A 230,686-nucleotide genomic window follows, 5' to 3' on the forward strand; every position below is an offset into this window, starting at 1 on the left:
GATTTTTTTATTTATTTGATGAAACAAAATTGACAGGAGACATCGTTCGAGTTTTATAAAATATTTCGGTTATCTCCTGTACACTTCGTGGATTAGATTCTAAAATCCAAATTTTTATAATTGATATTGTTGAATTTAATAATAAGGCTCTACTATATTCGATTGGAAGTGTTAGCGTGAAATGATTATATTTTTTAATGAATTCATTAATAGATTGTTGAAATCGGTTATTGAATACCTCATCATCTATAAAAATTTTAAACAACGAGATGTTGTCATATATGTACTGGAAAATTTCTTTCATACCCTCACCCAATCCACAATCTATAAATTCATGGACTAATTTCTTATTGAACCCATTTAACAGATTATTTTCTATAGAAAGTATAAAATCGTTAAAATCGTCATAAGTGAGGTAAAAAGTCCCTCTATTAATTTTTGCAGTTTCAGCTAAGTCACTAATAGTAATTTCATCTAATGATTTACCTTGTGTTAACTTTATTAAGGCAAAAATAAGCCTATCTTTTGTTTTATTTTTCAAAAAATCACCATTTTTTCTTTTTTTGTTCATAGATATTCATCAACTAAAGCGTATACTAACCTTATGAAAATATTAATAATTTATACATACCCTAATCATGAGAGCCTAAACGGAAATATTTTAGATTCATTTCAACAGAATATTTCATCCAAGCATACCGTAAGAATTCTTGACCTTTATCAAGAAAATTTTAACCCCGTTCTTTACTTTGACAAGGAACATAGAAGAAGAGATTTACAATATTCAGTGGAGACAAAGTCTTACCGAGAAGCAATTACTTGGAGTGACCATATTGTTTTCATTTTTCCCATCTGGTGGAGTGGAATGCCCGCTATATTGAAAGGGTTCATTGATAGGGTATTTGCTCAAAATTTTGCCTATTCTTATTCTACTAAAAAAATTACTCCAAATAAACTTTTAAAAGTAAAAACAGCGGCTATTATTGTAACACACGATACTCCATATTTAATTTCAAAAATTATTCAAAAAGATTATGGCCAAGTTTTAAAGACTCAGATACTTAAAAATATGTGTGGGATACAGGTAACTAAATTTTATTCTTTAGCTAATGTTAGGAAAAGTAGCCTTAAAAAAAGAAAAAAGTTTCTGAGAAAAGTTGGAGAATATGCAAAAAAATTATAATTTATTCTTCCACTCTCTTTATTTATTGGCTTAAGCGAAATTAAACTGGTGATTTCCAGCCTAATTTTTCTTTAATCCGTTTGTGATTATAATAGTGAATAAATTTTTGAATGGTTTTACGAAGCTCCTCAAAAGAAGTGAAAATACGACCGTAATACACTTCTTGCTTAAGGAGTCCAAAGAAATTTTCCATAACTGAATTATCATGACAATTACCTATACGGCTCATTGATTGAAAAATTAAATTTTTCTTTAAGGTAGAACAATATATACGTGTTTGATAGGCCCAACCTTGGTCTGAATGAAAAGTATGTCGATATTGACAATCTCTCGTCTTATTTATGACCTGCTCTAAATCTTCAGAAATAGCTTGATAATTTGGCGCTTTGGATATACTATAAGAAATAATCTCATTATTAAATAAGTCCAGATAGGGGTTGAGATAAAGTTTTTTTGAACCCTATCTTCATAATATTTGAACTCTGTCGTATCTGTTGTAAGTTTTTGGTGAGGAATCGTAGTGTTAAAACGTCTACGCAGTTTATTATTTGAAACTTTACCAACCGTTCCTTTATAGGAGTTATATTTGCGGGACTTATGCCAAAATGAAGTGACTAAAAGTCCTAACTTTTTCATTAATCGTTGAACTTTTTTATGATTAACAAGCCAACCATTTCTTCTTAATTCCTGAACCATCCTTCTATAACCATAATTTGCATGACATTTGCGAATTTTAATAAGTTTATTTTCTAATAAGTCATCTGTATTTGCTCTATTAAATCTATTTTTCCAATAAAAATAGGTTGCTTTGGGAAATGAAGTGACTGTTAAGATTTCTTTGAGTTTAAATTTTTTTCGGAGATTGTGGATAAGTTTAGCTTTTTGTTCATTTGTCCCTTTCTTCCCAATCTCCGTAGTCCTTTTAAATATTCTACCTCTATCTGAGCATAACGGAGCTGTTGTTCAAGCTCTTTAATTCTCTTTTGGTCTTCCTCGGAACCCTTAAGCTGAGAGTTATTATCTGCATTTTTCACACTTTTCTTTCCTCTTTTTTTAGCTTCTGGAATCTCTCCATATTTTCTATAGTGATTTACCCATGTACAAAGTAGTCCCATCGTATGAATTCCTAATTCATATTAGTGAAGGAAAGAGCTCTCCGAAAGATTTTGACGAACAGCAACTATTTTTTTCAGAATTAAGACCTGGGTATGGTTTTGAACAATTTACTATTGATTTATCACGCCAAATTAATGAACGATTGAATATGCACAAGGAAACAAATAAAGGCTAATATGAAGAACTGCTATAATTAAGAATGTGATATCTTGTCTGAATTCCGTAAAAATATATTTAAGATAAAAAAATGACTTACTTTAAAATGTAAGTCATTTTTCATGTTTACGTACTATCTGTCCACTTTTATAGTATAGCTCTATTTCGATGTGTACCCAAAAACTTAGACTTTTTTCTCAAGTCAGGACACTTGGGATTTTTATTTTACTTTGAACCTCAATGAAATAATTAACTCAAATTTTCTGATATAAAGAATCAATATAAATTCTTCTCAAAAAAAATTATCCTGACGTTGCAAATTAAGCAAATTCAGATACCATTTTGAAAAAAATAAATTGGTCTTAGGGTGAAAAAAAAAGAACAAGAAAACTACTAAACTATTGAAGTCTAGTAGTTTTTTTATAAGTTCAAATAATGATTATTGTTGTTTCTGATAGTATTCATTCATAACTAATTGTTCTAAGACAAAGTTTTTAGTTGAATGGGCATATTCTAGTTCATTGACTAATTGATTCATGGATAAATTTTTTAAAAAGGAAACGCAAGCGTCTTGCTCGATAACAAATCCACGGCTTATTTTTATTAATATAGTCTTGTGTTTTCTAAGTTGATTATTTTTATTATTGACAAGATGTTTAATTTGAATAGTCGTTTTATAATCGTTATCTCTGAGCTTCAAAACAAGCTCTAATGCTTCAGAATTACTTAATCCTAAGGTGTGATTTAAATAATTTAAAAGTCTGCTATGCAGTCCTTTATTGCTCATACCAGTTATACTTTTAATTTTGTCAAAAGAATAATTTCTAGTTAAAAGCATTTCTAATTTTGGAGTTGAACAAAACAAAAGTGAAGCGATAATATTGGCTTCATCTTCAAATGGCATTAATTCATCAGGATATACTCCTGAAAATTTTGAAGCGAAAATTTGTTTGTTATTACTCATATCATGAAAATATAAATGAGAAAGTTCATGTAAAATTGTAAAAAAAACTCTAGGTTTAGGCATAGTTTGATTAATCATGATAACATTTCTATTATTTTTAGGAATGGTAGCACCAGAAATTCTATTAACTAAATCTTTATTGAGAGTTTGATATTTGAAATTTAAGACAATATCATTATATTTGATTGTTGAAGTTGGTTCTGATTCAAAAAAAACAAAAAGAATATTAAAGTTATTTTCAAAATAATCTATTATGTCTGAAGGTGAAATTTTAGAAATAGATTTTTGAGTATATTTTGAAATTTTATCAAGGAGACTATTTGCCATATCAAGGCATTTTGTATAAGCAACAGGACTAACAACTCTGTATTCAAACTTTTTCATAAAGATAAATATTATTTTTTCCAGTTTGAATCATCATTTAATAAGTCTTTAGCGATCTTCATCATATCTTTAAGAGATTTATTAAATTGAGCCTGTTCTTCTTCAGTCATATCTTCTGATTCAATACGGAAAGCACGTACAAGGTCGTTTTCTTGTTCAGTTAAATTCTCATCTATCTTTTTATCGTCTCCTCCTAGAAGATAATCAGCACTTACGTTAAAGTATTTTGCTAATTGGTTTAATCTTTCAGAAGTTGGGTTACTTTTTTTATAGTTATACATAGAATTTTTTGGAAGTCCTAAATCTCGTTCAATTACGGCAAAAGATTTTCCAGTTTTTTTAGATAATTCTTGTAGTTTTTCGTAAAACATCTGTTATCCTTTCAAAAAAAATAAATATTTTCGATTTATTACTTGACAAAAGTTAATAAATATATTAATATAGCTATAGAGTTAATAAATATATTAATTCTAGCAACAAAAAGAAGCGGAAGCGCGCTGAGGCAACTCCCACTAAAATGTTAAATTAATAACGTAGAACACTATTATTTTAACATTTTTAAAGGAGATAAGTCAATGCAAGCACTAAGCTATAAATCAAACTTTATACAATTGAATAGCTGTGTGTTAAGTCACGTGGCAGGCGCTTGTTCCATTTATCTAACAAGCTAGGGGAGAGAGCCGATGAATGCACCCCGATAACCGAAAGGTCGTATTGTCGTGAGACATTCTGAATATACCGTTTAAGGGGGAGTATGCTGTCAATGAAAGACACTATATTCTCTCTTTTAATTAAAATATGAACAAATAAAGTTTAAATAATTGTCCGAGATGACAAAAAACTAGTCGCTTAAACTGTCAGAAATGGCAGTTTTTTACTTAAGAAAAATAATGGTTTTAGTAAAAATCTATCTTAATAAATTTAATTCACTTAGGGATTTGTTGATACTGTCCGTAGGAAATTTGATTTATAACTAAGATAGATTTTTTTATGGGAATATAATTTAATAGGCTAGAGTAATTACTTTTATAAGTAATGGTACTGGTTCAATTCCAGTTGTTCCTTTATAAAAAGAATGGAGTTTTTTTATGGAAATTTTTTCAGAACGTTTGATTCATTTAAGACACAGTCACAATTTAACACAAAAAGAAGTAAGTGATTCTTTAGAGCTTGTGTACTCAAACTATAATCGTTACGAAAGAGGGGTGAGAATACCTGATAATGAAACGATTGTTAGGTTTGCTAATTTCTTTAAGGTTTCTCCTATGTATATGTTAGGGTTTAGTCACCTTATGAATGGAGAAGAATTTTTATTAGATGTTTTAGAAAATATAGAATCTGAAGATAGTACAGAAGGTTTAAAAGCAAAATATGCTTTAGAAGAATACAGAAAAGAATTCACAACGTAATAAATATGTTACTAAAAAAGTGAATCAAGAAACAATGTTAATTAACCTTAACAAACAAAAAGGTTTGTGATATAATAAACTTAAATTAGAGTAAAGATAGGAAAGTATTTATGAATAAGAATTTAAACCCTTTGAATTGGACTAAAAAACAGCAAATTATCGGTGGAGCAGTTACGATTGTTTTAATCGGTGGTGTTACTACTGGAGTAGTCGCTAATGCTAATCATCAAGCAAAAGAAAGAAAAATTGAAGCTTTAAAAAATAAAAAAATTAAACTTTGTAAGGCTAGAGCCGAAAAAGTAAAACAGCTTGAAAAATCTAATGAAGCAGACAGTAAGAAATTACTTGATATTGCTGAAAAAACTCCTACTGACAAAAACATTAAACTAGCTGAAGATTCAATTCTTAAAGTTAAAAATGCTGAAGTAAAAAAAGCGTTTGATAATCAAGTAGTTGGTATTAAAAATCGTGTGAAGTTAGAAAATGAAGCAAAGACAGCCGTTAGTAACTATCAAAAAGACGCTCTGAATCAAGATAAATATAAAACAGCTCAACAATCTGTAAATAAGCTCACTAGCTCTTATTCAAAAGGTTTGAAAGACAGTTTGAATAAACAGCTGGCGACTTCTAAAACACAAGCAGATGATGCTACAAAGGCACAACAAGCTAAGAGTGAGAGTGATTCAAAAGTGAAGGCAACCAATACTAATAAAGAGCAATCAGCTTCAGCTGGAAATGCAACTAATAATAATGCTAATGTTAATGCAGGTACTGATTCACAAAGTACAGTAAATAATGATGTTGCTAGTGGTTCTAATTCCTAAGGTGGAGGAAGTTAAAATAACTATTCACAAGGTGGTTCAAATACTTCTCAAAATAACTCTAATTCGGGTTCAAGTAATCAAGGTCAAGGTAATAACGGACAAAGCAATTCTAATTCTAACTCTAATTCAAATACAAACACAGGTGGTAATGGTTCTAATGGGGGGAACTCAGGTCAACCAACACATACTACAAAATATTTAGGTTGGGTATCTGTAGATGGTGTACGAAAATATACAAAAATGTGTGATACGGTTGAAGTTTAAAAAATAAAATTAGATATAAAAAATCACTTTCTTAAATGAGGGTGGTTTTTTCTTTTAGCGAACGAAGTTACACGGTTGAATGGGGTTCAAGTCCCTGCGTTTGCATTAATTGACCGAGATGTCATTAAACTAATAAAGAAAGGTGGAAATATGATTAAAATTCCAATTAATGCAACGAAACTCTTAGGTTCAAAAGTTACTGTCGATAAGACCATTGAACCAGTCGCAAAAACATCTACTGAATCAGGTTATACGAAATATCGAGCTACAAGTCCGTTACAACCGCAAGGTTTTGAATTACGTGTACCAAATGGTAAAGGGGCTAAACCTACTCGCCGTCAAGAAGTTGTTTTGACAGATGTCATGGTTGCTTATGTTCGTAATCGCACACCAAAAGGCAAATATTCACAAGAATATGTTGTTTATGCTGAAGCGCTCAAATTAGCGTAATTATAGGGGGAAATTAAATGTCGTTAAAATTAAGTAAAGTTTTTGAAAAAGAAAACAAGTTGACTGAAGAAATCGGTGATTTTGACAAAGCATTAGGTAAAGTTTTATTCTTGCATGCTGAACCAGTAATGGTCTTTGAGGACGGAGAACCAAATGAAGAAACTGGTGAAATTAAACGTTATCCGACAGATAAAGTTGATTATTATGAGGTTAACGTTTATTCTGATGCACAAGACAAGCAAATTGTTGTAAAAATGCCTGCTGAAGCAGATTTTTCAGGGCTTGAATATGAAGATGAAATTAAATTGACGAATCGCTCAATTAATTTTTGGTCTGACAAAGAACTCGTATCTACTGGAAACGGTCAGTTCAGAACCAATTACTTTTCAGGTGAAAAATGGAATGCTGAAGGGATTGAAAAAGTAGGTAAATCTAATTCAAAACCTGAACAATCTCCAAAGCCTGAAGCTAAAAACAATGAACCGAAGAAATGATAAATGGCAAAACGTACAATAAATAAAGGCTCTCGTTTAAAACTTAGAGATAAGTATGACCGTGAATTTTTTGTATTGATTACTGGTTTACTTGTCGCTAGTCCTGTAGGGCTCTTTTATAAAAAATTTGAAACCTTGCCACCAAAAGTGCTAGCAATTTATGCTGTAGGTATTTTGCTCATTGCATTTTCGGTGGCTTTTGGTTTATTGATTTTGCTTTATCACAAGTTTCTTTTCTTTTCAAAAAACAATTATAAAAGATTGTTACTGAACTATGTTGTGAAGCATAATTTAGTTGAAAAAGAAACGGTTAAAGATGAAAAAGGAAGTCATGAAAAGTTAAAGCTAGCACCTATTTATCTGAAGCAACCTAACACGTATGAACTTCATACTTATTTTCCGATTGACGGTGGGGTTCATCAAGAAAAATTTCTTGATTTGGCTGACGGTTTAGAAACAACTTTTTTTGCTGATTATCAAGAACAAAATTTTATTAATGAAAGTAAAATTCTTTCTAAAAAAGCATTTGTTGAGTATGTTTTTGCAATTGACGGAGAACGCAATCGTATTCCAGTTAATGATGTCATAGTCGATAAAAAGCTAGGTTTAATGTTAATGAATGGGGTTTACTGGAATTATGAAGCTGACCCACATCTGCTTATTGCAGGAGGTACTGGGGGCGGAAAAACAGTTCTTTTGATGTCGATTTTATCAGCCCTTGCAAAAGTAGGTCATGTGGATATATGTGACCCTAAACGTTCTGACTTTGTGGGAATGAGAGATGTTCCAGTATTTGAAAATCGTGTGTTCTTTGATAAAGAGTCTATGATTGAGTGTTTACGCTCAAAAATGCAATTTATGGACGAACGCTATGATTATATGACAAATCACCCTGACTATAAGGCAGGAAAACGATATTCTGATTACGGTTTGACACCTGAATTTGTTCTTTTTGATGAATGGGCTGCTTTTATTTCTAGTTTAGATTTTAGAGAATTTGATGAAGTAATTCAAATTTTAACTCAAATCGTTCTAAAGGGACGTCAGTCAGGGGTTTTCTTGATTCTTGCTATGCAACGTCCAGACGCTGAATATCTCAAATCAGCCTTGCGTGATAACTTTATGAAGCGGTTGGCGGTTGGTCGTTTGACTGGTTCAGGCTATCGTATGGTATTTGGAGATGAAAATGAGAAAAAAGTTTTCAAATATATCAAGGGTAAAATTGGTCGTGGTTATGTTGCTAATAATGGTGAACTTGCACGTGAATTTTATAGTCCGTCTGTGCCATTTGATAAAGGATATGATTTTCATGAAGAGCTTTCAAAATTACCAGTTTTAGCTGATACTACTGAAGTTCAGCTTGAAGCTCCACCAATTTCTAACGTTGAACAGGAACGAGCAGAAAGTGGGATTTTGGAAGAAAAATCTTATACGATTACCTCTTTATCTCGCAAGTTAAGTCAACCTCCAAAAACTGTAAAAACAGCAATAGAGCGTTTAACAAGTGGTGGATATTCTATAGGTGAAAAATCACCTTACAATGAAGATGATTTTATTGCTTTACAAACTGTTTTCTTAACCAAAGAAACAGAAGAATGTACTTTAAATGAAGCCATTGATACTGTCCTGGCTGATGAAGCAGAGTTTGAAAAAGAATTTGTGACTTTTAACAAAGAAGAAGTTGCTTAGTTAGAAAAAAATAAACACCACGGAATCGGCGGTGAGTAAATGATAGGAACTTGTTTCCGTTTGTCTTTAGACAACTTGCCGTAGGCAGGCCATTTTCCACGGTCGAATTGCCCTCGCAAACGGTAGTGCGCGACAGCGGTTTATTCTTGAAAGAATTGGAGGGAAAATGTTGGGTTTTGTTTTAAGGCTATTGCGTTTAAAACGTAATGCTTTTTTTGAAAAAGTGCAAGAACGTAAGCATAGCTCCGAGCGTAGCGTAAGGAGTGAGCGTGTGATTGCACGGCTGACGGCTTGCCGTCAGCTTGGACTTGACCCCCCAAATGCTAATGAGGGGGGGTACAAGTGACACAAGTCTAACTATCCTAGTCATACCAACGGTATAGCTTGTGTCACCTCTTCTATGTTTTAGAAAGTGAGGAACGAACGATTGATTTAAAGGATATACGCTCTAGTGCGAATGTTACTCAACAGTTTATGTGTGACCTCTTAGGGATATCTTTGAGCTATTACCGAAAAATGGAAAAGGGCGAACGTGCTATTACTTCTGAAATGGAAGAAAAAATAAGACACTCCTTTTTCAAAAAAAGGGAGAGTTCAACGGTTTTTATTGGTACAAATGACTATACAAATATTCGCTTTCAGACTTTAAATGTTCGTGAAGTTGTTTCTAAGATTTTAGGTTTAAACGTTGAGAATTTTCAACTCAATGAGTATAACCGTTATCAATACCCTTTTTTTATTAGTTACGGTCACATCAATGTTTATTATCATGATAAAGATATAAAAGCAGGTGTGCTAATTGAAATGAGCGGTCAAGCGTGCCGTGAAATGGAATATGAGTTTGAATATCATCAAAAACAGCGTACTTGGTACGATTTTTTTAACGATTGTTTTCTCTATGCCAATAAAAAAGCACCAGATAATGATGATTTTGTAAAAATCACACGTTTTGATTTAGCACTTGATGAACAATATAATCCGCAAGAAGGAAATTTTGACTTGTTCAAACTTTTAACTTCTGCCCGTGAGGGTCGGTGGAATGGTCGCAAACAAAACTATTCTGCGGTTCTTGGTGGAAGAAGGACAAAAGAAGGAATGATTAATGACGGTCTAACTGTTTATTTTGGATCTAAACAAACTCATTTATTTTTTCGGTTCTACGAAAAAGATTTTGAGAGAGCAAGTCAAGAAATGACTTCGGTTGAAGCGATACGTGAAATGTATGGTTTGCGAAATCGTTATGAAATTTCCATGCGAAAAGAAATATCAACCGACTTTATAAAAAGATATATCGAGGAAGATTTTGATTTAGCCGATGAAGGGGTCAAAATTATTAATGATAATCTGACATTTTATGATAAGGAAGGAAACTTAGATAGTGAATGGTACGATATGATGGGTAGAATGGATGCTTATCATTTTACTGTTCGTCCTGAAGTGCCTGATTTGAACCGAAAATATACATGGTTTGAACGTGGTGGGCCTGTATCAACTTATCTATTGTTAAAAAAAGCTGAAGAACTGACAGGTGAAAGTCGTTTGGAAGAAATTTTTAATGAAGCAGAACTCACAGAAAGACAAGAAAAGTTCTTGAAGGAATTTAGAATGATAAGGGGTGCAAATGGATAGCTTATTCAAATTGACAGGTTTTCCAGTTGATGAAATAGTAATTAAAGTTATCGTAGCTATTATTGTATTTGTGGTTGTTATTGCAATACTTGCGGATATATTTGATTGATAATTAGTTAAAGGAGGAGAGAGGGGTGATTAGACCTAATGTAGAACATTTTCAAAAAAGAATGTTAAGAGTTCCAAACAACGTCCGAATGCTCCAGTATAAAATGAGTGGATATGAATTTAATTTGAAAAAATTTGAGCAGGGAGTTTATGACCAGCTCTTTTTTTATATTCCAAATGAAACTGAAGCGTTGGGATTGCTTAATGAAATAGGCTTGATGTTTCCGCCTGATTCAATGACACGTAAAAAATATTATTCACTCTATCAAGATAAAAGAATTGCTGATTTGCCTGAAGGCTATAAAATGGCAATTTACTTTTTAATTGATAATGATTTAGCGCAAGCAACTTTATGATTTTTCATAAGTAAAAACAAAGTTATTTTTCAGATAAGGGAAGGCAAATTTTGTGGTGGGAAATAAAAAAAGGAAAGAGATAAAATATGTCAACTTTAAAAACAGAACTTAATCAAATTGCAACTGATTTAAATGAAATTGAAGCTGTAATCAATGCAGGAAATGCCTTTCAAGATGCTGCTCAAAAGCTCAAAGGAAAGGGGAAAGCGCTCCGTACTGTAGAAAATGATACTTCTATTTCAGATGATACAGTCGAAGTTATTGCGAACCGTACAAATGACTTGATTAGAAATCTTGTCAAGGCTTCATCATCATACAATTTCACAAAGAAATCATTTAATGAATTAAAAGGAAAACTGGAAGAAGCGCAAGCGCAAGCACGTAGTGGCACTAAATAAATAATCCACGTAAATCTTTGAAATAAGGGTAGGGTTTGCCTTTCCTTATCTGAAAAGTAACAATGTTAAAAGCCTCACTCATGGTAAGGCAAGAGAAAGGATACTCACCATGAGTGAGAAATAAAAATATGACAGTAACAAATATGAGCAAAGCACAACCACAGATTGATTTTTCACTTCACAAAGCACCATATAAAGATTTGTATGATATACAAATTCTTTTTCCTGACGGTACAAATCAATTTTGGTCTGGAATTAATGAAAACAAAGTAATGTGGCTGTGTGAGAAATACAATCCTATCTCAACTCCGCTGTCAATTGCGATTGCTCCTCGATTTTTACCAAAATCTAATATTCAAAAGCCTAATTGGGAAATTAGAAAGGGTTAGAAATGAAAAAAGATGATTCTTTATTAAAAATTATAATAGTGTTTTTGCTTTCGTTTTTGTGTCTTCCTATACAGATTATAACACACTCATTTGTGTCTACTTTTATAGTATAGCTCCAAAAATGAAAAAAACAAAATATAAATCAAGAACTCCGCCAAATTATTTTGGTGAGATATTATTTTAAATTGAAAAAAGAGGTGAAAATGTACGTTGTAAAAATGCGTGGTGGCTATCTTTGTGCCAATGGTGGAGCGACTAAACACTTAAAATTCGCTACTACTTTTGATACTAAGAGGAAAGCTGAAGAAGTGGCTGAAAAATGGTTAAGAAGTGATGTATCTTTTAAAGCTGTTGAAAAAGAAAGTGAGGAATATGAGCAAAATTAAAATTTATGAATTAGCTGACAAGTTAGGGGTTGAGCGAAAAGAGTTACTCTCTAAGGCTCAAGAATTTGGAATTTCAGCTAAATCAACATCAAAATCTTTGAGTGACGCTGAAGTATTAAAACTAGAAAATTTCTATAAAAAATCAGATACTCAAGAAGTTATTGGCGAAGAAGAATCTGAAGTGGAAACAATTGATGTTCCTAAAAAAAAGGAATCGAAGTTTTCTCTCCTTGCAGGTAGAAAGCCTGAAAAGAATAAGCCGAAAATGTTAAGGAAGTTGCCCAATGAAACACCGCCTAAACTTAAAAGGATTTCAGCTAAACAGGTAGGGGCTTTGGTTGTGGGTGGGGTCGGTTTCTTAATATTGTCAAACGTGGTCTTGTTTGGTTTGATGGCAAGTGGATACAAACCAACACAGAAAATCATTTATCAAGAAGTGAGTGCTACGCAAAAAGCTTCAGGTAATGGACTTGATTTACAAGCGAAAAATTATCTTGACGGATTTGTGCAAACTTATTTCACATTCCCTGAAGATGAAAAAGACCAAGAACAAGCAGTTAAAGATATTAATTCTTACTTTGTTCAAAATCTACCAGTGATTAGTCAAGGCATTCAACGTATACCTTCAAAATTTGAGGGTGCGGTCATGATGAGTTTGACTGACAATGAAGCGACTTATAAAGTGACTTATAGTGCAGGTGAAGTCACAACAAAAGAAGTCAAAAAGGGGAAAGATACAACAAAACAAAATGTGGTGAAATATCATGATGAAACAACTTTATTTACGATTCCTTACCAAAAAGTAGGTTCAGCTTACTATATTTCAGATGAGCCTTATTTTTCAAGTGTTCCTGATTTACAGGCAACTGAAAATCAAGTACCTACTAAAACATGGTCAGGTACTGATAACAATAGTGCTTCAGTCAAAAAAGATTTAGACAAGTTCACAAAATCATTGTTTACTGCTTATACAACTGATGGTGATACATTGAAACTAATTTCAAAAGGACTTTCGCTTAATAAGGGGCAAGAGTTTAAATCCTTAGACCAAGCCACTTATGAATCAAAAGGTGACAATAAATATCATGCAGTTGTTCAAGTTACAATGAAAAATTCACTCGGAACACACGTAGAAAATTATCAATTTACAATTGAAAAACAAAAGCAGTCATATTTTGCGACTGACTTTAAACACACTTTACCTGAAGGTAAGAAAGAATAGGAGAAATCAAATTGAAAGAGATACTAATTAATCATATCAGCGTTACTTATGGTGCGATTGGATTGACAGGCTTTTGGAACTTTTTTCAAGAAAATGCAAAATATGTCATTTTTGCAGGAGGGATTTATTTTGCAGGTAAAGAATGGCAAAAGAAGGCAACAGGTAAAATGATAATGATGATTGTTGTTGCAGCGGTTTTGTTTGTTCTCACACTAGACCCTCAAACGGTTTTACAACCAGTTGGTCAAAAACTATTTGAAATGATTGGTGCTAAATAAAAAGGAGTTAAGATTGTCAAAAGAAAATAAAAAAGGACTGAAATATTCTAATAAAAGTTCACTTTCTCAACCATTAAGAATCCAAAAACTTTTTGAAGGATGGTCGCTAGGTAAGGCTTGGCGGTTGTCCTTTTTTATTTACTTTGGATTGATTGGTTTTGCTTCGTGGAAACTTTTATTTTCAAAATTTACTGTTTTTCCTGTTGGTTTTCGATTAATGGTGCTAGGGATAATTTGCTATAAAAGTGCATTATTTATCTCTGAAATTCGTCCTGACGATAAGACACCACCTGCTTATTTTAAAGATATGATTGTCTTTTTATTTAACTTTGGATTTGCAGGTAAGAGCATACATAAGGGATGGATTCATCCATTAAGAAAAGGAAAAGAGGATTTAGAAGAAAAATGAAGAAAAAAGCAATATGGGAAAATCACGTATTATCGGTGCATGATAATTTAGTTTTAAAAGATGATGGCACAGTATTTGCAATGTTTGAAGTGCCTGCGTCTATTATCTCAATGATGGATAATAAAGGAAAAGAGGCACACAAACAAGCGACACAAGCAGTCATTACCAGTTTATACGAAAATTTAGGCTTTGAAATTTTAGTGAAGCCACTTTCAAAAGATTTACTGAAATCATATGAAGTATTATTAAAAGATTGCGACCCTAGAACTCGTGAATTTGGAGAGTATCTATTAGAGCAGTCTTATTCAGAATTAATGAATGAATTAGGAAACTTACATCATTATAAATTCTTTTTAACTGTTCCTTTGAGTGATTTCTCATTTTCAGGTGATTTAAGAAAAATGATGAAAGAAGGCTGGCAACGTTTCAGAAAATCTGTTGTAAATTTGATTCGTAGAGAATTAGAATTCAATCTTAATTGGTATGAATCCTATAAACAAACGGCTTCAGATTTAGAAATGAATTTAAATTTACTTCAGGCTCGCCCTTTGAAGAGAGAAGAAACGCTCCTTTATAATTCACTTAATTATTTACGTGGTATTGAAGTCAATAAAGATGAAGTGTTAGCTGATGTTAAAAATGCCATTGAAAATATGGATGATACAACGATAGATGTTCGCTCCGATGGACTATTAGAAATTCATCATCCACAAGGAAGTAGCCTATTAAAATTCTTACCATTGGCTGATTATCCAGAAGTGGTTAATAATATTCATCTTATCGAACACTTGCAAACTTTACCATTTCCAGTTGAATTTCGTATCAAGGCTCGATTTAGAAAAAATAAAGGGGCTTTAGGAATGGAAGCTACCGCAGAGAGAAATCGAGATAGAATTGGTACGGAACTTTCAGAAGCAGATGAAAAAGGAAATGTGACAAAATCTTCATCTGTTGGTGCGTATATGATTCTTGAAGATATTATTTCTGGGGTAGATAATGGGGAATATTTCCTAGACTTCTTACCTGTTTTTGCGATTACTGGTTCAACTCCTGAAGAAATTAATTATTATAAGAAGATGTTAATGACTGCCATGGAAGGTTTAGGAGTTAAAATTGTTCCTAGTCAATGGGATCAGCCTTATCTTTTTTATAAAATGCGTTCAACTGAAGAATTGACACGTTCAGACAGATATTGGGTTCAAAATATGAAAGTGTCTGCTTTTGTTGAAAACTTGTTTTTTGTCAGTCAAAAAGTGGGTTCAGATATTGGATTTTACTTTGGACGTGTTGACCATACCACTATAAATTGGGCAGGAAACTATGAAAAGGCAATTGCAAGTTCATCTACTCCGTTTTTCTGGAATATGTTTCAAGCCAATAAAGAAGATATTGAAGGGAAATTAGGAGATAGTCCTCATGTGGGTATTTTTGGTGATACAGGTTCAGGTAAATCTTTCTTCGCAAAACTTGCATTTGTTTATCATTCCATCTTAAAAGGGTTGAGCCTTTATATTGACCCTAAAGATGAGATGAAATCACAGTTTTTATATGTGAGGGATAAATTAGAATCTTATTTGCCAGAAATGGAAGAAAAAATAGCGGATTTAGTCGCTCTTATTGAAGATGATGAAATTTTGGAACGAAGAATTAGAAATCTAGAGTTTGCTTATCATAAGCCTTTGATTGATTATATTAATCATATTCATTTTGTCAGTCTAAATACAAAAGATAAAAAGAATATTGGGGCATTAGACCCTATTGTATTTTTGGAAAGTGAACAAGCAAAAGAACTTTCTACACAAGTTACTGAAGGGCTGATTGGTACAAAATTGACTGAAGATGATAGATTTGAAAACTCATTTAACTATCATTTACAACAAGTCATTGAAAGAAGAGCAAAAGGTGAAACTGTTGGATTGCTTAATGTTTTTAAAGAAATGGCAAAATCAAAAGAAGAACTTATTAAAGACCGTTCGGAAAATATCCTTTCAAAAATATCGGGTACAATGCTAGAACTTGTCTTTTCAGAAGGTAAAAATCCGTCAGTTAGTATGGACGACCACATCACCGTTTTAGGGGTTACAGGACTTAATCTAGCTAAATCTGGTGAAGTAAAAACAGCTCAAAATAAAATGTCAGATATTATCATGTATGCGTTAGGTGATTTTTGTCGATTCTTTGGTGCAAGAAATCGAGACCAAGAAACGGTTATTTTCCTTGATGAAGGTTGGTTCTTTAATACAACGGATATTGGAAAAGGTATTTTAATGCGGATGAAACGTGTTGGACGTTCGGAAAATAATTTCTTGGCTTTGATTACTCAAAGTGTAAAAGATGGTTCGTCTGATGAAGATGATACAGCTTTTGGAACAATTTTTGCTTTTAAAGAAACTGGAAATACAAAGGCAGTTCTTCAAGCATTTGGTTTACCTGATGATGACGAAGATGTGATAACTTGGTATGAAAATCAAACTAAAGGTCAAGCCCTTGCTAAAGACCCTTTCGGTCGGATTGGTCGTGTTGTAATTCATGGTCAAAATTCAGCATTGAATGAATGCTTTAAAACAACGTTTAGTGAAATGGAATCAGCAAAGGCGGTGGCATAGTGAAAAAGAAAATGTTGTTATTTGTAGGGCTATTAGCATTTTTTATGCCTTCAGCCCTGCATACTTTTGCGGATACAGGCTTTACTCCGCCCTCTACTCCTAATTTTTCAGTTTCAGGTGATAAGAATAGTTCTAAAAATGATTCAAAATATAACTCAAAGGATAATTCATCTTCTAATTCATCAATTAATGATGGCATAATAAAACCGCCAATTGGTGATGATTTAAATGATTATGGTTCAGATGATTCTCCAAGTAAAGTCATGACTGAAGCAGAAAGAAAAAAAGCAAGAGCAAATTTAGATAATTATACCTCTTATATGTATTTTGATGATGGAAAATTTCTGACAGGTTCAATGAATGCAGGAATGCAAACCTTTTTCATTCGTTCTCAATTTTTCGTTACAAAAACAATTTATCGTTTTGTAAATGCGGTTAATGAAAAGTTAAATAGTGATTCATTAATCACTCAATGGACAGCCCAATTGTTCGTGACGGTTCAAAATATTTATAATCAATTTTCCAACCCTCAACTTTATCCAATTATTGCGATAGCTGTTATTAGTAGTCTTTTATTTTACTGGTTTAAACGTCGCTTTTTTGAAGGGGTCAGAAAATTGGCGCTTGTGATGATACTGGTAGGTCTATTTATTAATGGTGGTCAAAAGTTAACTGAACAAGTTAATACTGCTTTAAATGATGTTACAACTACTTTGATGTCAACGGTTAAGGTAGCAGGTGTTTCTGCGAAAAATTCTAATGATTTAAAAACGACAATGGTTGAAGTTCCCTTTCTTTACCTTAATTTTGACAATGTGAAAATAAATGCGGATTGTTCATCTAATATCTCTGAAGATAATATTGTCAATCTCTTAACTTCAGGGGATGATAATGACAAGATAAAATCGATTCAATCTGATTTAAAAGATTCACATTTGACCTCGAAAAAAATGGGTGAAAAAGTATTAACTGCTCTAGCAAGTATTTTCAATGCGATATTAGTCGGTTTTATTTACCTAGCTTTTGCGATAATGGCTTTTGTAATGAGAATGTTTTTCTTAATTCTCTTACTTTTACTACCATTTGTGGGGATTCTTTCCTTATTTCCTGTCTTTGACGTAGTAATTTTAAGATGGGCAAAAGCAACAGGTGGGGCGCTTATTGTTTCTAATGTAGTCGTTATTGGTACAGCTTTAATTAGTGTTTTAGATAGTATTGTTTCTTCTACAGTAATGTCAATGATTGGGAGTGATTATTTCTTTATCACCCTTATAAAATTCATTGTATATATTATCCTATTTAAGAAACGTCAAAAAATTTTAGATATTTTCAAAGCAGGACATCTCAGTAATAGTGGTTTTGCAGGTCGTATGGATGGCTTACTTTCAAATGTTCGTAGAAAAGGCTCAAATATGATTAAAGCTCCACTTTTGGCAGGTTCTTCAGCAGGACTGGTCGCAGGTTTAACTGCTGGTCAAATGGCAACTGGTAAGGCGAAAGAAATAGCTAAACAAAGATTTACAGGTGGAACTGGTAGTTTGTGGCATGGTGGCTTGAATAAAAAAGCAGACCGTACTATGAATAAAACAGATAAAGCAAATCCTGATACTAAAAAAGGTCAAAAACTACAGGCTAAAGAAGAAAAAATCAAACAACGTTTGGAAAAACGCAAACAGAAATTTGAAAATCCTAATCTGTTAAAACGAAAAGTAGCTGACTATCGCAAACAGTATCAACAACGAAAAAATGCAACTAACCCAAATCTTGCTCAAAAAGTGGAACAAAAAAATAAAGAAAAGAAAGCTTCAATTCAAGCTCTTTATGATAAAAACAAAACACAACTTCAAGCGAGAGCAATTGAGCGTAGATTGCGTGAAGCTGTTCCTGATCAAGAAAAACCGAATCTATCAGAATTAGCTAAAAATAAGCAAAAAGCTTTAGCTAAAGAAAAGTTAGATGAAAGAGCAATGAAACAATCAGCAGGTAGAATGGCTGAAAGATTTGAAAAGGAAAAAGTCAGTCATAGTAGTTTTAAACGTAAACCAAACTATCCTTGGGATAATAATGATACCAATCAAAAACTTAACAATCCATTTGTGATTGATGAAAAATAGGGGGTGAAAATGGAAAAAGCAATTAAGCGGAAGGTTATATTAGTTAGCCTTCCTTTTTTGTTGCTTTTATTGCCAATATTAGCTTTCTTTTCATTATTTGTTGGTTCAAATTCTTCTTCAGATACAGATATTAATACTAATACACCACAGCAACAAACTGCCAAAGTGATTTGGGATAGAGTTCTAAAAGAAGGTGGAACGAAAGAAGGGGCGGCTGCTTTACTTGGTAATAATCAAGCAGAAAGTGAACTTCAACCTTCAATTATTCAATCTAATGCAACTTATAATGAAGCAAAAGCAATGGATACCACTTTAGGCGGTTATGCTTTCGGCTTGGCTCAATGGGATAGTGGCAGGCGAGTAAACTTGCTAAACTATGCGAAAAGTCAGAAAAAATCTTGGACAGATACTAATCTTCAAGTTGAGTTCATGTTTGAGCAAGACGGTACAGATTCAACGTTACTTAAACAATTAGTCAAAGGAACTAATGTTAAGCAAACGACTGAAGATATTATGCGAAAGTGGGAACGTGCAGGGGCGGTTGATAGCCTTCCAAAACGTCAAGGTTTTGCGGAATATTGGTACACGTTCATGACGACTGGTGGTGATAGTGGAACTGGTGGTGGTTCAGGAATTACTCCAGATATACCTTCTGGTTGGACTTTAGATAAACCAATTAATACAAGTGGTTATCTTGCGACAAGTTATGAGTATAAACAATGTACATGGTTCACATGGAATCGAGCCAAAGATTTCGGTATCACTTTTGGAATGTATATGGGAAATGGTGCTGATTGGCAACATCAAGCAGGATATACTGTAACGACAACTCCGACACTCCATAGTGCGGTTAGCTTTAGCGGTGGTCAAACAGTAGACGGTCAATGGAACGCAGACCCTGTTTACGGTCACGTGGCTTTTGTGGAAGGAATACATTCAGACGGTTCAGTCTTAATTTCACAGTCAGGAACTGGTTTTAGTGCGGTTTATACTTTCCAAGTGCTGACAAAAGCACAAGCCAGTCAATTACATTACGTGATAGGAAAATAAAAAATAGTCGAATAACGTTCGGTATTAGCCTAGTTTTCACGTTGAAAATTCCAGGGTTTTTAGAGTTATTTCCGAACAATGGAAAGGAGAGAGTATGACCGAACTTGAAGAAGTTAGAGCAAGTGGGAAAATGTCAGAAAGGGTATTAGAGAATAATTTTAGACACTTTGACCACAGACTGCGAGAAATAGAAGGAGAATTAAAACTCTACCCTTATGCGACTTTATCTGAAGTTATAGCATGGGCTGAACAACTAAAAATAGCAATTGGAAAAATTAAAGCAATACAAGAAAGTAGTATTATAAAATCTAAAAAAGAATGGGGAATCTTAGAAGAAAAAATGTTGGGTTATTTGCAGATAGACAAAGCGTTTATTCATGTATTTTCTGACCATGTTATTTTCCTTGTTCAATTGGAACAGCGGTATCGGCAAAGATTAAGTATTTTTGCGAACAATTTAGATAATAGTGTTCGCTATCTAAAAAGATATGCGGATGATTTAGAAAAGCAAGGATTTTCTATAACTGGAATACTTGCGGAAAGTAGAAATTTAAGTGATATGAACTGGTTGAGTATCTTAAATTATTAATTTAGAAAATTATGAGGGTATAAAAATGGAAACACCAAAAATTTATGTTGTAAATTTAAACAGTTATAACAATGGAAGAACAAGGGGTGAGTGGTATGAATTACCTGTTGATTTTTCAAGAATTAAATCAGACTTACTTTTAGATGTAGAGCATGGGGAAGAATATGCAATACATGACTTTGAAAATTTTTACGGTTATAAAGTAGGCGAGTATTCGTCAATTCAGGAACTTAATGAGTATGCGGAAAAATTAGAAGAAATTTCTGACATAGATCATTTAAAAGATTTTCTTGAAATTTATAGTATTGATGATATTATCAATAATAAAGATGATTTGGACTTTGTGGAAGCAGAAAATGATGAAGATTTAGCACAGGAATTAATTGAACAAATGGGTGGTTTAGAAGTTCTAAGTATAGAAACGTTACAAAGATATTTTAACTTTAGTGCTTATGGTCGAGATTTAGCGATTGGTGATTATTCAAAAACAAGTCATGGATATATTAGAGATATTTAAAGTTTAAGTAAAGAGCAAGAAAAAATTTGCTCTATTTTTTGTTGGAGGAAAAAATGGAAGAAAATTATAAAGATAAACGGGGAATTTCAGAATTATTTGATGTACCTATAAAAACACTTAATAATGATTTAACTGAAATGAGACGGACAGAATTTAATGTTTATATATTACGACCAAGTCATAAACGTGTTTATATAAATGTCCAGGGTTATAAATCTTTTCTTGAATATAAGCAAAAAATAAGAGAAAGTACAATTTAGAAAAAAGATAAAAGTAATATGCAGATATGATATAATATAAGTGCTGTATAGATTTCTTTTATCTTTGGTAAAAGGAGGAAATATGTTTTATAAGCAACTTGATAGTGGAAAATATAGATACTTTGAAAAATACTTTGATGAAAAGAGGAATAAATGGCGACAAGTAACGGTCACATTAAAATCAAAATCAAGGGTTGCTCAATCAGAAGCTAAAAATAGATTAGCAAGAAAAATAGAGCAATCAAAAAAAGTACCAACTGCTAACGAGATTCAGGAACAAATCGTTCAAAATAAGACGGTACAAGAAATTTATGAAGAATGGGTTGTAATTAGAAAACAAGATGTTAAGCCAGCAAGTTTTGTAGCGGAGCAAATTTCTTTAAAAGGATTTATCGAAAAATTTTCAAAATATAAAGTCTCAGAAGTGACGACCGCAGATATACAAGGTTATTTAATGGAATTAGATATTGCGAATTCAACAAGAAAAAATCGCAGAATTTACATTAGAATTTTGTTCAAGTATGCTGAAAACATCGGGTATATTGATTCAAATCCAGCTGACAAAGTAGTATTACCTAAAGTAAGGTTGGAAATTGAAACATTAGAACGAGCAAATGAAAAATTTTTAAGTAAAGAAGAAATGAGTTCTGTTTTGATATTTTGCAAATCTTATAAAAAAAATATAAGATACACTTTAGCTATGGAATTTATTTTCCTAACAGGATGTAGATTCGGTGAATTTGCTTCTATTCGTTATCAAGATGTTGATTTCAAAAATAAGTTACTAAGAATTGACCACACTTTAGAATATCGTGTTGCAAAATATGATGATCGAGTTATTCAAACACCTAAAACGGTAGGTTCGATTCGTACAATTAGTTTAAGTAATCGTTGCTTGGAAATTATTGATTATTTCCAAAAAAACTGTTTAGATGATAAGTTTGTTTTTGTAAATGCGGTTGGTGGAATTTTCAGACAACCTGTATTTTATAAGTTTATTTGTGATAATTGTCAAAAAGTATTAGGAAATGAAAGAAAATACGGTATCCATTTATTGAGACATTCTCATGTATCATTACTTGTGGAACTTGGAGTACCAATTAAAGCAATTATGGAACGAGTTGGTCATAGAGATGAGTCAATCACTCTGAGGATTTATTCTCATATAAGTGGTACAATTAAAAATGAAATTAGTCAAAAATTGAACCAAATTAATCTCTAAAATAACTAACCAAGAGACTAACCAAGAATTAACCAAAGCAAAAAGAATCATGAGGAAGATTAGGGAATATCAATTTTTGAAATTCTTCTAAAAACTATTGTTAGAGACTTTTGAGGAAGAATAAGGAAGTATAAATAAAAATATAATGGAAATTTTTGATACACATACACATCTAAATACTAGTGAATTTGAAGGGCGAATTCAAGATGAATTAGTCCAAGCTCAAACATTTGGAGTGACAAGAATTAATAATGTTGGAAGTAATTATGAATTAAATGATGCAGCACTTTTGTTGGCTGAGAAATTTGAAGAATGCTACGCAACAATTGGCTGGCATCCTGATGATGCTGCTGAATTTGATGACCAAGCTGAAAATTATTTACTGACCAAGCTGTCAGCAAAAAAAGTTATTGCTCTTGGAGAAATTGGTTTGGATTATCACTGGATGGTCCGTCCGAAAGAAGAACAAGAACGAGTTTTTAGAAGACAAATTCAGATTTCTAAGGAAATGGGTCTGCCTTTTCAAGTACATACACGTGATGCTCTTGATGATACTTATGAAATTATTAAATCAGAAGGCGTTGGTTCTGCTGGTGCGATTATGCATTCGTTTTCTGGGACAGCCGATGAGGCACTCAAATTTGTAGAGCTTGGAATGATGATTTCTTTTTCAGGTGTAGTCACTTTTAAGAAGGCTCTTGATGTTCAAGAGGCTGCGGCTACAGTTCCTTTGGATAAAATTTTAGTGGAAACTGATGCGCCTTATTTAACACCAATGCCATATCGTGGAAAAGAAAATAGACCAGCTTACACAAAATTTATTGTTGAGAAAATTGCTGAATTACGTGAAATTTCTGCTGATGAAGTGGCTAAAGCGACAACAGAAAATGCCTTGAGGATTTTTGGCTTGAAAAAATAAATTCGTATTTATTTTGATTTGGATAGGAGCTATTTTTATGAAAATTATGATTATTGGTAGTTCAGGAAGTGGTAAATCAACTTTTGCAAGAGAACTAGGAAAAATTACAAATTATCCTATTTTGCATTTAGATAAGGTTTTTCATAAATATCCAAGTGAAATTGCCAGAGAAAAGTTACGTGAGGCGACAAGAATTTTTATTTTCCAAAATGAAAATGTGATTATTGATGGAAATTACGGTTCAACTTTAGATGAGCGATTACCTTTTGCTGATGAAGTAATCTGGTTGAAGACGCCCCGTTTAAAAACAACGTTTCGGGTGATTAAGCGCTAGATTAAGAGTCGTGTTTTTGGTAAAAATCGTCCAGATATTGCTGAAGAGTTTAAAGAAAAATGGGACAAAGAATATCTGGATTTTTTAAAATTTGTTTGGACCTTTCCTGAAAAAGAGTTTCCACAGATTGAGCAAAAAATAAAAGAATTTAATGTTGAAAGTAAAGTGATTATCCTTAAAAATCGAAAAGATAAAGAGAAATATTTAGCAAATTATGGTAGAAAAGCAAAAAATTAATGAAGTAATTGTGGTAGAGGGACGAGATGACACAGCGAATCTTAAGCGTTATTTTGACTGTGAGACCTATGAAACAGGAGGCTCATCTATTGATGACAGAGATTTAGAACGACTAAAGAGGTTAGAAGATAAGCGAGGAATTATTGTTTTTACTGATCCAGATTTCCAAGGAGAAAGAATTCGTAAAATCATAATGCAAGCCGTTCCAAATGCTAAACATGCTTTTTTAAATCGCGATGAGGCAAGACCTAAAGGAAAAGGTTCTTTAGGAGTTGAGCATGCAAATTTTCAAGCACTGAATCAGGCTTTGGCAGAAGTATTTGGTGGAGAAAAAGGTACTGATGAATTTGGAAGTGCTAAAACGCAAGAACCATCCTCTGACAGAAGTTCTGTCAGTAAAAAAGAATTACTGACAGAACTGACACAAACTGATTTAATGAGCTTTGGCTTAGTTATGGCCGCTGACAGTAGAAAACGTCGAGAATTTCTTTGTGAGCAACTCAGAATTGGTTATGCGAATGGAAAACAAATTAAGAAACGACTTAACATGTTTAAAATTACAAAAGAACAAATTGAAAATGTAATGAAGAATTACTGACAGAAGATAAATGTCGCTGATAGAATAAATCAATGGTTTCTGTCAGTAAAATTTACTGACAGAAACTTAATATCAGTTTTAAAATACATAAAAAGTAAAAGAAAGAAAAAATGACAGAAAATAACATAGACCGCATTTCCAATATTATCCGTACTCAGGACATTTTACGTCGCCATGATTTTAATTTTAAGAAAAAATTTGGACAAAATTTCCTGACAGACCATAATATTCTGACAAAAATTACTCAAACCGCTGAACTTTCAAAAGAAGTAAATGTCATTGAAATTGGTCCAGGTATTGGTTCTTTGACCCAATATCTATTGGAAGAAGCAGCTGAAGTGATGGCTTTTGAAATTGACAAATCTTTGATTCCAATTTTAGAAGAAACGATGGCACCTTACGATAATTTTACCTTGGTTTCGGCAGATATTTTGAAAGTTGATTTACTTTCAGAAATTCAAAAATTTAAAAATCCAAATTTACCAATCAAAGTGGTTGCGAATTTACCTTATTACATCACAACACCGATTTTGATGCATTTGATTGAAAGCAAAATTCCATTTTCAGAATTTGTGGTGATGATGCAAAAAGAAGTGGCAGACCGAATTGCTGCAAGTCCTAAAACGAAAGCTTACGGCTCATTATCAATTGCTGTTCAATATTATATGGAAGCAAGTGTAGCCTTTATCGTACCTCGAACTGTCTTTATTCCAGCACCAAATGTTGATTCAGCTATTTTGAAAATGGTTCGTCGTGAAGCACCATTGGTTGAAGTAGAAGATGAAGAATGGTTCTTTAAAACGATGCACAGCAGTTTTGTTCATCGTCGTAAAACATTGATGAATAATTTACAAGCAGCTTTTGGTAAAGAAAGTAAACCTGAAATTGAAAAATTATTGGCACAAGCAGAAATATCGCCAACAATTCGTGGTGAAGCCTTATCTATTGAAGAATTTGCTAAATTAGCTGATGCTCTACTTCCACTTAAAAAATAAATTAAAAGGAAACGTTAACTCATGTTAGCGTTTTTGTGTTATCATGTAGGAAAACGAAGAAATATTTTAAAGTTTAATTCTTGATTTAAAGGAGAATAAAATGAGAATTGAAAAATTAAAAGCGAAAATGCTGACAGAAAACATTGATAGTTTATTGATTACTGACATGAAGAATATCTTTTATCTGACAGGATTTTCTGGAACTGCGGGCACAGTTTTTTTGACAGCAAAACGAAATATTTTTATGACAGATAGCCGTTATAGTGAAATGGCGCGTGGATTGATTAGTGATTTTGAAATTATCGAAACAAGAGATCCAATAAGTTTACTGACAGAGCTGTCAGTAAGTGAATCAATTAAAAATATAGCTTTTGAAGAAACAGTTGACTATGCTTTCTTTAAAAGACTTTCCGAAGCTACTCCAGAATTAGAACTTTTAGCTACAAGTAATTTTGTTTTGGAATTGCGCCAATTTAAAGATGACACAGAGATTGATTTGATAAAAAAAGCCTGTGCAATTGCTGACGAAGCGTTTATGTCAGTTTTAAAATTCATTGAGCCGGGCCGAACTGAAATTGAGGTTGCTAATTTTCTTGATTTCAAAATGCGTGATTTAGAGGCGAGCGGAATTTCTTTTGAAACCATCGTTGCCTCAGGGAAGAGAAGTAGCTTGCCTCATGGCGTTGCGACTAGTAAAATGATTCAATTTGGCGATCCAGTGACTATTGATTTTGGTTGCTATTATGGACATTATGCTAGCGATATGACCAGAACAATTTTCGTGGGTTCTGTAGACGACAAGATGCGAACAATTTATGAAACCGTTCGTAAGGCTAATGAAGCACTTATCAAAGAGGTCAAAGCAGGAATGACTTATGCTGAATATGATAAGGTTCCGCGTACAGTTATTGAAGAAGCCAATTTTGGTCAATATTTTACGCATGGAATTGGTCATGGACTAGGTTTAGATGTTCATGAAATTCCTTATTTTAATCAATCGATGACAGAGAATCATTTGAAATCTGGGATGGTCATTACAGATGAGCCAGGAATTTATATTCCTGAATTTGGTGGAGTTAGAATTGAAGATGACTTATTGGTGACAGAAAATGGCTGTGAAGTCTTAACGAAAGCCCCAAAAGAGCTTATCGTTATTTGAAAAAAGCAATAACTTGTGATAAAATAAGATGTTAAATCCTGTCATTTCACTTCTTTTGTGTACAGAAAAATTGCTTACAAAAGAAAATTGACAGAAGATCTAAATTTATAAATACTAGGAGAAACATAAACATGGTTTTAGCAAAAGACCTTAAATCAGGCATGACATTTTTGAATGGAGAAAAACTTCTCCGCGTTATGGAAGCAAGTCATCACAAACCAGGTAAAGGGAACACAATCATGCGTATGAAACTTAAAGACGTACGCTCAGGTTCAACTTTTGATGACACTTACCGTCCTGAAGATAAGTTTGAACAAGCTGTTATTGAAACTGTAACAGCACAATATCTCTACTCAATGGATGGTATTGCTAATTTCATGAACAATGAAACTTACGAACAATATGAAATTCCAGTAGAGCAAGTTAAAGATGAACTTCTTTATGTTCTTGAAAATACAGATGTTAAAATTCAATTCTACGGTACAGAAGTAATTGGTATTCAACTTCCAACAACAGTTGTTCTTGAAGTTACTGAAACACAACCATCTATTAAAGGTGCAACTGTAACAGGTTCTGGTAAACCAGCAACGATGGAAACTGGTCTTGTTGTTAACGTTCCTGATTTCGTTGAAGCTGGAACAAAACTTGAAATCAACACACAAACAGGTGAATACTTGAAACGTGCTTAATCAAGTACGATTACTGAAAAATCTACTGACAGCCTTTTGTCAGTAAATTTATGAAGTTTTAAGACTTCGTCAGTAAAGAAAATTCATTTTGTAGGTGAAATTTTTCCAATTGGAAAAATTTGCAAAGACAAAAGGAGAAATCAAAATGGCAGAAAAAACTGTACATTCTGAAGAACTTGGGGATATCGTCATTGCCCCTGAAGTTCTTGAAGTAATTATCGGTATTACAACAGCCAAAATCGATGGGGTACACGCCCTTCGTAACAAACGTTTTTCAGACCGTCTTGGTAAGAAAAATGAAGGCCGTGGTGTTTATATTGACTCAAAAGACGATAAAGTAGCTGTTGATATCTATGTGTATCTTACTTACGGTGTAAGCCTACCAACCGTTGCTACAAAAATCCAAAAAGAAGTGAAAGAAGCAGTTGCTCAAGCTACTGAGATTATTGTTGATGAAGTCAATATCCACGTTGTCGGGATAATGACTGAAAAACAACCAAAACCAGCGCTTGAAGACTTGTTTGATGAGGGATTTTTTGATGCCTAAGACGCTCACTCAACACCAGATTCGTCAACGAGCGGTCCAAGCTTTATTTTCTTACGCTGTCCAAAAAGAAATGGCAACTAACGTTGTTACTTCTTTCCGAGAAAATGTTGAAAAATTAGAAGAAGAACTTTCTCAAACGGTTCGTTTTGACGTTGATTTTCGTGATGAACGAATTACTGTTCGGAAATTTCCGAAAGGACTTTCTCAACCTTTAGAAGCCATTTATGAAATTTATGAAATTCTTGGGCTTAAAGATATCGAGAAAACAACTGTTGCTAAAGCTCTTGCTTTCATGCGAGATTTTGGTGGTTACGCTAAGAAAATGAATGAATATGAAGCAACAAATTTATTTGTTGGTGTCATGGCAAATTTGAAATTGATTCGTTTGTTCCAAATTGAACTTGATGAAGAACCTGTTGCGCCAAAAGTTCTAGAATTTTTCAAAAATCTTCCAGAAAATGCGACAGCTGAACAATCTCTTGAAACTTTCCAAAAAACCTTCTCATTCCTTCATGAAAATGTTCTTGAAAAATATACAAGTGATTTATTCACTCCAAGTACTTTAAAAGAAGAACTCGATGAACAATTAGCACAAGCAGAAAATAATGCTCAATCACAATTGTCAGAGCTTTTGAAAAATACAAAGCGCTTTGTTCTCAATTATGACAATGATCGTCCAGAAGATCTTGAAGCTCCTGAATACTTTACACAACTTGTTGATGGAGTTTTAGATAAAAAAGAAGATTTGGAAGCAAATGTTTCTAAATATTTGGCAAAAACTTGGTCATTTTCACGTTTGACTCTTGTTGAACAAGCAATCCTTCAAGTTTCTAGTTATGAAATATTATATACAGAAACGCCTGATGTTGTTGCGGTCAATGAAGCAGTTGAGCTTTCAAAAGACTTTAGTGATGAAAAATCAAGTCGATTCATCAATGGTGTATTAACCAACTTCTTAAAATAAAAACAATAAAAAGTTACTGATAATCTTGTCAGTAACTTTTTATTATTTTTATTGAAAAATGTTATCTTAAATTTAACTCATTTAACATTACTTATTAATTTTCTGAAAAATCACACTAAATATTGGTATATTTTTTTTAAAAGATATATAATAAAAGAAAACGTTTTCTTTTGCTGTTTTACACTATTTTTAAAGAATTAAGGAGTGGAAATGGTCACCAATAATTTTTCAATTGAACCCTACGGAGAAAAATCTTACCATACGGGGATAGCAGTTCCAGTTTTCTCACTAAGAACTGAAAACTCTAGTGGGGTAGGGCAATTTTCAGATTTGAAAGAGTTAGCCGATTTTGCCCGCCGTTCCGGGATGGACATCATTCAATTATTACCAATTAACGATACCAGTACTTTTATGGATTGGCGAGATTCATATCCTTATCGAGCCATTTCTGTTTTTGCCCTGCATCCAATTTATTTAGATATTCATATCTTTTGGGATTCTTACACAAAAATTCAACAAGAAAAGCTTCTCATCGCGGAATTAGAATTAAATGCTTTAGAAAAAATAGATTATGAAAAAGCATTATCCTTAAAATGGGAATATGCTGAGATTATTTATCAAAATTCAGCTCATAAATTTAAAGCAAACAAAGATTATCAGCAATTTTATCAGCAAAATGAGGATTGGTTAAAGGCCTATGCGGCATTTTCGTATTTAAGAGATGTCAATAAAAGTGCTAATTTTATGAATTGGGGAAAGTATGCCACTTATAGTGAAGATTTCTTTGAGAAGTTAAGTTCAGAAAGTAACCAATTAGACTTGTATGTTTTTGTGCAATACCTTTTGCATTATCAACTTTCAGAAGCTGTTGACTATTGTCATCAATTAGGAATTGCACTAAAAGGAGATATCGCAATTGGAATTGCTCATGATTCCGTAGACGCTTGGACTCATCCAGAACTTTTTCATCTTGATAAACAAGCTGGCGCTCCTCCTGATATTTTTGCTGTAAATGGACAAAATTGGGGCTTTCCAACCTACAATTGGAAAAAAATGGCCGAAGATGGTTATGCATGGTGGAAAAAAAGGTTAACAGCCATGTCTAATTATTTTGATGCTTATCGGCTGGACCATATTCTTGGTTTCTTTAGAATATGGCAGATGCCAGAGGATTCCGTAAGAGGTTTATTGGGCCAATTTTCACCAGCTATTGCCTTGTCAGCAGAAGAAATTGAAAATAACTATGGTATTCCATTAAGACAATGGGGCCTCGAGCGGTTTATTAATCCTTTCATCAAGGATTGGGTAATTGATGAAATTTTTGGCCGAGATAATCGAGATTGGATTATTCAAACATTTCTGGATTATATAGGTAATGGAAATTATACATTTCAAAATGAGTATAATAACCAGAAAAAAGTAGAAAAAGCTCAATTAGAAGATTGGGTGCGAGAAGGACTTTATAAATTACATGAAAATATAATATTATTAAAAGATGATGAGGATTCGGGAAAATATCATCCACGTATTTCTTTAATGCAAACAATTAGCTTTCGAGAATTTGGTGATGACTATAAAGGACGGCTTGAAAAACTTTATAATGACTATTTTTATGGAAGGAATTATGAATTTTGGAAAGAAAAAGCCTATGAAAAATTACCAGTTTTAAAAGATGCTACCAATATGTTAGCTTGTGGTGAAGATTTAGGAATGGTACCCGCCAATGTGCCAGATGTCATGAATCACCTTAATATTCTACGTTTGATAATTGAGAGAATGCCTTCAGATAACCGATTTGTCAGTCCTTTAAATGAAGTCCCCTATTTATCGGTCCTAACGACTTCAAGTCATGATACAAGTCCACTAAGAGCTTGGTGGGAAGAAAATCATCAGGAAATTCAACGTTACTACAATGAGGTCATGGGTTGGTATGGCGAAGCTCCTTATTATGCAAGTGCAGAAATTATCCAAGAGATAGTTAAAAGGCACTTAAACTCCAATGCGATGATGGTTATCTTACCTATTCAAGATTGGTTAGCAATGAGTGAACAATTGCGAAAAGAAGATGCACAATCCGAACAAATTAATATTCCAGCAAATCCATTCCATTACTGGAATTACCGATTGCATTGTCAGCTTGAAACGTTGATTGATAATCAGGATTGGACTGAATTTTTAAAGAAATTTATTAAAGAAACTAAAAGAGACTATTAAATTTCAAAGTAAATCATTTTGAATTAGAAAGTATAAATTATAAAATAATAATAAATATGTAAAAAAACAAAAATTTTGTGAAAAAAATGGAGGTTTCATTATGGCAATCGAAATGCTTGGTCTTATTCTTGCTGGTGGTCAAGGGACGCGTCTAGGTAAATTGACAAAAAATGTTGCAAAACCTGCTGTTCCTTTTGGAGGTCGTTATCGTATCATTGATTTTGCCTTATCAAATTGTGCAAATTCCAATGTAAAAAATGTCGGCGTCATTACTCAATACCAACCCTTAATTCTAAATGCTCATATTGGAAATGGAGCACCATGGGGCCTAAATGGAATTAATAGTGGAGTCACTATTCTCCAACCCTATTCTTCACAAGAAGGTTCCAAATGGTTTGAAGGAACCTCTCACGCTGTTTATCAAAATATTTCTTATATTGACCAGCAAAATCCAGAATATATTCTCATTCTCTCGGGAGACCATATTTATAAAATGGATTATGAAGCCATGTTAGAAAGCCACAAAGAACATGATGCCAGTTTAACAGTTTCGGTAATGGAAGTTCCTATTGAAGAAGCAAGCCGTTTTGGAATCATGAACACCGACGATAATGACCGAATTATTGAATTTGAAGAAAAACCTAAAGAACCAAAGTCAAATCTTGCTTCAATGGGAATCTATATTTTCAATTGGAAAAGGCTTCGCGAAGTTCTTGTGAATGGTTACTCGAAAGGAAATCCAATGGAAGATTTCGGTGGAGATGTTATCCCGGCTTATATTGAAGCTGGAGAAAATGTGTTTGCTTACCGCTTTAAAGGATATTGGAAAGACGTTGGAACCATTGATTCTCTTCATCAATCCAGCATGGAATTTCTTGATTTAAATAATGAACTAAATATTACAGATAAATCTTGGCGAATTTATTCACATAATGATATTTCGGCTCCACAATTTATCACAGAAAAATCGAATGTAAAAAATGCCCTTGTTGGTGATGGCTGTTACGTTGATGGAACAGTTGTTCATTCAATACTTTCACAGAATGTCCATGTTCAAGAAGGAACAGTGATTGAGGACAGTTTCATTATGTCTGGGACATTTATTGGGGAAAACGTTACAATCAAAAATGCAATCATTGGTGAAAATGCCAAAATTGGTGATAATGTAGAAATAATCGGTGAAAATGAAGTCGCAGTGATTGGTCACGGAGAAATTAAAGGAGAAAATAAAAATGAACAATAGTAATAAAATGGCAGCTATCCTCTCAAATATTTCTTCAAGCAAACACTTAAGCCCCTTAACAGAGGTTCGTCCAATTGCTACTCTTCCTTTTGATTGTAAATATCGTTTGATTGATTTTCCATTATCATCATTATCAAATGCCCATGTAGATAATATTTTTATGACTTTTAATGAGGGAGAAACACAATCTGTTTTTGACCATTTAGGATCAGGTGGCGAATGGGGCTTAGATGGCTTTAATAGTCGTTACTTTGTCTATATTCAGCAAGATTTTGACCGTTTAAGGGAACAAGGTAAAGATTATTTTGCTCAACAGTTAAATTTTCTGCGTAAATCTAAAGCACCATATACGGTTCTTTTAGGCAGTAAATTTATTTGTAATGTCGATTTAACGGCTGTTCTTAAAATACATAAATTGGCAGGTAAGGAAATAACCACAGTTTATAAAAAAGTTTCTCCAGATTTAGCAAGTGAATACGATACTATTCTTCGCTTTGATGAATCAGGGAAGATGAGTAACTGTTATGTTAATCAATTAGAAAATCCCCAAGAAAAAGAAGCCCTTTGCTTGAATCTTTTTATAGTGAACACAGATTGGTTGATTAATTTTATAAAAGAGATGCAAGATATGAGAGAATTGACCTCTATTGCCCGTCTCATTCGTGTTTATATGAAGAACTATGATGTGAATACTTATGAATACACAGGTTATATGAGTAATATCACTAATATTAAGTCATTTTATGATGCCAATATGGTCATGCTCGACCCCCAAAATTTTACCTCTCTTTTATATAGTAGCCAACCTGTTTATACTAAAATTAAAAATGAAGTTCCCACTTATTTTTCTGAGAATAGTAAAGTGGAGAATAGTCAATTAGGTTCTGGTTGTATTATCAATGGTAAAGTAAAAAATTCTCTCATCTCTCGTGGAGTGAAGATTCAAGATAATGCTTTAATTGAAGAATCATTAGTTTTTACCAATTCTGAAGTTAAAAGTGGCGCTCAAGTTAAATTTGCCATCATTGATAAAGGAGTGGTTGTCGAAAATAATGTCAAAATTATTGGTAGTTCAGAAAAACCAGTAGTGATTCCTAAAGGAACAGTTGTTACCGCAGATATCTTATAGAAGACAAATGACGCTGATAATATTTATCGGCGTTCTTAAATAAAATAAAAAAAAGAATTATATTTTAAAGAGGAAATGAAAGAGAGAAAAATGAAAGTTTTATTTGCATCAAGTGAATGTGCCCCCTTTTTTAAGACGGGAGGACTTGGAGATGTAGCTGGAGCACTGCCCAAAGAATTGGCTAAAAAAAGTAAGATAGATTCAGTTGCTGTGATTCTTCCCTATTTTAAGAATGAAATGAAAGAAGAGTATCGTTCACTTTTAAAAGATGAATTTTATGATTATGTTGATGTTGGTTGGCGACACGAATATGTTGGAGTTAAAAGTCTAGAAAAAGAGGGTGTAAAGTATTATTTTCTAGATAATGAACATTATTTTGGTAGAGGACAACTCTATGGTTATGGCGATGATGGAGAGCGCTTTGCTTTTTTTGACTTGGCCCTTTGCCAACTCTTAGAAAAGTTAGATTTCATTCCAGATGTTTTGCATGTCAATGATTGGCAGACTGCAATGGTTCCTTTTTTACTTAAGGAAAAATACAACTGGATTAAGGCCTATGAAAAAATTAAAACAGTACTGACCATTCATAATATTGAATTTCAAGGCTTGATGCATGGAGATGCTTTAAGTGAGCTTTTTGGTATGGGAATGGAACGCTATTTTGAAGGAGTGGTCCGTCATAATGGTATGCTAAATATGTTAAAAACAGGAATTTTATATGCGGATCGAGTTAATACAGTTTCGCCAACTTACGCTAAGGAAATACAGACCTCAGAATTTGGTTGTGGTTTAGAATCGATTTTACAATATGTAGCTGGAAAAGTTTCTGGAATTTTAAATGGGATAGATTATGATATCTATAATCCCGAAAATGATAAATTAATTCCTTACCATTTCAGCAAGGGAGAACTTTCTGGGAAAGGGAAAATGAAATCCGAACTCCAAAAGCGAACAGGATTACCATTGAATCCAAATGTTCCGTTGATTGGAATGGTCTCCCGTTTAACGAATCAAAAAGGATTTGATTTAGTGTTGAGTCAGTTGGAAAATGTGTTGGAAGAAAATGTGCAAATTGTCCTATTAGGAACAGGTTTCCCTGAAATTGAAGAAGGTTTTAGATATTTTTCTCAAAAATATCCAGATAAGTTGTCAGCAAATATTGCATTTGACCTTCAATTTGCACAGGAAATTTATGCTGGTTCTGATTTCTTCTTGATGCCATCTGCTTTTGAACCTTGTGGCCTATCACAGATGATTGCAATGAGATATGGAACTTTACCAATCGTTCATGAAATTGGTGGTTTGAAAGATACTGTGATTCCATTTAATCCTATTAGCAAAGAAGGAACAGGATTTGGTTTTGTTGATTTTGAAGGACAGATTTTATTGGAGACGATTAATCGTGCACTTGAAGTTTATGGAAAAGAACCAGAAGTCTTAAATAAAATGGTTTTATCAGCAATGAGTAAAGATTTTTCTTGGGGAACGAAGGCTCAACAATACATTGAACTCTATCAGGAATTATAAATTGTCGCAATCGATTGCGCTTGTGATTAAATTGTGGTAGAATTCATTTTAAAATAAAAGATGTTTGAGAATAATAAAGGAGCGACGATTGAAACTTTCTAAAAAACAATTTAAGCAAGATTTCGAAGAGCGTCTAACTTCAAAATTTGCGACTGATCTGACAAAAGCAGGTTATCAGGAAATTTATGATGCTTTGGCATCTGTTGTGAAACATTACTATGCTAATATTTGGGTAGCCGATAATCAATATAAGGATGAAACTGGAAAAAAGCAAGCATATTATTTTTCGATTGAGTTTTTACCAGGAAAAATGCTTAAATCAAATTTACTTAACTTAGGTATTTTAAATACCGTTCGAGAAGGGTTAAATGATTTTGGAATTGAACTGGATGAGGTTGCTAAGATAGAACCCGATATGGCCATTGGAAATGGGGGATTGGGTCGCTTAGCTAGCTGTTTCATGGACTCTTTAGCTTCAACGGGGCTTCCAGGAAATGGAAATGGCATTCGCTATCGGTATGGATTGTTCAAACAAAAAATAGTAGATGGTTACCAAGTAGAATTACCTGATTCTTGGCTAAATAATGGGAATCCATGGGAAGTTCGTAGAGCAGACAAAGCAGTTGAAGTAACATTTGGTGGTGAAGTTTGGTTAGAAGATGATGGAAAAGGAAATTTGATTCCTCATTATAAGGACCAGGAACGTGTTCTAGCTGTTCCATATGATACGCCCATGGTTGGTTTTGAAAATACAACGGTCAATAATATGTGTCTGTGGCGCTCAGAAGTGCCAGAGGAATTAGACCCTAAATTTCAAAATTTGGATTATATGCGACAAACTTCGATGCTCTCTGCTGAACTTTATCCAGATGATTCTAATTATGATGGGCGACTTTTACGTTTGAAGCAAGAATATTTCTTTGTTTCTGCTGGACTTCAACGAATTTTGCACCACTATAAAGGAACACAAAAAAAAGATATTCGAAAAATTGGGGATTATATTGCTGTCCATATTAATGATACGCACCCTGCACTTTGTGTCCCAGAATTCATGCGCCTTTTAGTTGATGAATATGGGGTGGGATGGAATCGAGCTTGGGATACAACCCTCAAGGTGATGTCTTATACCAATCATACAATTTTATCGGAAGCTTTGGAAAAGTGGCCAGAAGAGATGATTAAACAACTTTTGCCCCGGATTTATCAAATTATTGTGGAAATTGACCGGAGACGTACAGCTGAGTTGCATCCTAAAGTGGGTGCCACGCTGGTGCATAATACGAGAATTATCAAAGATGGACAAATTCATATGGCCAACTTGTCAATCATTGGTTCACATTCAACCAATGGCGTAGCCAAATTGCATTCTGATTTATTAAAGGATGTTGAACTTCATGATTTCTATGAAATTTATCCTGAACGTTTTAATAATAAGACAAATGGAATTGCTGACCGTCGTTGGATTCAGATTGCAAACGAACGTTTGTCTGGAATTATAGATGAAACAATTGGTAAATCATGGCGTCATGATTTAGATGAATTGAAGCTGCTGAAAAATTTTAAAAATGATGAAAAAACGCTTGAACAACTTCAAAAAGCTAAATTTGATGATAAGCTACGATTGGCTGCGGTGATTAAAGAACAAAATGGAATTACGGTTAATCCTGATGCGATTTTTGATGTTCAAGTAAAACGGCTGCATGCTTATAAGCGACAACTGTTAAATGCTTTGCATATTCTAAAATTATATTTTGATTTGAAAGATAATCCGGAATTAGATATGGTTCCTCGAGTATTTATTTTCGGCGCAAAAGCGGCTCCTTCTTATCATTATGCTAAATCTATCATTAAAGTAATTAACGAAATAGCAAATATGATTAATAAGGATCAAACGATTAAAGATAAACTCAAAGTTGTCTTTATGGAAAACTATAATGTAAGTTTGGCGGAAGTGATTATTCCAGCAGCTAATGTTGGAGAACAAATTTCTTTGGCCTCTAAGGAAGCATCAGGAACTTCAAATATGAAGTTTATGCTAAATGGTGCTTTAACCATTGGAACACTTGATGGCGCAAATATTGAAATTTTTGAAGCGGCAGGGAATGGAAATAATTTTGTTTTTGGGCTGACTAAAGATGAAGTTTATGAATATTATCGCAATGGTAATTATAATGCGCGTGATATTTATGAACAAAATCCAGTAGTTAATCGAATTTTGAATGCCTTAATTGACGGAATGGTGCCAAATATTAAAAGTGAAGGACGCGAAATTTTTGATTCACTCACCGTTTATAATGATGAATACTTTGTACTTCGAGATTTTAATGATTATGTTCGGGCACAGGCTGAACTTGAAAAACTTTACCGTGACCAAAAAGCATGGACTCAAGCAAGTTTAATGAATATTGCTAATGTAGGACGTTTTAGTTCTGACCGAACAGTTAGAGAGTACGCTGATGATATTTGGTATATAAAGGCTAAAAAAGAATGAAGAAATCTACTGGCAGAAGAAATTTAAGTAGCTTTTAGACTCAAATGTTAATAAAGGAAATAAGAATTAGATGTATTATTATAATCCGTGGAATTTAGATAATAAACAACCTTTTGGGGCCATTAAAGTTGGAAACTCAATGAGCTTGAGTTTTACAACTGATCAACCTTCTGTACTTGTGACTTGTGTAATTCGGCGTGATTTTGGAAAACGTTATGAATTTTCTATGAACAGAGATTCAGGCGGAGATTTTAGAGTTACCATTCCTTTTGATGAAGAGCCAGGACTTTATTTTTATCATTTTGAAATAGTCGAGTCTTCGGATTTGGGAGAAACCAGACGATTTTATGGTTGTTCTGGTATAGGTGGGGAAGGGCTTCTTTACACTGATGAAAATGATGTTAAACCTTATCAGCTGACTGTATTTGAAAAAGAAGATCAGGCCCCTAGATGGTATCGTGAAGCAGTTTTTTATCAAATTTTTCCAGATCGATTCTATAATGGAAATGAAAATGGTCAAATCAATCACCCAAAACCCAATTCATTTATTTATGGAAGAAAAACGGATAGTCCTTTCTATGTTAAAGAAGAAAATGGTGATATTGCACGTTGGGATTTTTTCGGTGGAAATTTAAGAGGAATTATTAAAAAAATTCCTTACTTAAAAGAACTGGGAATCAACGCGATTTATCTTAATCCAATTTTTTCTGGTACAAGTAATCATCGTTATGATACGAATGACTACATGAAAATAGATTCGATGCTTGGTACACAGGAAGATTTTGAAGAATTGCTTCAGGTACTTCATCAAGAAAAAATGCACCTGGTGTTGGATGGTGTCTTTTCTCATGTAGGAAAAAATTCGCTTTATTTCAATATTAATGGTGATTATGGCGATGATGAGGGGGCAGCCAAAAATCCAGATTCACCTTATTTCGACTGGTTTAAGTTTGAAAATTACCCTTTTGATTATAAATCTTGGTGGGGAATTAAAGATTTACCCGAAATTGACAAAGATAATGATTCTTTTCGCAATTTTATTTATGGTGAGAAAAATTCTGTTTTAGCCAAATGGAACGATTTGGGGATTGATGGCTGGCGACTAGATGTTGCTGACGAATTGCCTGACTCTTTCATTAAAGGGATTCGAGAAAATCTTGATTCTTATTCAGATAAAATATTAATCGGTGAAATTTGGGAAGATGCTTCCAATAAAATTTCTTATGGAAAAAGAAGAAATTATATACTTGGTGGAAGTTTACAAGCTGCTATGAATTATCCGTTTCGTGATTTAATTATTAATTTGTTAAATGGTCATCGTTCTAGTCAAGATGTTGCTCATCAATTAATGACTTTGCAAGAGAATTATCCTAAAGATATTTTCTATAATAATTTAAATAATCTAGGGACTCATGATACTGAACGAATTTTGACAATGGTTGGAGAAAAGAATTTGTCAGTAGCGTTGGCAATGCTTTTTGTATTACCAGGAATTCCTTGTATTTACTATGGAGATGAAGCAGGATTGTCAGGTGGAAAAGACCCTGAGAATCGTAAATATTTTCCTTGGGATAACATTTCACCCAATGTTTACAGTGCTTATAAAAGTTGGACGCAAAAACGTCTGTCAGAAAATAGCTTGAAATATGGGGAGTTTTCAACTTTTTTTACTGACAGGTTGTTAGGAATATTGCGATATACAGATTCAGAAGTTTTTGTTGAACTCATTAATCCGAGTGAAGATGAGCTTAATATAGAAGTTCAAGAAATTACTTTTTTACAAAATCTGAAATTCTTAGCAGAATTAAAAAAATTACTGACAGAAAAAGTGATTAGTGGAAAAACAAATTTAGAATTAAAGATGAAAATTTAAAACTTGCTGATGCAAGTTTTTTTTACTGACAGATTTATTTGTCAGTAAAAAATGATAAAAACTATATTTTTTAGCTAAATCTTATTTTAGAAAAGAAGAAAATATAAATAAATATCTATGAAATTTTGTTATTGTCCCTCTTTTTCCCGCGTTTTTCAAAGAATCTGTATAGGCAAAATTGTTTGACAACTTGACAAGTTGTATAGAAAACTTTATAATATAATCTATGCAAAACTTAAACAAAACAGAAAAAACATTTTTCGGTCAACCTCGCGGCCTATTGACGCTTTTTCAGACTGAGTTCTGGGAGCGTTTTTCTTACTATGGGATGCGTGCCATTCTGGTTTATTACCTCTATGCATTGACAACTGCTGACAACGCAGGTTTAGGACTTCCTAAAGCTCAAGCAATGGCGATTGTAAGTATCTATGGTGCACTTGTCTATCTTTCAACAATTGTTGGAGGATGGATTGCTGACCGCTTGTTGGGCGCTTCGCGCACAATCTTCCTTGGTGGAGTTTTAATCACTTTAGGACACATCGCTTTAGCAACACCATTTGGTTTATCTTCACTGTTCGTGGCATTATTCTTAATTATCTTGGGAACAGGGATGCTTAAACCGAATATTTCAAATATGGTTGGACATCTTTATTCTAAAGATGACTCACGTCGTGACACTGGATTCAATATCTTTGTTGTCGGAATTAACATGGGTTCTCTGATTGCTCCATTGATTGTTGGGACAGTTGGACAAGGTGTGAATTATCACCTAGGATTCTCACTTGCAGCTATCGGTATGATTTTTGCATTATTTGCTTATTGGTATGGACGTCTTCGTCACTTCCCAGAAATTGGACGCGAACCTTCAAATCCAATGGATTCAAAAGCAAGACGTAATTTTCTTATTACATTGACAATTGTTGTTATTGTCGCTATTATTGGTTTCTTCTTACTTTATCAAGCAAGTCCAGCTAATTTCATTAATAACTTCATTAATGTTTTATCAATTATCGGTATTGTTGTTCCAATTATTTATTTTGTAATGATGTTTACCTCTAAAAAGGTAGAATCAGATGAACGTCGTAAATTAACAGCATATATTCCTTTGTTCCTTTCTGCTATTGTCTTTTGGGCAATTGAAGAACAAAGTTCTACAATTATTGCGGTTTGGGGAGAATCACGTTCTAATTTGGACCCAACTTGGTTTGGAATTACTTTCCATATTGACCCTTCTTGGTATCAATTATTGAACCCACTCTTCATCGTTCTCTTGTCACCTATCTTTGTTCGTCTTTGGAATAAATTGGGTGAACGTCAACCTTCAACAATTGTAAAATTTGGTCTTGGTTTGATGTTGACAGGGATCTCTTATTTGATTATGACACTTCCAGGTCTCTTGAACGGAACTTCTGGTCGTGCAAGTGCTCTTTGGTTAGTATTGATGTTTGCTGTCCAAATGGCAGGTGAATTACTTGTTTCACCAGTTGGATTATCAGTTTCAACAAAATTAGCTCCAGTTGCTTTCCAATCACAAATGATGGCGATGTGGTTCTTGGCAGATTCAACTTCACAAGCAATCAATGCTCAAATTACACCACTCTTTAAAGCAGCAACAGAAGTTCACTTCTTTGCGATTACTGGTATTATTGGCATTATCGTGGGAATTATCCTCCTTATTATCAAAAAACCTATTTTGAAATTAATGGGAGATGTTCGTTAATTAGTAATTAATAAAACCTATCTTTAATGATAGGTTTTTTGTATTTTAAAAACTATAGAAGTGTCTGAAAAGTTACACTTGTTAAAATTCTTTTACAAATCAATCGTTTTTATCTGCGCTTACATTATGATAAAATGTAGTGTAACGTGATTTTAAATTATTTGCAGATGTTAGTGCCTTTGGCTAAAAGGTCAAAGACATTCACAAATGCTAAAATAAAGTATGAAATCACTTATTTACAAATAAAACTTATAGAAGATAGAGGTGAGAAGCAAAGCTATTTTTATTCGAAAACTCGCAGTTACTCTGTTATTAAAAATATAAAATTCAAAGTAAGGATACTCAAACACGGTCATCCATTAAAAGCGGTTGACTAAGAAATATGAGTTTACTAAAAACTTTGAACATTTTGTGTTTGAAAAGATACTGAGAAGAGGCCTGTAGAAAAAATAATTATTGTTTTTCTGTTGCTAAATTAATAAATAAATTGATAAGAAATAGTGAAAAGTTATAGATTTACGATTAGAACTGATATTTTTAATTATTAATTATTATTGAAAAATCTAGTTAACTTTAAAGATTCTCTTATTTTATTTATTAATAAAAAAATATTTTTATTAAACCAAAGACCAAAACTAGTCTTAGATAAAAATATTTTAAAATTAGTCTATATCTATTTGATATATAGTAAATAAAAAATAAGGAGATAAACAATGTTTACCATTGAAACTCTCGCACGCTTTCAGTTTGCGATGACGACAATCTTCCACTTTTTCTTTGTACCACTTTCTGTCGGAATGGTTCTCATGACAGCAATCATGGAAACTATCTATGTGAAAACTGGTGATGAAAAATGGAAAAAACGGACGAAATTTTTTGGATCAATTATGCTCTTATCCTTTGCAGTAGGGGTCGTAACCGGTATTATCCAAGAATTTCAATTTGGAATGAACTGGTCAGATTATTCTCGCTATGTTGGGGATATATTTGGCGCACCTTTAGCCGTTGAGGCCTTACTTGCCTTCTTCTTGGAATCTACATTCCTTGGAGTGTGGATGTTTGGTTGGGATAAATTAGGTAAGAAATTGCATAATGCAACACTTTGGATTGTATTTGTTGGGACCTTCTTATCATCTTTATGGATTTTAGCGGCAAACTCATGGATGCAAAATCCAGTGGGATATGAAGTTAAAGGTGGACGAGCAACATTAACAAGTTTCTCTGCCCTTTTGACAAATCCTCAAACTATTTTGGAATTTAGCCACGTGGCAACAGGTTTCCTTGTAACTGGTGGTTTTGTGGTTGCTGGTATTTCAGCTTATCAAATTCTTAAAAATCGTGAAATTGATATGTTTAAACCAGTTTTACGTTTGGGACTTTTAGTAGCTCTAATCGGTGCAGTTGGGAACTTTGTTGCTGGTGACCAACAAATGATTGAAGTTAAAAACTCTCAACCTATGAAATTTGCTGCAACTGAAGGGGTTTATGAAACAACACCTGACCCTGCGGCTTGGGATATGGTTGCTTTCTTTAATGAAGCTGACCACAAAGAAGTATTTGGAATTCAAATTCCTTATATGCTTTCAATTCTGACTTATCACCGTCCAAGCGGTTCGGTTGAAGGGATGAATGAAATTAACGCTCAACTTCAAAAGAAATATCCTGATGTAGCTAAAGAAATTGGCGGTAATTTCTTCCCACCAGTAACGGTTCTCTTCTGGACTTTCCGGATTATGGCCGGTCTATCAATGTTAATGATTTTACTTTCTGCTCTGGGGCTATTTTGGACTAGAAAGAAAAAACCAAGTCTATATGAAAATAAGTTTGGCTTACAAGTTTATCGTTGGATGCTATTTGCACCTTTCCTTGCGATTACCTCAGGTTGGTTAGTTACTGAACTTGGTCGTTATCCTTGGACCGTTTATGGTTTATTTACAATCAAAGATTCAGTTTCACCAAATGTTTCTGTCGGTTCACTTTTATTCTCAAATATCGTCTATTTCTTCCTTTTCTGTTTCCTTGGTGCTGTGATGGTTTACTTTACGCTTCAAAGAATGAAACAAGGAGTAGAAGGAGCGGAAACAGCTTATGTTTCTTTAGATTCATTTAGCCAAGAAAATTTTGCTTCTTCATCAAAAGAAGATAGTGAAATTCAAAAAGAAACTGATGAGAAAGGGGTGGATAAATAATGACTGGATTACAACTTTTTTGGTTTATTATTGTTGGAGTATTATTTAGTGGCTTTTTCTTCCTCGAAGGTTTTGACTACGGTGTAGGAATGAGTGCAATCACAATTGCCAAGGACAAACGTGAGGTTGAACAAGCTATCGGATCAATTGGCCCAGTTTGGGATTTGAATGAAGTTTGGCTATTAACTGCCGGTGGGGCAATGTTTGCTTCATTCCCTTATTGGTATGCTTCATTGTTCTCTGGTTTCTATCTTATTCTATTTTTGATTTTAGTAGGTTTGATTTTCCGGGGAGTGACTTTTGAATTCCGTCACCACTCACATACGGAAAAAGGAAAAATGCTCTGGACAAAAGTTCTAGGAGTTGCTAGCTTTGCTATTCCATTTCTGTTTGGATTGATGTTCACAGCAATGATTCAAGGTGTTCCAATGGATGCTAAAGGAAATGTGACTGCTACTTTTACTACTTACGTTAACTTTTTGTCAGTCGTTGGTGGTGTTGCTGTAATGCTCTTAGCTTGGCTTCATGGCTTAAATTATTTGGCTTTGAAAACAGAGGGAGCTTTGCGTGAGAGAGCTGCAAAGATAGCTAACATCCTCTATTTTGTTCTTTATGCTGGTGAAGTTGTATTTGCTGTATTGCTAGCTATTTTCACTGATTTCTTTGAAAAACATTTTATTGGAACTTTAGTTTTACTTGCTTTGATTGTTATTCTAACTCTTGTGGCACATTTATCTGTTCGTGCAGGAAAAGAAATGTCTGCTTTCTTGGCTTCAGGTTTGACTTTCATTGCCCTTGTTGCATTGATTTTCCAAGGGATTTTCCCACGTGTAATGATTGCAACTAACCCTGCTCACAGTATTTTGATTAAAAATGCTAGTTCAACAGGCTATACTTTGAAAACAATGACGATCATTACTCTGGTTATCTTACCATTTGTACTCATCTATATGGGCTGGACCTATTTCATTTTCAGAAAAAGAATTAAAAAATAAAACATGAAAATAACTGGTTGAACCAGTTATTTTCAGATTAATTTGTAAATTGATATAATTAATTAAGACAACTACATATTATGGTCAGGAAAATTTTTTCTGACCTAAATTTTTTAGAAAGGAACTGAGGAATTTTATTTTACTGACAGAAATTCTATGAGCAGATTTTAGAAACTGCCGACCTTGCTGATAAGTTCTGTCAGTTGAATGCTCCCAGAGGAAGTCATTCAATCGGTAAATGAAGGAACTGTCAGCTTTGTTGGTAAGTTCTGTCAGTTGAATGCGTTAGAGGAAGTCATTCAATCGGTGAATGAAGGACCTATCAGCTTTGCTGATAAGTTTTGTCAGTAAAATATTATCTCATCAGTAACTTTAAACATGATTGATAAATCTCTTTTTGAACTGCCAGGTGTAAGAAGAATGTTTCCGATATTGGGGATTCTGGCAGTTTTTCAATTCATTGCAATTGCCGGTCAAGCTTTATTTCTAGCTACTGCGATTACTAAGCTTTGGCAAGGACAATTATTTTCTCATACCATTCCTTGGGTTTTGGGCTTTTTTGCTTGCTTTTTGAGCCGTGAAATTATTAATTTTGGTCGTTCAAAGGCTCTGGATAAACTTGCTTACCAATTAGCAACAAAATTGCGAGGGGATATGTTGGATAAATTTTTCCGACTTGGTCCAGTTGCTATTGCTAATTTAGGTTCGGGCTCAGCTGCAACAACAGTAATCACAGGAATTGATCAGGTTGAAAATTATATTAAATTGGTACTATCCAAAGTCTTAAATATGATGATCATCCCAATGTTAATTTTGATTCCAGTGTATTTTCTTGATTGGCAAAGTGGAATTGTGTTAACTTTGACATTTCCTTTTGCAATTATTTTTATGATTCTATTGGGATACGCAGCACAAGGACGTGCTGAACGTCAATATAAAACTTTCCAATATTTATCAAATCACTTTTTAGATTCATTGCGTGGAATTTCTACATTGAAATATTTTGGATTGTCTAAAGATTACTCAAATTCAATTTATAAAACTTCTGAAGACTTTCGTAAAGAAACGATGGGCGCATTGAGAATTGCTATGCTTTCAACCTTTGCCCTTGATTTTTTTGCAAGTCTTTCGGTTGCTGTTGTCGCACTTTTTTTGGGACTTCGGTTAATGAGCGGTGATATTTTACTTTTTCCAGCTTTAGCGGCTCTAATTTTAGCACCAGAATATTTCCTTCCTCTGCGTGATTTTGCAAGTGATTATCATGCGACGCTTAATGGAAAAAATGCTTTGGCAGCTGTTAATGAAGTTCTTTCAACTGAGGAAAATACTTTGTCAGTACTTACAGAAAAAGTAACTTGGAGTGCAAATTCACAACTTCAACTGACAGAGTTAGGAAAAATTTATGACACAGGGCGTGGGATCTCAAATGTTAATCTGTCAGTAAATGGCTTTAAAAAAATTGCCATTGTCGGAAATTCAGGTTCTGGTAAATCAACATTGCTTTCAATGCTGGCTGGATTTCTAAAACCAACAGCTGGTGAAATTAAACTAAATGAGCAAAGTTTGACTTCTTTAACTGACGAAAACTATCGTCAGTCAGTTCAATTCATTCCACAAAAGACTTATATTTTTGCAGGAACTTTTCGTGAAAATTTAGCTTTTTACGAACCTGATTCTACTGATGACGAAATCAAAGCAGCAGCAAAACTTGCTGGTTTAGAAAGTCTTATCGATGAAATTGGTCTTGATGGACAAATTGGGGCCAGTGGTCGTACAATTTCGGGTGGACAGGCTCAACGTGTTGCATTAGCCAGAGCATTTTTAAGCCATACCCGTAATATTTTGTTTCTTGATGAACCGACAGCTCATCTGGACATTGAAACCGAATTAGAAATTAAAGCAAATATTTTACCTTTACTTGAAAATAAACTAGTTTTCATTGCTACTCATCGTCTTCATTGGCTTTCATCAATGGATTTGGTCATTGTATTAAATGAGGGACAGGTCGCGGGAATTGGAACTCCTGAACAACTATTGTCTGAAAATACTTACTATCAAAAATTACTTAGTCAGATGCGTGGCGTTGATGATGACAAAAATTTATTAGACAATGAAACGAGCGAATCAGTAAAGGGCCAAGAAGAAAAAGAATCTGAGAGGTCAAACTTTTCGTCAGTAAATGATAAATCTACTGACAGCTCTGTCAGCCAAGCTTCATCAGATAATGGAGGTCAGAAATAATGAAATTAAAAAATATTTTGTTTGGTAATGACTGGATTTCTCCATTTTTGAAAAAAAATCGTTCAGGCTTTATTCTATCTATTTTCTTAGGAACGATTACAATTTCGATGGCGGGACTTTTGATGTTCAGCTCAGGATATGTCATTTCTAAATCAGCAACAAAACCAGAAAATATCTTAATGATTTATGTTCCAGTTCTCTTTGTACGTATTTTTGGGATTGGACGACCAGTGATGCATTATGTCGAAAGATTAACTTCTCATAATTGGATTTTAAAAATCACAAGTCTCTTACGAAAAAAACTCTATTTGCGACTGGAAAAAACGGCTGTTACATTAGCAGATCGTTATCGTTTAGGTGACTTATTGGGTGTTCTTAATGAAGATATTGGAAATCTACAAGACCTCTTTTTGAGAACATTATTTCCAGTTTTAATTGCTGGAAGTTTATCGATTGCTCTAATTATTGCTGGAGGATTTTTCTCACTTTGGTTTGCTTTAGGTTTAGCGCTCTTCTTAGGATTTTTGATTGTTATCTTGCCATTAATTTCTTTGAAATTTACAGTAAAATTAGATGAAGAACTCAAAATTTATCGCAATCAACTTTTTTCTCATTTGACAGATGATATTTTAGGATTACAAGATTGGGTACTTTCAGGACGAAAAGAAGATTTTCTGACAGCTTATCGAGGTTCAGAATTATCTGCTAGAAAAATTCAAGCCAAACTATTAGCTTTCGGACGTAGAAGAAATTTATTTTTACAAGTTGTCTATGGCGCATTAGTGATTTATTTGATGATTTGGTCTTCTGGTGCCTTAAAATTAGGAGATGCGCCTAATTATATTGCGGCAGTTAGTCTTGCTGCTTTCCCTCTATTTGATACCTTTTCTCCTTTGTCTGATGCGGTGGTTGAAACGCAACGTTATGGTGATTCAATCAATCGTTTAAATGACTTACCAGACCAAGATGAAGAAGTAAGGACTGAGGAAATTGTTTCTACAGATTTAGTCATCAATAATCTCCAGTTTTCATTTGAAGAAAATAAAAAAATCTTTGATAATTTCAATTTAGAAGTTAAACAAGGAGAACATATTGCTCTATTGGGACGTTCAGGTGTGGGTAAATCAACTCTTGCTAGTTTAATCAGAGGAGATTTAGTTCCCCAAAGTGGAAGTATTCAATTTTCTGGTGTTGAGCCATCTAAAGCTAAAAATGTTGAAGAAAAAATTGGTGTCATTAATCAATCTCCTTATCTTTTTGCGACAAGCCTTCGTTCTAATTTGACTTTGGCGAAACTTGATGCTAGTGATGCTGAAATTTGGGAAGCTCTTGAATTAGTTGGACTCCGTAAAATGGTTGAATCCTTACCTCAAAAACTTCTGACACCAGTAGATGAAGCGGGAGAACGATTCTCTGGTGGAGAACGTCAACGCTTAGCCTTGGCACGGGTTCTTTTATCAGATGTTGATGTTGTAATCCTTGACGAACCAACTGTATCACTTGACCCAATCACAGAAAATCAACTCTTAAGTCTCTTTTTTGAACGGCTCCGTGATAAATCAATTATTTTTATTACTCACCATTTATTAGGTGTTCATCATATGGACCGAGTTCTATTTTTAGAAAATGGCTCGATTAAATTTGATGGGGAACCCGCCTCATTACTGGAGAACAATCCAACATTTAAAGAACTTTATCAACTTGATTTAGGAAATGAATAATATTAAAAATCAGTCTAAGGGCTGATTTTTTTATTTTAGTTAGTTTTTGTGTTGACAAAACTAATTAAATGTTTTATAATCTTTTTTGTTAGGTGAACAAAAAATAAACTAACTAATTGATTTAAAATTTTCAAGAAACTAAAAGGTAGTAAAGGAGAACCAATGATTAAGATTATAAAAATAATAATTCAAAAATTGAATTGGTTCATCAGACTTATTGAAGGCCCGGATGAACGACTTGTCTATGCTTTCGATGACGAATTAAAAAGAATTTGATATAAGGAGAATTCATAATGTCAGAACAAACAAACAACTTATTGAATCTATTTTCAAAACTATTGCACAATCCAAATATCCTTTTTGCTTTAAGAGCAGAAGGAATATCAAAACAAATGAAAAATCGTGGTAACCGCAATGGAGCTCAAGGCTTACTCTTCGAATTATGGAATAAAGATGGTTTAACGAATGCAGAAATTGCCGAACTTCTTGATATTAAACCTTCAAGTGTAACGGCTCAGGTTAAACAATTAGAAGAAGCGGAAATGGTTATCCGTAAACAAGATGAAAATGATAAACGTGTCAGCCGTATTTTCTTGACTGATAAAGGACGTGAAGCTCAGGAAACACGTGATACAATGCACAATGATATTTCAGAAACAATTTTTGGCAATCTAACAGATGAAGAACAAGAACAATTAGCGTTTCTAATGGAAAAATTAGTAGAAAATAACGACGCACGTAATGATCAAGATTTCCAAAGAATGGCACAATTTTTCGGAAATCCATTTATGGAAAATATGATGAATGCCCATGATCGTCATGCATTTGGAAATCACATGCGTCGTGAAATGCAAAATTGGCAACGTGAAATGCGTCGTTCATCTCAAGAAATGAAACGGGGAGAAAATCGTATGCGTCGTGATGAACGCTCACAAGCTCCGTTTGGTGAAGATTGGAAGGCCTTTAGCAAACAGCTCAAAGATAGCTTTAGAAATAATTTTGGCGGAAGAGATCAAGCCAATTTTAATGAACATTGGGATCATTTCTCAGATGAAATGAAAAATCGATTTGGTGATTTTGACGGAAACAGCCGTCCAGATTTTGATTCTAAACCAAAGACAGACAAAAATAAAGAACCTAAAAAACCAGAAAACTGGGATGATTTCTAAGGATTGAATAGATAAGGAGCGGAAAATGAGAACACTCATCGCTTAGGATGGTGAGACAGAAAATACTGCCAAGCGTGCAAGGAAGCTAGCGATACATTTAAATCAGGTCACACTTGTAGATTTAAATGCTGAAGTAGTAAATCCTAAAGATTTTGATGCTGTGATTGTTGCCAGCCCTGTTTATAGTCATAAATTTGAACATTCAGTAGGCAGTTTCTTAAAAAAATATCAAGAAATTTTGCAAACGAAACCTTTTGCGGCATTCGTTACAATGGTTGAATATGATAGTTTTACGAAACTGATTAAAAAAGAAATCGCCGAACCTTTGCGCAAAAATGCTGTAGCTATCGCAAACTTTGGAGGAGAGGTAAATAATTTGACTCCCTTTAATTGGCACGATAAAATTATTGCAAAATCAATGATTAAGCTAGAGTCTAAAAAACACCCGATTGAGTTTTTACCAGAAGCTGAGAAACAGTTTGTGTCTCAATTAAACAAAGTAGAGTGGATTTAAAATAGCTAAATTTATAGGAGAAGATAATGTCAAAAGAAACCAAAGCTCTTACGATAAACCCTCAGCTTGCAGCTTTTCAAGAAGAACTTCTTAAAAGCTATGACAAGGCAAACCTATCAGCAAAAAAGGGGCAAACTTTATTTGTTGGCTCATCATTAATGGAGATATTTCCTATTGAGAAGTGGGAGGAAGCTGGAGAAGTTACTTTTTCACACTATATCTACAATCGGGCGGTTAGAGCCACGACGACCTCATTTTTATTAGAACACATAGAGAGTCAAATTTTTAATTTGGAACCCTCAAAAATCTTTATTAATATTGGAACCAATGATATCGGTTTTGAGGTTCCAGAAGAAGAGTTTTTGAATAACTATGATCAAATTCTTTCTCAAATAGAAAGTAAATTACCTCAAACGCAAGTTTATGTGATGCGCTACTATCCGATTAATACGGTTGATTTTGGTCAAGACTCAGATGAAAAAACTTTATTTGAAACGAGAAGTAATGAAAAGTTTCAAAAAGCTTCAGATAAAATAAAAAAACTTGCAGATAACCACCATTTTCACTTTATTGATGTTAATGATGGTTTATCTGATGAAAATGGCAATTTGAAAAAAGAATTAACTTTTGATGGAGTGCATTTAAACCCAGCGAGCTATCAACTTGTCTTAGAAAACCTCAAAGTTTATTTGGAAGAATAAAAAATAATTCAAGATGAAAAGTAATTGAAATCATTTCTTTTCGTCTTGAAATTCAATAATTAGAAAAAAGGAAGTAAGCAAACAATGGAAAGAGGTCCACAAATGGCCAATCGTATCGAAGGAAAAGCGGTTGACAAAACATCCATTAAACATTTCGTCAAATTGATTCGTGCCGCAAAGCCACGTTATCTTTTCTTTATCATTGGAATTCTAGCAGGAATCGTTGGAACATTAATTCAATTACAAGTCCCCAAAATGGTTCAACCACTTGTTAATAGTTTTGGACATGGAGTAAACGGTGGCAAAGTTGCCTTAGTTATCGCTCTTTATATTGGTTCAGCTGCTGTTTCTGCTATTGCAGCAATTGTCCTTGGGATATTTGGTGAATCAGTTGTAAAAAATCTAAGGACGCGTGTCTGGGATAAAATGATTCATCTGCCAGTAAAATATTTTGACGAAGTAAAAACAGGAGAAATGAGTTCTCGTTTGGCCAACGATACCACCCAAGTTAAAAATTTAATTGCAAACAGTATTCCACAAGCTTTTACGTCTATTTTACTTTTGGTTGGTTCAATTGTCTTCATGCTTCAGATGCAATGGCGTTTGACTCTTGCCATGATTATTGCTGTTCCAGTAGTTATGCTCATTATGTTCCCAATTATGACTTTTGGCCAAAAAATTGGGCGAACTAGACAAGATTCTTTAGCAAATTTCCAAGGGATTGCTAGTGAATCATTATCAGAAATTCGCTTGGTAAAATCTTCAAATGCTGAAAAACAAGCCTCTAAAAAAGCAGAAAATGATGTCAATGCACTTTATAAAATTGGGGTAAAAGAAGCTATCTTTGATGGTTTGATGTCACCAGTTATGATGTTATCAATGATGCTGATGATCTTTGGACTTCTTGCTTACGGAATTTATCTCATCTCAACAGGAGTCATGAGCCTTGGAACTTTGCTTGGAATGATGATGTATTTGATGAACTTAATCGGAGCCGTACCAACTGTGGCAACTTTCTTTACAGAACTTGCTAAAGCTTCAGGATCAACAGGTCGTTTGACAGAATTACTTGATGAAGAACAAGAAGTACTTCATCAAGGAGAAAGTCTTGATTTGGAAGGAAAAACCCTCTCAGCACGCCATGTTGACTTTGCTTATGATGATTCTGAACAAATTTTACGTGATATCTCTTTTGAAGCTCAACCTAATTCAATTATTGCCTTTGCCGGACCTTCAGGTGGTGGTAAATCAACAATTTTCTCTCTTTTAGAACGTTTTTATCAACCAACGGCAGGAGAAATAAAAATTGATGATCAACCGATTGATAATATTTCTTTGGAAAATTGGCGGAGTCAAATTGGTTTTGTCAGTCAAGATTCAGCCATCATGGCTGGAACCATTCGTGAAAATTTAACTTACGGACTTGAAGGTAACTATACAGATGATGACCTTTGGCAAGTTCTTGATTTAGCTTTTGCAAGAAGTTTTGTTGAAAATATGCCTGATCAACTTAATACGGAAGTTGGTGAACGAGGCGTGAAAATATCTGGTGGTCAAAGACAACGTTTAGCAATTGCTCGTGCTTTCTTGAGAAATCCAAAAATCCTGATGCTTGATGAAGCAACGGCTAGTTTGGATAGTGAATCAGAATCAATGGTTCAAAAGGCTTTAGATAGTTTGATGAAAGGTCGGACAACACTCGTAATTGCGCATAGACTTTCAACAATTGTTGATGCGGATAAGATTTACTTTATTGAAAAAGGCCAAATCACAGGAAGTGGCAAACATAATGAACTTGTTGCCACACATCCACTCTATGCTAAATATGTTTCAGAACAATTGACTGTTGGTCAATAAACTAAAAAAGCTCAACGATTTAAGTTGAGTTTTTTTTATTTTGACTTCTTATTGTTGCAATGATCATTTCTCCTGCTGTATAAATGAATACAAAAGGGGGATAGAAGAAAGTGATAATGAAGCTAATGACCATTCCAATCTTCCAAAAAGGATGCCGTAAATAGTGATAAACTTCCATTTGAGCGATTTGTTCAGCCTTTTCTTTAGGATTGTCAGCAATAAAACAATCGGTCATATAACTATATGCAAATCCCCAAATATAAATCATCACGATAAAGAGTAGAGCAGGTGCTTTTGGTGAGTGGATTCCGAAATCATGAAAGAAGTCCATTGTACGTCCAGCCCAAGCAGAAAGTACAGGAAGCATTGATAATGAGAGTACCCAAATCATGCAACTATGATAGATTCGTCGAGTGATTTTCTCAGCCTGTGAAAGCATATATTGTTGATTAAACCAAGAAGTTGTAACATAGATAAAACTCAAAAGATAAGCAATCAAATAGACGAGATTATCTTTCAAAAAATCAAGAATTCCACCTGTTTTAGGTAATTCGAATTCTAATAACATAATAGTCATTATTACTGCAATAATTGCATCAATAAAACCGGCTAAACGCCCTTTAGATACCATAAAATCTCCTTTGTATTACCAATTATAACAAAAGTTAATGAAAGTTTATAAAAAAAATAAGCATTAAAGCTTATTTTTCTGTATCAGATGAATAGTTTTTATTTTTGGGGAAAAATCGTTTCTTGACAAAGAAGAGAATCGCAAGGATGAAAATAATCCCTAAAATCACAACTACAACTGAAGAGTAAGAATCAAGAATTCCAGCAATCATCTCCCAGTTATCACCAAGAGCGGCTCCAAGGCACACTAGAACAATGTTCCAAATAAGTGTTCCCAAGGTTGTTAAAATAAGAAAACTTGGGAGTTTCATTTTAGCAGAACCAGCAGGGATTGAAATTAGACTTCTAATTAAAGGAATGAATCGGCAGAAGAAAATCGTTGCATATCCTCTTTTTAAAAACCATTTTTCAGCTTTTGTGATGTCTTCTGGTTTAAGACGAAGTACTTTTCCTAAACGTCCAGAAACTAATTTTTCTAAGCGTTCAACGCTTAAAAGACGACCGACGAAGTAGAGTATCAATGCACCAAGCACAGAACCAATAGTGGCTGCGATAATCATGCCGATAATCCCCAGTTCGCTATAAGTAGTCATGAAACCACCGAAAGTTAAGATTACTTCGGAAGGAATTGGTGGAAAGATATTCTCAATCATAATGAGAAAAGCAACACCAAAGTAGCCAAATTGGTTCATGACTTGGATAATTATTTCTTGCATTAATACTCCTTTTATTTGTCTATTACTTTAATTCTAACATAAGGATGGAAGGGCTCCAAACAATATAAAGTACAAAAAATAGGCTTTGTCTTTTGGCAAGGTCTATTTTTTGAAATCCTAGGTTTACTGACAGAGGCTGTCAGTAGATAAACTTCATCTACAAGTTCTGTCAGTCATTTGAAATGACTGACAGAAGAATTTGTATGTTATTCAGAAGCGAGGGCTTCAATTGTGTTCAAACGTGCTGCACGTCCACTTGGAGCTAAACTTGCGAGGAGAGCAATTAATACAGCAACGATAATCGCAAAGATAATGTGTCCACCAGAAATTTGAACGATACTTGCCCCGTCAAGGAAACTACTTAGAGCTTTATTGATGAGGAATTGTCCGAGGTAGGCAAATCCAATAGCGATAGCGGCTGATGACAGACCAAGAATCAAGCTTTCAGCGGTGAAGAGACGAGAAATATCTTTCTTACGTCCACCGAGTGCGCGGATAACACCAATTTCTTTTGTCCGTTCAGCAACAGACATGTAAGTAGTAACAACAATCATAAAGATTGAGACAATCAAACTGATTCCGGCAATAGCGGCAAGAACATAGCTGACGATATTTGTAACATTAGTGATGACATCGAGGAATGAAGTAACACTATATGTAACGAATGCTTTTGTTCCATCAATTTTCAAGTTTTGAATGTCAGAAGTTGTTGATTTGACATTATCTACTTTATTAACTGTAACTACTGCATAAGTGGCATCACTATCTGCATTAGCAGATTCGAGAGCAGTTTTGACAGTATTGTAAGTGGCAATTAGGCTGCTAGAAGAGCTTGCAGGCCCTTGAGGATTTTTCAAAATACCAGATACAGTGAATTCTTTTGTAACTTCAACACTTGTTCCAGCAGCTGTTTTAGCTGGAATTTTTAAAGTAATTTTCTTACCAACTAATGATTTATAATCTTTATTTAATTCTTTAGCATCACTAGCATAGATTGCAATTTCGCCATCAGCAGGTTTTGAACCAGCAACGTAATCATCATTGATATTTGATTGAGTCCAAGTATCAAGAGTCATTAAACCAGATTTAGATTTATCACTGGCAGTAAGTGTTCCTAAGCCAGAAATTGAATAAGTTGGCTCAACTTTTTTGACGTTATCAACTTTTTTCAATTTTGAAAGATGAGTACTGTCAAGGTTAGTAGCAGCATTTCCAAGTTCTTGTTGCGTTTGTTGGAGTGCTTGCTCATTTCCTAATTTATTATCAGTTGTTGTCCGCTTGAAGATGGTGACCACATTCGGATTGACACTTGAAGTAATGGTGTCATTCATATATTTGGTTGCACCATTTCCTAGTCCTAAGAAAAAGATGACTGAGAACAGGCCGATTGCTGTTCCGATTGCAATTAATAAATTGATTTTCCAAGAATGAGTAAAGTGTTTAAAGGCTGTTCTAAAGGTATCACGATACGATAATGCTTTTGACTTCATCCGTTGATGTGATTCAACTGGATAGGGCTCTTTAAGACGTTCGTCACCTGTGATTTGTCCATCGGCCAAACGGATAATTCTTGTACCGTAATCAGCAACTTCTTGTGAGTGAGTGACGACGATTACTGTTTTACCAGATTGAGCAATTTGACGTAAGAGCGCTAAAACTTCTTTCGTATTTTGCGAGTCAAGGGCACCAGTAGGTTCATCAGCAAGAATAATTTCAGGATCAGAAGCTAGGGCACGTGCGATTGCGACCCTTTGTTTTTGTCCTCCGGAAAGTTGTGACGGATTTTTCTTACGGTGTTCGTAAAGACCAACTTGTTTTGTGAGCTCAATCGCTCTTTCATGACGTTCTTTATCAGATAAGCTTGTCATTTTAAGACTAATTAAAATGTTATCTAATACACTCAAATAGCTAACAAGATTGAAAGATTGGAAGATGAAACCGATAGTATCTCGACGGTAAGCATCCATATCTTTTTCTTTTTTTGTTTTTTGAGCAAGGCCGTCAACGATGACATCCCCCTCATATTTACGGTCAAGTCCTCCAATGATATTCATCAGAGTTGACTTACCTCCCCCGGATTCTCCTAGGAGACTGACGAAATCACCACGCTCAAACTCGAGGTTGATCCCTTTGAGGACAGGAAATTCTTCTTTTCCAAGAAAATAGGATTTCCTAATATTTTTTAATTCCAAAACGGCCATAAAGACTCTCTTCCTTTTCTTAAAGTATGTACTTTACATTATAACTTAATTTTCTTAAATAAAAATAAGACCTAAGTCTTATTTTCAAATTTATTGACTACCTAAGTTAACCATTCAGTAAAAAGTCTAAAATATTCATTCCTGTATTCGTTTGTGCTTTATAGAGTTCTGTGTACCCACATTGAGAACAAGAAATAGTAATAAATTTCTTATTTTGTACATCAAAAATCTTTGAAAAATTTCCACCAGTCGCTTGAAGTTGATCTTCTTCAAAACTATGATTGCCACATTTAATGCAAGTATATTGTTGTTGATAACCGTTCATTTTAAATCCTCCTCGTTGATAAAGTGAAAATAGCTTGTCTTCTTAATCGTTTAAATCCATTATAACTCAAAAAAGTTGATTCTTTAAGTCTTTTGAATCCGCTTTATTACTTAATATATAACTTAATTACAGAATAAAAAAGTGAAGTTCAGATCATGATAGAAAAAAATAAAATAATCTTTGTGATATAATTCTAGTTATGGATAAACAAGTTAAAGAAAAATTACGAATAGCATTAATTTTTGCTCTAAATGCTGGATTTATGGATGGCTTTTCATTCTTTCATTTTGATGATCGTTTTATTGGGGCTCAATCAGGTAATGTCATTCAGGCAGGAATTAATATTGCCAAAGGAGATTTTGTCAGATTTTGGGATTTTGCAATTCCGATTATCTTCTTTATATTAGGAGTAATGACTCGGGGATTTTATTCTCACTATTTGATAAAACGTCGCCGTTTTGATGCCTCTTATTTGTTATTGGTTCAATGGTTAGGGGTGACAATTTTTGCTTTGGCTTATGGTTTGGGCTTAAAAATTCCTGTTTCCTTTTATGTTGGGATTTTCTCTTACTTTATGGCGATACAATATGATACTTTTACGAAAGTTCATGGTCGTGCTTACGGAAGTATCTTTATGACAGGTAATATGAAGTCCATGTCGGCAAATCTTGCCCAGTATATCATTACCAAGGATAAACAAAAACTTCGTTCGGTTGGTATATATGCAGCGCTTATCAGTATTTTCTTTGCTGGAGCAGCCATTGCAACACTTGCTGGAAATTGGTTTGGAAGTTGGACAATGATGGGCTCTACTTTCATGATAGGTGTTGTTTATCTAATTGTTCGTTTTGATGAAATATAAAAATCCTCAAAATAAGAGGATTTTTTTAATTGTTAAGATAGGATAATTTTTCCGATTGTATGATTTTTTTCAATGAGTTCATGAGCTTTTTTCACATTCTCAGCGGTAATAGGTCCGAGATTTTGAGTCATTGTACTTTTTAGAACACCAGTATCTAGCCATTCAGAAACTTTATTTAAAATATCATGTTGACTTTGTAAATCAGATGTATTTGAGACGACTTTTGTAAACATCCATTCAAAGTTAAAACGTGCAGATTTATGAGCTAGTTTATCTAAATTAATAGCTTGCCCTGGTTCAACAATATTTGCAATCGAACCTTGTGGCGCAATTAACTCATTTACTGCTGGCATATGTTCAACAACAGCATTTAATATTAAAATATAATCTACAAACTTAAAGCCAAGTTCATGAATTTGAGGTACCAAATTTTCATGATGATTGACGGTATAATCGGCGCCAAAATTCTTGACCCATTCAATGGCTTGGGGATTTGATGCCGTAGCAATTACTGTCAATCCGGCATTTTTGGCCATCTGGGTTGCTACTGAGCCAACGCCCCCTGCACCATTAATAATGAGAAGTGATTTTCCTTTAGATTCATCAGTCACTTCTAGTTTTTCAAAGAGAAGTTCATAGGCAGTCAAACTTGTTAGAGGCATAGCGACTGCTTTTTCTTTGGTCAAATTTTTTGGAGCAAAACCAACAACTCGTTCATCAACGGCTTGGAATTCAGCATTTGAACCTGAACGAGTAACATCACCGGCCCAAAACACTTTATCCCCAACCTTAAAAAGCTTAGTTTCACTCCCAAGTTCGACTACAGTTCCTAAACCATCCCAACCTAAAATTTTTGGTTCTGCTAAATTGCCTTTAATCCCATTTCTAACCTTTGTATCAACTGGATTGATTGAGATTGCCTCGACTTTTATCAATAAATCGTGGGGGCGTAAGATTGGCTTTTCTATTTCAAAGTCAATAAAATTTTTACTAGAATCAATTGTTCCTACTGCTTTCATTTTTCTACCTCTCTTATAAGTAAAAGTATATACCAGTGCGAACTCCAAGTCAATCACTTAAATTTAATATTAAATATTTACATCATGTCATTGAAAATTTCTAAGACCAAAGACATGACGCTTTGCTACAATGGAATGAGTTAAACTAATAGAATCTAGGTAATTTCATGACAAAAACTTATAAGCATTATCATTTTGACCACGTTGGAAGTTTTCTCCGTCCCCAAACTTTAAAAGAAGCACGTTTGGCTTATTCAGAAGGGCAACTTCCATTAAGTGACTTTAAAAAAATTCAAGAATCTGAAATTAAGAGATTAGTGAAAGAAGAAGTGAACGTTGGCCTTAAAGCGGTGACAGATGGAGAATTTAATCGTTCGTGGTGGCACTTAGATTTCCTCTGGGGGCTTAATGGAGTTGGGACTTATGAACAAGAGGATTCTTATAAATTCCATGGTGCAAAAACAAGGACAACTAATATTGAATTGACTGGTAAAGTAGCTTTTAACCCAGAACATCCCTTTTTTGCGGATTTTAACTATTTAAAAAGTCTTTTACCAGAAGGAGTTGAACCTAAAGTTACTATTCCTTCACCTTCGTTAATTCCTAATCGTGATGGTCGTTCAGACCGTTGGCCAGAATTTTATGGAAGTTGGGAAGAATTCTTAGATGATTTGGCTCAAGCTTATCATGAAACTTTGCTCCATTTTTATGAATTGGGTGCGCGTTATATTCAACTGGATGATACGACTTGGGCTTATCTTATTGCCAGATTATTAGATGATCCAGAAAATCATGAAAAGTATGTTAAGATGTGTGAGGATATTGTCTATCTTGTTAATAAACTCTTGAAGGATTTACCTGAGGACTTGAGAGTTTCGACTCATATTTGTCGAGGAAATTTTAAATCAACTTATTTATTTGAGGGTTCTTATGAGCCTGTGGCAAAATACTTAGGTCAGCTTAATTATGATACTTTCTTTTTAGAATATGATGATGCTCGCTCAGGTTCTTTTGCTCCCTTAGCAGAAATCTGGAATCAAAGAAAAGATGTCTTGCTTGTGTTAGGACTTTTCACTTCTAAACATCCAGAACTTGAAAAGTATGAAGACATTAAAGCTCGCTTAGACGAGGCACTTGAATCGATTCCACTTGAAAATTTAGCACTTTCAACACAATGTGGATTTGCTTCTACAGAAGAAGGAAACGATTTGACTGAAGAAGAAGAATGGGCTAAATTAGCACATATTAAAAAGTTTGTGGATAAAATTTGGAAATAAGAGAAAAGTGGTGGATGCTACCACTTTTTTTGTTTGACAGTAAAGTTTAAATGGCGCATAAGCGAAATGAGCTTTGCTTTGTTATAATAGACTTAAGCAAAAAATAAAGAAAGCGAGAAAAAATATGAAATTAACAGCACTAGGTGTTTGGGGCGGATATCCTACGCGCGATGCCGGAACAACCTCTTATCTTTTACAATCAGAATCAGGCTTTAACATGCTTTTAGATTGTGGTTCACGCGCGGTGACAGAACTTGAACATGAATTGCAACCAACTCAACTTGATGCAGTTATTTTGAGTCATTATCATGAAGACCATATTGCAGATTTGGGGGCTCTTCGCCAATATCGTCAGCTTTATCCATTGGGTCAAGATGGTTGGGATGGAATGATGTTGCCTATTTATGGTCATGGGGAAAATGAATATGAATTTTCTAAATTAACTTTGGATAAGGTTTCGGAAGGTCATCTTTATGATGTCGAAAATGGAACAAAAGTTGGTCCTTTTGATATTACTTTTCTAAAAACAGTTCATCCTGTGGTGAATTATGCCATGCGCATTGTTGAACGCAGAACGGGACAAGTTTTGATTTATACTGGAGATACTGGTTATTTTGATGAATTGACTGACTTTGCCAAAGGGGCTGACCTTCTTCTTGCTGATGTTTATTTCTTTAAAGATAAAGCAAAAATGCCTAATCATTTATCATCAATTGAAGCTGGTCAAATTGCTAAGGATGCAAAGGTTAAAAAATTAATTTTGACTCATCTGCCACAATTTGGTGATTTGGATATTTTACTGACAGAAGCAAAAGAAGCAGCGGGGGATGCTGTCATTACTGATTTAGCAGTTCCGCATAAAAAATGGCAACTTTGATAAACCCTTTTAAAAAGCTAATTTTCCTCATTTCATTTGTCATTTTACTGACAGGAATTTTCTTTGGTTTTGTCAGTATCCAAAATTGTGTGCTTAATTACAATCTACCAAAAACGAAAAGTCAGATTGAACAATTGGTTAAAAAAATTGCTGACAGTTCTAAAACGAGGTTTGTCAGTGATGATAAGCACTATCAGCGTAATTTATTTGTTTCTGATATTCATGGACGTTTATCTGGTTTGAAAAAAACGCTGACAGAGATTCATTTTAGTAAAAATGACCGGCTTTTTGTCTTGGGAGATAGCATTGATCATGGCCGATTTGGCTTTGATGTCTTACTTTATTTGTTGAAAACTTTGCCAGATGCTGGTTATCATGTGACAGTCATGATGGGAAATCATGAGCAAATGTGGTCAGAACTTGCAAGTGACGGTAAAACGGATGAAGAGCAACTTTCTAATGCAATTGGAACAATTGATATTTATGAAGGGGCTCCGCCAAATGGCTGGCAGTATTCAATTGAAAACTGGAAAAAACTGTCAGTTGCTGACAGACAATTTTTACTGACAGAAATGAAAAATAACTTTGGTCAGCCAGAACAGTTGATTGAAAAAATTGAAAATAAGTGGGTGGTACTCTCTCATAGTGCAAAAATGAGCCTTTCTTATGAAAAAGAGAAGATAAAAGATTTGTTTTGGGAACATTTGCCAGGTGATTCTTTTGAACGGCGAAATAGTGTTGCTAAAGCTGTGGGGGTACCAAACACTGATGTTCAGGTCTTTGTTGGTCATGTGAGTGGTTTTTTATTTGGTAAACATCGAAACTATATTTGTTTAGATAATACAATTGTCAATGCGACATTAGAACAATTTGAAGCAGTTCCAGTCAAAATATATTGTCTTGAACAAGAGAAATTTTTAGGATAAATGAATTTTACAGAAGAAGAAAAAGAATTTTTTATGACGGAAGCACTCAAAGAAGCGCAGAAAGCAGCTGAAAATGAGGAAGTTCCGATTGGAGTTGTCATTGTTAAAAACGGTGAAATTATTGCGCGTGATTTCAATAGGCGAGAGCTTGATGGTCGGGCGACACATCATGCTGAAGTTTGTGCGATTGAAGCGGCAAATCAGGCAGTGGGAAATTGGCGACTTCTTGATTGCGCCCTCTTTGTTACCATTGAACCTTGTGTCATGTGTGCCGGAGCAATTGGGTTAGCGCGGATTCCACAAGTTTACTTTGGAGCGACAAATCCTAAATTTGGAGGAACGGTCAGTCTTTATCAGATTTTAGAAGACAAGCGACTGAACCATCGAGTCCAAGTAGAATCGGGGATTTTAGAAGACGAGTGTGCAAAAATCATGCAAGATTTCTTTAAAAATAGACGAAAAAAATAAATTGTGTTATAATAGTTTTCGGAGCAATAAGTTTCTTACGAAGCGTGTCAGGACCTGACGGTAGCAGCACTAAGTATGGAACTTATGTGCTCTTTTTTTGTATCCTTATTTATGGTAAAGTATCATTATAAAGATGACAAAGGAGGAGTTTATGAAAAATGAAAATTTGAAAAATGTGAAATGGATAATTTTAGTTTTATTGGTAATTTTGATTCCTTTAGTAATTTTTAAATCTTGCCAGAGTTTGGTTAAAAGTCAAAATGAGAAGAAAAATAAAAAAGATTCGATTCATTTTTTGTATGGCGCTTGGATTTCAGATGTAAGATTACCAATGTCTAAAGAGCTCAAGGTACAATTTTATCGAGCCAATTTGGGTAATGAGCCTCATTTTAAGTATGGTAAAGAACAAGTGGAGTTAATATTTAGAGAATTGAAAAACGGGCAGGGGAATATTGATGGAGAATTTGTAAGAGAAAATTCTGTTTATCGTCCATTGAATGAATTCGACAAAGATGGTTTTCGGCCAGTGAAAATAAATATTAATGAAAGAGGAGAAGAAGCTTTTTTCCGTTATAAAGTTATTAATAAAAATAAAGTAAAAATGAGAATTCTTCCTTCAGGAAGTGATAAGGTTGCTGATGAATTTGAGGTTTATTTTATAAGAGAAAATGGTTAACTTACGCCGTCTAAAAAAACTCTGATTATTTGTCAGAGTTTTTTTGTGGTACCAAAGCATTGACCACTGTGATTTGAGAAATGAGCGTTTCATTTTCGTCAGTGATTTTGATTTCCCAGACATGGTTGCGTCTGCCATTTTTGAGGAGAAGACCGCGGGCATTTACGAAACCTTCGCATTTTTTGGGATTGAGATGGTTGGCATTAATGCTTTGGCCAAGGGCAAAATATTGACCAGAGCCGATTGTATTACTTGCCATACCAGCTGTGATTTCAGCGAGGGCAAGACTTGCACCTCCGTTTAAAAAGCCGTGCGGTTGAGCATGAAAATCGCTGAGGATCATTTTACTTGAAAACTTATAAATTTTACTGACAGACTTGTCAGAATTTTCGTCAGTAAAAACTTGAAAATCTGTGATATTGAGTTGGTCAATCATGTTCATTGGAAAATCTCCTTAATAAGATGTGATACCGCCCTAGGGCCTTAGCACTTTAGTGCACGAGCTTCGGGGACAACGACAAGCAAGTTTGTCGCCGACTGTCTTGAAATGATGAAAAATGCCTTTTTGGCTGACGCTTGCCCTGCCAACAAGTACTTGCGATTCTCGTTGCGCTTTAGCATGGACATTCGAGCGTAGCGAAGAACAGTACTTAGCTGGAATGGACGGCGTAGCTAGCGACATTGCCAAAAGAGACAACTGAGCGGATGTAGGAAAAAAGTGATTTTGCTTGAAGCAGAACTTCAAGGTTGTAGATAAAATTTGCGAACCAAAATTCACCTGGAGTTGCAGGTTCCAATTTTTATCTTTTTTCGTTCATCTAAAGTAAGTCATAATCAATTTTTCTACAGTATAACCTTTGAGTAGCGTTTCATTAACTGACAGACCGATACCAATTCCAGTCGGGACGGTCATCCAACCGTTTGGAAATGCAATTTCTGGTTGAATGAGGTCTATGTCAAAATAATGCTTGGAATCGGATAAATCACCGGCCATAGCATTTCCAGAAAGCGCGGCGAGTTGGACATGGAGTATTTTTGAGATACCAGACTCAACCATACTGCCAATCCAAAAGCCAATCTGATGGTGTCTGCAAAATTCGATGGCTTTTTGAGTTTGATAAAGTCCACCTAAACGACCTATTTTTACGTTGAGCATCGTTCTAAAAGGAAGTTCTGTCAGTATTTTTAGACTTTCCAAATCTTGAACGGATTCGTCGAAGCAAATTGGTGTTAAGAAGTTTTCTGTCAGTAATTTTAATTCGGATAAATCTTTGATATTAAAAGGTTCTTCGATACAAGCCAGACCAAGTTCGTCTAGCTCTTTGATGACTGGCCAGTCTGTCAGTTGAAAACTTCGATTGGCATCAAGAGCAAATGTAATTTGTGGATATCTTTTTACCAGCTTTTTAATCAAGTCAGTCCCAATTTGTGGACTAATTTTTAATTTAATTCTTTTGACGCCACTGTTAATAAGTTGGTCAATTTCCTTAATGGTTTGCTCATCAGACATTTGTCCAATGACCGCACCACGAGGAATTTTATTGGCTAATTTTTCTTGGAAAAGTCCAGCAATCAAATTTTCATTTCTTTCTTTAAAATACAAATCTAGGAGTGCATTTTCTAGTCCGGCCAGAGCCATTGGTAAGGGATTTCTAAAAAATTCATGTATTTCAAAAGGATGTGAGAAGTTTTTTTGCAAAATTTCTGGCAGGTAAGTTTCTTCCAAGATTTTCCAAGAATCAGCAAAAGTTTCTGAAGTATAAAAAGGAGTCGTGAAAGCAACAACCTCACCAAATCCGAAAAGTCCGTTAGGGCTTTCAACTTTTATAATAATTGTATCTCGGAGATTTAAGGAACCTTTGGCGGTCTTAAAATTAAATTTCATAGGGAGTTGAACATGAAACATTGTAATTTTTTCAATTATCATCCTTTAAGCTCTTTTCTTAAGATTTTTCCAGAAGCATTTTTTGGCAACTCATCCATGAAAGTGATGGCTTGGGGGCGTTTGTATTTTGCCAGTTTTTCAGTGAGAAAGTTTTTTAATTTTTCTTGGGAAATATTGCCTGAAACAAAGAGAATTGGAACTTGTCCCCACTTGACATCTGGTTTAGCAACAAGGGCACATTCTTTGATTTCAGGAAGAGAATAAACTAAATCTTCGATTTCTTTGGGGTAAATATTTTCACCGCCAGAAATGATGATATCTTTTCTGCGATTGAGCAGATAGAGAAAACCGTCGGCATCAAGGTAACCGATATCGCCCGTTTCAAAAGCAGTACCGTAAGGCTTTTGGCCTAGATATGCTTTCATCAACATCGGAGATTTTAACCAAATTTCACCAACGCCAGCAGGGTCAGCTTGACGAATCTCAATTTCAACACCTGGTAATGGTCGCCCGACAGAGCTTGTTTTATCAGGAAAATCTAAAATATTAAAAGTGACAGACTGTGAAAAACTTTCAGTCATTCCATAAGTTTTGTAGATAGGAAGACCTAATTCTTGGCATTTTTTGATTAAAGGTTGGGGAATAAATTCACCACCAAGTAGAATTAAACGTAAATTATTACCAGACAATTTGTCAGCAATTCTCGTAAGGAGGGTTGGGACGAGTGAAACCATGTTGATTTTCCCAGAATTGACTATTTCAAGAAGTTGGTTTTCATCAAATTTATCAACAATTGTAGCTGATGTTGCATTATATAAAGTACGCATAATAATGGAAAGTCCAGAAACATGAAACATGGGTAAGATGACAAGCCAATTATCATTGTCATAAGCGCCAAGCGTTTCCTTTGAGGCTTTGACGTGATTTGAAATCATGCCCCAAGTAATAGGGACAGATTTAAATTTTCCGGTAGTAGCGGAAGTGTTCATGATGACCGCAATTTTATCATCAGAAAAATCTGCTGACAGACTTACAGGGCAAGGGTTACTAGTCCAAATTTCCGAAAAAGAAATGCTGTCAGTAACTTTATCTGTCAGTGAATCCGATGTGAAGACTGTCTCAATCTTGAGTTCATTGACTTGCTCAGTCAGTTCGTATTCGGTTAGATGCCTATTCAAAAGAAGAACTTCTTTTGACAAACCGAGCAAGGCAAACAAAACGACTGCCATTTCAACAGAGTTTTCTGAAAGGAGGGCAACCCGTGATTGATTGTCGATAAGAGGAGCCAAATGTTCAGCCGTCTTATTGACTTCCTGATTGATTTGGGCAAAAGTAAAGTCATTTAAAAATTGTTTTTGGGGATAAAGTTCCGCCTGTTTTTTTAACCATTTCATATTTTAAGATGTGAGCCCGCCGCCTTAGTATTTTAGCGCTTAGACTTCAGGGACAGTAACAATCTGATATCTTTGATGTCAGATTTTAGTTGACTGCTTTGAAGTAATGAAAATTGCCACTTCGACTAACTGCTTTAGCAGTTTAGCGAGAATGGACAACGGAGTAGTTTGCTACGGAGATAGAAAAATGCGGTTCAGTCAGTTCTTTTCGAACTGTCATCGCAGTTTCACTAAGCTGCTAAAGCAGCAGTGAAGCTAGTGTGCGCTAAGCGCAGGTTCCATTTTATCTATCTACGCCACTATGTGGCTGCGCTGTCGATTCATTTTAAGCGACTATCTACGCTGTCCGTTTTCTCTACTTGCTAAAGCAAGTGGTAAAAAGGCAAAGTCGCAAGATGAATCGCATTTTCACTTACTTCAAGGAGGGCGAACTCAATTTCTCTCCTTTCCATTGTATTTTTTTTACTGACATGATTTTCGTCAGTAATTTTTTTAAATTTTAAAAAGCTGTCAGTAACTTTTAAATCACAAAAAGCGTCAAAAAGACGCTTTGTCAGCAATTTTGGAAATTTTTATGGGAATTTTGGAAATTGGTCAAAATCAGGTTTGCGTTTTTCTTTGAAAGCATCGCGTCCTTCTTTGGCTTCATCCGTAGTATAGAACATAAGTGTTGCATCTCCTGCAAATTGTTGCAGTCCAGCAAGTCCGTCAGTTGCTGCATTCATTGAACCTTTGAGCATACGAAGCGCCATTGGTGAGAGGGCAAGCATTTCTTGGGCCCATTGAACAGTTTCTTCTTCAAGACGGTCAAATGGAACAACAGTATTAACCATTCCCATGTCCATTGCTTCTTGGGCAGTATATTGACGGCAGAGGAACCAGATTTCACGTGCTTTCTTTTGGCCAACCATAGCGGCAAGTAAACCAGCACCATAACCAGCATCAAAAGAACCAACACGCGGACCGGTTTGCCCAAATTTTGCATTTTCAGAAGCGATCGTCAAATCACAAACAATATGTAAAACGTGACCTCCGCCAATTGCAAAACCATTCACCATGGCAATGACAGGTTTTGGTGTAATCCGAATCAAATGTTGCAAATCTAAAACGTTCAAACGAGGAATTTGGTCTTCACCAACATATCCACCATTTCCACGTACTTTTTGGTCTCCACCAGAACAAAAGGCTTCTTTATCTTCACCTTTTCCATGATTTGCACCAGTCAAAATAATCACGCCGACATTGGTATCATCACGAGCGACACTAAAAGCATCAATCATTTCAACGACAGTTTTGGGACGGAAAGCATTGCGGACTTCAGGACGGTTGATGGTAATTTTAGCAATTCCATCATAAGTTTCATAAATAATATCTTCGTAGTTACGGTTGAGAGCAACCCAGTTAAATTTTGACATGATTCTCCTTTAAGATGTGAGGACGAGCGCTAGAAGTTGTGAAAATTAGAAAAATGCGGTTCTGGGCATAGCCCAGGTTCCATTTTATCTATTTTCATCAACTTCTGCGAGTCCGAACTCAATTAAAATTAAGATGTGAGGGGCCCTAGGGTCTTTACGCTTTAGCGCTTAGACTTCAGGGACAGCAACAAACTGATATCTTTGATGTCAGATTGTCGTTGAGTGTTTAGAAGTTATGAAGTTCTATTATTTTCATTAACTTTCACAAGTCCACTTAGAAAAATTGTTTTTATTGTATTTATTTCTGTCAGTAAAATCTAGAGAAACTAATTCATCAGTTTTACTGACAGAAGTGATATAGTCATTACTTTTCAATTATATCATAAAGCATTTTGACTAAGGTAAAAATTCCTCTAGTATTTTTTGATAGATGACCGGATTTTCTAGATGAATATTGTGACCAGAAGCAACAACAGAAATCCAAGCGACATTCGGATTTGGAGCGAAAATTTCTTTAGCAATTTTTGAATATTTTTCATCTAAATCACCAGATAGATAGAGAATATCGGACTTTATTAAAGAAATTTTGTCGCCAACATAGGGAAGTTGACCTTGACCTGTTCCATTCAAAGTCTGGGCAAGAGCCAAAGGTGAATTGCTTGCACGGCTTTCCCAAATTTCCTGTTGAATTTTTACTGACAGTTTTTTTTGTGATTCAAAAAGTGAAATATTAGCCCAAAAGTCAGCAAACCAAGCAGACCCATTTGACAAAATCTTCTGTCCTAATTCTTCGTCAGCCAGTCGTCTTTTTTTGCGGTCTTCACTAGATAAAAGCCCAGGACCAGTTGATTCTAAAATCAAATACTTAACAGGAGCTGACGGATAAGCAAGGCAATAACGAAGCGCCAATCGTCCACCCATTGAATAACCAAGAAGTGAAAAAGCTTTTCCGTCAGTAAATTGTGCAAAAAGCAAGTGCAGATTTTTCAAAATCGCATCAAGTTTATAAGGGGCAAGTTCCTTTGGTTTTGCTGATGAACCGTGACCTAACAAATCGATAGCAACAATTTTGTAGCCGGCCAAATGAAGATTTCGCCAGGTATTAGAACTTTCAGAAAAACCATGCAGTGCAAATAGGACCTCTCCAGTCCCCCAAATACGGACAGCATAATCAAAACCATCAATAGTAATTATTTTTTTATCAATTTTCATAAGTTGTATATTTTTGATGTAAAGCAAGACTTAAATCTTTATCCGTTTTAATTTCCAAAAGATGAATGCCAGATTGATGAATAGAAGCTTCAAATTGCTGACCAAAATCAGCATAGCCACTGATCAAATGATAATCTAAACCAGTCAACTCAGCCAGTCCAGCAAAATTTAAACCATGAGGAGTTGAAAAAAGATAATCAAAATTCGGTACGCCTTTTTGAGCTAAATGATGAAAAATCCCACCACCGTCATTATTAAATAATACAATAGTTAGATTAAGTTCATGTGTTTTACCAACAATTAAACCATTTAAATCGTGTAGCATTGACAAATCCCCAGTCAATAAAACCGTCGGTTTACCCGTTGTAGCAATTCCGAGTGCCGTTGATTCAGTCCCGTCAATGCCATTCACACCACGATTCCCTAGAATTCTAACTTTGGCATCCGCTTTTTTCCACCAATAATCAATATCTCTGATTTCCATACTATTTGAAACAAGAAGTTGAGCATCAAGTGCTCCCAAATGTTTTTGTAGTTCTTGGACATAACGTCCTTCAAAAGGATTTTCTTCATGAGTCACTTTTTCAAGAAGTAGTCGCATTTTTTCGTGAGCTTTTTGCCATTTTTCCAAATAAGAACTGTCAGAATTTACTTTTTTAATCGAAGAAGCAAAAGGGAGAACATCAGACTGAACCATTGTTGTCGTTGTCAAACTAGGGTTGCGATAATCTAGAGCAGGGTCAACTTGAATAAATTCAGCTTCATTATTGAAAGCAACGAATTGTTGCAAACGTTTAGAAACAGGCATTTGTCCAAAAAGCAGAATAGCATCCGCTTTTAATTGAGTTTTTAAATCATCATTTGCTAAAAAAGCATCATAAGAGTCTATGACCAAAGGATGATTATGATTGCGCAGATTAGAAAGTGGGTCCGCTAAAATTGGAGCTTTTAATTGTTCAGCAAGTTTTAAAAGTGCTTCAGAATAATCTTTGTCAAAATTGGAACCGGCTAAAATTAATGTTTTTCCAGAAAGCAATGCTTCATCAAATGGAAGTATTACTTGTGCTTGTCCCTTATAGAATTTAAAGGCATGTTTAGAACGTCCTTTTTCGTAATTTTCACTTTTTAATTCGGGAACTAAAGGATCACGCAAGGGAACATTGATTTGCACAGGACCTGAAAGAGGGGAAATGGCTGATAAAACAGCTCGTTGTGCGACTTTACGGGGGGAGGTCCAAAAGTTTTCTGTCTGAGATTGGGTTTGAATATGTGGAGCTTCAAGATTTTCAAAATGATTAACAAAATTTCCAAAAAATCTGGTCTGATCGACTGTTTGAGGAGCTCCAACGAATTGAAGCTCAGCCGGTCTGTCCGCCGTTAAAATAATAAGGGGAACTCGACTCATTTTTGCTTCAGTAATTGCTGGGAAATGATGAGCCGCAGCAGAACCTGAAGTACAAACTAAAACAACAGGACGTTTTTTCGCTTTAGCAATTCCCAGAGCAAAAAAAGCAGCCGAACGTTCATCAATGTTGACATAAGTATCGTATTTTTTGTATTCCTCAAAGAGCATGGCTAAAGCCGTTGAACGTGAACCTGGACTAAAAACAGCTTCACGTACCCCTAAATTGAAAAGTTCATCAACAAAAGGGGCTAAATATTCATTGGTCATGACTATCTCCATTTCTAATTTATAAATCTAAAATCTTAAAATATTTTACGAAGTTATAAAGCTTCTAAAATGGTTTTTAATTTTACCTTGGTTTCCCTAAATTCTTCTAAAGCATCAGAAGAAGGGATAATTCCACACCCTGCATAAGCATAAAGTTTCTTTTCCACAATCAAAGCCGAACGAATCCCGACAATCATTGTGCCATTTCCTTTGCTGTCAATTAAGCCAAGAGGTGCAGCATATAGTCCTCGCTCATGATTTTCATACTTTCTGAGGAATTCGAGGGCCTCATGACGAGGCTCTCCTCCAAGAGCAGGCGTTGGGTGAAGCTGTTTTGTCCAATCAATAAGTGAAAGCTCAGAATTTTTAGCACTTAAAATTGTCCGAAGATGATAAACATTTTTCAACTCCATTAATTCGGTTGTTCCAACCTTGACTGTCTCGGCTTTTTCAAGCAGATTTCTTTTTATTTTTTGGACAACAATATCATGCTCTAAAAGGTTTTTTGGGTCTGTCAGCAATTTTTGCCCCGCATTTTCCATTGTTTTTGGAAAAGTTCCAGCTAAAGCATAACTAAGAAGCTGGTCATTTTCTTTTTGAACTAAAATTTCAGGAGACGCTCCAAGGAAAATTCGTTTTCCTTTTTGATAAGCAAAAATAAAAGCATTTGGATTATTATCCAATAAATTTTGGATGATGCTTTCGAGTTCAAAAGAGGTTTGACTTGTAAATTCAAGTTCTCTTGAAGCGACAATTTTTCGACTCTTTCCGTCAGCAAAATTTTTTTGAATGGCATAAAAAAGTTCTTGCCAAGCCGAAAAATCAGAAGCTTTTTCAGTGAGTTGATGCTTAAATTTTGGAATAGTGATTTCAGGGATTTCTCGTGGACTATCACAAGTAAGGTAATAAGAATTTTCCTTATTGACAACGAAATAATGTTTAAAAGCAATGGTTTCGCCACCAAAATTTTTCCAAAGTTCTCCTTTGATGTCATCAAAAAAAGTCTGACTATGAAAGAGATAGGGATAGTCAGAAAACTTATCGTGTTCAAGGTCAATGGCTTTCAAACGCTCACAACCAATGACAAAAGTTTCTTTTTGAGGGTCAAACCAAAAGAAACGCTCACTTTCTGAAAAGCTTGCCCAGAAAGCTAAAGGGTTATTTAATATTAAATTGATTTTTATATAATTCATTTTTTCTACCATAAAAATTATAACATAGCCCAGCAAAGGAGAGGAATAATGAGCCCTAAAATTACAAATCTTCATTCATTTTTCAGAGACTTTCTGATATAATCCTTATTGCCCGTATCTTCGCTGGCCGTGCCAGCTACGTTGTCCTTTCTCTCTTCATCGCTAAAGCAATTAGTCGAATGGCAACACGACAAGTCGTGAACGTCAAACGTCAGGCCCGCTGGGACTTGACTGGCCACTACGATTTGGCAGTTTACTGCCGTAGAGAGTATGGACAATGCAGCTGACGAAGACAGCGAAATAGAGTCTTACTACTTCCTTTGATGAAAATACTAGCATATTCGTAAGTCAGCAAGCTGATAACGACTATCCTAAGCGAAAAAAATATCGGTTGCGACTGCGACGACTTACCAGCTTGCTGGTTTAGCGAGCATCGACAGCGTAGCAACCTAGTTGCGAAGATTCACTTCCTCAAAGCGTATCTGTAGGCGTTTGTATTTCCATCAGGTCGTAATGATTAAATTTAGTGTTAAAAACTATGATATAATTAAAATCATGAAAACATTCAAAAAGGAGTGCCATGAATATTTATGTCAAATTAGCTGAGTTTAGCATTATTGAAACAAAGCGATTGCTTTTACGTCCCTTTGATTTAAAAGACGCTGAGGACATGTTTGGCTATTCAGGTAATCCTGAAAATCTAAAATTTGTTTTTGCCCCGCATCTATCACTTTCAGAAACACGTTTTTCAATTGCTAACGATTATATGAAAAGTCCTTTAGGGAAATGGGCAATTGAGTTGAAATCTGAACATCGGCTGATTGGAGATATCCATTTTGTGAAAATCTCTGATAAAAATCAGTCTGCGGAAATTGGTTATGTTTTAAATCAAAATTATTGGAATCAAGGTTTACTGACAGAGGCATTAAAAGTACTGACAGAATTTTCTTTTGAACAATTTGGACTTAAAAATTTGATTTTATTGATTGATAAAGAAAATGTCCCATCTAAAAAAGTTGCCCTTAAATCAGGCTATCACTTAGTGAAAAAATTTAAAGGGACAAATCAATACAGCAAAAAAATTAGAGATTTTGAACAATATGAACTTAGAAAAAGTGACGATGAAATTGATCAAAAAAATTCAGAGATTGGGGAAATTTGAAATTTTATGTCAAAGCACGAAGAAATATTAAATTATATTGAAGGTTTGGAAATTGGCAAACAAGTCAGTGTTCGTGGGATTGCCAATCGAATGAAAGTCGCTGACGGAACGGCATATCGCGCAATCAAAGAAGCAGAAATACTAGGTTTGGTAGCCGTAAATGACCGTTCTGGAACCGTTAGGGTGGCAGTTAAAGGACAAAAAGTAGCCAATCGATTAACCTTTGGTAAACTTGCAGAAATAGCCAATGCTGATGTTTTAGGTGGACTTGCCGGATTAGAAGTCGAATTCAGCAAATTTGTCATTTCAGCTATGCAAAGAGAGTCCTTCAAGCGCTACCTCTTGCCTAATGGTCTAGTTATCGTTGGTGACCGAAAAGAGATTCAAAATTTAGCCCTCAGAGAGCAGAATGCTGTTTTAGTTACAGGGGGCTTTGATGTGGACCAAGAGGTTGTCAACTATGCTAATCAATTAGGAATTCCTCTTTTACGGACATCCTATGATACCTTTACCGTTGCTAATCGCATTAGTCACGCTTTGGCCAATGAACTTATCAAAAAAGATATTATTACGGTCGGAGATGTCTTTCATCAAAAAAGGGCAACCTTACGGGAAGAAGACACAGTCAAAGATTTCTTAGATTTAGTTAAAAAAACAAATGACAGTCGTTTTGCTGTTGTCAATACTTACAACGTTGTTGTGGGTGTAGTTGCCATGCGGGATGTTACAAATAAGAAAAATGATACCCCACTCAATAAAGTGATGACAAGGGCCAATGTTGCAAGAGCAAGTATGACAGTGGCAAGTGTTTCTCAAAAGATGATTTATGAAGGCTATGATATGATGCCTGTCGTTTACGAAAATTATACTTACGCAGGAATTATTACCAAATCAGACCTTCTACAAAGTTTACAAAAAGCCCAAGAAGAAAGTCAGGTAGCCCATACTTTCAGTGATAATATTGCTAATTGCTTGGTAGAAAAAGGCTCAGCTTATACTCTGACAGTCGAACCATTTATGATAAATAGCGTGGGAACAATTGCTAATGGTGTTTTTGCAGAACTTATTACGCAAGTTGTTCAACGTGTTTTTGCCAAAAAAAGACGACGTAATATCATCATTGAAGCATTAAATATGTATATGTTGGGTTCTGCTGCAATTGATAATGTTTTAGAAATTTATCCAAAAGTGATTGGAGAAACACGAATTGGTGCAATGGTTGATTGCGAAATCTACCATGTCAACAATATCGTAGCTAAAGTTCTAGTCAATGTACAATTAACATAAAAATAAAAGAGGAAAAAATGAACGAAATTTTAGAAAAAATAAAAGCCTATGAGCTTATTCTCATTCACAGACATAAAAATCCAGACCCAGACGCCATTGGTTCTCAAGCTGGACTCCGAGCAATTTTGAGAGAAAATTTCCCAGAAAAAAGAATTTATGCAGTTGGTTATGATGAACCAACCTTAACCTATTTGGCTGAAATGGATTTGATCGAACTTAGAGAAAACGAAAAATATCTTTCTATTGTTTGTGACACAGCAAACACACCCCGAATTGACGATGACCGCTATAAAAATGCTGATTTTCTAATTAAAATTGATCACCATCCAAATGATGATGCTTATGGAGATTTGTTGCTAGTAGAGCCTGAACGTAGCTCAGCATCAGAAATTATTGCCGATTTTGCCTTTGAAACAGGTCTTAAATTGAATGCAGAAGCCGCTCGTCTCCTTTATGCGGGAATTATTGGAGATACTGGACGTTTCTTGTATCCAGCCACTTCGCCTAATACTTTAAAAGTAGCTTCAAAATTGGCAGAATTTCCATTTGACCGCCCAGCTTTAGGACGAGAAATGTCCTCATTTGATATGAAAGTTGCTCGCTTGCAAGGTTTTGTTTATGAAAATATGGAAGTTTCAGAAAAAGGAGCCGCACGTGTTTTGTTAACTCAAGAAATTTTGAAAAAATTTGATTTACGTGATGCAGAGACTTCAAGTATCGTTTCTACACCAGGAAATATTCGAGGAATTGAATCTTGGGCAATTTTTGTGGAACAAGCCGATGGACATTTCCGAGTAAGAATGCGTTCAAAAGTGATACCAATTAATGAAATTGCTAAAAAACATGATGGTGGAGGTCATGCACTAGCTTCTGGAGCTAATTCCTATTCTTTAGAAGAAAATCAACAAATTTGGCAAGAATTACAAGATAATTTAAAATAAATTTACTGACGAAAATAATTTCTCAGTCAAAAATAAAAAAAATACTGACAGTTTAAAGCGATTGAATAATGAGCTTTAAATCGACAAAAAAAAGAATCATCAGTCAGCTGATGATTCTTTCTTTTGTCAGTAATTTTTTTAATTTTCCAAGAAAGGCCGTAATTCTGATAAATCTTTCAAGCCAGCATTCAATGCAATAATCAATTTAATACGCGCTTTTTGAGAATTGACTTCATCAGCAAACATCACGCCGGCTTCATAAAGTTGCGAACCACCGCCTTGATAGGAATAGACAGGCTCAGCAATTCCGTTGAAACAACGAGACACAAGAACGACAGGGATCTTAGCATCTAATAATCTTTGAAGCGATTGGCTAGCAATAGGCGGGAGATTTCCCGCACCTAATGCTTCAATGACAAGACCGTCTAGTTGTTCCAAATTGAGTAAATCTAAAATTTCCCCAGTCATCCCAGCAAATGCTTTGACAATTGGCACTTTTCCATGAACAGTTGCAACATCTAAATGTTGATTTTCACTATCTTTATGGAAATAAATAATTTTATTTTTTGTCAGTAAACCGACAGGACCATGTGTAGGTGTTTGAAAAGTTGAAACATTAGTCGTGTGTGTTTTAGTGACATAACGAGCAGAATGAATCTCGTCATTCATAACAACAAGTACGCCACGGTCACTTGAATTACTGTCAGCAGCGACGCGAATAGCTGTCAGTAAATTATAAATTCCGTCAGTTCCTAATTCATTACTTGAGCGCATGGCACCAGTTAAAACAATTGGTTTACCACGCGAAAGAGTAGTGTCAAGGAAAAAAGCTGTTTCTTCAAGTGTGTCAGTTCCATGTGTAATGACCACTCCATCAAAATCCTCAGCAATAAAAGCTGTTTTGATTCGATTTTTCAAGACCAACATATCTGATAAAGTGACATGTGGACTAGGTAAGTTAAAAATATCCTCTGTCACTAAGTTTACTTCATCAAACTGCATGCTCACAGCATTCATTGGATTGACTGCATTTGGGGAAACATGACCATTTTCATCTTCCGCCATCGAAATTGTTCCACCAGTGTGGAGAATTAAGATTTTTTTCATCATTATTTCCTTATCTATCTATAATAAACAATAATTAAATATTTAAATTTAAAGACTCCGAATAAAAGCCAGCATTAGCATTATATCAAAATTTAGTCCAGAAAAAAATAACTAATAAATGAAATAGAATTAAAATTACTGTATAATTTAGTTAATAAATGAAAGCTTTGCCAAAGCTAGAAAAGATTTGAGAGATGGATATAAAAGCAGTATTTTTTGATTTAGATGGAACCCTGTTTACTTCAACACGAGGAGTAGCAACAAGTACTCGTAAAGCAATACAAGAGCTACGTCAAAAAGATATTTTTGTCGGGATTGCCACCGGGCGAGGCCCAGCTTTTGTCATGCCATTATTAGAAGATTTAGATTTAGACTTTGCTGTAAGTTACAACGGTCAGTATATTTTCACACCAAAAGAAGTGATTTTCCAAAATCCTTTAGAACAAAAATCCTTAAAAAACCTGATAAATTATGCTACTGAAAACCATTCTGACATATCTTTGGGAACAGCCCACGGTGTAAATGGCTCTGGTCTTTTAAAATTTGGCGAGACACGTTTAGCCAGTTTTTTGTCAGGCGTTTTGCCCTCAGGGACTTCTGGGGTGGCAAGAAACAGTTTTAAACACATTATTCGCAGAGTTTTACCGCAAAATTCAAATTTAGCTGATAATGAAGAAGAAGTAATTTATCAGGCGATGATGGTTGCAACAAGAAACGAAACGGCTCGCCTACAAGAGGCATTTCCAGAATTACTGGTGACACGAAGCAATCCTTATTCTGTTGACTTAATTTCAAAATCAGGAGGAAAATTACCAGGAATTCAAAGATTAGGAGAACACTATGGTTTTACTTTAGACCAAGTCATGTGTTTTGGCGATTCTGAAAATGATTTGACGATGATTTCTGGAGTTGGTTATGGGATTGCAATGGGCAATGCTGTAGCAGAAGTGAAAAAGATTGCAACTTATATTACAGATACCAACAATCAAGATGGGATTGCTAAGGCGCTAGCTTATTATGGCTTAATTCATTATTCTGTTGAAAAAGACTTTGTTTCTAAAGATCAAAACTTCAATAAAGTAAAAGATTTCCACCGATTAATGGATGGAAAAACACAAGAAATTCCTAAAGCATTTTCGCCAACAGAAGCAAGTTTCCGAGCTGATTTCAAAGTTGAAGAAATCGTCGAATTTCTTTACGCCTCTACTGATGGTAACCAAGAGAAATTCACAGAACTTGTAGGTAATTTACACCAAGCCGTTGATAAGGCAGCAAATAAAGTGGCTTTAAAAGAGCATAATGAAGATAGCTTGACTGGCCAAGTAGATGCGATGATTGATTTACTCTATCTCACTTATGGTTCACTTGTTCTTTCAGGAGTTGACCCTTATGAAATTTTTAATGCTGTTCATCGAGCAAATATGGGGAAAATTTTTCCAGATGGCCGTCCACACTTTGACCCAATCACACACAAAGTCTTAAAACCAGAAGATTGGGAAGAAAAATTTGCTCCAGAAGGAAAAATAAAAAAAGAACTAGAACGACAACAAAGAGTAGCCGCTAAAAAACACGAAGATAAATAAGAAAATAATAATTTTTACTGATAAACTTCTTCATAAAATGGTATAATATTAAGAAAGCGTAACAAAAGGCTTTCAAGGAGAATAAGGGATGCTATTTATTATTATTACTTTGATTATCATTGTACTCATCATCTTTTTAACAATCTTATTACTCCCAGGAATGGCATTTTTTAACAAAATGTCAGATCAAAAGTATAATGCGGATGAAAAAGATTTACTGACAGGAATTTTGACAACAGCCATCAGTTCAAAAGAGGCGACTGGCGAAGTTATGACGACCTTTGTCAATGAATCACGTAAAACAATGCCTGCAAAAATTTATCTACCAAATAAGGATAATATCGAGCAAATTGAATCAGGAGCACAAGTTCTGATTATTGAGAGTAAAGCAGGAATTGCTTACGTTATTCCTTATCAACAAACGATTTATTAGCAATAGAGAACCTAAAAAATTGCTCAAATAAATAAAAATTTATTATACAAAGGAGACATTATGCCACTACTTTATATTTTGGCAATTGTGGTGATTGTTATTATCTTAATTCTATTAGGAATTATCGCTGCAAACTACAAAAAATCAGGACCTCAAGCGGCCCTTATCGTTTATGGTTCAGGTCTAGGTTCAAAAGGTGTCAATAAAGACTCACAAGGGAATCGATTAAAAGTGGTTCGTGGTTCTGGTACATTTGTTTTACCAATCTTCCAAAATGCGAGATACCTCAGCTTACAATCTGCTGCAATTGATATTAAAACGGAAAAAGTTCTCTCGAAAGATAAAATTCCAGTAACGGTTGAAGCCACAGCTATGATTAAAGTAGGTTCTACTTTGCAAGATATTGCGACAGCTGCTGAGCAATTTTTAGGTAAAAGAGATGAGCAACGTGATGCAATGGCTGACCAAGTTCTTCGTGGACATCTTCGGGCGATTGTTGGAACAATGACAGTATCTGAACTAATCGAAGACCGTAACAAGTTTTCTGCTGAAGTGCAGGGACAAGCAGGGACTGACCTCTCAAAAATGGGACTTTCAATAGTTTCATTCGTTATTAATGATATTCGTGATGACCAAAACTACATCAAAGCATTAGGTGCTAAAGAAGTAGCGCGTGTTCAACAAGAAGCAGCGATTGCTGTTGCAAATGCTGATAAAGAAACTCGTATTCAAAAAGCAGCGGCTGATCAAGATGCCCAAAAAGCCGAAGCACTTGCTGCAACTCAAGTTGCCAATGCCCAAAAGGAAAAAGCAATCAGTTTAGCTCACTATGAGCAAGAACAATCAATTGCTGCTGCTGAAGCAAAAGCCCAAGCTGACCAAGCCCAAGCCTCTGCTGACCAAGCTTACGCGATTCAAGAAGCAATTTCTAAAAAAGAAACAACTGAAGCAGAAATGCAAGTTGAATTGATTAAAAAGCAAAGAGAAACTGACTTAGAAACACAAGAAGTTCTCCGTAAAGCGCAAGAAAATGAAGCCAATGTCGTAAAAGCTGCCGAAGCAGCCAAGGCTGCACAAATTGCTAAAGCCGAAGCCGATGCTCGTGAACGCGAAGTGAGAGCGCAGGCCGAAGCAGCCGCTATTGAAGCCACAGCTAAAGCAACCGCTAAACAACGTGAAGTGACAGCAATGGCCGAAGCTACAGCTATTGAAGCTACTGGTAAAGCTGAAGCCGAAGCGATTCGCCTTAAAGGGCTTGCCGAAGCCGAAGCAATTGATAAAAAAGCCGAAGCCATGCAAAAAATGAATGATGCGGCTAAATTGAACATGGCACTTGAAATTCTGCCAGAAGTTGTTGCTAGTGTATCAAGTAATCTTCAAGCTGTTGATTCTATTAATATTTATGGTGGAGAAGGTTCATCAAAAATTCTCGGAATGTCACAAGAGAGCCTTAAACAAGGTCTTGATGTTTTAGGAACAATGGGAATTGATGTTCCTGACCTATTAAATAATTTTAGTAGTCGCGGAAATTCCAATGAGACACTTGAAAAAGTCGAAAAATAGAAGAATAAAAAAGCAGCTCTTAGTTAGAGCTGTTTTTTATTGAAATATTTTAGTCAAAAAAGGCCGAATAAATCGCTTTCAGAGCTTCTTTTTCATATTTTTCCTTGACAATAAACATGACGGAAACTTCACTTGAACCTTGTGAAAGCATAGCAATTGAAATTCCTTGTTTAGAAAGTGCTGCTGTTGCTCTAGCCGTAACCCCAACGTGCTCCTTCATATCTTCACCAACGATGGTGATAATAGAGAAATCACGGTCAATATAGACTTCATCAGGATGGAGCGACTCTGTAAGATTAGAAATAAGTGCTTTTGAAATGGGTTGAGTTAGATAGCGGCTGCGAATAATGATAGACATGTCATCAATACCAGTTGGCATATGCTCAAAACGAACTCCTAAATTTTCCAAAACAGAAAGAACTTTTCGTCCAAATCCAATTTCACGGTTCATTAGATATTTACTGACATAAAGAGAAGAAAAATCACTAGACGAAGCAATTCCAACGACAGGTGAGCCTTTGGTCTCTCTTTGAACAACAATTTTTGTTCCGGGATGGTCAGGGTTATTTGTATTTTTGATGACCAAAGGAACATGAGCACGATAGGCAGGAACGAGCGCTTCGTCATGTAAAACAGAAAAGCCAGAATAAGCAAGTTCTCGCATTTCACGATAAGTTAATTCAGAGATATAAGCTGGGTTTTTAACGATTCCAGGGTGAGCGGCAAAAATTCCATTGACATCAGTAAAGTTTTCGTAGAGTTCAGCTCGCACACCAGCCGCAATAATTGAGCCAGTAATATCAGAACCTCCACGGGAAAAAGTGCAAACCTCACCCTCTTTAGTAACACCAAAGAATCCAGGAATAATTAGGGTCTCTTCTAGGTCATTTAGATATTTAATGTGATCATAGGCGCCACCAAGTAACCTTGCATTCCCAGGGTCAGATGAAACCATAATTCCAGCATCTGCTGGATGGACATAACGACTTTGTAAACCAGAATGATTGAAAAAATCTGCGACTAATTTAGCGTTATTATTTTCACCAGCGGCTAAAAAAGTATCATAAGTAAAAACATTATCGAGATCTAACTGGGCTAACTCGTTGATGTTTTCTGCGATTTGATCAATGACAGGGCTTTTTAAGCCAAGTTCATCATAGATTTCCCGAAATCTTTCAATAATCCAATTCTGATAATATTGAATTCCTTTTTCATCAGCTGATTTATAAGCCTTGTAATAAGCAATCAAAGCATCGGTAACTTTAGTATCAGCCCCCGAACGTTTGCCAGGTGCAGAAACCACAATAAATTTTCTTAGTTTATCCGCTTGGACAATATCAAAAACTTTTTTGATTTGAGAAGCTGATGCGAGTGATGATCCCCCAAATTTTGCAACTTTCACTTAAAATTACCTTCCTTCAAGATTAAATTATAAATTGATTTATTATAGCTAATTTTCAGATAATTTTCAATAAATAACTCATTAAAAGTCTGTTTTCTTTGTGATATAATCAATAAAATATTATTTTATGCTAATGTTTACAAAAACTTGCATTGAAAGCAGTCATTGTAAGTTTTGTAGGAGTTAATTTTAAAGTAAGTATGTTCAAAAGAAATGAATTATAACCACTGCTCCTTAACAAAAAGCAACCTTAGCTTGTCCTTGTTCACGACCAGCTTGAAAGACAAAGGGATGATTTTATACTTCCAACGTATTATAGTTAAAATCTTTTAAAATGTTCATTGTTTTTCAGAGGGAAGAAACATACTGGTTTCTGTCCTTTTTCCTCTAATTTGTATAAAACATCGACAAATAGTCCAGTTGAAAAAACAAGCATCTTGTCAGCATCAGCAATCATCAGTATTTTCCATTGATTTCAATTGCTGGCCAGGCGTTTTGAAGAGCTCCACTTTCCGTATTTTTTCCAATCAAACCTTTAATTACTCAATGAACACTTGATTTATCAATACTTAAATCATAAGTGATTTGCTCTTGAGTTTGATTGTCTTCCATCAAATTCCTTCGCCGAATATAATACATTTGGAATTAGTTGTTTTGTTAACTTTTTTATAATGAAGTCTATTGAACCATGCTTAGATACTGTGCTATAATGGTTCTATGAAATTTAAAGCAGTAATTTTTGATATGGATGGTGTTCTTGTTGACACCGAACGTTATTATTTACAAAGAAGAGAAGAATTTTTTGGAGGTCATGGAATTTCTATTAGTCATTTGACGCCTAGTGATTTTATTGGTGGAAATATGAAAGATATTTGGCCACGAATTTTGCAAGATGGTTTTGATGAAGAAAAAGCAAGTGAATTGCAAGAAGAATACGAACAATTCAAAGAAAATCATCCAATGCCTTATGCAAAACTTTTATTTTCTGATGTGCCTGATATTTTAGATTTTTTGCGTCAAAAAGAAGTAAAAATTGCCCTTGCATCAAGTTCATCAATGGCTGATATCAAACAAATGTTAGATATTCATCAATTGAATTCTTATTTTGAAGTCGTGGTTTCAGGAAATGACTTTAAACAAACGAAACCAAATCCAGAAATTTATCAATCAACAATGAAGAAATTAGGTGTAAAACCTTCTGAAACTTTAATTATTGAGGATTCTGAAAAAGGGATTCAAGCTGGAGAAGCAGCTGGTGCGACCGTTTGGGCAATTGAAGACAAACGCTTTGGTATGAATCAAGAGAAGGCTGACTTAAAGGTAGATTCACTGACAGCTATTCAAAAATTACTGACAGAATCATCATTAAAAATGATGAAGGCTTAATAAACATTTTAAAAGAAAAAATCACTGACAGAACGGTGATTCTTTAAGTTTTTTCTGTCCTATGTTAAAATAGAAGAATATAGGAGTAATATTATGAATTTTGTCCGTCGGTTTTCACCGCTTGCTATTATTATCATAATGGTTATTGTTCAAATCATTGAGACTGTTGTTGTTCATGTTTCAGCAACTCGCTGGGCAGTTTTAATTTATTTATTGATTTTGAATATAGCGATTACACTCATTTTACTATCACAAACTCAAAACTATCAATTGCGTCGTCAAGATTTTATTCGTAAAATTAATGACGAAGCAGAAAATTCACTCAATGCTACCTTGGATAATATGCCAATTGGGGTCATCCGTTTCAATAGTGAAACCTTTGAACCTGAATGGTTTAATCCCTTTATTGATATGATTTTTAAAGGAAATGACAAAGTTATCAATCGTGACGATATTAAGAAGATATTGAAAAATGCGAGCGATGACCAGTATATCACCCTTGGGAAGCAAAAATATGTCGCAGAACTTGATTCTGATAAGAATCTTATTTATTTAATTGATGCCACAAAAGAAGTTGCTTTTAAATCAGAATTTAATGATAGCCGCGCAGTTATTGGTGCTATTTCTGTCGATAATTATGATGATGCAACAGATCTAATTACTGATAGTGGTCGAACAGCTATTAATAGTTTTATTGCTTCGTTTTTAGAAGAATTTGCTGACAAATACGGAGTTTATCTTCGCCGTATTAATAGCAGTCGCCACTATTTTTTCTGTGATTATCGTATTCTTGAAAAAATGATTAACGATAAATTTGCTGTTCTTAAAGAGTTTCGTGAACTTTCGGCTCAAAAAGACATTCCTTTGACTCTCTCTGTCGGAGTGGCCTACGGTTGGAATGATTTTCCAGCGATTGGTAAAGTTGCTTTAAACAATCTTGAATTGGCTCAAGTTCGTGGAGGAGACCAAGTTGTACTGAGAGAAAATACTCCTCAAGCTCGTCCCGTTTATTTTGGAGGCAATTCAGAAAGTAGAACGCAAAAAAGCAGAACAAGAGCTCGCGCAATTTCAACAGCACTTCGTACAATTATTGCCGAAGCAGAAGATGTCTTTATTGTAGGTCATCGCTTTACAGACATGGATGCGCTTGGAGCAGCCGTGGCTATGAAGGCATTTGCTAATATGTCTGGGAAAGAAGCCTTTGTCGTTTATGATCCTGAGCAGTTATTGCCAGATGTTGAGCGTGCAATTAATAAAATGAATGAGTCTTCTGACGGTTTTACACACATTGTTAAGTTAGAAACTGCTCAAAAACTGAAGAAAAAAGATTCATTACTTATTATGGTTGACCATTCAAAAACAAGTCAAACCTTAAATCTTGAATTCTATAAATCATTTGAGAAATTAGTGGTCATTGACCACCACAGACGTGATGATGATTTTCCAGAACATGCACTTCTGTCATATATTGAATCATCAGCAAGCTCTGCTAGTGAATTAACTGTCGAAATCCTTCAATTCCATGATAACAATCAAAGAAAAATGTCAACCATTGAAGCTAGTATTGTTCTTGCGGGGATTGAATTAGACACCAAAAACTTTACAAAAACAACGACTGAAAGAACATTTGAAGCAGCAGCTTATCTACGCTCTCGTGGAGCTGACAACGATTTGATTAAAATGATTATGGCTACTGACTTTGATAAATATAAGAAGGCCAATGAAATTGTTCTTAATGCAAAAATGGTTTTACCAGGAATTGCTTTAGGAGTTGGACTCAAACATCAAAAATATGATAATATAGCAACAGCAAAAGCTGCCGACACTCTCCTAGATATGGCAGGGGTTACTGCTGCATTTGCGATTACGCAACATAATAATGGCTATATTTCTATTTCTGCTCGTTCTCGAAATGGCTTTAATGTCCAAACGATTATGGAGCAAATGGGTGGTGGTGGACATTTTAATAATGCTGCAACTCAAATATATGAAAAATATATCGATGAAGTGCAAGAAGATTTAATTGAAATACTAAAAGAAAGAGAAAACGAAAAATGAAAGTTGTATTCTTAGAAGACGTTAAAGGACAAGGAAAAAAAGGTCAAATTAAAGAAGTACCAACAGGCTATGCTCAAAATTTTTTAATTAAGAAAAATTTGGCAAAAGTTGCTACAGCAGCAGCTCTTTCTGAAGTGAAAGGTCAAGCCAAAGCTAAGGAAAAAGAAGAAGCAGAACTTTTAGCAGAAGCAAAAGCCCTTAAAGAAGTTCTTGAAAAAGAAGATACTGTTGTTGAAATCAAAATGAAAGTTGGACAAACAGGTCACACTTTTGGTGCTGTAGATAAAGCAGATATTGCAAAAGCTCTTAAAAGTCAATTTAATCTCAAGTTAGATAAACGCAAAATTCAATTGATTAACAAAATTCAAGCTTTAGGAACAAAAGACGTACCAGTTAAACTTCACCGTGATGTGACTGCCGTGGTTAAAGTCAAAATTAGCGAGGCCTAAACTAAATGCCCGAAATTGATTTAATAAAAGCCCCGCCTCAAGACCTAGCTGCTGAGCAGGCCGTTCTTGGGGCTGTTTTTTTAGATAGCGAACGCTTAGTTGAAATTAAAGAATTTTTAAGTTCAGAAGATTTCTATAAAAATGCTCACAAAATAATTTTTCGGACAATGGAAAAATTGTCTGATGCCCGTGAAGCAATTGATGTCTTAACCATTCGTTCACACCTTGAAAATCAAGGCGAACTGGAAGCAATTGGTGGGATTGCTTATATTGCAGAACTTGCCACCGCAACCCCAACCGCAGCCAATGCTGCCTATTATGCCAAGATTGTTGCTGAAAAATCATTACTCCGTCAACTGATAAATCGTCTAACTGAATCAGTCGAAAAAGCATATGAACAAGATTCACCAGCGGACGATATTTTAGCTCAAGCAGAAAAAAGTCTAATTGACGTCCAACAAGGGCGTAATACAAACGGCTTTAAGAAAATTTCTGATGTCCTAGCGATTCATATGGATGACCTTGAGCAAAAAGCTCAACAAAAGTCTAATATTACAGGTATCGCAACAGGTTATCCCGCTTTAGATAACATGACAACAGGTCTTCATGAAGAAGAATTGATTATTCTTGCGGCCCGTCCAGCGGTTGGTAAAACAGCCTTTGCCTTAAATATTGCTCAAAATATTGGGACAAAGCAAGACCGAACCGTTGCAATTTTCTCTCTTGAAATGGGGGCAGAAAGTCTTGTCAGCCGGATGATTGCTGCCGAAGGTTCAATTGATTCACACAGCTTACGTACTGGACAATTAAATGACCAAGAATGGAATGATTATTTCATGGCAACAGGGACTTTATCAAGAGCAAGTATTTATATTGATGACACACCAGGGATAAAGATTTCTGAAATTCGGGCGCGTTCAAGAAAATTAGCCCAAGAAACAGGAAATCTTGGTTTGATTGTTATTGACTACTTACAATTGATTTCTGGAACTGGACGAGAAAATCGTCAACAAGAAGTTTCTGAAATTTCTCGTCAGTTAAAAATTTTAGCTAAAGAATTAAAAGTTCCTGTTATTGCCCTTTCACAGCTCTCACGTGGAGTGGAACAACGTCAAGATAAACGACCAGTTTTGTCTGATATCCGTGAATCTGGGTCAATCGAGCAAGATGCCGATATTGTCGCATTTCTTTATCGAGATGACTATTATGAACGTGGAACTGGTGAAGATGAAGACGGTGAAGAGATTCTGGAAGATAATAAAGTTGAAGTTATTATTGAAAAAAACCGTTCAGGAAGCCGTGGAACAGTCGAATTACTCTTTATTAAAGAGCATAATAAATTCGCAAGTATTGATAACCGATATGGCGACTAGATTTTTTTGACTAATTCGTGTTATAATATGAGTAATTGTCTAATTCTCTTTATTAATAAAAATGAACGATAAAGAATACATTATAAAATTTGATTCTTTTAATCAAAAAAGAGAGATATAATCAAGGATAAAATTAGATTTATAAGGTAAGCGTTCGGAGAAATCCGACTTTTACGTCTTATTTGGAGGAAAAAATGGATAACCAAAATCAAGAAATAGGAAAAATCGTTGACATTCGTGAAAAAGTTCAAGCACACTTGGGTGAAACGATTGAAATTACTTCACAATTTGGTCGTAAACGCGAAAATCGTCATAAAGTGAACTTGATTGAAGCCTATGCAACACATTTCATTATTGAAAACATTCCGGCTCGTGGTCCAAAAACAACTGAGTCATATCAATATGCTGATATTTTGACTCAAACTATTTTAATTCACTATCCAAACGCATAAGTTTGAGGAACAAAGTAAAATGGTTCAAATAATGATTAATAGATTTTAAAGGAAAGGAGAAGATAAGGATGATGAAAGCCGATTGGGATATGACACCTGTTAAAGGTGGCTCTGGCAATGCATTTTTTGGGAAAAGTGATCAAGAACGCGTTTTTATTAAAAAAAACGGCAGTCCTTTTTTGCCAAGTATTTATCTTGAGGGAATCACGCCTAAAGTCTTATGGACAAAACGTACGGCCGAAGGCGATACCTTATCTGCTCAACCTTGGATTGACGGTCATACCCTAAGTCCTGAGGATATGGAAGACCGTCAAATTAATCATATTTTAGCTCATTTGCATGACTCAAAAAAATTGGTTGAATCTTATAAGAAGTTGGGAAGTCAAATTATTCTTCCTGAACAATTATTAGAGGATTGTGTCCAAAATACTGAGGCTTTACGAACAAATCATTTTTTGTCAGGAATCATTGAAGAAATGCGTCAACAAATTCCCGAAATCAAAAATGAAGAGGTCGTAGTCGTTCATGGCGATGTCAATCATAAAAATTGGTTAGTGGATGATAATTCAGGAAAAATTTATTTAGTAGATTGGGATACAGTCTTTTTATCAGATTCAATGGTCGATATGGCACATGTTTTATCCCACTATATTAAACCAAATAATTGGTCTTTGTGGTTGATGACATCTGGTGTTAGACCTCGTTCAGATATTATGGATAAAGTGGCTTGGTACGGAAAACTTTCTTTTCTTCGCCAAATCTCTGAATATCTTTCTAGAGGAAAAATGAAAGAAGTAAATCAAGAAATCTTGGGGCTTCGTAAATTTTGTGAATTATTTTAGTAAAAATAGGCTAGGGTTTGGACCTTCCTATTTTTTGGCTTATAATTGAATAATAAAAATAAAGAAATAGAATATCATTTTCAATGATTTTCTATCAAAAATTAAAAAATTGAGGTAAAAATGCGCGTCAGAAATCGTAAAGGAGCAGGCGAAATGCTTGCTGAAAACGCACATATCGTAGTTGAAAATCCAGCAGACTTTAAAGGGCGTTGGTCAGAACGTTTTGGAAATAATCATCCGATTCATATCGAAGTTGGTTGTGGAAAAGGAGCTTTCATCACAGGAATGGCAGCTCTTCATCCAGAAATAAATTACATTGCAATTGATATGCAGTTATCAGTTTTATCTTATGCACTAGATAAAGCAATTGAAGCAGATTTGCCAAACGTACAAATGATGCTTGTTGATGGAGCAGCTTTGAGTGAATATTTTGCTGATGGTGAAATTGACCAAGTCTATTTGAACTTTTCTGATCCTTGGCCAAAAGGACGCCATGAAAAACGTCGTTTGACTTATAAATCATTTCTTGCAACTTATGAAAAGATTTTACGTCCTGAAGGTGAAATTCATTTCAAAACTGATAATCGTGGATTGTTTGAATACTCCTTAGTTTCCTTAGCTAACTATGGCATGGAACTTAAAAAAGTTTGGCTAGATTTACACCAAGACGAAGAATTTGCTCCGCAAAATGTAATGACCGAGTATGAGCAAAAATTCTCACAAAAAGGTCAAGTAATCTATCGATTAGAAGCAAAATTTTTACCAAAAAATAAATAAGTTGCTTTCTGTCATTAAAATTAATAAAAAAAGTTACTGACAGAATGAAAAAGACTAAACAAATTTTCTGTCAGTAAAATTAATAAGAATTTATTATCTATAATAAGGAGAATAAGATGAGATGTCCAAAGTGTTCTTCTGAAGAATCAAAAGTTGTTGATTCAAGACAAGCCGAAGATGCTATTCGCCGTCGTCGTGTTTGTGAATCATGTGGTTTTCGCTTCACAACCTTTGAACGTATCGAAGAAATGCCCCTTTTAGTCATCAAAAAAGATGATAAACGTGAACCTTTTAATCGTGAAAAAATTGTTCGTGGTTTAGTTCGGTCAGCATACAAACGTCCAGTATCAAGTGAAGATATTGAAACAATAGTTGCAAATGTTGAAAGAAAAATTCGTCAACTAGACAGTAATGAAGTTGAATCAGATGTTATTGGTGAATTTGTGATGCAAGAATTAGCTGATTTGGACGATATTACATATATCAGATTTGCCAGTGTATATCGTTCATTCAAAGATGTCAGTGAATTAGAAGAGCTCCTTAAAAATATTACCAAAAAATAAATTCTGTCAGTAAAATGCGACTGAATAGAGAGCATTTTATCGGTAGATAAAAGAAAGATCAGCTCGCTGAACTTTCTGTCAGTAAAATGCGACTGAGTAAGGAGTATTTTATCGGCAGAGAAAAGAAATATCAGCTTGCTGATATTCCTGTCAGTAAAAAGTGAGGAAAAAAAATGAGAGCAGGAGATTCATTTACAATGCTTAATCGAGGAAAGACCAGCTTTGACGCTGAGGCTTTTCGTCTGCTCTATTTACCAATCATTGGCACGGATGCCTTTGCACTTTATCAGTTAATGCTAAGCTTCTCTACTGGAAGAATTTCTCACTTTTTGGAATATCTAAATCTTGGCCTCAATCCTTTTATTGAAGCATTAGATAAATTATCTGGCTTATCATTAGTTCGCGTTTATGATGATCATACCAGCTTTTATTTTGAAGTAAAAAGTCCGCTAAATTTTGAAAATTTCCTTGCAGATGATTTTTATAGACAACTTTTGATTTCAAGAATTGGTGAAAACCGAGTAGCTGCTTTAGCTAAAAGAATGGAACCAAAAGGAAAAGAAGTTTCCAAGAAATTTCATGAAGTTTATAAAGTTAGTTTTGACTCACAAGCTCAACAAAACCCTTCAAATACAAATGAACGTTTTGATATGGGGGCCTTTAAAAGTATTATGGAACGTCAAGGCTATCATTTAAATAATGAAAATCAAGACTCCTTAACGCTCTATTCACTAGCAGAAAAATTTGAACTCAATTGGTACGAATTATTCAAGCAAGCAGAAAAAACAGCCAATGCTGATAAAAGTTTGAATATGAATAATTTGATGAGAAGGCTTTCAGGAGCTAGTCAACCGCAGCCAGCACTTTCAGCTTTTCCTAAAGCATTTGCCGATTTGATTGTTATCAGTAAATCTCATGAACCAGATGATTTCATCCGACAGATAAAAGCGCAAGCAGGAGGCTTTGTCAGTTCGGAAGAACATAAGCTTTTAACTAATTTAAGTCGCCAAAATTTGCCAGCAGAAGTCCAAAATATTTTGATTCACTATGTTTTAGTACAGCAAAAAAATGCGTCGTTAAATCCAAATTTTGTAAATGCTTTGGCTAATGACTGGATGAGAAATGATGTATTTACAGCTGAAACAGCGGTAAAACGAATTTTGGAACGAGAAGAATTAGCTGCTGCTAAAGCTGGAGCTGAAAAAAGACCAATGAAAATCAAAAAAGAAGCACCAAAATGGTCAAATCCAGATTATGAAAATAAAACAAGCCAAGAAGAACTTGCAAAACTTGAGAAAATAAGGCTTGACTCTCTCAAAAAACTGAAAGGAGAGCAAAATTAATGGAATCTATCGGAGACATCTTAGGAAAACGTCAAGACATCCGTGAAAATTTTGAAAAATTAGTCGCAGAAGTATTAAAAAATGCTGATGTGCAAGCTTTTATTGCCCAACATCAAATGACTTCTGACGAAATTCAACGCTCTTACTCCAAGTTTTATGAATACGTTCGTGAGCATGAAAAATTTGAAAAAGGTGAAAAACGGGCAGCTGACGGTTATGAACCTGTTTTAATCATGAATCACGGCTATGCTGATGTTTCATATCAAACGACAAATGAATTGGCGCAGCAACTAGCAGCTCAAAACCTTTTGCGACGTGTGAATATTATTGGACTTCCAAAAGATTTAAAACAAGTCACTTTGGCAGATATTGCCCTTGATGATGTTCAAAGAATCAAACCATACCAAGCCCTAGTTGATTTTATTACCAATTTTCCCAAGAAAAAAGGACTTTATCTTTATGGTGATTTTGGTGTCGGAAAATCTTTCATGCTTGCGGCCATGGCAAACGAATTAGCCAAAAAAGGAATTTCAACCACGCTTCTTCATTATCCTACTTTTATTTCTGATTTAGATTTTGACAATGCCAAAGTCTGGGTCAATGAAATAAAAGCCAGTCAAGTTTTAGTTTTGGATGATATTGGGGCAGAGCAAAACAACGCTTGGGTTCGTGACAGTATTTTACAAGTCATTTTACAACATCGTATGCAAGAAAATCTCCCGACTTTCTTCACTTCAAATTTAAGAATGGAAGAATTAGAACAGCATTTAGCCGAAACCAAGCGAGCTGATGAAATTTGGCCAGCAAAACGTGTTATGGAACGTGTGAAATATTTAGCAGAAGAAATGCGATTAGAGGGGACGAATAGACGTCATGACTGAAATAAACGAAACGATTGATTTAATGATGAATCACACTTCGGTTAGAAATTTTACAGAAGAAGCCATTGAGCCTCAAGATTTAGAAAAAATCTTAAAAGCTGCTCAAATGGCATCAACATGGAAAAATTTTCAATCATATTCTGTGATTGTTGTAGAATCACAAGCTCAAAAAGATGCGATTTATGAATTTCAACCACAAAAATCAATCAAAAATTGTGCAGCATATTTAGTTTTTGTTGGCGATTTGAATCGTGCCCAAAAGGCAGTCGAATTGCACCAAGGAAATTTCCAACCGCAAGGAATTGAAAGCTTATTGATTACATCAGTTGATGCTGCAACAGCTGGGCAAAATGCGCTTCTTGCAGCGGAATCTTTAGGTTACAACGGAGTGATGGTTGGCTTAATTCGAGACCAATCCTCAGAAATTTCTAAAGTCTTGAACTTGCCAGATTATACTTATCCTATTTTTGGCATTGCGCTCGGTAAAGCCGCACGTTTGAACAAAGTAAAACCACGTCTTCCTTTGGAAGCGACAGCTTTTAAAGAAAAATACCTTGAGCAAACGACTGAAACTATTGAAAAATATGACCAAGTTCAAGAAGAATATGCTGGAAATAGACGTTTAAATAAATGGTCTGAACGAATTGTTGACCAGTGGGGCCAACCAGAAATTTCAGCCTCAACAGAGAATTTAAAGGCGAAAAAATTACTGTGAAATTAAAGAAAATCTTAGAACCAAAACTTCCAGCCACCTATCAAGTAGCCACAAGTCAAGATTTTATTGATGGAGAAATTTATCAAGCAGAATTTATAGATGAAACTTTGACAATCAATCAAAGAACTATTTTTTCAGGATGTTCTTTCAAAAACACAACCTTTGAATTTACTGACAATACGATCAGTGAATTTACAGATTGCCTTTTTGAAAAATGTGATTTTTCCAATTTAAACTTCAATAAAATTGGCATTTATCGCTCAATCTTTAAATCCTGCAAATTGCTAGGAATTGATTTTACTGAAAGCCATTTACAAGATGTCCAATTCACAGAAAATTTATTGACCTATGCAAATTTTTCGGGTTCTACCTTAAAGTCAGTCCGTTTTTTAGAAAATGAAGCCAAGGAAACCTTCTTTACTGCCTGTAATTTTAAGAATGTGGAACTTTTGAAAAATCAATTAGAAGCAGCAAATTTTTGGGAAACAGCATTAGCAGGAATTGATTTTTCTACAAATCAATTTGAACGCATGGAAGTTACACCTCAACTCGCTAAAAATATGAAGATAAGTCTTAGTCAAGCCCCATTTTTTACTAGCCTGTTTGGCATTGAAATTATCTAAATTAACCTCGAAACCCAAGTCTAAAATTATATAGTCTATGGATTATAAACTCCTTCACTATTATGATTTTTTATCCAATAAGTAAACAAAGAAAGAAATAAAAATATGAGCTTACCTACAGTAGCCATCGTTGGCCGTCCAAATGTCGGAAAATCAACGATATTCAACCGTATTGCAGGAGAACGCATCTCAATTGTCGAAGACATTCCAGGTGTAACTCGTGACCGTATCTACGCCACAGGAGAATGGCTAACCCGTAAATTCAACATCATCGATACCGGTGGGATTGAACTTTCAGACGAACCTTTCATGACTGAAATTCGTGCGCAAGCCGAAATTGCCATGACCGAAGCAGATGTTATCATCGCTGTTGTCGACGGAGAAACAGGTATTACAGATGCCGATGAAGCCGTTGCTAATATTCTTTATCGTACAGATAAACCAGTTATTCTTGTTGTCAATAAAGTCGATAACCCAGAACGTCGTATGGAAATCTTTGACTTCTATTCACTCGGACTTGGTGATCCATATCCTGTTTCAGCCGTTCACGGGATTGGGACAGGGGATGTCCTTGATGCAATCGTCCAAAATCTTCCTAATGAAATTGAAGAAGAAAATGAGAATGTCATCAAGTTCAGCTTGATTGGTCGCCCAAACGTTGGGAAATCATCTCTTATTAATGCTATTCTTGGCGAAGACCGCGTAATTGCTAGTCCAATTGCAGGAACAACTCGTGATGCGATTGACACACACTTTGTCGATTCTGAAGACCAAGAATTTGTCATGATTGATACCGCCGGAATGCGTAAATCAGGAAAAATTTACGAAAATACTGAAAAATACTCAGTCATGCGTGCCATGCGTGCCATTGACCGTTCAGATATCGTTTTGATGGTGATTAACGCTGAAGAAGGAATTCGTGAATATGATATGCGTATCGCTGGATTTGCTCATGAAGCTGGTAAAGGAATCTTGATTGTTGTCAACAAATGGGATACCCTTGAAAAAGATAACGATACAATGAAAAAATTTGAATTAGAAATTCGGACAAAGTTCAAATTCCTCGATTATGCGCCAATCGTTTATGTATCTGCTAAAACAGGACAACGTCTGAATAAACTCCCAGATATGATTAAAGAAATTCATCATGCACAAAACTTACGGATTTCAAGTTCTGTTTTGAATGATGTCATTATGGATGCTGTAGCGATTAATCCAACTCCGACGGACAAAGGAAAACGTTTGAAGATTTTCTATGCAACACAAGTAGCGATTAAACCACCAACTTTTGTTGTTTTTGTCAATGAAGAAGAACTCATGCACTTCTCATACCTTCGTTTCCTCGAAAATCAAATCCGTAAAGCCTTTGTTTTTGAAGGAACACCAGTTCATTTTATTGCACGTAAACGTAAATAAAAAAATTCACTGATTTTATCAGTGTTTTTTTTTATGCAAAATAATTGCAAAAATCTTAAATTTGAAATATACTATTAAAAAAATTAATTTAATTGAAAGAAGATTAAATGGTCTATTTTAAATACGGAAAAGCCTTCCACGACCTCAGAATTCAACACGGTTTTTCACTTTCAGCTTTTGAAGAACTGGGGATTGCAAAATCTACCCTCTCAAATTTTGAGAACGGTAAAAGCATGCTCTCTTTTGACCGACTTGACTTTGCACTCCAAAAAATGAACGTTTCTCCGCTAGACTATAGTTTGATGATTAATAATGGGGAACAAGATAGTTATACTTCTATTTTTGATGAGATTGAAAAAGCCTATTATCAACGGAATATTAAGCAACTCCAAGAAATCTATCAAGAAAATAGCAATGGAACAAAGGAACAGAAATTATTAGCCTATTCGGCAAAGGGGCTTTACCAGCATTTGCCAGCCGATGAAATCGGTGAAATTGAAGATTATCTTAAAGGAATTCAATTTTGGGGACTTTTTGAACTCTCATTGCTTGCAAATATTGGAGATAAGCTTAGCGATACTCAGATTTCATATATTTTAGATGACCTTTTGTTTAATAAAATATATTATGAGAAGGATTTGTACTATCGTGTCCTAATTTATCGCTTCCTCTATAAGGTCATTCTACATTATATCGATAGTGGAAATCAGAATAAAGCAAAAGAAGTCCTTGATATTTCTCGATCTTATTTTATGCCTGGAGATGTGATGAGTCGTGTAATCATCAATTATGCCGAATCATTTTACATCTATTTTTACATTGATGAAAAAAAAGGGAAAAATCAACTTTTGGATACACTCAAATTTCTAAAAAAAATAGGTGCTGAAGACTTTCGTAAAACTTTAAAAATGCAGTATGACAAAAGAATTTTTAGAAAGAACCACTTTAATAAATGAAAGCCTTAAATTTGAGAAGAAGGAGAAGAGATGAAAAAAGTAAAGTTAGCTCTAGCTGTTTTCATTAGTTTCTTACTAGTAATTGGAAGTGCTCATCCTGTTTGGGCCCAAGAAGGTTCAGATTTTTCTGTTACACCGCTAATAGGAGAAAATCAGCTTGGACAAGATCTTGGCTATTTTAACCTCCTCCTAGCACCTCAAGCAACTCAAAAACTTTCTTTTCGACTCACCAATCACTCCAATCGAGCGCTCTCTATAAAGACAAGTTTTGGTAATGCTTTTACGACAAATTTGGGAACGGTCAGTTATAAAGCCCCAAATCATCAAATTGAACCGAGCTTAAGTACTGACTTACAAAAAAGAGTGACACTTCCTTCGACAGTGAGCTTGAAGTCTAAGGAAAGTATCATTCTAGAAGCAAAGCTAACGATGCCTAAGGAAAGTTTTCAAGGAATACTTGCAGGTGGATTTAACTTTGAAGAAGAGTCAACTAATCGTCATCAAAAATAAAATAGCATCCAAAATAACTATGCTTATACCTTTGCTCTTATTGTGCAAAATTCACTAGCAAAAGTTGCTCCAGATTTAAGTTTAGGAAAAGTAAGCACAGACCAGATTAATGGAAAACAGGTCTTACTTATCAATCTAACCAATCGCTCAAAAACTTATCTTAAGCAGATGAATTTGCATGCAGTGATCACCAAAACTGATAATTCCTCCCTCAAAGATGCTTATGATAATTCTGCTATGGAAATGGCACCTGATTCAAGCTTCACACTCGCACTACCACTTTCAAATTTGGGTTTTGATAATCAAAAAGGAAATCCTCTTGAATCAGGTCACTATCAGCTAAAGCTCTTAGTTTATGGTGAAAAATCCCCTAATGGAATCTATCAAACTAGTCTTAATCAGCAAACGACCAACTATGATGACAAATGGGAGCTTGCTTCAAGATTTACAGTGCCAGCTAAACAAGCGAATGTTTCAAAAATAAAAAAAGCTGAAGAACTTAATTTGACGTTCAATTGGGTGATTATCATTGAATGGACAATCATTATCTTCTTAATATCGACAATCTTTTACTTAATTTTTAAATCTTTAAAAAAGCACCAAGAGAAAAATTAAATTTCATAAAAAAATAAACAGAATTTACGCTAAGCTTTTTAATAAGATAAATTTAAGAAAAGTTTGATTTAACTAAAGTCAAGATAATATTACCAAAAGATTTCAGCGAAAAAGACATAAAAAAACCGTTCTAAATAATGAACGTTTTTTTTTTTTTTTTATTTTAGTCTAAAAAATACGCGCTGTTAAAGGACTTGTCTAAAAGAAGTTCTAAGTTAGAAAATCATTTTTTAAAAGAAAAGGGAATATTACATTAGCAAAAAGATTTTGATTACATTAAAAAAGTTGCTTTCGTTTAACTTTACGAAATAAAATAGCAATGTTAAAATTAGAGCAAGATAAAGAGTTTTATTCTTAATGCTCGCTTCTCTACTACGCAAAATACTTTGTGAATGAGAAAGATAACTAACATAGAAAGTGAGGAATAAGACAAATGTATCGTTCAAAACATGAGAAAGGCTATGTCACGAGCCATGAAGTAAAAAACACACATTTCCGCACTTGGAAATCGGGCAAAAAATGGCTCTATGGTTCGGCAGCACTAGCATTAACGCTTGCCCCAATATCTGGAGCTTTACAACCTTTTTTAAATCAAAGTAACTTGGCTCCCATAAAAGTAAAAGCCGCCACAGCAGCTACCGCAACCCTCAACGCCAACAATAACTCAGGGGCAGGTTGGGACACAGGCGGGCATACTTACTCAGGAACAGAGTTTGCCAATTCAAGTAGCTATGCCTTATATGGCACTGGGACTCTTTCCGGTAACTGGATTAACTTGGTTTCTAGTACAAAAAGTAGTGTCGGTCTTGGAATCTTCAATGGGTCAGTCTCTTCTATTTCTGCGGCAACAGGTTTTACCATCAAATCGACAATAAAAGTTGATTCAGGAAGTTCCTTAACTGATTTTACAAAATCAGGTGATGCCTTAGGGATTATTTTAACGGGAGCATCAAAAGCGCAGTTGGCAGCCAATGCCCAATCATCTCAAGCAACAAATGATGGTTTGGGAATTAGAGGTTTACCTAATACGGTCTTTCTAGGTCGAGATTTATACTCTAATCTTTCAAATGTTAATACTGGTTCGCTTACAGGAATTGATGGTTCAGCAACCGTTAATGGATGGACTGATGGTCCCGGTGTTGTGATGGCCATAAGAAATACAGATTCAACTGGAACATTACAAGCAGCGACTTATCCTTCTTTAGGGAGTTCAGCGCCTTATTCTACAGCTTATTCCAATACTACCAACGGAACAGCATATACCTATGCTACAGATACAAACTATACGCTTGGAGTAGCTTCTCTCGTCACCCCAACTGTTCAAGAACCAGTCACCGTGACTTGGACACCAGACGCCACAAATAGTGCAAGCACAGGATATACCTCAGGAACTTTAAGTTTTAACTTAGTGGCGCAAACGACGAGTAATGGTGCATTAATCGGAGCAAGTGCCGTCAATGGTGGCTCAGCAGGTTATACACTGACGACGCATATTAATCTGCAAAATTCCTTAACAGTCGGTTTTGTTGGTGGGACAGGAGGAAACTATGGAAATCTCTCTGTTTCGCTCAATGGTGCAAGTATTACTGGACAAAAAGGGACAGAACCAGTCCAAGTTAACTATGTCAATGCAAAAACGGGCCTACCTATCTCTGGGATGACGCCAAGTCTGATCAATGCCAATGTTAATGACACGATTGGAGTCGCAAAAACGGGTGCAAATACTACTGATACTTACACATATAACACACCGACAGCAATTCCGACAGGATTTACTGGGATTCAGTCGATTGTTCAAGGAACGCCGACCTATCCGGTTACTTCAACACAGACCACTGCCTCTCAACAGGTCACAAACTTTATCCAAGGAACAACAAATCCGAATGTCCTGACCGTTGCCTATGCCCCTGACCCAGCAAAAGTCTGGTGGACTTACAACTGGGCATTCAATACTTATGGCGCTTATATGGGAAGTTTAACTTCACTCTCCCAAACCGGAAATTTCGGTGATAAAATCACCGCACCGACCATTAATGTCCCCGCTGGTTATCATGTCGCAGCCATGAAAGAGGTCAATGGCACTTACCTTTACTATCCCGGAAGTGTCCAATCTACCACTCCCTCTGGGACGAATTGGGTAGATATTACCCAAACCGCAAACGGTGCTTACCCCGCAACAACCGCGGGATTAGAGCAAGCGGCGATTGATAAGGCAGGCGGAACAATGCTTGATGTCAATGGCGCAGACCCCGGTTTCAATACAGGAATATCAGGCACTTTCAACAATCAATTTGGGATTTATCTTGAAGCAAATAAAGAAACTCCAGCTATTACTTACGCTTATAGTGGCGCAACAAACGGCTCACAACCTGCCCTACCAGCCAATATTTCACTTCCCGGTGGCTTTGGTCAGCCCCTTGGTTTAGGAAACGCAAGCAACTGGAGTCAATCAGGCACGACTTATACTGCAACCCTTGATAGTAAGCTTGCGGTGACCGTTCCGGTAGGGACGGTTTTAAGCTCAATCACAGCGCCTAATGGGACAAACTATGATAAAGTCACCAACTATACCGCACCTACAGCAGCCAGCGCTGGGAGTGTGAGTCTTGAAGTTGCTGGTGGGGCCAGCACCCAGACCTTTACGGTTAAGTATCAGAATGTTGGTGCAAATCCTGTACCGTCAAATACGTCAGTTTATCCAACAGCCCTCTCAACTAATGCTAATACAGCGCTCCTTCAAGCACTTGGTTTGGCTTTCCCTTACGGTGATAGTACGATTTCTACGACTACAACGACCACAGGTTCAGGCACAAGTGCAGCCCCTTATGTGGTGACTAATAGTAATAACCAATTTGTTATTAATCTCGCACAAACTTTCACCGGAAGTCTAAATGACGTTTGGGCAAATAATACACCAGGAACAAATGGAAATGCGGGGCAACTTCAAGGAAGTTTACCTGCCACTTATCAACTTCCTAGTGGTGCAGCAGGAACAGCTATCACTTTCCCTTCTAGCTGGGGAACAGTTCCAGCTGGTTATAGTCTTGTCGCACCAGTAACTGCAGCGGCTACTATTACAAGTCTGCCGGCAGGGGTTGTCTCAAATGCAATGACGACACCAACAGGGCTGACTTTCTCAAATCTAAAATTTACCTCAGGAACATTTGCACAAGCCACATTGACAACAAAATCTTTAGGAACAACTGCATATGGCATAATTACTGGAACTACCACTTCTTATCCAACGCTCAGTTCCGCATCAACAATTTCAAATGTTGCTTCACTAAATGCAAATGTTTATTACAGCTTAGTCATCTTTAATGCTGATGGAAGTTATTTACAAGTCAATATCCCGCCGGCTACGGCTGCTCTTTCAAACTTTACTATTCAGCAGTTGTTGCAACGGGCTTATCCAAGCTTTAGTGCCACAGGAAATAACTATAGCACCGCTGTTCAAGCAAATTCATACAAGCAAACCTGGTCCTATATTTTGCCAGACGGAACCAAACCTTCGTATGTTGTAAGTCTTACAGATAAAGGCGTCGGAGATTATGCGGGGCAATTGGTTGCACCACAAACTGGCGCACCCTTGCGTAATCTCTCTAATTGGGTCATGGGTAAATATGGAATTCCTGATACGCTCCCTGCGGGAACTTTTATTCAAGGTTACGAGATTACTTATGATAAAACAGGACAAGATGTCAATGGGAATTCTCTGGCGACTGACCCCGATAATGGTGAAACAATTTTCCCAACCTTTGCAGCTCTTAAAGCAAAATATCCTGTCATCTCAAGCACTTTGATTGGCTCAACAGCAGCAGGCAATGACATTACTAATGCCGATATCAATGTCTTAGTAGCAAATGACCAAACGGCACTTTCTGCCAACTTGGATACGACAATCATGCAAGGCAATACTTATCATCCCCTGAATGATTTGACCGGTTCAAATAACTTTGATAATACGACTAACAGTAATGACACAACAGTGAATGGTCAAACAAATAATGTCATCATGACCATTCAAGAAGCAAATATTGACTGGTCAGGCACAGGAAATTATATTGGTGGAAGTTCGATAGACGCGACGACAAATGTCGGTAATCCAATCGATGCACTTGACCCTAACCTCGCAGTCAATAGTCTGAAAGCAGGAAATTATCTTGTGGCTTACTATACCTTAAACAAAGCAGGAACCCTTGCTTATCAAACTTGGTTAAGTAACCAAAATCTGACAGCAAGTACAGCAAATCTCATCGCTTTCTTCAATCAATTGCCTACAAGTGGAGAAAATGGGGATGGCTTAGATAGCATGGGCACTGCCCTCTTTACAGATTATACGACTTCGACCAATGTCACGCAAAATCAGATTAATGGTGTGAACTATTTCCCTGATTACAGTATTAATAATGGCGAAGCAATCAATACCACAGCAGTGACTCGTTTGACTGTTTTACCTCCCTTTGATTTACCTTTTACAGGAGGTGAAGGTCTGGCAGGGATTGTCTTTGTCGCCACAGTAGCTGGTATTGGGGCTATTAGTTTAAAAAAGAAAAAGAATCAAGAAGAACAAGAAACTTTTGATGAGAAGGAGGAAGATAAAAAATGAAAAATTTTAGAAGTAAGTTACCCCCTCTTTTAAAAAAAGGTGCATTTAGGGAGCGTGAAAGTAAAAAATCCAATTTTGAACTTGTCAGTAAATCTCTAACTTCAAAAATCATAACCTCAATCTTAATTTTAAAAATAGGAGATAAACAAATGAAACTCAATTCACTTAATAAGAAATTTGCACTAGCAAGTGTAAGTTTACTTGCCCTCACTACGCTTGCTGGCTTTGGTGGGCTTGCAAACGTAAATGCCAAAACAACAAAGGTTGCTGACCAAGTTTCAAATGGCGAAGTCGCTATTTATGCTCAATCTGCTGCTGGTAATACAGCGAGTACTACAAACAATGACGGAACCAATCCAGACACGGGTGTTGCTAACAACCAAACAGGTGGCCAAGCGGGAAACACTGGCTCAACGAAGAATGACGGAAGCCAACAATCTAGTCTTGAAGGTTCAACTCCTAGTGTTATGGCAAATGTAACCTTCTCGGCAACAAAGTACACAGGAACAGGCGTTCCAACTGGTGTGACAGATTCAGCATTTTCTGGAGCAAAAGTTACAGCTCTTACAGATGCTAAAGGCCTTGCTGATTTTACAGGCTTGAGCGACGGTTATTATCTTTTCCACCAAGTAACAACCGTTAATGGGATTACAACCGTAGGGGATTTCATCGTGCAAGTCAATCTTGAGGATAGCCAAGCTGGTATTGTCAATGTTTATCCAAAACTTGATATGTCAAGTTCGGCTTTCTTGAGTGATGTGGTAACAACTAATGCAGATGATAACTACAACGGAAAGACACCAAACAATCTTTTGCCAGATGGCTCACAAAGTCAATCAACAACTGCGCTTCAAACATTGAAAAATGCTGATGGTAATGATGGAAATGAAAATTTTGTCAACGGAACTTGGACTGCCAATAAAGATGACCAAAATACGACAACTGCAGCAGCTGGGAACACTGTTAACTGGAATATTAATACTGTCTTTGACTCCTCACAAACAAGTAATGGCGACGGAACAACAGGAGTGACTGGTACTTATGTTGTCACCGACCAACTTCCAAATAAGCTAGTAGATAGTTCAAGTGTAACAGATAGCACTGTCATTGTGAATGTTAATAATGGTAGCGGAACTAGTGTTGGAACATTGACTCCAACCACAGATTATACAGTTACAAATGATAGCAATGGTAAAATCACGGTTACTTTGACAGCTGTCGGTCAGAAACATGTGGCAACTTTGCTGGATAATGCTGATGGAGCACTAAACATTGTAATTCCTACAACAGTTAAAACAGCTGTAGTTGGTTCAGCTACTGACTCTGCTACGACAAATATTGTCAATGCTTATGGTGCGGACTTATCAACGAGTGCAGCTGTTAAGTCAACGCTGAATGTTGGTGGAGTAGAAATGACTAAAACTGATGCTTCAACTAATGCAGCTTTGAAAGGGGCAACTTTTACAGTCGTTCGTGCAGATAATATTGCCGATGCACAAGCTTTTGTTGAAGCAAATAGTGCTTACTTTAATAATTCGGCAACTGGTGGAACAGTAACAAACTTAACGACATCAAATGCAGGATTTGTTACTGGTGATACAAGTGGTAATGCGAGTACAACTGCTACAAGCCCAGTCACGTTCACGACTGGAGCTGACGGAATTGCAACTTTTAATGGTTTGAATTTGGTCGATACTGATACGGATGTAAGTAATACAAGCAACTATTATCTTGTCGAAGTTGCTGCACCAAGTGGTTACCAATTACCTAACGTTTCAACAGCCGCTAACTTGACGGGGGCAGTTAAGGCAAGTACAACACCACAAGCAACAGATACAACGATTACCAATAGCAAACCATTTGCACTTCCATTTACTGGTGGTGAAGGATTAGCAGGTATTATCGCTATCGCTTCAGTCTCAGGAATAGTTGCTTTTACAATCAAACGTCGTAAAGGCAATGAAGAAGAAGTGGTGAAATAACAAAATATAAGATAGTCTAATGGTGGATAGAGGAGGAAAATAATGGCAAGAAATAAACCAAAAACTTCTCGACCAAAAAGTTATTTGCTGCGAAATTTGTTGAGCAGTCTGCTATTTATTTTTGCAATCAGTCTACTTTTCTATCCGATTGTTGTGAATTATTTAGCAGGTCAACAAAATGCTAAATCAGTTCAGCAATATGATGAACGTCTATCAACTATCGGGACTTCAAGAGTCAAAGAACTGCTTGAACAGGCTCAATTTTACAATGCTCAACTTTATAATGAATATATTTATGATGCGAGTCAACATATCCCTTGGAATAAACCTTTTCCGAATTACAATAATGTTTTAAAGGTTGATGATTCAGGTATGATGGGTTTTATCACAATTCCACAGATTAATGTTAATAATGTCCCTATTTATCATGGAGATTCAGAAAAAACTTTAGCTTTGGGTGTTGGTCATGTTCCGCAATCCTCTTTACCTATTGGGGGAATAAATAGCCATGCTGTCTTGCCTGCTCACTCAGGTCGTGTGAATGATACTTTATTTACTAATCTTGATAGATTGAAAACTGGTGATGTCTTCTATCTTCATGTTTTGAACTTAAATTTAAAGTATAAAGTAAATGACATTCGAGTCGTGGCGCCCAATCAAGTGTCTTCATTAAGTATCGAAAAGGGTAAGGATTTGGTTACTTTAGTTACTTGTTATCCGACCGGTATTAATAATAAACGTTTGCTTGTTACTGGTGAGCGAACAGCTTTGACAAAAGTCAGTCCCCAAGAAAAAATTCAAAGAAATAGATTTGGCTATAATTTTTGGGTCATGTCTGGTTCGGGTGCTTTAGGACTTGTAGGGATTTTATATCTTTTATGGTGGTTATTAGGTTTGAGAAATTCTTTATACCAAGTGGCTGTTGAGAAACTAGAAAAACCAACACTAGCAGATGGACAAATGACTGGGGAGTTTGGAGAAGGTTTTTATCTAACTAACTCTAAAAAAATAGCCAAACTCTGGTTGGCTGATTTGGCAGAACGGGAGCAATTAAATCCCGAACAATTAGTCTTAAACGTTTATCGTTTGAAAAAAGCCAACCAGCTTTCTCGTTGGATATTTAAGGAAAAAACGGAAAACTGGGTACGTTATATCAATGAAAAACAAGGATATGGCGATAAAAAACATGCTCTTGTTGTAGGACCAACGGCAGTTACTGATAAAAAGGTGATGCAGTATGTTTTGAAGTCAGAAGAAGCATTGGAACATTTGAAATATATAAAAACTTTGAAGAAAGGAGGAGGTGAAAAGTGATGAGAAATAGAAGATTAATTAAAAGTTTGCTATTTATTCTTCTTATGATTATGAGTTTAAGCGCTTATCAGACTTTTGCTGACAGTCGTTTAACAATTGTTAAATATGGGCTTAGCCCTGGAGCGACTGGTTTTAGCGAGAGTCAGACTACTAATAATGGTTTAGAAATTAATAATCTTCCTTTAGATAATTTGGGAAATGAATTATCTGTGGTAGCAGATATACATTATCTGATTTATCAAATAGTTCCTAGCGGAGATGGTTCAGAGCTGACAGCGATAAATCCTCCTCAATCAAGTTATAGTGTTTTGAAAGAAGTAGGTGATTTTGTGACAGATGATAATGGAGAAGTTTCACTTTCACTTGCGGATGGTTATTATCTGATTGAAGAACAAGCCAATAGCGCACAAGGACTTACAAAGGCGGCTCCAGCATTGGCTGTGAAATTTCCAGTTGCTAGTCTTAGTCACGTCTATCTTTACCCTAAATCAAGTGTAGATAAAGGTGAGGTAAATCCACCAAAGGAGAAACCAAAACCTCAAGAACCAAGTCCTAAACCGATCGAGATTCCTAAAGGAGAAAATCTTAATGATAAGGTGAAAGTATTAGGCTTGTTACCAAAAACCGGAGCGGTTAATTCCTTTCTTTTAATGCTAAGTGGTTTCATATTACTTTTCTTATTATTCTTAATTAAGAAAAATAAAAGGGGGGAAGAAGAAAGTAAATAAAAAAACGTTGAACAGAAAGTTCAGCGTTTTTATTTATTTTTTTGATTTTGCTAGTAGCCTAAGATAATTTTAGCAACGAGTGGGGCAAAGATAACATACATAATACCAGTCACTCCAATACTGAGAGCAGCCATAGCACCTTGTGTTTTACCGAGCTCAATTGCAGTTCCTGTTCCAACGGCATGGCCTGTCCCCCCAAGAGCAATTCCTTGAGCAACTGGATCTTTGATTTTGAAGAGTTTCAAGAGGGGACCACCAAGAACGCTGGTTAGAATACCGGTAGCAACCACGACTACAACAGTGATTTGTTCAACGCCGTGCATTTTATCTGAAATCCCCATTGCCATTGCAGTCGTAACTGATTTTGGAAAAATTGATAGAGAGGCAAGTTTGCTAAGACCAAAAAATTTGGCACAAATTGCTGTAAAAATACAGTTAAGAAGGGCAGCGATGGCTATTGAACTGATGATTGAGCGTGCATGGTGCTTCATTAAATGGAAAGTTTTATAGAGTGGAATACCAAGGGCAACAGTACTTGGACCAATCAAATCATTGATGATTGAACCCCCAACGTAATAGTTTTTATAAGGAATATGAGCTAAACCGAGGATAAGAATAATAACAACAGTAGAAAAAAGGAGTGGATTGGTCCAAGGTTGACGTATATTTTCATTGATTCTCACTCCAATCATAAAGACGAGGATTGTTAGTACAAGTCCAAAAAGAGGATCACTAGTAATAATATTCATGTTTAATTTGCTCCCATTTCTTGGTTTTCAACAGAAGGATTAGTAGTTTGTTCGGGTTCGAGTGATACATAATCACCTTCAAATTTAACTTTAATCCATTCAACAACTTTACCTAAGATTAACATATTGATAATGAGTGCACCAATAACGATAAGAAGGATTTGTGCCCAGAAGTGACTAATTAAATTCCATTTGGCCATAATTCCTACACCAGCGGGGAGAAACAAAATGGTCATATTATTAATAAGAAAACTACCTGCTTCATCGACATGGCGAAATTGTAGAAGTTTAAATTGCAGGGCTAGAAAAAGAAGAATCATACCAATAATAGGCCCAGGAACTGGTAAATGAAAGAGGTTTGAAATAACATTTCCGACAAAACTAAAGCCAAAAATGATTAATAATTGCAGGTAGATTTTCATATTTGTTAACTCCCTAAGTTAATCTTAAATAATTTTTATAACATTTTTAATTGTACTCCTTGATATAGCGATTTTCAAGGATAAACTGGTATTCTATTGATGAAAATAAGCTTGAAAAAAATTTAAAAAAGCCTACTTGACATTTGCTCGGAACGTGTTATAATAAATATAAATAAACTAATAGAAAGGAGCGTTCATAAGAGCGCTCCTTCTCTTGTGTTTTTAAAATAGAAGTTGACTTCAACTTTTTATTTGATGAAAGGAGAATTGCCTATGAATGATGTTGTAAAAATTGTAGAAGATTTCATTAAACCTCATATTCCAGCACCTTTTGAACTTTTTGCAGTTGAATGGGAAAAATTTGGTGGAGATATGATGCTTTCAATTCTAGTGGATAAAGAAGGCGGAATCGAAATTGATGAAACGGCTGAGTTGAGTGAAATCATTTCACCTTTACTTGATACGATTAGTCCAGATCCATTTCCAACAGAAGGATATCTATTAGAAGTTGCAAGTCCAGGAGCTGAACGTCCTTTGCGTAAAGCTGAGCATTTTGTGGGTGCAGTTGGTGAGTATATTTTCGTTAAACTTTATCAAAAAATCAATAATGAAAAAGAAATTACTGGTGATTTGGTAAGCTTTGATGGAGAAACTTTAGTGGTAGATGTCTTGGATAAGACCCGTCATAAAAATATTGAAATTCCTTTATCTGCTGTTGCAAAAGCACAAACGATGGTTAAATTTTAAAGATATGACAGGATTTATTGATTTTTCTAAAGAGAATCAATAATTAGAAGCTGAGTTCGATTTCCTTGAGTTAGGCGAAAATGTAAAACTTCCTTGATTCAAGGTAGTCGAACTTAGCTTATATTAAAAATGAAATTTTCTTATAAAAAGAAAGAGAGAAAAAAATGAGCAAAGAAATGCTGAACGCCTTTGCAATGTTAGAAGAGCAAAAAGGAATTAAATCTGAGATTGTTATTGAAGCGATTGAGCAAGCTATTACAGCAGCTTACAAACGTCAATATGGTCAAGCACAAAATGTTAAAGTTATCTTTGACGAAAAGAAAGGAAACTTCAATGTTTATTCAACTCGAGAAGTTGTTGATGAAGTTTTCGATAGTCGTCTTGAAATTTCACTTGAGGATGCCCATGAATTAAATCCTCACTATGAAATTGGCGACAAAATTATGTTTGAAGAAAAACCAAAAGATTTTGCTCGTACTGCTGCTGGAGCTGCTAAACAAGTTATCATGCAAAAAATGCGTGAAGAAGAACGTACAATTATCTATAACGAATATAGCCGTTACAAAGATGAAATCATCCAAGGAACTGTTGAAAAAGTTGATGCTCGTGCCGTTTATGTAAATCTTGGACGCGTTGATGCGCTTTTGACTAAGAAAGATCAAATTCCACAAGAAAACTTCCATGTGGGAGACCGTGTAAAAGTTTATGTTACTGATGTTGTCTTGACTCCAAAAGGAACTCGTGTCTTCATTTCACGTACTGCGCCTGATATGCTTAAACGCATGTTTGAAAAAGAAATTCCTGAAGTTTTTGATGGAACTGTTGAAATCAAATCAATTGCTCGTGATGCTGGAGACCGTGCTAAAGTCATCGTTCAAAGTCATGATGAAAATGTTGATGCGATTGGTACAATGGTTGGGGCTAAAGGTTCACGTATCCAAGGAATCATTCGCGAACTTGCGGGTGAAAAAATGGATATCATTGAATGGTCAGAAGATAAAGCAACACTTGTTGCCAATGCTTTAAAACCTGCTCGTATTGAACAAGTTTTGATTACTGCTGACGGTTCAAGTTTAGCAGTTGTTGCGCGTGACCAATTGTCACTTGCCATTGGTAAACGCGGACAAAATGTTCGTCTTGCTGCACATGTTACAAACAGCAAAATTGATATTAAAGCTGCTGATGAATTCAATCTGGATGATTATGAATTCGTGGGTGAAGATGGGGAAGAAATTCCAACACCTGAAGTTGATGAAACACTTGTAGTTGAAGAAGTTGTTGAAACACCTGAAGTTAGCGAAAGTGAAGAATAAATTTTAAAAGCTTGAAAATTTACTGACAGAAAATAAAAGAGTAGGAAAAGTACAAAGGTGCTGAGAATTTCTTTTTTATAGGTCTGTCAGTAAAATGGCTAAGATTTAGTGGTCAAAAAATTGGCTGTTAGTCATTTTTTCAACAGAAATTTTGAGGATTTTCGATGAAACAGAAAAAAATTCCAATGAGAAAATCTTTAGTCTCGAATGAACAATTTCCAAAAAAGGATTTGTTACGGATTGCTTATAATAAAGAGGGAGAAATTTCAATTGACCCTTCTGGTAAAGCACATGGACGCGGAGCTTATATTGCTATTTTTAATAAAGAAGCAAGAGAAGCTAAGAAAAAACGCGTTTTTGATCGTGCTTTTCAAACTAAAATTGCTGATGAGTTTTATGATGAATTAATCACTTATGTTGAACACCTTGTTGCTCGACGAGAACTTGAATCTGCAACTTATTCCGCTGATTTAGCGCCGGACTACGACTAAAGATGGATAAAAAACAACAAATTTCAAATTTACTAGGAATTGCAAAACGAGCAGGAAAGATTATTAGTGGTGAAGAATTGGTGATTAAGTCAATTCAAAATAGTAAAGCCACATTAGTCTTTCTTGCCAATGATGCCGCAGCAAATTTGAGTAAAAGAATTACTGATAAATCAAATTATTATGAGATTGCTGTCTCAACACTCTTTACAGAAATTGAATTATCGCACGCCATAGGACAAAATCGCAAGGTTATTGCACTTGTGGACGATGGATTTGCAAAGAAAATGGAGAGCCTCATGAACAATTGATGATATAAGGAGGACAAAGATTGTCTGATAAAAAACGTATAAACCAAATTGCTAAGGAAACTGGATTAACAAATGCTGAACTTGTTTCGGCAGCTCAAACTCTGGGTTTTGAAGTGAAATCACATTCAAGTTCTGTAACAGCAGAGCAAGCAGAAAAAATCATTCAAAGTGTAAAAACAGGCACTGACCAACCTGCTAAAGTTGCTGAAAAACCTGTTAAAAAAAGTCAGCCAAAAGCTGCTGAGTCGGCTAAGAAAAATAAAGAAGATCACCCACGTACTTTTGCTGGGAAAGCAGTTGTTGAAGATCCTGCAATTTTAGCAAGAATTAAAGCTAAAGAAGAAGCTGAAAAAGCAGCTAAAGTTGAAAAAGTAGAAGCTAAATCAACTGAGCATGCTGTTGCTAAAGAAAAACCGAAAGCTGAAGTTAAGGCTGAGCCAAAAATAGAAGCTAAAACTGAACAAAAGGTTGAAAAAGTAGAATCAAAAGTTAAACCAGTAACGCCAAAAGCTGAAGTAAAACCAGAAAATGTTGCTGACAAAAAAGAACCAGTTGTTACTGAAGAAAAGAAAAAATCATTGACTCAAAAACCAAGAATTCAAATCAAAGTTATTAAACGTGCCGAAGATATCAAAAAAGAACAGGCAGCTGCCCGTCCTGAAAAGAAAAAATTCGACAAAAATCGTAATGACCGAAATAATCGTAATGATAATCGCCGTCCTAACCAAAATGGGAATGGACAAGGTGGAAACCATTATGATAAGAATCGTTCATCTGGTCAAGGGCAAAATCAAGGTCAAAAACGTGACAGATTTGCTTCATCAGGTAGCGCACCAGCATCAGATTCATTTGTACCAGCTACTTCAGGTAAAACAAATCGTCGTGACCGCGATCGTAAAAAATCTGACAACAATCGTGATAATACAAAAGATGGTAACCGTAAAGGTGGACCACTTCGTGTAAATGATAATCGTAATCAAGTACGTAATGCACGTAACTCAAACTGGAACCAAAAAGGTGGTCGAGGTCGTTATCAAAACAACCAATCTTCAAGTGTTCCAGCAACCCAACGTAAATTCCATGAATTGCCAGAAAGTCTTGAATATGAAGTAGGAATGAATGTTCAAGATATTGCTAAATCAATCAAACGCGAACCAGCTGAAATTATCAAAAAACTCTTCATGATGGGAACAATGGTCAACCAAAACCAATCACTTGATGAAGATACAATTGAATTAATTCTCATGGATTATGGTGTAACACCAGTCAAAAAAGTTGAAGAAGATAAATCTGATATTGAGCGTCTCTTTGTTGAAGAAGGTTATCTCAACGAAGACAAAATGGTAGAACGTCCAGCTGTTGTAACAATCATGGGGCACGTAGACCATGGTAAAACTACTTTGCTTGACCGTTTCCGTGAATCTCGTGTAACTGAAGGTGAAGCTGGCGGTATTACTCAACATATCGGAGCTTACCAAATTACATCAAATGGTAAAAAGATTACCTTCCTTGATACGCCAGGTCACGAAGCCTTTACTTCTATGCGCGCTCGTGGTGCTTCTGTCACAGATATTACAATCCTTGTTGTTGCTGCTGACGATGGTGTAATGCCACAAACAATTGAAGCAATCAACCACTCTAAAGCTGCTGGGGTGCCAATTATTGTTGCAATCAACAAAATTGATAAACCAGGTGCAAATCCACAACGTGTAACACAAGAATTGACTGAACACGGTGTTTTCCCAGTAGCTTGGGATCCAGAAAATGGTTCAGAATTCGTTGAAATTTCGGCTAAATTTAACCAAAATCTTGATGAATTGTTAGATACAGTTCTTCTTGTGGCAGAAGTGCAAGAACTTAAGGCTGACCCAACTGTTCGTGCTATTGGTACTGTTGTTGAAGCCCGTCTTGACCAAGGTAAAGGGGCAATCGCAACTCTCTTGGTACAACAAGGAACACTTCATGTTCAAGATCCAATTGTTGTCGGAAACACGTATGGTCGTGTTCGTACAATGACAAATGACCTCGGACGTCGGATTAAAGAAGCTGGTCCATCAACTCCAATTGAATTAACTGGTCTTTCTGACGTGCCACAAGCCGGAGATCACTTTGCAGTATTTGAAGATGAAAAAGCAGCTCGTGCAGCTGGGGAAGAACGTGCAAAACGTGCTCAATTGATTAAACGCCAAAATACACGTCGTGTTAACTTGGATAATCTCTTTGATACACTTAAAGAAGGTCAAACTAAATCTGTTAACATTATTATCAAAGCGGATGTACAAGGTTCAGCAGAAGCGCTTGCTGCTTCACTTCAAAAAATTGAAGTTGAAGGTGTGAAAGTTGATATCGTCCATTCAGCTGTGGGGGCAATTTCAGAGTCTGATATTTCACTTGCTGCAGCATCAAATGCGATTATCATTGGTTTCAATGTTCGTCCAACTGGTCTTGCACGTGAACAAGCGGCCCAAGAAGAAGTTGATATTCGTTTACACAGCATCATTTATAAAGTGATTGAAGAAGTTGAAACAGCAATGCGTGGAATGCTTGATCCTGAGTTCAAAGAAGAAATCATTGGTGAAGCAATTGTTCGCGAAACATTCAACGTTTCTAAAGTTGGTACAATTGCCGGATTCATGGTTATTCGTGGTAAAGTTGCCCGTGATGCTTCTGTCCGCGTCATTCGTGAAGGTGTCGTAATTCATGACGGCGCTATTGCCAGCCTTAAACATTTTAAAGATGACGTTAAAGAAGTCGGAAATGCTCAAGAAGGTGGTTTGATGGTTGAAGATTTCAACGATGTTGAAATTGATGATACATTTGAAGTTTACAAAATGGTTGAAATCGAACGTAAATAATAAGATGTGAGGAAGCCCTGTTCAGAAGTTATGAAAATTGCCACTTCGACTAACTGCTTTAGCGGTTTAGCGATAATGGACAGCGTAGACAGAAAATGTGGTTCTACGCGTAGTGTAGGTTCCATTTTGTCTATTTTCACTGACTTCTAAGAGGGTGAACTCAGTTAGATAAAAGGTGAGGGCGACTGGTTAAAAATGATGAATTTGATTTAAGTTTATTGTTTCTGGGAGCTTTTACTCATTTTAAATGGGGTGTGGAAAAGTGATTTAAAAATCATTTATCTACATTTTTAAACGAAAAATAGGAGGAGAAAATGGGAAATTCTTTTCGTAGCGACCGTGTCGCTGTAGAAATTCAACGCGAAATCAATGATATTTTACGAAATAAAGTACGTGATCCACGTGTTCAAGATGTAAATATCACTGATGTTCAATTGACTGGTGATTTGAGTCAAGCGACTGTTTATTATAGCCTCTTGTCAAACCTTGCCTCAGATAATGAAAAAGCCGCAACTGCTTTGAAAAAAGCAACCGGACTTTTCAAAAGTGAATTGGCAAAACGCATGACCATTTTCAAAATTCCAGATTTAACTTTTGCAAAAGATGAATCTGTTGAATATGGTTCAAAAATTGATGAGCTTCTTCGTGGGCTTAACAATAAATCAGAATATTAATTAAAAAAGTTACTGACGAAAAAATTGAGTGTATTCTTTAGGTTGAATACATTCTGACAGTTCTGTCAGTAACTTTTTTTGTCATAAAAATACTGACAGAATTGTTCTAGATAAATTTTGTGATATAATAGACATTGTGAAATGAAAGCGAATAAAATCTGCTCATTTGGAGGAAATTATGAAAGAACCATTGTTTTTGAACTCAGTTTTGCAAGAAAAAATCTGGGGCGGCGACCATTTGAAAGAGTTTGGCTATGATTTGCCATCAGACAAAGTTGGTGAATATTGGGCTATTTCTGCTCATCCACATGGTGTGTCAACAATTGCTAATGGCGAATTTAAAGGTCAAAAACTTGACCAATTATACGCAAGTCACCGCGAATTGTTTGGTGATAGTAAAAAAGAAGTTTTTCCCTTATTAACTAAAATTTTAGATGCCAATGACTGGCTTTCTGTGCAAGTTCATCCAGATGATGAATATGGACAAAAACATGAAGGTGAACTTGGAAAAACTGAATGTTGGTACATTATTTCAGCTGAACCAGGCGCTGAAATTATCTATGGACATAATGCTAAATCACGTGAAGAATTAGCAGAAATGATTAAATCTGGTGATTGGGATCATTTGTTACGCAAGGTAAAAGTGAAAACAGGAGATTTCTTCCATGTTCCGTCAGGAACAATGCACGCAATTGGTGCTGGAATTGTTATTCTTGAAACACAACAATCCTCTGATACAACTTACCGTGTTTATGATTTCGACCGCAAAGATGACCAAGGAAATCTGCGTGAATTACATATTCAACAATCAATTGATGTATTGAATATTCCGGGCGACAAAGTTCCTGAAAATCAAGTTAAAACTGAAAAATTTGCTGATGCAGAAATTACAACTCTTGTGAAATCAGATTTCTTTGATGTTTATAAATGGCAAATTCATGGTGATCATGAATTTACCAAAGTTGCTGATTACACTTTAGTTTCTGTACTTGATGGTCAAGGGAAATTAACAGTTGATGGAAATGAATATCCAGTTGAAAAAGGAGCTCATTTCATCTTACCAAGCAACATTGAAAAATGGAACTTGTCTGGTCAATTAGAAATTATTGCCAGCAATCCTGCCTAATTAAATCAAAAGTTACTGATGAAAACTTTAAATTTTATGTCAGTAACTTTTTTTGTTGAATTTATTTCTGTCAGTAGTTTAAAAAGGCAACTTTTACTGACAAAAACTAATATTTTTATAAAAATTGAGTAATGATGACGTTTTCTAAAAATTATTACTTGCAAATCATTCTAAAAAATAATATAATTTGATACAGAAAACCATTTGCAATATAAAAACAAATTGAGTTCATCTTGCGAGAAAGAAAAAATAGAATAATAAATCAGGGGATAAGTTGATGATGTTTTTTGCATCAGTTTATCCCCTATATAAATGTAATAGTAAAATTTCAGGAGGAGTTTTATTAATTTCGGTTTCTTATTTTTCGTAATGTCTAAAGTCGGACTCACATCTAAATAATGAAGAGGATGACAGATGAAAACAGATTTTGATAAGGTGAATGAATGGCTGATTCAACTTTTTCATGATTTTATGATATTAGAGGAACAGTTTTTAAAAGACTCAGCTTATTCAGATGTAACAGTAAAAGAATTACAAATTTTGACATTGGTTCATACGCTAGGAACTTGTCGTGCGACAGATATTGCCAAAAATCAAAAATTGGCTTTGTCAACAATTACAATTACCCTCAATCGATTAGAAGATAAGGGATATATCGAACGCAATCGCTCTACAGCGGATAGACGAGTGACTCATATTATACTGACATCGAAGGGTGACGAGCTTTGTGCAACTCACCGTGAGTTTTTCCATACGATTACAGATAACCTATTTGATAGCGTTTATGGAACTACTGAAAATAAATTGGCTGGTGAACTTGCAACCTTACACGATTCTTTGGAGAATATGAAATAATGACTTTTGCGAAAATTACGCAAGTGGCACATTATGTGCCTGAAAATGTGGTATCTAATGATGACTTATCCAAAATAATGGATACTAATGATGAATGGATTTACAGCCGGACAGGAATAAAAAATCGCCATATTTCAACTGGGGAGAACACCTCAGATTTAGCAGCTAAAGTTGCTAAGCAGTTAATTAGCGATTCAAATTTAAGCCCGGAAATGATTGACTTCATCATTGTTGCTACGGTAACTCCGGACTCATTGATGCCTTCAACCGCAGCACGTGTTCAAGCTCAAGTAGGGGCAATTAATGCTTTTGCTTACGATTTGATTGCGGCTTGTTCAGGTTTTGTCTTTGCTCTATCAACAGCGGAAAAATTAATTTCCTCAGGAGCATATCAACGAGGACTTGTCATTGGCGCAGAAGTCTTTTCAAAAGTGATTGATTGGTCGGACCGGTCAACTGCTGTTCTTTTCGGAGATGGAGCCGCTGGTGTGCTTATAGAGACTGGCGCTAGTCAACCTCTGATTGTTGCTGAAAAAATGCAAACAGATGGAAGTCGTGGAGATAGTTTACTCTCTAGTTATGCTGACATCCAAACTCCATTTGCCTCTGTTTCATACGAAAGTCAAAACTTGAGTATGGAAGGGCGAGCGATTTTTGATTTTGCCGTACGTGATGTTCCTAAAAATATCCAGGCAACTTTAGAAAAAGCTAATTTGTCTGCTGAAGAAGTAGATTATTATCTCCTTCATCAAGCAAATTCAAGAATCCTTGATAAAATGGCTAAAAAGCTTGGTGTGACGCGCCAAAAGTTCCTTCAAAATATGCAAGAATATGGTAACACATCGGCAGCAAGTATTCCTATATTGTTGTCAGAATCCGTAAAAAATGGTATATTTAGTTTGGACGGTCAAACAAAAGTCGTCTTGACAGGATTTGGCGGAGGCCTTACTTGGGGCACAGCAATTATTAATTTATAAAAGCTCCAAAGTTTAGCAAGTTTTTCTTAAGTTGTCTATATAAGAAAACATTATCAGCTAACTTTGACTTACAAGAAGATTTTTAAAATCTTCACTAACTAATGGTTATAAACCGCTTTGCGGATATAATATAAATATTTTCACTCAATTAAAGGAGAAAAAATTATGGCAGTATTTGAAAAAGTACAAGATATTATCGTTGACGAACTCGGTAAAGAAAAAGAAGAAGTAACACTCGAAACTTCATTTGAAGAGCTCGACGCTGATTCACTTGACCTTTTCCAAATCATCAATGACATCGAAGACGAATTCGACGTTGAAGTTGATACAGAAGCAGATATGAAAACAGTTGCTGACCTCGTAAAATACGTAGAAAACAACAAATAATTCGGGATGGGGGTGAAGCGAGCAAAGGAGTTGATTCTTTTGCGAATTTCGCCCCTTCTTTTCGTTGGACTAGTTCTATTTTCAAAATAGAATTCTAGTATAGGGAGCTCAGTAGTGATATACTGAGCATGTCCTATAATTTTCATATTGAAGAATGTCATTTTTTTTAAGATAAAAAACATTTTACAATACTAATAATTAACTTTATAAAAGAAAATACGAGGAATTCAAATTGACTGATTTTGAATCATGGATTCAAAAGGTTGATTACTATATATTATGACTAAAACAGCATTTTTATTCTCAGGTCAAGGGGCACAAAAACTTGGAATGGCACGTGACTTGTATGACCAATATGAAACGGTTAAAGCAACTTTTGATGAAGCAAGTCAAGCTTTAGGGTATGATTTGCGAGCTTTGATTGATAATGATGAAGAAAAACTAAATGAAACAAAGTACACTCAACCTGCAATTTTAACAACCTCTGTTGCTATCTTACGTTTGTTAAGTGAGAATGGGATCAAACCTGATCTTGTTGCTGGTCTTAGTCTTGGTGAATATTCAGCCTTGGTAGCATCAGGAATCATTGATTTTCAAGAAGCGGTTAAACTTGTCGCTAAACGTGGTCAATACATGACAGAAGCTGCTCCGACTGGTTCTGGTAAAATGGTTGCTGTAATGAACACAGACCCAGCCTTGATTGAAGAAATTTGCCAGAAAGCGGCCGAATTTAAAGGCGGTATTGTGAGTCCAGCAAATTATAACACGCCCGCACAAATTGTTATTGGTGGTGAAGTTGAGGCAGTTGATTATGCTGTTGAATTGCTTAAAGAAGCTGGCGTTCGTAAGCTTATTGAATTAAAAGTTTCAGGACCTTTCCATACTGCAATTTTAAAATCAGCATCTGAAAAATTGGCTTTGGAACTTGATAAAATTAATTTTAGACCTTTTGAATTGCCTTTAATCTCAAATACGAGTGCTAAAGTCATGGAAAATAATGAAGTTAAAGCTCTTTTGACTCGTCAAGTTATGGAACCTGTTCGTTTTTATGAATCTGTTGAAACAATGCAAGAGCTAGGGGCGGCTCGTTTTATCGAAGTTGGTCCTGGTAAAGTACTTTCAGGTTTCATTAAAAAAATTGATAAAAATGCAGAAATTGCAAATGTTGGAGATTTAGCTTCATTTGAAGCTTTGATTAATCAGTAAAATTGAAGAAAGGAATTGAGTTCGCCCTTTTAGAATTTTAGTACTAAAGTGCTAAAACTTCTTAGGCAGGCTCATATCTTAAATAATGGAAATTAAAAATAAAAATGTCTTTGTGACTGGTTCAACACGTGGAATTGGTAAAGCAATTGCGCTTCAATTTGCTAAAGCGGGATCTAATCTAATTATTAATGGTCGTTCAGCAATTTCAGAAGAATTATTAGCTGAATTTACAGCCTATGGTGTTAAAGCAGTTGGTATTTCTGGTGATATTTCAAAATCAGAAGATGCAAAACGAATGGTTGCAGAAGCGATTGAAACTCTTGGTTCAGTAGATATTCTGGTAAATAATGCAGGAATTACTCGTGATGGTTTATCTTTGAAAATGTCAGAAGAAGATTTTGAGACTGTTCTTAAAATCAACTTGACTGGGGCTTTCAATATGACACAGGCCGTTTTGAAACCGATGACCAGAGCTCGTTCTGGAGCAATTATTAATATTTCATCAGTGGTTGGTTTGATGGGAAATGCTGGTCAAGCAAATTACGCCGCTTCAAAAGCAGGACTTATTGGTTTGACAAAATCAATTGCTAGAGAAGTTGCGGCACGTAATGTTCGCGTCAATGCTGTGGCTCCAGGATTTATTGAATCAGATATGACTGAAGTTCTTTCTGACAAAGTTAAAGATGCAATGAAAGGACAAATTCCAATGAAACGTTTTGGAATGCCTGAAGAAATTGCAACAGCAACTCAATTCTTGGCTGAACAAGAATATATGACTGGACAAGTACTTACCATTGATGGTGGAGTTTCAATGTAAATTATTCATTGATAAATTTTGAAATTAAGAGGATAAAAATATGACAAATAGAGTTGTAATTACTGGTTATGGTGTAGTTAGTGCAATTGGGAATAGCCCAGAAGAATTTTGGAACAATCTTAAAGCTGGTAAAACTGGAATTGGTCCAATCACTCACTTTGATGCTGAAGCAACAGGAATTTCTGTTGCAGCAGAAGTAAAAGAATTTCCATTTGATAAATATTTCCAGAAAAAAGATGCACGTCGGATGGATACTTTCTCACTTTATGCGGTTCATGCAGCACTTGATGCAATGGAAATGTCTGGTATTACAGAAGAAAATACTAATTTTGATCGTTTGGGTTGTATCATGGCATCTGGGATTGGTGGACTTGAACAATCACAAAAAAATTCACAAGCCATTGTCGCTAAAGGACCTCGTAAAGGGGTAGCACCACTCTATGTTCCGCTTGCTATTGCTAATATGGCAACTGGTAATGTTGCTTTACGTACAGGGGCTCGTGGGGTTTCTCGTGCTGAAGTTACTGCTTGTGCGGCTGGAGCCAATTCAATTGGTTCAGCTTTCCGTGAAATCAAACATGGTTACGCTGATGCAATGATTGCTGGTGGTGCTGAAGCGGCTATTTGTGAACTTGGAATTGCAGGTTTTGCTAACTTGACTGCTTTGACTAAAGAAACTGACCCTGAAAAAGCATGTATTCCATTTGATAAAAATCGTTCTGGATTTGTAATGGGTGAAGGTTCTGGTGTATTGATTTTGGAAAGCCTTGAACATGCACAAGCTCGTGGCGCTAATATCTTGGCTGAGATTGTTGGTTACGGAAATACAAATGATGCTTTCCATATGACAACTCCTTCAGGAGTGGGCGCTGAAAATGCGATTAAATTGGCTTTGGAAGAAGCTGGTGCAAGTCCAGCTGATGTTGATTACGTTAATGCACACGGAACTTCAACACATGCCAATGAAGAAACTGAAAGCAAAGCAATTCACAATGTAATTGGCGATAAAGCTTATGTTTCATCTACAAAAGCATTGCACGGTCATGCACTTGGTGCAACTGGTGCAATTGAAGCAGTGGCAACTGTTCAAGCACTTTTGAATCAATATGCACCAGTAAATGCTGGAACAACTGAACTTGATGAAGGAATGACAATTAATGTTGTTCTTGGTGAAGGTAAACCTGCTGATATTAATCTTGCATTGTCGCAAGACTTTGGTTTCGGTGGACACAATGCTGTATTGGCATTCAAGAAATGGACTGGAGAGTAAATAAAAATGAACATTTCAGAAGTAAAAGATTTGATGAACCAATTCAATGGTTCTACTTTACGTGAATTTTCTTGGAAAAATGCCGATGGTGAATTATCATTTTCTAAAAATGAAGGTCAAGCCCTTGTTGGAGCTCAAAGTGCTGCACATACTGCACCTGCATTTACAGCTCAACAAGCAACGCCAGTTGCAGAAAGTACAGAAGCGCCCGTAGCAAGTGAAGCGGCTGTTGAAGCTGAGGGTGAAGCAGTTACTTCTCCGTTAGTGGGTGTGGCCTATCTTAAACCTTCACCAGATAAGGCTGAATTTGCCAAAGTTGGTGATTCAGTTAAAAAAGGTCAAACTTTGCTTATTATTGAAGCAATGAAAGTAATGAATGAAATTCCTGCACCAAAAGATGGAGTTATCACGGAAATTATGGTTTCTGGAGAAGATGTCGTTGAATTTGGTCAAGATTTGATGAGAATCAAATAAAAAAATTACTGACAAAGCTCTGTCAGTTTATCTTTGATGTAAAAGTTACTGACAGCTCTGGTTTAGGTGCCAGAGAATTTACTGACAAGTTCTGTCAGTGAATCTCTAAAAGAAAAGTGAGAATAAATGACTGAAGTAAACATTAATGTAACTGAAATTATGGAGGCTTTGCCTCATCGTTATCCATTTCTATTAGTCGATCGTGTGATTGATATTGCTGAGGATGAAATTACAGCAATAAAAAATGTGACGATTAATGAAGAATTTTTCCAAGGACATTTTCCACAATATCCAGTAATGCCAGGGGTTTTGATTATGGAAGCTCTCGCACAAGCGGCTGGTGTTTTAGAATTATCTAAACCTGAAAACAAAGGAAAACTTGTTTTTTATGCGGGAATGGACAATGTTAAGTACAAAAAACAAGTCACTCCCGGAGATCAATTGGTCTTACATGCTAAATTTATCAAACGTCGTGGTCCAATTGCGGTTGTAGAAGCAGAAGCAACTGTTGATGGAAAATTGGCGGCTAAAGGAACTTTGACTTTTGCCTTAGGGCGTTAGTGCTTTAGTACTTGCCTTTTTATCACTTGCTTTAGCAAGTAGAGAAAACGGACAGCGAAACGAAGTGGAGATAGGCTTATAACCATTACGACTAATCGCTTTAGCGATGTAGCGAGTATGGATTAAAGACGGTCAAGGTGACCTGATATCGAAGATGTCAGGTTGTGTCCTGCCTTAGGTAAATAGCTCATCTTCATTTAAAAATAATCATATTTTTTATGATTAAGAAACAAAAATTTATTTTAACCATAAGATTTTTTACTTATGGTAAATTCGGACTTATTTTTATTTATCAAAAAATTGTTTTGTTGGGAATAACTTTCTTTTTTATCATTCCTTTCAAAACACCCATTGAGCAAAAGCTCGGGGTATTTTCCCATATGGAGAACATCTATGTTTAATAAAATTTTGATTGCCAATCGTGGCGAAATTGCTGTAAGAATTATTCGTGCAGCTCGTGAATTAGGAGTGGGTACAGTTGCCATTTATTCAACTGCAGACCGCGATGCTTTACATGTTCATTTAGCTGACGAAGCAATTTGTGTGGGCCCAGCTAGAAGTACTGAGTCTTATCTTAATATGAATAATATTCTGTCAGCTGCTGTGGCAACAGGCGCACAAGCGATTCACCCAGGTTTTGGATTCCTTTCTGAGAATTCAAAATTTGCTCGTCTTTGTGAAGAAATGAATATTAAATTTATCGGTCCGTCAGCAAAAGTTATGGATATGATGGGTGATAAAATCAATGCTCGTGCAGAAATGATTAAAGCTGGTGTTCCTGTAACACCGGGTTCTGAGGGCGAAGTTCATACCACTGATGAAGCAGTAAAAATTGCTGAAGAAATTGGCTATCCAATCATGCTTAAAGCATCAGCTGGTGGTGGTGGTAAAGGAATTCGTAAGGTTAATAATGTTGAGGAACTTGTTCCAGCATTTGAGGCAGCACAAGCGGAAGCACAAGCAGCTTTTGGTAATGGAGCCATGTTCATCGAACGAATGATTTTCCCAGCGCGTCATATTGAGGTTCAAATCTTAGGAGATAGTCAAGGAAATGTGATTCATCTTGGTGAACGTGATTGTTCATTGCAAAGAAATAATCAAAAAGTTCTTGAAGAATCTCCGTCAGTTGCAATTGGACACACTTTACGAAATGAAATAACAGCTGCGGCTGTTAAAGCAGCTCAGCATGTTTCTTATGAAAATGCGGGAACCATTGAGTTCTTACTTGATGAATCTTCTGGTAAGTTTTATTTCATGGAAATGAACACACGTGTTCAAGTTGAACATCCGGTCACAGAGTTTGTATCAGGTGTTGATATTGTAAAAGAACAAATTCGTATAGCCAATGGGAATGAATTATCTGTCAAGCAAGAAGATGTGACTTTTAGTGGACATGCGATTGAATGTCGAATTAATGCTGAAAATCCTAAATTTAATTTTGCACCAAGTCCAGGAAAAATTACTAATCTTTTCTTGCCAAGTGGTGGAGTTGGTTTGCGGGTTGATAGCGCTATGTACAGTGGTTACAGCATTCCGCCATATTATGATAGTATGATTGCTAAAGTCATTGTTCATGGTGAAAATCGTTTTGAAGCACTGATGAAAATGCAACGCGCCCTTCTTGAATTTGACGTTGAAGGGGTCATTACAAATGTTGATTTCCAACTAGAATTAATTTCTGACCCACATGTTGTGGCAGGAGATTATGATACAAGCTTCTTAGGAAATGTTTTCTTACCAGAATATCAAAAAGAAGATTAATCAATAGATTAGTGACAGAATTGTCAGATGGCTTACAATTCATCTGTCAGTAAAATTTATAAAAAAATGAGAAAAGGATGCAAAGATGGCTCTTTTCCAAAAGAAAAAATACATTAAAATTAATCCAAATCGTTCCATTATTGAAAAGCAAGCCGAGCAGCCAGAAGTTCCTGATGAACTTTTTGCCAAATGTCCTGCTTGTAAACATACGATTTATCAAAAAGATTTAGGAAAAAATAAAGTTTGTCCTAATTGTGATTACAATTTCCGAATTACAGCCAAAGAACGGTTAGCAATTGTTGCTGACAAAGATTCTTTTGTTGAAATGTTCACTGGAATCGAAAGCAAAAATCCCTTGGATTTTCCAGGTTATCCTGAAAAATTGGCGGCAACAAAAGCACGGACTGGTCTTGATGAGGCAGTTATGACTGGGACGGCCACAATTAAAGGGCAAAAAACGGCTTTGGCAATTATGGATTCGACTTTTATCATGGCTTCAATGGGAACTGTTGTCGGTGAAAAATTGACACGCTTATTTGAGTATGCGACTGCCGAAAAGTTGCCGATTATTGTTTTTACGGCATCAGGTGGTGCAAGAATGCAAGAAGGAATTATGTCATTGATGCAAATGGCCAAAACTTCGGCTGCTGTGAAACGTCATTCAAATGCAGGACTTTTTTATATTACAGTTTTAACTGACCCAACAACTGGAGGAGTGACAGCTTCATTCGCCAGTCTGGGAGATATTATTTTAGCTGAACCCCAATCTTTAATTGGTTTTGCTGGACGTCGTGTCATCGAACAAACCGTCCGTCAAACTTTGCCTGATGATTTCCAAAAAGCTGAATTTCTTTTGAATCATGGTTTTGTTGATGCAATTGTTAAGCGGACTGAATTACGTCAAAAATTGGCACTTCTTTTAGAACTTCATACGGAGGTGGAAAATGTCTGAAACAATTGATTCACTGACAGGTGAAGTTTCACAAAAAAATATCGCTGACATTATTAATGAAGCACGAGCGGCTGACAGAATTTCGGCAAGAGATATTATTGACAAAGTTTTCACTGATTTCTTTGAATTACACGGTGACCGTCAGTTAACAGATGACGAAGCGATTGTCGGCGGAATTGCTCGCTTCAATAATCAAGCTGTGACCGTTATTGGAATTCAAAAAGGACGTAACCTTGCTGAAAATTTAGCTACTAATTTTGGACAACCAAGTCCTAATGGCTATCGTAAAGCGTTAAGACTGATGAAACAAGCTGAAAAATTTGGTCGTCCAGTCATCACCTTTATCAATACAGCCGGTGCTTATCCAGGAATTGAAGCAGAAGAACGTGGACAAGGTGAAGCAATTGCTAGAAACCTTTTGGAAATGTCTGACCTTAAAGTTCCGATTATTGCTTTCATCACAGGTGAAGGTGGTTCAGGAGGAGCATTAGCTCTTGCACTTGCCAATAAAGTATATATTTTAGAAAATGCTGTTTATTCCGTGCTTTCTCCAGAAGGTTTTGCGACGATTCTCTGGAAAGATGGTTCACGTCGTGATGAAGCGGCTGAATTGATGAAAATCACAGCGCCACATCTTTTAGAAATGGGTCTTGTTGATGCTGTTATTTCTGAGGAAAATCTGATTGATAATCTGAAAAGACAGCTGACAGAAACACTTGGTGAACTGTCATTACTGACAGAAACAGAATTGGCAGAACAACGCTATGAAAGATTTAGAAAATATTAAAAGCGAAAGATATCCTTCGTTTTTTTTATACATAAAAAAAGTTAATTCTGCTATAAAAAAATCTTATAGCACTGAGTAAACTTTCATGATATCTTTATATTAGATAGAAAATAGAAAGAAAAGGGCCAATGACAAGTTTAAAAACGAAAGTAATTCATGGTGGTATTTCAACAGACAAGACAACAGGAGCAGTATCTGTTCCAATTTATCAAACTTCAACTTATAAACAAAATGGACTTGGACAACCTAAAGAATACGAATATTCACGTTCTGGAAATCCAACGCGTCATGCCTTAGAAGAATTAATTGCAGATTTAGAAGGTGGTGTTCAAGGATTTGCATTTAGTTCAGGGCTTGCTGGAATTCATGCGGTTCTTTCGCTATTTTCTGCAGGAGATCATATTATTTTAGCTGACGACGTTTATGGTGGAACATTCCGTTTGATGGATAAAGTGCTGACAAAGACAGGGATTAGCTATGATCTAGTTGATTTGAGTAATCTTGATGACTTGAAAGCGGCTTTTAAGGAAGAAACGAAAGCTGTTTATTTTGAAACTCCTTCAAATCCTTTATTAAAAGTTTTGGATATTAAGGAAATTTCAACAATTGCCAAAGCTCATGATGCCTTAACTCTGGTGGATAATACCTTTGCGACACCATATTTACAACAACCAATTGCTTTGGGAGCTGATATTGTTTTGCATTCCGCAACGAAGTATTTAGGGGGGCATTCAGATGTAGTGGCAGGACTAGTCACAACAAACTCAAAAGAACTCGCCAGCGAAATTGGCTTTTTACAAAATTCAATTGGGGCAGTTCTTGGACCTCAAGACAGCTGGTTAGTCCAAAGAGGAATTAAAACACTTGCGCTTCGGATGGAGGCTCATTCGGCAAATGCTCAAAAAATTGCTGAGTTTTTAGAAACGTCTAAAGCCGTTTCAAAAGTTTATTATCCAGGTCTTAGTAGCCACCAAGGGCATGAAATTGCTAAAAAACAAATGTCTGCCTTTGGAGGGATGATTTCATTTGAATTAACGGATGAAAATACCGTCAAAGATTTTGTTGAAAACTTGAGCTATTTTACATTAGCTGAATCACTAGGTGGCGTTGAATCTTTAATCGAAGTGCCAGCAGTGATGACTCATGCCTCTATTCCAAAAGAACTTCGTGAAGAAATTGGGATTAAAGATGGCCTAATTCGTCTATCAGTAGGTGTTGAAGCGATTGAAGATTTACTGACAGATATCAAAAAAGCACTTGAAAAAAAATAATTTTACTGACAGACTTGTAAGCAAAGCTTATAACTCCTTTCTCCCTGGCTTCAACAGCTCCCGTTAGTCCTGTTGAACTGACAGAAAAATTAGACAGTAGAAACTGAGAGAGATTTACTGACAGAAGTAAAATAAATTATTTAAGAGTTGATTTTTCAACCTCTTAGGTTCATTTACTTTCTACTGGTAAAGCTGTCAGTAATTTAGGAATTAATTATGGTAAAAATTGTTGAGAATATTACTGAATTAGTTGGTAATAGCCCAATTATCAAACTAAAAAATGGTCCAGAAAATGGAGCAGAAATTTATCTAAAACTTGAATATTTTAATCCTGGAGGTTCCGTTAAAGATCGGATTGCTTTACAAATGATTCGGCAAGCTGAAGCAGATGGTCGCTTAAAAAAGGGAGGAACTATTGTTGAACCTACCTCTGGAAACACAGGAATTGGACTTGCCATGGCTGGTGCAGCTTTAGGCTATAAAGTGGTTATTATCATGCCTGATAGTTATTCAAAAGAGCGTCGTCAGCTTATTCAAGCTTACGGAGCAGAATTGATTTTGACTCCAGCAGCTGATGGCATCAAAGCTGCCATTGATTTAGGTCAAAAATTAGTTGAAGAAAATGGTTGGTTTATGCCAATGCAATTTGAAAATCCAGCTAATTTAAAAGCCCATGAATTAACGACTGGTCCAGAAATTATTGACGCATTTGGTGAAAATGGACTGGACGCATTTGTTGCTTGTGCAGGTACTGGGGGTACAATCTCTGGCGTTTCTCACTATCTTAAAAGTCAAAATTCTAAAATTAAAACTTTTGTTGTTGAACCGGCAGAATCACCAATTTTAACAGGAGGTGAGAGTGGGCCACACCGCATTCAAGGAATTGGTATTCCATTTATGTCACCTAATTTAGATACGAAGGCTTATGATGGAGTGATTGATGTGACAAGTGATGATGCTTTAGACACCGCACGAAAAATTGGTAAAACTCAAGGATTTTTAGTAGGAATCTCTTCTGGCGCAGCAATTTGGGCAGCTTATGAATTGGCAAAAAAACTTGGTAAAGGAAAAAAAGTTCTCGCACTTTGTGCTGACAATGGTGAGCGTTACCTTTCAACAGAACTCTATAATGATTAAAACTTGGATTTTTTCCAAGTTTTTTTAGTCTTATGAGCAATTTTCTGTACTTTTTTTGTTACGGATGTTAGAATGAGAATAGATTAAGAAGAGAACAAAGGAGGGGAAATCGTAGATTCGATTTTGTCAGTCAATGATTGACAAATTTAACTGATTTAGTTTTTCTAAAAAATTATTATGAAACCTTCATGATGATTTAAGAAGAAATCGCAATTACTAGGAGGATTTAAAATGGCTTTAAATGACAAACTTGATGCAACAAAAGATAAAGTAAGTGGAAAAGTTAAAGAAACCACAGGTAAAGTAACTGGTGATGAAAAACTAGAAGCTAAAGGTAAAACAGAAGGATTTATGGGAAAAGCTAAAGAAGGCTTGGAAAATATCAAAGATAAAGCTTCTGACCTAGCTGAAGATGTTGCAGAAAAATTTAATGATACGGTTGACTCTGTCAAACATAAAAATGAGAAATAATTGATTTCTCAAAACTAATAAAAACCTAAGCGATTAAAAGCTTAGGTTTTTTTATTTTTCAAAATAGGATATAAAATTTGACTTGTATACCCATAGGGGTATATAATTAAATGGAAATCATTAAAAAAAGAGGTAAAAAATGAAAATAATTGACATAAGTGAATTAGAATTACTGACAGAAAGTGAAAAGCCAGTAATTGTGGATGTAAGAGAAGATTTTGAATATAATAGCGGTCATGTTCCTAATGCCAAAAATATTCCATTGAGTCAACTAGAAGAAAGATATGAAGAAATTACTGACGGAACTTATCTTATCTGTCAGTCAGGTGCTCGTTCAGCTAGGGCCTGTCAGTACCTTTCTACAAAGGGAATTGAAACCATAAATGTTTCTGGAGGAACTTCCTCTTGGAGCCGTCACTTAGAATTTACTGACAAATTTTAGAAAGAGAACAATGTTTGAATTTTTTAAGAAAATAAAAAGTATTAGTCCAGCAGAAGTAAGTACTGAATTGAAAAAAGGAGCACAATTAATTGATGTAAGAGAAGCTCATGAATTTCAAAATGGACATATAAAAGGCGCTCGAAATCTCCCTTTAAGTAAATTGGGAGAACATGTTCTAGCCAAAAACAAAAAGTATTTATTAATTTGTCAGTCGGGAATGCGGTCAAAAAAAGCCTACAAAATCTTAAACAAAGCCAATTATGATGTGACAAACGTAAATGGAGGAATGAGAGCTTGGGGAGGAAAAATTAAAAAATGACAGAAAAAATACTAATTGTTGGCGGAGTTGCTGGTGGAATGTCAGCTGCAACACGTTTACGACGTCTTAATGAAAATGCAGAAATCATCGTTTTTGAAAAAGGCCCTTATGTTTCGTTTGCTAATTGTGGCTTACCTTACTATGTGGGTGGTGAAATTGCAGAACGAGAAAAGTTAATTGTTCAATCTGCTAAAGCTTTAAAAAAACGTTTTAACATAGAAGTGCGCGAAAATTCCGAAGTCACTGCGATTGATAGAGAAGGAAAAAAAGTGACTGTAGTTTCAAAAGGCGAAAGCTATGTTGAAAACTATGATAAACTGATTCTCTCACCGGGGGCCAAACCCTTAATTCCACAAATCAAAGGTTTAGACCAAGCGACAAATGTTTTCAGCTTACGAAATATTCCTGATGTGGATAAAATAATAGCTCATTTGAAAGCAGAAGCTCCCAAAAGTGCCACAATCATTGGTGCTGGTTTTATCGGCTTAGAGATGGCTGAAAATCTTGTAAAACGAGGGCTAAGTGTCACAATCGTCGAAAAAGCACCACATGTTTTACCAACCATTGATCGTGAAATGGCAGCTTTTGTCAATGAAGAATTAATTAAAAATAAAGTTTCAGTATTGACGAATAGAGGAGCTGTCGAATTTAAAAATGACCAAATTTTGCTAGATAATGGTGAAAGTCTACAATCGGATTTAACGATTCTTTCTGTCGGAATTCAGCCAGAAACGAGTCTAGCTAAAAGCGCGGGTATCAAATTAGGACTAAGAAATGCAATTCTTGTTGACGAACATTATGAAACATCGGTCAAGGATATTTACGCAGTAGGCGATGCCATTGTTGTCAAAAATCAACTGGGGCAAGATGCTTTAATTTCATTGGCTTCTCCAGCTAATCGTCAAGGTCGTCAGGTAGCTGATATCATTAGTGGATTACCGGTTAAAAATCGCGGTTCACTTGGAACGGCTATCGTCCGCGTTTTTGATTTGCAAGTGGCAAGTACAGGTCTTTCTGAGTTTCAACTTAGAGAATTGAAGATTAATCATAAAATTGTTCATATCACAGCAAATAATCATGCGGCTTATTATCCAGATACAACTTCTATTGTTTTGAAATTAATTTTTGAACCAAGAAGTGGACAAATATTTGGTGCGCAAGCAATTGGTAAAGAAGGAGTAGATAAAAGAATTGATATTTTATCTACGGCTATCAAAGCAAAACTAACCGTTTTTGATTTACCAGAATTGGAATTGACCTATGCCCCTCCTTTTAGTTCAGCCAAAGACCCAGTAAATATGGCTGGCTATGCCGCAATAAACCTTCTCTTGGGGCAATCAGAAAATATTCAGTGGCATGAACTTGCGGCTGAATTAGCAAAAGGGAAAGTCTTACTTGATGTGAGAAATCCAAATGAGTTGGCAAAAGGGAAATTTAAAAATTCTCAAAATATTCCGCTTGATGGCTTACGTGAGCGGCTAAATGAACTCGATAAAAAGACTGAATATATTGTTAGCTGCCAGTCAGGACTTCGCTCTTACAATGCAGAACGTATTCTAAAACAAGAGGGCTACAAAGTGAAAAATTTGGATGGTGCCTTTGGATTATACAGCAAAGTTACCAAGGAATTACTTGATTAGGGAGCGAAACAAGAAAAGGATGACTGATGAAAAAATATGACAAAAAAATGGAAAATCGCTTGAAACGAGCGACAGGACAACTCACAGGAATACTTAAGATGATGGAATCTGGAGAGGAATGTATTGATGTTGTGACTCAATTAACCGCTGTTCGCTCTGGTTTAGATAGTCTGATTGGTCTAATCGTAGCTGAGAATCTCAAAGAACTTTTACTGGACAATGAAGTGACTGATAAGGAAGAAAAACTTGAACAAGCCATAAAGTTAATCATTAAAAAATAAATTTTTCTACCAAAAAATGAATAAAAAAACTCTTTTTAATGTGCTATAATAAAATTAAAGCCTAAGGAGGAGAAGATGTACGATTTTTATTGGTATCCAAAGTGTTCAACTTGTAGAAAAGCTAAAGCAAAGTTAGATGAACTCGGCATAGATTATCAAGCGATTGATTTGAAGGAAGCACCACCGAGTCAAAAAAACTTTGAGAAATGGTTTAAAGAAGCTGATTTTCCCATTAAAAAGTTTTTCAATACAAGTGGTTTAGTTTATCGTGACCTAAATCTTAAAGACAAGCTAGCAACTTTATCTGAAAAAGAAATGGCGGAACTTCTTTCGTCAAATGGAATGCTTATCAAACGTCCATTACTTGTGAAAAATGGTCAAGTTCAACAGATTGGTTTTAAAGAATCATCTTATGAAAAAATATAAAAAAATGAGTTGGTTAGACTCATTTTTTTATGTAATAATATTTAAATCTTAGGAGATTCCAAAAAAGCAAAACTTTCAAATGAAAGTATAATTCTTTCTTATGAAGAAAATATATCATATTTTAGAAAATCTGTCAATAAAAAAATGGATATTGTCCATTTTTAATTAGATAGTAGTAACCTTTATTTTTTGAGACTCAAGAATTTTTTGACTTTCTGCGTTGATTGACTTGTCAGTAAAGATTTGGGAAATTTCAGGGAATGAAAAACAAGTGACAGTTCCATTTTGGTTGAATTTAGAAGCATCAGTTAAAATGATCACTTCCTTAGCTGCAACTGACATAACATGAATGGCTTCACTACGAGCGAGATCATTACTTCTAAAACCACGGACGGGGTCAAAACCATCAATGCCAATAAATAATTTATCAACGTAAAATTCATCAACCACCTTTTTTATCAGAGGTCCAACGTTGACCTGTGAATTATTTTGATATTCTCCTCCTAATAAAATTACCTTTACTGAGTCGGATTTACGAATATAATTGGCAATAAAAACAGAGTTAGTAATGATAGTGATATTTTTCCGATTAAATGCTAATTCTTCAGCAAGTAAAGCGCAAGTAGAACCAGATTCAATCATTACTGTATCCCCATCAAGGATATTTTCAGCAGCTTTGACAGCAATTTTTCGCTTTAAATCATAGTTTTTAGCTAAACGGAAATTGATATCATCTGTATTATTAATCAAAGCAAAACCGTGCTGGCGATTAATAATTCCTTTCTCTTCAAGTTTATCAAGGTCTTTTCGAATCGTTACGTTTGATACATTAAGGAGTTGTGAAAGTTGATTGACTTCAATTTTTTTATAATCACTCACAATGCGAATGATTTCGTCAGAACGGGACATTTAGTAGCCTTTCGTCATCTTTTTTTATATTTTAAGACTACCACAAAAATCTAAAAAAATAAACCTTTTTATTAGAAATCCTTTCGTTCGTAAGTCAATGAAGTAACTCATACTCGTCCTTAGTAATTGCCCAATAGTCTGTAAGAAGAGGGACTTTAAACTTAGGAAAGTAAGAATAAACCTTTCCTAAGTGTTTCATTCCTAGTTTTTCCATGACCCGGCCAGACTTTGCATTTTCTGTAAAATGTTTAGCTTGAATAACTTTAACTTCTAATTTATCGAAAGAAAGCGCCAAAAGACATTCAGCAGCTTCTGGCATAAGCCCCTTTCCCCAATGGTCTTGATTTAAAATCCAACCTAGTTCGACTGTTTTTTCATTGATAGGATTAAGAAAAATTTCACCAATGACATGACCTGAAGTTTTTTCAACAATTCCCCAATGATAGAGCCTGTTAGGTAGAAAAAAATTGGCAATTGTGGCTTTAGTTGTTTCTAGAGAATCATGTGGTTCAAAGCTAGTAAAACGAGCAACTTCAGGATTAGAAGCATAGTTAAACATTTCTTGGGCATCTTCAAGTTGTAATTTTCTAAGAATCAAGCGTTCAGTTTCTAAGGTCTGATGCTCTGCTAAAACTAAATTTATATTAACCATAAACATGTTCTCCTCAACTATTTTTACTCAATTATAGTCTCTATTTGTTTTATTGACAATAAAAAAGAACCTTTAAGGTTCTTTTATTTTAGAGTTCAAATTCTAAGAGAATTGGGACGTGGTCTAAGCGTTCACCAGAATCAAGGGGTTCAGAAACTTTAATTGCTTGTGCAAGACGATTGGAAACCAGCCAGTAGTCAATTCTCCAACCTGAATTATTTAGCTTTGAAGTTTTTGCACGTTGGGCAAACCAAGTATAAATACTGCGTCCTTCTTCATAAAATTTCTCAACTTGACCATGGAGTTGACGGAATGTATCAGTAAATCCAGCCTCTAAAAGTTGACCAAATTTTTCACGTTCTTGGTCAGTAAATCCAGCTGAGTTGTGATTGCCACGGGGATTGGCTAAGTCGATTTCTGTATAGGCTGCATTGAAATCTCCGCAAGCAAATACAGGTTTTTGAGCATCAAGACTTGTGAGATAGTTACGATAATTATCATCCCAAATTCCACGTAAATCAAGTCGTGTCAGACCTTCTTGAGCATTTGGTGTATAAACCGTAGTGACAAAGAAGTCAGGAAATTCAAGGGTGATGATTCGACCTTCGGCATCCATAGGTTCAGGAGCATCAATTTCAGGAAAGGTGATGATTGGTTCTGGTAGAGTTTCCTTATAAAGAACCATTGTTCCAGAATAACCTTTTCGAGCAGGTTCTACTGATGAACGCCAGACGATTTTATAACCTTTAAAAAGTTCTTCTAAAACTTCCAAATGAGCTTTTTTAGGGCCAGTTGAAGGAAGTTTGGTTTCTTGAATTGCTAAAACGTCTGGTTGTGCTTGAGCGAGATTTTTAACAACAGCAAGAGAAAGTGCAGCACGTTCTGAGGTTCCAGTCAATGCAGCATTCAGTGAGTCAATATTCCATGATATAAATTTATAGTTCATAATCGTTCCTTTATTTTTAAAAGAATTTCCAAAGAGCCGTGACTTAAAGGAATTCTTAACTTTTATATGATAATTATATCATAGCAAGTAATATGAAACACCTTTCATGTTACCGTTTTTTTGTCTAATTAGTACCTTATGAAGTTAAAACGACACTTTTTCATTTAGGATGGTCGTTGTTAGCTTGCTAACTTACGAATATGCTAGTCGTTTCATCAGAGAAAGTAGTAAGACTCCAGTCAATCTGAGGTCTGCCCATTACCACTTTAGTGTGTTTTGGGTTGTGAGTATTATAACAAACCTAATCGGACAAGCGATTTTAGAGGTTTTTTGGTATAATGTTTAGATGAGAATCTTCTCAAATATCGAGCCTCATTTGCTCGGAAAGAGGAAAATATGACAGAAAACAAAACTTTTTACATTACAACTCCAATTTATTATCCATCTGGGAAGCTGCATCTTGGTAGTTCTTACACAACTATTGCTTGTGACGTGCTTGCTCGTTACAAACGTTTGATGGGCTTTGATACTTTTTATTTAACAGGGCTTGATGAACACGGAATGAAAATTCAACGAAAAGCCGAAGAATTAGGAATGACTCCTAAAGAATACTTGGACCCAATGGCTGCTGATGTTCAAGAACTATGGAAAAAATTGGATATTTCTTATGATAAATTTATCCGTACAACAGACACTTATCATGAAGAAGCCGTTCAAAAAATCTTTGAAAAATTACTTGAACAAGATGATATTTACTTGGGCAAATATGCGGGTTGGTATTCTGTTTCTGATGAAGAATTTTTCACTGAAACACAATTGGAAGAAGTTTTTAAAGATGAAGCGGGCAATGTGACTGGTGGGATTGCACCCTCTGGTCATGAAGTGGAATGGGTTGAAGAAGAATCTTATTTTTTCCGTATGGGCAAATATGCAGATTGGCTCCTTGAATTTTATGAAGCTAACCCAACATTTATTGAGCCGGCAATTCGTAAAAATGAAATGATTAATAATTTCATCAAACCAGGATTGGAAGATTTGGCAGTTTCTCGGACAACTTTCACTTGGGGTATTCCAGTAAAATCAAATCCAAAACATGTGGTTTATGTTTGGTTGGATGCGCTCTTTAACTACGTGACAGCTCTAGGATTTTATGGTGATGACGACTCACTTTATAAAAAATTCTGGCCTGGGGTAAATATGGTCGGAAAAGAAATTGTTCGTTTCCACACTATTTATTGGCCAATTTTCTGTAAAGCATTAGGTATTGAACCACCAAAACAAGTTTTCGCTCATGGTTGGCTCTTGATGAAAGACGGAAAAATGTCTAAATCAAAAGGAAATGTTGTTTATCCTGAGATGTTGATTGAACGTTATGGTCTTGATGCGGTTCGTTATTATTTGATGCGTGCGATTTCTTTTGGACAAGATGGAATTTTCACTCCAGAAGATTTTGTTGGACGGATTAATTTTGATTTGGCCAATGATTTGGGGAATTTGTTGAATCGTACTGTTTCAATGATTAACAAATACAATGACGGAAAAATCGAAGCAACTGGAGTTTCGACTGAATTTGATGCAAGTTTAGAAGAAGTGGTTGAAGAAACAATAAGTCATTTCCATAAAGCAATGGATAAATTTGAATTCAACGTGGCTTTGGCTGATGTTTGGACATTGATTTCAAGAACAAATAAATATATTGATGAAACAGCACCTTGGGTCCTTGCGAAATCAGAAGACGACAAAGCAAAATTGAATAATGTTTTGTATCATTTGGCTGAAAATTTACGGATTGCAGGTAGCCTTTTACAACCATTTATGCGTGCAACTTCAGCTAAAATCTTTGAGCAATTGGGAATGGAGGAAAGATCATTTTCACTTGAAAATCTTTCTTTTGGCTATTCATTTACTCATCCTGTAGTAGCAAAAGGTCAACCTATTTTCCCACGTCTTGATGTGGAAGAAGAAGTTGCTTATATTAAATTACAAATGGCTGGTGGCTCAGCGGACTCCGCTGAGGTGGCAGATGAATGGGTGCCTGAAGAAGTTGAATTAAATTTAACTTTACCACAAATTAAATTTGATGATTTTGAAAAAATTGAACTTAAAGTTGCCGAAGTGCTTGAAGTGGAACCTGTTGAAGGTTCTGATAAATTGTTGAGATTTAAATTGGATGCTGGTGATTCTGAACCACGTCAAATCTTGTCAGGTATTGCACAATTCTATCCAAATGAACAAGAATTAGTAGGTAAAAAATTACAAATCGTAGCCAACTTGAAACCACGTAAAATGATGAAAAAATACGTTTCGCAAGGAATGATTTTGTCAGCCGAATTTGATGGAAAATTGCGTGTCTTGACCGTTGATGATGATGTTCCTGCTGGTTCATTGATTGGGTAATAGCTAGTATAATTTACTGACAGATATTTTTTGCCTGACTTCGTTAGGAGAACATTCGCGGACTCATTTCACTTAAAGAAAAATAGTTTTACTGACAGACAATTTTTGTTATGATCTTAAAAATATTTTTTGACGATGAGTGCTGATGATTTCTGCCAGTAAAATGTGATTGAATAATGAGCATTTTAGCTGTAGATAAAGGAATTGTCGGCAGAGCTGACAGTTCTGTCAGTAAAATGCGATTGAATAATAAGCATTTTATTTGTAGATAAAGGAATTGTCAGCAGAGCTGACAATTCTATCAGTAATATCAAGAGGGGCGGAAGCCCCTTTTTAAACAATATGGAGGAAAAAATGATTTTTGAAGAAGCATTAGCTTTACTTAAAGCGGGAAAAAAAGTAGTCAGAACACAAGGATGGTCTGGTGCCGAAAATTATGTTAAACTCTATGATTCGATTGTTTTAGAATCTGGTGAGAAGCTGGAAGTTACCCCTTATTTCTTGATTAATGTCTCAGGAGAGGGTGAAGGTTTTTCAATGTGGGCACCAACGCCTTGCGACGTTTTGGCTGATGATTGGGCCTTGGTTGAATAGATAGATAGGCTACAAAATGAAATTTTTTGGAAAAAAAGTGCTAATTACAGGTGCTGCCAGTGGGATTGGCTTGGCTCAAACAAAAGCATTTTTGGCCGAAGGAGCAGAGGTTGTTGCTGTGGACTTACAAGAATTTACTGACGAATCTGTCATTAATTCAAAAAAACTGTCAGTAAAAAATCTTGATGTTTCCAATGCTCAATCAGTTGAAAAATTGGCTGACGAAGTGGGAAGTGTTGATGTTTTACTCAATACAGCGGGCGTTTTAGATGCTTACAAAACTTTGGAAGAAACTGATTTTTCACTTTGGCAAAGTATTTTATCAACGAATCTCAATTCAATGTATTTGATGATTTCAGCCTTCTTACCAAAAATGAAAGCTCAAAAATCAGGAGTAATTATCAATATGGCTTCGGTTGCTGGCTTGGTAGCCGGTGGAGGTGGCGTCGCTTATACGGCCAGTAAACATGCCATTGTTGGGTTGACAAAACAGTTAGCTTTGGATGAAGCACAACACGGGATTCAAGTAGCAGCTATTGCTCCAGGGGCCATCAACACACCGATGAATGCGGCTGATTTTACTGAAAATAATGGTCAGATGGCCCAATGGGTAGCCGATGAGACGCCAGCTAAAAGATGGGCTAGTCCTGAAGAAGTGGCTGATTTGACTCTCTTTTTAGCGAGTCCACAAGCCTCTTATATGTCGGGAGCAATTGTCCCGATTGATGGTGGCTGGACAATCAAATAAAAGATATTGAAAGACTTATCAGCATGTTGATAAGTCTTTTATTTTTGTGGGAAAGTCTGTATTAACTACAAAAGTACTGACAGACTTGTTGATTTTACTGACAAGTTGCCCAATTACTTGTTTTTTGTGAAAAAATATCTGTCAGTAATTTTTGCCTTTTTGTTGGCAGGATATTTTGAGGCTCCTACTAGAATTTCTATTGAGTACAAAGAATTATTCCTTCGTTAGCGGAAATAATGCCACTATAATAATTAGATGAAAGCAAATATTTATCAATCCTTTTCATTTCGCAAAAAATCTGCTAAAATAAAAACGTTGCTCAATAGTGAGTTAACCCTTGAGCCTTCATCCCTTTGCTCAAGCATATTATAGGCGAATTTTGTCGCCAAAGGAGAACCTTTTGAAAAAATCAAAAACTTATGATATTGTTACAATCGCAATTGTTGCGGCCCTGTATGTTATTTTAACGATGACACCGGGTTTGAGCGCAATTTCTTACGGACCTATTCAATTTCGAGTGTCAGAAATGTTAAATTTTACAGCCTTCTTCAATAAAAAATATATTATTGCGGTGACAATTGGTTGTATGATTTCAAACTTTTTATCTTTCACTTGGGTAGATGTGATTGTCGGTGGTTTGTCAACTTTAGTATTCTTAAGTCTTGGTGTTCTTTTGTTTGACCGCTTTAAAAAAGATTATTTTTGGAATGGACAGTTAAATAAAGCATTTTTCTTTTTTGCAATTTTCTTTTCGATAAGTATGTTCACCATTGCTCTTGAATTAAAATTTGTCGCAGGAACACCATTTTTGCTGACCTGGGGGACATTAGCTCTAGGTGAATTTGCCAGCTTATTTATCGGGGCATTTGTCATGGATAAATTAGGTAAAAGAGTTGATTTGAGTCGTTAAATAAATGAAAAGCAGCTCAAGCTGTTTTTTTTGAACCATTTTTAGAAGTCAGAATTACTTAATTTGTTATAATTAAAATAAATAAGAGATTGGAGAGCTTTTTATGAAAAAAATCGCTGTAATTGCTGCTTCTGGTAAGGCAGGAAGTTTAATCGCTCAAAAAGCATTTGGGCGTGGTCATGAAGTTACTGCCATTGTTAGAAATAAAGCACGATTAAAAGTTGAAGTGACTACTATTCTTGAAAAAGATATTTTTGAATTAACTTCTGAAGATTTAGCGGGATTCGATGCAATTGTTTTAGCGCATCGGGCACCAGCAGGTCATGAGGAAGATTATTCAAAAGTAGCCCAAGTGATGATAAAACTTCTTGAAAATATAGATAGCCGTTTAATTGTTGTTGGAGGAGCAAGTTCTCTCTATCTTGACGAAAGCCATGAAAAACGATTGCTTGATGTGACACCAACAGATTTACCTTACTATCCAACGCTTTTAGAAATGGCAAAAGCAAGCTTGGTTTACGAAGCTTCAAAACTTAATGTGACCTTCTTCTCTCCTGCAGAATTTTTTGACCCAGAAGGAGTACAAACAAATAATTATACAATTACCGGCGACGTTTTAGGACATAATAAAGCGGGTAAAAGTCGAATTTCATATGCTGATTATGCCGAGGCTGTGCTTAATATGATTGAGGATGGCAGCCATCAACATGAGCATATCGGAATTTATGAAAACTAAAAATTGATGAGTTATCAAAGAGAAAGAACTTAAGTCCTTTCTCTTTTTTTATTTTAAAAAAGTATAATAATACATAAAATTCTTGACAAATAAAAAATAGAGTAGTATAGTGTATAAAAATACATAGAAAGTGTGTAAATATGAAAAAAGTAGCAATTGTCGGAATTAGAGGTTATAGCGGCTTAGAACTGTTCCGAATTTTCTATTATCATCCAGAAGTAGAAGTAATAAAAATATATGCAACAAGTCACTATGGAGAAAAATTATCAGAGCTCTTTCCACAACTTGAAGGCTTTACTGACTTGACTATCAGTGAATTTAATGAAGAAGAGATTATGGCAGATTGTGATGCAGTTTTCTTTGCAACCTCAGCGGGTGTTAGTCAAAAATTAGCTTTAACTTTTATTGATAAAAATTTTCCTGTTATTGATTTATCAGGGGATTTTCGATTAAATGATTTTAAAATATACAATAAATGGTATAAAAATACAGGATTGGATAATGAATATTTATTAAATGTTCAATATAATCTGGCTGACATTGGTCAATCAAAATCAAACTATATCGCTAATCCAGGTTGTTATGCAACAGCAACACTACTTGCACTTTATCCATTAGTTAAAAATAAGATGATTGATTTAGACTCAATCATTGTGGATGCAAAGTCAGGACTTTCGGGAGCCGGAAAAGGTCTGTCTGACACGAGCCATTTTGTGAATGTTGTCAATAATATGTCCATGTATAAAATCAATAGTCATCAACATATTCCAGAAATTGCTCAACAATTAAAGAGTTGGAATTCAAATTTTCAGGCCTTGCAATTTTCAACTTCTTTAATTCCTGTGAGTCGAGGAATTTTTGTTAGTAGCTATGCAAAAGTTGCGGCTGATTTTGATTTTGAAACGATAAAAAAAGCCTATGAACAGGTCTATGCGACAAAAAACTTTGTCAGAATTCGACGACAAATACCCCAACTCTCAGATGTGATTGGGACCAATTTTTGCGATATTGGATTAGCTTATAATCCAGTGACAAATGTTTTGTCAGTCGTTTCGGTAATTGACAATCTTATGAAGGGTGCTGCCGGACAAGCAGTACAAAATTTTAATCAGTTATTTGGCTACGATGAAAGTTTAGGCTTGAATTTTATGCCAAGTCTTTAGAAGAGGAAGAAATGAAAGAAATAAAAGGGACAATTGCAAGTCCAAAGGGATTTTTGGCAGATGCTGTTCATGCACAACTAAAATATAAAAACTTAGATTTAGGGCTAATACTAAGTCAAGTTCCAGCAGCGATTGCTGGCGTTTTTACAACCAATAAGGTTTGTGCAGCGCCAGTATTGATTGACCGTCAAATTGTCAAAAATGGACAAGCACAGGCCATTATTTGTAATTCGGCGGTTGCCAATGCAGTAACAGGCGAGCAGGGTTATGCAAATGCTTTGAAGACACAGAAAATGCTTGCTGAAAAATTTGAACTTAAAGCTGAGGAAGTGGCGGTCTGCTCAACAGGGGTCATTGGGGTACAGCTTCCGATGGAAAAAATTGCCAAGGGAATTTCAAAGTTATTCAAAAATGAAGGGACAGCAGAATATTTTGCCAAAGCAATTTTAACAACAGATACTAAAACTAAAACAATCAACTTTGAAGCTGAAATTGGTGGTCAAATCGTGAATATGGCGGGGGTTTGTAAGGGGTCCGGGATGATTCATCCAAACATGGCAACCATGCTTGCTTTTATTACGACTGATGCAAAAATTGCCCAAGCTTTACTACAAAAAACATTATCAGACATTATTGAAACGACTTTTAATCAGATTACTGTGGACGGAGATACTTCAACGAACGATACTGTTTTGTTGATGGCAAATGGCCAAGCTAAAAATAATGAAATTTTAGAAGGAAGTTCAGACTATCTTTTATTTAAAGAAATGCTGGCAAAGGTTTGTCAGTCCTTAGCCAAACAAATCGCTGCAGATGGCGAAGGTGCAACTAAACTGATTGAAGTGACCGTCAAAGGAGCGCCGAATGATTTAGCAGCACGATTTATTGCTAAAAAAATTGTGGGTTCAAGTTTAGTTAAGACGGCAATTTTTGGCGCAGACCCTAACTGGGGGCGGATTATTTCGTCAATTGGTCAGGTGGCTGATTTTGAAGTTTCTGATATTGAATTAAAACTTCAAGATGAGCTTGTGCTTTATCATTCAACACCAGTTGGCTTTGATGCAGCTTTTCTTTCTGAGAAATTAAAAGAAGATAAAATTGAAATTATTGCTGACTTGAATGCTGGAAGTGGGTTGGGGCAGGCTTGGGGCTGTGATTTGACTTATAAATATGTCGAAATTAATGCTTTATATACAAGTTAAGAAGGAGAAAAAATGACTAATTTATTTGAAAATTATGGTCGCCTACCATTTAGCTTAATCAAAGGAGAAAATCAATATTTATTTGATGACAGGGGAAATAAGTATTTAGATTTCACAAGTGGGATTGGGGTCATGAATTTAGGATATAGTTTTGAAAAAGGCAAAAAGGCGGTGAAAACTCAATTAGACAGCCTGTCTCATCTTTCAAATCTTTATCAGAATCCTTTGCAAGAAGAAGTGGCTGAAAAGTTAAGTCAAAATCATTCTTATAAAGCTTTTTTTTGTAATTCTGGGACCGAAGCTAATGAAGCAGCTTTAAAATTAACTCATCTAATCAAAAAAGATCAGAAAATTTTGGCGTTTACAGATGGCTTTCATGGTCGTACTTTTGGTGCTATGAGCGCAACCATGCAAGAAAAAATTCAAGCAGGGTTTGCGCCTTTATTACCAAATTTTGTGGCTAGCCCTTTTAATGATGTGGTAGCACTTGAGCAAATCCTTGAAAAAGAAAAAATTGGTGCGATTATTTTTGAAATTATTCAGGGTGAGGGTGGCGTTTTACCAATTTCTCCAGATTTTGTTGAAGCTCTAAAAACTTGTCAGCAAAAAGGAATTTTACTGATTATTGATGAAGTTCAAACTGGAATTGGTCGGACTGGAAAACTATTTGCTTTTGAACATTTTGATTTTGAGCCGGATATTTTTACTTTAGCAAAAGCATTGGCAAATGGGATTCCGACAGGTGCGATGCTCGCTAAGACTAAATATGCCAGCTATTTTTCAGCAGGAAAGCACGGCTCAACATTTGGGGGGAATCCTTTAGCAATGGCTTCGGCTAATGAAGTTTTAAAAGAAATTGACAATGGCTTTTTAGAAAAAGTGACTGACAAAGGTAATTTTTTCTTAAAATTACTGACAGAAAAGCTGTCAGTAAAAGCGGCGGTTAAGTCCATCAGAGGTTTGGGATTGATGGTTGGAATTCAATTAACTGACGAGAAAAAAGTTCCAGAAGTTCTTGCTTTATTGCGTGAAAATGGACTGCTTGCCTTGTCAGCTGGTCATGATGTCATTCGCTTACTCCCACCGCTTGTCATGACGGAAGAAGAACTGCAAAAAGGAGCAGAGTTATTGGAGAAAATTTTATGAGAGATTCACAAAACACTGCCCAGACTTTGACCGAAAGTCTCAAATATTTTCTGAAATACCGTGACCAAACCGTTGTCATAAAATATGGTGGCAATGCGATGGTTGATGAAAAAGTGAAAGAGAGTATTCTAAAAGATATTTTACTACTTAAAACGGTGGGAATTAAAGTAGTTTTGGTTCATGGTGGCGGACCTGCGATTGGAGAATTACTTGAAAAGTATGAGCAAAAAAGCCAATTTGTTCAAGGTTTGCGCGTGACAGATAAAAAAACAGCTCAATTAGCACTGACAGCTTTAGCCGGAAAAGTAAATAAAAGTTTGGTTCAAGATATTATTCGTTTAGGTGGCAATGCGATTGGGGTTTCAGGAATTGATGGTAAATTAATAGAAGCCAAACCTATTTCTGAAGATTTAGGCTATGTTGGAGAAATTACGACGATTCATCCGGAAATCATTGAGCGTATCAATCAAACAGATGCTGTTCCCGTCATTGCTTCGGCCGGCATTGGTCTTGATGGTGAAATTTATAATGTTAATGCTGATACCGCAGCCAGTCGAATTGCCGGTGCATTGAGTGCTGAACAATTTATTTTATTAAGCGATGTTCGTGGCTTATATGGCAATTTTCCTGATGAGGAGTCATTTATTGATGAAATCAATCTGACCAATCTAGAAAAGTTAGTCAAAGAGAAAAAAATTACTGACGGAATGATTCCAAAGATTGAAGCCATTAAATATGCCATGTTCGAAGGATTGGGTCAGGCTGTTTTATTAGATGGCCGTGTTCCTCATGCCTTGCTGTTAGAATTATTTACTGACAAAGGGCAAGGAACAATGATTAATCACTGATAGACCAGATAATATAGAGGAGACAAAATGTTTCAAGGAAGAAGTTTTTTAAAAGAAATAGATTTTAGTAAAGATGAATTGCTATATCTGATTGATTTTGCGATTCACCTTAAAAAATTAAAAAAAGAACATATTCAACATAAATATTTATTAGATAAAAATATTGCCCTCATTTTTGAAAAAACATCCACAAGAACAAGAGCAGCTTTTACAACGGCCGCTGTAGATTTGGGAGCACATCCTGAATTTTTAGGTCCAAATGATATTCAGTTGGGCAAAAAAGAATCTATTTCAGATACGGCGAAAGTTTTGGGTTCAATGTTTGATGGTATTGAGTTTCGTGGTTTTAAGCAAAGTGATGTGGAAATTCTTGCAAAAGATTCAGGCTGCCCCGTTTGGAATGGATTGACTGATGATTGGCATCCGACACAGATGCTGGCAGATTTTATGACAATCAAGGAGCATTTTGGCCATTTGCAAGATTTGACCCTCGCTTACGTTGGTGATGGACGAAATAATGTGGCAAATTCTCTATTAGTGACTGGAGCAATTTTAGGCGTAAATATCACAATTATTTCGCCTGAGTCCTTGCAGCCAGCCTTAGAAATACAAAAACTCGCACGTAAATACGCCATGAAAAGTCGCAGTAAAATAAGTATCCGAACAGATTTAAACGGACTTGAAAATGCTGATATTGTCTACACTGATGTCTGGGTCAGTATGGGAGAAGAGGCACAGACAGCCGAGCGGATTAAATTATTGAAATCCTATCAAATCAATCAAAAAGTTGTTGAAAAAATTATTAATAAAAACTTTATTTTTATGCATTGCTTACCCAGCTTTCATGATTTAAACACGGAAGTAATGAAAGAAATTAAGGAAAATTATAACCTTAATGAATTAGAGGTTACTGATGATGTTTTTAATTCAAAGAATTCGGTCGTTTTTGAGCAAGCTGAAAATCGAATGCATACCATAAAAGCCGTCATGGCAGCTACTTTGGGAAATTTATTTATTCCTAAAATATAAAAAAGAGATGAAGCGTTAAATAAGAGGAAATAGCCCAGATTTAATGCTTTTTCTTTTTTTAGGAACCAAAAGTACCGTTCCTCAGGGAAAGGCATACAAAAAAAGTTTTTTTTGGTATAATAAGGGATAAAACTATAAAATAATGGAAGTTTTTAGTGAAGGAGATTTTTATGCTCAAGCTTCAAAAAAAATTAAAGAATGATTATGGACTTGTCTTCAATGATGAGGACTTATTGAAAACAGCTTTTACGCATTCTTCATTTACGAATGAAGAACGGCTCCCAAAGATTGCAAACAATGAACGTTTGGAATTTTTGGGAGACGTTGCCCTATCTTTGGTTATTTCCGATTATCTTTATCGGACTTATCCTGAGAAATTAGAGGGAGAACTTTCCAAAATGCGCTCAAGCATTGTTCGGACAGAATCACTTGCCAATTTTTCACGCTCATGCGGTTTTGGTGAGTTTTTGCGATTAGGTCATGGTGAAGAAAAAATGGGCGGTCGTGACCGCGAAACAACACTAGAGAACCTTTTTGAGGCTTTTTTAGGTGCGCTTTTTATTGACCAAGGAATGGATGAAGTTCGTAAATTTATCCAACATGTAGTCATTCCTCACGTTAAAAATGATGACTATGTTAAAGTGATTGACTATAAAACAGAACTTCAAGAAGTGTTACAAATTGGTGGAGAAACAACGATTAGCTACAAGATTCTGAAAGAAGAAGGGCCAGCTCATGACCGTTCCTTTGTGGCCGCGGTTTTTAACAATGGTAAAGAACTCGGACGAGGGCTTGGAAAATCTAAAAAAGTTGCAGAACAAAAAGCAGCAGAAAATGCAATAAAAGGGCAAAACCATGTATCTTAAAAAAATGGAAATTGTCGGCTTCAAATCTTTTGCCGATAAGACTAAAGTTGAATTTGATAAAGGGATAACCGCAGTTGTTGGTCCAAATGGTTCTGGGAAATCAAATATTGTTGAAGCATTGCGTTGGGTTTTGGGCGAGCAATCGGCTAAAGCACTTCGTGGTGGAAAAATGCCCGATGTTATTTTTGCTGGAACTGAAAAAAGACGTGCTCTTAATTATGCTGAGGTCATTGCTCATTTTGACAACTCTGATCATTATCTGCAAGGACAAGATGAGAATGAAGAAGTTGTTATTACCAGACGTTTATATCGAAATGGCGATTCCGAGTTTTTGATGAATGGTCGTAAATGTCGTTTGCGTGATATTCATGATTTATTCACAGATACTGGGCTTGGACGTGACTCTTTATCGATTATTTCCCAAGGACGGATTGAATCTGTTTTTAATTCTAAACCGGAAGAAAGACGTGCCATTTTTGAAGAAGCGGCAGGTGTTTTAAAATACAAAAATCGACGAAATGAAACTGAATCAAAATTAAATTCAACCCAAGATAATCTTGATCGTTTAGAAGATATTATTTTTGAATTAAATAGTCAGCTCGTTCCCTTACAATCGCAAAGAGATATTGCACTCCGTTTTCAAGAACTTGAGGCAGAACGTTCAGACCTGTCACTTTCTGTACTGGTTGGTCAGCTGGAATCTAAAAAAGCCAAATTTGATCAAACAGAATTTGATTTGGCGCAAGTAGCGCAGGAATTAGTGAGTTTATCAACTCGTAAAAAAGTTTACGATGAACAAGTCAGTCAATTACGCACAGAACGCCAAAAAGTAGAAGCCGAGCAAGAAAAATTGCAAGCTGACCAGCTTAATTTTTCTAATCTAAAATCAGATTTAACAAGAAAAATTGAATTATTTGATGTTCAAAAAGATTCATCAGAAAAATCAGCTGCGGAACGCGAAGATCGTTTAAAAAACTTAAAAAGTCGTTTAGAGATCACTCAACAAAATTTGGCAGAAGTTCAAGAAAAATCAGAACTTTTACTGACAGAAAAAAATGACTTAGATAAATTACTGACAGAGCTGTCAGCAGATTTAGCGACCTTATCTGAATCACCAGAAGTGGTCATGGAACGCTTACGTGATGAATTTGTTCAATTAGTTGAAGAAGAAGCACAAATTTCAAATGAAATCGTGAGAAATAAGGCTGAAATTACAGATTTGAGCCGTAGACAATCTGAACAGGATGAGTCTGTCAAAGAAAATTTAACTAAATTTGAAAAAATCAGTCAAGATTTATCTGAAGCACAGGAAAATTTATATACCGTTAAAAAGGAAATCGAGACCCTTTTAGCGAAATTTGAAGAAGGAAATCAAGCAGAGAAAAAGCAGGCAGAATTAGAACGTTTAGCCCAAAATAAAATGTATGATTATCTGCAAGAACTTAACCAACATAAAGCCCGTTTGACTTCCTTACAAAATATCCGTGAGAGCCACAGTAATTTATTTGCTGGTGTTCGTGCCGTTATGCAAAATGCTTCACAAATCGGTGGTGTGATTGGTGTTGTTTCTGATTTATTGACCTTCGACCCTAAATATACAACAGCCATTGATATTGCTCTAGGTGGCGGGAGCCAAAATGTAGTCACAGAAGACGAAAATGCGGCCAAAAGAGCAATTGCTTTTCTACGTGAAAAAAGATTAGGACGGGCGACTTTTCTACCATTGACAACGATTAAAGGAAGGGACTTTAATGGTTTAAATCGTATTCAAAATATGACAGGATTTATTGATTTAGCAATCAATCTTGTAGGCTTTGAAAGTCGTTTGCATAAGGCAATGAGTTCACTTTTAGGAACAACGATAATTGTTGATTCGGGAGAAAATGCAACTGCTATTGCTCGAGCAATGAACTATAATGTTCGAATTGTTACACTTGACGGAACCCAGATTAACCCTGGTGGTTCTTATGCAGGGGGAGCTGGGAAACGTAATTCAACAACTTTTACTTCTGTTGAAATAAGTAATTTAGAAAAACAAATTAAGTTATCAGAAGAGCAGTTAAAAATTTCGGAGAAAGAAGTTCAAAAAACTCAAAAGGCTCGTCAAGAATTGCTAAAAGAAATTGAACTTTTGAAAAGTCAAGGGGAAGAGAAACGTTTTGTTGAACAATCTTTGAATTTGAAGATTGAACAATTAACAGAACAAAAAGTTGCGCTAGAACAATTAACTAATCTGTCAGCAGATCAAGAAGCAACAGGGAATTTGCTTGAATTAACTAAAGAAAATGAATATAAAGTAGAAGTTCTTGCAAAAATTACAGAGCGAAAAGCTGAAATTGAAAAGCAACTTGAAGAAGTTAAAACGAATAGTCAAGAGCATAAAGCTTTGCAATCAGAGAAAACAGCTGCTTTAAATCAGGCTCAACTTCGTCAATCAGAAGTGGTCAGTGAATTGAAATTCACCAAAGCAGATGAAAAACGTTTACTGACAGACTTGTCAGCATTGACAGAAGAAAAAAATCAACTGACAGCACTTTTAAATCCTGTCCAATTTGATGAAACAGAAAGAAATAATTTCTCAAAACAACTGATAGAAGTGGAAGAACGCTTAAGTCAAATTAATGTCCGAATGGTAAGTTTAAAATTTGAACGTGAAGATTTAGCGGCTCAAATGGAAGATTTAGAACAGCATAATCAAGATTTTATCCAGCAAACGCAAGAACTTAACACGAAAAAAACGCGTTATGAAATGCAATTGGAGCAAATTGAAGGACAATTGATGACACTTCAAGAAACGTTAAATAGTGAACATCAAATTAGTTTTGAAGAGGCGCAAGCCACTGCAAAAATATTGGATGATTTAGCGGAGGCTGAGCAAAAACTCAAAAATCTAGAACGTCAAATCAAGGCATTAGGACCAATTAACTTGGATGCCATTTCTCAATTTGATGAAGTCAATGAACGCTTTACTTTCCTTTCAAGTCAAAAAGATGATTTATTAGAAGCTAAAAATCTTCTATTGAGTACAATTGATGACATGAATGATGAAGTTAAAATTCGGTTTAAAACAAGTTTTGATGCGATTCGTGAAAGTTTCAAAACGACCTTTGCTCAAATGTTCGTTGGTGGGCTTGCTGATTTAGAATTAACAAGCGACAACCTTCTGGAAGCTGGGGTTGAAATTAAAGTACAACCGCCAGGTAAAAAATTATCAAGTTTAAATTTGATGAGTGGTGGAGAAAAAGCGCTGACGGCTTTAGCTTTAATTTTTGCAATTTTAAGAGTACGAACAGTACCTTTCGTTGTTCTTGATGAAGTTGAAGCGGCACTTGATGAAGCCAACGTTAAACGTTTTGGTGATTACATGAATCACTTTGATAAGAGTAATCAATTTATTGTCGTAACACATCGCCGAGGAACTATGGCGGCAGCGGGTTCAATGTATGGCGTTACAATGGCTGATGCTGGGGTTTCTAAGATGATTTCGGTTAAGCTTGATTCGGCTATTAATTGAAATTTAAGATAGTTTTAATCTATTAATGCTAAACTATAAATTGATTTTTGAAGGACTGCCTAATTTATGGCTTGTATATGATTTGCCTAAAAATAAGGAAAGTCGTATAATTTAAGCAACAAAAACATGAATTTAAAAAATTTCATTAACTAAAAAATAATGAAATTGGCGTTTTTCGTATTCATTAATAAGTTTTATATTAATGAATTGACTGCAGTTTTTCTTTAAATTAAGGAAGAATGAGTATATTTTCTGGGGATAATAAATTGAAAAAATTACTATCTGCTTTCAACACACGTGTTGGTTTGCTTAGTTTTATTGTATTTTTTGTATGGGTAAAATCGATGATTGCCTACTTCGGAGTTTTTAATCTTCGTGGAGTTGGTCCAGCAGAATTATTGCTGATGATTATTAACCCAATTGGTTTTACAGCTATTTGTTTTGCTGTTTTACTCTTTATTAGAAGAACTTCGTTTTTCTATTTAGCGACACTGGTTTTAACGATAGCTGCAAATTTTTTGCTCTATCTTAATATTCTCTATTATAGAGAATTCACCGATTTCATCACGATTGATACGATGACTGGTGGGGCTGGAATGTTCCAACATGGTTTTGATTTTGGGTCGGTGCCTGTTCATTTGATGGACTGGGTTTACTGGATTGATCTTGTGGTCATTGTTGTATTACTGATTGCTAAAAAAATGAAATTCGACCAACGACCAGTTGGGGCTAAAAGAGCATTTACCTATCTTTCGATGGGCTTGGCATTATTCGGTTTAAATTTCTGGTTTGGAGATTTTAATAAGAATCAATTAATTTTGCGTAAAGCTCAATCAGATAAGACATATATTGTTCGATATCTTGGCTTAGGCCCTTGGATGTTAACAGACGGTTATTATACTAATTTAGCAAATACGCAACGTAAAGATGCCAGTAAAGAAAGCTTGCAAGAAATTCAAAAATACATTGCTTCAAATCGTTATTTGGCACCAAACATGAAGATGTATGGTATTGCTAAGAATCGCAATGTCATTGAGATCCACTTGGAGTCATTCCAACAAGCATTGATTGATTTGAAAATTAAAGGGACAGATGGAAAAGAACATGTTGTTACACCTTTTCTCAATTCAATCTATCATTCAAATTCTACTTATTCATTCAGTAATTTCTTCAATCAGGTTGGGCAAGGGAAAACCTCCGATGCTGAAAATATGTTGGAAACCTCAACATTTGGTTTACCAGCTGGCTCACTTTTTGCAAAATATGGATCAACCCAAACCTTCCAAGCAATGCCTGCTATCTTGAATCAAACCGATGGATATAGTTCAGCTGTAGTTCATGGGAATGTCGGCGCTTTCTATAATCGATTGAATACCTATAAACAAATGGGCTATCAAAATTTCTTTGACCAAAGCTTCTTTGATAATTCCGCAGCAAATATGAGTCCTTGGGGAATTAAAGATAAATTACTTTTCCGCGATTCTGTGCCATTGCTTGAACAAATGCAACAACCTTTCTATGTTAAGTATTTGACAGTTACAAATCACTTAACATATACAATGGATGATGAAGACAAAGATCCGAACTTTGCAACTGTTGATTCAGGGAATAAATTAGTTGACGGTTACTTTGAAACGGCTCATTACTTAGACCAAGCAGTTCAACAATTTTATGATTATTTGAAAAAATCAGGATTATACGATAAATCAATCATTGTGTTATATGGGGACCACTACGGGATTTCTGGTAGTGACAATAAAGCATTTGCTCCTTACGTTGGTTACAACGCTGATACTTTCAATAGTTACGATAGTACAATGTTACAACGAACACCATTTATGGTAGATATTCCTGGACAAACAAATGGTCATATCATCAATACTTATGTGGGGCAACTTGATGTCATGCCAACGCTTGAACACTTACTTGGTATTGATACGAAAAAATATGTACAGTTTGGTCAAGATATGTTTGCTTCTGGTCGGCAAGATTTTGTTGCTCTAAGAAATGGTGGATTTGTCACGCCAACCATTACTCAACCAAGTTTGAATGGTAACTTTTATGATACTCAAACTGGCTTGCAGATTGAAAAACTTAATGCTCAACAAGAACAATACGTTAAAGAAACCAAACAAAAAGTTTCAGAACTCTTAAAAGCATCTGATAAATTAAATAATCAAAATCTCCTCAGGTTCTATACGCCAGAGGGCTTTAAAGCTGTTGATCCTAAAGATTACAACTATACGGTCAAGGCAACAGAGAAGAGATTGAAGAAAGAAAATGAAGATTTAGCGGCTAGATCAAATAGTTTACTCAGTCAAAATCAAGGAAAATCAACTTTACCAGATTATTCGGTTGAAATTCCAGAAGTTGAAAAAGGACAAGATTCACCAAAGGTGAAAGATTAATAAAAATAAGATAAGTTACTGACAGAAAAATTCAAGATGAGTTAATCAAATTTTGAATCTGATCAGCACTTTATATTAAGAGAGGAACCAATGAAAACAGGATATTTTCTGCCAGTGTCACTTAATCATCGATTAGTTTTGCTCTGGGGCATCATCATTTTAAGCTTTGAGCGAACACTTTTTTATGAATTTAATAAAGAAGGAAACTGGTTTTTGACTATTTTGGCGATTGTTTCATATATTATCTTTATCACTTTGATTTGGCCACATCGTTTCTTCATTGCTGATGACGAGCTTCACTTTACAACATTTCCCCGAGTGCGAATGAAAACAATTGAATTGAAATATATCACAGCCGTAAAAACAACTAAATTTGGTTTTGGATTTTCTTACGCTGGCAAACGTTATCAATTCTTCACTTTTGGAAAGTCTAAAGAAGCTTTAGCTACTTTGCATGATACGATAGAACATTCTGATAAAGTCAGTGATTTAAAAGCCTAATAAAAAAGACGGCAGTTTTGTCGTCTTTTGATTTGTCATAAAAAAATAGGACTAAAATTCATTGTTTTAGTCGATGAAAAAGGAAAGTTATGAATATAAAATGGATATTCAAGAAAATGCTACTTCCCATAATATTTGCCATTGTTGCATTTTTTCTTGTGAGTCATGACCAATTTTTGTACGAGGCGCCAGTTGGTAAAATTACGGTTGCCAAAACGGTAAGTAGTCACGATGTTAGTGATGACTTTCAAAATAAAGACCGTCAAGTCACGCAAGAATTATCAATAAAAGTCCTCAATGCAAAAGGAGCAGAGCCTGGCAGTTTAAAATTAAAAAACACGACGACTCTCTCTCAAACAACAGGACAAATTTATCGTGTCGGTCAGCAAGTAATCTTAAAGAAAATATCGGGAAATTATCAAATTGTGACCTTAAAAAGAGATGCACTAATTGTTGGACTGCTCGTTTTATTTATTGGTTTTGTCATTAGTTTTGAACGATTTAGGGCTTCGATTTTTCTTTTCTTATCTCTGGTCTTAAACCTTCTTTACTTTGTGATTGTCATCGCCCTTAACGTTGAATTTAATCCACCTGTCATTTTGCTATTTGGGCTTCTGTCAGTAATTTTTGCAGCTTCCTCCCTTTTATTTGTCTTGGGACCCACAAAACAGATGCTCTATACTTTTATAACTACCGTGTTAACCACTGCTTTAACTTTTTCAATTGTTTTATTCGTTCTAAAAATGACAGGGAATTCGGGTATTCATTTTGAATATTTGGACTATGTCACCCAAAATCCATCAGAGTTTTTCTTTGTTGGGACAATGATTTCAGTTTTAGGGGCGATCATGGATGGTACAGGTGATATTGTTGCAGGGCTTTTTGGTATGGCTAGACAAAATAAATTGAACAAAATAAATATGGTCAGAAAAGATTACATTAAATCAGGAATTTCAATTGGGCAAGAGCTCATTGGAACTTTGACAAATGTTTTGTTCATGATTTTCATGGCGGAAACTTTGCCGATGACACTTTTATTATTGAGAAATGGAAATTCTTGGTCTTATATTGCAACGGTTGGCCTTAATCTTGGGTTATTGCAAACGATTATTTCGGCCATTGGAATCGTGTTAGCTGTACCAATTACCGCTGTTTTCACAAGTTTTGCTTTGACTAGAAGTCATCAAGGAAAGGAGAGTTCTTTATGAATGCACTCTTGATCCTATTAATTTTACTGATTGTATTGATGCTTATCGTTGCCAAAAAAGATGGCTTACGAAATTTAATTGGTTTGACCTTTAATTTTATTGCTATTTTTGTGTTAATTACTTTAATCTCTTGGGGATTTAATGCAATAGCAGTTCTGATAGTTCTGTCAGTAATTATTTTGGCAATAGCTATCTTTATGTCTGCTGATGAAAGTGAAGTCACATTGATTGCTTTTAAAACGAGTATCATTGTTGTTTTATCTTTGCTCATTCTCGCTTTAATCATTCAACATTTTGGTCAATTTCAGGGATTTGCTACAGAAGATGTTGATGAATTGGAAAATCTGTCATTAAATGTGGGGCTTAATTTTTCAAATGTAGCAATTGTAGTCATGGTCATTTCCATGCTTGGAGCGGTAGCAGAATCAGCGATGGCTTTAGCAGCTAGCCTTTCGGAAGTTGTTGAGCAAGATGAAAACATGAGTCTTGACCAATTTAAAAATCAAAGAGAAATTATATCTCAACAAATTTTAGGAACGGCTGTCAATACCCTCTTTTTTGGAGTTTTGGGAGCAACTGTCGGTCTAATTCTCTGGTTTGTACGTTTAAATTATCGCTTAGCTGATATTTTTAATTCAAAATTACTGATGGCTGAAGTTTCCACCATGCTTTTAGGAATGTTAGGGATTCTATTTGCAATTTGGCTTTCTGGTTATTTTGTTCAAAAATCTTTTGAGCAAAAAAATACTGACAGATAATTCTGTCAGTAAAAATAAAAAAGACTTGATTAATTATCAAGTCTTTTTTATTAATTTAAATTACTGACAGAATCATTCTTTTTTCGATAACTGATAAAGATAATGAAATAAAGAATTGCAGTGAAGACAGTCACACCGATTGGATTAGTAAATAAAATACCGAACAGAATGAGAAAGAGAGCAATCAGTGCTAAGAGACTCATTGTTCTACCCGATAATGATTTTGTTTTAAAAGAAAGACCAAAACCAGCGAGACTAATTAAAATCCAAACGGCTAATACAGTGTAAGAAAGGGAACCAGCCAAGTAATTAAACAAACGATCACCGACAAAATAAGAAAGAACAACACCGATATAGAGTGTACCTGAGCAGAAAATAACTGCTCTTTGAGGGACATGATGTTTATTTAAATGAGACATTCTTTGAGCCATTTTACCTTGACGATTTTTTAAACGGAAATACAAAAGGCGAGATGAAGCATAGATTCCAGAATTAATTGATGAGAAGAGGGCAAGAATGATAATCAAGTTGACAATATCGCCAGCAAAAGGAATATGCATTTTATTAAAGACCATCACAAAAGGACTCATTGAAGAAGTAGCCAATGTTTGCCAATTATAAATCACAAGAAGTAAGAACATCGGAATAATATAAAATGAAATAATTCGACCGATTACACCGCGGATGGCTTTAGGAATGGCTCTTTTAGGATCTTCTGTTTCACTAACTGTAATAGCAATTAATTCAGAACCACCATACGAATAGATAACAATTAATAAAGAATTAATGACCCCTTTAAAGCCATGAGGAGCAAAGCCACCATGAGCGGTCATTCCAGAGAAAGTAGTCACTAGATTAGTATCAAAAATTTGTTTTGCCACAAGAAAAACACCAAAAATAATCAACAAAATAACAACGCTAATTTTGATAAATGCCAACCAGTATTCTGTCTCAGCAAAGAGAGCAACTGAGAATAAGTTAATAAGGGAAGTTAAAAGGGCAATAATCAAGACAAAAACCCAAGTGGGAACATTAGCAAACCAGAGTTGCAAAAAACTTGCAGCAGCAACAGCCTCAGCAATGATATTAATCATCCACATTGACCAATAAACCCAGTCCGTAAAATCTGCCGTATGATTGCCCAGATAAGGCTGAACAAGTCCGGACAAGCCATGTGGATCTTTTGAACTTAGAACAAGCTTTTCTAAACTCTTCATTACAAAATAAAGAACGATTCCTCCGATAAAATAAGCGATTAAGACAGAGGGACCAGCGGCAGCAATGGCTGATGAGCTTCCTTTGAAAAGACCAGCACCAATTGCTCCACCAAGAGCAATCATAGTAATATGGCGTGCGGCCATTTTTTTCTTTAAGGATTGATTAGTTTCCAACGATAATTCCTAGCTTTCTAAATCAATAAGCAGAGACGTCTCTCTTTTATTGACTAATAAATTGATAATAAAACATTAAAAAAAGACGTCCTGAGGACGTCTCTTCGTCCTCATTAATGACTAACGTCAAAGAGGACTCACACATTTAGCTTAAATTAGCTAGTGTGAGCCCTCCTTCAACAACAAGTTAAGAGAAGCTTGTAAATAAGTCATTTATTGGACCTCGTTTTTTTAATTATTCTAAGTGTAATCAAAAGATTTTGATTTGTCAAATATTTTCATAAATAATCTAAAAATATTAGTTAATGTTTAATTCTCCAATCCGACTTTAGTGAGCATTATTGAACCTGACTGATACAGTGTGCTATAATTAAACAATGAATAAAGAAATTAAACTCATTGCCCTAGATTTGGATGGGACCTTACTCAACTCTTCAAAAGAAATTTCAAAAGAAAATCGTCTGGCTATTAATGCAGCAAGACGAAAAGGGGTTCATGTTGTTTTAACAACGGGGCGTCCTTTGATTGCAATTCAACCCTTTCTCAAAACGTTAGAAATGCTTGATTTTGAAGATTTTTCAATTACCTTTAATGGTGGTCTGGTCCAAAGAAATACGGGTCAAATCTTATCTAAAAAAAGTTTTTCACATGATGAAATTTTAGAAATTAAAGAATTGACTTCAAATCTTGGCATTCCTTGCGATGTTTTGAGTGAAGAAAAAGTTTATATGACGAAAAGTAAAATTGACTCGCAATATGACACTTTAAATAAGCTTTTAACTTTTATCAAAGTTGATTTTGATCAAGTTCCACTTGATGTGGTTTATAATAAGATTGTTTCTTGTACAGAAAAAGAATTGTTGGACGCTAGTCTTGATAAAATTCCTGAATCATATTTTGATCAATTTGAGATTTTTAAAACTCAAGCGAAGCTTTTAGAATTTATGCCAAAAGGAATTAATAAAGCTTATGGGTTGACACAATTGATTAATCAGTTAAACTTAAAACCAGAAAATGTAATGGCCATGGGAGATGAAGCAAACGATTTATCAATGATTTCTTGGGCAGGATATGGTGTTGCTATGGCAAATGCTGTCCCAGCAGTTAAAGAGGAAGCAAGAATTATTTCTGATTTAACTAATGACCAACACGCTGTTGCTCATATTATTGAAAAATATGTACTTTAAGGACTAATAATGAAAGATGAAGTTCAACTAAAAAAGTATTTGCCGAGTTTAATTTTTGCGATTATTTTACCAGTTATTGCCTATTTGTTTTTAAAAATGCTTGGGAATTCAGACACTTTAGCTTTAGGAATTGCAACAGCCTTTCCAGTTGTTCATATGCTTTGGTCTTTAATTAGAAAAAAAGAGTTAAATCCTGTTTCTTTAGTGGCAATTATTGGTTTTTTAATTTCACTCTTAGTTGTTTATTTGACGCATGGAAATAATCTTGCTTTCAAGCTCTGGCACCCAATTTTAACGGCTGTCATTGGAACGATTTTTTTACTATCAGTTCTTCTAAATCGACCACTTTTAGAGCTTACTAGCGAGGGTGAAAATCACAGAAAAATGTTAATATTGACTCTTTTTATGGGCTTGGTTTTTATTTTTCATGCTTTATCAGTCATTTTATTAGCCTTTTTTGTAGAGACCACGGCTTTTCTTTTGCTTTCAAAAGTAATCGATTTTTCAGCCGTTGGAGTCCTTGTTTTAGGGCTTGCATTTTTAAGAAAAAAATTAAATTAAAATCTTTCATTTTATGAATGAACTTTATCATCAAGATATGATATTTTATTAAGGAGAAAAAATGGGACTTTTTGACCGCCTCTTCGGGAAGAAGAAACAAGAAGAAACTAATCACGATGTGCCTGTCAGTGAAAATCAATCTAGTGAAATCACTGAAGCCCTCAAGAATGAAAAAGAAAATGAAACTACTAAACTGCCTGAGGTAAATGAAGAACCAGTAAAAGTAGAAAAAGTTACTGACGAGTCTATCAGCAAAATGATTGATCCTGAGCCAGAAATCCCGGCTGAACCTGTCAGTGAAAATGAACCTATTATTTCTGAAAATGTCGAAGTAGAAGTTACTGACGAAAAAGTAAGCTCTGAAACTACAAAAGTGATTGAGAAAAAAGTGACGGACGAAGATGAGGAAGAAGAGATTGTCATTGATATTGATGCTTTGGCTAATATTTTCACTCAATCACGTGAAGAAACTGAGAAAAAATATGAACAGTCATTAACTTTAACTCGAAAGACTTTTTCTGATGGCTTTAATGAACTTTTTGCTAACTTCCGGACAGTTGATGAAGAATTCTTTGAAGAACTTGAAGAAACTTTAATTATGTCAGATGTCGGTGTGGATTTGGCAATGGAAGTGACTGAAGAATTGCGCAAGGAAGCAAAATTAGTCAATGCTAAATCAACAGATGACTTGCGTCAATTGATTATTGAAAAAATTGTTGATAAGTTTGACGGTGAAAAATTACCGACAAAATTGAATATCCAAACGGATGGATTAAGTGTTTTCCTTTTTGTTGGGGTAAATGGTGTTGGTAAAACAACGACCATTGGTAAATTAGCTGCTCGCTATAAAAATGAAGGTAAAAAGGTACTTTTGGCAGCTGCAGATACTTTCCGAGCAGGTGCTATTGACCAATTAGTTGAATGGGGAAATCGTTCAGGAGTTGAAGTAGTCACAAAACCAGCTGGTTCAGATCCAGCGGCAGTCGTTTTTGACGCTCTCGCAAAAGCTAAAGCTGAAAATTATGATATTTTACTTGTGGATACTGCAGGTCGTTTGCAAAATAAAGATAATCTGATGAAAGAGCTGGAAAAAATTGGTAAAGTGATTAAACGAGAAATTCCAGATGCTCCGCATGAAACGATTTTGGCACTTGATGCAACAACAGGCCAAAATGCCATTCAACAAGCCAAAGAATTTTCAGCAGTTACCCCAATTACAGGAATTGCTCTGACCAAACTTGACGGTTCAGCAAAAGGTGGAATTGTTTTGTCAATCGTTCAAAGTCTTAAAATTCCAGTTAAATTGATTGGTTTAGGTGAAAAGCTTAACGATTTGCAAGATTTTGAAGAAGAATTTTTCGTCAGAGGGCTTTTCAAAGAGCTTTTATAAAATATAAAATAAGAAGAAAAAAGTTTTGTTCAGTTTGGACAATGCTTTTTTATTTGTCAACGGTTCCATTAAAATAAAGCCGATGAGCGTTTGAAAAAATTGAGAATTTAATGTAAAATAGAATTACATAAAATAGAACTGTTATGTTCTGTAGGAATTAAAGAAAGGCTCTTCATGTCGTATTCAAATTTGAAGTTGTTTTCGCTCTCTTCTAACCACGAATTAGCCCAAAAGGTGGCTAAAGAAATTGGAATTGAGCTTGGAAAAGTAAGTGTTGGTGCACATTCGGATGGCGAAACTGTCGTTCATATTGACGAATCAGTTCGTGGTGATCATGTGTTTATCCTTCAATCAACAAGTGACCCTGTCAATGATAACTTGATGGAACTCTTGATTATGATGGATGCATTGCGTCGTGCCTCTGCTGCATCAATTAACATTGTCTTACCTTACTATGGTTATGCTCGTCAAGACCGTAAAGCTCGTGCTCGTGAACCAATCACATCAAAACTCGTAGCAAACATGCTTCAAATTGCTGGTGCCGACCGTTTAATTACTTTCGACCTTCACGCACCACAAATTCAAGGATTCTTCAACATTCCAGTTGACCACCTTATGGGCTCACCATTGATTGCTGAATATTTCCGTCGTCAATTGGTTTCCGCTGGTGATGATATCGTTGTTGTTTCGCCTGACCATGGTGGAGTAGGACGTGCGCGCAAGTTGGCAAACTTCTTGAAAGCACCACTTGCTATCATTGATAAACGTCGCCCTCGTGCCAATGTGGCAGAAATTATGAATATTATCGGTGATGTTCAAGGGAAAAAATGTATTTTGATTGATGACATGATTGATACGGCTGGAACAATTACTTTGGCGGCCAATGCACTTAAAGAACTTGGTGCAACAGAAGTCTACGCTTCATGTACTCACGCCGTACTTTCAGGACCAGCAATCGAGAGAATTAATAATTCAGCGATTACTAAACTCGTTGTTTTGGATACTATTGAAATGCCAGAAGAACGTCAAAGTGAAAAAATTGTTCAACTTTCAATTGCTCACTTGCTTGCTGATGCGATTATTCGTATTCACGAACGCCGTCCATTGTCACCACTCTTTGAATTACATCTTCCTTCAGAACAAATCTAAACTATTAATTGTTGGAATTCAAAGTGGATTTAGGATAAGACTTCAAGCGACCAGAGGTCGCTTTTTTAAAAAATGGAACTAGAAAAAATTAGAAAACTTTACGAGAAAGTTGACCCTAGTCAACTGACAGAGCGAGAAAAGTTACTGACAGAATTGATTTTTACTGACAGAAAATTGAAGACTGATAAACTTCCTAATGGCCGCTATCGTATTTTACAATTTTCAGGAAATAATTTTGAAGAATTGGAAAATACTTTAAAACTACTTTTACCTGATTTTGTAAAAAGCATTGGGGAAGAAAAAATTGTGATAGAAGCATTTTCAACTGACAGTCCAACAAACTCAGAACTTTTTGATATTTTTCAAACCCTTTCGCAAGATATGGGTGAAGAAGTGACGGCTTATGTTGGCCGTTTTGTCGAGAAAAATAAACTCTCTGAAGTATATTCTGAAGAATATAAAATTTTTGAAAGTCAGCAAACTTTTAGTGAATACATTTTATCAGAAAGTCTAAACCTATCAGAAAATAGAATTTTACAAGAAATCCGTAAAGAATTATTAGAAAATCCTGAAGACCAAAAACTAGTTGAAGCAATGTATAAAGCAGGTAGCAATCAAACGAAAGCAGCAAAAATACTTTATGTTCATCGAAATACGCTGATTAATAAAATCAAAAAATATGAGCAGAAATATGGTTTACAGCTTTCAGGAAGTGACCTAACTCTCGCTTATAATTTATTATAAAAGACAATTTACATTAGCAATATTATGAGAAAGGAACTGAGTTTAATAAAATTGAACTCAAATCTTTAATATGGAATACAATCATCAAGAAATAGAAGCCAAATGGCAAAAATACTGGGCGGATAACAAAACTTTCCGTACAGGAACAGATAAAAATAAACCAAAATTTTATGCTTTAGACATGTTCCCTTATCCATCTGGTGCAGGACTTCACGTTGGACACCCGGAAGGTTATACTGCAACTGATATTTTGAGCCGTTACAAACGCGCTCAAGGGTTCAATGTTCTTCATCCAATGGGCTGGGATGCCTTTGGTTTACCTGCTGAACAATATGCAATGGATACAGGAAATGACCCAGCAGAATTTACAGCTGAAAATATTGCTAACTTTAAACGTCAAATCAATAGCTTAGGTTTTAGTTATGACTGGGAACGTGAAGTTAATACAACTGACCCTAATTTTTATAAATGGACACAGTGGATTTTTACTAAACTTTATGAAAAAGGTTTAGCTTATGAAGCAGAAGTAGCTGTTAACTGGGTTGAAGAACTCGGAACGGCTATTGCTAATGAAGAAGTGCTTCCAGACGGAACTTCTGAACGCGGGGGATATCCTGTTGTTCGTAAACCAATGCGCCAATGGATGCTTAAAATTACAGCTTATGCGGAACGTTTACTTGAAGACCTTGAAGAAGTCGATTGGCCTGAATCAATCAAAGAAATGCAACGGAATTGGATTGGGAAATCAGTAGGAGCAGATGTGACTTTTGAAGTTGCAGGAACCGACAAATCATTTGAAGTCTTTACGACTCGTCCTGATACCCTTTTTGGGGCAACTTATGCTGTGCTTGCACCTGAACATGATTTAGTTGATGCTATTACGACACCTGAGCAAAAAGAAGCTGTTGCTGAATACCGTCGCAAAGCGAGCTTGAAATCTGATTTAGCCCGTACAGACCTTTCTAAAGAAAAAACTGGAGCATTTACCGGAGCTTACGCGATTAACCCAATTAATGGCCGTAAAATGCCAATTTGGGTTGCAGATTATGTTCTTGCTTCTTATGGACATGGTGCTGTTATGGCAGTTCCTGCTCACGACGAACGTGACTGGGAATTTGCTAAGGTCTATGGACTTGAAATTTTGCCTGTTGTTGAAGGTGGAAATGTAGAAGAAGCTGTTTATACAGAAGATGGCCCTCATATTAATTCAGAATTTTTGAATGGACTTGACAAAGCACAAGCGATTGAAAAAGCCATTGAATTTTTAGAAGAAAAGAAAATTGGGAAAAAGAAAATCACTTACCGCTTGCGTGACTGGCTCTTTAGTCGTCAACGTTATTGGGGTGAACCAATTCCAATTATTCATTGGGAAGATGGCACATCAACAGCGCTCTCAGAAGATGAACTTCCTCTTGTTTTACCAGTAACTTCTGATATTAAACCTTCAGGAACTGGTGAGTCTCCTTTGGCTAATTTGACAGATTGGTTGGAAGTTACACGCGCAGATGGCGTAAAAGGTCGCCGTGAAACTAACACAATGCCACAGTGGGCAGGTTCAAGTTGGTACTACCTTCGTTATATTGATCCCAATAATAGTGAAGCTTTGGCAGACCCAGAACTTCTCAAAGAATGGTTACCAGTTGATATCTATGTAGGAGGGGCTGAACATGCCGTTCTTCACCTACTTTATGCTCGTTTCTGGCATAAAGTACTCTATGATTTAGGAGTTGTTCCAACTAAAGAACCTTTCCAAAAACTCTTTAACCAAGGAATGATTCTCGGAACTTCTTATCGTGATCATCGTGGCGCCTTAGTTGCAACTGATAAAGTTGAAAAACGTGATGGTGGCTTTTACCATATGGAAACAGGCGAAGCCCTTGAGCAAGCTCCAGCTAAAATGTCTAAATCTCTTAAAAATGTTGTTAATCCTGATGATGTTGTTGAACATTATGGAGCTGATACTTTACGTGTTTATGAAATGTTCATGGGTCCACTTGACGCAAGTATTCCATGGTCAGAAGAAGGCCTTGAAGGTGCTCGTAAATTCCTAGACCGAGCTGTTCGAATGATTGAAAATTCAGAGATTAGAGCTGAAAATAATGGAGAATTGGACAAAGTTTACAACGAAACAGTGAAAAATGTCACTGAGCGTTTGGACTTGATGTACTTTAACACTGCAATTTCCCAATTAATGATTTTTGTTAATGCAGTTAATAAAGCTAAAGCTTTACCGTTAGAATACGCTAATGGCTTTGTCCAACTTTTGGCGCCATTTGCACCACATATTGCTGAAGAACTTTGGGTAAAATTAGGTAATGAAGCTGGAATTTCTTATGTTGCTTGGCCAACATTTGACGAAAGCAAATTAATTGAATCAGAAGTTGAAATTGTTGTTCAAATTAATGGTAAATTAAAAGCAAAAATTAAAATTGCTAAAGATTTAGCGCGTGAAGAACTTGAAAAAATTGGTCGTGAATCAGTTGCTGAGGCCCTTGAAGGTAAAAACGTGGTCAAAGTAATCGCTGTTCCAAATAAATTGGTTAATATTGTTGTAAAATAGAGATGACAATCTGAACATTTATCAGTTAAATCTTATAATAATTAGCTGTCAGTAAAAAAGTGAGAGCTAAAAAATAAAAAGTAAAATAAGCTGGTTGACAATTTGTCGACTAGCTTATTTTATTTTGGAAGTCACAGAAGAGTTTAGAGGTGAATCACAAAATTTTATCTGTCATTGAATCAGAGTATAGCTTAAAAAGCTGTCCGTAATTTATTTATTAAATAAAAATCGATACTGATGAGTTCACTCAGGATCACAAATAAATAATCAACAACATAAGAAAGGTTGGGTCAATAAAAATGATTGATTTCTTGCCCGAACAAGTTCGAACGCTTAATGAACTAGAAACTGCAACATTTAATTTTATCTTATCTAATTTATCAAGTATTGATAAAATGTCAGTCAGACAGCTTGCACAAGCTGTCCATGTTTCCACAGCAACAGTTATGCGCATGACCAGAAAACTTGGTTTTGAGGGCTGGGTAGAACTAAAATATTATCTTAAAAACCAAAATCAACTGACAGAAATTCCAGTTAATTACTATGAAAATTTATTACAACTCGACCTATTTTTACGAAAAATAACCTCTAAGGAAGCGGGAAGAAAATTAGAAGAAGCTGTCAAATTAATTCGAGAAGCTCGATATATTATTTTTATTGGAGTAGGTTCTTCAGGAGCTTTAGCTGAATATGGCGCCCGTTATTTTACAAATATTGGCTTAGAATCTTATGCCATTTCTGATCCTTATCAAGCCGTTAAGGGCAAAGGTGCACCAGACGTTTTAAGCATTGTCTTATCCGCTTCGGGTGAAACAGATAAGATTATTGAACGAGTTGTCAAACTAAGAGAGGAAGCGCCAGCAAAGATTATTTCAATTACAAATCATCCAGAAACGACCTTATCCAAACTTTCAAATATAAATTTAACTTATGGATTCCAAACGGAATATTCCGCCTATGACCCCCTTGAAAATTTGACTTCGCAGCTCCCAGTTATTGCTTTTATTGAAATACTAGCTCATCAGGCAATGGAAAAAGCTGATAAATGTAACTAATCATGTAACAGGTAACAAAGATATAAAAACCCCTTGCAAAAAAAATTGTAAGGGGTATTATTATATTGTAAGCGGTTTAATTAAAAGAGTACAGTATTCAAAGTATCTGAACTGTCTTAACAAATTGAGTTCGACCTTCTTGAAATAAGTGAAAATACGATTCGCCTTGCAACTTTGCCTTTTTATCACTTGCTTTAGCAAGTAGAGAAAACGGACAGCGTAGCTGATGAAATCAGCAAAGATAGTCGCTTAGAGCGAATGGATTGCGTAGCAGCTTGCTGCGTAGATAGATAAAATACGTTGAGCATTCCAGCTAAGTGCTAAAGCACTTGTTGGCAGGGCAAAACATCAGCACAAAAGACAATTTCCTCATTTCAGAACCGTCGGACTCACATCTTAAAGGAGGTTTATTTATGAACGGCTTCATAAATAATAAAGTCTTACCGCCAATTATGAAATTCGTGAATACACGAGCGATGACTGCTTTGAAAAATGGAATGCTTTTTGCCATGCCATTTATCATTGTTGGGTCAATTTTCTTAATTCTTGCGAATATTCCAATTCCACCTGTGGCAAAATGGTTATCAGACAATGGCTGGTCAGCAATTTTTACCCAAGCATTTAACGTATCATTCGGTATTTTAGCGATTTGGGCAGCAGTTGGTATTGGCTATTCTTATGTCAAAGAAGCTGGTTTTGGCGATGTTGCCTTACAAGGAGGATTAACTTCTCTCTCTGCATTTTTCATTGTTCAATCTCTAAGTATTGCAAATCCAATTACAGCTGCACTAGCTACTGGGAAAGAAGCCTCAGGTATTGGAAATCTCACAGGAGAACAAGCAACGGCTGCTTTTGAAAAGCTTCCTCATGCCATGCAAGTCTTTCTGAATAATCCAGTGACAGGAGTGCTCAATTTAACTTGGAATGGTGGTCAAGGAATGATTGCGGCCATTATTATTGGTATTTTATCAGGCTGGGCTTATTCAGCGATGATGAAAGCAGGCTGGAAGATTACACTTCCTGAACAAGTCCCATCAAATGTTGCTAATCAATTTACTTCAATGATTCCGACAGGAGTAATTGTCGTCGCCGCTACGGTTGTCTATGCTTTATTTGATAAAATTGGTCATACCGATGCAGTAACCTTTATTTATCATTGGTTATCTGTCCCTCTACAAGGTTTAGGAGGCTCATTTGGTGGAATTATTATTATCTCACTCTTAGTTCCATTCTTCTGGTTCTTTGGGGTACATGGTGGAATTATCATGGGAGCGATTACCTCTGCCTTTTTGATTCCAAATACCTTTGCCAATGCATCCCTTTATCAATCTCACAAGTTGAGTTTAGCGAATGGTGCTCATATTGTGACCAATGAATTCTATAATAACTTTATAAATCTTTCGGGTTCAGGAATTACCTTTGGTTTAATTATCTTTACGATTTTCTTTGCTCGTTCAGAGCAGATGAAATCAATTGGTAAAGTTGAGCTAGTTCCAGGTTTATTTAATATCAATGAACCTTTCTTATTTGGATTGCCACTTGTTTTAAATCCAGTCCTTGCTCTGCCATTCTTTCTTGTTCCGGTAGTCGTTTCGGCTACGGTTTACGGAGCGATTTATTTTCACATTGTTCCACCAATGAATGGTGTTGCTGCGCCTTGGACCACTCCACCAATTATTTCTGGCTTTTTAATCGGAGGCTGGCAATATGCAGTGCTGCAAGTTATTGCGCTTTTAGAATCAATTTTGATTTATCTTCCATTTGCTAAAAAATATGACAAAATGTTGTTAGAACAAGAAGCAAATGCTGAAGCTGAAGAAGTTATTGCTTAGTAATTGAATAAGGAGATTAGAAACTCCGGAGAAACTTTTTCTTCGGGATTTCTTTTTATAAAATTAAAGATAAAAGGGGATAAAATGCAAAATAAAATGCCAAAAGATTTTTTCTGGGGGAATTCAACTTCATCAATGCAAACAGAAGGAGGCTGGAACGAAGGTGGAAAAGGACCCTCTGTCTATGATGTGAATACCGCTGGACGTTCTGCCAAAGATTGGCAAGTAACAAATGATAATTATCATCATTATTCACAAGATCTAGATCTTATGAAAGAAATGAATATGAATATGTATCGTTTCCAGATTTCTTGGTCACGGATTGTTCCTGACGGCGATGGTGAGTTTAATGAGGAAGGGATTACCTTTTATAATCGCCTAATTGATGATTTACTTGCTCGTGGAATTGAGCCTATGATATGTCTCTATCATTTTGATATGCCATTAAAGCTGGCTGAAAAGTATAATGGCTTTTTAAGTCGAAAAGTAAAAGAGGCATTTGTAAGATTTGGGCAAGAAATGATGAAAAGATTTGCTGACAAAGTCAAATATTGGATTGTTTTTAATGAGCATAATCTTTATTTTGCTGACGGTTTTGAGCATTATTCGGGAGTTTTGAAAAAAGAGCTGACACTCTCTGATATGTACACTGTTTTTCATCACACCATGCTTGCTCATTGCGAATTAACACAATTTTTGCATGAAAATTTTGAAGCAAAAATAGGAGGAATGTTGGCGACTACAGAAATCTATCCCGCAACTTTTTCACCAAAAGATAATTTATATCTTAGAAAATTTGATGAATTTTATAATCGAAATCTCTGTGATGTTTATGCTTTTGGCCATTATTCGCATGAGGTTATGACTTATGTTAAAAATCAAAAGATCGAAATGGATTTTCAAAAAGGAGATGAAGAAATTTTAAAAAATGGAATTTCTGACTTTATTTCTTTTTCTTATTATCGCTCAATTTTGCTTGATGCAAGTCAGCTGACAGAAAATGATGCACCAAATTCTTATTTGACTAAAGGGCTGAAATTAAATCCATTGCTCGAACATAATCAATGGGATTGGTCCATTGACCCAGAAGGCTTTAGAAGAATTCTAAATAGATTATATAATGAATTTGGTTTGCCTGTTTTTCCTATTGAAAATGGAATTGGTCAGTCAGAAATCTGGGATGGGCAAACAGAAATTGCTGATGACTTGAGAATTTCTTATCATCAGAAACATCTTGCAGCCATGAAAAAGGCAATATTTACTGACGGAGTAGATGTTATGGGTTATCTTGGTTGGGGATTGATTGATATTCCTGCTTCGTCTGGTGATATTGATAAACGTTACGGTGCTGTTTATGTGGAGCCAAAAAGCCATAAACGTATTCCTAAAAAATCATTTCATTGGTTTAAAAATGTTTTTGCTTCAAATGGTGATTATTTGGATTAGAATAATCAGTGATAAAAATAAAATAATTATAGAAAAATTATGATTCACTCATATTTCTTAATTAAACTGATAGCTAGTCTGTCAGTTTTTAAATTCATCATAAAAAATTTACTGACAGAATTTTTTTACATATTGTCAGTATTTTTATCTGCCTGAAGAATAATCAGTGACTAAAAATCATAATTGGTCAGTGCTGACAGAATTTTTGTTACAATGAAAACATTGGAAAAAGCTTGAGAGGAAACAAAAATGTCTTTTTTTACAACAAATGATTTAGTAAAAATAAATTTTCATGATTATGGTATTCAGTTAAATCAACCTCTGATTCTAATTGGTGGCTATTCGTCCAGTGAAGTTACGTGGTTTGCCCAAATAGAAACATTTGTAAATGCTGGTTATCGGGTGATTACTTATGATCATCGCTCACATGGAGATTCACAACAAGTTGATTATGGCTTGACTTTACACCGTTTGGCAATGGACCTAAAAGAATTAATTGACTATTTACAATTAAAAAATGTTGTCTTAATTGGCCATTCGATGGGTGCGGCAACAATTATGGCTTATGAAGAATTATTTACTGACGAAAATATATCAGCAATAATTACAGAAGATCAGGCCCCAACTTTCTTCAAATCGGCAGATTGGCTCAATGGTCAATATGGGAAAACACTGAGAGAGCTGTCAGTATTTATTGATGATTTTCCAAAAACTCGGTTGACACAAAAAAAGTTGTCAGATAGTGTAAAACGAACACTGGGACATGGAATGAAACCTTTTGATTTCAAACGCTATCGCCCTTTACTGCAAAATGTTATTTTGCAAGATTGGCGTCCTGAGCTTGGGCAAGAAAAAAAACCACATTTATTTTTTGCCGGCGAGAAATCTCCGATTTTTCCAGCAATTCATGCTCAAGCAGCGCGTGAATTACAAAACAATCCAAATTCAGAAGTTCAAATTTTTGAAGGATGTGGGCATATCTTACATTTGGAAGAAATTGAGAAATTCAACCAAGCAGTCATTGATTTTCTCAACAAAATAAAAAAAGACTGATGTGGTCAGTCTTTTTTGCTGACCGTCAGTAAAATTTAAACTAGTAAGAATGGCAGTATTATAGTCTTAAAAGTATTAAATAAATTTTATTTTCATATCATTTTTTTCTCATAATAAAACTTGATAAAATAGAATTAAGAAATGGAAAGGAGCTAAACCATGAAAAATAATAACATGGAACTTGCCCAAGATTCAAAAACTGATGATCAGCAGAACCCAAAGAATTTTAAAATTGAAACGACCGTAATGAAATTAGTAGTAGATAGCTATCTCCATGGCGCTCAAACCTGTGAAGTTCAAAAAGGAAAAATTTTAGGCGTTAGTATTCACCATGGATCTTGTGATAGTATTCATCTTTTTATTAATGACGACCATAAAGTCACGGTAGAAGTTAGCCAAGGCATTAGCAGAATTTCACTGATGCAAAAGAAAAATATTGAAGATATTGGCTATATACTTCCTTTCATGAAATGTTTAGGTGTATCTGAGGGGCAAGTCATGAAAAATTACTCAATTATTTAAAAAAGCCGTATACTGCGGTTTTTTATTTTAAAAATTACAGAAAGTAAATTTATAAACAGAAAAATGTATATTTATTTCGATAAGAGGTATAATATTTTTTGGAATTATTATTAGTAGGAGGCCAAGAGAAATGGCTAAGAAAAAAATCGTTATTGTAGGTGCTGGATTTGCTGGAGTTTCAGCCACACGCTTACTTGCAAAAAATTTGAAAAATGATGCAGAAATTACAGTTATAGATAAACATGATTTTCAAACTTCAATGACCCAACTTCATGAAGTTGCAGCAAGTCGTGTTGAGCCAGATGCTGTTCAATATCATTTGAATCGAACAATCGGAAAATTTAATAACGTTAAAGTGGTAAAAGAGTCACTTGTTGAACTTGATAAAGCAAACAAAAAAGTGATTACAGATAAAAATAGCTATGACTATGATTATTTAGTCGTTTCAATGGGTGGAGAGCCCAATGATTTTGGTGTACCAGGTGTTAACGAATATGGCTTCACACTTTGGTCACTTGAGGACGCTTTGAAAATAAAAGCACATTTAAAAGAAATGGTTCAAGCAGCAGCCAAAGAAGCAGATGCAGAAAAACGCAAAAAATTGTTAACCTTTAGCGTGGCTGGTTCAGGATTCACCGGAATTGAAATGGCTGGGGAATTGATTGATTGGCGTAAAAAAGCGTCTAAAAAATACGGCATTCCAGAATCCGAATTTACAATCAATATTGTTGAAATGATGCCAACAATTATGAATATTTTAGACCGTAGTTTAGCAGATAAAGCACTTGTTTACCTTCAAAATAAAAACATCAATGTCCTTGTAAATCATGGAATTACAGCCGTAGCGCAAGATCATATCACTGTTAATGTTGGTGGGCGTGACGAGGAAAAAGTTGTTAAAGAAATTCCGGGATATACCTTGATTTGGACAACAGGTGTTCAAGGAAATACTGAAGCAGAAGCTTGTCAACTTTCAGAAACAGAACGTGGTCATCGTCTTCAAGCAAATGAATACATGGAAGCTATCGGTGAAGAAAATCACGGTATTTATGTTGCAGGAGATGTATCAGGTTATATTGTTCCCGAAAATGGTCGACCAACTCCTCAAATTGTAGAAGCAGCAGAACAAACAGGAAGCACGGCCGCTAAAAATATTATTGCAGATATTAAAGGTGGCGAAAAAACCAAATTTGTTGGAAATTATCGTGGAACACTGGTTTCTATTGGTTCAGGCTATGCGGTTGGGACAGTTGGAAAAACAAAATTAAGTGGTTTTTCAGCAACATTCATGAAACACATGGTTTATCTTGTTTATACCTTTGAAATTCGTTCTGGTCATTATTTCTTCAAATATATCAATGACCAACTTTTCCACAAAGGGGCAATTTAAGCCAAAGTAAAATATGAGTATAAAACTTTTCCATAAAAATTTGGAAAAGTTTTTCTTGTGCAACAGTTTACAAATTGCTCTAAAAAGGATATAATAGTGCCTGACGTTATTATTATATTACTAGTAGGAGAACCATTCTAAATGACTAAGAAACAAATCGTAGTCATCGGTGGTGGTGTTGCAGGAGTACATGCGACGCGTGAGCTTTCTAAAAAGCTCAAAGCAGATGCTGACATCACACTGATTGACAAACATAGTTACCACACAACCATGACTCAACTTCACGAAGTTGCAGCTGGGCGTGTGCCATTCACAACTGTACAATATGATTTCCAAAAGCTTTTAGGAAAACGTAAAAACGTTAGTCTTGTCACTGACTCTGTTGTTAGTCTTGACAAAGAAAACAAACAAGTCATCACAAAACATGGCCGTTATAGCTATGATTATGTCATTGTTGCTCTTGGTGGAGAACCAAATGACTTTGGAGTTCCTGGTGTTAAAGAACACGGGTTTACACTTTGGTCACTTGAAGATGCAATGCGAATCAAACGTCATTTGGAAAAAATCGTCCAATATGCTTCAACAGAAGTTGATGATGAAAAACGTCGTGCTCTTTTAACAATTTCTGTTGCCGGATCAGGATTTACTGGGATTGAAATGGCAGGCGAATTGATTGATTGGCGTAAAAAAGTTTCAACAGATTGGAAGATTCCTGAAGAAGAAATAACAATCAACGTTGTTGAAATGATGCCAACAATCCTTAATACTTTAGACCGTAAACAAGCAGATAAAGCTCATGCTTATCTTGAAAAGAAAAATGTTCACGTTTTAACAAACCATGGTATTGTTGAGGTGGCAAAAGATCATATTAAAGTAAATGTTGGTGGGCGTGACGAAGAAAAAGTTGCTAAAGAACTTCCAACTCACACATTAATCTGGACAACAGGTGTTCAAGGAAATACAGCTGCAAAAACAGACCTTAATGAAACAGAACGTGGACATCGTCTTCAAGCAAATGAATACATGGAAGCTGTTGGTTTTGAAGGAAAAGGGATTTATGTTGCTGGTGACGTTTCAGGATATATTGAACCAGATACTGGTCGTCCAACGCCACAAATCGTTGAAGCTGCGGAACAAACAGCACACACAGCAGCTGCAAATATTCTTGCAGATATCAATGGTGGAAGCAAACATAAACATGAAAGTAAATACCAAGGAACAATGGTTTCAATTGGTTCAACTTGGGGAGTTGCCAAAATCGGTAGCATGCGTCTAACTGGTTTCTGGGCAATGTTGATGAAGAACATTGTTTACTTTATCTATACTTTACAAATACGTTCAGCACATTATTTCTGGCGTTATGCCTTGGACGAAGTGTTCCGCGTAAAAGATAATCGTAACTTTATGCGTGGTCATACTTCACGTCAAGGAAATGTACTTTGGGCTGTCCCACTTCGTATTTTTTATGGTGTGGTTTGGTTTACCGAAGCAATTAAGAAAATTGTAGGTGATGGTCAGTACTTTAACCCAACGACTTGGTTTGGTAAAGGTTCTTGGTTTACAAATGATCTTAAATTCCCATTCTCATGGTTGCAAGAAGCACCAAAAGCAGCTGACGCAGCCGCAGGCGCTTCAACAGCCGCTTCATCAAGTTCTAGTGTAGCCGATGCAGCTGCAGGTGCTACAGGTGCAGCAACTACAGCCGCTTCAAGTGGTGGTGGTGAAGCTGCTCATAAAGCAACTGAATGGGGGCTCTCATACGCTTACGGTTCTGACCCAATGACTGTTTTTGACAAAGTGCCACATTGGATGGAACCTATCTTTAAGTTTATGATTCCAAACCGTGAAGTCGCATTATTCATGCAAAAATTTATGTCAATTGTTGAAATCTTCCTTGCACTTGCCCTTATTTTTGGACTATTCACTTGGATTGCAGCAGCAGCAACAGCCGCATTGACTGTTATGTTCTCACTTTCAGGAATGTTCTACTGGGTTAACATTTGGTTTATTCCAGTGGCAATTGCCCTTATGAATGGTTCAGGTCGTTCATTTGGTTTAGATAAATGGGTTCAACCTTGGATTCAACGATGGCTAACCAAAATATGGTATGGTCAATCGCGTTCAATTTATAAAGGACGCCAATAGAAAGAAAATAGCTCTGCCGAGCTATTTTTTTTTTGCCTGAAAAAGCTTGAAAATTATGTTATGATATTTGAAGATAAAAGATAGTTTAAAAATTATCTTTGTAAGAACTGAGGTTTAAATGGATAACTTAAGATATAAAAGTGTCTTTGACATCATTGGTCCAGTAATGATTGGACCTTCAAGCTCGCACACAGCTGGTGCTGCTCGAATTGGTAAAATTGTACGTTCTATTTTCGGTGAACTTCCAGAAAAATTGGAGATTCATCTTTATGAATCTTTTGCTAAAACATATCGAGGTCATGGAACAGATGTTGCTCTTGTTGCAGGTGTTTTAGGAATGGATACAGATGATGAGCGACTGCCGATGGCGCCTCAGCTTGCTTTTGAACAAGGAATGGAAATTTCTTATGTTCCACATCCAGAAGAAAAAGCAGAACATCCTAATACCGCACGCTTGATTGCCAAAAAAGGGGATCGAACAATGACTGTGACTGGAATTTCAATCGGAGGTGGAATGATTCAAGTGACAGAATTGAATGGATTTGATATCGCAATTTCGGCTGGTGTTCCGACATTTGTGGTCATTCATGAAGACGTTCCAGGAATGATAGCAAGAGTTTCTAGCGTCCTTTCAGAACATCAAATTAATATCGCACAAATGAATGTAACCAGAGAAGCTAGGGGCGAAAAAGCGATTATGATTTTAGAAGTTGATACACCAAATGTTAAGGAAGTAATTGAGGAAATGAAACTTATTCCTCGTTTGCACGCCGTTAATTTCTTTAATTAAAAGCAGTATGGGAATAAATATGTTTAAAAATATAGAAGAATTAATCGAGGATTCTAAAAATTATTCCTCGGTCACAGAATTAATGATTGCCATTGAAATGGAACAAACTGGACGAAATCGTGAACAAATTTGGGAAATGATGGAACATAACCTAGAAACGATGCTTGATTCTGTTAAAAAGGGCCTTGATGGTAAAAAATCACTTACAGGACTTACTGGTGGCGATGCAAAATTGATGGATGATTATATTAAATCAGGCAAAGCACTTTCGGGTGAGCTCATCTTAGGAGCAGCTCGTGATGCAGTTGCCGTCAATGAAGTGAATGCACAAATGGGGCTTATCTGTGCGACACCAACTGCCGGATCAGCCGGCTGTTTGCCAGGTGTTTTAACTTCGGCTATTAAAACTTTAGACTTGAGTCATGAACAGCAAGTGGAATTTTTATTTGTAGCAGGAGCCTTTGGACTTGCAATTGCAAATAACGCAACGATTTCAGGAGCTGAGGGGGGCTGTCAAGCTGAAGTCGGTTCTGCTTCGGCAATGGCATCAGCTGCACTCGTTTTAGCTGCTGGTGGTTCTGCAGAGCAAGCAGGCTATGCGATTGCTATTGTCTTGCAAAATATGTTAGGTTTAATTTGTGACCCTGTTGCTGGTTTGGTTGAAATCCCTTGTGTTCACCGTAATGCAATGGGGGCGTCACAAGCAATGATTTCAGCTGATATGGCTTTGGCTGGGGTTAAAACAGTGATTCCTGTTGATGAGGTGGTGAACACTATGTATAATGTGGGACGTTCTCTGCCAGCTGCTTTTAGAGAAACAGCTGAGGGGGGATTGGCTCAAACACCAACCGGACGTAAAATTATGGAAGAATTATTTGGTTAAGATTAAACTTAAAAATTCGAATGATAAAATTCGAATTTTATTTTTTAGGTTGAATACTTGACTTTTAGTGTTTACGCGTGTAAACTTATCTTATGAAAATGAATAGAGAAAGGAGAAAAAATGAACGAAGTAGAATTTAATGTATCAAATGCCGAATTAATCGTTATGCGTGTAATTTGGTCTCTAGGAGAAGCGCGAGTGGACGAAATTTATGCGCAAATCCCCCAAGAATTAGAATGGTCATTGGCCACTGTTAAGACTTTACTTGGTCGATTGGTAAAAAAAGAAATGCTTTCTACCGAAAAAGAAGGAAGAAAATTTGTTTATCGTCCACTGATGGAAGAATGTACGGCCATAAATTTAATGGCCGATGGTCTGATTCAAAAAGTTTGTGAAACGAAACATGTCAATGTTTTACAAGAGATGATTGAAAAATCGACTTTGACTGCAAAGGATATTGAACTTTTGCAAGAATCACTTAATGCCAAAGAAGTGGTAGGACAAAAACATTGTAATTGCTTGGAAACAAGTGGACTTTGTGCTTGCAAACATGAACATGAGCAGATTTCTGCTTAAAAAGGAGAATAGAAAATGAAAGAAACTTTAAAAATTGAGGGAATGACTTGTGACCACTGTGTAATGCATGTGACAAATGCTTTGGAAGCTATTGAGGGCGTTGAAAAAGCGAAAGTCTCTTTGAAAAAAAATGAAGCATTAGTTAAATTTTCTGCCCCTGCAGATATGGATAAAATGGCTATTGCCGTTGCAGAGGCTGGTTATAAAGTAATTTAAAAAACACTTCGTTTGTGAATTGAATTTAAATTTGCTAGAATGAAATTGGTAAAGCAAACCCCAAATATTGTTTTACTAAATAATAACAGGTCATCTTCATTCCCCAAATGAAGATGATTTTTTCTTGACTTTTCTCGTTTACAATTGTAAACTATATTTAGAGATAAAATATAGAAGAGGTAAAAATGCGGAGTCAATCATTTGTAATTACAGGAATGACCTGTGCAAATTGTGTAAATACAGTTTCAAAAACATTGAATCAGTCAGATAAAATTATGGAAGCAACGGTAAATTTGGCGACTGAGAAAGCCAAAATTGTTGCTGACGATAATATTTCTGACCAAGAAATTATAAGTTTGGTAGAAAAAGTGGGTTATGGAGCGATCGTTAATGACAAAGCTCATCAGGAAAAAATTGCCCGTCAAGCTGCAAAAAAGGCAAGAAATTTGTCTTTGTCTTTTTGGATTGCTTTAATTTTGACTTTGCCTTTAGTAGTTGCAATGTTTGCTGATATCTTTGGAGTACATGCAAATTGGGTGATGTTTTTACATGAACCAATCGTACAGTTGATTTTGGCAACTCCAGTACAATTCGTTATTGGTTGGCGCTTTTATGTTGGAGCTTATCATGCATTGCGAAATAAATCGGCAAATATGGATGTTTTAGTAGCTTTAGGAACTTCCGTTGCTTACTTTTCGAGTTTGATTTTGGCTGTTTTTATGAGTCAAGCGAATGCTTTGAATTTTGAATCATCGATGGTGATTATCACTTTGGTGGTCATGGGTAAACTTTTAGAACATAATGCAAAAGAGAAAACAACACAAGCGATTACTGGGTTAATGTCTAGTCGAGCAACTTTTGTTCATGCGGAATCGACTGATTTAGCGATTGAAGAAGTTCAAATGGGAGAAGTGATTCGCATTTTGCCAGGGGAGAAAGTGCCTTTGGATGCGATGATTCTTTCTGGCAAAGCATCCTTTGATGAATCTATTTTGACAGGTGAAGCCTTACCTGTTGTAAAAATGGATGATGAAGTTATTTTTGAAGGAACAATTAATTTAGATGGTGAAGTTAAAGCGGTTGTTGTTCATGATTTAAATGATTCAACAATTTCAAGAATGGTTGAAATGATGAGTGAAGCACAAGGCTCAAAACCAAACATTCAAAAATTAGCTGACAAGATTTCAGGGATTTTTGTACCAGTTGTTTTAGTTATTGCTCTGATAACTTTCATTGCGACTTGGGCTGTCAGTGGAATTTTACTGATAGCAATCATGCATTCAGTAGCTGTTTTGGTCATTGCTTGTCCTTGTGCTCTTGGCCTAGCTACACCAACTGCTATTATTTCTGGAACTGGTTTGGCTGCTAAAAATGGTTTGTTGATTAAAAATGCCAATGCTTTGGAACATGCTGGATTAGTTAAAACAGTATTTTTTGATAAAACTGGGACAATTACAACAGGTGAATTTGAACTGACAGATTTTAAATTACTGACAGAAAGTGAAAAAATTACTGACAGCTTTAATTCTATTGAAGAAAAAATGGTAAGTGATGAGTTTAAACTATTGGCTAGTCTAGAAGCTCACTCAAATCATCCTTTGGCTAAATCTCTTAAATTTCACGGTGATTTATATGAACTGACAGATTTATCAGAACTTGCGGGTCGTGGACTTTCTGCTAAAATTAATGGTCAGGAATATTTTGCTGGCAATGATAAATTAATGACAGACTTAAATCTGTCAGTCCCAGAAACAGATGATACGGTCATTTATTTGGCAAATAAAGAAAAATTATTAGCGATGGCTGTTTTTAGTTCAAGTCTAAAGGATGATGCGCTTAAGACAATTCAGACTTTGAAAAAACGTGGTCTAAAGACTGTTATGTTAACAGGAGATAATGAAAATTCGGCAGCAAAAATCCAAAAACTTGTTCATTTAGATGAAGTTAAAAGTGGTTTAAGACCTGAAGAAAAAGCAGAAATTGTACAAAATAGCCCAAATTCAATGATGGTTGGTGATGGAATCAATGATGCTATTGCTTTAGCGTCAGCGACCGTCGGGCTTGCAATGGCAACTGGGTCAGATATCGCTATGGAAGCTGGTGATGTGACTGTCACTAGCGGTCAGCTTCATAAAATCTCCACTTTCTTTGAAGTAGCTAAAAAAACAATTTCTAAAATTAAGCAAAATTATTTTTGGGCTTTTGTTTATAATGTCATTGGAATTCCGCTTGCAGCTTTTGGATTACTCAATCCAATGCTTGCTGCAGCAGCAATGAGTTTATCATCAGTTTCTGTTATTTTGAATTCCCTACTTTTGACAAAAACAAAAATAAAAAACGTTGAATAATCAACGTTTTTTTGTTTAGAATTTACTGACAGAATTTTTTAAAGGCAATCTGCTTTATTTTTTATACAATTCTGGATCAAGCAATCCACCTTTTTTGAAATTGACTTCAAAATGTTTGGTCTTTAAAGAGTAGGAAAGAGGGATGCTGACAGCAACTAGAATTCCGAGCGTAAAGGGGATAATTGATTTAGCTTTCATTTTTTGTTCCTCCAGATTTTTTAGGTTTATTAGTAAAATAGTTGTAACCAATAAATAACAAAATTCCCAAAATAAAGCAAATGATTCCTTCTTTTAGTCCATTAGGGAAGAATTTTAGTTCAAGGTGATGACTGCCAGCAGGAACGCTAACTTTCATAAAACCAGATTGAGCTTTACTGACAGCTACTTTTTTTCCATCAACTTTTGCTGACCAGCCTTTATCATAAGGAATTGTCAAGAAAATATCGCCCTTTTCTTTTTCCGTATAAGTCATGCGAACCCCGTTTTTAATCATTTCTGTTTTAGGACTACGAGATTGTAGAAGTGCCATTTCTTTTTGGTAAGCTGTAGTGTCTAGACGCCAGAAAGAAGTCGTATCAAAAGTAACTTGTGAATTTTCAGGAAATGCTAAGGTCACTTTTAGCTTAGTTTCCTTACTGAAACTTCCTAAATTCAAGAAGGAGCCAGTATCATTTGTACCAACGTAATAACTATTGAGAGAACGTGTCATTTTTGGATTGGAAACATCAGAAATAGTAATCAATGTATTCTCAGCATTACTATTTAGATAAGTAATATTGGGAACAGATAAATAAATTTGACTATTCGCCGCCACAGTAATTCCGTAAGTAACTGAAACATCAGTAGCTGTAGAAGTTTTTGGCCGAGTCAGAGTAACAGAATTGCCAGCACCCGTGATTTTATCAGCAGTTTCTTCACTGGTCGTGTAAAATGGAGTAAAGAATGTAGTTTTCGATTTTGTCAAAGCGTTAACTAAAGCTGTTTGATTATTAATAAAGCTGCTAGCTTGAGCTTTATCAGTGAATTTAGCATCTTCAAATCCATTGGGAACGAAGACACCAAGACCCATTGCATTTGAGTTTTTGCTCAAATTACTGAGAGCATTGGAAACTGGTGAAAATCCAAATTTTGGAGGTTGAGCTTGGCTTATATTATATTTAATTCCAAAAATCGAATCCATCAGTAATGTATTCCCAGGATAACGCAAATTCAAATAAGTACTGTCAGTGTGAAACCCTAACTGACGCATGATTGAACTTGCGTTGCTGTTACGAACAGATGAAAATTGGGAAAGTGCATTAAAATTGTACTTCATGCCATCATTTGCTGTATCAGGAACAGTGTTATCCATTCTTGCAAAACCGGAACCAGTAAGCTCATTCACCTTATTGGCAAGTGGTTCTATAGAATTCACTTGGGTATTATAATAATCACGACTAGCAAAATTCCACTCTTTTTGTATTCCTTGAACCTGATAAAGGGCATTAACACCAGCTTCAACAGTCATGAAAACAAAGAGAATAATGACAAATAGATGAGCTGAAATCCATTTTCTAACAGAATTAATAGACAAGATTAAATATGCAAGACCGAACAAGAAAGTCAACATAACTTGAGAAGTCATCACATATTTATAGTGTCCAAAAATCAAAGTAGCAAGAAAACCTGTAATTAGAAAAAGACTAATAGTCAAAATATGCCAAGTCTTTATTTCCTCCCAACGAGATAGAGTTTCTAAAGCCATTAAAACAAGAAGCAAGCTAAATAAGAAAGCATAGCGGTGCAAGAACATATTTGGTGAATGCATCCCTTGCCATAGTAAATCTAAAGCTTGAAGATAGAATGAAGCAACAAAGAAAGCAATGATTCCTAGAAAGGCAAATTTACTTCTGAGACGGATACTTTTAGTAAAAAAGAAGAGAATAGCCAGAGCTAAAGGCATCATTCCAACATAAATCATTGGAATGGCATTGAATTGAGTAGTATCGTAAGTGCCAACAAAATTTTTAGCGAAAAGGTCAAAAAGATGAGAATTTTCTGTAAAGATACCTGATAAAGTTGAAAGCGCATCGGAATTATTAGACTTCAAATCAAGATACATGGGTAAGAGCATGATTAAACTGGACAGACCAGCTAAAGCAGAAGAAACCACAAAATCAAGTACTTTTGTCCAAGACCATTTTTCGTAAGTTATCCGTGCCAAGAAATAGAGCACTAAGAAAATAGCCACCATAAAGCCAAAATAATAATTTTGGATAAATAGAATCAATAAACTAACGAAATAAAGCCAGCGTTTTCGTTCATCCATCAAGCGATGAAGTCCCCAAATAATCAGAGGCAAGAGAATGAAAACATCTAACCACATCGTAATTTCAAGTTGTGAAGTTAAAAAGCTCATCAGTGCAAAAGCTGTACTTATTGACAAAACAATCAATTTAGAAAGCTTTTGATACATGTTTTTGAAACTGACAAATGCTGATAAACCAATCAAGCCAAATTTTAGTATGGTCAGTAAATATAAAGCATCAGGCATTGATTTTACATCAAAGAAAAATGTAAGTGGCATGAGAAAACTTCCCATGTAGTAAGCCGAAAAAGCATAAAGATTAAGACCAAGTCCACTGGTAAAAGTATATAAGAAACCAGAAGAACCGCCAGAATGTAAAATATTACGATAGAGAGAATGAATGGCGACATACTGATGATATGCATCCCCAGCCAAAATTGACCGTGAACTCCCCCAATAAATCCCAGTCATTGCAAGAACGATAACCATTAATAATAATGGAATAAAAAAACTTGCAAGAAGTGCCCATTTATTTTTCTTGATAAATTTCATACTTCTATTATACCAAAGATACAAAAATCAAACTTATATTAAGTGTATTAAAAAAATACTGACAAACCTGTCAGTACTTTTTATCTAAACGATTTCTAATCTCGTCAGCAATTTCTTCTAACGCTTCAATTCCATTGACTTGCGGGATTTTATAACCAATAAAATAAGGAGAAGTAATAAAACGAGGAACAATTTTACAAATATATTTATCATCGAAATGATGGAAAAAGAGATTATAAGAATCACAACGCCCATCCATATAGTCAGTCATTAAATAAGAGGTAATCCCGTGAACATTGTCAGCAAGTTTTTCAACATTTTCAAGTTCAGCAATAATAACATTAAATTCCACAAAGCCCATAATAGGTCGGGTAGACAAAGTAACAGTCAGACCATTCTTTCTGATTTCGACTCCTTCAAAATTTTCTTTTGAAATTTGAGCATAGCCATCAGTTTCTTCTAAGCCAACGACTTGTAAGTGAGGGTGGCGCAATGTTCCGCCAGAGCGAGGACCAAAATTTTTGAACATCAAAACGGATTGATATTTACCAGATTGAATCATTTCATCCCAACATTCAAAAGCAAAAGAAAAAACCTCACGATTTTCTTCCACACCATAAGTAGAAATATCACCTAGATGTTCATCAGACTCAATAATCACAGTCATCATTGAATTTTTGAGTGTTGGAAATTTATTTTTTAACCAAATTTTATGGTCAGAAGTTTTTAAAATACCTGTCAGATTTTCCACATCACAAAAAGGACAAAGAACTTCCTTAGGTACAACTGTTTCATTACGTTTTTTTGTTCCAATAGCTGTATTGAAAACTAAAGGATTTTCACTATGTTTAATCATTTTTTCATTATAGCACACTCCATAATACAATATCATAAAGTTTAATTTTCTCAGCAGAAATACTTAAACTGATTCAAGAGAGCTTTTGATTATAATAAAAAACCAAAAAACGCCCGAAAGCGTTTCTTATTTATGAGAATTAAATTTTACATGGAATATCGAACCCTTGGGTTGATTATCGGTTACATAGAGTGATAAATTTGCTTTTTGGGCATATTGGCGTGCAATTGCAAGTCCGATTCCTAGTCCTTCAGTCTCACTGCGAGATTTATCTACTCGATAAAAACGATCAAAAATCTTTGTTTTTTCGTTATCAGGAATTCCAAGACCCTCGTCAATTATTTCTATCCCCTGATGATTAAATTTAATGAGAATCTCGCTATTTTCATCGGAGTATTTTCCAGCATTTTCAACTAAGGCAGTTAGTATTTCACGAATCGCCATTATATCAGAGTTAACAAAAACATCTGCTTTGCCTTCTAAATGGATGGATTGCGTCAGGGATTCTGAAAGCATGTTTGTCAATTCGTCTATCAAATTTGATAAATTAATTTGCTCAATACTTAAGTTTTTTTGCTCATTTCTTGAGAGATTCAAAAGCTCGGTAACAAGGATTTTTAAGCGATTAGACTCATCATCCAGATAATTTAGTGATTTTTCAATTATTTCCGGGTGCTCTTTCCACCGTTTTTTCAGTAGAATAACATGACCTCGAATTGCCGTTATTGGTGTACGAAGCTCATGTGAAGCATCTGATACAAATTGCTGTTCTTGTAAAAATTTATCATTTAGCTGTTCAAGTAGTCCGTTAAAATTGATTGCCAAATCATGAATCTCTACCGGATTTTCTGGAACAAGAAGTATAGATTTATTATTTTGAACTTCATAAGCCAAAGTTTTAATTGGTTCACTTAGCCTTCGAGAATAACGACGAATCAAAAGTAAAGCAATGAGATAAGTCAATATCATAATCGAAATTACAAAGAGAATCATAATTCCCGCATTTTTGATAATTTCATTAATTGATAGCCAAAGCTCGTAAGTCGTCCCATCTTGTTTAAGGCGGACATAGTCAAAAACACCCTGTTTTGAAACTATAAATTTTCCCAATGTCAGCTGCTGAGCGTTCATAAATTGACTTGTTCCTTTACTCATCACAGACTTGCCATCAGGTGTGAGTATTCTAATAAAATCAGTTTGTTCCTCAAAATTATTTAAAGCCTGAAAGTTAGTAGAGGATAATTTATCTGTTTTTTCACTTGTCATTCCAGCCATTATTGCTGACGATTCAGTCTGACTGCCCTGAACAATATTATAACCTACGACCGCTAAGATATTTAAAAGGCTAATCAGAAGAAAAATTCGATTAAATATTCGACGAATTAATCGTTCACTTGTTTGTCTTTTTTCATTCATTTATATCTCACTCTTTATTTAATAGCCGATAACCTACACCACGTACCGTTTCAATGATAGGAACACCTAATTTTTCACGTAAATAACGCACATAAGTATCTACCGTATTGGTTTGACCTGCAAAATTCATACCCCAAACGTCATCTAAAATATTGTCGCGAGATAAAGCCATTCCCTGATGTTCAAAAAGATAAAGTAAAAGTGCATATTCTCGCTGGGTTAACTCAACATTCTTCCCAGCGACTCTCACTTGATGTGCAAGCGTATCAAGAATAACCTCTTGGCAGGAAAAATATTGTGGAATTCCTTGCTTACGGAAAACAACCCTTACTCTAGCCATCAACTCTTCTATATCAAATGGTTTGGTTAAATAATCATCTGCACCCGCATCAAGTCCTGCGACCTTATCTCCCACATAATCCCGAGCGGTTAAAAAAATAACAGGGATTTGAGGCGCAATTTTTTTCATACGACGTAAAACACCTAAACCATCCATTTTAGGTAGCATCCAATCCAATAAAACGATATCTAAATTTTCTTTTTCTTGGTTAAAAATATTTAAAGCAACGAGACCATCTATTGCCAAAAATACTTCATAACCTTCAAAAGTCAATTCTTGTGAAAGATAATCAGAGATGCTTGCCTCATCTTCTACAATCAATATTTTTTTCATAAATTAATTATATACTATTTTGAAATGCTTTTAGTATATAAGAAATGTTTTTTTATATAAATTAAGAACCAGCTTTCACTGGCTCTTTTATTATTTATCATTAGATAAATTTTTGAATTTTCTTGAACGATGAGTCACAAAAGCTCCAGCAATTGCCAAACTTGCAATTCCAGCAAGAGTAAATACTGCTGTAGCCTGCTTATCATCTCCTGTTACTGGCAATCTTCCACTTGCTGAAGGTACTGCTAATGGCATTGGTGTAATGCTACTCATTACGAGTTTTGGTGTATTTGAAGCAGGAGTCGAATTATTTTTCATACTTACTTCAATAGCTGAGGGCATACCAGAACTAATAGTAGAATTGCTACTCATACTAGAAGGTTTAGAGTTTGAGCTTATTGTTTCATTACTTGAATTATTCATCATTTCACCCGTAAAATCGACCATGATAGTTTTACTAGCAATAACTTGTTTCAGATTTGGGGTTCCATCTTCATTAGATGAATAAATTTTCACTGTCGCTTGGTAAGACTTTGTGCCGGTCATCCGTAAGTAATTCAGTAAATCTTGACCAGTTAGACCATTCGTTCCAGCTAAATCTACTTCATAAAAGTATTGACCAGTAGCTAAGCCATCAATGACCATAAGAGCAGGGTTTTTAGCTATTCCATTATCAGACCAAGGTGCACCATTAGAGCTATTTAAGAGCAAACGTGTCAACATTCCGTCTCCACCAAAGGCTTCTAATGGAATAACAGAATTAACTCCAGCCGTGAATGGACCAGGAGCTTTTGCATTAGCAAGCTCAGAAGCACTTACAGTTGTGGAGGGTTTGATATTTTCAGTAAGACCAGTGATGTTGATATTAATCATCTTAGTTGCAACAGTCATACTGGTATTAGCCTTATCATTATTATCAGCCGCATAAATTTTCACCGTTGCTTGGTAAGACTTTGTGCCGGCCATCCGTAAGTAATTCAGTAGATTTTGACCAGTTAGACCATTCGTTCCAGCTAAATCTACTTCATAAAAGTATTGACCAGTAGCTAAGCCATCAATGACCATAAGAGCAGGGTTTTTAGCTGTTCCATTATCAGACCAAGGTGCACCATTAGAGCTATTTAAGAGCAAACGTGTCAACATTCCGTCTCCACCAAAGGCTTCTAATGGAATAACAGAATTAACTCCAGCCGTGAATGGACCAGGAGCTTTTGCATTAGCAAGCTCAGAAGCACTTACCCTTGTATTGGTTTTGATATTATTCGATACACCATCTGATACTTCAGAAATAGGAGCTATTTGAGATGTCGAAATGCTACTTGTTACGGCTACGGTAGTTGGGACGCTTGTTTTGGGTATATTTGTAGTATTTGTAGTATTTGTAGTATTTGTAGTGACCGCTGGAGTTGCTACCGCACTAGATACGGGAGCAAGAGATGAATTTTCTGCTATAGCAGAATTTTCGGAAGAGGTTGAGCTTTTAGTAACTGTGGATGTAGGAGTAGAAGGATCTTTGGAAGAGATTGAGTTTTTAGTAACTGTGGTTGTAGGAGTAGCAGGATTTTCAGAAGATAGGGAATTTTGTGGAGTAGCTATGCTTGCAGTCAATGGACTATTTGAATTTGTTATATCTGCCGCTTCAGTACTTTGAGCATTTTGGATGATTTTGGTTGATTGTGGAGCAGAAACTTCGTCGGCAGAAACTTTTGTACCACTGGTTAATCCACCACCAATTACCAGTAATGCTAGTAGCGAAGTAGAATAGAGCCATATTTTTCCAGATTTCCAGGTACGAAAGTTTGTGTTTTTTGTTTGCATGATGTTTTCCTCTATGTTTTCTATAAATTTTTCAAATTTGGGGTATAACAATTATTAATTTTTGAGTCAGGCATTTAACTCGTGGATAAATATTAATATTAATGATAAAAATAGAATTTACTGTCATATAACTATCTCCTTTAAAAGATGTTTCATAATAAAACTTTATTTGTCTTACAGCTATAGTATAGGATAAAGAATAAATTAAAAATACTAGTTATTAGTGTCAAAGTTCTGTGAAATTCACAGAAATATTTACTTAAAAAATTTTTCAAAGGCTAGTTTTTACTTAGGCAATGTGTTATAATATTCCAGTTACCTATTAATGTTCAGCCTTCAACTGCAACATTTACAAAAGTCAGCCTTCAACTGATATTTTGTCTAACTTGAAAAGAAAAAATTTACTGACGAAATCGTCTAGTTTTTTTCGTCAGCAATTTTATTTCTTTTCAAAATCAAAATAGAAAGAGATGGTGAAAAATTAATGGATAACACAAATACTCAACTTATGTCTGGTAAGAGCCCAGCACAAACACGTGTCGTTGTCGGAATGTCCGGTGGTGTCGACAGCTCAGTCACAGCTTTGCTTCTTAAAGAACAAGGTTATGATGTTATTGGTGTCTTCATGAAAAACTGGGATGATACCGACGAAAATGGTGTCTGTACAGCCACTGAAGACTACAAAGATGTAGCTGCAGTAGCTGATCAAATTGGCGTTCCTTATTACTCAGTCAATTTTGAAAAAGAATACTGGGACCGTGTTTTTGAATACTTCCTTGCTGAATATCGCGCTGGACGTACCCCAAATCCTGATGTCATGTGTAATAAGGAAATTAAGTTTAAAGCTTTCCTAGATTATGCTATGGAATTAGGAGCAGACTACGTCGCAACAGGTCATTATGCTCAAGTTCGTACAGATGAAAATGGTATTGTTCATATGTTACGTGGTGCGGACAACAACAAAGACCAAACTTATTTCTTAAGTCAATTGACCCAGGAACAACTCAAGAAAACAATGTTCCCGTTGGGACATTTGGAAAAGCCTGAAGTGCGTAAGATTGCTGAAGAAGCGGGACTTGCAACTGCTAAGAAGAAGGATTCAACAGGAATTTGCTTCATTGGTGAAAAGAATTTCAAAAAGTTCCTTGGAGAATACTTACCAGCCCAACCAGGTAAAATGATGACACTTGACGGTATCGAAATGGGAAATCACGCCGGTTTGATGTATTATACAATTGGTCAACGTGGCGGTCTTGGTATCGGTGGACAACACGGTCAATTAACAAGTGATCCATGGTTTGTGGTTGGTAAAGACTTGACTACTAACACCCTTTATGTTGGACAAGGTTTCCATCATGAGCACCTTTATTCAACAAGTCTTGACGCAAGCGATTTGAGCTTTACCAGAGAAATGCCAGAAACTTTTGACCTTCACTGTACAGCAAAATTCCGTTATCGCCAAGAAGATACAGGAGTAACTATTCACGTTAACGGTGATAAAGTAACCGTTGATTTCGACGAACCTGTTCGAGCAATTACTCCCGGACAAGCTGTTGTTTTCTATGATAGAGAAGAATGCCTAGGGGGGGCAATGATAGACGTAGCCTATAAAGAACAAAAAGTAATGCAATATCAATAAAATATTGGCCTGTCAAAATTTGACAGGTTTTTTTGTATTTAAAAATACACAGATTTTATTGTTATAATTTTAATAAAAGAAACTGTTTTCATATCCTGTATATAATATTTCTGTACATAATAAAATACTTATAACTTTTTTAATATAAATCGAGAAAAATGCTTTCCCTAAGCGATTTTTTATGGTATAATGTTTTGTAAGGCTGTGTACCAGCCAAATTGTTGGAGGAATTTTTTTTACAAATGAACGAATTTGAAACACTATTAAACAGCGTTGAAGACGTTAAAGTACGTGACGTCGTTAAGGGCGAGATCCTTTCAGTTGAAAACGGGCAAGCAACTGTTGCCATCGTCGGAACTGGTGTTGAGGGTGTCCTTACACTTCGCGAAATCACTAACGATAAAGATGCTGATATCAATACATTCGTTAAACCTGGAGATGTTCTTGATTTGCTTGTTATCAAACAAATCGTTGGTAAAGAAGCCGAAGGTGCAAACGTATATCTCCTTTCATTGAAACGTCTTGAAGCTCGTAAAGCTTGGACTCAATTGGAAGGCAAAGAAGGCGAAATCGTAACAGTTAAAGTTACTAAAGACGTTAAAGGCGGACTTTCAGTAGATTATAACGGTGTTCGTGGATTTATCCCTGCATCTATGATTGACACTTACTTTGTTAAAGATACTAAGAAATTTGTTGGCGAAGAAATCGAAGCTAAAATTATTGAAGTTAACGCTTCAGAAAACCGCTTCATCCTTAGCCGTCGTGCAGTTGTTGAAGCTGAAGCAATCGAAATGCGTAAAGAAGCTTTTGCACAACTTCAAGAAGGCGATATCGTTGAAGGTACAGTTTCACGCGTAACTAACTTCGGTGCATTCGTTGACCTCGGTGGTATTGACGGATTGGTTCACGTTTCTGAACTTTCACATAGCCGTATCAAACGTCCATCAGACGCAGTAAAACCTGGTGATGTTGTTAATGTTAAGATTTTGAAACTTGATCCAGAAGCTGGACGTCTTTCACTTTCACTTAAAGCTACACAACCTGGACCATGGGAACAAGTTGAAGAAAAAGCACCTGTTGGATCAACTGTTGAAGGAACTGTTAAACGTTTGACAGACTTTGGTGCCTTTGTTGAACTTTACCCAGGTGTTGAAGGACTTGTTCACGTTTCACAAATTTCATGGGAACGTGTTGAAAATCCAAAAGATGTTCTTAAAGTTGGTCAAGTTGTGAACGTAAAAGTTCTTGACGTGAAACCTGCTGAAGAACGTATCTCACTTTCAATCAAAGCGCTTGAAGAAGCTCCAGCTCGTCCAGCTCGTAACAACGACAACGACGGTGAAAAACGTGACCGCAAACCACGCGCACCACGTAAAGCAGCTAAACCTTCATACGATTTGCCTGAAACACAAGAAGGCTTCTCACTTGCTGATTTCCTCGGTGAAGACTTCGATATTAACGATTTGTAAGAAAAATTCAAAAATATCCTCTAAAAGACCTGCTAGGTCTTTTTTTGTGTCTAAAATTAGACAAACTCACTTTAAATTGTCAGGAATATTTGCTATAATTTAATTGTTTAATAGGCAAGACTCAACTTTTTAACTAATAGAGGAGTAAAAAATGGAAGAACGACAAGCACATATTCAATTGGGGAAGAATGATGCTAGAGTGGATGCGATTATTGTAGGGGATCCAGCACGAATAGATCAAGTCGCAAAATTTTTGACTGAGGTAAAGAACTTAAAATACAATCGAGAATTTCGCTCAATCTGTGGAATTTATAAAGGTAAGGAACTATTAGTTCTGTCAACAGGTGTAGGTGCACCGTCAGCTGCTATTGCAATTGAAGAACTTCATAATATTGGGGTTAAGAGAATTATCAGAGTAGGTTCTGCGGGTGCTTTGCAGTTGGGGATTGATTTAGGAATTCCAATTATTGGTGAAGGAGCAGTACGAGATGATGGTTTGACAAAAATGTATGTACCCGAGCAATATCCAGCAGTTCCATCTACTGATTTGTTAAATAAAGCAAAAGAAATTGCTCCTGATGCTATTTATGGAATTATTCGTTCTCATGATGGTTTTTATATGGATAATCATGAAGAAACTCAAACATACTGGTCTAAATTTGGAATTGTGGGCGAAGATATGGAATCTGGAGCATTGTTTACAGTCGGACGCTTACGAGGAATAGAGACTTTATCTATTTTGAATAATGTTGTAGCTTACGAAGGAGATTTACAAGCCGGGGTCAATGATTTAGTTTCAGGAAATGATGAAGTTAATAAAGGCGAGCTTCGGACAATTGAGATTGCCCTAGAAATTTTAAATAACTAATATAAATATTACTTGTAAATAAGGTTAGAGTTGAAATAACCATCATATTTTAAATTAAGAAAGCGGTAAGCGATATTCTTGGCTGCTTTTAAGCGTTAGGAATAAAAGGAGAAAAAATGACAAAAGATTCTTGGCTTTTTAAGCAACTTTTTGCAAATTGGAAGAAATTTGAAATCACATATATCTTGATTTTATTGTTCTTACAAGTGATTGTTTATATCATTGCCCCTGATTCTTTCATTGGAATGATATCTGGTGTATTTGGTGTACTATGTCTTATTTATGGAATGAAAGGTCGTAAAATTAATTTTGCTTTCGGTCTAGTTCAGACTTTATCGATGACTTTAATTGCTTATCAGACTCACTCATGGATGAGTTTTGTCATGGGAATCTTTTATGTCTTATCTCAACCTGTAGGCTGGTTTTTTTGGGGACAGGATGATGCTATCCATGAATTTAGACCAAAAACTCGCCGTCTAATTTTTCTAGGCGCTTTTATTGCTTGGTTAGTCGTTTGGGGCATAGATGCCCTATTAAAAGGGCAACTTCCTTATTTTGATGCTTTAAATCTAATTATTCCACTCATTGCACAAGTATTGTATATTTTGAAATATAAAGAAAATTGGTCGCTTTGGATTGTGGTTAACACGGCAGCAGTAATTTATTGGACGATTTTAACGGTACAATTTATTATGGGAGTAAACACCCAAGGGCAGTTGGGAATGTATCTATCACAAGTTGCCCTACAAGGAGCTCTGCTCTTCAATGCAATCTATGCTAATCGAGTCTGGGCAAGTGGTGAAGCCGATAATGAAGGTGGAACTAAATAACAAGTGAAAATGACTCAAGTAAATGGGTCATTTTTTGTTTTATTAACGTCCAAAAGAAGAGCAGCTCCTACATTTTTTTGCTATAATAAACAATATGAATCAAACGATAAAAGCAAAGTTAGAACTATTACCAGATAGTCCTGGCTGTTATTTACATAAAGATAAAAATGGGACAGTTATTTATGTCGGAAAGGCAAAGAATCTTAAAAATCGAGTGCGCTCTTATTTTCATGGTTCTCATAATACCAAGACAGAATTACTAGTTTCTGAAATTGAAGATTTGGAATGGATTGTTGTAGGTTCAAATATTGAATCTTTAGTTTTAGAAATCAATCTCATTCAACGTTATAAGCCTAAATATAATATTATGCTAAAGGATGATAAATATTATCCTTTCCTAAAAATAACAAATGAAAAATATCCTCGTTTGTTGGTAGTTCGTAAAGTTCAAAAAGATGGTGCGACTTATTTTGGCCCTTATCCAGATGTTAAAGCTGCCAATGAAGTTAAACGCCTTTTAGATCGAATCTTCCCATTTAGAAAATGTGGTTTACAGGAGAAAAAAGTATGTTTCTATTTTCATATTCATCAGTGCTTATGTCCAGTAGTTAATCATGTTGATCCTCAAGTTTATAAGGATATGACTCAAGAAGTGAAGGAATTTCTGACAGGTTCTGATAAAAAAATTGTTAAAGAACTTGAAGCAAAAATGATGATTTCTTCTGATAATATGGAATTTGAGCAAGCTGCTGAGTACCGGGATGTGATTAAGGCAATTGGAACTTTAAGAACAAAACAACGGGTGATGAATCAAGATTTGAAAGACCGCGATGTTTTTGGATATTATGTTGATAAAGGTTGGATGTGTGTCCAAGTATTTTTTGTACGCCAAGGGAAATTGATTCAGCGTGATGTGAATATGTTTCCTTACTATAATGATGCTGAAGAGGATTTTTTAACTTACATTGGACAATTCTATCAAGATAATAATCATATGATGCCAAGGGAAATTTTTATTCCGCAAGACATCGACAAGGAATCTGTGGAAGCAGTAGTTGCAGCTAGCCAAGAGGGAAATTTATTAACTAAAGCTCAAGCTAAAGAAGTGGATGCAAAAGTTTTTACGGCCAAGACGCTTAAATTTTCTGATCAAAAAGATGTTGAGCAATCAATTGTTAAACTTGATAAAGAATTATCAGCCGAAAAACGTTTATCATCACTTTTAGCTAAAACACAGATTGTTCAACCAAGCCGTGGTGAGAAAAAACAATTAGTTAATATGGCAACTAAGAATGCTCAAAGTCAATTACAATTGAAATTTGATGTGGCTGAGCGTGATATTTTGAAAACGACTAAAGCGGTTGAAAACTTGGGTAAAATTTTGGGAATACCAAAACCTGTAAGAATTGAGTCATTTGATAATTCAAATATTATGGGGACTTCACCAGTATCTGCAATGGTTGTTTTTATTGATGGAAAACCTTCAAAAAAAGATTATCGGAAATATAAAATTAAAACAGTGGTTGGTGCTGATGACTATGCTTCAATGCGCGAGGTGATGACGAGACGTTATTCGCGAGCTTTAAAAGAAGAAACGGCTCTTCCTGATTTGATTGCAATGGATGGTGGAGCTGGTCAAGTTAACATTGCCAAGCAAGTTTTAAAAGAGCTTGGGCTATCGATTCCGGTTGCTGGGATGCAAAAAAATGATAAGCACCAAACGTCAGAATTACTTTTTGGTGACCCTTTAGACGTGGTTCCCTTGTCAAGACAATCTCAAGAATTCTTTTTGCTGACAAGAATTCAAGATGAGGTTCACCGTTTTGCGATTACATTCCATAGACAACTACGTGGTAAAAATACATTTTCAAGTAAATTGGATGGTATTGTGGGACTTGGTCCAAAACGAAAACAAAAGTTACTGACAACTTTCAAAAATTTGAAAGCAATTGAAGAGGCAAGTGTACAAGAAGTGGCAGAAGCTGGCATTCCTTATGAAGTAGCAGAACGTGTGAAAACAACTTTGTCTGGACCAATTCAAGAAAATGAAAATTGGGAATCACTCAAGGATAATGTTCCTCTTTTAGAAGGTAAAAAATAAAGTAATCAAAAGAATTGTCAGTAAATCTGTCAGTTCTTTTGATTCTTGAAAAAACATAAAAATTACTGACAGAAATTCTGTCAGTAAAATAAAGTAGTTATTGCAAATCTGTCAGTAAATATTTACTGACAAACTAGGAATTAAGAAAGTAATTGGAGAATCGATGGACTGGTCTAAGAATCAAATAAAGGAATTTCAGCAAGATTTACTTTCTTGGTATGATGATAATAAAAAGCCACTCTCTTGGCGAAAAACAACTGAACCTTACAAAATATGGATTTCAGAAATCATGTCCCAACAAACACAGGTTGAAACTGTCATGCCATATTATGAACGTTTCATGAAAAAATATCCGACGATTGAAACTTTAGCTCAAGCTGATGATGCTGAACTTCTAAAACTTTGGGAAGGCTTGGGCTATTATTCTCGCGCTCGTAATCTAAAAATCGCAGCGCAAGAAGTTGTTGATAAATATGAAGGGAAATTTCCTGACAATCTAGCCGATATATTATCATTAAAAGGAATTGGACCTTATACAGCCGCTGCAATTGCCTCAATTTCTTTTGGACTCGCTGAACCTGCAATTGATGGAAATCTAATGCGCGTGACAAGTAGAGTTTTTGAATTAGATTGTGATATTTCTAAAAGTAGTTCAAGGAAAATTTTTGATGGCTACCTAAGAAATCTCATCAGTAAAAAAAGACCAGGTGATTTCAATCAGGCACTGATGGATTTAGGTTCTTTAGTTTGTAGTCCAAAGAGTCCAAAATGTGAAGTTTGTCCCTTACTAAAATATTGTGCAGCAGCAGCATCAGGAAAACAATTAAATTATCCAGTTAAAACAAAAAAGATAAAGCAAAAAGATTTGTATTTTATAGCCTTTGACTTAGAAAATTCATTAGGAGAATATTATTTAGAAAAGCGTCCATCAAAAGGCTTGTTAGCAGACATGTGGACATTTCCACTGACAGAATTGTCAGCAGCAGATTTTGAAAAAATGGTTACTGACGGTTCAGTCAGTAAAAATATTGTCATTCCAGAACTTCCGGAAAGTATTTCAAAAATGGAATATATAGCTAATTTTACTCACATTTTTTCTCATCAAAAATGGCATTTGGCAATCATTAAATTAAAACCAGAAGAGACCTTTGAAGTTGCTGACGAATTATTATCAGAAGACAAAATGTGGGTTCATTTTGATTCAAAAGTACTGACAGAAAATGGCCAACCAAAAGTAAGTCGTTCACAAATTCCTCTTGCTGGGCCACAAGTGAAGATGTTTGAAATTTTAGATAAGAAGAATAAGAAAATTGATCTGCTAAAATAGTGGAGTAACCATCGAAACCAAAAAATTTTTTGTATAATAGATAATTTACCCTAAAAATGGAGATAAACACTTGCTACATAAGGATAATAATAATCTTAACTACTTTTTTAACTACGTTATAATTTAAAATAATACACTTGCAAGGCTTTGAGAATATTTGCATATTTTTCAGATTTTTCTTTTATTTTTTTTGCAAGGTGACTGTATAAATTCATTTGTCAGACACTCTAGTTTCCTTAAAGATTCTTAGAAGTACACTCTAAAACATCTTGAATAAAAAAACTGGCAATGCTAATTAGTAAGTAATAATTAGAATACTAGTTGTATTAAATTCAAATAGATGATCTAAAGAATCACTTGGATAATTTATGGGAGGATATTGATCTTTATAAAAATCTAAAAGTAGAAAATAGCTAAACCTGTAAATGATAATTGCAATAATTGGATTAACGAAGCTTGAGTTTATTAATGCTATTAAATATAAGAAGTAATTTATGATAGATAGAATTTTCCAGTAGTTATTATTTATAACATTCTTTTTGAAATTTAGCATATTTTTAGGACATTTTTTACTGAAAGGTTCTTGAAGGATTAGTCACCTAATAGTGTGCACTAGTTCAAAATATTGTTTGATTATATTGTTTATCGAAATTAGTTGTCAATAGAGCACTAAAAGAGTAATTAAATAGTCTGATTTTTAATCATATTTCAGCTTAAAGGAGCTAACGCTAAATAACTACTTGAAAATAGTAAAACCATACAAATGTATGGTTTTTTATTTACTGCATAAATAGGACTAATTATTGGAAAAGTTATAAGGTTTTACACTGTTTTTATTGTTGATTTTTTAAGACTTAAAATTGTATAAAAATATAACTTGTTATGATCTGAAAATTTCCTTGAACTCGGAAGACCAAAATAAATTAGAGAGTGCGTTAAGATGGTTCATAAAAGGGGGCTAAAAAAATGCTAATAAGAAAATCATGGATTCTTAGTAGTAGAACTTGTACTTGAAAAACAACAAGATATAAATTGGTTATCATATCATATATTATATAAAAGAATAAGAAAGAGTACTTAGAACAAAGGCATTAAGGCATAAAGCACTATAAAGAAGGTTTCTTAATTTTTTCTGTATTATTCAGTATATCAGTTACTTTTGTAATATCCAGTATCGGTCCGAATTTCCAAATAAACTGATGGCATATTTTTCTGCAATTATCCAGATTGTTAGATGTTCTAAAATCACCATTCTTTTATAATTATCTGGGAAGAGTTTTTTAAGAGATAAAAATCTTCGTTGGCATTCACGTTCATAGGCATGCTGAATTTATAAAATATTATGTGCATTTTTTAATTCCTCTTTATAAAACATAACCGATCTCCATTCTTTATTTTATTATTCATTGAAAGATTAATTTATATAGCCCAAAAACAATATTAGTTCAATAACACTTATATAGAAAAAGTATAGAATAATATTTCATGTAATAAAGAAGTTTGATGTTTCTTTTGTCACAAACATCACGTATTATAACACGTGTTTCTTTTAAAAGTCAAAAAGTTTTTATTTTAATAAATGTAACAAAAAAAGCCTTGATTAGGGCAAAGTTTAAAAAGTATGTATATATTTTGTGGAGGTAGGAGGTAAAGAATCATAAAAACAGATAATATTTGAATCTATAACTTTATCTTTTAAAAAATAAAAAGCGTGATAATATTATCCATTGTGAGCAAAATTCTTTAAGAAAAACTCAAGTTTTTCGTAAAGAATTTTTCTTTTTAAAATAAATAAAAATGCTAAAGTTATAGGGTTTTACTGTTTAAAATGTATTGACCTAAATGGTACAAGAATTATTTAAAATAGACTGAGTAGAATATGAAAAAAAAGAAGTTAAAAAATTTTTTAAACGTAATAAAAAGTAATCTTATTGAATATCAACAATTATCTGATGATGATTTAAAAAAGCAGACTACGCTTTTTAAACAAAGAATTCATTCTGGAGAAACATTGGAGGATCTTTTACCAGAAGCTTATGCTGTGATGATAGAAGCCAATAAGAGGATATTGGGCTTGGAATTATATGATGTTCAAATTTTAGGAGCTATTGTCCTTTTTTATGGAAATGTTGCAGAAATGAAGACAGGAGAAGGAAAAACATTAACAGCTACCTTACCAATGTATTTAAGAGGATTACAGGGGACAGGTAATTTTTTAATTACAACTAATGAGTATCTTGCGTGGAGAGATGCTGAAGAGGTGGGTAAAGTTTATAGATGGCTAGGGCTTTCTGTAGCAGTAGGTGTAAAAAAGTATGAGTTTGATAAAGAGATTGATAAAAAAGTGGTGTATTCTTCAGATATTGTATACACCACGCACAGTGCTTTAGGCTTTGATTATCTGCTGGATAATCTATCGGTGGAAAAAGAAAAACAATATATTTCAAAATTTAATTTTGTAATTATTGATGAGCTAGATTCTATCCTATTAGATATGGCACAGACTCCTTTAATTATTTCTGGGGCTCCCAAGGTTCAGTCTAATCTACATATTATCACAGATGTGTTTATAAAAAGTTTAGCTTTTGATATAGACTACGAGATAAGTGAAGATAAGAAGAGTGTTTGGTTTTTGGAAGAAGGAATAAGGAAAGCACAAGATTATTTTGGAATAACTGAAATTTTGGGAGAAAGTTTCAAAGAACTTTACAGGCACTTAGTTTTGTCACTAAAAGCAAATTATATTTTTAAAAATAAAAGAGACTATGTTATTGAACAAGGAGAAATCCTATTACTTGATGAAATGAATGGAAGAAAGCTTGTTGGTACAAAGTTACAAGGAGGATTACATCAAGCATTAGAAGCCAAAGAAGGGGTAGAAATCACAGATGAAACAAAATCAATGGGCAGTATTACCTATCAAAATCTATTTAAAATGTTTAAAATCCTCTCTGGTATGACTGGAACTGCAAAAACGGATGCGGAAGAAATAAGAGAAACGTATGGAATAGACGTAATAAGTTTACCTACTCATAAACCAATTATAAGAGTAGATCACAGTGACAGGATATATTTTACACATAAAGAAAAGATGTTAGAATCTCTAATTTTTGTGAAAAAAATGATTAAAACCGAACGACCAATTCTTATTGCTACAGGGTCAGTTTCGAAATCTAATCTTTACTCAAAATTACTACTTAGTAATAGAATTCCACATAGTGTCTTAAATGCATCAACAGTAACAAAAGAAAAGCGAATTATTCATGAAGCTGGAAAGAAAGGTGCTGTAACTGTAGCAACTGCAATGGCGGGACGTGGTACTGATATAAAGTTAGATAACTATAGTAAAAAAAACGGCGGTTTAGTTGTTATTGGGACTGAAAATATGACGAGTAAGCGTATTGATAATCAGCTTAGAGGAAGAGCAGGAAGACAAGGTCAGGCTGGGGATAGTTATTTTTATTCGTCTCTTGAAGATAAGATTATTGTAGAAAACGCACCGGATTGGGTTAGAAAGTATAGAAAAAAGAACAAATTAAGTTCTCATATTTCAGGTGCACCAGGAGTTTTAACTAAAAATAAATTTGAACGCTTGGTTGAGAAGTCACAAAAAAATAGAAATAATCAAGAGGTTAATATTAGAAAGGATACATTAGATTACGATGATATAGTTAGTGTGTTGAGAGAAAGAATTTATTCTGCAAGAAATCAAGTGATGGAATCAGATCCGGCTTTTCTTACTGGAATTATAGAACAAAGTTTTGAACAATCAGTTCGTAATTTTGTTTCTAATAAGAAAAACTTATCGGAATATAAAATAATAGATTTTTTGTATAACAACATAGACTATTCGTTTGATCTTTCAGAATTAAGAAGTTTAGAGAACAGGTCGAAAAAATCAGTTTCCAGTTTTTTAAATGAAAAAATCAACTTTAAAATGAATGAATTGCAGCAAGATTTGTCTAATACTTTTCAGTTAAATTATTATCAGATAGCAACTTATCTCCGTACTCTCTCTCCTCAACCTGTTCTACTATATAAAGGATTAATAGGAAGGCATAATGACAATAGCGTAGAGATTAATACATGGTTTATTAAACAATATCGGAATATCTTATGGGATAAATTTCTAAGAAGAATTGATTATCACTTATAAAGTATTCACTATGATTGGAATGAAGGTAAAATTTTGAAACAAATTTCAATAATAAAATGGGGAAATAGTTATTCGGGTACCTATTCATATGGATCGGAGATAATAATAGCAAAAGAAAATGTAAGGTTTTCCTCACCAATGATGCCTGTAGGAGCAAAGATTAAGACATGGAATTCTGCAGGTAATTATTCGAATGACCGAATTTCTCCTACTTTACCACTATTATTGGCCAATAGTACTTATAAAATTGAATTATATATTGAAAAAAATAATAAGAACAATGTCCAGACAATAATAGAATTTTATGATAAGTCAAATCAGAAAATTGGTATAGAGTATTTTGATGGTCTAAGTCTAGTATTTACGTATCCAGCAGAAGCAGTTAGCTATACAGTTAATTTAATCAATCACCAACACGAGTTAATAGTATTTAGTTTTATGACTATTTCTGAAATAGAGGAGTGGGAAACTGTAGAATTATCCAAAAATTATGAGGGAAATTTTTTTAGAATATTATCATCCTTAAGCGAGAAAGAAGAGATAGAAGTCATGATTAGTCCACTTGATAAAGTGACTACTATTTTAACTCCTAGACATAAATCAAGTGAGCTATGTCTCTTGATTAATGAGAAGGAAGAAACCTTTATATATTTGATTTTAGAACTTTTAGAAATTATCAGAAATCAAAAAAAATGGTTATTATTTCATATGGAGAATATATTGCAAGTATTCCTGATTTCTACCAAAATTTATCAGATATTTTGAGAAAATTTTGCCCGAATGTAAAAATCATTAATTCCATTAGTGTAAAGGATGATAGTGATGAAACTTCTCTAAAACGTTTTAGAGAAGTTAGAAAATATAGCAATATAATACTGCAAATGTTGCAGAGGAAGGAAAAAATTGATCAGATATAAAGAGAATATACCCCAAAATAATTAGGAGAAAATGAAGTATGAATTTTTTTATAAATAAAGCTATGGGAATTGGTAATTCAGGAGTTGAGCATGCTCAATTTTATAGAGCACAACTTTTTGATAATTTAGGTATTCCTTATAAATATATTTTTACAGAATTAGTTAAAGAACTAAAAGAAGCTATGGAGCATTGGGAAATATCTTCGGAAAAAGTAATTGATATTTGGGAGTTTTTCACCTTTGGACCAGAGGTAGCTAGGTCAGGATTAATAAGAAAAGCAGAGCGTCAAGATCAAATTATTAAGGATTTTTCTAATACTCACCGCATTGTTCAGACGGTGACCTCTTCAGGATTATTGATTAAAGAGCACATTGAAAAGTCTCCGAATCCAAAGAATAATGAATTTTTATTAGTTTCTCGTTATAAAATTGAAATTTTTGATTTTTTAACCGGAGAGCGAAAAATAATGTTCAATGAATTTAAGCATCCTCGAAGGGGAAGAATATTAGAAAATATCCATATCTATGATTTTGAAGGGGAGCATTTATTTTTTAGAAATGAGATTTTATTTCAGCGTTATTTTTTTGAATGTCTCTCTAAAATTTTCCTGGATAAAAATACTTTTATTTTAGATCGAGGAGAAGAGCCGGAAGTAGCCCTTTTTAATCATCAATTTTTAAATCAAAATATTATAGAAGTAATTCATGCGGATCACTTAGGAGATAGGGCTGTGGCAAAAGATCCTTTATGGAATAATTATTATGAGTATCTTTTAACTCATATTGATCAAGCAGATAAAATAATTGTATCAACTGATTTACAAAGAGAAGATTTCATAAAAGATTTCCCAGGGGTGGAAGACAAATTTGTTACTATTCCTGTTGGGGGAATTCGAGACAAAAGAAAGTCATCGAGTGATTCATCAAATACAGAAAGACCTTTAAAATTTATGACTGCTTCCAGGTTAGCAAGTGAAAAGCATATTGATTTAGCAATTCGTGCATTTTCTGAGATTCATGGAGAGTACCCTGAAATAATTTTTGATATATATGGTCAAGGCGTAGAAGAAGCAAAACTCCAAAAAGTTATTAATGAGCTTGAAGCTAACGACTATATTCATCTTAAAGGACACTCTAATAATTTAGAAGACATTTATAAACAATATGACGCCTTCATATCCGCTTCATATTCAGAAGGATTTGGATTGACTTATATTGAAGCTTTGAATGCTGGACTTCCTATTATAACGTTTAAAGCTCGTTTTGGAGCGCTTGAACTTATAACAGATGGAGTAAATGGCTACTTAAAAGATTTTAAGAGAGGGGATGAGAGCTTTAATGTTGCTCAGTTAAAGCAAGGGATTTATCAAATGATCAAAGGCAATTATGTGGAATTAAAACGAGATACGATTGAATCTGTAGAGAAATATCAAGATTCTGTTATCGGAAACAAATGGAAGCAGGTATTAGATGAATTATGAATTAGTCACACTTATTAGGAGAGGAAATCCCGAATGGGAAGGAATCGCTGAAAGATTACATTGTGAAGCTGAAAAATTAATAAGTGTTTTGCCTAGTCCAGAATTTTCAAAGTCTATAGAAGATTTAAAAATCGAAGGAATCAATCTTTTTGATTACTTAACCAGAAGAAGTTATGACTTATCACAGTCCCTATTTTTTAACAGAGCGCCAGTTCCAAGTTTTTCTGAAATTTTTATGAATGAAGATTACTCTATTTCAATCATTCATGAAGGTCAAGAGATTGGAATAATGGAATTATTTCAAAATACAAGACGACTTGTTAAAAATATACAATACCTTCATGAAAATGGAGAGAAGGACTATATTGAAGAATATGCCATTGATGGTAAGATTTTTAGTGAAATTTTTTATTTTAATAATCTTCCTCAAGAAATTCATTTTTATAATGACAAAAAAATCCCAGTAATTAGTTATTTCTTTTATGAAGGGAGATTGGAGTACGTCAGTTTGAATGATCAACGCACGGGAGAAGTAAAAGAAGGTTTCAAATCTCTAGATTCTTTTATCTCTGAGCAAGTAGCAAAAATAATCACTTCAATAGATCAGGTGAGAATTTCTTTCTTAGGCCTAGAATTAACTGCACTATCTAAAACTAATTCTCATAATATTCTTCGTCTAAATGAATCTCCTTTTGATGAAAATGGAGAAGTTAAAGGTAATTTATTAGCAATTCTTACAAATAAAATTGACTATATTCAAGAAGTTGAAGTGTCTTTGGAAACGAAGCAGTCATTAATTAAAAAAGGAGTACCTGTTTCAAAAGTCAAAGTTATAAGAGAAAGAAAAAAAGAATATGAAAGCTAAGAAAGCACAGGATCTAGTAAATTCTTCTTCAAGTATTAATAAGTCAAGAGACCATTTATCTACTCCTCATTTCAAAAAAAATAGTCAATTGGATGATGAGATAGAACAAATGTTTCAAGAGGAAAGTGATATGGTCATAAATGATGCAGAAGAAAAAGGCTACGGTAAATTTATTATTATCCTTATAGCCATTATGATGACTTTGGTTATTCTGTTATCTTTTATTTATAAAATTTTATAAGAATAAGACATCAAATATGATTAAAGTAATCTGATAAAGAGGAGAAATAATGCAAAGATGGGTAGTTAATATTATACAGGCCGAATCTAGGGATGCAGTTACTAAACCCAAAAGTGATATTACGAAAATAGCACAGCAGTTAGGATATGAAAAAATTAGTATCCGAATGCAAGATACACGAATAATGTCGGATGGAATTCTGGACGCATTACTAAATGGGGTATTATCTGAAATTGAAAATGGAGATGTTATTCTTTATCAATTCCCTACGCTATTGGGAGTTAGATTTGAAGAAACATTTATGGATAAGCTTAAAACTATTGGAGCTAAGGTAATTGTGCTTATGCATGATTCAGAGTGGTTAAGAGGTTTTTTCCCAAATGAAAACATCTTTTTAAACAATGCAGATGTGGTTATAGGTCATGGGGCAAAGATGAATGATGCGCTTAGAGAATATGGTGTGCAAACAAAAATAATTTGTAAAGAACTTTTTGACTATCTCCATACGGATACTTTGCCAATTAATAGTGAAATTGAGAAAAAAGTAACTATTGCTGGTAATTTAGATAAATCGATTTTTATAGAAAACTGGCCAATGAATATGCCAGAACTACATGCTTTTGGGCGTAAAACAAAGGAAATATTTGGTGTCAATGTAATATATCATGGTTCGTTTAGCTCTCAAGATTTACTAAAAAATATTTCAGGAGATTCTTTTGGTATTGCGTGGGATGATAATCTTCCAGGAGGTGGAGACTATCAAGGGTATACAAGGTTTAATAGTCCTCATAAAGTTTCATTATATCTTAGTCTGGGGATGCCGGTAATTGTTTGGGAAGAAGCAGCCATTGCTCATTTTATTGATTCACATCATCTTGGATTTACGATAAGTGACCCTTATGAAATAAGGGAAAAGCTCGATAAAATGAGTGATAATCAACTACAACTGTTTAAGTCAAATGCTAGAAATATGGCTAATATTTTGAGAAATGGTGGATTCACACGAGATGCAGTAATTAAAGCAGAATCAATTATTTTCGGAGTTGATGGCCAGTAGACAGGGTGAACCGAAGTTATATTTCTTTTAAGGGGGCAAAATAATGGAAATTACAAATGTTACTTTTATTGGAGATGTAAAAGTTTGGGCACCTTTCTTTATGTTGCTTTTTGAATCAGTTAATAAAAGAGGCCCCTGAAAATTAGAATAATTTATTGCTAAGAATAAAAAATATATTTATAAATAGGAAAATAAGAATGAATTTAAAAAATAAAAATAAATCTCTAATAGTCTCGGAGCCAAAATTACGTTACCGGATGTATAAGAGTAAGAAACGTTGGATGTATGCAGCACTTTCCACTGTTAGTGTTTTAGGTGGTGGAGCAGTGGCAGGAGTTGCGGTAGCTACTCAAACTGAGTCAGTATCAGCAAATACTTCAGGGGCGACGATTCCGGCGGCAAAGGCGCTCGCAACCACTGCGGGGAGTACAATAAATAAAGTCGCAACTGATCCGGATATTAATAGAGGAGATTTTGAGACAGGGCTTAATACTACCCCTTCATCACCCACATCAGTTACTGTTGCAACTCCAGATCAAGTTCTAAATGACGCAACTTATAAATCTACGGCGATTACAAATGGTACATATGCAAATGTAACAACATATGCACAATTACAAAGTGCTTGGGCAAATGCCAATATTACCTATATTGATATTACTGCTAATGTTACTTATCCTACTTCCGGTGGGACAGCTATGACTAACCGGGCAAATGGTGCAAGTGTTATTGTACAAGGAAATAACAATACGGTAGATCTTGGAACACAAAGTTTTGACTGGGCAAATATTACAACTTCAACCACTTTTACTTTGAGTAATATGGTAGCACAACAAGGTTTTGCTGCAAACGATGGGAACGGCTACTCACTTATTAGTCCTTCTGGTGCCACTCAGTTAACAGCAAATGTAAACAATCTGACACTGACAAAGAGCACTTCAAATGGAAATAACCCTATCCATTTAATGTATGGAGTTGGTTCAAAATTAGTTTTCTCTGGTACAAATACATTTAATATTTCGAATGAGGTAACGCGTTCGGTTGGTAGTATTAATTTTGCGAATAATTCGAGCGTGGTCCTAAATCGTACATCAAATGATATCCGATTTTCGGAGTTCTATTTTGAAACTGTTGCGTCATCTAGCAGTGTAGGTTACGGAAATACTATTACAATGGGAGATGGCTCTTCTAATACTGCTAATACTTACAATGGGCAGTCTGCTAACTATCCGGCCGCTTATTTGTACTTTAATGGAATTACAGCGGGTGATAATGTTCAATGGTCGCAAACAGGTTTCCAGTACTTTATTAATGGACAACAGGGAGCTGCAGCTACAGCAAAATATACTTTTGGACAAAATTTTAACCTCTCGATACCTAAATCAACTCAACCAGGGGCTATTCGAGTACAAGGGACTCAAAGCGTACTCTTTAATGCTGCTACAACGTTAGACATCAATCAGTGGGCTAATGGAGCAGTTATACAGACAAATAGTGCTGGTTCAAGTGTTACCTTTATTTCTCCTAAATCATTGCATATGGCTGTTGATACTGCTACAGGTACTCCAAGTACAGGGCCACTCGTAAGTGGGGCTGGGAAATTTACGATGAATAATTCCAGTATTAACACATGGCAAGGAACCAATGCTAGCCCAGCAACACCTGATGCAACAGGTACATTTGGTAATTTAACTGTTCAAAATGGAACAACTTCGGTTACTGGTGGTACTGCAACATCTAGTATTATTAATACTAGCACACGAGAGCTGCAAACTAATGCTCTACCTGTTGGAGATATAAAAATTAATTATGTCAATCAAAATGGTGATACTGTAGGCACTACGAGTGTTCCGTTAAGTGATGACTCAAATTATATCGGTCAAAACATTAGTCTAGTTAACACAACTTATGCGGTTGACAATATGCCTTCAGGTTATATGTGGGCTTTAGGAGGAAGTACTGATAATCAGATTTATTCAGGTGCACCTACAGGAACTAACGGGCAACCTGGAGGTGACCCAACAAGTTCTATAGATAACGGAGATCAGTACGGGCAAGCGAACTACGCCAATGTTCCTATGACGGGCGAAACTTACACATATAATATCTATGTTTATGGTCAATCAAACCCTAATATTTCATATACATATGTAGACGCTCAAACTGGATTAGCAGTTGCAACTGACTCAGGAAATGTTGGAAGCGAAATGGCAGGTACAACTAATGTCCCAGCTAATGTAGGAAACACGATTGATTGGAGCAGCAATCTTTATACTCAAACCAATGTACCAACTGGATATGTATACATTCAGCCCGGATCTGATATGCTTCCAACAAATACAAACCAACCTACAACTACTGTAGTCGCAGATACAACATCAACAACAAATGTATCAATTTACGTTTATAGTCCTGAGGGAAGTACTTCTATGTCAACGAGTACTTCTACATCAACAAGTTCATCAATAAGTACTTCAACTTCACTGAGTACGAGTGTATCAATAAGTGACTCTTTAAATAGTAATACAACATCAGAAAGTATTAGCCAATCAATAAGCACTTCTATCTCATCAAGTAGTTCATTATCAGATTCAATCAGTGATTCCGATTCAATGAGCACTAGCATTAGTGATTCAAGCTCACTATCAGATTCCATTAGTGGTTCAACTTCAATTAGTGATTCAGACTCAATGAGTGAAAGCATCAGTGATTCAGGTTCATTATCAAATTCCATTAGTGATTCCGATTCAATGAGTAATAGCATTAGTGATTCAAGTTCATTATCAATTTCAATCAGTGATTCAGACTCAATGAGTGAAAGCATCAGTGATTCAAGTTCATTATCAAATTCCATTAGTGATTCCGATTCATTGAGTAATAGCATTAGTGATTCAAACTCATTATCAATTTCAATCAGTGATTCAGACTCAATGAGTGAAAGCATCAGTGATTCAAGTTCATTATCAAATTCCATTAGTGATTCCGATTCATTGAGTAATAGCATTAGTGATTCAAACTCATTATCAATTTCAATCAGTGATTCAAACTCATTGAGCACAAGCACATCATTGAGTGATTCAGGTTCAATGTCTGTTTCAAACTCATTAAGTACTTCAGATTCATTGTCTACGTCAATCAGTGACTCAAACTCATTAAGTGATTCAGATTCATTGTCTACGTCAATCAGTGACTCAAACTCATTAAGTGATTCAGATTCATTGTCTACGTCAATCAGTGACTCAAACTCATTAAGTGATTCAGATTCATTGTCTACGTCAATCAGTGATTCAAACTCATTAAGTGATTCAGATTCATTGTCTACGTCAATCAGTGATTCAAACTCATTAAGTACTTCAGATTCATTGTCTACGTCAATCAGTGATTCAAACTCATTAAGTACTTCAGATTCATTGTCTACGTCAATCAGTGACTCAAACTCATTAAGTGATTCAGATTCATTGTCTACGTCAATCAGTGACTCAAACTCATTAAGTGATTCGGGTTCATTGTCTACGTCAATCAGTGACTCAAACTCATTAAGTGATTCAGATTCATTGTCTACGTCAATCAGTGACTCAAACTCATTAAGTACTTCAGATTCATTGTCTACGTCAATCAGTGACTCAAACTCATTAAGTACTTCAGATTCATTGTCTACGTCAATCAGTGATTCGAACTCATTGAGTACAAGCACATCGTTGAGTGATTCAGGTTCGATGTCTACGTCAATCAGTGATTCAAACTCATTGAGCACAAGTACATCATTGAGTGATTCAAGTTCGATGTCTACGTCAATCAGTGATTCAAGCTCATTGAGTACAAGCACATCATTGAGTGATTCAGGTTCAATGTCTGCGTCAATCAGTGATTCGAACTCATTGAGTACAAGCACATCGTTGAGTGATTCAAGTTCGATGTCTACGTCAATCAGTGATTCGAACTCATTGAGCACAAGCACATCATTGAGTGATTCAGGTTCGATGTCTACGTCAATCAGTGATTCAAACTCATTAAGTACTTCAAACTCATCAAGCTTGTCTACATCAATCAGTGATTCGAACTCATTGAGCACAAGCACATCATTGAGTGATTCAGGCTCAATGTCTGTTTCAAACTCATTAAGTACTTCAGACTCATCAAGCTTGTCTACATCAATCAGTGATTCGAACTCATTGAGCACAAGCACATCATTGAGTGATTCAAGTTCGATGTCTACGTCAATCAGTGATTCAAGCTCATTGAGTACAAGCACATCATTGAGTGATTCAGGTTCAATGTCTGCGTCAATCAGTGATTCAAACTCATTAAGTACTTCAGACTCATCAAGCTTGTCTACATCAATCAGTAATTCAAACTCATTGAGCACAAGCACATCATTGAGTGATTCAGGTTCAATGTCTGCGTCAATCAGTGATTCAAACTCATTAAGTACTTCAGACTCATCAAGCTTGTCTACATCAATCAGTAATTCAAACTCATTGAGCACAAGTACATCATTGAGTGATTCAGGTTCGATGTCTACGTCAATCAGTGATTCGAACTCATTGAGTACAAGCACATCGTTGAGTGATTCAAGTTCGATGTCTACGTCAATCAGTGATTCGAACTCATTGAGCACAAGCACATCATTGAGTGATTCAGGTTCAATGTCTGCGTCAATCAGTGATTCAAGCTCATTGAGCACAAGCACATCATTGAGTGATTCAAGTTCGATGTCTACGTCAATCAGTGATTCAAGCTCATTGAGTACAAGCACATCATTGAGTGATTCAGGTTCGATGTCTACGTCAATCAGTGATTCGAACTCATTGAGCACAAGTACATCATTGAGTGATTCAGGTTCGATGTCTACGTCAATCAGTGATTCGAACTCATTGAGTACAAGCACATCGTTGAGTGATTCAAGTTCGATGTCTACGTCAATCAGTGATTCGAACTCATTGAGCACAAGCACATCATTGAGTGATTCAGGCTCAATGTCTGTTTCAAACTCATTAAGTACTTCAGACTCATCAAGCTTGTCTACATCAATCAGTGATTCGAACTCATTGAGCACAAGCACATCATTGAGTGATTCAAGTTCGATGTCTACGTCAATCAGTAATTCAAACTCATTGAGCACAAGTACATCATTGAGTGATTCAGGTTCGATGTCTACGTCAATCAGTGATTCGAACTCATTGAGCACAAGCACATCATTGAGTGATTCAGGTTCAATGTCTGCGTCAATCAGTGATTCAAACTCATTAAGTACTTCAGACTCATCAAGCTTGTCTACATCAATCAGTAATTCAAACTCATTAAGTACCTCAGACTCATCAAGCTTGTCTACATCAATCAGTGATTCAAACTCATTGAGCACAAGTGCATCATTGAGTGATTCAGGTTCAATGTCTGTTTCAAACTCATTAAGTACTTCAGACTCATCAAGCCTGTCTACATCGATCAGTGATTCAAACTCATTGAGTACAAGCACATCGTTAAGTGATTCAAGTTCGATGTCTACATCAATCAGTGATTCGAACTCATTGAGCACAAGTACATCATTGAGTGATTCAGGTTCAATGTCTGATTCAAACTCATTGAGTGCTACTCCTCCAAGTGTCTCTACTACAAATAGTAATACAAGTAATTTGCCAGGAAACAGTAGTTCTGTAAACAATGGGGGAACAGGTTACTTACCTAAGACAGGATCGTCTGATGGGTCAGTTGCTAGCTCTATAGGTCTTGCAACACTCTTTGGTGCTATTGGTGCAGCATTGTTCGGAAGGAGAGAAAAAAGAAAATAAATAGAAATTTGCTGATATAACTATTTTTCCCAATTAGAACTGAATAAAAAGAGGTTCCGCATAAAAAAATATGCAACTTCTTTTTGGAGGTTCGACAGGATTTAAATAGTTTATTTAAGATATATTACAAAAACTAAAGGTTAAACATTTGAAAAAAGAAAAGTTTATCGCAGGAACGGCTTTGATTTTGGGTATGACAGTTTTTGGTGTAGCAAGTCATGCTGACGAGGTAACTGTTAGTAGTAGTGGAGATACTTCAGGGATAACTTCAGACTCATCGAAACCAAGTACGTCAGATTCATCATCGAAACCAAGTACGTCAGATTCATCATCGAAACCAAGTACGTCAGATTCATCATCGAAACCAAGTACGTCAGATTCATCATCGAAACCGAGTACGTCAGATTCATCATCGAAACCGAGTACGTCAGATTCATCATCGAAACCAAGCACTTCTAGTTCACCATCAACTAATAGTTCTGCTAGTACTCCTTCAACAACAACTCAAGCTCCATCTACTTCCGTATCGGCTCCTTTTAATTATTCACAAGGAACGACATCATATAATCAGACTTCAACATCTGTACAAATGCCAAGTTCGTCAGCTGACTCGGAGAAGTCTGTTTATACTGGTCCGGTTTTAAAAGAAATTGATGCTGCTAAGCCGATTGAAAAAATTGATGTCACTAGTACTGATGCTTTTATCAAAAGTATTGCGGATCGTGTGAGAATTTTAGCTGGTAAAAATAATCTGTATGCTTCAATCATCTTGGCGCAGGCCATTTTAGAATCTGGTTCTGGTCAAAGCAATATGAGTCAACAATATTTTAATATTTTCAATATTACTGGTGCTTACTTAGGAAAATCTATTTCTTTTAAAACAGAAGAATTTTCAGGAAATACTCCATTTTATATTGAACAAAGTTTCAGAATCTATAGTAATTATGATCAAGCTTTGGATGATTATATTAATTTGATGATTAAGGGAACAACTTGGAATTCTGAGATTTATGCTGGTGCATGGAAATCACATGCTAAAAATTATCGGGAAGCAGCTGAAGCCTTGCAAGGAATTTTTGCTACTGACCCAGCATATGCACAAAAATTAATTGAACTCATTCAAGAGTATAAATTGGATGCTTATGATAATGTAGATAGCTCAACTCAAGTCCTGGGTGACAATATTCCTACTAGTCCAGTTGTGACTTCAAGAGGTGATAAATCAGATTTTCCCGTATATAATGGGGAACAATATCCTGGCTCTGAAAGTTATGCCTTCGGAAATTGTACACAATATGTCTACAATCGTATAATCCAACTTGGTGGTAAGATTGGTAATTTTATGGGAAATGGAGGAGAATGGGGAATCAATGCTAAAATTCAGGGTTATTATACTACATCTGTTCCAACGGAAGGATATGCAGTAAGTTTTCCTCCAGGAGTTGCAGGATCTAGTATTATATATGGTCATGTGGCATTCGTAGAAAAAGTATATTCAGATAATTCTATTTTAGTTTCTGAAATGAATGTAAAAGGGAATAATATCGTGAGTGAACGTCATATTTCTGCTGGTGTCGCTGCACTAGCTACTTATATTCAACCAAAATAGCTATTAATTAAATGGAATAAGTAAGTTATGTAATTAACTTACTTATATCCATTTTACAGAGAAAGTATAAATTATATATTTCTCTGTAAAATGGATAAATATGAGTTTAGAAAGTAAAAATTTGTTTATATTGTGGAAGGTTAAATATGGGAATTTTTTATTAAAAATAAAGTAAATATTAACTTAAAAGAATAGTATAATAAGCATCCTTTAAAAATATCAAAAATAGTAGGGACTATTTTTGAATATGATTTATTTATTTAGTTTCTAAAGTAGTGCAAGTATGAATTAAAACATTACAAATGTATACTAAATAGTTTCTTATTATTTAACAATAAAATAAAAAAACATATCTATTTTGGTAAGAATGTGCAATTCATAAAAATATCATTATGAAGTTTTTATAAGAAAGTGAAAACATGAGAAAAAATAATTTATTTTACAATAGATTGCTAGAACAAGTCAGATTAAGAAATACATCGATAAATCAAATAGAGCGTGAACTCGGTTACCCAAGAAATGCACTTCATAATTATAAATTAGGAAGGGAGCCATCAGCTACTAGACTTGTAGAATTAGCCAATTATTTTGATGTTTCACCTCAATATTTAATTGGTGAAAATAATGAAATTCCCGAAAGAAGTTTAGAAATGTTCTTTAAGAAACTATCTATCAAGGATAAAAAAGAAATACTACGTATTTCCGTGTTGTGGTTTTTGAAACAAATAAAGTAAATAAAAGGATAAATTTTTCTATATTCTTTTATTTGTAATTTCTTTCAATATAGTAGTTATTCATTATTTTTAAAAATCGATCAAAATATGAATAGAGAATACCAGGGGTTATAAGATATAAAAATGAGGAACTGAAAAATGAAATTTAATAAAAAAAATTATGATTATCTTATTGTTGGAGCAGGCCCTTATGGTTCGATATTTGCGCATGAAGCTGCAAAGCATGGTAAAAAATCATTAATTATTGAACGTCGCTCTCATATTGGTGGGAATATGTACACTCATAAAGAACATGGAATCAATGTTCATGATTATGGTGCACACATTTTCCACACTGATAATAAAATGGTTTGGGATTACGTCAATCAATTTACAGAGTTTAATAATTATATTAATCAAGTTGTTGCGAATTATAAAGGGGAACTTTATAACCTTCCTTTTAACATGAACACTTTTTATCAAATGTGGGGGGTAAAGACTCCAGAAGAAGCGGCTGCTAAGATTGAGGAACAGAAGGCAAAAGCAGGAGTTTCAGGAATCCCTAAAAACCTAGAAGAACAAGCAATTAGTTTGATTGGGACTGATATCTATCATAAACTTATTAAAGGTTATACAGAGAAGCAGTGGGGACGTAAAGCTACTGAGCTCCCTTCATTCATCATCCGCCGTCTTCCGGTCCGCTATACGTTTGATAATAATTACTTCAATCATCGTTATCAAGGGGTTCCAGTTGATGGATATACTGCAATCTTTGATAAAATGCTTGATTCTGACCTTATTGATGTTCAAACAGGTGTAGATTTTTTCAGTGATAAAGAAGTATTTTTAGAAGAGTTTCCAAAAATTGTTTATACGGGAATGATTGATCAGTTTTTTGATTATTCTTTTGGAGAACTGGAATATCGCTCTGTCCGCTTTGAAACAGAAACTGTAAAATCTGACAATATTCAAGGAAATGCGGTCATCAATTATACTGATGCAGAAACGCCCTATACTCGTGTGATGGAGTGGAGACATTTCGATAAAAAAGCTGACGAGGGATATACGATTTTAACGAAAGAGTTCCCTCAAAATTGGGATCGCACAAAAGAGGCCTATTATCCAGTTAATGATGAAAAAAATTCTAAGCTTTTTAGAAAATATAAAGAAGAGACTAAAAAATATCCAAATGTTATTTTTGGTGGGCGCTTAGGTAATTACCAATACTATGATATGGATCAGGTTTTTGGTGTAGCTTTAAAGGCAGTTGAGAAAGAAGTTGCATCTTTTAGATGATCTACTAATAAGTATTCAAAGTTAGAGTATTTGTTAAATCAATTGTCCAGACTTCATTATGAGGTTTCAGATTAAATTATTGTTTACGTAAGTCTCATTAATTATAGAAATTTATATGTTTTCCTTAGAATTGAAAGGGAATTTTAAGTTAAATAGTGTATTTGGGTCATGGTGCTCATTGGTCCCTCTTAGTTCTCTCAGTTCTCTTACTTTAACCATCAGTATAAAAATTCCAAGGGTTCTTACTGAATTAATTGAACTGGTTGTTATTGTCGCCTCGCTCATCCCTGGTTTGATATATAATCAAAGCGATTATAGAAAAATAAAAAGTGAGAGATAAAAATGTAATAAACCAATTCTATTAAGTATTTATTAGAAGAAATCGATTGCTGGTGGGGGGAAGACATTATTACTTTTCTAAATTCACCTGAATGAGATGAAGAATCTAGAAATTTAGTTGAGATTTACCAAGAAGAAATAGGAAAACTAAAGAGAAAGAATTTGACAGTGTTACCTTGCTCCAACAGTTAAGTGTCACTGAAAAAAATATAAACTGAGCATACAGAGTATTCATACTGTATGTTGTCTTATTAATTCTATAAAAAAGACCATGATTTATTATTATGAAATAATATATGGTTTGCGAAGTAATGATTTATATATTGTTTCTATAAGGTGTAATCATATAAATTACAGTAGTTGTATGTCCTCTCGACTTAAAATATGAAGAGTGACAACCTTCTATAATTAAAAGAAAAGTTTTTTGAATGAACAGTTATATTTAGAAAAGTTGACTGATAAATTGTTTTCTAAAAAATTTAGTTGAAAACGTTAGTCACAATTTTGATATTAATAAAATAAATCTTTACGATATTTTTTATCAGACTTATTTAAAAATGCACAGATTTACCAGAAGATCCTATCAATAATAGGAAGTTTAACTTATAAATATGAAAAAATAGTAAAAAGGGATTAAATGAGGTCCCTTTTTTTGTGTGAGATAATCTAAGCATATACAAAATTAAACTTATTTGACCTTCGGTCAGCCCCATCTACAATTTATATTGTTGGTTATTTTTTATTAATTCATATTATTTTCTCTATAATAATATTTTTCATTTATTATTACTAATATTTGATAAAACTATTTTTATAGAGTTTTTCTATCAATATCGATTTCTAATTAAATAAATTCCAATTTATACTTTTTAGTTAAAGCAATTGAGAACGAGTGTTCTTAAGAGAGTATCGTGTAATACAGGTTTCCTATGAAACTATAGAATATGAAGTTACGCCATTTTTTAACTCCAGCAACCAGTAACCGAAATTAAGGTATTAATTTTTAGATAAGTAGGGGGGCTTTCAAGTCAGGAAGGACAAAGGCATTAGTTGATGTCTGAAACTACTTACGATTCAAAGTTTGGCTTAAGAGTGTCTAATGTAGAAATGCTTAAATCAATTAATATAGCGTCATGCCCAGTGTGGGAGCGATGTGCCATCCTTAGAAGTGGCTTGCAAGTGGCGCTTGCGTCTTAACAACTTGAATCTAGAATGTTGAGTTGAAGGATTTCTTCAACGAATGTGCAAAGCGAAAGCTTCCAGTAGTACAAGAGGCGACAAAAGTGAAAGATTCTAGTGTGATCTGAACTTTGTATGCGTCCAACTTCATAACCCTTTAAGAACAGTTGTTGGTAATTTCCCAACTACACTCATCGTTATTGAATTTGAAACACCAGGGGCTGCGCAAAATTATTGTCAAAGACTTAATGCGCGTGACTTCAAATATTGTGTCACTAATTCTTTAGGAATGAGGCTCTAATTTCACACTAGACGTGTGACTCATTTACTCATTATGGCTGAATTATGGCTGAATTAAGTCAGAATCAACAACATCCAATCGCAGGTAGCGAAGTTTTACTACCTGTGGGTAGTAGATTTTTACTATCGTAATTTTAACCTAGGAGGGCAATATTATGAATAACACACACCAAATCGGACATTTGTCAAAAGACCTTGAACTTAAAAAGAATCCTTCTAATAAAAGCTATGTTCATTTTTCGATTGTGGTAAACCGTAAGTCTAAAAATGCAAATGGCAATTGTGAAGCTGACTTTATTCCATGTATTCTTTGGGGATAAAAAGCAGAAACACTTGTGAAATATGCTTCAAAAGTAAATAGAATTGGAATTGATGGTGAATTACGAACTAATCCTATAAAGACTCTTCAGGAGTCAAATGGTTTAGTATGGAAGTTCTCGTCAATAATTTTGAGTTTTTAGAATCAAAAGGGTCTCAAGTAGGAAATGGAACTTCAAATGGTCCGGCCTCTACTCAAGAATCAAATCAAACAACCGCTGAAGAGTTATTTGGTGGAACTCCAATGGAGATCAACCCAGATGACTTACCGTTCTAAATCTGAAAGATGAGTAACATAAAAAATGATACATTTACGACCACCCAATGGGCAAGTTTTTCACCCATGGGTGGGGAGGCTTGCTTTTTATTTTTAGAAAGCAGGAAAAACATAATGGAACATCCAATTTTTACAACAATCGAACTTAAAGGAACGCTCTATCTCTACTCAGTTGATGGAGAAGCGCAAAGAAAAGGGTTCACCATATGAAAATAAAGTAAAAAATTAGTAAAACTAGATCTAATTGACGATGATTTTGCAAGTGACTTGATCACATTGTATGAATTCAGAAATAGAGTCCATTTAAAAGCCGAGATGAAGAAATGATTTGACTACAATTTAAAGATGGACAAACTGGCATATATAAGGGGTGAGGGACTAAGTACTAATTTAAGTAAAAAAACTTTCCTAATTGTATTGAAAATAATCTTGATAGTGAAGTAGTAGAAGTAGGAAGATATTTTCGCTTGTTTCGTAAAACTCCAATTTTTCAGATATCTTATAAATTTTTGACTTTAAATCGATTTATCTTTAAAAATAAAACACGTCCAGAAAGGATCGTGTTTTATTTTATATAAAAAGTAATCAGTACCTTTAGCCACAAATAAATATAGCTTGATATAAAGAGACCTATCCATTATTAGTTTAGTTACTATTACTTTTAATTTCGTTTAATTTATCAATAATATCAATCGCTAATTCAACAAAATTTTTGCGTTCTTTTTCACTTGCTGTATAAGGAGTGTTATAGAATACAATTTTTTGTGATTTATCTTCTTCAAAATTTATTTCAATCCATAAAGAAAGAAAAGATAAATAATTCAAATAATTTTTCTTTGACTTAAGTCGTTCTTTAATCTCAACAGTATCACTAGGAGAACCAGAAGCATAAAGGGTAAAGTCTTTTAAACTGTTATAATTATATTTTGTTTTTTTTGAAATCGTGGGAAGTGAGAATTCTTTTTTACTATCATCAAAAGTAAAATATTGGTTAATTTTTTTTGTCATATATTTTATACCGAATAAACAAAGTTTTTAGATACAACATAAAAAGCTGCACCAGCAGGATTTCTTGTAACTACATATACATATCTTTTGAACCAGTTATCATATGCCAAATATCCATTAGCGTAATGTTTAATATAAGTGAATTGCTTTGAACCTCCCCCTTGAAATTCCACATTTGAACGAAGTGAAATTGTTGGAGTTGAATTTGGGGTTGTAGATTTAACTGAATCAGCAGAAGCTGCAGTTGAGTAACCTACTGCAATAAATGCTGAAGCAAGTGCAAGTGTAATAAACTTAGTTTTGAATTTTTTCATAAAGAACTTCCATTGTTTTGTGAGATTATTATATAAATTTCTGACTATTTTGTCAATAACAAATGTTAACGATTTTTATAAAGAGACAACCTTGGTATGCAGTACGTATTTTCATTAGTTTCGAAAAAACACTAATTTTTTGATTGCGTTGTAGTAATTGTTGCTGGAGGAGCTTATGAAGTTTCAAGTTAATTAACTAGATTTTGTCCTTGCTTATCTTTTGAATAAATTAGAACTACTCATATTATGAGTAGTTTTTTAATATAATAAAAATACTGTATATATTAGATATACAGCACCTTGCCTAACAAAAATATTTGATTACGTTTTTAACTACGTTTAAGATGAAACGTATTGACGCTTATTGACATTAGCTAATTTAAAAAGTGATAAATTTCAAGTTTATTGATACGTATTGAACCCTATTGACAAGATGTGCTATAATAGATAAATATACTACTTCAAGGAGAAGATTATGACAACTATTGATTTTAAAGCCGAAGTTGAAAAGCGTAAAGACGCTTTGATGGAAGATTTATTTAGCCTTTTGCGCATTGATTCTGCAATGGATATGGAACATGCAGATGCTGAAAATCCATTTGGTCCTGGTCCAAGAAAAGCATTGGATGCATTCTTGAAGATTGCTGAACGTGATGGTTATACAACTAAAAATTATGATAATTATGTTGGACATTTTGAATACGAAAATGGTGCAAGTGATGATGCAGAAGTTCTTGGAATCATCGGTCACTTAGACGTTGTTCCCGCAGGTTCTGGTTGGGATTCAAATCCATTTGAACCAGAAATTCGTAATGGAAATCTTTATGCTCGTGGAGCCTCTGATGATAAAGGCCCAACTGTTGCATGTTACTATGCCCTTAAAATCTTGAAAGAACTCAATCTTCCATTAAGCAAAAAAATCCGTTTTATCGTTGGAACAAACGAAGAAACTGGTTGGGCAGATATGGATTACTATTTTGAACATTGTGAATTGCCATTGCCTGACTTTGGTTTCTCACCTGACGCTGAATTCCCAATTATCAATGGTGAAAAAGGAAATATTACAGAATATCTCCATTTTGCAGGTAAAAATGCTGGAGAAGTTGTTCTTCACAGTTTTAAAGCTGGTCTTGCCGAAAATATGGTTCCAGAATCTGCAACTGCAGTAATTTCAGGTGCTAAAGATTTACAAGCTGCACTTGAAAAATTCGTAGCTGAAAATGCAAGCAAAAATCTTCGTTTTGACCTTGAAGAAACTGATGGAAAAGCGACAATCACGCTTTATGGTAAATCAGCACATGGTGCGATGCCAGAAAAAGGTGTAAATGGAGCAACTTACCTTACTTTATTCTTGAACCAATTTAATTTTGCTGATGGTGCTGCTGCTTTCATTAAAGTTGGAGCTGAAAAACTTCTTGAAGACCATGAAGGTGAAAAATTGGGAACAGCTTATGTTGATGAATTAATGGGGAATACTTCAATGAACGCTGGTGTTTGGTCATTTGATGAGAATTCTGAAGGTAAAATTGCGCTTAACTTCCGTTTCCCACAAGGAAATAGTCCAGAACGTATGCAAGAAATTCTTGCTAAACTTGATGGTGTTGTTGAAGTTGAACTTTCAAAACACCTTCATGTTCCACATTATGTTCCAATGTCAGACCCACTTGTATCAACATTGATTGATGTTTATGAAAAACATACGGGCCTTAAGGGTTATGAAACAATCATCGGCGGTGGAACTTTTGGTCGTCTTTTAGAACGTGGTGTTGCTTATGGTGCGATGTTTGAAGGGGAACCTGATTCAATGCACCAAGCTAATGAAATGAAACCTGTTGAAAATATTTATAAAGCTGCAGTAATTTATGCTGAAGCAATTTATGAACTTACAAAGTAATTTATAAAATTAAAGAGTTTAGTTACTAAACTTTTAAGGGTTTAAAGATCTGGCATAATTTGCCAGATTTTAACCTTTTATTCCATAAATAGAGGTGGAAAAATGGTTTTTGGAACAGGTGTTGATAATGTAGAGCTTTCTCGAATTCAAAAAGCACTGACACGTTCTGAACGTTTTGTGGAACAGGTTCTTACGGCAGTGGAGTTAGAAAAATATAATAGTTTTCAATCTACCGCTCGTAAAACTGAATTTCTTGCGGGACGTTGGGCAGCAAAAGAAGCTTTTTCTAAAGCTTACGGTACGGGATTTGGTAAGGCTTTGGGCATGCATGACCTTGAAATCAAAAATGATGAATTAGGAAAACCCTATTTTACTAAACATCCATTTGACGGCCAAGTTCATTTATCTATCTCGCATAGTAATTTAGAAGCAGTTGCTTTTGTTGTTTTGGAAAAAAATTAAGAAGTAATAAAAAATTTTGCTTAAACTAGAGGAAGGTTTAAAAGATGAAAACTTCTCCACATCGCAATACGTCAGCTATTGTTGACTTAAAGGCGATTAGAAATAATATTGAAAAATTTAAAAAGCATATTCACCCTAATGCGGAAATTTGGCCAGCAGTGAAAGCAGATGCCTATGGGCATGGCTCGGTTGAGATTTCTAAAGCGGTGAGCGATTTGGTAGGCGGTTTTTGTGTATCAAACCTTGATGAAGCAATTGAATTACGGAATCATTTGGTAACTAAACCGATTTTAGTTCTATCAGGAATTGTTCCAGAAGATGTGGATATTGCAGCTGCCCTTAATATTAGTCTGACTGCCCCAAGTTTAGAATGGTTAAAATTGGTTGTTCAAGAAGAAGCAGAACATTCAGATTTAAAAATTCATATTGGTGTAGATTCTGGTATGGGTCGGATTGGGGTTCGTGATGTTGAAGAAGCGAATCAGATGATTGAACTTGCCGATAAATATGCGATTAATTTTGAAGGGATTTTCACTCATTTTGCGACCGCCGATATGGCTGATGATACAAAATTTAAAGATCAACAGGCAAGATTTAACAAAATTATGGCCGGCTTATCACGTAAGCCAAAATTTGTTCACTCAACCAATACGGCCGCTGCTTTATGGCATAAAGAACAGGTTCAAGCTATTGAACGCTTAGGTATTTCAATGTACGGCTTGAATCCAAGTGGTAAAACTTTGGAGCTTCCTTTTGAAATTGAACCTGCTCTCTCTTTAGTTTCTGAATTGACTCATATTAAAAAAATAGCCGCAGGTGAAACAGTTGGTTACGGTGCAACTTATGAAACAAGTGAAGAAACGTGGATTGGAACTGTTCCAATTGGTTACGCTGATGGATGGACCCGCCAAATGCAAGGCTTTAAAGTACTTGTAGATGGAGAATTTTGTGAGATTGTTGGTCGAGTTTGTATGGATCAAATGATGATAAAACTTGATAAATCTTATCCTCTAGGAACAAAAGTTACCTTGATTGGTCGAGATAAGACTAATGAAATTACGACAACAGATGTTGCTGATTGGCGTGGAACGATAAATTATGAAGTGCTTTGTTTGCTTTCTGATAGAATCAAACGAATTTATAAATAAAATGAAAAAAACTGTATTTTTGCAGTTTTTTTTATTTAGGTTAAAAATAAATTAATTCCTAATCTTTATCTCATGATACCCTTTACAAATTATCTTTTTATGGTAGAATGTAATTAAGAGATGAATGAGAAAGTCATAAGAAAAAGATGAGGTGAACACTATGATAAAAATATACACAGTAGCATCTTGTAGCTCTTGTAAAAAAGCAAAAGAATGGTTGGAGAAACAAAATATTGCTTACCAGGAAATAAATTTGGTTACGAGTCGAATTGGTAAGGAAGATATATTAGAAATTTTAGCATTGACTGAGGAAGGAACTGGAGATATTATTTCTAGAAGAAGTCAAGCTTATCAGCGATTAAATATTGATTTTGAAACGATTAAATTAAACGATTTGATTCAAATAATTGAAGAAAACCCAACGCTCTTACGTCGACCTTTAATTGTCGATCATAAGCGACTACAAGTTGGTTACAATGATGATGAGATTAGAAAATTTTTACCAAGAAAAAAGAGAGAGCTTCAAATTAAAGTCGCAACAGAAGCTTCTTATAATTTGGATATTGAAGAACGATTTCATGAAGGATAATTCAGTAGTTCGGCTACTGAATTTTTTTTATATAAAGCAAAATAGTTTATTATTTTAGAGAAAAAAAGTAGAATTAAACTAAAGTGTTGTATCATGAGTATATTTTAAAGATTTATTAATAAGGAGGCTAAAGAATGTTTGATTATATTATTATTGGTGCCGGACCTGGCGGATTAGGATTAGCTTATCGCTTAAAAACTAAAGATAACAAAATTGGAATTATTGAGAATGATAAATGGGGGGGAACATGTCCAAACTATGGTTGTGACCCAACAAAAATGATGATGGCGGTTGTGGAAGCAAAAAGTCGTGTCGAACAGTTAAAAGGTCAGGGGATTTCTGGTGAATTAAATATTGATTGGAAAGGGCTGAAAAGTCGTAAACTAAATATTACTGACCCTTATGAAAAATCAACGTTTGAGGGGTTGAAAAATGCTGGAATAGAGACAATATATGGAAGTGCCGCTTTTAATGATCAAGGAGAGCTTGAAGTTGAAGGGCAAACTTATCAATCTAAAACTTACATTATTGCAACAGGAAGCCGTCCACGTCTTTTAGATATTGATGGAAAAGAATTTTTAAAAACAAGTAATGATTTTTTAGCGCTTGAAGAATTTCCCGCTCAAATCAGCTTTTTAGGGAGTGGACCAATTTCTTTAGAATTGGCTCAAATTGCTAAAGCGGCTGGGAGCGATGTTACTATTATTTCACGTAAAAAAGCGAAAGTTGCGCATTTTGATGAGGAAATGGGGCAAGAATTTATTAATTACCTTAAAGCTCAAGGTATTAAATTTATCGAGGATGTTTCTGTAAATAAAGTCGAAAAAGTTGCTGAAGGGTTTTTACTAACTGATGGGAATGATTTTGAACATAAAACAGATTTAGTGATTGCAGGTGTAGGCCGTCAGCCAAATAGTGATAAGCTAAATTTAGAAAAAGTAGGTGTCGAAACGGATGATAAAGGCATCAAGGTAAACGAATATTTACAAACAAACAATTCTAAAATTTATGCGATGGGAGATGTACTTTCTAAAAATCAACCTCATTTGACGCCTGTTTCTTCTTTTGAAGGATCTTATTTAGGTGAAAATTTAGTTAAGGATGAACCGCAAAAAATTGCTTATCCATCGATTCCTACAATCATTTTTGGTATGGAAAAATTGGCTGAGGTTGGCCTTTTGGCAGGTGAGGGGATTCATACCAAGACTTTAGATTTAAGTTCTTGGTATACTTATAAAAGAATTAATGACCCCTTGGCAAAATTAAAAGTCGCGCTCAATGAAAAGCGAGAAATCGTGGGGGCATCAACGGTAAGTTCAGTGGCTGATGAAGTGATCAATTTAATTAATATTTTAATTCAACAAAAAATGACTTTGGCGGATGTTGAAAAAATGATTTTCACTTATCCAACAGTGGCTAGTGATTTAGAATATTTTTACTGACAGAAAATAAATCACTGCCGACATTATAATAGTAGAAAAAATAAGTTACGGCAGAATAAAATTTTTACTGACAGACTTTATTTTTAAGCTGTCAGTAAATTTTACTGATAGAAATGAGGACATTCATGATTGAATTCCAGAATGTGTCCAAGGCTTTTGCTAACAAAAAAATTCTTGATCATGCTAATTTTACAATTAAAGACCAAGAGTTTTTTGTATTGGTAGGGCCGAGTGGAAGTGGGAAAACGACCACGTTGAAAATGATTAATCAATTAGTCACTCACAGTGAAGGAAAAATATTAATCAATAATGAAGAAATATCAACAGCAAATTTACGAAAATTGCGTTTATCTGTGGGCTATGTGCTGCAACAAATTGCACTCTTTCCTAATTTGACTGTTTCAGAAAATATTGCTTTAATTCCTGAAATGAAGGGATGGGATAAAGCAAAAATTGCTGACAGAACCAATGAATTACTCGATTTAGTTGGTTTGAACCCTAAAGATTACGCTCAACGTCAACCTAGTGAATTATCAGGTGGTGAGCAACAGAGGGTAGGAATTTTACGAGCCATTGCCGCAAATCCCAAAATTGTCTTAATGGATGAACCTTTTTCAGCACTTGACCCAATTTCACGACGTCAGTTACAAATATTTATCAAAGACTTACAGAAAAAAATGAATTTAACAGTGGTCTTTGTAACACATGACTTAGATGAAGCACTCTATTTAGCTGACAGAGTCGCTGTAATGAATGATGGATTAATCCAACAAATAGCTGAACCCGCAGATATCTATCAACATCCGGCAAATGATTTTGTTAAAACATTTTTTAAAGAATACCGTCAGAATTTATCAACGGTTTCTGTTGAAAATTTATTACTGACAGAGCTGTCAGTAAATCCAGAAGCGCAAGAAGTTGCTGACAATACAGCTATTTCGGAAATAATTAATCGTCTTTCTGATAAGGAAGTTTTAAAATACAAGGGCAAGTCGATTTCCTCAGATGATATTATATGCTATATCGCAGGAGGTGACAAATGAATCAGTTAATTTCAACTTTTCAAAGTCAGCAAGGACAATTTTGGCAGGCGCTTTTAGAACATATCCAGATTTCACTAATTTCTATTTTTATTGCGATTCTGATTTCGATTCCTTTAGCTTTATTGCTACGACGTCTTCCGAAAATTGCTGAACCAGTTTTGCAAGTCACAGGAATTTTTCAAACCATACCTAGTTTGGCGCTGCTAGGACTCTTGATTCCATTCATCGGAATCGGAAGTTTACCAGCAATTGTCGCCCTTGTTGTCTATGCGATTTTCCCCATTGTTCAAAATACTTATACTGGTTTAGAGCAAATTGAACCTTCTTTAATCGAAGCTGCAACAGCATTTGGGATGAATCGAAGAGAAAGATTGATGAAATTTGAGCTTTCATTAGCGATGCCTTTTATCATGGCAGGAATTCGGACGAGTACAGTTATGGTCATTGGTACCGCAACACTAGCTGCTTTGATTGGTGCTGGGGGCTTGGGAAACTTTATTCTGCTCGGAATCAATATGAATGATGTTTCATTGATTTTAATTGGAGCAATTTCTTCAGCACTTTTAGCGATTATTTTCAGTAGTCTTTTAAAATTTTTAGAAAAAGCCAAGATAAAAACAATTCTCATCAGTTTTTTCATCGGCTTACTCGTTCTTGGAGGCTCTTATTATCGACCTCAAACTTCTAATCATCCACAAATTACAATTGCTGGTAAGTTGGGAGCGGAACCTGATGTTTTGATTAACATGTATAAACTGATGATTGAAAAAGATAGTAACATTCGCGTGAACTTAAAATCTAATTTTGGTGATACGACTTTCTTATATAATGCCTTGAAAGCAGGAAAAATTGATTTATATCCTGAATTCACAGGAACCATTACTTCAACATTTTTGAAAGCTCCAGTGAGTTCAACTGATCCAAATGTCGTTTGGCAAAAGGCAGAAGAAGGAATAAAAAAACTTAACCAATTTACATATCTGTCTCCAATGAAATTTCAAGATACCTATGCAATTGCCGTCAAATCTGATTTTGCTAAAGAGCATCACCTCACCAAAATTTCTGATTTAGCGAATGTTTCAGGCTTAACTGCAGGCTTTGACGTTGAGTTTGCTAATCGTTCAGATGGAAATATTGGTTTGAAAAAACTTTATGGACTTGATTTAAATGTAAAAACTATGCAAAATAGTTTAATTTATAAAGCACTAAATTCTGGTGCTGTGAATGTCGCTGAGGTTTACTCTACTGATAGTCAAATTAAACAATATAATCTCACTGTCCTGAAAGATGATAAAAATCTTTTCCCACCTTACCAAGCAGCACCATTGATGAAAGAAAGTTTATTAAAAAAATATCCTGAACTCAAAAAGATTCTCAATAAACTGTCAGGAAAAATTACTGACCAAGAGATGATTGAGATGAATTATGACGTTAATGTCAAACAAGAAGATGCTGGAAAAGTAGCAGAAAGATATTTAAAATCTAAAGGATTGATTTAAAAGAAAAAGTCATTTTATAATGGCTTTTTTTGTTTTAGATGATAAGAAAATGTAAAAGCGCGTGTAAAGGTGCAAGAATATGAGGTTTTGGTGCTTTAGTGAAATAGTAGCCTATCATTTTGGTAGGCTTTTTTGTATTCTAAAAGTCTTGTTTTTAAATTAAGTTAAAATAATTACTTTATTTTTACTAAAGTTTCTAATTAAGCGTATAATGTTAAATAATCAGAAAACAAAAAATATTCACTAAAAGGAGGTTTTGCATTGGAAAATCAGAACAAGCAATTTCAGATGAAGTCACCAAGTAAATTTTGGTTACTTAGCACTGGAATTCTTTTAAGTTTGTTAGTGACTAGTCTGCCTTTAGCAGTAAAGGCTGATGAATATTTGGCCGTTACCCCACCAAGTCAAACTGAAGCTGTCACCAATACAACTTTAAATTCTTCTCTTGCCGTGTCTGATTCGACAACCGAAGAAGATACAGGAAGTTCACAGGCAGAAATGCAAACTAAAGCGGCGACCTCGCAACCTTCACAGGCGAGCACAGCCCCAAGTGCCAGTTCAGTTTCATCATCTTCAACCAGTTCGGCTCAGACTTCAAGTGTAGAAACAAGCTCTAATTCTTCAGAGGTTTCAGCTTCGTTGAGTTCAAAACTCCCAAGTGTTCCCCTTGATCCATCAAAAGCAAACGTCACAATTGCTTCAAGCCTGTCGGCGAGCGGAACAATCATAAGTCCTGCTCTCACAAATGGTTCAATTGCCAGCCAAGCCAATGGTCAAGACCCTGTAATAAGCACTATTGAAGCAACCGGTTCAGTCGCCAATGATATTACAGGACCAGCCACGCTAGATGGTATCAATATTACAATCAAGGCTAATAATCTTGTGCCAAATAACTTTTTAACGCCTGATGGTCTTCATTGGTCGGCAAATACAGAGGTTATTCCAATCACAGGTCAGGTAACAGGTCAAATCAGTACTGAAAACTTTGGACAAACGGATGGCCCGACCATACCTGCGACCACTTATACTATGAATGCAGGAGATTCTGGCCGAATTACTAATGTTGGAAGGACCCTAGCCGGAACCAATCTAGATTTGATCTACAAAGTCATTTCAACAGATGAATCAAGCTGGCAAGCCCCCGCAGAAAGTACGTCTGACTGTCCGATTGGATTGGCTTTTACAGGCGAGCAAAATATCGCTAACTCCGACGGAAACTCGATTGTCTCCCTCTACTACGGGGCAAATAATGTCAACCTCAATTATCAAATCGTCGTACATCATACGAATTTTCAAATCCCTGTCCTCGCCTCATTTATCACAACGGATATTGATATGGCACAAGGAGTCAAGACCAATCTTGCCAACCTTTTAACGGTCATTCCAAAGACCACTAATCTTGCGACCGATTCAAGTGGTGTTATTTATGATACGACAAGCCCTGATACGGATTTGAATGGTCAAGCTAGTCTGCCTTATGGCGGTTATCTGGGTGCCGGTTTCCTGTCAAATTTTGACTATGATTTTTACAGCCCAGCACCTGCTCGTAGTGGAAATTCTTATCAATATTCGCAAGGGGTTCGCTATGACCTCTTTGGTTCAGCGCTTCAAGCACATTTAACGACACAAGTCAGGGATATTGTCTATCTTAACTATTATGATGCGGATGAAAACAATCAGCTTATCGTTCCCCAACATCAATTTATCTGGTTTCCAAATGTTTCTTGGAATGTTCCAGCCAGTAAATTCCCACATTATGCTTATGGACAAGAAAGTCAACACAGAAATGGGAACACAATAATAGTTGGTGATTATTATCACATCCAAAGTACCGTCACTTATGATTACTATGGTATGGACGGGGTTTATCTCGGTCAAGAATCCACCACGGGACTTTATAACAAACCTTATTCGGTCAATGTGCCTTATCAATTTGGCAATTACTATATTGAGGGCAATACGACGCGGTCTGGACTTTATCCGAAAACTGATGAAACGCTAAACGTTTACTACAAATATGTTCCACCAATCGTTTATTATAATACAAGCAATCCTTATGCGACGACTTATTATGCCAATGGTTATGAATATGTGCCAAATTATATTCCACCTGTGATTTATTATGCGTCAACTTATGATGATTATATTGGTGGATATAGCTATTACGGAGGCAATTCTTATTCTGGTGGGAATGGTTATTCATCAGGAGGAGGATATAGTAATTCTAGTGGTGCTTACTATCCGACTTATGTTCCACAATCTGCCTATTATACTAAAGAAGGTCAGCTTGTAGCAGAAGATAGGGAATATGATGGAGCTAGTACATACTCACTACCAAAAACTGCGAATGAGAGTGCGGCTTGGGCGCCGGCACTAGGTTTTGGACTAGTAGCTGCTGGAGATTCGGCAGAAACCATAGAAGTACCACCGGTAGCAATTGTACTGGGAGGGGTTGCTCTTGTATCTTTAGTAGTTGCAGGAGGAATTTGGTTATTTAGTGAGCATACTAAGAATGCTCGACCATCAACAAAAAATAAACATGAAAATCCAAGACCAGGGCGTGATAGCACGAAAAATCGCTCGAAGAAGGATTTTAAATCTCGATCTAATAAGAGGAGAAAATAAAATGAATAATAATCTTGAAGAAATATATACGCAAAGTAACAGTAACGATAAATCTTTTTATGTTGGAAAATTCTTAAAAGAAAATTCAATGTTTTCTATTTTTGAATTAGTTGATTCACAGGGACGTTATGAAAGTATCACATTTATAAAAACAACTTCAATTATTAAAAGAATACCAAGTTCAGATTACTTAGATTATATTAGTAGTTTTAGCAATCTTTTGGGGGATAATTATGATTCATTCCATCTTTCTATGCTTCAAGATATGAAAGAATGGGGAGGAAAATTGACGGTATTACAATTTTCGGATAGTGATTTTTTAGATTTGTATGAAATTTTAAGCGTAAATTCTGAAACTATAAAATTAAAAGGGCTTAAGACTCCACTCTTCTCCACAAATAATGGTGTAATAGAAACCTCAATAAAAAAAATATTAGCTATGGAATTTAATTCATTGGAATTGAAATTGCTGAAAGAAAAATTAGACAAGGAAAGTAATGATTCATAATTAACTGTCCGTTAGTTGTTTGCATTTTATATATTAAGAAACACAATAATAGTCGATGATTATTATCATATCCAAAGTACCGTCACTTATGATTACTATGGTACGGACGGTACCTATCTAGGACAACAATCAATCACGGGGCTTTATAACAAACCTTATTCGGTCAATGTCCCTTATAACTTTGGTAATTACTACATCGAAGGAAGCACCACGCAGTCAGGGACTTATCCAAAACATGATGAAATACTTGATGTGTACTACAAATATGTGCCACCGATTGTTTACTATAACACGGGCAATCCTTATGCGACGACTTATTATGCCAATGGTTATGAATATGTGCCGAATTACATTGCGCCTGTGGTTTATTATGCACCAACTTATGGCTATTACGGTGGAGGCACTTCTTACTCTGGTGGTTATGGTTATTCATCAGGAGGAGGATATAGTAATTCTAGTGGAGCTTACTATCCAAATTACGTGCCACAATCTGCTTATTATTCTAAAGAAGCTCAACTTGTAGCAGAAGAAAATTATTATAGTGGAGCCAGCACATACTCACTGCCAAAAACCGGGAATAAGGGTGCAGCTTGGGCACCAGCACTAGGTTTTGGACTATTTACAGCCGAAGATGCGGGAGAAAGTATAGAAGTGCCACCTGTAGCGATTGGACTTGGAGTCGTTGCTCTTGTATCTTTAGTAGTTGCAGGAGGAATTTGGTTATTTAGTGATAGAGAAGGTCCTATAAATAAACCAAATAGAAAGAAGCAAGGAAGGGAACTAAATGAAGAAAAGAAAAATGATCCAAAGTGGAAGGGGAATCCCAACAAAAATTCTAACCGAGCAATGAAAAAACATACACCAAGTAAGAAACATAACGGAGGAAAATAAGATGTTTGAGCCAAAACTATGGATTAAACCAACAAGCACAAAGTGGCTTGTTAAAGAAATATCTCAATATTTGGATTGGATAATAAAAAAAGGAATTTTTGATGGAGAAATGAATATCTTTCTTACAAATGCTAAATTTGTTTATGATTCCAGTGCTAGAAAACGAGAGGGGAACTTTTTCGGACCTTTTGATAAATCAATTATTCCGTCACTTTATTTTCCGCTTGGAGATATTTTTAGGACAATATCTCGTAGAGGAAAAGAAAATGCGGTCTGTGATTGGCTACAATATTTAACGCTCTTTCTCTATGATTATGTAGATTGGCAAGAAGATAGGGAGTTCAATAGTGAATTAAACAATGACTTAGCAGATAAAATGATTTATGAATATATAGATTTTAAAAAAATCAGCTTTGAATCACAGGATAGGAGAAAAAGAGAAAAAAGAAAGCGGGCAAAAATAAGGGTAAGAAGAAAGAAAAAAAGAAGACACATGAAAAGAATGGGAAAGGAGTTTCAAAAAAAATGAATGAAGGATAGAAAAAATGAGAAAATGGCGTACAATGATAGCCCAGAAAATTTAGACGATATATTTTTAATCAAAGATAAAAATAAACCTAAAGCAAATAATGAAAGGAGCAGTGAAGAAAAAGCAAGGGAAACCAATCAAATTGTGGATAATCTTAAAAAGATGCAAGGTCCTGGAAAGAGATGGAACGAAGAACAGAAGAATGAAGTTCACTATGAAAGAAATGGACTCGTTAGATTTGAAAGCCTTACTAAACAAAAGCCAAGAAAAATTAAAAGAGGAAAAAGCTATCAAGTGTTTATGGAAAATATAGATATTTATCTTGATTCTAATGAGGTTAGATTAGAAATAAAAAAACTGCTTCAAGATACTAAAGATTATTTACTTCAAGGAGTCTTTGATGTTTTTGATGCTAATCGTTATCTTAGAGGTAATATTTATTTTCTAGTTCATCAAGGGAGTCAATTAAATGATTATGAACGAAAGATTCTAAAATCATTTAAAAATAAACCATATTTAAAAAATATCATTACAATCATTAGTATTTGTGTGATATCATACTTAATCTTTAAGTATATTTAAGTGATAAAAGTTTCATAATTAGTATGAAAAAAATAGAAGAGCATGTGCTCTTCTATTTTTTATCATACCTCAATCCCATCGCGTTGATTGATACAATCACGGTTGAGATTGACATCAGGACTGCTGCAATGAGAGGGTCAATATAAATCCCTGTAAATGGATAAAGAATACCCGCTGCAACAGGAATAGCAATAATGTTATAGCCTGCTCCAAACCAGAGGTTTTGTTTCATTTTTCTAAGCATGCGTTTGGAGATATTAATCATATCCAAGACGTCACTTGGATTGGAGTTAACTAGGACGACATCAGCGGTACTGATAGCAACCGAAGTTCCTGCTCCAATCGCAAAACCAATCGTAGCAGTTGCAAGAGCTGGGGAATCATTGACACCATCACCAATGAAAAGCACGCCGGCTTTCTTTTGGTACTCTTTCACAATTTCTGCTTTATCTTCAGGTTTTAATTCCGCTCTAAATTCGGGAATATTTAGTGCACTAGCAATTTTTTGAGCAGTTTCTTTATTATCACCCGTGAGCATAACAGGGGTAATTCCTTGGGCTAATAAACCATTAATAAAGGCTTTCGCGTCTGCTTTAGGAGAATCTCCTAAGGCAATAAATCCTAAAACATCTTGTTGTTCATTGATTAGGAAAGATACAGTTAAACCTAAATCTAAATATTGAGCAATCTTTTTTTCATCATAAGAAAGTTGATTTTCACGAAGATATTTATAGTTAACAATTTGATAAAAGTTTTGATTAACTTGCCCTTTAATCCCAACTCCTGGAATATTTTCAACCGCTTCAACTTTTAGAGTTTCAAGAGGTTTAGCAGCTGAAACGATTGATTGAGCAATCGGGTGAGTGGAACTTCCTTCAAGTGCTGCCATGATTTGGAGAATGTCTGTTTCATCAGTAAAATCAATAACATTACGAACAATAAACTTACCGTCAGTTAATGTTCCCGTTTTATCCATTAAGGCATATTTAATTGTATTTATTTTTTCTAGAGAAGTTCTGTTTTGAATTAATAAACCATTTTTAGCAGAAATACTGGTTAGGCGAGAAACAACAAGTGGAACCGCTAGACCTAAAGCGTGTGGACAGGCAATTACAAAAACAGAAACCGCAAGAAGTAGAGCAAAACTAAAGTTAGAACTAATTGTCCAAAAAACTAATGAAAAGATACCAACAATAAGTGCAGCATAGAAGAGGTAACCAGCCACTCTGTCTGCCATATTTTCCAAATTAGATTTTTGAGCTTGGGCTTTCTTGACTAATTCGGCCACTTGATTGAGAAATGAATCTTTTCCAAGGGTTGTGACTTTCATCTCAAATGGTTGGTTTTGATTGAGGGAGCCACCATAAACATGGTCATTCGTTTTTTTATTGACTGCTCGGCTTTCACCAGTAATCATTGATTCATCAACGAGCGCATCACTTAATATAAGGCCATCTGCAGGAATTTTTTCATTTTCTTTCACTAAAAGTAAATCGCCAACTTTTAGTTCTGAAAGCTCCACATCCTTACCACTTTTTAAATGAGCTTTTTTGGGTACAAGGCTTGCTAAATCTTTCAATGCATCGCCAGCACCCATGATTGCTTTCATCTCAATGAGGTGACCAATCAACATAATGACAATTAAAGTTGCCAGTTCAAACCAAAAGTTCATACCCATATGTCCATTAAGACTCATGATTGTGGCGTAAACAGAATAAGCATAAGCAACGGTAATTCCCATTGTGATCAGCATCATCATGGCTGGCTTACGGCTTTTTAATTCACCTTTTGCTCCGCTAAAAAAAGGAGTCCCAGAGTAAAAGAAGATAATTGTACCAAGGACGAGCTGCAAAATTTCACTACCGGGAAATTTAAGTATAGTAAAGCCAGCGATTGGTGAAATGAGTAGAAGCGGAATCATTAGAATGATAGCAACTTTGAGCTTTTTACTCATATCACCCATATGCATCATGTGTCCTCCATGATTCATCATATCCATATCATGCATATTATCCATATTGTGCATGTCATGCATCTCATGGTTTTCGTGCTCCATATTCATCATTTCATCGTGATTAGATAAATGAGTTTTATTTGACATATTTTCCTCCTAAATGAATGCTTTGAGTTATCTATATACAGTTTACAATTGTAAACTGTCGAAGTCAAGGAAAAAAGCTGTATTCTATAAATGTTACAAAATAATAACTAAAGGGTTTCTTTTGTGACTTGAATATGATATTATGATATATATTCATACCGATACTCTATAAAAAAGGATCGGCAAGGAGAGAACAAATGAAAAAAATACGACCAGTAGTGACTACTGTTACTTCCAAATCTCATTTTCGAACTTGGAAATCAGGGAAAAGTTGGTTATTCACTACTTCAGCATTAGCTTTAATTATTGTTTCCGGAAGGATTACTGATCAAAATGTGAAAGCAGACACAGCAGTTGAAAGTAATCAGCAAATTAGTGGTATTACTGAGGTAATCAGTTATTCAGCACTAGCTTTATCGACAAATAGTGATGCAGCTGCTAGTCAAAATCAAGTTGCTTATGAACAGGCTAGTGACCAAAGTTCTAATAATTCACTGGCTAACACAGTAGGAACTGATACTGAGGGAATAACTTCAAATGTGTCAGATAGTAGCAACTCAATTAATGAAAGCCAAAATACGACAAGTACAGCAGTTATTCAAAGTCCTACGAACAGTATCGTATCGCTCGCAGATTCAAGTTCATCAAATGATAGCAATTCTATTTTAAGTTCTTCTAATGATGCAGAAAGCGTCGATTCGGCAGTGAGCTCTCAAAGTTCAACAAGTTCATCAGTAGTTTTAAGTGAAAGTTCAGCAATTGCTAGTGGTATTGTATCAACTTCTCAAAGTTTGGAAATGAATCTTGCGGAAAATAGTATGGCTAATGCTTCAAGTGCTGCTGTCGCTTCTTTTACAGCTATTCTAGCGACTAATTCATCTATGGTGCCAATGCTTACTCAGGTGCTAGCTGCAGCTGCACCTGCTAAAACAAGTAATTCAGTCATTCTTAATACAACACTCGGAGATCTTGTAAATCAAGCAATTTCTACAGTAGGAATTAGTGGTTTAACAAATATTTTAAACACACTTACTGAACTTAACATTCCAGGAATGAGTACAGCTTCCGGTACTTTAAGTACAATTGGACAAATTGTTGATGTAGTAGGAAACCTTCAAGAAGCAGCTGCTAATCCTGGAGCTTTTCTATTAAATGGAATGAAATCAGCAGGTTTAGATGTTAGCCAAATTCCATTAGTTGGTGGGCAGATTGTGGCGGCATTTAATGCTATCCCATCAATGAGCCCTGCTGCAATGCTTACTTTTCTTGAAAATCCAACGATTCCAGGACTTTCAAGTATTCCAGGGGCAAATCTAGTGTTAAGCCCAGTACTTAGTACAATAAGTACTGTAACAAGTGGGATTGTTAATCAACTTAATACCACAACTTCCAATGCCTTGGGTGGTGTTAATTTTGATTTAGACACACTTGTATCCCTTCAAGGAAATGATCTTGTCAACTACTTGGCTGGTTTAGTTGTTAATTCAACGATTAATCGAGTAGGTCAAATTGCTTGGAGTCAATTATCTCCAACTATTAGTAATATTCCTCTTGTAGGTACTACAGTTAATAATGTTTTAAGCCCAATATTAAATAATCTTACTGGAGCATCTTTGGGTGAAGTTGCGAATTTAACGGGAGTTTCCAGCCTTCTTGACCAAGTAAATAATAGTTTGGGTAATCTTACAAGCCTTGGTTCAACAGCCTTAGCCACGATTGAGAACACGGTTCAAAATAGTCTAAACTCACTTGGTAATCTTCCTGCTGGTGCTTCGGATATTCTTAACCAAGTGCTCGATCAGTTGCAAAATGCGATCAATAATATTGTTGAAAGTGCGACGGGGATTGTAAATAATTTACCAGGTCTTGGAGCTATCGAAAATGGTCTTTCGAACACTATTAGTCAAATACAAAATAATATTAATAATTTCGTTAATAATGCACTTAATGGAATAACGACAATTATCAATTCTTTAACTCCAAGTGTTGGTGCTTCAACAGTTAATCCAAATTCTAGTGCTAATAGTAGCCAATCAAGCAGTAGTGCCAGTTCTTCATCAAGTCCAGCTAGTAGTTCAACTTCATCTTCAAATGTATCAAGCAACACGAGTTCTAATTCTAGTGAAGCAAATACTTCAAGTTCGACTTCTAATGCTTCAAGTTCAAGCTCAGAAGGTTCAAGTACTTCAAGTTCAAATTCCAGTGAAGGTAGTGTCACAAGTTCATCCTCGGTAGATTCAAGTCAAACAAGTTCTGCTGGATCAAATAGTTCAAATTCAAACTCAGAAGGTTCAAGCATTTCGAGTTCAAATTCCAGCTCAGAAGATTCGAGTGCTTCAAGTTCAAATTCCAGTGAAAGTAGTATTGTCAGTTCCTCTTCGATAGACTCAATTCAAACAAGTTCTGCTGGAGTAAATAGCTCAAGTTCAAACTCAGAGGGTTCAAGTGTTTCAACCTTAAATTCAAGCGAAAGTAGTACTGCCAGTTCCTCTTCGATAGACTCAAGTCAAACAAGTTCTGCTGGAGTAAGTAGTTCAAGTTCAAGCTCAGAAGATTCGAGTGCTTCAAGTTCAAATTCCAGCGAAAGTAGTATTGCCAGTTCATCTTCGGTAGACTCAAGTCAGTCAAGTTCAGCTGGAGTAAATGGCTCAAGTTCAAACTCAGAGGGTTCGAGTGTTTCAAGCTTAAATTCAAGCGAAAGTAGTACTGCCAGTTCCTCTTCGATAGACTCAATTCAAACAAGTTCAGCTGGAGTAAATAGTTCAAGCTCAAGCTCAGAAGATTCGAGTGCTTCAAGTTCAAGCGTTTCGAGTTCAAATTCTAGTGAAAGTAGTGTTGCCAGTTCATCTTCGGTAGACTCAAGTCAATCGAGTTCA

General features: G+C 35.2%; 200 protein-coding genes, 1 other RNA gene, 5 pseudogenes and 1 riboswitch (1 of these 207 only partly in view). Of the genes and pseudogenes, 170 read left to right on the forward strand and 36 right to left on the reverse strand.

What is annotated here, in order from left to right:
- Positions 1 to 7: 7 nt before the first annotated feature.
- Positions 8 to 571, reverse strand: coding sequence for a TetR/AcrR family transcriptional regulator (locus tag QJV49_RS11005; RefSeq protein WP_225511629.1), 564 nt, complete (start codon positions 569 to 571; stop codon positions 8 to 10).
- Between the two features lie 33 nt (positions 572 to 604).
- Here QJV49_RS11005 and QJV49_RS11010 point away from each other — a divergent pair, with 33 nt between their 5' ends.
- A complete protein-coding gene (locus QJV49_RS11010; RefSeq protein ID WP_225511630.1) occupies positions 605 to 1,183 on the forward strand; it encodes an NAD(P)H-dependent oxidoreductase in 579 nt (192 codons plus the stop codon).
- 40 nt (positions 1,184 to 1,223) lie between these two features.
- On the opposite strand, the pseudogene QJV49_RS11015 reads toward QJV49_RS11010, so the two are convergent.
- The 3 genes and pseudogenes from QJV49_RS11015 to QJV49_RS11025 all read right to left on the reverse strand — a co-directional run.
- A pseudogene (locus QJV49_RS11015) lies at positions 1,224 to 2,292 on the reverse strand (IS3 family transposase); the annotation flags it as partial.
- Between the two features lie 602 nt (positions 2,293 to 2,894).
- Complete coding sequence (locus QJV49_RS11020; protein ID WP_225511631.1) at positions 2,895 to 3,803, reverse strand: ImmA/IrrE family metallo-endopeptidase; 909 nt, start codon at positions 3,801 to 3,803, stop codon at positions 2,895 to 2,897.
- A gap of 11 nt (positions 3,804 to 3,814) precedes the next feature.
- On the reverse strand, positions 3,815 to 4,174 hold the full coding sequence (locus tag QJV49_RS11025; RefSeq protein WP_003129476.1) for a helix-turn-helix domain-containing protein: 360 nt from the start codon (positions 4,172 to 4,174) through the stop codon (positions 3,815 to 3,817).
- Between the two features lie 717 nt (positions 4,175 to 4,891).
- Between QJV49_RS11025 and QJV49_RS11030 the strand changes: the two genes are divergently transcribed.
- From QJV49_RS11030 to lmrA, 44 genes and pseudogenes are all read left to right on the forward strand, one after another.
- Positions 4,892 to 5,212: a helix-turn-helix domain-containing protein gene (locus tag QJV49_RS11030; RefSeq protein ID WP_064973766.1), complete on the forward strand. Its 321-nt coding sequence runs from the start codon at positions 4,892 to 4,894 to the stop codon at positions 5,210 to 5,212.
- 110 nt (positions 5,213 to 5,322) lie between these two features.
- Positions 5,323 to 6,036 carry a hypothetical protein gene (locus tag QJV49_RS11035; protein WP_225511632.1) on the forward strand — a complete coding sequence of 238 codons (714 nt, stop codon included), beginning with the start codon at positions 5,323 to 5,325 and terminating at the stop codon, positions 6,034 to 6,036.
- 414 nt (positions 6,037 to 6,450) lie between these two features.
- Positions 6,451 to 6,750, forward strand: a complete 300-nt coding sequence (locus QJV49_RS11040; RefSeq protein ID WP_064973799.1) for a hypothetical protein — start codon at positions 6,451 to 6,453, stop codon at positions 6,748 to 6,750.
- 17 nt (positions 6,751 to 6,767) lie between these two features.
- On the forward strand, positions 6,768 to 7,244 hold the full coding sequence (locus tag QJV49_RS11045) for a DUF961 family protein (RefSeq protein WP_153927526.1): 477 nt from the start codon (positions 6,768 to 6,770) through the stop codon (positions 7,242 to 7,244).
- Positions 7,245 to 7,247: 3 nt separating this feature from the next.
- Positions 7,248 to 8,933 carry an FtsK/SpoIIIE domain-containing protein gene (locus tag QJV49_RS11050; RefSeq protein ID WP_225511633.1) on the forward strand — a complete coding sequence of 562 codons (1,686 nt, stop codon included), beginning with the start codon at positions 7,248 to 7,250 and terminating at the stop codon, positions 8,931 to 8,933.
- A gap of 384 nt (positions 8,934 to 9,317) precedes the next feature.
- Positions 9,318 to 10,562 carry a replication initiation factor domain-containing protein gene (locus QJV49_RS11055; RefSeq protein WP_324187551.1) on the forward strand — a complete coding sequence of 415 codons (1,245 nt, stop codon included), beginning with the start codon at positions 9,318 to 9,320 and terminating at the stop codon, positions 10,560 to 10,562.
- Positions 10,563 to 10,696: 134 nt separating this feature from the next.
- Positions 10,697 to 11,026 carry a hypothetical protein gene (locus QJV49_RS11060; RefSeq protein ID WP_063280782.1) on the forward strand — a complete coding sequence of 110 codons (330 nt, stop codon included), beginning with the start codon at positions 10,697 to 10,699 and terminating at the stop codon, positions 11,024 to 11,026.
- Between the two features lie 86 nt (positions 11,027 to 11,112).
- Positions 11,113 to 11,424 carry a hypothetical protein gene (locus QJV49_RS11065; protein WP_225511635.1) on the forward strand — a complete coding sequence of 104 codons (312 nt, stop codon included), beginning with the start codon at positions 11,113 to 11,115 and terminating at the stop codon, positions 11,422 to 11,424.
- Positions 11,425 to 11,552: 128 nt separating this feature from the next.
- Entirely contained in the window at positions 11,553 to 11,813 is a 261-nt protein-coding gene (locus QJV49_RS11070; protein ID WP_003131790.1) for a hypothetical protein, read from the forward strand.
- A gap of 203 nt (positions 11,814 to 12,016) precedes the next feature.
- Positions 12,017 to 12,199, forward strand: a complete 183-nt coding sequence (locus tag QJV49_RS11075; protein WP_032947386.1) for a hypothetical protein — start codon at positions 12,017 to 12,019, stop codon at positions 12,197 to 12,199.
- Complete coding sequence (locus QJV49_RS11080) at positions 12,186 to 13,421, forward strand: translation initiation factor IF-2 N-terminal domain-containing protein (RefSeq protein WP_225511636.1); 1,236 nt, start codon at positions 12,186 to 12,188, stop codon at positions 13,419 to 13,421. The genes QJV49_RS11075 and QJV49_RS11080 overlap by 14 nt, the downstream gene beginning before the upstream one ends.
- A gap of 11 nt (positions 13,422 to 13,432) precedes the next feature.
- Entirely contained in the window at positions 13,433 to 13,699 is a 267-nt protein-coding gene (locus QJV49_RS11085; protein ID WP_032398603.1) for a TcpD family membrane protein, read from the forward strand.
- Positions 13,700 to 13,712: 13 nt separating this feature from the next.
- The gene (locus QJV49_RS11090; RefSeq protein WP_225511637.1) at positions 13,713 to 14,108 is read left to right on the forward strand and encodes a TcpE family conjugal transfer membrane protein; all 396 of its coding nucleotides are present in this window, start codon (positions 13,713 to 13,715) and stop codon (positions 14,106 to 14,108) included.
- Entirely contained in the window at positions 14,105 to 16,714 is a 2,610-nt protein-coding gene (locus QJV49_RS11095; RefSeq protein ID WP_225511638.1) for an ATP-binding protein, read from the forward strand. Before QJV49_RS11090 ends, QJV49_RS11095 begins: the two co-directional genes overlap by 4 nt.
- Positions 16,714 to 18,828 (forward strand): metal-dependent phosphohydrolase, encoded by a 2,115-nt coding sequence (locus tag QJV49_RS11100; RefSeq protein ID WP_225511639.1) that lies wholly within the window; start codon positions 16,714 to 16,716, stop codon positions 18,826 to 18,828. Before QJV49_RS11095 ends, QJV49_RS11100 begins: the two co-directional genes overlap by 1 nt.
- Positions 18,829 to 18,837: 9 nt before the next feature.
- Entirely contained in the window at positions 18,838 to 19,878 is a 1,041-nt protein-coding gene (locus QJV49_RS11105; protein WP_225511640.1) for a phage tail tip lysozyme, read from the forward strand.
- Positions 19,879 to 19,972: 94 nt separating this feature from the next.
- Positions 19,973 to 20,467, forward strand: a complete 495-nt coding sequence (locus QJV49_RS11110) for a hypothetical protein (protein WP_032398942.1) — start codon at positions 19,973 to 19,975, stop codon at positions 20,465 to 20,467.
- A gap of 25 nt (positions 20,468 to 20,492) precedes the next feature.
- On the forward strand, positions 20,493 to 20,984 hold the full coding sequence (locus tag QJV49_RS11115) for an antirestriction protein ArdA (RefSeq protein ID WP_032398943.1): 492 nt from the start codon (positions 20,493 to 20,495) through the stop codon (positions 20,982 to 20,984).
- Positions 20,985 to 21,037: 53 nt separating this feature from the next.
- Entirely contained in the window at positions 21,038 to 21,244 is a 207-nt protein-coding gene (gene xis / locus QJV49_RS11120) for an excisionase Xis (protein WP_014570451.1), read from the forward strand.
- An 82-nt stretch (positions 21,245 to 21,326) separates the two neighbouring features.
- Positions 21,327 to 22,466, forward strand: coding sequence for a site-specific integrase (locus QJV49_RS11125; protein WP_032398944.1), 1,140 nt, complete (start codon positions 21,327 to 21,329; stop codon positions 22,464 to 22,466).
- Between the two features lie 145 nt (positions 22,467 to 22,611).
- Positions 22,612 to 23,385, forward strand: coding sequence for a TatD family hydrolase (locus QJV49_RS11130; RefSeq protein ID WP_058211536.1), 774 nt, complete (start codon positions 22,612 to 22,614; stop codon positions 23,383 to 23,385).
- Between the two features lie 37 nt (positions 23,386 to 23,422).
- Positions 23,423 to 23,719 carry a hypothetical protein gene (locus QJV49_RS11135; protein WP_225511641.1) on the forward strand — a complete coding sequence of 99 codons (297 nt, stop codon included), beginning with the start codon at positions 23,423 to 23,425 and terminating at the stop codon, positions 23,717 to 23,719.
- A 214-nt stretch (positions 23,720 to 23,933) separates the two neighbouring features.
- Entirely contained in the window at positions 23,934 to 24,554 is a 621-nt protein-coding gene (gene rnmV / locus QJV49_RS11140) for a ribonuclease M5 (protein ID WP_225511642.1), read from the forward strand.
- Between the two features lie 110 nt (positions 24,555 to 24,664).
- Entirely contained in the window at positions 24,665 to 25,549 is an 885-nt protein-coding gene (gene rsmA / locus QJV49_RS11145) for a 16S rRNA (adenine(1518)-N(6)/adenine(1519)-N(6))-dimethyltransferase RsmA (RefSeq protein WP_003129621.1), read from the forward strand.
- Positions 25,550 to 25,649: 100 nt separating this feature from the next.
- Entirely contained in the window at positions 25,650 to 26,708 is a 1,059-nt protein-coding gene (locus tag QJV49_RS11150) for an aminopeptidase P family protein (RefSeq protein ID WP_225511643.1), read from the forward strand.
- A 131-nt stretch (positions 26,709 to 26,839) separates the two neighbouring features.
- The gene (gene efp, locus QJV49_RS11155; protein ID WP_003129623.1) at positions 26,840 to 27,397 is read left to right on the forward strand and encodes an elongation factor P; all 558 of its coding nucleotides are present in this window, start codon (positions 26,840 to 26,842) and stop codon (positions 27,395 to 27,397) included.
- 145 nt (positions 27,398 to 27,542) lie between these two features.
- The gene (locus QJV49_RS11160) at positions 27,543 to 27,944 is read left to right on the forward strand and encodes an Asp23/Gls24 family envelope stress response protein (RefSeq protein ID WP_029343570.1); all 402 of its coding nucleotides are present in this window, start codon (positions 27,543 to 27,545) and stop codon (positions 27,942 to 27,944) included.
- Positions 27,937 to 28,908, forward strand: a complete 972-nt coding sequence (gene nusB / locus QJV49_RS11165; protein ID WP_225511644.1) for a transcription antitermination factor NusB — start codon at positions 27,937 to 27,939, stop codon at positions 28,906 to 28,908. The genes QJV49_RS11160 and nusB overlap by 8 nt, the downstream gene beginning before the upstream one ends.
- Positions 28,909 to 29,118: 210 nt before the next feature.
- Positions 29,119 to 31,122: a 4-alpha-glucanotransferase gene (locus tag QJV49_RS11170; RefSeq protein WP_225511645.1), complete on the forward strand. Its 2,004-nt coding sequence runs from the start codon at positions 29,119 to 29,121 to the stop codon at positions 31,120 to 31,122.
- 100 nt (positions 31,123 to 31,222) lie between these two features.
- Entirely contained in the window at positions 31,223 to 32,365 is a 1,143-nt protein-coding gene (locus tag QJV49_RS11175; protein ID WP_225511646.1) for a glucose-1-phosphate adenylyltransferase, read from the forward strand.
- Positions 32,355 to 33,494, forward strand: a complete 1,140-nt coding sequence (gene glgD, locus QJV49_RS11180) for a glucose-1-phosphate adenylyltransferase subunit GlgD (RefSeq protein WP_225511647.1) — start codon at positions 32,355 to 32,357, stop codon at positions 33,492 to 33,494. Before QJV49_RS11175 ends, glgD begins: the two co-directional genes overlap by 11 nt.
- Before the next feature lie 90 nt (positions 33,495 to 33,584).
- A complete protein-coding gene (gene glgA / locus QJV49_RS11185) occupies positions 33,585 to 35,021 on the forward strand; it encodes a glycogen synthase GlgA (protein WP_225511648.1) in 1,437 nt (478 codons plus the stop codon).
- An 88-nt stretch (positions 35,022 to 35,109) separates the two neighbouring features.
- On the forward strand, positions 35,110 to 37,512 hold the full coding sequence (locus QJV49_RS11190; RefSeq protein ID WP_225511649.1) for a glycogen/starch/alpha-glucan phosphorylase: 2,403 nt from the start codon (positions 35,110 to 35,112) through the stop codon (positions 37,510 to 37,512).
- 70 nt (positions 37,513 to 37,582) lie between these two features.
- A complete protein-coding gene (locus tag QJV49_RS11195; RefSeq protein WP_225511650.1) occupies positions 37,583 to 39,385 on the forward strand; it encodes a glycoside hydrolase family 13 protein in 1,803 nt (600 codons plus the stop codon).
- 226 nt (positions 39,386 to 39,611) lie between these two features.
- Positions 39,612 to 41,105: a peptide MFS transporter gene (locus tag QJV49_RS11200; protein ID WP_153241831.1), complete on the forward strand. Its 1,494-nt coding sequence runs from the start codon at positions 39,612 to 39,614 to the stop codon at positions 41,103 to 41,105.
- Positions 41,106 to 41,818: 713 nt separating this feature from the next.
- Positions 41,819 to 43,294 carry a cytochrome ubiquinol oxidase subunit I gene (locus tag QJV49_RS11205; protein WP_010905520.1) on the forward strand — a complete coding sequence of 492 codons (1,476 nt, stop codon included), beginning with the start codon at positions 41,819 to 41,821 and terminating at the stop codon, positions 43,292 to 43,294.
- Entirely contained in the window at positions 43,294 to 44,289 is a 996-nt protein-coding gene (cydB, locus tag QJV49_RS11210) for a cytochrome d ubiquinol oxidase subunit II (protein WP_225511651.1), read from the forward strand. Before QJV49_RS11205 ends, cydB begins: the two co-directional genes overlap by 1 nt.
- 207 nt (positions 44,290 to 44,496) lie before the next feature.
- Positions 44,497 to 44,640 carry a hypothetical protein gene (locus tag QJV49_RS11215; RefSeq protein ID WP_225511652.1) on the forward strand — a complete coding sequence of 48 codons (144 nt, stop codon included), beginning with the start codon at positions 44,497 to 44,499 and terminating at the stop codon, positions 44,638 to 44,640.
- 27 nt (positions 44,641 to 44,667) lie between these two features.
- On the forward strand, positions 44,668 to 46,530 hold the full coding sequence (gene cydD, locus QJV49_RS11220) for a thiol reductant ABC exporter subunit CydD (protein ID WP_225511653.1): 1,863 nt from the start codon (positions 44,668 to 44,670) through the stop codon (positions 46,528 to 46,530).
- Complete coding sequence (gene cydC, locus QJV49_RS11225) at positions 46,530 to 48,251, forward strand: thiol reductant ABC exporter subunit CydC (RefSeq protein ID WP_225511654.1); 1,722 nt, start codon at positions 46,530 to 46,532, stop codon at positions 48,249 to 48,251. Before cydD ends, cydC begins: the two co-directional genes overlap by 1 nt.
- 293 nt (positions 48,252 to 48,544) lie before the next feature.
- The gene (locus tag QJV49_RS11230; RefSeq protein ID WP_225511655.1) at positions 48,545 to 49,420 is read left to right on the forward strand and encodes a MarR family winged helix-turn-helix transcriptional regulator; all 876 of its coding nucleotides are present in this window, start codon (positions 48,545 to 48,547) and stop codon (positions 49,418 to 49,420) included.
- A 76-nt stretch (positions 49,421 to 49,496) separates the two neighbouring features.
- A pseudogene (locus QJV49_RS11235) lies at positions 49,497 to 49,934 on the forward strand (flavodoxin domain-containing protein); the annotation flags it as partial.
- A 26-nt stretch (positions 49,935 to 49,960) separates the two neighbouring features.
- A complete protein-coding gene (locus tag QJV49_RS11240) occupies positions 49,961 to 50,635 on the forward strand; it encodes an SGNH/GDSL hydrolase family protein (protein ID WP_225511656.1) in 675 nt (224 codons plus the stop codon).
- A gap of 102 nt (positions 50,636 to 50,737) precedes the next feature.
- Entirely contained in the window at positions 50,738 to 52,492 is a 1,755-nt protein-coding gene (lmrA, locus tag QJV49_RS11245; RefSeq protein WP_225511760.1) for a multidrug efflux ABC transporter LmrA, read from the forward strand.
- Positions 52,493 to 52,511: 19 nt separating this feature from the next.
- On the opposite strand, the gene QJV49_RS11250 is transcribed toward lmrA, so the two are convergent.
- The 4 genes from QJV49_RS11250 to QJV49_RS11265 form a co-directional block, all read right to left on the reverse strand.
- Complete coding sequence (locus QJV49_RS11250) at positions 52,512 to 53,123, reverse strand: TMEM175 family protein (RefSeq protein WP_225511657.1); 612 nt, start codon at positions 53,121 to 53,123, stop codon at positions 52,512 to 52,514.
- Between the two features lie 70 nt (positions 53,124 to 53,193).
- A complete protein-coding gene (locus QJV49_RS11255) occupies positions 53,194 to 53,838 on the reverse strand; it encodes a DedA family protein (RefSeq protein WP_225511658.1) in 645 nt (214 codons plus the stop codon).
- 206 nt (positions 53,839 to 54,044) lie between these two features.
- Positions 54,045 to 56,039 (reverse strand): ATP-binding cassette domain-containing protein, encoded by a 1,995-nt coding sequence (locus QJV49_RS11260; RefSeq protein WP_225511659.1) that lies wholly within the window; start codon positions 56,037 to 56,039, stop codon positions 54,045 to 54,047.
- Between the two features lie 106 nt (positions 56,040 to 56,145).
- A complete protein-coding gene (locus QJV49_RS11265) occupies positions 56,146 to 56,364 on the reverse strand; it encodes a zinc ribbon domain-containing protein (RefSeq protein ID WP_225511660.1) in 219 nt (72 codons plus the stop codon).
- A gap of 199 nt (positions 56,365 to 56,563) precedes the next feature.
- On the opposite strand from QJV49_RS11265, the gene QJV49_RS11270 reads away from it, so the two are divergent.
- Complete coding sequence (locus tag QJV49_RS11270; RefSeq protein WP_225511661.1) at positions 56,564 to 57,226, forward strand: YoaK family protein; 663 nt, start codon at positions 56,564 to 56,566, stop codon at positions 57,224 to 57,226.
- Positions 57,227 to 57,258: 32 nt separating this feature from the next.
- On the opposite strand, the gene QJV49_RS11275 is transcribed toward QJV49_RS11270, so the two are convergent.
- A complete protein-coding gene (locus QJV49_RS11275; RefSeq protein WP_225511662.1) occupies positions 57,259 to 58,245 on the reverse strand; it encodes a zinc-binding alcohol dehydrogenase family protein in 987 nt (328 codons plus the stop codon).
- A gap of 167 nt (positions 58,246 to 58,412) precedes the next feature.
- Between QJV49_RS11275 and QJV49_RS11280 the strand changes: the two genes are divergently transcribed.
- From QJV49_RS11280 to QJV49_RS11305, 6 genes are all read left to right on the forward strand, one after another.
- Positions 58,413 to 59,522: a vitamin B12 independent methionine synthase gene (locus QJV49_RS11280; protein ID WP_225511663.1), complete on the forward strand. Its 1,110-nt coding sequence runs from the start codon at positions 58,413 to 58,415 to the stop codon at positions 59,520 to 59,522.
- Positions 59,523 to 59,646: 124 nt separating this feature from the next.
- Positions 59,647 to 60,399 carry an MBL fold metallo-hydrolase gene (locus tag QJV49_RS11285; RefSeq protein WP_225511664.1) on the forward strand — a complete coding sequence of 251 codons (753 nt, stop codon included), beginning with the start codon at positions 59,647 to 59,649 and terminating at the stop codon, positions 60,397 to 60,399.
- Entirely contained in the window at positions 60,387 to 61,325 is a 939-nt protein-coding gene (locus tag QJV49_RS11290) for a metallophosphoesterase (protein WP_225511665.1), read from the forward strand. The genes QJV49_RS11285 and QJV49_RS11290 overlap by 13 nt, the downstream gene beginning before the upstream one ends.
- Positions 61,326 to 61,793, forward strand: coding sequence for a tRNA adenosine(34) deaminase TadA (gene tadA, locus QJV49_RS11295; protein ID WP_225511666.1), 468 nt, complete (start codon positions 61,326 to 61,328; stop codon positions 61,791 to 61,793).
- Between the two features lie 15 nt (positions 61,794 to 61,808).
- Positions 61,809 to 61,894, forward strand: an RNA gene (ffs, locus tag QJV49_RS11300) — signal recognition particle sRNA small type.
- A gap of 50 nt (positions 61,895 to 61,944) precedes the next feature.
- Positions 61,945 to 62,469 carry a hypothetical protein gene (locus QJV49_RS11305; RefSeq protein ID WP_225511667.1) on the forward strand — a complete coding sequence of 175 codons (525 nt, stop codon included), beginning with the start codon at positions 61,945 to 61,947 and terminating at the stop codon, positions 62,467 to 62,469.
- A 25-nt stretch (positions 62,470 to 62,494) separates the two neighbouring features.
- Here QJV49_RS11305 and QJV49_RS11310 read toward each other — a convergent pair whose 3' ends face one another.
- The 9 genes from QJV49_RS11310 to QJV49_RS11350 all read right to left on the reverse strand — a co-directional run bounded on the left by QJV49_RS11310 (position 62,495) and on the right by QJV49_RS11350 (position 71,240).
- Complete coding sequence (locus QJV49_RS11310) at positions 62,495 to 62,911, reverse strand: PaaI family thioesterase (protein WP_225511668.1); 417 nt, start codon at positions 62,909 to 62,911, stop codon at positions 62,495 to 62,497.
- A 41-nt stretch (positions 62,912 to 62,952) separates the two neighbouring features.
- A complete protein-coding gene (locus tag QJV49_RS11315) occupies positions 62,953 to 63,090 on the reverse strand; it encodes a hypothetical protein (RefSeq protein ID WP_225511669.1) in 138 nt (45 codons plus the stop codon).
- Positions 63,091 to 63,283: 193 nt separating this feature from the next.
- Positions 63,284 to 64,396 (reverse strand): o-succinylbenzoate synthase, encoded by a 1,113-nt coding sequence (gene menC / locus QJV49_RS11320; protein ID WP_225511670.1) that lies wholly within the window; start codon positions 64,394 to 64,396, stop codon positions 63,284 to 63,286.
- A complete protein-coding gene (gene menE / locus QJV49_RS11325; protein ID WP_225511671.1) occupies positions 64,393 to 65,748 on the reverse strand; it encodes an o-succinylbenzoate--CoA ligase in 1,356 nt (451 codons plus the stop codon). Before menE ends, menC begins: the two co-directional genes overlap by 4 nt.
- A 362-nt stretch (positions 65,749 to 66,110) precedes the next feature.
- Positions 66,111 to 66,308 (reverse strand): hypothetical protein, encoded by a 198-nt coding sequence (locus QJV49_RS11330; RefSeq protein ID WP_241892959.1) that lies wholly within the window; start codon positions 66,306 to 66,308, stop codon positions 66,111 to 66,113.
- A gap of 12 nt (positions 66,309 to 66,320) precedes the next feature.
- Positions 66,321 to 67,163 carry a 1,4-dihydroxy-2-naphthoyl-CoA synthase gene (gene menB / locus QJV49_RS11335; protein ID WP_003132444.1) on the reverse strand — a complete coding sequence of 281 codons (843 nt, stop codon included), beginning with the start codon at positions 67,161 to 67,163 and terminating at the stop codon, positions 66,321 to 66,323.
- 396 nt (positions 67,164 to 67,559) lie between these two features.
- Complete coding sequence (gene menH / locus QJV49_RS11340) at positions 67,560 to 68,375, reverse strand: 2-succinyl-6-hydroxy-2,4-cyclohexadiene-1-carboxylate synthase (protein ID WP_225511672.1); 816 nt, start codon at positions 68,373 to 68,375, stop codon at positions 67,560 to 67,562.
- Positions 68,365 to 70,047, reverse strand: a complete 1,683-nt coding sequence (menD, locus tag QJV49_RS11345) for a 2-succinyl-5-enolpyruvyl-6-hydroxy-3-cyclohexene-1-carboxylic-acid synthase (protein WP_225511673.1) — start codon at positions 70,045 to 70,047, stop codon at positions 68,365 to 68,367. The genes menH and menD overlap by 11 nt, the downstream gene beginning before the upstream one ends.
- 53 nt (positions 70,048 to 70,100) lie before the next feature.
- Positions 70,101 to 71,240, reverse strand: coding sequence for an isochorismate synthase (locus QJV49_RS11350; protein ID WP_225511674.1), 1,140 nt, complete (start codon positions 71,238 to 71,240; stop codon positions 70,101 to 70,103).
- Between the two features lie 580 nt (positions 71,241 to 71,820).
- On the opposite strand from QJV49_RS11350, the gene QJV49_RS11355 reads away from it, so the two are divergent.
- The 3 genes from QJV49_RS11355 to QJV49_RS11365 are packed head-to-tail and all read left to right on the forward strand — an operon-like array spanning position 71,821 to position 74,630.
- Entirely contained in the window at positions 71,821 to 72,402 is a 582-nt protein-coding gene (locus QJV49_RS11355) for a GNAT family N-acetyltransferase (protein ID WP_225511675.1), read from the forward strand.
- Between the two features lie 6 nt (positions 72,403 to 72,408).
- Positions 72,409 to 73,689: a DRTGG domain-containing protein gene (locus QJV49_RS11360; protein WP_225511676.1), complete on the forward strand. Its 1,281-nt coding sequence runs from the start codon at positions 72,409 to 72,411 to the stop codon at positions 73,687 to 73,689.
- A 17-nt stretch (positions 73,690 to 73,706) separates the two neighbouring features.
- Positions 73,707 to 74,630 (forward strand): bifunctional oligoribonuclease/PAP phosphatase NrnA, encoded by a 924-nt coding sequence (locus QJV49_RS11365; protein WP_225511677.1) that lies wholly within the window; start codon positions 73,707 to 73,709, stop codon positions 74,628 to 74,630.
- A 138-nt stretch (positions 74,631 to 74,768) separates the two neighbouring features.
- On the opposite strand, the gene QJV49_RS11370 is transcribed toward QJV49_RS11365, so the two are convergent.
- On the reverse strand, positions 74,769 to 75,737 hold the full coding sequence (locus QJV49_RS11370; protein WP_225511678.1) for an asparaginase: 969 nt from the start codon (positions 75,735 to 75,737) through the stop codon (positions 74,769 to 74,771).
- Positions 75,738 to 75,931: 194 nt separating this feature from the next.
- On the opposite strand from QJV49_RS11370, the gene QJV49_RS11375 reads away from it, so the two are divergent.
- The 3 genes from QJV49_RS11375 to QJV49_RS11385 all read left to right on the forward strand — a co-directional run bounded on the left by QJV49_RS11375 (position 75,932) and on the right by QJV49_RS11385 (position 79,316).
- Positions 75,932 to 77,320 carry a Cof-type HAD-IIB family hydrolase gene (locus tag QJV49_RS11375; RefSeq protein ID WP_225511679.1) on the forward strand — a complete coding sequence of 463 codons (1,389 nt, stop codon included), beginning with the start codon at positions 75,932 to 75,934 and terminating at the stop codon, positions 77,318 to 77,320.
- An 88-nt stretch (positions 77,321 to 77,408) separates the two neighbouring features.
- Positions 77,409 to 77,753, forward strand: a complete 345-nt coding sequence (locus QJV49_RS11380) for a hypothetical protein (RefSeq protein ID WP_003132455.1) — start codon at positions 77,409 to 77,411, stop codon at positions 77,751 to 77,753.
- A gap of 60 nt (positions 77,754 to 77,813) precedes the next feature.
- Complete coding sequence (locus tag QJV49_RS11385) at positions 77,814 to 79,316, forward strand: flotillin family protein (protein ID WP_225511680.1); 1,503 nt, start codon at positions 77,814 to 77,816, stop codon at positions 79,314 to 79,316.
- Between the two features lie 49 nt (positions 79,317 to 79,365).
- Here the strand turns inward: QJV49_RS11385 and QJV49_RS11390 are convergent, their stop codons facing one another.
- Positions 79,366 to 80,718: an aspartate kinase gene (locus tag QJV49_RS11390; RefSeq protein WP_225511681.1), complete on the reverse strand. Its 1,353-nt coding sequence runs from the start codon at positions 80,716 to 80,718 to the stop codon at positions 79,366 to 79,368.
- A 717-nt stretch (positions 80,719 to 81,435) separates the two neighbouring features.
- Here QJV49_RS11390 and QJV49_RS11395 point away from each other — a divergent pair.
- From QJV49_RS11395 to QJV49_RS11490, 20 genes are all read left to right on the forward strand, one after another.
- A complete protein-coding gene (locus tag QJV49_RS11395; RefSeq protein ID WP_225511683.1) occupies positions 81,436 to 82,104 on the forward strand; it encodes an HAD family phosphatase in 669 nt (222 codons plus the stop codon).
- 93 nt (positions 82,105 to 82,197) lie between these two features.
- The gene (locus QJV49_RS11400; RefSeq protein WP_225511684.1) at positions 82,198 to 84,162 is read left to right on the forward strand and encodes a DHH family phosphoesterase; all 1,965 of its coding nucleotides are present in this window, start codon (positions 82,198 to 82,200) and stop codon (positions 84,160 to 84,162) included.
- A complete protein-coding gene (rplI, locus tag QJV49_RS11405) occupies positions 84,159 to 84,611 on the forward strand; it encodes a 50S ribosomal protein L9 (RefSeq protein ID WP_003132464.1) in 453 nt (150 codons plus the stop codon). The genes QJV49_RS11400 and rplI overlap by 4 nt, the downstream gene beginning before the upstream one ends.
- Positions 84,612 to 84,616: 5 nt before the next feature.
- Entirely contained in the window at positions 84,617 to 85,984 is a 1,368-nt protein-coding gene (gene dnaB / locus QJV49_RS11410; RefSeq protein WP_225511685.1) for a replicative DNA helicase, read from the forward strand.
- A gap of 194 nt (positions 85,985 to 86,178) precedes the next feature.
- Positions 86,179 to 86,436: a Veg family protein gene (locus QJV49_RS11415; protein WP_010905542.1), complete on the forward strand. Its 258-nt coding sequence runs from the start codon at positions 86,179 to 86,181 to the stop codon at positions 86,434 to 86,436.
- Positions 86,437 to 86,504: 68 nt separating this feature from the next.
- Positions 86,505 to 87,278: a phosphotransferase family protein gene (locus QJV49_RS11420; protein ID WP_225511686.1), complete on the forward strand. Its 774-nt coding sequence runs from the start codon at positions 86,505 to 86,507 to the stop codon at positions 87,276 to 87,278.
- 120 nt (positions 87,279 to 87,398) lie between these two features.
- The gene (gene trmB, locus QJV49_RS11425) at positions 87,399 to 88,055 is read left to right on the forward strand and encodes a tRNA (guanosine(46)-N7)-methyltransferase TrmB (protein WP_225511687.1); all 657 of its coding nucleotides are present in this window, start codon (positions 87,399 to 87,401) and stop codon (positions 88,053 to 88,055) included.
- 116 nt (positions 88,056 to 88,171) lie between these two features.
- Complete coding sequence (gene nrdR, locus QJV49_RS11430; protein ID WP_225511688.1) at positions 88,172 to 88,618, forward strand: transcriptional regulator NrdR; 447 nt, start codon at positions 88,172 to 88,174, stop codon at positions 88,616 to 88,618.
- Positions 88,619 to 88,791: 173 nt separating this feature from the next.
- Positions 88,792 to 89,961, forward strand: coding sequence for a replication initiation and membrane attachment family protein (locus QJV49_RS11435; RefSeq protein WP_225511689.1), 1,170 nt, complete (start codon positions 88,792 to 88,794; stop codon positions 89,959 to 89,961).
- Positions 89,961 to 90,842 carry a primosomal protein DnaI gene (gene dnaI / locus QJV49_RS11440; protein ID WP_225511690.1) on the forward strand — a complete coding sequence of 294 codons (882 nt, stop codon included), beginning with the start codon at positions 89,961 to 89,963 and terminating at the stop codon, positions 90,840 to 90,842. Before QJV49_RS11435 ends, dnaI begins: the two co-directional genes overlap by 1 nt.
- The gene (locus tag QJV49_RS11445; protein WP_225511691.1) at positions 90,835 to 91,557 is read left to right on the forward strand and encodes an NADPH-dependent oxidoreductase; all 723 of its coding nucleotides are present in this window, start codon (positions 90,835 to 90,837) and stop codon (positions 91,555 to 91,557) included. Before dnaI ends, QJV49_RS11445 begins: the two co-directional genes overlap by 8 nt.
- On the forward strand, positions 91,554 to 92,180 hold the full coding sequence (locus tag QJV49_RS11450) for a pentapeptide repeat-containing protein (RefSeq protein WP_225511692.1): 627 nt from the start codon (positions 91,554 to 91,556) through the stop codon (positions 92,178 to 92,180). Before QJV49_RS11445 ends, QJV49_RS11450 begins: the two co-directional genes overlap by 4 nt.
- Positions 92,181 to 92,285: 105 nt before the next feature.
- Positions 92,286 to 93,596, forward strand: a complete 1,311-nt coding sequence (gene der / locus QJV49_RS11455) for a ribosome biogenesis GTPase Der (RefSeq protein WP_225511693.1) — start codon at positions 92,286 to 92,288, stop codon at positions 93,594 to 93,596.
- 107 nt (positions 93,597 to 93,703) lie between these two features.
- Positions 93,704 to 94,552 carry an Rgg/GadR/MutR family transcriptional regulator gene (locus tag QJV49_RS11460; RefSeq protein WP_225511694.1) on the forward strand — a complete coding sequence of 283 codons (849 nt, stop codon included), beginning with the start codon at positions 93,704 to 93,706 and terminating at the stop codon, positions 94,550 to 94,552.
- 30 nt (positions 94,553 to 94,582) lie between these two features.
- A complete protein-coding gene (locus QJV49_RS11465; protein WP_225511695.1) occupies positions 94,583 to 95,062 on the forward strand; it encodes a DUF916 domain-containing protein in 480 nt (159 codons plus the stop codon).
- A 42-nt stretch (positions 95,063 to 95,104) separates the two neighbouring features.
- Positions 95,105 to 95,677, forward strand: coding sequence for a WxL protein host-binding domain-containing protein (locus tag QJV49_RS11470; RefSeq protein WP_281449135.1), 573 nt, complete (start codon positions 95,105 to 95,107; stop codon positions 95,675 to 95,677).
- Positions 95,678 to 96,110: 433 nt separating this feature from the next.
- The gene (locus tag QJV49_RS11475; protein ID WP_225511696.1) at positions 96,111 to 100,286 is read left to right on the forward strand and encodes a KxYKxGKxW signal peptide domain-containing protein; all 4,176 of its coding nucleotides are present in this window, start codon (positions 96,111 to 96,113) and stop codon (positions 100,284 to 100,286) included.
- Positions 100,283 to 102,268, forward strand: a complete 1,986-nt coding sequence (locus QJV49_RS11480; RefSeq protein WP_225511697.1) for a SpaH/EbpB family LPXTG-anchored major pilin — start codon at positions 100,283 to 100,285, stop codon at positions 102,266 to 102,268. Before QJV49_RS11475 ends, QJV49_RS11480 begins: the two co-directional genes overlap by 4 nt.
- Positions 102,269 to 102,310: 42 nt before the next feature.
- Positions 102,311 to 103,582 carry a class C sortase gene (locus QJV49_RS11485; protein WP_225511698.1) on the forward strand — a complete coding sequence of 424 codons (1,272 nt, stop codon included), beginning with the start codon at positions 102,311 to 102,313 and terminating at the stop codon, positions 103,580 to 103,582.
- Entirely contained in the window at positions 103,582 to 104,310 is a 729-nt protein-coding gene (locus QJV49_RS11490; RefSeq protein WP_225511699.1) for an LPXTG cell wall anchor domain-containing protein, read from the forward strand. Before QJV49_RS11485 ends, QJV49_RS11490 begins: the two co-directional genes overlap by 1 nt.
- Positions 104,311 to 104,360: 50 nt before the next feature.
- Here QJV49_RS11490 and QJV49_RS11495 read toward each other — a convergent pair whose 3' ends face one another.
- Positions 104,361 to 105,059, reverse strand: a complete 699-nt coding sequence (locus QJV49_RS11495) for an LrgB family protein (protein ID WP_225511700.1) — start codon at positions 105,057 to 105,059, stop codon at positions 104,361 to 104,363.
- A 2-nt stretch (positions 105,060 to 105,061) separates the two neighbouring features.
- The gene (locus QJV49_RS11500) at positions 105,062 to 105,481 is read right to left on the reverse strand and encodes a CidA/LrgA family protein (protein WP_225511701.1); all 420 of its coding nucleotides are present in this window, start codon (positions 105,479 to 105,481) and stop codon (positions 105,062 to 105,064) included.
- Between the two features lie 273 nt (positions 105,482 to 105,754).
- Between QJV49_RS11500 and rimP the strand changes: the two genes are divergently transcribed.
- From rimP to QJV49_RS11630, 26 genes are all read left to right on the forward strand, one after another.
- Positions 105,755 to 106,228 carry a ribosome maturation factor RimP gene (rimP, locus tag QJV49_RS11505; protein WP_225511702.1) on the forward strand — a complete coding sequence of 158 codons (474 nt, stop codon included), beginning with the start codon at positions 105,755 to 105,757 and terminating at the stop codon, positions 106,226 to 106,228.
- A 164-nt stretch (positions 106,229 to 106,392) separates the two neighbouring features.
- Positions 106,393 to 107,541 carry a transcription termination factor NusA gene (gene nusA, locus QJV49_RS11510; protein WP_225511703.1) on the forward strand — a complete coding sequence of 383 codons (1,149 nt, stop codon included), beginning with the start codon at positions 106,393 to 106,395 and terminating at the stop codon, positions 107,539 to 107,541.
- A 164-nt stretch (positions 107,542 to 107,705) separates the two neighbouring features.
- Positions 107,706 to 108,032 (forward strand): RNase P modulator RnpM, encoded by a 327-nt coding sequence (gene rnpM / locus QJV49_RS11515; RefSeq protein WP_225511704.1) that lies wholly within the window; start codon positions 107,706 to 107,708, stop codon positions 108,030 to 108,032.
- Between the two features lie 2 nt (positions 108,033 to 108,034).
- Entirely contained in the window at positions 108,035 to 108,340 is a 306-nt protein-coding gene (locus QJV49_RS11520; protein ID WP_058219726.1) for a YlxQ-related RNA-binding protein, read from the forward strand.
- 20 nt (positions 108,341 to 108,360) lie between these two features.
- Positions 108,361 to 111,195, forward strand: coding sequence for a translation initiation factor IF-2 (infB, locus tag QJV49_RS11525; RefSeq protein WP_225511705.1), 2,835 nt, complete (start codon positions 108,361 to 108,363; stop codon positions 111,193 to 111,195).
- Positions 111,196 to 111,509: 314 nt separating this feature from the next.
- Positions 111,510 to 111,869 (forward strand): 30S ribosome-binding factor RbfA, encoded by a 360-nt coding sequence (rbfA, locus tag QJV49_RS11530; RefSeq protein WP_003132494.1) that lies wholly within the window; start codon positions 111,510 to 111,512, stop codon positions 111,867 to 111,869.
- A gap of 178 nt (positions 111,870 to 112,047) precedes the next feature.
- On the forward strand, positions 112,048 to 112,995 hold the full coding sequence (gene manA / locus QJV49_RS11535) for a mannose-6-phosphate isomerase, class I (protein ID WP_012897453.1): 948 nt from the start codon (positions 112,048 to 112,050) through the stop codon (positions 112,993 to 112,995).
- Between the two features lie 414 nt (positions 112,996 to 113,409).
- Complete coding sequence (locus QJV49_RS11540; RefSeq protein WP_225511706.1) at positions 113,410 to 113,850, forward strand: MarR family winged helix-turn-helix transcriptional regulator; 441 nt, start codon at positions 113,410 to 113,412, stop codon at positions 113,848 to 113,850.
- The gene (locus tag QJV49_RS11545; protein ID WP_225511707.1) at positions 113,850 to 114,827 is read left to right on the forward strand and encodes a beta-ketoacyl-ACP synthase III; all 978 of its coding nucleotides are present in this window, start codon (positions 113,850 to 113,852) and stop codon (positions 114,825 to 114,827) included. Before QJV49_RS11540 ends, QJV49_RS11545 begins: the two co-directional genes overlap by 1 nt.
- A gap of 165 nt (positions 114,828 to 114,992) precedes the next feature.
- Positions 114,993 to 115,214: an acyl carrier protein gene (locus tag QJV49_RS11550; protein WP_003132501.1), complete on the forward strand. Its 222-nt coding sequence runs from the start codon at positions 114,993 to 114,995 to the stop codon at positions 115,212 to 115,214.
- Positions 115,215 to 115,493: 279 nt separating this feature from the next.
- On the forward strand, positions 115,494 to 116,420 hold the full coding sequence (gene fabD / locus QJV49_RS11555; RefSeq protein WP_225511708.1) for an ACP S-malonyltransferase: 927 nt from the start codon (positions 115,494 to 115,496) through the stop codon (positions 116,418 to 116,420).
- Between the two features lie 85 nt (positions 116,421 to 116,505).
- Positions 116,506 to 117,237 (forward strand): 3-oxoacyl-[acyl-carrier-protein] reductase, encoded by a 732-nt coding sequence (fabG, locus tag QJV49_RS11560; protein ID WP_225511709.1) that lies wholly within the window; start codon positions 116,506 to 116,508, stop codon positions 117,235 to 117,237.
- Positions 117,238 to 117,277: 40 nt separating this feature from the next.
- Entirely contained in the window at positions 117,278 to 118,507 is a 1,230-nt protein-coding gene (fabF, locus tag QJV49_RS11565) for a beta-ketoacyl-ACP synthase II (RefSeq protein WP_225511710.1), read from the forward strand.
- Positions 118,508 to 118,513: 6 nt separating this feature from the next.
- A complete protein-coding gene (gene accB / locus QJV49_RS11570) occupies positions 118,514 to 118,981 on the forward strand; it encodes an acetyl-CoA carboxylase biotin carboxyl carrier protein (protein WP_139916356.1) in 468 nt (155 codons plus the stop codon).
- Between the two features lie 126 nt (positions 118,982 to 119,107).
- Entirely contained in the window at positions 119,108 to 119,542 is a 435-nt protein-coding gene (gene fabZ / locus QJV49_RS11575) for a 3-hydroxyacyl-ACP dehydratase FabZ (RefSeq protein WP_003132511.1), read from the forward strand.
- Positions 119,543 to 119,935: 393 nt separating this feature from the next.
- Positions 119,936 to 121,303: an acetyl-CoA carboxylase biotin carboxylase subunit gene (gene accC / locus QJV49_RS11580; RefSeq protein ID WP_225511711.1), complete on the forward strand. Its 1,368-nt coding sequence runs from the start codon at positions 119,936 to 119,938 to the stop codon at positions 121,301 to 121,303.
- 85 nt (positions 121,304 to 121,388) lie between these two features.
- On the forward strand, positions 121,389 to 122,255 hold the full coding sequence (accD, locus tag QJV49_RS11585; protein ID WP_029343621.1) for an acetyl-CoA carboxylase, carboxyltransferase subunit beta: 867 nt from the start codon (positions 121,389 to 121,391) through the stop codon (positions 122,253 to 122,255).
- Positions 122,248 to 123,042, forward strand: coding sequence for an acetyl-CoA carboxylase carboxyl transferase subunit alpha (accA, locus tag QJV49_RS11590; protein WP_225511712.1), 795 nt, complete (start codon positions 122,248 to 122,250; stop codon positions 123,040 to 123,042). Before accD ends, accA begins: the two co-directional genes overlap by 8 nt.
- 128 nt (positions 123,043 to 123,170) lie before the next feature.
- Positions 123,171 to 124,313, forward strand: a complete 1,143-nt coding sequence (locus QJV49_RS11595) for a cystathionine gamma-synthase (RefSeq protein WP_225511713.1) — start codon at positions 123,171 to 123,173, stop codon at positions 124,311 to 124,313.
- A 216-nt stretch (positions 124,314 to 124,529) separates the two neighbouring features.
- Positions 124,530 to 125,450 carry a cysteine synthase A gene (gene cysK / locus QJV49_RS11600; protein ID WP_225511714.1) on the forward strand — a complete coding sequence of 307 codons (921 nt, stop codon included), beginning with the start codon at positions 124,530 to 124,532 and terminating at the stop codon, positions 125,448 to 125,450.
- Between the two features lie 231 nt (positions 125,451 to 125,681).
- A complete protein-coding gene (locus QJV49_RS11605) occupies positions 125,682 to 125,921 on the forward strand; it encodes a CsbD family protein (protein ID WP_058205978.1) in 240 nt (79 codons plus the stop codon).
- Positions 125,922 to 126,060: 139 nt separating this feature from the next.
- Positions 126,061 to 126,363 carry a rhodanese-like domain-containing protein gene (locus QJV49_RS11610; protein ID WP_225511715.1) on the forward strand — a complete coding sequence of 101 codons (303 nt, stop codon included), beginning with the start codon at positions 126,061 to 126,063 and terminating at the stop codon, positions 126,361 to 126,363.
- Between the two features lie 10 nt (positions 126,364 to 126,373).
- Positions 126,374 to 126,682: a rhodanese-like domain-containing protein gene (locus QJV49_RS11615; RefSeq protein WP_225511716.1), complete on the forward strand. Its 309-nt coding sequence runs from the start codon at positions 126,374 to 126,376 to the stop codon at positions 126,680 to 126,682.
- Entirely contained in the window at positions 126,679 to 128,322 is a 1,644-nt protein-coding gene (locus QJV49_RS11620) for an FAD-dependent oxidoreductase (protein WP_225511717.1), read from the forward strand. Before QJV49_RS11615 ends, QJV49_RS11620 begins: the two co-directional genes overlap by 4 nt.
- Positions 128,323 to 128,348: 26 nt before the next feature.
- Entirely contained in the window at positions 128,349 to 128,603 is a 255-nt protein-coding gene (locus QJV49_RS11625) for a metal-sensitive transcriptional regulator (RefSeq protein ID WP_225511718.1), read from the forward strand.
- A 75-nt stretch (positions 128,604 to 128,678) separates the two neighbouring features.
- The gene (locus QJV49_RS11630; protein ID WP_021722954.1) at positions 128,679 to 129,029 is read left to right on the forward strand and encodes an arsenate reductase family protein; all 351 of its coding nucleotides are present in this window, start codon (positions 128,679 to 128,681) and stop codon (positions 129,027 to 129,029) included.
- Between the two features lie 165 nt (positions 129,030 to 129,194).
- Here QJV49_RS11630 and QJV49_RS11635 read toward each other — a convergent pair whose 3' ends face one another.
- The 3 genes from QJV49_RS11635 to QJV49_RS11645 form a co-directional block, all read right to left on the reverse strand.
- The gene (locus QJV49_RS11635) at positions 129,195 to 129,938 is read right to left on the reverse strand and encodes a DeoR/GlpR family DNA-binding transcription regulator (RefSeq protein ID WP_225511719.1); all 744 of its coding nucleotides are present in this window, start codon (positions 129,936 to 129,938) and stop codon (positions 129,195 to 129,197) included.
- Between the two features lie 94 nt (positions 129,939 to 130,032).
- A complete protein-coding gene (locus QJV49_RS11640) occupies positions 130,033 to 130,596 on the reverse strand; it encodes a GNAT family N-acetyltransferase (RefSeq protein WP_309568391.1) in 564 nt (187 codons plus the stop codon).
- Positions 130,597 to 130,678: 82 nt separating this feature from the next.
- Complete coding sequence (locus tag QJV49_RS11645; RefSeq protein WP_225511721.1) at positions 130,679 to 131,536, reverse strand: exodeoxyribonuclease III; 858 nt, start codon at positions 131,534 to 131,536, stop codon at positions 130,679 to 130,681.
- 396 nt (positions 131,537 to 131,932) lie between these two features.
- Here QJV49_RS11645 and metG point away from each other — a divergent pair, with 396 nt between their 5' ends.
- The 16 genes from metG to QJV49_RS11725 all read left to right on the forward strand — a co-directional run bounded on the left by metG (position 131,933) and on the right by QJV49_RS11725 (position 151,564).
- The gene (metG, locus tag QJV49_RS11650; protein WP_225511722.1) at positions 131,933 to 133,933 is read left to right on the forward strand and encodes a methionine--tRNA ligase; all 2,001 of its coding nucleotides are present in this window, start codon (positions 131,933 to 131,935) and stop codon (positions 133,931 to 133,933) included.
- A 354-nt stretch (positions 133,934 to 134,287) separates the two neighbouring features.
- A complete protein-coding gene (locus tag QJV49_RS11655) occupies positions 134,288 to 134,527 on the forward strand; it encodes a DUF2829 domain-containing protein (protein WP_225511723.1) in 240 nt (79 codons plus the stop codon).
- Positions 134,528 to 134,543: 16 nt separating this feature from the next.
- Positions 134,544 to 135,275, forward strand: coding sequence for a 3-oxoacyl-ACP reductase (locus QJV49_RS11660; RefSeq protein WP_225511724.1), 732 nt, complete (start codon positions 134,544 to 134,546; stop codon positions 135,273 to 135,275).
- Positions 135,276 to 135,572: 297 nt separating this feature from the next.
- Positions 135,573 to 135,678: riboswitch (PreQ1 riboswitch) on the forward strand.
- Entirely contained in the window at positions 135,676 to 136,185 is a 510-nt protein-coding gene (locus tag QJV49_RS11665) for a QueT transporter family protein (RefSeq protein ID WP_023188848.1), read from the forward strand. Its footprint overlaps the riboswitch before it by 3 nt.
- A 103-nt stretch (positions 136,186 to 136,288) precedes the next feature.
- On the forward strand, positions 136,289 to 136,921 hold the full coding sequence (locus tag QJV49_RS11670; RefSeq protein WP_225511725.1) for an NAD(P)-dependent oxidoreductase: 633 nt from the start codon (positions 136,289 to 136,291) through the stop codon (positions 136,919 to 136,921).
- A 140-nt stretch (positions 136,922 to 137,061) separates the two neighbouring features.
- On the forward strand, positions 137,062 to 138,084 hold the full coding sequence (argC, locus tag QJV49_RS11675) for an N-acetyl-gamma-glutamyl-phosphate reductase (RefSeq protein ID WP_225511726.1): 1,023 nt from the start codon (positions 137,062 to 137,064) through the stop codon (positions 138,082 to 138,084).
- 11 nt (positions 138,085 to 138,095) lie between these two features.
- The gene (gene argJ, locus QJV49_RS11680; RefSeq protein ID WP_225511727.1) at positions 138,096 to 139,286 is read left to right on the forward strand and encodes a bifunctional glutamate N-acetyltransferase/amino-acid acetyltransferase ArgJ; all 1,191 of its coding nucleotides are present in this window, start codon (positions 138,096 to 138,098) and stop codon (positions 139,284 to 139,286) included.
- A 12-nt stretch (positions 139,287 to 139,298) separates the two neighbouring features.
- Positions 139,299 to 140,432: an acetylornithine transaminase gene (locus QJV49_RS11685; RefSeq protein WP_225511728.1), complete on the forward strand. Its 1,134-nt coding sequence runs from the start codon at positions 139,299 to 139,301 to the stop codon at positions 140,430 to 140,432.
- Positions 140,429 to 141,280 (forward strand): acetylglutamate kinase, encoded by an 852-nt coding sequence (argB, locus tag QJV49_RS11690; RefSeq protein WP_225511729.1) that lies wholly within the window; start codon positions 140,429 to 140,431, stop codon positions 141,278 to 141,280. The genes QJV49_RS11685 and argB overlap by 4 nt, the downstream gene beginning before the upstream one ends.
- Positions 141,281 to 141,307: 27 nt before the next feature.
- Positions 141,308 to 142,309 (forward strand): ornithine carbamoyltransferase, encoded by a 1,002-nt coding sequence (gene argF, locus QJV49_RS11695; protein ID WP_225511730.1) that lies wholly within the window; start codon positions 141,308 to 141,310, stop codon positions 142,307 to 142,309.
- Positions 142,310 to 142,479: 170 nt separating this feature from the next.
- Entirely contained in the window at positions 142,480 to 143,175 is a 696-nt protein-coding gene (gene rnc, locus QJV49_RS11700) for a ribonuclease III (protein WP_010905569.1), read from the forward strand.
- Positions 143,165 to 146,689: a chromosome segregation protein SMC gene (gene smc, locus QJV49_RS11705; protein WP_225511731.1), complete on the forward strand. Its 3,525-nt coding sequence runs from the start codon at positions 143,165 to 143,167 to the stop codon at positions 146,687 to 146,689. Before rnc ends, smc begins: the two co-directional genes overlap by 11 nt.
- Before the next feature lie 239 nt (positions 146,690 to 146,928).
- The gene (locus QJV49_RS11710; RefSeq protein WP_225511732.1) at positions 146,929 to 149,097 is read left to right on the forward strand and encodes an LTA synthase family protein; all 2,169 of its coding nucleotides are present in this window, start codon (positions 146,929 to 146,931) and stop codon (positions 149,095 to 149,097) included.
- Between the two features lie 90 nt (positions 149,098 to 149,187).
- The gene (locus QJV49_RS11715) at positions 149,188 to 149,598 is read left to right on the forward strand and encodes an EbsA family protein (protein WP_003132556.1); all 411 of its coding nucleotides are present in this window, start codon (positions 149,188 to 149,190) and stop codon (positions 149,596 to 149,598) included.
- Positions 149,599 to 149,687: 89 nt separating this feature from the next.
- Positions 149,688 to 150,806, forward strand: a complete 1,119-nt coding sequence (locus QJV49_RS11720; protein ID WP_225511733.1) for a YibE/F family protein — start codon at positions 149,688 to 149,690, stop codon at positions 150,804 to 150,806.
- On the forward strand, positions 150,803 to 151,564 hold the full coding sequence (locus QJV49_RS11725) for a YibE/F family protein (RefSeq protein WP_225511734.1): 762 nt from the start codon (positions 150,803 to 150,805) through the stop codon (positions 151,562 to 151,564). The genes QJV49_RS11720 and QJV49_RS11725 overlap by 4 nt, the downstream gene beginning before the upstream one ends.
- A gap of 50 nt (positions 151,565 to 151,614) precedes the next feature.
- Here the strand turns inward: QJV49_RS11725 and QJV49_RS11730 are convergent, their stop codons facing one another.
- Positions 151,615 to 152,955, reverse strand: coding sequence for an amino acid permease (locus QJV49_RS11730; protein ID WP_225511735.1), 1,341 nt, complete (start codon positions 152,953 to 152,955; stop codon positions 151,615 to 151,617).
- A 377-nt stretch (positions 152,956 to 153,332) separates the two neighbouring features.
- Between QJV49_RS11730 and QJV49_RS11735 the strand changes: the two genes are divergently transcribed.
- From QJV49_RS11735 to QJV49_RS11820, 18 genes and pseudogenes are all read left to right on the forward strand, one after another.
- Positions 153,333 to 154,142, forward strand: a complete 810-nt coding sequence (locus QJV49_RS11735; protein ID WP_225511736.1) for a Cof-type HAD-IIB family hydrolase — start codon at positions 153,333 to 153,335, stop codon at positions 154,140 to 154,142.
- Between the two features lie 9 nt (positions 154,143 to 154,151).
- Positions 154,152 to 154,703 carry a VC0807 family protein gene (locus QJV49_RS11740; RefSeq protein WP_225511737.1) on the forward strand — a complete coding sequence of 184 codons (552 nt, stop codon included), beginning with the start codon at positions 154,152 to 154,154 and terminating at the stop codon, positions 154,701 to 154,703.
- A 61-nt stretch (positions 154,704 to 154,764) separates the two neighbouring features.
- Positions 154,765 to 156,093, forward strand: a complete 1,329-nt coding sequence (ftsY, locus tag QJV49_RS11745) for a signal recognition particle-docking protein FtsY (RefSeq protein WP_225511738.1) — start codon at positions 154,765 to 154,767, stop codon at positions 156,091 to 156,093.
- Between the two features lie 174 nt (positions 156,094 to 156,267).
- Positions 156,268 to 157,242 carry a ribose-phosphate diphosphokinase gene (locus QJV49_RS11750; RefSeq protein WP_011835531.1) on the forward strand — a complete coding sequence of 325 codons (975 nt, stop codon included), beginning with the start codon at positions 156,268 to 156,270 and terminating at the stop codon, positions 157,240 to 157,242.
- A 72-nt stretch (positions 157,243 to 157,314) separates the two neighbouring features.
- Positions 157,315 to 157,986 carry a helix-turn-helix domain-containing protein gene (locus QJV49_RS11755; RefSeq protein ID WP_225511739.1) on the forward strand — a complete coding sequence of 224 codons (672 nt, stop codon included), beginning with the start codon at positions 157,315 to 157,317 and terminating at the stop codon, positions 157,984 to 157,986.
- A gap of 70 nt (positions 157,987 to 158,056) precedes the next feature.
- Complete coding sequence (gene leuS / locus QJV49_RS11760; protein ID WP_225511740.1) at positions 158,057 to 160,546, forward strand: leucine--tRNA ligase; 2,490 nt, start codon at positions 158,057 to 158,059, stop codon at positions 160,544 to 160,546.
- 299 nt (positions 160,547 to 160,845) lie between these two features.
- Complete coding sequence (locus QJV49_RS11765; protein ID WP_003132572.1) at positions 160,846 to 161,601, forward strand: MurR/RpiR family transcriptional regulator; 756 nt, start codon at positions 160,846 to 160,848, stop codon at positions 161,599 to 161,601.
- Between the two features lie 413 nt (positions 161,602 to 162,014).
- Positions 162,015 to 163,433, forward strand: a complete 1,419-nt coding sequence (locus QJV49_RS11770; RefSeq protein ID WP_225511741.1) for a PTS sugar transporter subunit IIC — start codon at positions 162,015 to 162,017, stop codon at positions 163,431 to 163,433.
- A gap of 84 nt (positions 163,434 to 163,517) precedes the next feature.
- Entirely contained in the window at positions 163,518 to 164,879 is a 1,362-nt protein-coding gene (locus QJV49_RS11775) for a glycoside hydrolase family 1 protein (RefSeq protein ID WP_225511742.1), read from the forward strand.
- A 249-nt stretch (positions 164,880 to 165,128) separates the two neighbouring features.
- The gene (locus QJV49_RS11780; protein WP_225511743.1) at positions 165,129 to 165,932 is read left to right on the forward strand and encodes an alpha/beta fold hydrolase; all 804 of its coding nucleotides are present in this window, start codon (positions 165,129 to 165,131) and stop codon (positions 165,930 to 165,932) included.
- A 159-nt stretch (positions 165,933 to 166,091) separates the two neighbouring features.
- Entirely contained in the window at positions 166,092 to 166,454 is a 363-nt protein-coding gene (locus tag QJV49_RS11785) for a hypothetical protein (protein ID WP_225511744.1), read from the forward strand.
- 130 nt (positions 166,455 to 166,584) lie between these two features.
- A pseudogene (locus tag QJV49_RS11790) lies at positions 166,585 to 167,826 on the forward strand (NAD(P)/FAD-dependent oxidoreductase); the annotation flags it as partial.
- Positions 167,827 to 167,985: 159 nt separating this feature from the next.
- Positions 167,986 to 169,989 carry an NAD(P)/FAD-dependent oxidoreductase gene (locus QJV49_RS11795; protein WP_015426135.1) on the forward strand — a complete coding sequence of 668 codons (2,004 nt, stop codon included), beginning with the start codon at positions 167,986 to 167,988 and terminating at the stop codon, positions 169,987 to 169,989.
- 118 nt (positions 169,990 to 170,107) lie between these two features.
- The gene (gene sdaAB / locus QJV49_RS11800; protein ID WP_225511746.1) at positions 170,108 to 170,779 is read left to right on the forward strand and encodes an L-serine ammonia-lyase, iron-sulfur-dependent subunit beta; all 672 of its coding nucleotides are present in this window, start codon (positions 170,108 to 170,110) and stop codon (positions 170,777 to 170,779) included.
- A 19-nt stretch (positions 170,780 to 170,798) separates the two neighbouring features.
- Positions 170,799 to 171,662 carry an L-serine ammonia-lyase, iron-sulfur-dependent, subunit alpha gene (gene sdaAA / locus QJV49_RS11805; protein ID WP_225511747.1) on the forward strand — a complete coding sequence of 288 codons (864 nt, stop codon included), beginning with the start codon at positions 170,799 to 170,801 and terminating at the stop codon, positions 171,660 to 171,662.
- Between the two features lie 120 nt (positions 171,663 to 171,782).
- Positions 171,783 to 172,238 (forward strand): CopY/TcrY family copper transport repressor, encoded by a 456-nt coding sequence (locus tag QJV49_RS11810; protein ID WP_003132584.1) that lies wholly within the window; start codon positions 171,783 to 171,785, stop codon positions 172,236 to 172,238.
- A gap of 15 nt (positions 172,239 to 172,253) precedes the next feature.
- The gene (locus QJV49_RS11815; RefSeq protein ID WP_225511748.1) at positions 172,254 to 172,454 is read left to right on the forward strand and encodes a heavy-metal-associated domain-containing protein; all 201 of its coding nucleotides are present in this window, start codon (positions 172,254 to 172,256) and stop codon (positions 172,452 to 172,454) included.
- Between the two features lie 185 nt (positions 172,455 to 172,639).
- Positions 172,640 to 174,802, forward strand: coding sequence for a heavy metal translocating P-type ATPase (locus QJV49_RS11820; protein ID WP_225511749.1), 2,163 nt, complete (start codon positions 172,640 to 172,642; stop codon positions 174,800 to 174,802).
- A 54-nt stretch (positions 174,803 to 174,856) separates the two neighbouring features.
- On the opposite strand, the gene QJV49_RS11825 is transcribed toward QJV49_RS11820, so the two are convergent.
- From QJV49_RS11825 to QJV49_RS11850, 6 genes are all read right to left on the reverse strand, one after another.
- Complete coding sequence (locus QJV49_RS11825; protein ID WP_225511750.1) at positions 174,857 to 175,000, reverse strand: hypothetical protein; 144 nt, start codon at positions 174,998 to 175,000, stop codon at positions 174,857 to 174,859.
- Entirely contained in the window at positions 174,990 to 177,641 is a 2,652-nt protein-coding gene (locus QJV49_RS11830; RefSeq protein WP_225511751.1) for a YfhO family protein, read from the reverse strand. Before QJV49_RS11830 ends, QJV49_RS11825 begins: the two co-directional genes overlap by 11 nt.
- Positions 177,642 to 177,711: 70 nt before the next feature.
- The gene (locus QJV49_RS11835) at positions 177,712 to 178,497 is read right to left on the reverse strand and encodes a DUF4931 domain-containing protein (RefSeq protein ID WP_225511752.1); all 786 of its coding nucleotides are present in this window, start codon (positions 178,495 to 178,497) and stop codon (positions 177,712 to 177,714) included.
- Between the two features lie 126 nt (positions 178,498 to 178,623).
- Positions 178,624 to 179,913 (reverse strand): cell wall metabolism sensor histidine kinase WalK, encoded by a 1,290-nt coding sequence (locus tag QJV49_RS11840; RefSeq protein WP_225511753.1) that lies wholly within the window; start codon positions 179,911 to 179,913, stop codon positions 178,624 to 178,626.
- 7 nt (positions 179,914 to 179,920) lie between these two features.
- Complete coding sequence (locus tag QJV49_RS11845) at positions 179,921 to 180,586, reverse strand: response regulator transcription factor (protein WP_225511754.1); 666 nt, start codon at positions 180,584 to 180,586, stop codon at positions 179,921 to 179,923.
- A 90-nt stretch (positions 180,587 to 180,676) separates the two neighbouring features.
- Positions 180,677 to 182,404 (reverse strand): SSURE domain-containing protein, encoded by a 1,728-nt coding sequence (locus QJV49_RS11850; RefSeq protein WP_281449136.1) that lies wholly within the window; start codon positions 182,402 to 182,404, stop codon positions 180,677 to 180,679.
- A gap of 508 nt (positions 182,405 to 182,912) precedes the next feature.
- Here QJV49_RS11850 and mnmA point away from each other — a divergent pair.
- The 13 genes and pseudogenes from mnmA (at position 182,913) to QJV49_RS11910 (ending at position 199,355) form a co-directional block, all read left to right on the forward strand.
- Positions 182,913 to 184,043, forward strand: coding sequence for a tRNA 2-thiouridine(34) synthase MnmA (gene mnmA / locus QJV49_RS11855; protein WP_225512989.1), 1,131 nt, complete (start codon positions 182,913 to 182,915; stop codon positions 184,041 to 184,043).
- Positions 184,044 to 184,285: 242 nt separating this feature from the next.
- Complete coding sequence (rpsA, locus tag QJV49_RS11860) at positions 184,286 to 185,512, forward strand: 30S ribosomal protein S1 (protein WP_003132594.1); 1,227 nt, start codon at positions 184,286 to 184,288, stop codon at positions 185,510 to 185,512.
- Positions 185,513 to 185,663: 151 nt separating this feature from the next.
- On the forward strand, positions 185,664 to 186,380 hold the full coding sequence (locus QJV49_RS11865) for a nucleoside phosphorylase (RefSeq protein ID WP_225512981.1): 717 nt from the start codon (positions 185,664 to 185,666) through the stop codon (positions 186,378 to 186,380).
- 116 nt (positions 186,381 to 186,496) lie between these two features.
- Positions 186,497 to 187,210: a nicotinamide riboside transporter PnuC gene (gene pnuC, locus QJV49_RS11870; RefSeq protein ID WP_225512982.1), complete on the forward strand. Its 714-nt coding sequence runs from the start codon at positions 186,497 to 186,499 to the stop codon at positions 187,208 to 187,210.
- Between the two features lie 94 nt (positions 187,211 to 187,304).
- Positions 187,305 to 188,267, forward strand: a pseudogene (uvrC, locus tag QJV49_RS13250) (excinuclease ABC subunit UvrC); the annotation flags it as partial.
- A gap of 48 nt (positions 188,268 to 188,315) precedes the next feature.
- Positions 188,316 to 189,311 carry a hypothetical protein gene (locus QJV49_RS13255; RefSeq protein WP_371400349.1) on the forward strand — a complete coding sequence of 332 codons (996 nt, stop codon included), beginning with the start codon at positions 188,316 to 188,318 and terminating at the stop codon, positions 189,309 to 189,311.
- Positions 189,312 to 189,474: 163 nt separating this feature from the next.
- Complete coding sequence (gene mutY, locus QJV49_RS11880; protein ID WP_225512984.1) at positions 189,475 to 190,638, forward strand: A/G-specific adenine glycosylase; 1,164 nt, start codon at positions 189,475 to 189,477, stop codon at positions 190,636 to 190,638.
- 1,879 nt (positions 190,639 to 192,517) lie between these two features.
- Positions 192,518 to 194,794, forward strand: coding sequence for an accessory Sec system protein Asp2 (locus QJV49_RS11885; protein ID WP_225512985.1), 2,277 nt, complete (start codon positions 192,518 to 192,520; stop codon positions 194,792 to 194,794).
- Positions 194,795 to 194,827: 33 nt separating this feature from the next.
- Positions 194,828 to 195,559 (forward strand): accessory Sec system protein Asp3, encoded by a 732-nt coding sequence (gene asp3 / locus QJV49_RS11890; protein WP_225512986.1) that lies wholly within the window; start codon positions 194,828 to 194,830, stop codon positions 195,557 to 195,559.
- Between the two features lie 190 nt (positions 195,560 to 195,749).
- A complete protein-coding gene (locus tag QJV49_RS11895; RefSeq protein ID WP_058206167.1) occupies positions 195,750 to 197,192 on the forward strand; it encodes a glycosyltransferase in 1,443 nt (480 codons plus the stop codon).
- Positions 197,182 to 198,057, forward strand: coding sequence for a hypothetical protein (locus tag QJV49_RS11900; RefSeq protein WP_033900282.1), 876 nt, complete (start codon positions 197,182 to 197,184; stop codon positions 198,055 to 198,057). Before QJV49_RS11895 ends, QJV49_RS11900 begins: the two co-directional genes overlap by 11 nt.
- Positions 198,047 to 198,298: a hypothetical protein gene (locus QJV49_RS11905; RefSeq protein ID WP_033900280.1), complete on the forward strand. Its 252-nt coding sequence runs from the start codon at positions 198,047 to 198,049 to the stop codon at positions 198,296 to 198,298. The genes QJV49_RS11900 and QJV49_RS11905 overlap by 11 nt, the downstream gene beginning before the upstream one ends.
- A gap of 49 nt (positions 198,299 to 198,347) precedes the next feature.
- Positions 198,348 to 199,355 carry a hypothetical protein gene (locus QJV49_RS11910; RefSeq protein WP_225512987.1) on the forward strand — a complete coding sequence of 336 codons (1,008 nt, stop codon included), beginning with the start codon at positions 198,348 to 198,350 and terminating at the stop codon, positions 199,353 to 199,355.
- Positions 199,356 to 201,759: 2,404 nt separating this feature from the next.
- On the opposite strand, the gene QJV49_RS11915 is transcribed toward QJV49_RS11910, so the two are convergent.
- Positions 201,760 to 205,017 (reverse strand): hypothetical protein, encoded by a 3,258-nt coding sequence (locus QJV49_RS11915; protein ID WP_281449137.1) that lies wholly within the window; start codon positions 205,015 to 205,017, stop codon positions 201,760 to 201,762.
- Between QJV49_RS11915 and QJV49_RS11920 the strand changes: the two genes are divergently transcribed.
- From QJV49_RS11920 to QJV49_RS11945, 6 genes are all read left to right on the forward strand, one after another.
- Entirely contained in the window at positions 204,989 to 205,144 is a 156-nt protein-coding gene (locus QJV49_RS11920) for an LPXTG cell wall anchor domain-containing protein (protein ID WP_241893108.1), read from the forward strand. The genes QJV49_RS11915 and QJV49_RS11920 overlap by 29 nt on opposite strands.
- A gap of 193 nt (positions 205,145 to 205,337) precedes the next feature.
- Positions 205,338 to 206,753, forward strand: a complete 1,416-nt coding sequence (locus tag QJV49_RS11925; RefSeq protein ID WP_225513209.1) for an amidase domain-containing protein — start codon at positions 205,338 to 205,340, stop codon at positions 206,751 to 206,753.
- A 419-nt stretch (positions 206,754 to 207,172) separates the two neighbouring features.
- Positions 207,173 to 207,487, forward strand: a complete 315-nt coding sequence (locus QJV49_RS11930) for a helix-turn-helix transcriptional regulator (protein WP_033900666.1) — start codon at positions 207,173 to 207,175, stop codon at positions 207,485 to 207,487.
- Between the two features lie 138 nt (positions 207,488 to 207,625).
- Positions 207,626 to 208,762 carry a UDP-galactopyranose mutase gene (glf, locus tag QJV49_RS11935; RefSeq protein ID WP_241893107.1) on the forward strand — a complete coding sequence of 379 codons (1,137 nt, stop codon included), beginning with the start codon at positions 207,626 to 207,628 and terminating at the stop codon, positions 208,760 to 208,762.
- A 1,973-nt stretch (positions 208,763 to 210,735) separates the two neighbouring features.
- Positions 210,736 to 210,900, forward strand: coding sequence for a single-stranded DNA-binding protein (locus QJV49_RS11940; RefSeq protein ID WP_225513088.1), 165 nt, complete (start codon positions 210,736 to 210,738; stop codon positions 210,898 to 210,900).
- A gap of 107 nt (positions 210,901 to 211,007) precedes the next feature.
- A complete protein-coding gene (locus QJV49_RS11945) occupies positions 211,008 to 211,175 on the forward strand; it encodes a hypothetical protein (protein WP_161935051.1) in 168 nt (55 codons plus the stop codon).
- A 645-nt stretch (positions 211,176 to 211,820) separates the two neighbouring features.
- On the opposite strand, the gene QJV49_RS11950 is transcribed toward QJV49_RS11945, so the two are convergent.
- The gene (locus tag QJV49_RS11950; RefSeq protein WP_033900923.1) at positions 211,821 to 212,183 is read right to left on the reverse strand and encodes a hypothetical protein; all 363 of its coding nucleotides are present in this window, start codon (positions 212,181 to 212,183) and stop codon (positions 211,821 to 211,823) included.
- Between the two features lie 5 nt (positions 212,184 to 212,188).
- A complete protein-coding gene (locus QJV49_RS11955) occupies positions 212,189 to 212,497 on the reverse strand; it encodes a hypothetical protein (RefSeq protein WP_225513090.1) in 309 nt (102 codons plus the stop codon).
- Between the two features lie 475 nt (positions 212,498 to 212,972).
- Here QJV49_RS11955 and pepV point away from each other — a divergent pair, with 475 nt between their 5' ends.
- The 12 genes and pseudogenes from pepV to QJV49_RS12015 all read left to right on the forward strand — a co-directional run bounded on the left by pepV (position 212,973) and on the right by QJV49_RS12015 (position 225,709).
- Positions 212,973 to 214,391: a dipeptidase PepV gene (gene pepV / locus QJV49_RS11960; RefSeq protein WP_225513091.1), complete on the forward strand. Its 1,419-nt coding sequence runs from the start codon at positions 212,973 to 212,975 to the stop codon at positions 214,389 to 214,391.
- Positions 214,392 to 214,493: 102 nt separating this feature from the next.
- The gene (acpS, locus tag QJV49_RS11965) at positions 214,494 to 214,853 is read left to right on the forward strand and encodes a holo-ACP synthase (RefSeq protein WP_021468491.1); all 360 of its coding nucleotides are present in this window, start codon (positions 214,494 to 214,496) and stop codon (positions 214,851 to 214,853) included.
- A gap of 44 nt (positions 214,854 to 214,897) precedes the next feature.
- Positions 214,898 to 216,001, forward strand: coding sequence for an alanine racemase (alr, locus tag QJV49_RS11970; protein WP_225513092.1), 1,104 nt, complete (start codon positions 214,898 to 214,900; stop codon positions 215,999 to 216,001).
- A 160-nt stretch (positions 216,002 to 216,161) separates the two neighbouring features.
- Entirely contained in the window at positions 216,162 to 216,590 is a 429-nt protein-coding gene (locus QJV49_RS11975; RefSeq protein WP_225513094.1) for a Spx/MgsR family RNA polymerase-binding regulatory protein, read from the forward strand.
- 134 nt (positions 216,591 to 216,724) lie between these two features.
- A complete protein-coding gene (locus QJV49_RS11980; protein WP_225513095.1) occupies positions 216,725 to 218,032 on the forward strand; it encodes an NAD(P)/FAD-dependent oxidoreductase in 1,308 nt (435 codons plus the stop codon).
- Positions 218,033 to 218,157: 125 nt separating this feature from the next.
- Positions 218,158 to 219,075 (forward strand): ABC transporter ATP-binding protein, encoded by a 918-nt coding sequence (locus QJV49_RS11985; RefSeq protein WP_010905586.1) that lies wholly within the window; start codon positions 218,158 to 218,160, stop codon positions 219,073 to 219,075.
- A complete protein-coding gene (locus QJV49_RS11990) occupies positions 219,072 to 220,574 on the forward strand; it encodes an ABC transporter permease/substrate-binding protein (protein WP_225513097.1) in 1,503 nt (500 codons plus the stop codon). Before QJV49_RS11985 ends, QJV49_RS11990 begins: the two co-directional genes overlap by 4 nt.
- A gap of 261 nt (positions 220,575 to 220,835) precedes the next feature.
- Positions 220,836 to 223,199, forward strand: coding sequence for a cell wall anchor protein (locus QJV49_RS11995; protein ID WP_281449138.1), 2,364 nt, complete (start codon positions 220,836 to 220,838; stop codon positions 223,197 to 223,199).
- Between the two features lies 1 nt (position 223,200).
- Entirely contained in the window at positions 223,201 to 223,707 is a 507-nt protein-coding gene (locus tag QJV49_RS12000; protein WP_225512258.1) for a hypothetical protein, read from the forward strand.
- Positions 223,708 to 223,746: 39 nt separating this feature from the next.
- Positions 223,747 to 224,598, forward strand: a pseudogene (locus tag QJV49_RS12005) (cell wall anchor protein); the annotation flags it as partial.
- A 1-nt stretch (position 224,599) separates the two neighbouring features.
- Positions 224,600 to 225,127, forward strand: coding sequence for a hypothetical protein (locus tag QJV49_RS12010; RefSeq protein ID WP_225512257.1), 528 nt, complete (start codon positions 224,600 to 224,602; stop codon positions 225,125 to 225,127).
- A complete protein-coding gene (locus QJV49_RS12015) occupies positions 225,128 to 225,709 on the forward strand; it encodes a DNA repair protein (protein WP_225512256.1) in 582 nt (193 codons plus the stop codon).
- A 52-nt stretch (positions 225,710 to 225,761) separates the two neighbouring features.
- Here the strand turns inward: QJV49_RS12015 and QJV49_RS12020 are convergent, their stop codons facing one another.
- Positions 225,762 to 227,810, reverse strand: coding sequence for a heavy metal translocating P-type ATPase (locus QJV49_RS12020; protein WP_225512255.1), 2,049 nt, complete (start codon positions 227,808 to 227,810; stop codon positions 225,762 to 225,764).
- 197 nt (positions 227,811 to 228,007) lie between these two features.
- On the opposite strand from QJV49_RS12020, the gene QJV49_RS12025 reads away from it, so the two are divergent.
- A protein-coding gene (locus tag QJV49_RS12025; protein ID WP_225512254.1) for a KxYKxGKxW signal peptide domain-containing protein crosses the window boundary here: on the forward strand, positions 228,008 to 230,686 show its 5' portion. 567 nt of this gene lie beyond the right edge of the window; the window shows 2,679 of its 3,246 coding nt (coding positions 1–2,679); the start codon lies at positions 228,008 to 228,010; its stop codon lies off the right edge, out of view.

The organism is Lactococcus sp. NH2-7C (genome assembly GCF_029953655.1).
Taxonomy (GTDB): domain Bacteria; phylum Bacillota; class Bacilli; order Lactobacillales; family Streptococcaceae; genus Lactococcus; species Lactococcus lactis.

Excerpts from the sequence above, each read along its gene's own strand:
- QJV49_RS11975 (WP_225513094.1), top strand. The coding sequence starts at position 216,162 with ATGATAAAAATATACACAGTAGCATCTTGTAGCTCTTGTAAAAAAGCA.
- QJV49_RS11780 (WP_225511743.1), top strand. The coding sequence starts at position 165,129 with ATGTCTTTTTTTACAACAAATGATTTAGTAAAAATAAATTTTCATGAT.
- rnmV (WP_225511642.1), top strand. The coding sequence starts at position 23,934 with ATGGTAGAAAAGCAAAAAATTAATGAAGTAATTGTGGTAGAGGGACGA.
- QJV49_RS11080 (WP_225511636.1), top strand. The coding sequence starts at position 12,186 with ATGAGCAAAATTAAAATTTATGAATTAGCTGACAAGTTAGGGGTTGAG.
- manA (WP_012897453.1), top strand. The coding sequence starts at position 112,048 with ATGAAAGAACCATTGTTTTTGAACTCAGTTTTGCAAGAAAAAATCTGG.
- mutY (WP_225512984.1), top strand. The coding sequence starts at position 189,475 with ATGGACTGGTCTAAGAATCAAATAAAGGAATTTCAGCAAGATTTACTT.
- QJV49_RS11285 (WP_225511664.1), top strand. The coding sequence starts at position 59,647 with ATGAAATTAACAGCACTAGGTGTTTGGGGCGGATATCCTACGCGCGAT.
- QJV49_RS11845 (WP_225511754.1), bottom strand. The coding sequence starts at position 180,586 with ATGAAAAAAATATTGATTGTAGAAGATGAGGCAAGCATCTCTGATTAT.
- QJV49_RS11260 (WP_225511659.1), bottom strand. The coding sequence starts at position 56,039 with ATGGCCGTTTTGGAATTAAAAAATATTAGGAAATCCTATTTTCTTGGA.
- QJV49_RS11910 (WP_225512987.1), top strand. The coding sequence starts at position 198,348 with ATGCAAAGATGGGTAGTTAATATTATACAGGCCGAATCTAGGGATGCA.
- QJV49_RS11420 (WP_225511686.1), top strand. The coding sequence starts at position 86,505 with ATGATGAAAGCCGATTGGGATATGACACCTGTTAAAGGTGGCTCTGGC.
- QJV49_RS11540 (WP_225511706.1), top strand. The coding sequence starts at position 113,410 with ATGAAAACAGATTTTGATAAGGTGAATGAATGGCTGATTCAACTTTTT.
- QJV49_RS11075 (WP_032947386.1), top strand. The coding sequence starts at position 12,017 with ATGTACGTTGTAAAAATGCGTGGTGGCTATCTTTGTGCCAATGGTGGA.
- argJ (WP_225511727.1), top strand. The coding sequence starts at position 138,096 with ATGAAAGAAATAAAAGGGACAATTGCAAGTCCAAAGGGATTTTTGGCA.
- QJV49_RS11275 (WP_225511662.1), bottom strand. The coding sequence starts at position 58,245 with ATGAAAGCAGTAGGAACAATTGATTCTAGTAAAAATTTTATTGACTTT.
- QJV49_RS11215 (WP_225511652.1), top strand. The coding sequence starts at position 44,497 with ATGCTCCCAGAGGAAGTCATTCAATCGGTAAATGAAGGAACTGTCAGC.
- ftsY (WP_225511738.1), top strand. The coding sequence starts at position 154,765 with ATGGGACTTTTTGACCGCCTCTTCGGGAAGAAGAAACAAGAAGAAACT.
- QJV49_RS11710 (WP_225511732.1), top strand. The coding sequence starts at position 146,929 with ATGAGTATATTTTCTGGGGATAATAAATTGAAAAAATTACTATCTGCT.
- QJV49_RS11025 (WP_003129476.1), bottom strand. The coding sequence starts at position 4,174 with ATGTTTTACGAAAAACTACAAGAATTATCTAAAAAAACTGGAAAATCT.
- QJV49_RS11930 (WP_033900666.1), top strand. The coding sequence starts at position 207,173 with ATGAGAAAAAATAATTTATTTTACAATAGATTGCTAGAACAAGTCAGA.
- QJV49_RS11125 (WP_032398944.1), top strand. The coding sequence starts at position 21,327 with ATGTTTTATAAGCAACTTGATAGTGGAAAATATAGATACTTTGAAAAA.
- QJV49_RS11595 (WP_225511713.1), top strand. The coding sequence starts at position 123,171 with ATGACAAGTTTAAAAACGAAAGTAATTCATGGTGGTATTTCAACAGAC.
- QJV49_RS11010 (WP_225511630.1), top strand. The coding sequence starts at position 605 with ATGAAAATATTAATAATTTATACATACCCTAATCATGAGAGCCTAAAC.
- QJV49_RS11460 (WP_225511694.1), top strand. The coding sequence starts at position 93,704 with ATGGTCTATTTTAAATACGGAAAAGCCTTCCACGACCTCAGAATTCAA.
- accC (WP_225511711.1), top strand. The coding sequence starts at position 119,936 with ATGTTTAATAAAATTTTGATTGCCAATCGTGGCGAAATTGCTGTAAGA.
- QJV49_RS11945 (WP_161935051.1), top strand. The coding sequence starts at position 211,008 with ATGGAAGTTCTCGTCAATAATTTTGAGTTTTTAGAATCAAAAGGGTCT.
- metG (WP_225511722.1), top strand. The coding sequence starts at position 131,933 with ATGACAGAAAACAAAACTTTTTACATTACAACTCCAATTTATTATCCA.
- QJV49_RS11445 (WP_225511691.1), top strand. The coding sequence starts at position 90,835 with ATGACTGAAATAAACGAAACGATTGATTTAATGATGAATCACACTTCG.
- QJV49_RS11640 (WP_309568391.1), bottom strand. The coding sequence starts at position 130,596 with ATGTTTATGGTTAATATAAATTTAGTTTTAGCAGAGCATCAGACCTTA.
- QJV49_RS11755 (WP_225511739.1), top strand. The coding sequence starts at position 157,315 with ATGGAACTAGAAAAAATTAGAAAACTTTACGAGAAAGTTGACCCTAGT.
- QJV49_RS12000 (WP_225512258.1), top strand. The coding sequence starts at position 223,201 with ATGAATAATAATCTTGAAGAAATATATACGCAAAGTAACAGTAACGAT.
- QJV49_RS11830 (WP_225511751.1), bottom strand. The coding sequence starts at position 177,641 with ATGAAATTTATCAAGAAAAATAAATGGGCACTTCTTGCAAGTTTTTTT.
- QJV49_RS11095 (WP_225511638.1), top strand. The coding sequence starts at position 14,105 with ATGAAGAAAAAAGCAATATGGGAAAATCACGTATTATCGGTGCATGAT.
- argC (WP_225511726.1), top strand. The coding sequence starts at position 137,062 with ATGAAAAAAGTAGCAATTGTCGGAATTAGAGGTTATAGCGGCTTAGAA.
- leuS (WP_225511740.1), top strand. The coding sequence starts at position 158,057 with ATGGAATACAATCATCAAGAAATAGAAGCCAAATGGCAAAAATACTGG.
- QJV49_RS11980 (WP_225513095.1), top strand. The coding sequence starts at position 216,725 with ATGTTTGATTATATTATTATTGGTGCCGGACCTGGCGGATTAGGATTA.
- glf (WP_241893107.1), top strand. The coding sequence starts at position 207,626 with ATGAAATTTAATAAAAAAAATTATGATTATCTTATTGTTGGAGCAGGC.
- QJV49_RS11115 (WP_032398943.1), top strand. The coding sequence starts at position 20,493 with ATGGAAACACCAAAAATTTATGTTGTAAATTTAAACAGTTATAACAAT.
- cydC (WP_225511654.1), top strand. The coding sequence starts at position 46,530 with ATGAAATTAAAAAATATTTTGTTTGGTAATGACTGGATTTCTCCATTT.
- QJV49_RS11490 (WP_225511699.1), top strand. The coding sequence starts at position 103,582 with ATGAGAAATAGAAGATTAATTAAAAGTTTGCTATTTATTCTTCTTATG.
- QJV49_RS11660 (WP_225511724.1), top strand. The coding sequence starts at position 134,544 with ATGAAATTTTTTGGAAAAAAAGTGCTAATTACAGGTGCTGCCAGTGGG.
- QJV49_RS11400 (WP_225511684.1), top strand. The coding sequence starts at position 82,198 with ATGAATTTTGTCCGTCGGTTTTCACCGCTTGCTATTATTATCATAATG.
- QJV49_RS11030 (WP_064973766.1), top strand. The coding sequence starts at position 4,892 with ATGGAAATTTTTTCAGAACGTTTGATTCATTTAAGACACAGTCACAAT.
- QJV49_RS11550 (WP_003132501.1), top strand. The coding sequence starts at position 114,993 with ATGGCAGTATTTGAAAAAGTACAAGATATTATCGTTGACGAACTCGGT.
- QJV49_RS11315 (WP_225511669.1), bottom strand. The coding sequence starts at position 63,090 with ATGCTAAAGCGCAACGAGAATCGCAAGTACTTGTTGGCAGGGCAAGCG.
- QJV49_RS11135 (WP_225511641.1), top strand. The coding sequence starts at position 23,423 with ATGAAAATTATGATTATTGGTAGTTCAGGAAGTGGTAAATCAACTTTT.
- QJV49_RS11150 (WP_225511643.1), top strand. The coding sequence starts at position 25,650 with ATGAGAATTGAAAAATTAAAAGCGAAAATGCTGACAGAAAACATTGAT.
- QJV49_RS11630 (WP_021722954.1), top strand. The coding sequence starts at position 128,679 with ATGTACGATTTTTATTGGTATCCAAAGTGTTCAACTTGTAGAAAAGCT.
- rnpM (WP_225511704.1), top strand. The coding sequence starts at position 107,706 with ATGAAACAGAAAAAAATTCCAATGAGAAAATCTTTAGTCTCGAATGAA.
- QJV49_RS11250 (WP_225511657.1), bottom strand. The coding sequence starts at position 53,123 with ATGGTATCTAAAGGGCGTTTAGCCGGTTTTATTGATGCAATTATTGCA.
- QJV49_RS11290 (WP_225511665.1), top strand. The coding sequence starts at position 60,387 with ATGGCAACTTTGATAAACCCTTTTAAAAAGCTAATTTTCCTCATTTCA.
- mnmA (WP_225512989.1), top strand. The coding sequence starts at position 182,913 with ATGTCTGGTAAGAGCCCAGCACAAACACGTGTCGTTGTCGGAATGTCC.
- glgA (WP_225511648.1), top strand. The coding sequence starts at position 33,585 with ATGAAAGTTTTATTTGCATCAAGTGAATGTGCCCCCTTTTTTAAGACG.
- dnaB (WP_225511685.1), top strand. The coding sequence starts at position 84,617 with ATGCCCGAAATTGATTTAATAAAAGCCCCGCCTCAAGACCTAGCTGCT.
- QJV49_RS11925 (WP_225513209.1), top strand. The coding sequence starts at position 205,338 with ATGACAGTTTTTGGTGTAGCAAGTCATGCTGACGAGGTAACTGTTAGT.
- fabG (WP_225511709.1), top strand. The coding sequence starts at position 116,506 with ATGGAAATTAAAAATAAAAATGTCTTTGTGACTGGTTCAACACGTGGA.
- QJV49_RS11625 (WP_225511718.1), top strand. The coding sequence starts at position 128,349 with ATGAAAAAATATGACAAAAAAATGGAAAATCGCTTGAAACGAGCGACA.
- nrdR (WP_225511688.1), top strand. The coding sequence starts at position 88,172 with ATGAGATGTCCAAAGTGTTCTTCTGAAGAATCAAAAGTTGTTGATTCA.
- QJV49_RS11270 (WP_225511661.1), top strand. The coding sequence starts at position 56,564 with ATGGATAAACAAGTTAAAGAAAAATTACGAATAGCATTAATTTTTGCT.
- QJV49_RS11940 (WP_225513088.1), top strand. The coding sequence starts at position 210,736 with ATGAATAACACACACCAAATCGGACATTTGTCAAAAGACCTTGAACTT.
- QJV49_RS11835 (WP_225511752.1), bottom strand. The coding sequence starts at position 178,497 with ATGATTAAACATAGTGAAAATCCTTTAGTTTTCAATACAGCTATTGGA.
- QJV49_RS11725 (WP_225511734.1), top strand. The coding sequence starts at position 150,803 with ATGAATGCACTCTTGATCCTATTAATTTTACTGATTGTATTGATGCTT.
- rsmA (WP_003129621.1), top strand. The coding sequence starts at position 24,665 with ATGACAGAAAATAACATAGACCGCATTTCCAATATTATCCGTACTCAG.
- QJV49_RS12015 (WP_225512256.1), top strand. The coding sequence starts at position 225,128 with ATGAAGGATAGAAAAAATGAGAAAATGGCGTACAATGATAGCCCAGAA.
- QJV49_RS11885 (WP_225512985.1), top strand. The coding sequence starts at position 192,518 with ATGAAAAAAAAGAAGTTAAAAAATTTTTTAAACGTAATAAAAAGTAAT.
- QJV49_RS11040 (WP_064973799.1), top strand. The coding sequence starts at position 6,451 with ATGATTAAAATTCCAATTAATGCAACGAAACTCTTAGGTTCAAAAGTT.
- rimP (WP_225511702.1), top strand. The coding sequence starts at position 105,755 with ATGAATGATGTTGTAAAAATTGTAGAAGATTTCATTAAACCTCATATT.
- cydB (WP_225511651.1), top strand. The coding sequence starts at position 43,294 with ATGACTGGATTACAACTTTTTTGGTTTATTATTGTTGGAGTATTATTT.
- QJV49_RS11485 (WP_225511698.1), top strand. The coding sequence starts at position 102,311 with ATGGCAAGAAATAAACCAAAAACTTCTCGACCAAAAAGTTATTTGCTG.
- sdaAA (WP_225511747.1), top strand. The coding sequence starts at position 170,799 with ATGTTTAAAAATATAGAAGAATTAATCGAGGATTCTAAAAATTATTCC.
- QJV49_RS11195 (WP_225511650.1), top strand. The coding sequence starts at position 37,583 with ATGTATTATTATAATCCGTGGAATTTAGATAATAAACAACCTTTTGGG.
- argF (WP_225511730.1), top strand. The coding sequence starts at position 141,308 with ATGTTTCAAGGAAGAAGTTTTTTAAAAGAAATAGATTTTAGTAAAGAT.
- QJV49_RS11395 (WP_225511683.1), top strand. The coding sequence starts at position 81,436 with ATGAAATTTAAAGCAGTAATTTTTGATATGGATGGTGTTCTTGTTGAC.
- QJV49_RS11810 (WP_003132584.1), top strand. The coding sequence starts at position 171,783 with ATGAACGAAGTAGAATTTAATGTATCAAATGCCGAATTAATCGTTATG.
- QJV49_RS11480 (WP_225511697.1), top strand. The coding sequence starts at position 100,283 with ATGAAAAATTTTAGAAGTAAGTTACCCCCTCTTTTAAAAAAAGGTGCA.
- menH (WP_225511672.1), bottom strand. The coding sequence starts at position 68,375 with ATGAAAATTGATAAAAAAATAATTACTATTGATGGTTTTGATTATGCT.
- fabF (WP_225511710.1), top strand. The coding sequence starts at position 117,278 with ATGACAAATAGAGTTGTAATTACTGGTTATGGTGTAGTTAGTGCAATT.
- QJV49_RS11905 (WP_033900280.1), top strand. The coding sequence starts at position 198,047 with ATGAAAGCTAAGAAAGCACAGGATCTAGTAAATTCTTCTTCAAGTATT.
- QJV49_RS11720 (WP_225511733.1), top strand. The coding sequence starts at position 149,688 with ATGAATATAAAATGGATATTCAAGAAAATGCTACTTCCCATAATATTT.
- QJV49_RS11895 (WP_058206167.1), top strand. The coding sequence starts at position 195,750 with ATGAATTTTTTTATAAATAAAGCTATGGGAATTGGTAATTCAGGAGTT.
- QJV49_RS11360 (WP_225511676.1), top strand. The coding sequence starts at position 72,409 with ATGTCAAAGCACGAAGAAATATTAAATTATATTGAAGGTTTGGAAATT.
- accA (WP_225511712.1), top strand. The coding sequence starts at position 122,248 with ATGTCTGAAACAATTGATTCACTGACAGGTGAAGTTTCACAAAAAAAT.
- QJV49_RS11955 (WP_225513090.1), bottom strand. The coding sequence starts at position 212,497 with ATGAAAAAATTCAAAACTAAGTTTATTACACTTGCACTTGCTTCAGCA.
- QJV49_RS11950 (WP_033900923.1), bottom strand. The coding sequence starts at position 212,183 with ATGACAAAAAAAATTAACCAATATTTTACTTTTGATGATAGTAAAAAA.
- menC (WP_225511670.1), bottom strand. The coding sequence starts at position 64,396 with ATGATAATTGAAAAAATTACAATGTTTCATGTTCAACTCCCTATGAAA.
- QJV49_RS11815 (WP_225511748.1), top strand. The coding sequence starts at position 172,254 with ATGAAAGAAACTTTAAAAATTGAGGGAATGACTTGTGACCACTGTGTA.
- QJV49_RS11105 (WP_225511640.1), top strand. The coding sequence starts at position 18,838 with ATGGAAAAAGCAATTAAGCGGAAGGTTATATTAGTTAGCCTTCCTTTT.
- efp (WP_003129623.1), top strand. The coding sequence starts at position 26,840 with ATGGTTTTAGCAAAAGACCTTAAATCAGGCATGACATTTTTGAATGGA.
- QJV49_RS11495 (WP_225511700.1), bottom strand. The coding sequence starts at position 105,059 with ATGAATATTATTACTAGTGATCCTCTTTTTGGACTTGTACTAACAATC.
- QJV49_RS11130 (WP_058211536.1), top strand. The coding sequence starts at position 22,612 with ATGGAAATTTTTGATACACATACACATCTAAATACTAGTGAATTTGAA.
- QJV49_RS11035 (WP_225511632.1), top strand. The coding sequence starts at position 5,323 with ATGAATAAGAATTTAAACCCTTTGAATTGGACTAAAAAACAGCAAATT.
- QJV49_RS11765 (WP_003132572.1), top strand. The coding sequence starts at position 160,846 with ATGATTGATTTCTTGCCCGAACAAGTTCGAACGCTTAATGAACTAGAA.
- QJV49_RS11750 (WP_011835531.1), top strand. The coding sequence starts at position 156,268 with ATGTCGTATTCAAATTTGAAGTTGTTTTCGCTCTCTTCTAACCACGAA.
- QJV49_RS11985 (WP_010905586.1), top strand. The coding sequence starts at position 218,158 with ATGATTGAATTCCAGAATGTGTCCAAGGCTTTTGCTAACAAAAAAATT.
- QJV49_RS11735 (WP_225511736.1), top strand. The coding sequence starts at position 153,333 with ATGAATAAAGAAATTAAACTCATTGCCCTAGATTTGGATGGGACCTTA.
- QJV49_RS11670 (WP_225511725.1), top strand. The coding sequence starts at position 136,289 with ATGAAAAAAATCGCTGTAATTGCTGCTTCTGGTAAGGCAGGAAGTTTA.
- alr (WP_225513092.1), top strand. The coding sequence starts at position 214,898 with ATGAAAACTTCTCCACATCGCAATACGTCAGCTATTGTTGACTTAAAG.
- rnc (WP_010905569.1), top strand. The coding sequence starts at position 142,480 with ATGCTCAAGCTTCAAAAAAAATTAAAGAATGATTATGGACTTGTCTTC.
- QJV49_RS11635 (WP_225511719.1), bottom strand. The coding sequence starts at position 129,938 with ATGTCCCGTTCTGACGAAATCATTCGCATTGTGAGTGATTATAAAAAA.
- smc (WP_225511731.1), top strand. The coding sequence starts at position 143,165 with ATGTATCTTAAAAAAATGGAAATTGTCGGCTTCAAATCTTTTGCCGAT.
- dnaI (WP_225511690.1), top strand. The coding sequence starts at position 89,961 with ATGGAATCTATCGGAGACATCTTAGGAAAACGTCAAGACATCCGTGAA.
- QJV49_RS11310 (WP_225511668.1), bottom strand. The coding sequence starts at position 62,911 with ATGAACATGATTGACCAACTCAATATCACAGATTTTCAAGTTTTTACT.
- QJV49_RS11415 (WP_010905542.1), top strand. The coding sequence starts at position 86,179 with ATGGATAACCAAAATCAAGAAATAGGAAAAATCGTTGACATTCGTGAA.
- sdaAB (WP_225511746.1), top strand. The coding sequence starts at position 170,108 with ATGGATAACTTAAGATATAAAAGTGTCTTTGACATCATTGGTCCAGTA.
- QJV49_RS11475 (WP_225511696.1), top strand. The coding sequence starts at position 96,111 with ATGTATCGTTCAAAACATGAGAAAGGCTATGTCACGAGCCATGAAGTA.
- QJV49_RS11175 (WP_225511646.1), top strand. The coding sequence starts at position 31,223 with ATGGCAATCGAAATGCTTGGTCTTATTCTTGCTGGTGGTCAAGGGACG.
- QJV49_RS11605 (WP_058205978.1), top strand. The coding sequence starts at position 125,682 with ATGGCTTTAAATGACAAACTTGATGCAACAAAAGATAAAGTAAGTGGA.
- QJV49_RS11205 (WP_010905520.1), top strand. The coding sequence starts at position 41,819 with ATGTTTACCATTGAAACTCTCGCACGCTTTCAGTTTGCGATGACGACA.
- trmB (WP_225511687.1), top strand. The coding sequence starts at position 87,399 with ATGCGCGTCAGAAATCGTAAAGGAGCAGGCGAAATGCTTGCTGAAAAC.
- QJV49_RS11230 (WP_225511655.1), top strand. The coding sequence starts at position 48,545 with ATGTCAGAACAAACAAACAACTTATTGAATCTATTTTCAAAACTATTG.
- QJV49_RS11370 (WP_225511678.1), bottom strand. The coding sequence starts at position 75,737 with ATGAAAAAAATCTTAATTCTCCACACTGGTGGAACAATTTCGATGGCG.
- QJV49_RS11900 (WP_033900282.1), top strand. The coding sequence starts at position 197,182 with ATGAATTATGAATTAGTCACACTTATTAGGAGAGGAAATCCCGAATGG.
- QJV49_RS11520 (WP_058219726.1), top strand. The coding sequence starts at position 108,035 with ATGGATAAAAAACAACAAATTTCAAATTTACTAGGAATTGCAAAACGA.
- fabZ (WP_003132511.1), top strand. The coding sequence starts at position 119,108 with ATGACTGAAGTAAACATTAATGTAACTGAAATTATGGAGGCTTTGCCT.
- QJV49_RS11840 (WP_225511753.1), bottom strand. The coding sequence starts at position 179,913 with ATGAATGAAAAAAGACAAACAAGTGAACGATTAATTCGTCGAATATTT.
- QJV49_RS11785 (WP_225511744.1), top strand. The coding sequence starts at position 166,092 with ATGAAAAATAATAACATGGAACTTGCCCAAGATTCAAAAACTGATGAT.
- QJV49_RS11200 (WP_153241831.1), top strand. The coding sequence starts at position 39,612 with ATGCAAAACTTAAACAAAACAGAAAAAACATTTTTCGGTCAACCTCGC.
- QJV49_RS11715 (WP_003132556.1), top strand. The coding sequence starts at position 149,188 with ATGAAAACAGGATATTTTCTGCCAGTGTCACTTAATCATCGATTAGTT.
- QJV49_RS11775 (WP_225511742.1), top strand. The coding sequence starts at position 163,518 with ATGCAAAATAAAATGCCAAAAGATTTTTTCTGGGGGAATTCAACTTCA.
- rbfA (WP_003132494.1), top strand. The coding sequence starts at position 111,510 with ATGGGAAATTCTTTTCGTAGCGACCGTGTCGCTGTAGAAATTCAACGC.
- QJV49_RS11365 (WP_225511677.1), top strand. The coding sequence starts at position 73,707 with ATGAACGAAATTTTAGAAAAAATAAAAGCCTATGAGCTTATTCTCATT.
- QJV49_RS11990 (WP_225513097.1), top strand. The coding sequence starts at position 219,072 with ATGAATCAGTTAATTTCAACTTTTCAAAGTCAGCAAGGACAATTTTGG.
- QJV49_RS11305 (WP_225511667.1), top strand. The coding sequence starts at position 61,945 with ATGAAAAATGAAAATTTGAAAAATGTGAAATGGATAATTTTAGTTTTA.
- QJV49_RS11005 (WP_225511629.1), bottom strand. The coding sequence starts at position 571 with ATGAACAAAAAAAGAAAAAATGGTGATTTTTTGAAAAATAAAACAAAA.
- rpsA (WP_003132594.1), top strand. The coding sequence starts at position 184,286 with ATGAACGAATTTGAAACACTATTAAACAGCGTTGAAGACGTTAAAGTA.
- QJV49_RS11610 (WP_225511715.1), top strand. The coding sequence starts at position 126,061 with ATGAAAATAATTGACATAAGTGAATTAGAATTACTGACAGAAAGTGAA.
- QJV49_RS11170 (WP_225511645.1), top strand. The coding sequence starts at position 29,119 with ATGGTCACCAATAATTTTTCAATTGAACCCTACGGAGAAAAATCTTAC.
- argB (WP_225511729.1), top strand. The coding sequence starts at position 140,429 with ATGAGAGATTCACAAAACACTGCCCAGACTTTGACCGAAAGTCTCAAA.
- QJV49_RS11850 (WP_281449136.1), bottom strand. The coding sequence starts at position 182,404 with ATGCAAACAAAAAACACAAACTTTCGTACCTGGAAATCTGGAAAAATA.
- glgD (WP_225511647.1), top strand. The coding sequence starts at position 32,355 with ATGAACAATAGTAATAAAATGGCAGCTATCCTCTCAAATATTTCTTCA.
- QJV49_RS11065 (WP_225511635.1), top strand. The coding sequence starts at position 11,113 with ATGTCAACTTTAAAAACAGAACTTAATCAAATTGCAACTGATTTAAAT.
- rplI (WP_003132464.1), top strand. The coding sequence starts at position 84,159 with ATGAAAGTTGTATTCTTAGAAGACGTTAAAGGACAAGGAAAAAAAGGT.
- QJV49_RS11545 (WP_225511707.1), top strand. The coding sequence starts at position 113,850 with ATGACTTTTGCGAAAATTACGCAAGTGGCACATTATGTGCCTGAAAAT.
- QJV49_RS11865 (WP_225512981.1), top strand. The coding sequence starts at position 185,664 with ATGGAAGAACGACAAGCACATATTCAATTGGGGAAGAATGATGCTAGA.
- lmrA (WP_225511760.1), top strand. The coding sequence starts at position 50,738 with ATGGCCAATCGTATCGAAGGAAAAGCGGTTGACAAAACATCCATTAAA.
- QJV49_RS11240 (WP_225511656.1), top strand. The coding sequence starts at position 49,961 with ATGTCAAAAGAAACCAAAGCTCTTACGATAAACCCTCAGCTTGCAGCT.
- QJV49_RS12010 (WP_225512257.1), top strand. The coding sequence starts at position 224,600 with ATGTTTGAGCCAAAACTATGGATTAAACCAACAAGCACAAAGTGGCTT.
- QJV49_RS11825 (WP_225511750.1), bottom strand. The coding sequence starts at position 175,000 with ATGAAAGCTAAATCAATTATCCCCTTTACGCTCGGAATTCTAGTTGCT.
- QJV49_RS11500 (WP_225511701.1), bottom strand. The coding sequence starts at position 105,481 with ATGAAAATCTACCTGCAATTATTAATCATTTTTGGCTTTAGTTTTGTC.
- tadA (WP_225511666.1), top strand. The coding sequence starts at position 61,326 with ATGAATTTTACAGAAGAAGAAAAAGAATTTTTTATGACGGAAGCACTC.
- QJV49_RS11620 (WP_225511717.1), top strand. The coding sequence starts at position 126,679 with ATGACAGAAAAAATACTAATTGTTGGCGGAGTTGCTGGTGGAATGTCA.
- QJV49_RS11020 (WP_225511631.1), bottom strand. The coding sequence starts at position 3,803 with ATGAAAAAGTTTGAATACAGAGTTGTTAGTCCTGTTGCTTATACAAAA.
- QJV49_RS11355 (WP_225511675.1), top strand. The coding sequence starts at position 71,821 with ATGAATATTTATGTCAAATTAGCTGAGTTTAGCATTATTGAAACAAAG.
- QJV49_RS11820 (WP_225511749.1), top strand. The coding sequence starts at position 172,640 with ATGCGGAGTCAATCATTTGTAATTACAGGAATGACCTGTGCAAATTGT.
- QJV49_RS11655 (WP_225511723.1), top strand. The coding sequence starts at position 134,288 with ATGATTTTTGAAGAAGCATTAGCTTTACTTAAAGCGGGAAAAAAAGTA.
- QJV49_RS11255 (WP_225511658.1), bottom strand. The coding sequence starts at position 53,838 with ATGCAAGAAATAATTATCCAAGTCATGAACCAATTTGGCTACTTTGGT.
- accB (WP_139916356.1), top strand. The coding sequence starts at position 118,514 with ATGAACATTTCAGAAGTAAAAGATTTGATGAACCAATTCAATGGTTCT.
- QJV49_RS11615 (WP_225511716.1), top strand. The coding sequence starts at position 126,374 with ATGTTTGAATTTTTTAAGAAAATAAAAAGTATTAGTCCAGCAGAAGTA.
- QJV49_RS11110 (WP_032398942.1), top strand. The coding sequence starts at position 19,973 with ATGACCGAACTTGAAGAAGTTAGAGCAAGTGGGAAAATGTCAGAAAGG.
- nusA (WP_225511703.1), top strand. The coding sequence starts at position 106,393 with ATGAGCAAAGAAATGCTGAACGCCTTTGCAATGTTAGAAGAGCAAAAA.
- accD (WP_029343621.1), top strand. The coding sequence starts at position 121,389 with ATGGCTCTTTTCCAAAAGAAAAAATACATTAAAATTAATCCAAATCGT.
- QJV49_RS11265 (WP_225511660.1), bottom strand. The coding sequence starts at position 56,364 with ATGAACGGTTATCAACAACAATATACTTGCATTAAATGTGGCAATCAT.
- QJV49_RS11435 (WP_225511689.1), top strand. The coding sequence starts at position 88,792 with ATGAGAGCAGGAGATTCATTTACAATGCTTAATCGAGGAAAGACCAGC.
- acpS (WP_021468491.1), top strand. The coding sequence starts at position 214,494 with ATGGTTTTTGGAACAGGTGTTGATAATGTAGAGCTTTCTCGAATTCAA.
- menB (WP_003132444.1), bottom strand. The coding sequence starts at position 67,163 with ATGTCAAAATTTAACTGGGTTGCTCTCAACCGTAACTACGAAGATATT.
- pnuC (WP_225512982.1), top strand. The coding sequence starts at position 186,497 with ATGACAAAAGATTCTTGGCTTTTTAAGCAACTTTTTGCAAATTGGAAG.
- fabD (WP_225511708.1), top strand. The coding sequence starts at position 115,494 with ATGACTAAAACAGCATTTTTATTCTCAGGTCAAGGGGCACAAAAACTT.
- xis (WP_014570451.1), top strand. The coding sequence starts at position 21,038 with ATGGAAGAAAATTATAAAGATAAACGGGGAATTTCAGAATTATTTGAT.
- QJV49_RS11050 (WP_225511633.1), top strand. The coding sequence starts at position 7,248 with ATGGCAAAACGTACAATAAATAAAGGCTCTCGTTTAAAACTTAGAGAT.
- QJV49_RS11380 (WP_003132455.1), top strand. The coding sequence starts at position 77,409 with ATGCTATTTATTATTATTACTTTGATTATCATTGTACTCATCATCTTT.
- QJV49_RS11645 (WP_225511721.1), bottom strand. The coding sequence starts at position 131,536 with ATGAACTATAAATTTATATCATGGAATATTGACTCACTGAATGCTGCA.
- cysK (WP_225511714.1), top strand. The coding sequence starts at position 124,530 with ATGGTAAAAATTGTTGAGAATATTACTGAATTAGTTGGTAATAGCCCA.
- QJV49_RS11350 (WP_225511674.1), bottom strand. The coding sequence starts at position 71,240 with ATGAATTATATAAAAATCAATTTAATATTAAATAACCCTTTAGCTTTC.
- QJV49_RS11685 (WP_225511728.1), top strand. The coding sequence starts at position 139,299 with ATGACTAATTTATTTGAAAATTATGGTCGCCTACCATTTAGCTTAATC.
- pepV (WP_225513091.1), top strand. The coding sequence starts at position 212,973 with ATGACAACTATTGATTTTAAAGCCGAAGTTGAAAAGCGTAAAGACGCT.
- QJV49_RS11375 (WP_225511679.1), top strand. The coding sequence starts at position 75,932 with ATGGATATAAAAGCAGTATTTTTTGATTTAGATGGAACCCTGTTTACT.
- nusB (WP_225511644.1), top strand. The coding sequence starts at position 27,937 with ATGCCTAAGACGCTCACTCAACACCAGATTCGTCAACGAGCGGTCCAA.
- QJV49_RS11045 (WP_153927526.1), top strand. The coding sequence starts at position 6,768 with ATGTCGTTAAAATTAAGTAAAGTTTTTGAAAAAGAAAACAAGTTGACT.
- QJV49_RS11070 (WP_003131790.1), top strand. The coding sequence starts at position 11,553 with ATGACAGTAACAAATATGAGCAAAGCACAACCACAGATTGATTTTTCA.
- der (WP_225511693.1), top strand. The coding sequence starts at position 92,286 with ATGAGCTTACCTACAGTAGCCATCGTTGGCCGTCCAAATGTCGGAAAA.
- QJV49_RS11795 (WP_015426135.1), top strand. The coding sequence starts at position 167,986 with ATGACTAAGAAACAAATCGTAGTCATCGGTGGTGGTGTTGCAGGAGTA.
- QJV49_RS11280 (WP_225511663.1), top strand. The coding sequence starts at position 58,413 with ATGACAAAAACTTATAAGCATTATCATTTTGACCACGTTGGAAGTTTT.
- QJV49_RS11770 (WP_225511741.1), top strand. The coding sequence starts at position 162,015 with ATGAACGGCTTCATAAATAATAAAGTCTTACCGCCAATTATGAAATTC.
- menE (WP_225511671.1), bottom strand. The coding sequence starts at position 65,748 with ATGAAATGGTTAAAAAAACAGGCGGAACTTTATCCCCAAAAACAATTT.
- QJV49_RS11465 (WP_225511695.1), top strand. The coding sequence starts at position 94,583 with ATGAAAAAAGTAAAGTTAGCTCTAGCTGTTTTCATTAGTTTCTTACTA.
- QJV49_RS12020 (WP_225512255.1), bottom strand. The coding sequence starts at position 227,810 with ATGTCAAATAAAACTCATTTATCTAATCACGATGAAATGATGAATATG.
- cydD (WP_225511653.1), top strand. The coding sequence starts at position 44,668 with ATGATTGATAAATCTCTTTTTGAACTGCCAGGTGTAAGAAGAATGTTT.
- QJV49_RS11385 (WP_225511680.1), top strand. The coding sequence starts at position 77,814 with ATGCCACTACTTTATATTTTGGCAATTGTGGTGATTGTTATTATCTTA.
- QJV49_RS11740 (WP_225511737.1), top strand. The coding sequence starts at position 154,152 with ATGAAAGATGAAGTTCAACTAAAAAAGTATTTGCCGAGTTTAATTTTT.
- QJV49_RS11160 (WP_029343570.1), top strand. The coding sequence starts at position 27,543 with ATGGCAGAAAAAACTGTACATTCTGAAGAACTTGGGGATATCGTCATT.
- menD (WP_225511673.1), bottom strand. The coding sequence starts at position 70,047 with ATGACCAATGAATATTTAGCCCCTTTTGTTGATGAACTTTTCAATTTA.